The organism is Verrucomicrobiia bacterium, from assembly GCA_019694135.1.
Classification (GTDB): domain Bacteria; phylum Verrucomicrobiota; class Verrucomicrobiia; order JADLBR01; family JAIBCM01; genus JAIBCM01.
Genome location: JAIBCM010000002.1, coordinates 288357 through 480260, shown reverse-complemented (window position 1 = coordinate 480260; position 191904 = coordinate 288357). Strand labels below are relative to the sequence as shown.

At 42.5% G+C, this 191904-nt stretch carries 167 protein-coding genes, 3 tRNA genes and 1 pseudogene (1 of these 171 cut by a window edge); 74 read left to right on the top strand and 97 right to left on the bottom strand.

Going from position 1 to position 191904, the window contains the following annotated elements:
- The 5 genes from K1X66_04610 to K1X66_04590 all read right to left on the bottom strand — a co-directional run.
- Positions 1–1013: DNRLRE domain-containing protein (locus tag K1X66_04610; protein MBX7157650.1), on the bottom strand; the 1013-nt coding region annotated here is incomplete at its 3' end.
- A 137-nt stretch (positions 1014–1150) separates the two neighbouring features.
- Positions 1151–2374: a DNRLRE domain-containing protein gene (locus K1X66_04605; GenBank protein MBX7157649.1), complete on the bottom strand. Its 1224-nt coding sequence runs from the start codon at positions 2372–2374 to the stop codon at positions 1151–1153.
- A 515-nt stretch (positions 2375–2889) separates the two neighbouring features.
- A complete protein-coding gene (locus K1X66_04600; protein ID MBX7157648.1) occupies positions 2890–4146 on the bottom strand; it encodes a DNRLRE domain-containing protein in 1257 nt (418 codons plus the stop codon).
- A gap of 354 nt (positions 4147–4500) precedes the next feature.
- Positions 4501–6162: a DNRLRE domain-containing protein gene (locus tag K1X66_04595; GenBank protein ID MBX7157647.1), complete on the bottom strand. Its 1662-nt coding sequence runs from the start codon at positions 6160–6162 to the stop codon at positions 4501–4503.
- 242 nt (positions 6163–6404) lie between these two features.
- The gene (locus tag K1X66_04590) at positions 6405–7880 is read right to left on the bottom strand and encodes a DNRLRE domain-containing protein (GenBank protein MBX7157646.1); all 1476 of its coding nucleotides are present in this window, start codon (positions 7878–7880) and stop codon (positions 6405–6407) included.
- A 223-nt stretch (positions 7881–8103) separates the two neighbouring features.
- Here K1X66_04590 and K1X66_04585 point away from each other — a divergent pair, with 223 nt between their 5' ends.
- The 8 genes from K1X66_04585 to K1X66_04550 all read left to right on the top strand — a co-directional run bounded on the left by K1X66_04585 (position 8104) and on the right by K1X66_04550 (position 17449).
- Complete coding sequence (locus K1X66_04585) at positions 8104–9198, top strand: branched-chain amino acid ABC transporter substrate-binding protein (GenBank protein MBX7157645.1); 1095 nt, start codon at positions 8104–8106, stop codon at positions 9196–9198.
- Positions 9199–9322: 124 nt separating this feature from the next.
- A complete protein-coding gene (locus tag K1X66_04580) occupies positions 9323–10225 on the top strand; it encodes a branched-chain amino acid ABC transporter permease (GenBank protein ID MBX7157644.1) in 903 nt (300 codons plus the stop codon).
- Positions 10222–11460 (top strand): branched-chain amino acid ABC transporter permease, encoded by a 1239-nt coding sequence (locus tag K1X66_04575; protein MBX7157643.1) that lies wholly within the window; start codon positions 10222–10224, stop codon positions 11458–11460. Before K1X66_04580 ends, K1X66_04575 begins: the two co-directional genes overlap by 4 nt.
- On the top strand, positions 11457–12239 hold the full coding sequence (locus K1X66_04570; GenBank protein MBX7157642.1) for an ABC transporter ATP-binding protein: 783 nt from the start codon (positions 11457–11459) through the stop codon (positions 12237–12239). Before K1X66_04575 ends, K1X66_04570 begins: the two co-directional genes overlap by 4 nt.
- Before the next feature lie 2 nt (positions 12240–12241).
- Positions 12242–12940 (top strand): ABC transporter ATP-binding protein, encoded by a 699-nt coding sequence (locus K1X66_04565; GenBank protein ID MBX7157641.1) that lies wholly within the window; start codon positions 12242–12244, stop codon positions 12938–12940.
- Positions 12941–12994: 54 nt separating this feature from the next.
- Positions 12995–13636 (top strand): DUF4912 domain-containing protein, encoded by a 642-nt coding sequence (locus tag K1X66_04560; GenBank protein MBX7157640.1) that lies wholly within the window; start codon positions 12995–12997, stop codon positions 13634–13636.
- A 55-nt stretch (positions 13637–13691) separates the two neighbouring features.
- On the top strand, positions 13692–17321 hold the full coding sequence (smc, locus tag K1X66_04555; protein ID MBX7157639.1) for a chromosome segregation protein SMC: 3630 nt from the start codon (positions 13692–13694) through the stop codon (positions 17319–17321).
- A 47-nt stretch (positions 17322–17368) separates the two neighbouring features.
- A tRNA-Leu gene (locus K1X66_04550) sits at positions 17369–17449 on the top strand.
- 24 nt (positions 17450–17473) lie between these two features.
- On the opposite strand, the gene K1X66_04545 is transcribed toward K1X66_04550, so the two are convergent.
- From K1X66_04545 to K1X66_04535, 3 genes are all read right to left on the bottom strand, one after another.
- Entirely contained in the window at positions 17474–18901 is a 1428-nt protein-coding gene (locus tag K1X66_04545) for a hypothetical protein (GenBank protein ID MBX7157638.1), read from the bottom strand.
- A 190-nt stretch (positions 18902–19091) separates the two neighbouring features.
- Entirely contained in the window at positions 19092–20489 is a 1398-nt protein-coding gene (locus K1X66_04540) for a hypothetical protein (protein MBX7157637.1), read from the bottom strand.
- Between the two features lie 96 nt (positions 20490–20585).
- A complete protein-coding gene (locus K1X66_04535; protein MBX7157636.1) occupies positions 20586–22076 on the bottom strand; it encodes a hypothetical protein in 1491 nt (496 codons plus the stop codon).
- 159 nt (positions 22077–22235) lie between these two features.
- Here K1X66_04535 and K1X66_04530 point away from each other — a divergent pair, with 159 nt between their 5' ends.
- Genes K1X66_04530 through K1X66_04520 form a run of 3 tightly spaced genes read left to right on the top strand, consistent with a single transcriptional unit; the run spans position 22236 to position 25053 of the window.
- Positions 22236–23285 carry a PA0069 family radical SAM protein gene (locus K1X66_04530; protein MBX7157635.1) on the top strand — a complete coding sequence of 350 codons (1050 nt, stop codon included), beginning with the start codon at positions 22236–22238 and terminating at the stop codon, positions 23283–23285.
- A 1-nt stretch (position 23286) separates the two neighbouring features.
- The gene (locus K1X66_04525) at positions 23287–24261 is read left to right on the top strand and encodes a threonylcarbamoyl-AMP synthase (GenBank protein MBX7157634.1); all 975 of its coding nucleotides are present in this window, start codon (positions 23287–23289) and stop codon (positions 24259–24261) included.
- Between the two features lie 48 nt (positions 24262–24309).
- A complete protein-coding gene (locus K1X66_04520) occupies positions 24310–25053 on the top strand; it encodes a DUF502 domain-containing protein (GenBank protein ID MBX7157633.1) in 744 nt (247 codons plus the stop codon).
- A gap of 4 nt (positions 25054–25057) precedes the next feature.
- Here K1X66_04520 and K1X66_04515 read toward each other — a convergent pair whose 3' ends face one another.
- The 8 genes from K1X66_04515 to K1X66_04480 are packed head-to-tail and all read right to left on the bottom strand — an operon-like array spanning position 25058 to position 36792.
- Positions 25058–25909 carry an undecaprenyl-diphosphate phosphatase gene (locus K1X66_04515; GenBank protein MBX7157632.1) on the bottom strand — a complete coding sequence of 284 codons (852 nt, stop codon included), beginning with the start codon at positions 25907–25909 and terminating at the stop codon, positions 25058–25060.
- 4 nt (positions 25910–25913) lie between these two features.
- Positions 25914–27380, bottom strand: coding sequence for an Asp-tRNA(Asn)/Glu-tRNA(Gln) amidotransferase subunit GatB (gene gatB, locus K1X66_04510; GenBank protein ID MBX7157631.1), 1467 nt, complete (start codon positions 27378–27380; stop codon positions 25914–25916).
- Positions 27377–28831, bottom strand: coding sequence for an Asp-tRNA(Asn)/Glu-tRNA(Gln) amidotransferase subunit GatA (gene gatA, locus K1X66_04505; GenBank protein ID MBX7157630.1), 1455 nt, complete (start codon positions 28829–28831; stop codon positions 27377–27379). The genes gatB and gatA overlap by 4 nt, the downstream gene beginning before the upstream one ends.
- The gene (gatC, locus tag K1X66_04500) at positions 28828–29142 is read right to left on the bottom strand and encodes an Asp-tRNA(Asn)/Glu-tRNA(Gln) amidotransferase subunit GatC (GenBank protein ID MBX7157629.1); all 315 of its coding nucleotides are present in this window, start codon (positions 29140–29142) and stop codon (positions 28828–28830) included. The genes gatA and gatC overlap by 4 nt, the downstream gene beginning before the upstream one ends.
- A 60-nt stretch (positions 29143–29202) precedes the next feature.
- On the bottom strand, positions 29203–31353 hold the full coding sequence (locus K1X66_04495) for a hypothetical protein (protein MBX7157628.1): 2151 nt from the start codon (positions 31351–31353) through the stop codon (positions 29203–29205).
- Between the two features lie 51 nt (positions 31354–31404).
- The gene (locus K1X66_04490) at positions 31405–33951 is read right to left on the bottom strand and encodes a hypothetical protein (GenBank protein MBX7157627.1); all 2547 of its coding nucleotides are present in this window, start codon (positions 33949–33951) and stop codon (positions 31405–31407) included.
- 10 nt (positions 33952–33961) lie between these two features.
- Complete coding sequence (locus K1X66_04485) at positions 33962–35752, bottom strand: VWA domain-containing protein (protein MBX7157626.1); 1791 nt, start codon at positions 35750–35752, stop codon at positions 33962–33964.
- On the bottom strand, positions 35749–36792 hold the full coding sequence (locus K1X66_04480) for a VWA domain-containing protein (protein MBX7157625.1): 1044 nt from the start codon (positions 36790–36792) through the stop codon (positions 35749–35751). The genes K1X66_04485 and K1X66_04480 overlap by 4 nt, the downstream gene beginning before the upstream one ends.
- A 128-nt stretch (positions 36793–36920) precedes the next feature.
- On the opposite strand from K1X66_04480, the gene K1X66_04475 reads away from it, so the two are divergent.
- The 6 genes from K1X66_04475 to K1X66_04450 all read left to right on the top strand — a co-directional run bounded on the left by K1X66_04475 (position 36921) and on the right by K1X66_04450 (position 43499).
- Positions 36921–38240: a TolC family protein gene (locus tag K1X66_04475; GenBank protein MBX7157624.1), complete on the top strand. Its 1320-nt coding sequence runs from the start codon at positions 36921–36923 to the stop codon at positions 38238–38240.
- A complete protein-coding gene (locus K1X66_04470) occupies positions 38237–39190 on the top strand; it encodes an efflux RND transporter periplasmic adaptor subunit (protein ID MBX7157623.1) in 954 nt (317 codons plus the stop codon). The genes K1X66_04475 and K1X66_04470 overlap by 4 nt, the downstream gene beginning before the upstream one ends.
- On the top strand, positions 39187–41148 hold the full coding sequence (locus tag K1X66_04465) for an ABC transporter permease (GenBank protein ID MBX7157622.1): 1962 nt from the start codon (positions 39187–39189) through the stop codon (positions 41146–41148). Before K1X66_04470 ends, K1X66_04465 begins: the two co-directional genes overlap by 4 nt.
- A gap of 20 nt (positions 41149–41168) precedes the next feature.
- Positions 41169–41660 (top strand): hypothetical protein, encoded by a 492-nt coding sequence (locus K1X66_04460; protein MBX7157621.1) that lies wholly within the window; start codon positions 41169–41171, stop codon positions 41658–41660.
- Positions 41660–42649, top strand: a complete 990-nt coding sequence (locus tag K1X66_04455) for a 2-hydroxyacid dehydrogenase (GenBank protein ID MBX7157620.1) — start codon at positions 41660–41662, stop codon at positions 42647–42649. The genes K1X66_04460 and K1X66_04455 overlap by 1 nt, the downstream gene beginning before the upstream one ends.
- 70 nt (positions 42650–42719) lie before the next feature.
- Positions 42720–43499 carry a DUF4184 family protein gene (locus K1X66_04450; GenBank protein ID MBX7157619.1) on the top strand — a complete coding sequence of 260 codons (780 nt, stop codon included), beginning with the start codon at positions 42720–42722 and terminating at the stop codon, positions 43497–43499.
- On the opposite strand, the gene K1X66_04445 is transcribed toward K1X66_04450, so the two are convergent.
- From K1X66_04445 to K1X66_04420, 6 genes and pseudogenes are all read right to left on the bottom strand, one after another.
- The gene (locus K1X66_04445; protein MBX7157618.1) at positions 43496–45163 is read right to left on the bottom strand and encodes a mucoidy inhibitor MuiA family protein; all 1668 of its coding nucleotides are present in this window, start codon (positions 45161–45163) and stop codon (positions 43496–43498) included. The two genes, K1X66_04450 and K1X66_04445, sit on opposite strands and share 4 nt — an antisense overlap.
- A gap of 94 nt (positions 45164–45257) precedes the next feature.
- Positions 45258–45542: a hypothetical protein gene (locus K1X66_04440; GenBank protein ID MBX7157617.1), complete on the bottom strand. Its 285-nt coding sequence runs from the start codon at positions 45540–45542 to the stop codon at positions 45258–45260.
- Entirely contained in the window at positions 45539–45796 is a 258-nt protein-coding gene (locus tag K1X66_04435) for a type II toxin-antitoxin system Phd/YefM family antitoxin (GenBank protein ID MBX7157616.1), read from the bottom strand. Before K1X66_04435 ends, K1X66_04440 begins: the two co-directional genes overlap by 4 nt.
- Positions 45797–45879: 83 nt before the next feature.
- Positions 45880–46305, bottom strand: a complete 426-nt coding sequence (locus K1X66_04430; GenBank protein ID MBX7157615.1) for a VOC family protein — start codon at positions 46303–46305, stop codon at positions 45880–45882.
- Between the two features lie 348 nt (positions 46306–46653).
- Positions 46654–46947, bottom strand: coding sequence for a HigA family addiction module antidote protein (locus K1X66_04425; protein MBX7157614.1), 294 nt, complete (start codon positions 46945–46947; stop codon positions 46654–46656).
- Between the two features lie 47 nt (positions 46948–46994).
- Positions 46995–47275, bottom strand: a pseudogene (locus K1X66_04420) (type II toxin-antitoxin system RelE/ParE family toxin).
- Between the two features lie 71 nt (positions 47276–47346).
- Here K1X66_04420 and K1X66_04415 point away from each other — a divergent pair.
- Entirely contained in the window at positions 47347–47766 is a 420-nt protein-coding gene (locus tag K1X66_04415) for a secondary thiamine-phosphate synthase enzyme YjbQ (GenBank protein MBX7157613.1), read from the top strand.
- Between the two features lie 23 nt (positions 47767–47789).
- Here K1X66_04415 and K1X66_04410 read toward each other — a convergent pair whose 3' ends face one another.
- From K1X66_04410 to rho, 11 genes are all read right to left on the bottom strand, one after another.
- A complete protein-coding gene (locus K1X66_04410; GenBank protein ID MBX7157612.1) occupies positions 47790–48383 on the bottom strand; it encodes a hypothetical protein in 594 nt (197 codons plus the stop codon).
- Positions 48380–48580: a hypothetical protein gene (locus K1X66_04405; GenBank protein ID MBX7157611.1), complete on the bottom strand. Its 201-nt coding sequence runs from the start codon at positions 48578–48580 to the stop codon at positions 48380–48382. Before K1X66_04405 ends, K1X66_04410 begins: the two co-directional genes overlap by 4 nt.
- A gap of 3 nt (positions 48581–48583) precedes the next feature.
- Positions 48584–48952: an SdpI family protein gene (locus tag K1X66_04400; protein ID MBX7157610.1), complete on the bottom strand. Its 369-nt coding sequence runs from the start codon at positions 48950–48952 to the stop codon at positions 48584–48586.
- A gap of 151 nt (positions 48953–49103) precedes the next feature.
- The gene (locus K1X66_04395) at positions 49104–50051 is read right to left on the bottom strand and encodes a calcium/sodium antiporter (GenBank protein ID MBX7157609.1); all 948 of its coding nucleotides are present in this window, start codon (positions 50049–50051) and stop codon (positions 49104–49106) included.
- Between the two features lie 81 nt (positions 50052–50132).
- Positions 50133–51458: a sodium:proton antiporter gene (locus K1X66_04390; protein MBX7157608.1), complete on the bottom strand. Its 1326-nt coding sequence runs from the start codon at positions 51456–51458 to the stop codon at positions 50133–50135.
- Positions 51459–51616: 158 nt separating this feature from the next.
- Positions 51617–52267, bottom strand: a complete 651-nt coding sequence (locus K1X66_04385; GenBank protein MBX7157607.1) for a DedA family protein — start codon at positions 52265–52267, stop codon at positions 51617–51619.
- Positions 52268–52314: 47 nt separating this feature from the next.
- Complete coding sequence (locus tag K1X66_04380; protein MBX7157606.1) at positions 52315–52743, bottom strand: TPM domain-containing protein; 429 nt, start codon at positions 52741–52743, stop codon at positions 52315–52317.
- Entirely contained in the window at positions 52743–53498 is a 756-nt protein-coding gene (locus K1X66_04375) for a TPM domain-containing protein (protein MBX7157605.1), read from the bottom strand. The genes K1X66_04380 and K1X66_04375 overlap by 1 nt, the downstream gene beginning before the upstream one ends.
- Before the next feature lie 9 nt (positions 53499–53507).
- On the bottom strand, positions 53508–54098 hold the full coding sequence (locus K1X66_04370; GenBank protein MBX7157604.1) for a LemA family protein: 591 nt from the start codon (positions 54096–54098) through the stop codon (positions 53508–53510).
- Positions 54099–54118: 20 nt separating this feature from the next.
- Positions 54119–55522, bottom strand: a complete 1404-nt coding sequence (locus K1X66_04365; GenBank protein ID MBX7157603.1) for a leucyl aminopeptidase — start codon at positions 55520–55522, stop codon at positions 54119–54121.
- Positions 55523–55607: 85 nt separating this feature from the next.
- Positions 55608–57152: a transcription termination factor Rho gene (rho, locus tag K1X66_04360; GenBank protein MBX7157602.1), complete on the bottom strand. Its 1545-nt coding sequence runs from the start codon at positions 57150–57152 to the stop codon at positions 55608–55610.
- 197 nt (positions 57153–57349) lie between these two features.
- Between rho and K1X66_04355 the strand changes: the two genes are divergently transcribed.
- The 3 genes from K1X66_04355 to K1X66_04345 are packed head-to-tail and all read left to right on the top strand — an operon-like array spanning position 57350 to position 60069.
- Positions 57350–58456 (top strand): DegT/DnrJ/EryC1/StrS family aminotransferase, encoded by a 1107-nt coding sequence (locus K1X66_04355; protein MBX7157601.1) that lies wholly within the window; start codon positions 57350–57352, stop codon positions 58454–58456.
- A 5-nt stretch (positions 58457–58461) separates the two neighbouring features.
- The gene (locus tag K1X66_04350; GenBank protein ID MBX7157600.1) at positions 58462–59352 is read left to right on the top strand and encodes a dihydropteroate synthase; all 891 of its coding nucleotides are present in this window, start codon (positions 58462–58464) and stop codon (positions 59350–59352) included.
- Positions 59353–59355: 3 nt separating this feature from the next.
- Positions 59356–60069 carry an SDR family oxidoreductase gene (locus K1X66_04345; GenBank protein MBX7157599.1) on the top strand — a complete coding sequence of 238 codons (714 nt, stop codon included), beginning with the start codon at positions 59356–59358 and terminating at the stop codon, positions 60067–60069.
- Here K1X66_04345 and K1X66_04340 read toward each other — a convergent pair.
- The 10 genes from K1X66_04340 to tadA form a co-directional block, all read right to left on the bottom strand.
- On the bottom strand, positions 60047–61009 hold the full coding sequence (locus K1X66_04340; protein MBX7157598.1) for an L-histidine N(alpha)-methyltransferase: 963 nt from the start codon (positions 61007–61009) through the stop codon (positions 60047–60049). The two genes, K1X66_04345 and K1X66_04340, sit on opposite strands and share 23 nt — an antisense overlap.
- A 1224-nt stretch (positions 61010–62233) precedes the next feature.
- Positions 62234–62563, bottom strand: a complete 330-nt coding sequence (locus tag K1X66_04335) for a hypothetical protein (GenBank protein MBX7157597.1) — start codon at positions 62561–62563, stop codon at positions 62234–62236.
- A gap of 17 nt (positions 62564–62580) precedes the next feature.
- The gene (locus K1X66_04330) at positions 62581–66243 is read right to left on the bottom strand and encodes a hypothetical protein (GenBank protein ID MBX7157596.1); all 3663 of its coding nucleotides are present in this window, start codon (positions 66241–66243) and stop codon (positions 62581–62583) included.
- Positions 66234–66800 carry a hypothetical protein gene (locus K1X66_04325; protein ID MBX7157595.1) on the bottom strand — a complete coding sequence of 189 codons (567 nt, stop codon included), beginning with the start codon at positions 66798–66800 and terminating at the stop codon, positions 66234–66236. Before K1X66_04325 ends, K1X66_04330 begins: the two co-directional genes overlap by 10 nt.
- Positions 66800–67330 carry a hypothetical protein gene (locus K1X66_04320; GenBank protein MBX7157594.1) on the bottom strand — a complete coding sequence of 177 codons (531 nt, stop codon included), beginning with the start codon at positions 67328–67330 and terminating at the stop codon, positions 66800–66802. Before K1X66_04320 ends, K1X66_04325 begins: the two co-directional genes overlap by 1 nt.
- A 130-nt stretch (positions 67331–67460) precedes the next feature.
- Entirely contained in the window at positions 67461–68063 is a 603-nt protein-coding gene (locus K1X66_04315; protein MBX7157593.1) for a Maf family protein, read from the bottom strand.
- Entirely contained in the window at positions 68060–69712 is a 1653-nt protein-coding gene (locus K1X66_04310) for a UbiA family prenyltransferase (GenBank protein MBX7157592.1), read from the bottom strand. Before K1X66_04310 ends, K1X66_04315 begins: the two co-directional genes overlap by 4 nt.
- A 66-nt stretch (positions 69713–69778) precedes the next feature.
- Positions 69779–71149, bottom strand: coding sequence for a chromosomal replication initiator protein DnaA (gene dnaA / locus K1X66_04305; protein ID MBX7157591.1), 1371 nt, complete (start codon positions 71147–71149; stop codon positions 69779–69781).
- A gap of 211 nt (positions 71150–71360) precedes the next feature.
- On the bottom strand, positions 71361–72386 hold the full coding sequence (gene queG / locus K1X66_04300) for a tRNA epoxyqueuosine(34) reductase QueG (GenBank protein MBX7157590.1): 1026 nt from the start codon (positions 72384–72386) through the stop codon (positions 71361–71363).
- On the bottom strand, positions 72376–72855 hold the full coding sequence (tadA, locus tag K1X66_04295) for a tRNA adenosine(34) deaminase TadA (protein ID MBX7157589.1): 480 nt from the start codon (positions 72853–72855) through the stop codon (positions 72376–72378). The genes queG and tadA overlap by 11 nt, the downstream gene beginning before the upstream one ends.
- Positions 72856–72880: 25 nt before the next feature.
- Here tadA and K1X66_04290 point away from each other — a divergent pair, with 25 nt between their 5' ends.
- The 4 genes from K1X66_04290 to tyrS all read left to right on the top strand — a co-directional run bounded on the left by K1X66_04290 (position 72881) and on the right by tyrS (position 77706).
- Positions 72881–73777: a hypothetical protein gene (locus tag K1X66_04290; GenBank protein MBX7157588.1), complete on the top strand. Its 897-nt coding sequence runs from the start codon at positions 72881–72883 to the stop codon at positions 73775–73777.
- A gap of 58 nt (positions 73778–73835) precedes the next feature.
- The gene (locus tag K1X66_04285) at positions 73836–74591 is read left to right on the top strand and encodes a peptidylprolyl isomerase (protein ID MBX7157587.1); all 756 of its coding nucleotides are present in this window, start codon (positions 73836–73838) and stop codon (positions 74589–74591) included.
- Between the two features lie 231 nt (positions 74592–74822).
- On the top strand, positions 74823–76496 hold the full coding sequence (gene rpsA, locus K1X66_04280; protein ID MBX7157586.1) for a 30S ribosomal protein S1: 1674 nt from the start codon (positions 74823–74825) through the stop codon (positions 76494–76496).
- A 64-nt stretch (positions 76497–76560) separates the two neighbouring features.
- Complete coding sequence (gene tyrS / locus K1X66_04275; GenBank protein ID MBX7157585.1) at positions 76561–77706, top strand: tyrosine--tRNA ligase; 1146 nt, start codon at positions 76561–76563, stop codon at positions 77704–77706.
- 58 nt (positions 77707–77764) lie between these two features.
- On the opposite strand, the gene pepF is transcribed toward tyrS, so the two are convergent.
- The 8 genes from pepF to larE form a co-directional block, all read right to left on the bottom strand.
- Positions 77765–79591 (bottom strand): oligoendopeptidase F, encoded by a 1827-nt coding sequence (gene pepF / locus K1X66_04270; protein MBX7157584.1) that lies wholly within the window; start codon positions 79589–79591, stop codon positions 77765–77767.
- A gap of 3 nt (positions 79592–79594) precedes the next feature.
- Positions 79595–79804 (bottom strand): sulfur carrier protein ThiS, encoded by a 210-nt coding sequence (gene thiS / locus K1X66_04265; GenBank protein MBX7157583.1) that lies wholly within the window; start codon positions 79802–79804, stop codon positions 79595–79597.
- 57 nt (positions 79805–79861) lie between these two features.
- On the bottom strand, positions 79862–80431 hold the full coding sequence (locus K1X66_04260; protein ID MBX7157582.1) for a GDYXXLXY domain-containing protein: 570 nt from the start codon (positions 80429–80431) through the stop codon (positions 79862–79864).
- On the bottom strand, positions 80428–81618 hold the full coding sequence (locus K1X66_04255; protein MBX7157581.1) for a DUF2157 domain-containing protein: 1191 nt from the start codon (positions 81616–81618) through the stop codon (positions 80428–80430). Before K1X66_04255 ends, K1X66_04260 begins: the two co-directional genes overlap by 4 nt.
- 284 nt (positions 81619–81902) lie before the next feature.
- The gene (locus tag K1X66_04250; GenBank protein MBX7157580.1) at positions 81903–82493 is read right to left on the bottom strand and encodes a hypothetical protein; all 591 of its coding nucleotides are present in this window, start codon (positions 82491–82493) and stop codon (positions 81903–81905) included.
- A gap of 86 nt (positions 82494–82579) precedes the next feature.
- Positions 82580–83701 carry a 2-iminoacetate synthase ThiH gene (gene thiH, locus K1X66_04245; protein MBX7157579.1) on the bottom strand — a complete coding sequence of 374 codons (1122 nt, stop codon included), beginning with the start codon at positions 83699–83701 and terminating at the stop codon, positions 82580–82582.
- Positions 83702–83707: 6 nt separating this feature from the next.
- Positions 83708–84481, bottom strand: coding sequence for a thiazole synthase (locus K1X66_04240; protein MBX7157578.1), 774 nt, complete (start codon positions 84479–84481; stop codon positions 83708–83710).
- Positions 84478–85287 carry an ATP-dependent sacrificial sulfur transferase LarE gene (gene larE, locus K1X66_04235; GenBank protein ID MBX7157577.1) on the bottom strand — a complete coding sequence of 270 codons (810 nt, stop codon included), beginning with the start codon at positions 85285–85287 and terminating at the stop codon, positions 84478–84480. The genes K1X66_04240 and larE overlap by 4 nt, the downstream gene beginning before the upstream one ends.
- A 154-nt stretch (positions 85288–85441) precedes the next feature.
- On the opposite strand from larE, the gene K1X66_04230 reads away from it, so the two are divergent.
- The 14 genes from K1X66_04230 (at position 85442) to K1X66_04165 (ending at position 101458) form a co-directional block, all read left to right on the top strand.
- Positions 85442–86089, top strand: a complete 648-nt coding sequence (locus K1X66_04230; GenBank protein MBX7157576.1) for an aquaporin — start codon at positions 85442–85444, stop codon at positions 86087–86089.
- A gap of 69 nt (positions 86090–86158) precedes the next feature.
- Positions 86159–86566, top strand: a complete 408-nt coding sequence (locus tag K1X66_04225; protein ID MBX7157575.1) for a DUF1232 domain-containing protein — start codon at positions 86159–86161, stop codon at positions 86564–86566.
- 1 nt (position 86567) lies between these two features.
- Positions 86568–86870 (top strand): 4a-hydroxytetrahydrobiopterin dehydratase, encoded by a 303-nt coding sequence (locus K1X66_04220; GenBank protein ID MBX7157574.1) that lies wholly within the window; start codon positions 86568–86570, stop codon positions 86868–86870.
- Between the two features lie 56 nt (positions 86871–86926).
- Complete coding sequence (locus K1X66_04215; GenBank protein MBX7157573.1) at positions 86927–88045, top strand: 6-phosphofructokinase; 1119 nt, start codon at positions 86927–86929, stop codon at positions 88043–88045.
- A 110-nt stretch (positions 88046–88155) separates the two neighbouring features.
- A complete protein-coding gene (locus K1X66_04210) occupies positions 88156–89553 on the top strand; it encodes a circularly permuted type 2 ATP-grasp protein (protein ID MBX7157572.1) in 1398 nt (465 codons plus the stop codon).
- A 1-nt stretch (position 89554) separates the two neighbouring features.
- On the top strand, positions 89555–90520 hold the full coding sequence (locus tag K1X66_04205) for an alpha-E domain-containing protein (protein ID MBX7157571.1): 966 nt from the start codon (positions 89555–89557) through the stop codon (positions 90518–90520).
- Complete coding sequence (locus K1X66_04200; protein ID MBX7157570.1) at positions 90517–92898, top strand: circularly permuted type 2 ATP-grasp protein; 2382 nt, start codon at positions 90517–90519, stop codon at positions 92896–92898. Before K1X66_04205 ends, K1X66_04200 begins: the two co-directional genes overlap by 4 nt.
- Entirely contained in the window at positions 92895–93752 is an 858-nt protein-coding gene (locus K1X66_04195; GenBank protein MBX7157569.1) for a transglutaminase family protein, read from the top strand. The genes K1X66_04200 and K1X66_04195 overlap by 4 nt, the downstream gene beginning before the upstream one ends.
- 83 nt (positions 93753–93835) lie before the next feature.
- Positions 93836–96514: a pyruvate dehydrogenase (acetyl-transferring), homodimeric type gene (gene aceE, locus K1X66_04190; protein ID MBX7157568.1), complete on the top strand. Its 2679-nt coding sequence runs from the start codon at positions 93836–93838 to the stop codon at positions 96512–96514.
- A 2-nt stretch (positions 96515–96516) separates the two neighbouring features.
- Positions 96517–98085 (top strand): 2-oxo acid dehydrogenase subunit E2, encoded by a 1569-nt coding sequence (locus K1X66_04185; protein MBX7157567.1) that lies wholly within the window; start codon positions 96517–96519, stop codon positions 98083–98085.
- A gap of 144 nt (positions 98086–98229) precedes the next feature.
- Positions 98230–98562: a hypothetical protein gene (locus K1X66_04180; protein MBX7157566.1), complete on the top strand. Its 333-nt coding sequence runs from the start codon at positions 98230–98232 to the stop codon at positions 98560–98562.
- A gap of 357 nt (positions 98563–98919) precedes the next feature.
- Positions 98920–99933 (top strand): 16S rRNA (cytosine(1402)-N(4))-methyltransferase RsmH, encoded by a 1014-nt coding sequence (gene rsmH / locus K1X66_04175; protein MBX7157565.1) that lies wholly within the window; start codon positions 98920–98922, stop codon positions 99931–99933.
- A gap of 120 nt (positions 99934–100053) precedes the next feature.
- Positions 100054–101136 (top strand): alkene reductase, encoded by a 1083-nt coding sequence (locus K1X66_04170; protein MBX7157564.1) that lies wholly within the window; start codon positions 100054–100056, stop codon positions 101134–101136.
- A 7-nt stretch (positions 101137–101143) separates the two neighbouring features.
- Positions 101144–101458 carry a cytoplasmic protein gene (locus K1X66_04165; GenBank protein MBX7157563.1) on the top strand — a complete coding sequence of 105 codons (315 nt, stop codon included), beginning with the start codon at positions 101144–101146 and terminating at the stop codon, positions 101456–101458.
- Positions 101459–101521: 63 nt separating this feature from the next.
- On the opposite strand, the gene K1X66_04160 is transcribed toward K1X66_04165, so the two are convergent.
- From K1X66_04160 to K1X66_04150, 3 genes are read right to left on the bottom strand one after another with little or no spacing between them, the layout of a single operon-like run.
- Positions 101522–102955, bottom strand: a complete 1434-nt coding sequence (locus K1X66_04160) for a copper oxidase (GenBank protein ID MBX7157562.1) — start codon at positions 102953–102955, stop codon at positions 101522–101524.
- Between the two features lie 4 nt (positions 102956–102959).
- Positions 102960–104399, bottom strand: a complete 1440-nt coding sequence (locus tag K1X66_04155) for a TolC family protein (protein ID MBX7157561.1) — start codon at positions 104397–104399, stop codon at positions 102960–102962.
- A 55-nt stretch (positions 104400–104454) separates the two neighbouring features.
- The gene (locus K1X66_04150) at positions 104455–105429 is read right to left on the bottom strand and encodes a tRNA-dihydrouridine synthase family protein (GenBank protein MBX7157560.1); all 975 of its coding nucleotides are present in this window, start codon (positions 105427–105429) and stop codon (positions 104455–104457) included.
- Positions 105430–105569: 140 nt separating this feature from the next.
- Between K1X66_04150 and K1X66_04145 the strand changes: the two genes are divergently transcribed.
- Complete coding sequence (locus K1X66_04145; protein MBX7157559.1) at positions 105570–106946, top strand: AAA family ATPase; 1377 nt, start codon at positions 105570–105572, stop codon at positions 106944–106946.
- Between the two features lie 53 nt (positions 106947–106999).
- Here the strand turns inward: K1X66_04145 and K1X66_04140 are convergent, their stop codons facing one another.
- The gene (locus K1X66_04140) at positions 107000–107302 is read right to left on the bottom strand and encodes a hypothetical protein (protein MBX7157558.1); all 303 of its coding nucleotides are present in this window, start codon (positions 107300–107302) and stop codon (positions 107000–107002) included.
- Between the two features lie 123 nt (positions 107303–107425).
- On the opposite strand from K1X66_04140, the gene K1X66_04135 reads away from it, so the two are divergent.
- Entirely contained in the window at positions 107426–108067 is a 642-nt protein-coding gene (locus K1X66_04135) for a hydrolase (GenBank protein ID MBX7157557.1), read from the top strand.
- On the opposite strand, the gene K1X66_04130 is transcribed toward K1X66_04135, so the two are convergent.
- The 6 genes from K1X66_04130 to K1X66_04105 form a co-directional block, all read right to left on the bottom strand.
- Positions 108057–109076 carry an alpha/beta hydrolase fold domain-containing protein gene (locus K1X66_04130; protein MBX7157556.1) on the bottom strand — a complete coding sequence of 340 codons (1020 nt, stop codon included), beginning with the start codon at positions 109074–109076 and terminating at the stop codon, positions 108057–108059. The genes K1X66_04135 and K1X66_04130 overlap by 11 nt on opposite strands.
- Before the next feature lie 25 nt (positions 109077–109101).
- Complete coding sequence (locus K1X66_04125; GenBank protein MBX7157555.1) at positions 109102–109413, bottom strand: DUF3175 domain-containing protein; 312 nt, start codon at positions 109411–109413, stop codon at positions 109102–109104.
- Between the two features lie 4 nt (positions 109414–109417).
- On the bottom strand, positions 109418–109660 hold the full coding sequence (locus K1X66_04120) for a hypothetical protein (protein MBX7157554.1): 243 nt from the start codon (positions 109658–109660) through the stop codon (positions 109418–109420).
- Positions 109661–109826: 166 nt separating this feature from the next.
- The gene (locus K1X66_04115) at positions 109827–110084 is read right to left on the bottom strand and encodes a hypothetical protein (protein MBX7157553.1); all 258 of its coding nucleotides are present in this window, start codon (positions 110082–110084) and stop codon (positions 109827–109829) included.
- A 14-nt stretch (positions 110085–110098) separates the two neighbouring features.
- Entirely contained in the window at positions 110099–110584 is a 486-nt protein-coding gene (locus K1X66_04110; protein ID MBX7157552.1) for a ferritin-like domain-containing protein, read from the bottom strand.
- 45 nt (positions 110585–110629) lie between these two features.
- The gene (locus K1X66_04105; protein ID MBX7157551.1) at positions 110630–111910 is read right to left on the bottom strand and encodes a sorbosone dehydrogenase family protein; all 1281 of its coding nucleotides are present in this window, start codon (positions 111908–111910) and stop codon (positions 110630–110632) included.
- Between the two features lie 171 nt (positions 111911–112081).
- On the opposite strand from K1X66_04105, the gene K1X66_04100 reads away from it, so the two are divergent.
- Both K1X66_04100 and K1X66_04095 read left to right on the top strand, forming a co-directional pair.
- On the top strand, positions 112082–112666 hold the full coding sequence (locus K1X66_04100) for a TMEM175 family protein (protein MBX7157550.1): 585 nt from the start codon (positions 112082–112084) through the stop codon (positions 112664–112666).
- A gap of 2 nt (positions 112667–112668) precedes the next feature.
- Positions 112669–113034, top strand: coding sequence for an arsenate reductase family protein (locus K1X66_04095; GenBank protein MBX7157549.1), 366 nt, complete (start codon positions 112669–112671; stop codon positions 113032–113034).
- 7 nt (positions 113035–113041) lie between these two features.
- Here K1X66_04095 and K1X66_04090 read toward each other — a convergent pair whose 3' ends face one another.
- Positions 113042–113617 (bottom strand): sterol desaturase family protein, encoded by a 576-nt coding sequence (locus tag K1X66_04090; GenBank protein MBX7157548.1) that lies wholly within the window; start codon positions 113615–113617, stop codon positions 113042–113044.
- Positions 113618–113854: 237 nt separating this feature from the next.
- Here K1X66_04090 and K1X66_04085 point away from each other — a divergent pair, with 237 nt between their 5' ends.
- Positions 113855–114913, top strand: a complete 1059-nt coding sequence (locus K1X66_04085) for a methylated-DNA--[protein]-cysteine S-methyltransferase (protein ID MBX7157547.1) — start codon at positions 113855–113857, stop codon at positions 114911–114913.
- 173 nt (positions 114914–115086) lie between these two features.
- Here the strand turns inward: K1X66_04085 and K1X66_04080 are convergent, their stop codons facing one another.
- The 7 genes from K1X66_04080 to K1X66_04050 all read right to left on the bottom strand — a co-directional run bounded on the left by K1X66_04080 (position 115087) and on the right by K1X66_04050 (position 119772).
- The gene (locus K1X66_04080) at positions 115087–116235 is read right to left on the bottom strand and encodes a hypothetical protein (GenBank protein ID MBX7157546.1); all 1149 of its coding nucleotides are present in this window, start codon (positions 116233–116235) and stop codon (positions 115087–115089) included.
- Between the two features lie 58 nt (positions 116236–116293).
- A complete protein-coding gene (locus K1X66_04075; protein MBX7157545.1) occupies positions 116294–117163 on the bottom strand; it encodes an RluA family pseudouridine synthase in 870 nt (289 codons plus the stop codon).
- Between the two features lie 15 nt (positions 117164–117178).
- Positions 117179–117586: a type II toxin-antitoxin system VapC family toxin gene (locus tag K1X66_04070; protein MBX7157544.1), complete on the bottom strand. Its 408-nt coding sequence runs from the start codon at positions 117584–117586 to the stop codon at positions 117179–117181.
- A gap of 1 nt (position 117587) precedes the next feature.
- The gene (locus K1X66_04065; protein ID MBX7157543.1) at positions 117588–117833 is read right to left on the bottom strand and encodes an AbrB/MazE/SpoVT family DNA-binding domain-containing protein; all 246 of its coding nucleotides are present in this window, start codon (positions 117831–117833) and stop codon (positions 117588–117590) included.
- 67 nt (positions 117834–117900) lie between these two features.
- Positions 117901–118137, bottom strand: a complete 237-nt coding sequence (locus K1X66_04060; GenBank protein ID MBX7157542.1) for a hypothetical protein — start codon at positions 118135–118137, stop codon at positions 117901–117903.
- On the bottom strand, positions 118124–118747 hold the full coding sequence (locus tag K1X66_04055; protein MBX7157541.1) for an XTP/dITP diphosphatase: 624 nt from the start codon (positions 118745–118747) through the stop codon (positions 118124–118126). The genes K1X66_04060 and K1X66_04055 overlap by 14 nt, the downstream gene beginning before the upstream one ends.
- 11 nt (positions 118748–118758) lie before the next feature.
- Complete coding sequence (locus tag K1X66_04050) at positions 118759–119772, bottom strand: endonuclease/exonuclease/phosphatase family protein (GenBank protein MBX7157540.1); 1014 nt, start codon at positions 119770–119772, stop codon at positions 118759–118761.
- Positions 119773–119931: 159 nt separating this feature from the next.
- On the opposite strand from K1X66_04050, the gene K1X66_04045 reads away from it, so the two are divergent.
- The gene (locus K1X66_04045) at positions 119932–121329 is read left to right on the top strand and encodes an aminotransferase class III-fold pyridoxal phosphate-dependent enzyme (protein ID MBX7157539.1); all 1398 of its coding nucleotides are present in this window, start codon (positions 119932–119934) and stop codon (positions 121327–121329) included.
- Positions 121330–121636: 307 nt separating this feature from the next.
- The gene (locus K1X66_04040; GenBank protein MBX7157538.1) at positions 121637–122881 is read left to right on the top strand and encodes a hypothetical protein; all 1245 of its coding nucleotides are present in this window, start codon (positions 121637–121639) and stop codon (positions 122879–122881) included.
- Positions 122882–123004: 123 nt separating this feature from the next.
- On the opposite strand, the gene K1X66_04035 is transcribed toward K1X66_04040, so the two are convergent.
- From K1X66_04035 to trpA, 4 genes are all read right to left on the bottom strand, one after another.
- Positions 123005–123766: a hypothetical protein gene (locus tag K1X66_04035; GenBank protein MBX7157537.1), complete on the bottom strand. Its 762-nt coding sequence runs from the start codon at positions 123764–123766 to the stop codon at positions 123005–123007.
- Positions 123767–123852: 86 nt separating this feature from the next.
- Positions 123853–124797, bottom strand: a complete 945-nt coding sequence (locus K1X66_04030; GenBank protein MBX7157536.1) for a hypothetical protein — start codon at positions 124795–124797, stop codon at positions 123853–123855.
- 13 nt (positions 124798–124810) lie between these two features.
- Positions 124811–125221, bottom strand: a complete 411-nt coding sequence (gene ruvX, locus K1X66_04025) for a Holliday junction resolvase RuvX (GenBank protein ID MBX7157535.1) — start codon at positions 125219–125221, stop codon at positions 124811–124813.
- A gap of 2 nt (positions 125222–125223) precedes the next feature.
- A complete protein-coding gene (gene trpA / locus K1X66_04020; protein MBX7157534.1) occupies positions 125224–126033 on the bottom strand; it encodes a tryptophan synthase subunit alpha in 810 nt (269 codons plus the stop codon).
- Positions 126034–126142: 109 nt separating this feature from the next.
- Between trpA and metH the strand changes: the two genes are divergently transcribed.
- A complete protein-coding gene (gene metH, locus K1X66_04015) occupies positions 126143–129892 on the top strand; it encodes a methionine synthase (GenBank protein MBX7157533.1) in 3750 nt (1249 codons plus the stop codon).
- Positions 129893–129895: 3 nt separating this feature from the next.
- Here the strand turns inward: metH and K1X66_04010 are convergent, their stop codons facing one another.
- The 3 genes from K1X66_04010 to K1X66_04000 form a co-directional block, all read right to left on the bottom strand.
- Positions 129896–130870 (bottom strand): acetyl-CoA carboxylase carboxyltransferase subunit alpha, encoded by a 975-nt coding sequence (locus K1X66_04010; GenBank protein MBX7157532.1) that lies wholly within the window; start codon positions 130868–130870, stop codon positions 129896–129898.
- 124 nt (positions 130871–130994) lie between these two features.
- A complete protein-coding gene (locus K1X66_04005; protein ID MBX7157531.1) occupies positions 130995–132494 on the bottom strand; it encodes a hypothetical protein in 1500 nt (499 codons plus the stop codon).
- A gap of 55 nt (positions 132495–132549) precedes the next feature.
- Positions 132550–133395, bottom strand: a complete 846-nt coding sequence (locus tag K1X66_04000) for a hypothetical protein (GenBank protein MBX7157530.1) — start codon at positions 133393–133395, stop codon at positions 132550–132552.
- Between the two features lie 58 nt (positions 133396–133453).
- Between K1X66_04000 and rlmN the strand changes: the two genes are divergently transcribed.
- Genes rlmN through rpoD form a run of 4 tightly spaced genes read left to right on the top strand, consistent with a single transcriptional unit; the run spans position 133454 to position 138864 of the window.
- The gene (gene rlmN / locus K1X66_03995; protein MBX7157529.1) at positions 133454–134524 is read left to right on the top strand and encodes a 23S rRNA (adenine(2503)-C(2))-methyltransferase RlmN; all 1071 of its coding nucleotides are present in this window, start codon (positions 133454–133456) and stop codon (positions 134522–134524) included.
- Between the two features lie 13 nt (positions 134525–134537).
- Entirely contained in the window at positions 134538–135260 is a 723-nt protein-coding gene (locus tag K1X66_03990; GenBank protein MBX7157528.1) for a gamma-glutamyl-gamma-aminobutyrate hydrolase family protein, read from the top strand.
- Between the two features lie 3 nt (positions 135261–135263).
- Complete coding sequence (gene dnaG / locus K1X66_03985; protein ID MBX7157527.1) at positions 135264–137057, top strand: DNA primase; 1794 nt, start codon at positions 135264–135266, stop codon at positions 137055–137057.
- 25 nt (positions 137058–137082) lie between these two features.
- Entirely contained in the window at positions 137083–138864 is a 1782-nt protein-coding gene (rpoD, locus tag K1X66_03980) for an RNA polymerase sigma factor RpoD (protein ID MBX7157526.1), read from the top strand.
- A 71-nt stretch (positions 138865–138935) separates the two neighbouring features.
- On the opposite strand, the gene K1X66_03975 is transcribed toward rpoD, so the two are convergent.
- The 3 genes from K1X66_03975 to K1X66_03965 all read right to left on the bottom strand — a co-directional run bounded on the left by K1X66_03975 (position 138936) and on the right by K1X66_03965 (position 143025).
- Positions 138936–139007: transfer RNA gene (locus K1X66_03975), tRNA-Val, on the bottom strand.
- Between the two features lie 49 nt (positions 139008–139056).
- On the bottom strand, positions 139057–140838 hold the full coding sequence (locus K1X66_03970) for a FecR family protein (protein MBX7157525.1): 1782 nt from the start codon (positions 140836–140838) through the stop codon (positions 139057–139059).
- 63 nt (positions 140839–140901) lie between these two features.
- Complete coding sequence (locus tag K1X66_03965) at positions 140902–143025, bottom strand: adenylate/guanylate cyclase domain-containing protein (protein MBX7157524.1); 2124 nt, start codon at positions 143023–143025, stop codon at positions 140902–140904.
- A gap of 148 nt (positions 143026–143173) precedes the next feature.
- Between K1X66_03965 and K1X66_03960 the strand changes: the two genes are divergently transcribed.
- The 8 genes from K1X66_03960 (at position 143174) to dnaE (ending at position 153548) form a co-directional block, all read left to right on the top strand.
- Positions 143174–143245: transfer RNA gene (locus tag K1X66_03960), tRNA-Lys, on the top strand.
- A 17-nt stretch (positions 143246–143262) separates the two neighbouring features.
- Positions 143263–144195, top strand: a complete 933-nt coding sequence (gene hisG / locus K1X66_03955; GenBank protein ID MBX7157523.1) for an ATP phosphoribosyltransferase — start codon at positions 143263–143265, stop codon at positions 144193–144195.
- 187 nt (positions 144196–144382) lie between these two features.
- Positions 144383–146143, top strand: a complete 1761-nt coding sequence (locus K1X66_03950) for a tetratricopeptide repeat protein (GenBank protein ID MBX7157522.1) — start codon at positions 144383–144385, stop codon at positions 146141–146143.
- A gap of 90 nt (positions 146144–146233) precedes the next feature.
- Entirely contained in the window at positions 146234–147556 is a 1323-nt protein-coding gene (gltX, locus tag K1X66_03945) for a glutamate--tRNA ligase (GenBank protein MBX7157521.1), read from the top strand.
- Positions 147553–148137 (top strand): CDP-diacylglycerol--glycerol-3-phosphate 3-phosphatidyltransferase, encoded by a 585-nt coding sequence (gene pgsA, locus K1X66_03940; protein MBX7157520.1) that lies wholly within the window; start codon positions 147553–147555, stop codon positions 148135–148137. The genes gltX and pgsA overlap by 4 nt, the downstream gene beginning before the upstream one ends.
- A gap of 2 nt (positions 148138–148139) precedes the next feature.
- The gene (locus K1X66_03935) at positions 148140–149123 is read left to right on the top strand and encodes an HD domain-containing protein (GenBank protein MBX7157519.1); all 984 of its coding nucleotides are present in this window, start codon (positions 148140–148142) and stop codon (positions 149121–149123) included.
- A 6-nt stretch (positions 149124–149129) separates the two neighbouring features.
- Entirely contained in the window at positions 149130–149924 is a 795-nt protein-coding gene (locus tag K1X66_03930) for a thymidylate synthase (GenBank protein ID MBX7157518.1), read from the top strand.
- A gap of 66 nt (positions 149925–149990) precedes the next feature.
- On the top strand, positions 149991–153548 hold the full coding sequence (gene dnaE, locus K1X66_03925; protein ID MBX7157517.1) for a DNA polymerase III subunit alpha: 3558 nt from the start codon (positions 149991–149993) through the stop codon (positions 153546–153548).
- A 102-nt stretch (positions 153549–153650) separates the two neighbouring features.
- Here the strand turns inward: dnaE and nadA are convergent, their stop codons facing one another.
- The 7 genes from nadA to K1X66_03890 form a co-directional block, all read right to left on the bottom strand.
- Positions 153651–154580 carry a quinolinate synthase NadA gene (gene nadA, locus K1X66_03920; GenBank protein MBX7157516.1) on the bottom strand — a complete coding sequence of 310 codons (930 nt, stop codon included), beginning with the start codon at positions 154578–154580 and terminating at the stop codon, positions 153651–153653.
- A gap of 1 nt (position 154581) precedes the next feature.
- Positions 154582–155076, bottom strand: a complete 495-nt coding sequence (lspA, locus tag K1X66_03915) for a signal peptidase II (protein MBX7157515.1) — start codon at positions 155074–155076, stop codon at positions 154582–154584.
- On the bottom strand, positions 155076–157778 hold the full coding sequence (ileS, locus tag K1X66_03910; GenBank protein ID MBX7157514.1) for an isoleucine--tRNA ligase: 2703 nt from the start codon (positions 157776–157778) through the stop codon (positions 155076–155078). Before ileS ends, lspA begins: the two co-directional genes overlap by 1 nt.
- 54 nt (positions 157779–157832) lie before the next feature.
- Positions 157833–158885, bottom strand: a complete 1053-nt coding sequence (locus tag K1X66_03905; protein MBX7157513.1) for an N-acetylmuramoyl-L-alanine amidase — start codon at positions 158883–158885, stop codon at positions 157833–157835.
- A gap of 69 nt (positions 158886–158954) precedes the next feature.
- A complete protein-coding gene (gene rpmB, locus K1X66_03900; GenBank protein MBX7157512.1) occupies positions 158955–159218 on the bottom strand; it encodes a 50S ribosomal protein L28 in 264 nt (87 codons plus the stop codon).
- Positions 159219–159238: 20 nt separating this feature from the next.
- Positions 159239–159475: a 30S ribosomal protein S18 gene (gene rpsR, locus K1X66_03895; GenBank protein ID MBX7157511.1), complete on the bottom strand. Its 237-nt coding sequence runs from the start codon at positions 159473–159475 to the stop codon at positions 159239–159241.
- Positions 159476–159529: 54 nt separating this feature from the next.
- Positions 159530–160264, bottom strand: a complete 735-nt coding sequence (locus tag K1X66_03890) for a TraR/DksA family transcriptional regulator (GenBank protein ID MBX7157510.1) — start codon at positions 160262–160264, stop codon at positions 159530–159532.
- 149 nt (positions 160265–160413) lie between these two features.
- Here K1X66_03890 and K1X66_03885 point away from each other — a divergent pair, with 149 nt between their 5' ends.
- Positions 160414–161778: an MBL fold metallo-hydrolase gene (locus K1X66_03885; protein MBX7157509.1), complete on the top strand. Its 1365-nt coding sequence runs from the start codon at positions 160414–160416 to the stop codon at positions 161776–161778.
- A 24-nt stretch (positions 161779–161802) separates the two neighbouring features.
- Here K1X66_03885 and K1X66_03880 read toward each other — a convergent pair whose 3' ends face one another.
- On the bottom strand, positions 161803–164322 hold the full coding sequence (locus K1X66_03880; GenBank protein ID MBX7157508.1) for an ATP-dependent Clp protease ATP-binding subunit: 2520 nt from the start codon (positions 164320–164322) through the stop codon (positions 161803–161805).
- Positions 164315–165427, bottom strand: coding sequence for a protein arginine kinase (locus tag K1X66_03875; GenBank protein ID MBX7157507.1), 1113 nt, complete (start codon positions 165425–165427; stop codon positions 164315–164317). Before K1X66_03875 ends, K1X66_03880 begins: the two co-directional genes overlap by 8 nt.
- 144 nt (positions 165428–165571) lie before the next feature.
- Here K1X66_03875 and K1X66_03870 point away from each other — a divergent pair, with 144 nt between their 5' ends.
- The gene (locus K1X66_03870) at positions 165572–166339 is read left to right on the top strand and encodes an AAA family ATPase (protein ID MBX7157506.1); all 768 of its coding nucleotides are present in this window, start codon (positions 165572–165574) and stop codon (positions 166337–166339) included.
- A 99-nt stretch (positions 166340–166438) separates the two neighbouring features.
- Positions 166439–168499 (top strand): ATP-dependent helicase, encoded by a 2061-nt coding sequence (locus K1X66_03865; GenBank protein MBX7157505.1) that lies wholly within the window; start codon positions 166439–166441, stop codon positions 168497–168499.
- Between the two features lie 5 nt (positions 168500–168504).
- Here K1X66_03865 and K1X66_03860 read toward each other — a convergent pair whose 3' ends face one another.
- The 3 genes from K1X66_03860 to K1X66_03850 form a co-directional block, all read right to left on the bottom strand.
- Positions 168505–169827 (bottom strand): dicarboxylate/amino acid:cation symporter, encoded by a 1323-nt coding sequence (locus tag K1X66_03860; protein MBX7157504.1) that lies wholly within the window; start codon positions 169825–169827, stop codon positions 168505–168507.
- Positions 169828–169934: 107 nt separating this feature from the next.
- Positions 169935–170525, bottom strand: coding sequence for a DUF4412 domain-containing protein (locus tag K1X66_03855; GenBank protein MBX7157503.1), 591 nt, complete (start codon positions 170523–170525; stop codon positions 169935–169937).
- A 70-nt stretch (positions 170526–170595) separates the two neighbouring features.
- Entirely contained in the window at positions 170596–171168 is a 573-nt protein-coding gene (locus tag K1X66_03850) for a hypothetical protein (GenBank protein ID MBX7157502.1), read from the bottom strand.
- A gap of 92 nt (positions 171169–171260) precedes the next feature.
- Here K1X66_03850 and miaA point away from each other — a divergent pair, with 92 nt between their 5' ends.
- From miaA to K1X66_03820, 6 genes are read left to right on the top strand one after another with little or no spacing between them, the layout of a single operon-like run.
- Positions 171261–172157, top strand: a complete 897-nt coding sequence (miaA, locus tag K1X66_03845) for a tRNA (adenosine(37)-N6)-dimethylallyltransferase MiaA (GenBank protein MBX7157501.1) — start codon at positions 171261–171263, stop codon at positions 172155–172157.
- Between the two features lie 25 nt (positions 172158–172182).
- On the top strand, positions 172183–172983 hold the full coding sequence (gene lpxI / locus K1X66_03840; protein MBX7157500.1) for a UDP-2,3-diacylglucosamine diphosphatase LpxI: 801 nt from the start codon (positions 172183–172185) through the stop codon (positions 172981–172983).
- A gap of 13 nt (positions 172984–172996) precedes the next feature.
- Positions 172997–173929 (top strand): Gfo/Idh/MocA family oxidoreductase, encoded by a 933-nt coding sequence (locus K1X66_03835; GenBank protein ID MBX7157499.1) that lies wholly within the window; start codon positions 172997–172999, stop codon positions 173927–173929.
- 33 nt (positions 173930–173962) lie between these two features.
- Positions 173963–175090, top strand: a complete 1128-nt coding sequence (lpxB, locus tag K1X66_03830; GenBank protein MBX7157498.1) for a lipid-A-disaccharide synthase — start codon at positions 173963–173965, stop codon at positions 175088–175090.
- A gap of 5 nt (positions 175091–175095) precedes the next feature.
- Entirely contained in the window at positions 175096–175770 is a 675-nt protein-coding gene (gene rsmI / locus K1X66_03825; protein MBX7157497.1) for a 16S rRNA (cytidine(1402)-2'-O)-methyltransferase, read from the top strand.
- Positions 175771–175828: 58 nt separating this feature from the next.
- Positions 175829–176302 carry a type II secretion system protein GspG gene (locus tag K1X66_03820; GenBank protein ID MBX7157496.1) on the top strand — a complete coding sequence of 158 codons (474 nt, stop codon included), beginning with the start codon at positions 175829–175831 and terminating at the stop codon, positions 176300–176302.
- 6 nt (positions 176303–176308) lie between these two features.
- Here K1X66_03820 and priA read toward each other — a convergent pair whose 3' ends face one another.
- A complete protein-coding gene (priA, locus tag K1X66_03815; protein MBX7157495.1) occupies positions 176309–178531 on the bottom strand; it encodes a primosomal protein N' in 2223 nt (740 codons plus the stop codon).
- 198 nt (positions 178532–178729) lie between these two features.
- Here priA and K1X66_03810 point away from each other — a divergent pair, with 198 nt between their 5' ends.
- On the top strand, positions 178730–179293 hold the full coding sequence (locus tag K1X66_03810) for a lytic transglycosylase domain-containing protein (protein MBX7157494.1): 564 nt from the start codon (positions 178730–178732) through the stop codon (positions 179291–179293).
- On the opposite strand, the gene bioD is transcribed toward K1X66_03810, so the two are convergent.
- Both bioD and bioA read right to left on the bottom strand, forming a co-directional pair.
- Positions 179280–179909 (bottom strand): dethiobiotin synthase, encoded by a 630-nt coding sequence (gene bioD, locus K1X66_03805; protein MBX7157493.1) that lies wholly within the window; start codon positions 179907–179909, stop codon positions 179280–179282. The two genes, K1X66_03810 and bioD, sit on opposite strands and share 14 nt — an antisense overlap.
- A 4-nt stretch (positions 179910–179913) precedes the next feature.
- A complete protein-coding gene (gene bioA / locus K1X66_03800; GenBank protein ID MBX7157492.1) occupies positions 179914–181302 on the bottom strand; it encodes an adenosylmethionine--8-amino-7-oxononanoate transaminase in 1389 nt (462 codons plus the stop codon).
- 111 nt (positions 181303–181413) lie between these two features.
- Between bioA and hemG the strand changes: the two genes are divergently transcribed.
- From hemG to K1X66_03780, 4 genes are read left to right on the top strand one after another with little or no spacing between them, the layout of a single operon-like run.
- A complete protein-coding gene (gene hemG, locus K1X66_03795) occupies positions 181414–182745 on the top strand; it encodes a protoporphyrinogen oxidase (protein MBX7157491.1) in 1332 nt (443 codons plus the stop codon).
- 11 nt (positions 182746–182756) lie between these two features.
- The gene (locus K1X66_03790) at positions 182757–183407 is read left to right on the top strand and encodes an energy transducer TonB (GenBank protein MBX7157490.1); all 651 of its coding nucleotides are present in this window, start codon (positions 182757–182759) and stop codon (positions 183405–183407) included.
- Between the two features lie 48 nt (positions 183408–183455).
- Positions 183456–186056 (top strand): valine--tRNA ligase, encoded by a 2601-nt coding sequence (locus K1X66_03785; GenBank protein ID MBX7157489.1) that lies wholly within the window; start codon positions 183456–183458, stop codon positions 186054–186056.
- A 36-nt stretch (positions 186057–186092) separates the two neighbouring features.
- Positions 186093–187649 (top strand): NAD(P)/FAD-dependent oxidoreductase, encoded by a 1557-nt coding sequence (locus K1X66_03780; protein MBX7157488.1) that lies wholly within the window; start codon positions 186093–186095, stop codon positions 187647–187649.
- 34 nt (positions 187650–187683) lie between these two features.
- Here K1X66_03780 and K1X66_03775 read toward each other — a convergent pair whose 3' ends face one another.
- The 3 genes from K1X66_03775 to metK are packed head-to-tail and all read right to left on the bottom strand — an operon-like array spanning position 187684 to position 191132.
- Positions 187684–188559: an NAD(P)-dependent oxidoreductase gene (locus tag K1X66_03775; protein ID MBX7157487.1), complete on the bottom strand. Its 876-nt coding sequence runs from the start codon at positions 188557–188559 to the stop codon at positions 187684–187686.
- A 30-nt stretch (positions 188560–188589) separates the two neighbouring features.
- A complete protein-coding gene (gene ahcY / locus K1X66_03770) occupies positions 188590–189894 on the bottom strand; it encodes an adenosylhomocysteinase (protein MBX7157486.1) in 1305 nt (434 codons plus the stop codon).
- Positions 189895–189950: 56 nt separating this feature from the next.
- Positions 189951–191132: a methionine adenosyltransferase gene (metK, locus tag K1X66_03765; protein ID MBX7157485.1), complete on the bottom strand. Its 1182-nt coding sequence runs from the start codon at positions 191130–191132 to the stop codon at positions 189951–189953.
- 83 nt (positions 191133–191215) lie between these two features.
- Between metK and K1X66_03760 the strand changes: the two genes are divergently transcribed.
- A protein-coding gene (locus tag K1X66_03760) for a metalloregulator ArsR/SmtB family transcription factor (GenBank protein ID MBX7157484.1) crosses the window boundary here: on the top strand, positions 191216–191904 show its 5' portion. The gene runs 241 nt beyond the window's last position; 689 of the gene's 930 nt are visible here — the first part of the coding sequence; the start codon lies at positions 191216–191218; its stop codon lies beyond the right edge, outside the window.

The window sequence follows — 191904 nt, the reverse complement described above, 5'->3', positions numbered from 1 at the left end:
TCACCTTGAATTCCTTGCGGTCCCTGTGCTCCTTCGGGACCCGTTGCACCTGTTTCTCCTTGCGGTCCTGTCAATCCAATTGGTCCTTGTTCACCTTGTGGACCTTGTGCTCCAGTTGCTCCGGTCTCACCTTGAATTCCTTGCGGTCCCTGTGCTCCTTCGGGACCCGTTGCTCCCGTTTCTCCTTGCGGGCCCTGTGCGCCTGTAGGAACTCCAAACTCGTAGTTAAATATACTATTGCCCACATTGGTCACAACAACACTAGCTAAACTGCCTACAGGAAGAGTGGTAGTACTAACTGTCCCCACCATAGGTTGTGGCCCAGCTGCTCCCTGTTCACCTTGCTCGCCTCGTGGTCCTTCTGGCCCGGCTGGTCCTTGAACTCCAGGTGTTCCTTCAGAGTTTAAAACAATTTTTAAAGTCGCCGCTTTGCTCGTTTTTTTATTTTCTTTACTGTCGATATTTGCTTTGACACCGCGGGAAGGAATTAAAACAAAACCGTCACTCGACATGTCGCCTGAAATCCATAATTTCACTATTTCGGTTACATCAACTGAAACATATTGATTGGGCTTCAATAACTCGATGACTCCAGAATTTAAAGAAGAACTAACAACTACAGGCTCGGAAAAATTTGATTCACTCCATGAACTAGTAATAGGCTCAAGGCTAAAAGCACCGGGTTTAAAAAGTTTAGAAACGTAGAAAGTTAAAGTCGCTTTAGCCACTTGATCTGCACTGATATGATCGGGTAAAGCAAAAGGATCAAATTGAAGATAAATCTTAGCATTTTTTTTGCCTCCCAATTTTAATTTTCCTGACCGACCCGCAATTTTTACGTTGGCATAGGGAAAGCTAATATCATCTTTAACAGTAAGATCATTAGCAAACGAGAAAAGGTAAGTGAAACAAAAGGTAAATATAAGAAGATTTTTTTTATTTTTTGATCTTAAGTAATTATTAATGAGAGATTGAAATTTATAGGAGATAGATTTTTGCAATGAAACGTCCATAAGTTACTCCTTTCCAAGAGTCATTTAGTTCAGTTCATAATGTGAAGCCCTTTCTAGTGGTTAGTTATTCGATCATTTAAATTGCCTATTGTACGGTAACCCAAGTTTTTTTATTTTTCAAAGATTGTAAGTCATTTTCATAATGCTCCCACCCAATGCATCATGAAGTAACCACCGGTAACACTAAGAAGAGCGGGCCCTTGAAATAAAGCCTTCATTTCCACCCATTCGCCCGCGGTTAACTTAACTAATGCGCTTAAATTTTGAACTGTAACAACTCCTGATTGACCCATAGGAATCATATTTTCTGCAGTAACTGTATCGGTTGTTAATCCATTTCTTAAAATTCTTAGTTCACGATAGCCACTGCCATCACTAGCCCATATAATAATTGCAGAGACTTCATAATAACCTGAGATGGGCGCCGTTAACCTTTCAGGATTTTCTGTAGCAAGGGGACTGTGCATATTGACAGTATCAAAATCGTCGGGTGCATCGAAAAAAATCGTAGTAAGAGTGTTGGCAGCGAAAGCTTGTGGCGATAGCTTGGCCGCTCTCACAGCAGGAAGTTGTCCAATTTTAGGTGCTGTAACAGCAAAGTTAGCGACGTCACTTTCTCGAATCGTTCCATCCACAATATTGGAGCTAGTGATGACATTGGGAGCAATTTGAGGATTAGGATAAGTTCCTGTTAAATCTCCACCCGCAATCGCTCCATTAAAATCCGCTCCAGGAATTCCTTGGGGGCCTTGTGGTCCCGCAGGACCCTGTAGCCCTTGTGGACCAGTATTTCCTTGAATACCTTGAGGGCCTTGTGGTCCAACAGGTCCTTGAGGACCGGGATCTCCCTGTGGCCCCTGCAAACCTATTTCACCCGAAGCTAAAGCAATTTGTAAAACCGCTGGCTGGCTGGTTAAACGATTTTCCTTACTATCTAAAACGGCATCTAAACCAGCCTTAGGCAATAGCGCAATTCCGGCATCACTGATTTCTCCTTTGACCCAAGCTTTGACGAGATCGGTGACATCGATGGATGTGTATTGATTTTTAACCTCTACTGTAGCTCCTGCAGAAAAGAAAGTCTCATCGACCGCAGGAGCAGCGCTTGCATTGGATTCACTCCAAGTTTGGGTAATAGGAACTGCAGTAACGCTTCCAGGTGATTTCAAACTAGAAACAAAAAATCTTAAAGTCGCTTTGGTAATCGCATTGGAAGCCAACATATCAGGAAGCGCCGATGCATCAAAATTAAGATAAACGGCAGCATTTTTTTTACCTCCCAATTTTAATTTTGCCGCTTTAGCCGCCTTGCTAGGACTGCTAGAAGGTAAACTGGTGTCGTCATGGATGGATAATTCCAAGGCGTTAACCCCTATTTCAAGACCGAATAAAAATATTCCAATTACGATACTACGTTGCAATAGTCTTACCATTATTGATCCTGGAAAACTTGTTATTAGCGTTTTGGGGTTCATAAGTAGTTCCTTTCTATTTCATAAAAATTGTTATTAGGTTCGATCTCTTCATAAACGGTTTTTTCTTAAAATTTTTTGTCTATTGTTGTGTTTTAATATAACTCAAAAAAATTCATTTTTCAAATAAAAATTAATTGTAAGTATTTAAATATAAATATATTACAATTTTTAAAAACAAAGCACTCTTCCAGGTTTATTAGAAAGTTTCGAAAGAATATTTTTAATGATTTGCCTAATGCATAGCGAAGTTTCCATGCATGTACGCACTTAAATCAAAAATGCGATAGACTTGAATGGTTGTACCATTTCTTTTTAGGGATTCGTTTTTCATAAGATTTTCATTTCTTTTTTCCTTATGGCCAACAGCTCACAAACATCGAACTGTTGGCTCATTCATTTTCCTAAAGCGGCCCTGCCCAATGCATCATAAATTGTCCCCGTGCAGTCAATCCACCAACCACCCCATGCAAAACTTGAGCCTCTACCCAGTCTCCAACGTTGAGTTGAATCAAGGTAGTAGCAATCTGACTTTGCTCCGCTGAAGAAATGGCTCGATTATTAACTCTAGCCACCTGTAGAGCGCCGTTCTTATAAATACGAATTTCTCGCTCTGCAGTCCCCGAAGCTGACCAATCAATCTGCAACGTTACTTGGTAATAACCTGGAAAGACTGCATTCAACCTTTCAGGATGTTCCCCAGGAAGAACACCATGAGAACCAAATGTGTCAAAATCTTCGGGTCCGGTAAACTCAATCGTTGTTAAAATAGAATCGGGCACAAGTTGTCCACCAGCAACCGAAGTATTAACTCGAACTGCTGGCAAAGTAGGAATATTGGTGACAGTAATAGAATTCGTTCCAGGTGTTCCAGGAGGTCCTTGTGGTCCAGGATCACCCTGATCACCTTTATCGCCTTTATCTCCCTTTTCACCTTGCGGAATCGTAAAATTAAAATCAAACATTCCGCCACCATTATCGGTAATGATAACATTCGCAGCAGTTCCAGGCATACCCGTTGCCGTAGTAACAGTTCCCACTGTAGGATCAGCTCCAGCAGGACCCTGGGGCCCGGTTGCACCTTGAGGTCCAATCAACCCCTGAATTCCTTGTGGCCCTTGTGGACCTGAATTGACCAACGCCACCTCCAAGATAGCCGGGTGACCCCCTTGTTTCCGAGTCTCTTTGCTCGCTAAAATTACATCAATATTGTCCCCCTTAATCGCAAAGCCTTCATTGGCAATCTGACCCGAAATCCAGGCTTTAACAATGTCGGTAACATCCAAAGAAACATATTCTTTCTCTTTGACAATTTGACTGCTAAGAGCTCGCTCTTCATAAACTGTCGGCAAGGCAATATCCAACTCACTCCAACTACGGCTAATAGGCATCACCTTTACCATACCGCGACGCTTAATCTTAGTCGTGTAAACTCGCAAAGTTGCTTTGCTGATATTATCCTCCATCAAACCACTCGGTAAAACCGAATTGTCAAACTTCAGATAAACCCCAAACTTTTTCTTGCCACCTAATAACAACTTCGACTCTAATCCCCTTTTATTATTAAAAGGAATGCTCGCAGGCATGGAAACATCGTCGGTAACAGCAAGTTCTAAAGCAAAAAGAGAACTATTGACGATAAAAAGAAGAAGTACCCCCAAAAAAAACAGGCTCTTAACCCCTCTTATCCCCCGATAAAAACAACCTTTTCTGATCTTCTCCCCCCGGTAGAGAATACCCTCTTTCATAAAGAAGACCCTTTCTAAGGTTGAAAATAGTGACCTTCACGTTTGTTAAATTAAGCCCATTAGAAACCGTGTTGTGCATAATTTTTTCTTTCATGATCAAATATAAATCTAATACAAGATCGTTCATGATTTTCTTTTTTGCAAATATTTTTTAATTTATAACTATTTTTTATTAAGTATTTTACATAATTTTAAAAGACATAAAAGCCCAGCAAAAGCTGGGCTTTTTTAAGCTTAAATTTTAAAGCTTTTTGTTAACAACTCGATCTAAGGCGCATTAGACTCCCAAATTGCTGAGAAATTAACTTCCCCTGTCGTTATTGAACCACTCAAATCATGTCCGACCCTTAGCTGCACACTCTGACCCGCGGACAAAGCAGCCAACGCAGTCACCTGAACCGTTTGATCGCTATTAGCAGCCACACGAACCACTGTTTCTCCAAAAGGTGAACCTGTAGCTGATTCAACAATTTGCAATTGATAACGAGTTGTGCCACCAGTAGGAAACTTCACTTGGCCAATACAAAGATAAAGACCCGCAGTGGATGCCGTTATTTTAGTAGGATCGGCAGGATTGTGCATATTAAAGGAATCATAGACTTCATTAGTAAATGATACAGCCGTGAGAGTAGCAGCAGGCACCACTTGACCCGAAGTTTTAACCCGGACTGCCGGAAAAGGAGCCAAATTGGTAATCGTAATGGAATTCGTTCCCGCCGCGCCAACAGGTCCCTGCGGACCCACGGGACCTTCTGGCCCAATATCACCCTGATCCCCTTTATCTCCCTTTTGACCTTCAGGAATCGTAAAGGAAAAATCTAAATCAGTACCGCTTTGACTAATCTGAACATCTGCTAAAGAACCCGGAGCTCCTGTAGCGGTCGTTACTGTGTTTACATTCAATGCAGGACCTTGAGGACCCTGAACACCCTGAGGACCCTGAACTCCAGGATCGCCTTGAATGCCTTGCGGTCCCTGAGCCCCTTGTGGACCCACATCACCCTGATCCCCTTTATCCCCTTTTTCACCTTGAATGCCCTGAGGACCTTGTGCCCCAGTCAATCCGATTGGCCCCTGTTCACCTTGTGGCCCTTGAATTCCAGGATCACCTTGAATACCTTGTGGCCCCTGAGGACCCACATCGCCCTGATCCCCTTTATCCCCTTTTTCACCCTGAATGCCTTGAATGCCCTGTGGCCCAGTTAAACCTTGTGCACCTTCTGGCCCGATATCACCCTGTGGCCCCTGAGGCCCAACTAATCCTTGCTCCCCTTGAATCCCCTGAGGCCCGGAATCTACCAAAGCAATCTCCAAGGTAGCCGGATGCCCCGTGCTTCTATCCTCTTTGCTGTCAAAAATAGCAAAAGCCCCTTTAGTATCAGATTTCATGGCAAATCCTGCATTAGGAAGTTGTCCCGAAAACCAGGCTTTCACAATCTCGGTTACATCAAAGGAAACATATTGTTTCTGACCTACAATTTGCCCAGTAACATTCATACTGTCCGAAACAAGCGGCGCAGCGATATCCAACTCACCCCATCGCCCCATAATCGGCATCAAAGTTACAGGCCCTCGCCTTTTAATTTTCTTAACATAAACATGGAAAGTCGCCTTGCTAATATTATCAGCCGTTAAATTTTCCGGTAAAGCCGATTGATCAAAATTGAAATAAACCACGCTTTTTTTCTTATCGTTCAATTTCAATTTTGAACTGGAACCCCCTTTATTATTCAAAGGCCCTGTCGCCGGCATCGAAACATCGTCACTTACCGACAACTGCAACGCATAAATGGGATTATTAACAAAAAAAAGGAGTAAACTGACTACAATTATACTTCTAAAGATAATCGTCTCAAGTCTTAATCCTTGAATTTTCTGACAACAACCTAGCAAGATCTTCTCCCCCCGGTAAAGAATAGTCTCTTTCATAAAGAAGACCCTTTCTATGGTTGAAATTTGGGAACCAAACGTTAGTGATGCTACTAGAATAACTGGTGAAGTGTGTGAGTTTTACTTTCATGCTTAATCCAAGTATAACTTACACAATGTCGTCCATAGTGGCGGAATTTGCAAAGAGTTTTTGAATTTTATCTAAAAAATCACAAAATAAAAAACCAACAGCTCAAAAGAATGAGCTGTTGGTATTAAGATTTAATTTATTTACTAATGCCTTAAAGCGGGCCACACCAATGCATCATAAAATCACTCTTTATTCTTAAACCACCTGAAACACCGTGAAGAGCGCGAGCTTCCAACCAGTCTCCTTGGCTTAAGTTAATTAAAGTAGTCACACTTTGCCCCTGTTCATTAGAGGAAATAGCTCGATTATTAACCCGAGCCACGAGCTCCGTACCATTTTTATAAATACGGATTTCTCGTTCTGCTGTTCCTGATTTTGGCCAGTCCACCTGAAGCGTTGCTTGATAAAAGCCAGGATAACTTGCAATCAAACGTTGGGGATTCACTCCAATGTCGTGAAGATTAAAAGTATCAAACTTTTCTGCTCCATCATAAGAGATTGTAGTCAAAATATCTTCAGGAATGGTCTGAGCGATAGTTGTCGCACGCACAGCAGGTAGCGTAGCAAAATTAGTAACCGTAACTGAATTAGTGCCAGCTAATCCTGAAGGGCCTTGAGGACCGACAGGTCCTGGTTCACCTTGAGAGCCAACTGGACCTATTTCACCCTGATCCCCTTTCTCTCCTTGAGGACCTTGAGGACCTTGAGGTCCCACATCACCTTGATCTCCTTTCGGCCCCTGCTCGCCCTGGAGACCTACAGGCCCTTGTTCTCCTTGAGGACCCACAGAGCCTTGTTCACCTTGGGGACCAACTGGACCCACTTCACCTTGAGGTCCCTGTGCACCAGTATCACCTTTGTCGCCCTTGTCCCCTTTAGGACCTTGCGCACCCGGCTCACCTTGCGGCCCTTGTTCGCCTTGCGGTCCCTGAGGACCTTCTGACCCTTGCGGCCCAATTTCGCCTTTTTGCCCCTCTTCGCCCTGTTTCCCAGCAGAAACCAAAGCAACTTCTAAAACCGCTGAATTGCCTGTTTTTTGATTTTCCTTAGTGTCTAAAAAGGCTAAAGCACTTCTTTCACCTTTAATAGCTAGACCGTTGTTAGCAATTTGACCCGACGTCCAAGCTCTCACGATCTCGGTAATATCCAGTGAAGCATAAGTCTTTTTTCTCTCGATTTTACCGCTGACAGCCAAGTTACTTAATATGAAAGGTCCTCGGATATCCTGTTCTGTCCAAGGCGCCTGAATCGGCACTACACTGATTGGACAAGTTTTTCTCGTTTTACAAGCATAGATTCGCAAGACTGCTTTGCCGATGTTGTCACCTGTTAATCCAGCCGGTAAAGCACAATCGTCAAACTTCAAGTAGGTTATATAGTTTTTTTTGCCACCTATCTTGGCTCTCTTTTTATTGCCGGGATTAAAGATAGCTTTACCTTCCGGCAATGACATATCGGCTTCAACAGGCAACTGCAACGCAGGAACCGAATTATTAATGACGAAAAGAAGCAAACCACTTAAGATCACCCCTTTGATAAGCGCAACTTGCGCCTTAATCGTTTGACTTCCCCAGAGGCTTATCAGACCTCTCCTACCCCAACCATCCTTATTAATTGTTATTTTCATAACGAAAATTTCCTTTCTAAGGAGGTTTTTTATTTTAGACTGTTAGAGAACGGTTTTATGAAGTGACAATTTAATTTTTATCTTATGAAAGGTGCTAGATTTGCAATTTTTTAAAAAATGTCAAACATTTTTTTAATTTTTATACAATTTTGTAAAAAATTATCATAAAATATGCTTTAACCTCTATTGACATTATTACTTTACTTTTTGTAATCTTATTTTTGTGAAACGAATTATTCCCCTTGTCTTTATTGGCTTATACTTAATTAACTGCAAAAAATCTGATGATACGCTGCGTCTTGGCCTGGCAGGGGTTCGTACTGGACCCGATGGACAAATAGGCACCACAATGTTTTACGGTTCCGAAATTGCTATTGACGAATGGAACGAAAAAGGAGGTATTTTAGGAAAAAAAATTACCACCATTATACGCGACGATGAAGGAAAACCCAATCAAGCTGTCACAGTGGCCCAAGAGCTAGTCGCTAATGATGTGGCGGCCGTCATAGGCCATTTTAACAGTGGTTGCACCATCCCGGCTTCTGAAATTTATAAACAAAATAATATCCTGCAAATAACACCTGGCTCCACAAATCCTGATGTTACCGAAAGAGGTTACAAAACTTTATTCCGCATCTGCGGACGCGATGATCAACAAGGAAAAACTGCTGGCGACTTTGCCGTCAACCAACTCAAAGCCAAAAAAATTGCCATCCTTCACGACAAAACTGCCTACGGGCAAGGACTTGCTGAAGAATTCAAACGAACCATAGAAAATCTAGGCGCGCAGGCCGTAGTTTTCGCTGGCGTGAGCCGAGAAGAAATGGATTTTCGCGCCAACCTTTCTGCCATCAAAGCCAATCAGGCCGAAATGTTATTTTTCGGCGGCATGTATGGACAAGGCGGTCCGCTTCTCGTGCAACTGCGCCAAAGTGGTTCTCAAATTCCTTTCCTCTCAGGTGACGGTTGTTTCATGAAAGAATTCATCAACGCCACCGGCAATTACGCAACAGACACTTATCTCACCTTCTTTCCTGATTTCCAATCCATGCCCTCAGCTCAGCCTTTCTTAAAAAAATATCGCGCCCGCTACGGAGCTGAAGGTCCCTATTCAGTTTACGGCTACGAAGCTATTAACGTTCTCTTGCAAGCCATTCAAGAAGCTGGCACCACCGATGCAGAAGCTGTGGCCAAAGCGCTACGGGCTCATCCTTACGACACTTGCTTAGGAAAAGTAGAATTCGACGAAAAAGGCGATCCCAAACAATCCAACTTCATTATTTGGAAAGTGGAAAACGGAAAATTCGTCGCCAATTAGTAATCCAAAAACAGACCGCTAAAAAGTAAGAATTTTAAAAAAACTTGAGTGCTGACTACTCATAACTAGTAGCCAAACAAAAAGTCTTAACGCTCTCTCTTTTTTCTGTTATTAAATTTTCCCCATGGAATTGTTAATAAACGGATTAACCCGCGGCGCCATCTATGCATTAGTTGCCTTGGGTTACACCATGGTTTACGGCATTTTAGGTATGATCAATTTCGCGCATGGCGAAATTTTCATGATCGGCATGTTTGCTTGCGTTTTCGCGATCGGTAGTTTTACCACGCTTTGGGGCGATTTTTTTTCGCTCAATCTTGTGCTAGGATTATTTTTCGCCGTCCTTATCGCTTCCGCTTTCGGTTATAGCAACGAGCGCATCGCCTATCGTAAACTTCGTCATGCCCACATCTTAGCACCACTCACAAGCGCCATTGGACTTTCCATCGTTCTACAAAATTTCATCATGCTCAGCGTAAGCAAAGATAAAGTTTTATTTCCCAGCTACTACAGCGATCCGCTCATACTCAACACGCTCAAAATCGGCCCCATAACCATGACCTATCTTCAAACCGCTATTCTCGGCACAACTCTCATTTTAATGATCGGCCTTTTTCTTTTCATTCAAAAAACTAAACTCGGCATTGCCCTGCGTGCCACATCTCAAGATAATCTCATGGCCAACCTCGTGGGCATTCCTGTTAATCGCATTATCGCTTTCACTTTTATCTTAGGCTCCGGACTCGCCGGCGTTGCGGGTGTCATGGTCTCGATGTATCTCGGTTCCATGCAATTCAATTCCGGCTATCTCATCGGATTGAAAGCTTTCACCGCAGCCATTCTTGGCGGCATTGGCAATATTCCCGGAGCAGTTTTAGGCGGCATCCTCATCGGACTTGCAGAAGATTTCACCAGCCGTTATCTGGGTAGTGATTGGAAAAATATCACCACCTTTCTCATTCTCATGGCCATCCTCATCATTAGACCTCACGGACTTTTAGGCGAACGTGTAGCCAATAAGGTATGAAATCAAACGTCCTAAAATTAATTCTCGGAATATTGGGTTTAGCGCTACTGACTGCTCCTTTTGTTTGGCTAAAACTTAATTACGATTTTCACCAAGGCACCGTTAGCGTTCAATGGAATTTTTTTCAAGGATGGCAACTCATAAAAAATTTAGCACCCCTTTTTGCTATTCTTTTTTTCATCTTCCTTTTTCGACGATTCAAACGAAATAAAATTTCATCTCACACCACTCCTTCAGATCCCTCCACACTTCTCGTCACACTTTTAGCAAATTCCAAATTTCATCTCGCCCTTTTTCTCATCTTAGCCGTCTCAGGCTTCTTCTTCACTAGCTACACCTTAAATCTCGCCATTTTTATTGGCCTTTACATGATTCAAGCGTTAGGACTCAACATCGCTGTCGGCATGACCGGACTACTCGTTCTGGGTTATGCCGGTTTTTTTGCCGTAGGAGGTTACAGCTTCGCCCTCCTCCAACAAATGATTCCCGGCTTAACTTGGTGGATGAGTTTACCCGTAGTGCTTTTGGTCGGCGCAATCATGGGTTGGCTGGTCGGCCTACCCTGTTTACGACTTCGAGGTGATTACCTGGCCATTGTCACCTTGGGATTTGCAGAAAGTTTTCGAGAACTTATGCGCAATCTCACCGATTTAACCGGCGGCGATAAAGGCATTCGCCTCGCTTTAGAATCAAAAATTAACGCCATCACTTTTTCTCCTACTATACAAATCACTTCGATTCAATTTACTTATCTCATCGTTCTCACTTTTATTTTTCTTTGCGCATTAGTATTACATCGACTTTATCATTCTCGCATTGGCCGTGCTTGGATCGCCATTCGCGAAGATGAAACGGCTGCTGCAGCCATGGGCATTCCCGTAGTAAAAATGAAGCTCACGGCTTTCATGCTTAGCTCTGTTTTCGCTGCACTCGCCGGCCTTCTCTATGTCGCTTACATCGGCTTTCTTGATCCTTCTGCTGCTCGATTTGAAGAATCAGCGCTTGTGCTAGCGATGGTCATACTCGGCGGATTAGGCAACATTCCTGGATCACTGCTCGGCAGCGCGCTCCTTTATCTCATCCCCGCATTATTAAGAGATCAGTTTCCCGCTCTAGCCGATTATCGATTGCTCCTATTCGGCGCTCTCATGGTCATCATGATGCTTTACCGCCCCCAAGGATTACTTGGCAATCCGCGAAGACGACTCGAACTAAAAACAGAATCCGCTATATGACACCGTTGCTTTGCGTTCAAAACATCACCAAAAAATTTGGTGGTCTCAAGGCGGTCACCAACGTTTCTCTCGATCTTTTTTCAGGCCAAATTCTTAGCCTCATCGGTCCCAACGGCGCCGGTAAAACCACCTTTTTTAATTGTTTAACCGGCATCTACCAATCCGATGAAGGTGAAATTTTTCTAGAAAAAGAAAATATTACTTTCCAAAAACCACACCAAATTTGCCATCTCGGCATCGCTAGAACTTTTCAAAATGTCCGACTCTTTGCCGAAATGAGCGCTCTAGAAAATGTGATGGTCGGCCAATTTCATTGGAATCGAATCGCCCCTTGGCACGTGTTAACACGCTCTTCACGCTATCGCCATACCGAAACCCACGGTTGCACTCATGCTTTGGAACTACTGGATTTTGTAGGTCTCGCTGACGCCCAATCCATGTGCGCCCGACACCTCCCTTACGGCATGCAACGCCGCTTGGAAATCGCGCGCGCTTTGGCCACCCGCCCTCGCATTTTATTATTGGACGAGCCTGGCGCAGGCATGAATCCTAAAGAACTAGAAACGATGATGAATTTAATCGAAAAAATTCGTCACAATGGACTCGCCATCCTCCTTATCGAACATCACATGAAAGTCGTCATGAACATTTCCAATCATATTATTGTATTGGATCACGGCGAAAAAATCGCCTCGGGCACACCTCAAGAAATTCGTTCTCATCCTAAAGTTATCGCGGCCTACCTTGGAAAAGAAAGTCAGGAAAAAAAAGAAAATTAATCATGCTACAATTGCTCCATCTTCGTGCCGGTTACGGACCTATTGACGTCTTAAAAGATATTCATTTGGAAGTGAAACAAAACGAAATCGTAACCCTCATCGGAGCCAATGGAGCTGGAAAAAGCACGACTCTCCTCACTATCACCGGCATGCTGCCGCCTCGCCAAGGACAAATTCTTTGGCATGACCAACCTCTTGATAAACTCGCTCCTCACGAAATCGTGCAACGCGGCATTTGCCTAGCTCCTGAAGGACGCCATATTTTTGCTCGACTTACCGTAGAAGAAAACCTTCTCATTGGCAGCTACCAAAAATCAAAAAAAAAAGACGCTGAAAAATTAGAAAAAATCTTTAACTATTTCCCACTATTAAAAGAGCGTCACCATCAACTTGGCGGCACCTTAAGCGGCGGTGAACAACAAATGCTTGCCATTGGCCGAGCACTCATGGGCGAACCTCAACTACTCATGTTGGATGAACCCTCCTTAGGCTTAGCTCCATTGATTGTAGAAAAAATCTTTCAAATTATTCAAGAAATCAATCAAGCTGGCGTTTCCATTCTTTTAATTGAACAAAATGCCAATCAAGCCTTAAAAATCGCTCATCGCGGCTACGTATTGGCCAATGGACAAATCACCTTAAGTGGTTCTGGCCAAGAGCTCTTACATTGCGAAGAAGTGCAACAAGCCTATCTCACCTAAAATCCGTCATAAAAACTCTTTTGCGCTCTTGAAAAAAACTATTATTATTTACTTATGCCTAGAAAAACAATTCGCACGACCAAAAAAAGTCCAGCAACCGTAAAAACCGCCTTGCGCAAACGTCGCCTCCTTAGCAAACGCACCGCCTCGACCAAAACCACAACTAAGAAAAAGCCAAACGCCGCACGAGTAACCCATAAAAAAACTTTTTCTACTCCGCCACCCCCTGCTCTGGTGCCCGAATCCTTTCATAATACAACACCCTCTTTATCCTCTATTAAATTAAGCTCTCAAAAACCTTTTTGGCTACTTGCGCAATGGCACCTATCCCTTAGCGATTTGGAAATCTGGAGACGACGCGCCCCCGGCGGCGAATTAACTCTTCGCCTCTATACTGAAAAGGGGCAATGCCTCCAAACCACCGCAGTTCCAGGCGTTGTGAGAAACTGGCATCTTTACACTGATACAACCACATGCGCTTTTTATGTAGAACTAGGCTACTTAAACAAAGACAATCAATTCGAATGTTTGTGTCGCTCAGGTTCTGTAAAACCGCTCACACCCAAACCCGAGGCGACTATTCCTAAAAACTTTCGATCTACCCAACCCAATCCCGTTATCTTAAAAGAATCGGTGCAAAGAAAACTAGTCCAAAGCTTTCACGTCACATCGGCCCCTTCTTACGGCGGCTCGTGATTGACTTCCCGCTTCTTAACTCATAATTTATCATTTTTAATTCATAATTGTTTTCATGTATCTCAAAGCTTTAGAACTCATCGGCTTTAAATCGTTCGCCGAAAAAACGCGTCTTGAATTTCCTGCCGGCGTCACAGCCATCGTCGGTCCCAACGGTTGCGGAAAATCCAATGTTCTCGATGCCATCCGCTGGGTTCTGGGAGAACAATCCGCAAAAGCTCTACGCGGTACAGAAATGGCCGATGTCATCTTTAGCGGCACTGATCAACGCAAACAAGTTGGCATGGCCGAAGTTTCCCTTACCTTTACCGATTGCGAAAATGAACTCGGCACCGAATACCATGAAGTCACTGTTAGTCGACGCGTATTTCGCGATGGGCGCAGCGAATATGAATTAAACAAAACGCTATGCCGCTTACGCGATATTCAACATTTATTCATGGACACCGGCATCGGTCGCAGCGCCTATTCTATCATGGAACAGGGTAAAATTGATAAAATTCTTTCTGCTCGCCCTGAAGACAGACGAGAAATTTTTGAAGAAGCCGCCGGAATTACCAAATACAAAACGCAAAAAAAAGAAACTTCGCGAAAACTCGAACACACCGAAGCCAACCTGATTCGCCTAGAAGATATCCTTCGTGAAGTGCGACGCCAAATCAACTCTTTACAACGCCAAGCGGGAAAAGCGCGTCGCTATCAAGAGCTTTTTAATCAGCTCAAAACTCTGGAAACTCAACTAGGCCAACATCAATTACAAGAACTCCACCACCACATACAAAAAATCAAAACTCAACTGACTGCCATCACCGAGGAATTGGAACAAAGCAACGTAGAAACAGGCAAACTAGAACTTGAGCTCCAGGAAACGCGCCAGCAACTAGAACTTTCGGAAAATCAAATCGAAAATGAGCGCCATCAACGTATGGAGCTCAACTCCTCCCTTGATCGCGGAAAAAATCGGCAGATTTTAAACCAAGAAAGATTAAGCGAAATCGAACAACAAAATCATCAATTTACACTGGACATCGCCGGAGCCGAAGAACGTTCAAAAATTCAAACTGAGCAACTTAACCAATTTTCTGAACAAATCGAAGCGCTCCAACAACGAATCCTACAACATCAAGGCATTCTCCAGGAAAAACAAACTCAAGCTCAAACCGCTTCAGAAAATTTACGCCTCCATTTTCAAACCATAACACAATGCGAAAAGGAAATCCAGACTCTGGAACAAAAACTACAACCTCTTAATCAACAACTTTCCAATCGCGATGCGGAACAGCGCACTTTAACCCTACGCATCGAAACTATTGAAAACGAAAAAAATGAAGATCAAAAAAATTTAGAAACCTTGCGAGAAAAAAACAGCGCGCTTCAAACTCAACACAGCCATCTCACTCAACAAATTCATCAATCGCAAGAAACCTTGCTTACACACCAAAAACAACAGCAAGAAACTCAAGAAAAATTAGCTCAAATCCAGCAACAATATCGTCAACTAGAACAACAACTTTTAGAAAAAATTACACAACGCGATCTATTAAAAAAATGGCAAGCTTCCCACCAAGAATATACTCCAGCCATCCAACAAATTTTCCAAGCCAAACATGAAAATCAATTACCCGAAATTTCGATTTTGGAAACTTTGGCTGAAGTCATTCACATTACCGACGGCTATCAAACTGCTGTCGAAGCATTACTGCAACATCAATTAGAAACACTGATCATTCCTAATACCGAAGCGGCTTGGAAAATTATTGAATTTTTACAAAATCAAAATACCGCTCGCATCCATTTGGCTCCTCTTGATTCCATTTCTCAACAGTCACAAATCGACTCTCGCTCCGAGGCGGCAATCCATTTTGTTAGCACCTCATCCACCCATCAAAAGTTGTTAACAACACTTTTGAATCACGCTTACATTACCGAAACATTAAATGAAGCTTTCACTCTTAAACAACAGTTGCCTCAAGCGATTATCGCCACACGTTCCGGCGAACTAATCGATGCTTGCGGCGTAATCGGATCAGGCCCCTTACCCAAGCAAATAGCGCGCTTAAACCGCCAAGCAGAAATCGATCAATTTCATCAACCGATTCATGATCTCGAATCACAAATTCAAACTTTAAAAGATCAAGAAACGCGTCTCATTGAAAAAAATCAATCTTTTCTCTCACAAATCGAAACGTTGAAAAATCAACTTGATCAACAAAAACAGCAAGAACAAGCTTGGGCAAAAGATTTACATCTGCTCACACATCAAATTCAAAACATTGAACAAAAACTTCAAAATTATTCCGGTGAAATTTACCGACTAACTGAGTCCGATCAACATGCCACGGAGCGTTACCACGACCAAATCAAAGAAAGAGACCTTTTAGAACAAAAACGCGTCGCGCTCCAACAACAACTCGCAACTTACCGCGAACAGCTTCCTGCACACCAAGAAACCGAGTCCCAATTCGCACAACAATTAACCGAATTTCGTATTACAACAGCTGCTTTGGATGAAAAACTTAAGGGATTATTTGCTCAGCGCGATCCCATTGCCTCGAGATTGCAAGAACTTAAAGAAATTGTCTTACAAAGACAGCAATCTATTCAATACAATCAAGAAAAACGCCATCAACTTGAACAAGAAAACGAAACACTTGAAAAGGAAATTCAGAGCCTGACATTACAACAAGGCAACATTGAAGAAAAACTAAAACAACTGCAAACGGAACGAGGATTATTGCAACAGTCTTTGGATCAAAAGCAGCAATCCTTTCAAAAACAACAAAAGCAACAAACTCAAACCCAGCAAAATCGCGCTCAAGCTGAATTACAATTAGCAAAATACGATTTAGAAAAACAAAATCTAAAAGAAAGACTATTTCGAACCTACCAATTAGATTTGGAATCCTTGCCCACCACTGAAAATATTACAGAGCCTCAAGAATGGGATCTGTTGCAACAACAAATCGAAGAGATGCGATCCAAATTAGATAATATGGGGCCTGTTAACTTGGAAGCGGTCAGCGAATATGATGAGTTGGAAAAACGATTAAGCTTTTTAGAGTCGCAACAAAAAGATTTATTGGATGCAAAACAGCATTTGCTGGATGCCATCACTTTCATTAATCGCACCACGAAAAAACTTTTTGTCGAAACATTCGAGCAAATTCGTCTAAACTTCCAAAGCACATTCACTGAACTTTTTGGTGGTGGCAAAGCCAATCTCTTACTGAATGATGAACAAGATCCTTTGGAATGTGGTATCGAAATTGTCGCGAAGCCGCCTGGCAAACAACCTCAAGTCATTTCCTTGCTTTCAGGAGGTGAAAGAACCATGACAGCAGTAGCCTTGTTATTTGCCATTTACAAGGTGAAGCCAAGCCCGTTTTGTGTTCTAGATGAAATGGACGCGCCTTTAGACGAATCCAATATCGATCGTTTTCTTAAAATTTTAAAACGATTTTTGGATCAATCTCAATTTCTTTTGATTACTCACAATAAAAAAACCATTAGCATCGCCGATACTTTGTATGGGGTAACTATGGAGGAAAAAGGAATTTCCAAAATTATTTCAGTTAAACTAAATCGAAAAAGTCAGGAAACCTCTATCCTTTCAACACCTGCAACCTCTTCTTATCCAGCTTTAGAGGAAAATATTTCCCTATCTCCCCAAGCAAGCGCAGCTTAGCTCTTGCACAGTTCAAATTTTGACTTTAAATAAAGAGTCTAATTATCGCGCGAGTGGTGAAATGGCATACACGTACGCTTGAGGTGCGTATGCCGAAAGGCGTGGGGGTTCGAGTCCCCCCTCGCGCAAAATTTTATTCTTTTTCTAAGGTCTTATTTAACTTGAGTTGGAAATATATTGGTAAAATAAGCGTCACCCGCAGAGCCAACCACTTTTGTTACAAGTTTAATAGAGGTCGTTCCAGCTAAAACACCTACGCCTGCTCGACTGGTTTTGGTAGCGCGATAGGTAGCTCGATACCCCTTTTTGAACAGCTTCCCTTTTATTAATGCTTTAAACTTTCCGGCTAAAATAAAATCAGTATTAGTATTATTTGTGTCAAGTAAAACGGTATAAGAAACGCCTGAAATGGTATTCGTTGTTCGCACTCGACCTTTTGTTTTAAACCCTTTCAAGCTCGAAAATTTAACTAAAGTGCCCGGTTTCGGCTTTCGCAATTCCAAACTATAGTCAGTAAGTGATGCAGGCGATGGAATAACACCTTGATAAAGAAAATTAGTTGCACTGGAAGGATTACCTGAAATCCAGCCCGAACCCGAAGAATCTAAAGTAATCACAATCGTTTCAGGATCTACTTCATTAGTATCATTATCTTGGATGGGATTAATAGTAATAGTTTGCGTGGAATTAGTCATAATCACAGCATTCGTAGTGGCAGGAATCGCAAGGGTAAAGTCATTTGAAAAAGTGGCTGATCCACTCAAACCATACGTCACTGTGATAGGATAATTGCTTCCATTACTGGTAAGCGTAAACATCCCATTAGTTCCTAACTCTGAGCTATCGCCACTATTAGCAATAGTGACAATATTGGTGCCTTGAAAACCATTGGAAAAGATATCAGTCCAACTCGTGCCAATACGCAATTCGTCTAACTCAATTTCCCCAATTCCTGTACTCTGACGCAGGCCAAAACGTGCAACGCCTTCTGCCGATATATCCAGTGCTGGTAGAGTCTGCGTGGCCGAAGGCGCTGGCTCCGGCTGGCTAGGCACTGGATCAATATAAAGAGAAACACCATCATTATCTGGTCCAGCTACACGAGAATATTTTATGACCACAAGATGAGTGGTGTTGGTATTGAGTAAATTTGGTGCAAAAACGGGATTATTGCCTATCACACCAATGCCTAGTTGATAATTGCTTCCATTAAGTTTTGCCCAAGTTGTGGAACGAAACAGTCCATTACTACCAAGAAAAAAATGGGCAAAATAATTGGTAAAAGGCAAAGCTGTTAATTTAAGTAGAAAAGAAGCATAAATCGCAGTTCCATCAACAGTCACCTGAGGCGTGAAATTAACTCCAGCGTCTCCACTATTAGCAAAAGTTAATCGAATACGATTACCTGAAGAAGCAGGAAAGTTAGTCAAGGCAAGAGAGCTTCCGGAGTCAGAAGGTGTAGACAAAACTTCAATAGGGGTTGTTCCACTATGCAAAGTCCAAATTGTGCCAAGAGCGTTGGTTAAATTATTTCCTGTATAATCAAAAGGCTCAATAATGAATTGACTATAACTCGCCATCTGAATGAAGCAGAAAAAAAGACTGCTAAAAAATAGTTTTTTCATGAAATAAGAATGAATCACTTATTCTTATTTGAGAAGAAAAAATTACTCAGAAAAATTTGTCTATTTGTTCTATCAATTTATCTCAAGCAATAAAAAAAACCGGTCACCCTGCGGTGACCGGTTTTTGATACAAAACTCTCAACTTTTACTTAACAATTGTAGAAAATGTATTGGTAAAGTAAGCAGATCCTGTGTTGGTTCCAGAAGTTCCATTCACTCGAACAATAAACTGAATGGATGCTGTTCCTACAGGAATGTTAACCCCTGCTTTGGTTGTCTTCGTGGATTTGGCCATAGCCTTGATATTCTGCTTGAATTTTTTGCCTTTAGTAATTGGCTTCAATTTACCTGCAGTAATAAAGGTAATGGCATTCGTATTGTTATTCGTATCATTGGTATTGCCTGCAACCATAGCTGCATAAGCTACACTGCTAACTGTGTTGGAAGCAGTAACTACGAACAATTTTACAGGGAATCCTTTAGCCGTTTTGAATTTGATTGTCTTACCAATTTTGGGTTTCTTTAAGATAATGCTGAATCCTTCTAAATCAGTAACATTAGTATTACCACCATTGGTATTGGGAGGAATAACCGCACCAGCAAAGATATCAACTTGAGCCGAGTTAGGAACACCTGAAGTCCATCCTGTGCCACTTGCATCAAGAGTTAAAATAACACTTTCCGGATCAATTTCATTCGTATCATTGTCATTAACTGGCACGATTTCGATCGTCGTTGGACTGCTTGTCATTACAACCGAGTTTGATGTCGCAGGCGCCAAGAAATCATAATCGTTTGTTAAAGTTGCTGTTCCGCTGACCGTGTAGGTAACAGTAATAGGGAAGTTAGTTCCAGTGCTGGTTAAAGTAAACACACCGTTAGTGCCTAACTCAGAAGCATTCGCTGTAGTAGCGATAGTAACACTATTAGTGGAACCTCCACCGCCCATTGGAGTAGTGAAACCTTGAATAATTAAATCATTATCACCAGCCGTTGGTGAATCGCCAATTCCAGCCGACCCTGCTGCTGAGTTAGCGCTAAAACCATACACTCGGAATGTCACAGGAGTATTTCTATTTTGCAAAGCCGCTACACCGCTAACATCAAAACTGTTAGTAGTTGTTGTTGCTCCAGGTAACATAAAGGTTCCTAGATCAGTCGCAAAACCGTCATGACTGCCGCGAACCGCCCAATTTGTGGGCCCCGTGTTAGATCGTTGCGCTAGAATAATAAGGTTAGTAATGGAAAACTGGTTAACACCCGTATTGGTAACACTGAATTCCATATAATCATCATTGGCAATAGCAGTGGGCAAATCGTTTGTTGTAGTCCAAGCTGTGGCATTAAAACGTTGACCATTTCCCGCTGCAGTTAATCCTGCACCACGAGTGATCACAGAAGGGGTTAATAAAGGATCGTTTGAGGCTGATGGAGCCGATATTTCACTTCCAGCAAGCGCTGAAAATTCAAATGTGATAATGTCTCCCGCTTTAGCAAACGATGCCAAGCAGAATAGGGTTAAGATTGAGAGTATTTTCTTCATTATAGTTTTTTACCTCTGAGTTGTTTTATTTTTTTTCAAGATTTGGAGTGATAAAAGCGAATAGGCACAATTTGTCAACATTAATTTTAAAATATTTTAATTTACTTTTAACTGATATTCAAATGTGTTGGTGGTAATCGCGCTAAAGTTTTGCGAACCCTGGCGCGCTCGCAATAAAATATTAACCGGTCCAGGGGGTATGTTAAGTCCCACGCCTACTTTACCTTGATGGAAACGGCCTTTCCCTTGATTAGGTCCCTTAGTTTTTTGTTTTGTCGGCATATTCATAAACCCTGTATTCACTTTATTAGATCCCGTGCCCCATTCCAAAGCATACTGGATGACCGCTTTGAGATTATTATTAATCCATTGATTATAAAAACGCCCCTTTATCTTAAAACCTCGTTTGGGATTAACAAATTTCACAGTTCCCGCCAAAGGTTTAATTTTTAGGAAAATAAAAGGTTCAATTAAACCTGTATTTTCTTCGGTAATGGTAATGGTGGCATTCGCATTATTAGGGTCAATTTGGTAAGCATTATCTGGACTTAAAGTTAAAGTCGCAGTTTCAGCTGTTTCATCTATTCCATCAACAATGGGATTCAAAACAATATCCGCACTCATGACATTTTCTCCGAGCTGAATCGAACCCGGCAATGTAGTATAATCATCCCCATTTGTCGCGGTTCCACTCATGGCGTATAAAACAGTTATCGCATTAGTGCTGCCACTACGACTAAGGGTAAAAGTGCCAGGATTCGCTCCCAACTCTGAAGCACTTCCATCGGTGGCTACCACACTTACAATATTTGTAGCATCCGGAGGAGGAGGCATCCCGCCACCTGTCACATCGGCCCAAGTCGCACCAATTCGTAGCTCATCGAACTCTAAAATTCCGATATTAGAATTTTGCCGTAAAGCAAAACGCGCAATATTTGCAACATCATGACCTGCAGTGGGATTAACCTCCATAGCACTCGGAGCAGGCTCGGCCATTCCGGGATTTGGATCTAAAAATAAAGCAGCGGTATCGTTATCCACTCCAGCCACACGAGTATATTTTATCACAACAAAATGCGTCGTATTTAAAGCAAACGAATTAGCGGCATAAACGGGATTACCGCCTGAAGTAAAACGAATCCCTAATTGAACATTTCCTCCATTATTTTTCGCATACACCCTACTGCGGAATGCAATCCCCATATTACCATCAAAAAAATAAGAAAAATACTCTCCCGCTGCCGAAGGCAAAGTCGTAAACTTCACCAAAAAAGAAGCATAAACACTCGTATTATCTTGAGTTACCTGTGCTGTGAAATTCGTTCCAATATCCGCAGTTTGCGATTGACTTACCACAATTCGATTGCCTGAAGAAGCTGCCAAACCAGGAAATGATAAAGAGTTTCCCGAATCCGACGGAGTATCAATCACATTAACAGGAGTCGCACCACTATGAACTGTCCATCCCGAACCCACAGCCAACGAAACATCCCCCGCCGCATAAGGAAAATGATCCGTTACTAATTGACCTTGAACTTGGTTAAGCATCAGAAGAGTTAACCCCAAAAGAAACCATTTTATTTTCATTGTCTCCTCCATTTCGCGAATTATCTTCGCCCTTTAAATTCGCTAACAATAAAGATACTCCTCTTTTTTAAAAAAGACAACTGTCTAAATTATTTTTTTTCGTTTTTTAAATAAGCAAACCCATTGGCAAAACGACTTCTTTATTTTAAACTAAAGAAAATGGAAAAAATCATAGGCCGTGGCGTAACCATAAATCCTCCGAATCGATTTGAAACACTTCATTTCGACAAGGAAATGGACGATTATTCCGTCAATGAAAAACTCCCGATTAGAACCCGTTATTACGTAGACCACTCCACCTCTTTTATCACCTACAACACCAGTCCCGATGTGGGTTTTACTGCTAGCATCAATCCTTACCGCGGCTGTGAACACGGCTGCGTCTATTGCTACGCTCGTCCCATGCATGAATACCTAGGTTTTTCTTCCGGGCTCGATTTTGAAAGTCGGATCATGATCAAAACCCGAGCTCCAGAACTCCTGCGCAAAGAACTCAGCGCAAAAAATTGGAAACCGCAAACGCTCGCCTTAAGCAGCGCCACCGATTGCTACCAACCTATCGAACGAAAACTCAAACTCACCCGCAGTTGCCTTGAAGTGTTAGCGGAATTTCGCAATCCTGTTAGCCTCATCACGAAAAACCATCTCATCACACGAGATATTGATGTTCTACAAAAACTCGCTCAATATCAGGCCGTCAGCGTAAACATTTCCTTAACCACTCTCAATCCCGACCTCGCCAAAATCATGGAACCCCGCACCGCACAACCTGAACACCGACTTCACGCCATCACCGCGCTCGCACAAGCAGGCATACCCGTCAACATCCTCATGGCGCCACTTATTCCAGGATTAACCGACCACGAAATTCCCAGTCTGCTCCAATCTGCCGCTCAAGCTGGCGCCCAAAGCGCTGGCTATGTCCTATTACGCCTGCCCCACAGCGTAAAAGAACTCTTCACCGACTGGCTTGAAACACATTTCCCAGAAAAGAAAAAACGAATTCTCGATCAACTCTGCGAAATGCGACAAGGCAAACTCAACGAATCCCAATTTTACCGACGGATGAAAGGTCAAGGCTCTCTAGCCCAACAACTCGACCAACTTTTCAAACTCTGCGCCAAACGCGCTGGCTTAAACCAAAAACATTTTACCCTTAACACCCAAGCCTTTCGCCATCCTGCAGGCGAACAACTGACCCTTTTTTAAAATGCCTTCTTCTCAGCCGCCTTCGATTGCCACCTTTCAACGTGCCGTAAAACTCTTAAAACAAGGGGAGCTTGTCGTCATGCCTACTGAAACAGTTTATGGCCTGGCTGCCGACGCCTTCAATTCCCAAGCGCTCGAAAAAATTTTCGCACTTAAAAAACGCCCCTATTTCGATCCCCTTATCCTCCATATTCATAATGAATCTCAACTCAAACTCATCATCAAAAAAATTCCCCCAGCTGCAAAAAAATTAATCAAAGCCTTCTGGCCTGGTCCTCTCACTTTGGTGTTACCAGCCAATAAAAATGTTCCCCTTATCGCTCGAGCCAATCTACCTACCGTAGCCGTCAGAATGCCGCGCCATCCTATTGCAAGACGTTTGCTCAAAAAATTTGGCAACCCCCTTGCTGCGCCCAGCGCCAATCGTTTTGGTCGAATCAGTCCCACTTCATCACAAGCTGTAAAAAAAGAATTCGGCACAAAAACTCCGCTAATGTTAGAAGGAGGCAGTTGTCATTTCGGTTTAGAATCCACAATCATTCATTTTTCAAAAAATAAACCTGAAGTTTTAAGACTCGGCTCCATCACAATAGAACAAATTGAAAAAGTTTTAAAACATCCCGTTCCCTTACGGAAAAAACCCACTTCAAAACAACCCCTCGCTTCCGGTCAACTTCTCCAACATTACGCCCCTAAAAAACCTTTAACCATCTTGCCTACCCATTGGAGACAAAACCCACCCGCTTTCAAAAAATCCGATGCTCTTTTGCTTTTTCGCAAATCATTTCCACATTTCCCTGGACAACAAATCATTTTAAGCTCGAAAGGTTCACTCAAAACAGCCGCACGAAAACTTTATCACTCCCTAAGAAAATTAGACGAAACGCCCACGCGCCACTTATATGTTGAAAAATTTCCTGACCATCACTTAGGCGTGACCCTTAATGATCGGTTACAAAGAGCTTCTCACTCTTAATCTTTCTCCTCTTGCTACAATAATTTTTTCGTTTTAATAAATAACCTTATGTCCTCGTCCCCTACACCTAATCTATCGGAAAACAAACGTCACGCAGGCACTTGGGTGCGCAATAAATTTCTCACAGGCCTTTTTGTTGCTCTGCCAATCCTGGGAACTCTCTGGGTCCTTGACCTTATTTATCGTCTCATTAACTCTCGATTTGAACCTCTCGTGATTGCCATTGCCACTCGTTATCGAGATGAAAATCCTATTATTCACTTCATTAGTTTTCCCATACGACGTAATGGGGAATTGCTCTACACCATTCCGTTAGCCGGTTTCATCTTAACCGTTATCTTTCTTATCCTTCTCGGTGTTTTTGTTAGCAACGTCATCGGACGCGGCATCTTATCTTGGCTAGATCATATTCTTCTAAAACTTCCCATCATTTCCACCATTTATCACGCGGCAAAACAAGTCATCGAAGCCGTGCAGATGTTGAGTCGCTCCGAAAACATGCATTTTAGCAAAGTCGCGTTAATTCCCTATCCCAATACACCCGGCAAACTGATCGGCTTTGTCACGGGACAATTTTCCGATCAACAAGGTCAAATGCTCTACTCAGTTTTTCTGCCCACGGCGCCCAATCCTATTACAGGTTTCGTTATGATCGTCAAAGCTTCCGAAATTGAACTTTCCAATATGCCCATCGAAGAAGCCACGAAACTTATTATTTCTGGTGGCTTAGTTACACCCCAAAACTTTAATTTCTCAAAAACTCTTTCCGAAGTGCCACAGCCCTTGTCTTAAAAAGCTACTTATCTTTCAAAGGTAGCTGTTTGGGCGATTCGCGCAGTTGTAAATCGGGAGGAATATGACCTTCTCGCCAAAGCACCAAAGCGATAACGATGCTCAACACCACTCGATACCAAGCAAAAGGAATAAAATTATTGGTTCGCACAAATTGAAGAAGCCATTTGACCGCAATAAAAGCCGTGATCATTGATATAACAAAACCTAATGCCAATTCACCCATCACTGCAGGAATAAACAACCCCGCTCGATAAGCATCCCAAGCCATATAAAGCGATGCCGCCAACATCGTGGGCACCCCTAAAAGAAAAGAAAATTCCGTCGCCGAAACACGAGAAAGACCACATAGCATCGCCGCAATAATTGTCGCTCCAGAACGCGACGTGCCTGGCAACACCGCAGCAATAATTTGAGAAATCCCCACCCAGATTACAATATTCCAAGTAATCGTTTCAGTGGGTTGATATCTTTTTAAAAATTTTTCTGCAACAAAAATTGCTAAGGCCCCCAACCAAAGCGCAACAAGAATCGGCCAAAGCTTCACGGGCAACTGAAAACCGGCCCACTTAGCGATTAAACAGCCCACTACCGTTACCATCAAAGCTACAAGAATTTTCAAAAGATAATCTCTTTGTTTCGGCTCGCGAAAATGCACACACAAATCTTTCAAACGTTCCCAATAAATGAGAATCACTGCCGATACCGCTCCAAATTGAATCATCACATTAAACGCGTCCGGTTTCGAACCCAAAAAATATTCTGCAATTAATAAATGTGCTGTAGAAGAAATAGGTAAAAACTCAGTAATACCCTCCACAATTCCTAAAAGAATAATATCTAAAAAATTTACCATGATTTTATGATGCTTTTAATAAGCGCTCCAAAACTTCTCCCGCCAATTGAGGATTCGCCTTACCCTGAGACAATTTCATGACTTGTCCCTTCAAAAAATTCAACGCAGCAATTTTCCCCGCTTTATAATCTGCCACTGAATTAGGATTCGCTTCAATGGCTTTTTTAGCAAAAACTTCAATCGCTCCCGTATCACTTACTTGCGATAATCCTTTTTTTTCAACAATTTGTGTTGGCGCTAATCCCGATGCAAACACCTCTAAAAAAACTTCTTTGGCCTGCTTGCTATTGATTTTTCCTGCATCCGTTAGTGCTACCAACTCTTTCAAAAATTCCGGTTTCACTTTACAATCCGACAAATCCATCTTCTGGTCGCTCAACGCACTCAATAAATCATTAATAATCCAATTCGCTACGAGCTTAGGATTTTTCACATCGGCTGCGGCCTTTTCAAAATAAATCGCTAACGCTAAATCTGCCGCTAAAACCGAAGCATCATATTCGGTGACTTGAAACTCTTTTTGATAACGTTCCTGTCTTTGTCGCGGCAATTCAGGCATTTCTAATCGAATCCTATCCAGCCAATCATTCTGAACCTGCATCGGCATCAAATCGGGATCAGGAAAATAACGATAATCATGCGACTGTTCTTTCGTGCGCATCACATAAGTTTGCCCCGTAGGATCATCCCAACGTCGGGTCTCCTGTCGAATCGTGCCACCTTCCTGTAAAACCTCTATCTGTCGCTGAATCTCATAAGTCAAAGCACGTCGCACGCCGCTAATGCTATTCATATTTTTAATTTCGCATTTCGTGCCAAATTGAGAAGTGCCTTGCGGTCTCACACTCACATTGCAATCACAACGCAACTGCCCCTTTTCCATATCCGCATCACTAATACCGCCGTAAATCAAAATCTGTTTTAGCGTTGTTAAAAAAGCGAATGCTTCCTCGGGCGAAGCAATATCGGCTTCCGTTACAATTTCCATTAATGGAGTTCCAGCTCGATTAAAATCAATACCGCTACTGGTTTCAAAATGAAACGATTTCGCTACATCTTCCTCTAAATGAATTCTTGTTAATCTTACTTTTTTATTAGCCAGCGCAATCGCCTCTTTTTGCGTTTCTTTAGGAAAAGCATATTTTTCCAAAACCACCCCGCCTTCCAAGCAAAGCGGTCGATCATACTGCGAAATTTGGTAATTCTTGGGCATGTCAGGATAAAAATAACTCTTGCGATCAAACTTACTGGTCTCCGGAATTTTGCAACCCAACATTAAACCCGTTAAAAGTGTTTTCTTAATCGCCTCTTCATTCGGCACGGGCAAAACTCCTGGCATTCCCAAACATACAGGGCAAGTATGCGTGTTAGGAGACGCTCCAAACTCATTCTTACAACCACAAAACATCTTACTGTGCGTTTTGATTTGCACATGCACTTCCAATCCAATCGTGGCTTCGTAAGTTGTCATAACAAATTGGGTTTCATCGTATGCCAAGCCGTAGCTTGCTCATAAACATGACCGACTTGCAATAAAGTCGTTTCATCAAAAGCTTTACCGATCAATTGCAAACCTACCGGCAATTGCTTCCCTTTTTCCTCAACAAAACCGCATGGCACGGAAAGACCGCACAATCCTGCCATATTAACAGCAATGGTAAAAACATCGGCCAAATACATTTTGAGCGGATCTTCTGTCTTTTCGCCTAATCGAAAAGCCGCTGTAGGCGAAGTCGGGGTCGCAATGACATCACATTGTTCAAAAGCCTTTTGAAAATCTTGTCGAATTAATGTGCGAACTTTTTGCGCGCGCAAATAATAAGCATCGTAATAACCCGAACTCAAAACATAAGTGCCCAGCAAAATGCGTCGCTTGACTTCACGACCCAAGCCAGCTTCTCGCGTGCGACGATAAACGTCCAGAACATCTTTTCCATCTTTCACTCGCGCACCATAACGCACACCATCAAAACGCGCGAGATTGGCCGAGGCTTCCGCTGGCGCAATAATATAATAAGAGGCCAAGGCATAATCCGTGTGAGGCAACGAAATTTCTACCAATGTTGCACCTAAACCTTCTAACTGTTGAATCGCTTTTTTAACAACCGTTTCCACTTGAGAATCGATGCCTTGACGAAAATATTCCTTTGGAACACCTACGCGTAAATTTTTAAGATCTTCCTTTTTAAGAGTATCAACATAAGAAGCCACCGGCTCTTTCAAAGAAGTGCAATCGAAAGTGTCGTGCCCTACAATCGCTTCTAAAACAAGCGCCACATCTTCCACGGTTTTTCCCAAAGGCCCAATTTGATCTAACGATGAAGCAAAAGCGACCAACCCGTAGCGCGAAACGCGACCATAAGTAGGCTTCAAACCGACACAACCACAAAGCGCTGCGGGTTGACGAATCGACCCCCCGGTGTCACTTCCCAATGAAGCAATTGCCGTATCAGCTGCTACACATGCCGCGCTTCCACCGCTGCTGCCTCCTGGAATCCGATCAAAATCCCAGGGATTTTTGGTGGGACCTTGCGCGGAATTTTCCGTGGAAGAACCCATTGCAAATTCATCCATATTCGCTCGCCCCAAAGGGAAAGCTCCAGCTTGGCGCAATTTTTTAATTACCGTAGCATCGTAAGGTGACACAAAATCCCGCAACAAACGCGAAGAACAAGTTAAGGGTTGATCTTTTACCGCAATGGCATCTTTAATCGCAATTGGAATACCACCTAGAGGTTTGCTAATATCCGTTTCCTTTGCTTCACGTTCTGCTTTTTCCCAATCAAAGTGAGTGTAAGCTTTGAGATAAACATCAACTTTTTCAATTCGTTGACGTAACGAATGCACAATATCCAGCGGCTGAATTTCTTGATTCAGCAATTTTTTTCTTAAGCTAGCTAACGTTTCTTGATAAAGGCTCATGCATCCACAATCTTGGGCATTAAAATAAGATCATTAGTATGATTTGGCGCATTTTTTAAAGCCACTTCCACAGGCAAAGATTTTTTTTCTTCATCAGCACGCCAAATATTGTAAACGGGAAAAGAATGCGCAGTAGGCTCGATCTGGTCTAGAGCCAAATTTTGAAGCTGCTTTACGTTTTCCAAAATCGTGTCGAGCTGACTCTGAAATTTTTCACTCTCTTCAAGTGTCAATGCAATACGAGCTAGCCCAGCTACATAATTAATATCAAATTTGTCAGAAGATAAAGCCATAACACTACTGTCTTCCATAGGGATTGATGACCCTTTCGACAAGTGTGAATCGCACGATTATTTGCAAGCGTGAAGAAATTATTTAGGTCCAATAATTTTTGTCCTCTTAGGCAAAGCGCCAACGAGTACACCAGCATTGTCAGCAGCGATAGGCAAAGGGAAAAGATAAACATTTTTCTTTTGACGACTAATGACAGCAGAGGTTCCTATGCCAAAAAATTGACCGGATCCAGAGGGCTTTTTAAATTTTTTAGGTAAATTTCCCAGGGAAACAGGCTCGCCAAAACTCATGTTATTGGATTGCACTCCTAAAATGGGCACGCCAAGAAGGTTCCGTGTCCTGGCATTGTAAAGAACCACATTAGGGACGGTTTCAATTTCACCCATGCCCACAGGTTTAAAACCCGCTTCATTAATGCGAGTTACATTAGTTAAACCAACTGCCACATTCATTTGTTTACCTTTAGTTGCAATATAAACCGGCTTGGCATCGACTCGACCCGTTGCCCTAATACGAAATCTTTTCGGAAAAGCAGGCAGAATGAGAGTATCATTCCTTTCAATTTGAAGATCTGTTGCCACTTTATAAAATAAAGTCCCTCCACCTTTTTTAAGGGAAAAATCAGGCCGATTATCTCCATCCACATCATTAACCCATCCCACTTTTTCTCCAGGTGAAAGAGTAACAAGAGGACCAAAATCTTTTATATTAAATTGTCCTTTACTATCACGACTAAAAAACTTCAGGAATTTTCCTTGGCGCAATAAAATATCATTTTGAGAATCTGCATCAAAATCGGACAGATAATCAAATCCCACGGAATAAAGCTCTGTGACAGTATCGCTATTAGGTGCTGCTAAATAAACAATTTGATTGCCCACGCGACTGGTAGGGCTTACTTGAAATTTTGATACGGTTCCATTACCCAAGATAGGATCATTCAATTTTTTGCTCGTTACTCCTCCCTTGAGCGGCACACGAAATACTTCATAGCGCCCTGAAGCTTCTTGAGCAGAACGATAAATAACCCATTCATTATCCGCGCTGGAAAAGAAATCGTCAAAAGGAGGATTATTATTTAAACCAAGGCCTGTTCCTGTAACGTTACTCAATTTTGCAGCCGTTCCCCCTCCTGCTGAAATGGAATAAAGCTCTGTTCTCCCTAAGTTATCGACATCGGTATAAAGAACATAATCTCCTTTAATACTGGTTCCATAATCGATGCTAAAAATATCTTCCGGCCCTAAAGGGACTAATTGAGAGGAAGCTCCTACCGCTAGTGGAACTGTTTTGATTTGGTAATTGCCACCCTCAATGACATCATAAACTGCGTAAGTATTGTCTGGGCTCGCTTTCAAATTAAACTCAACCCCACCTCCATTAATAGGCGTCAGTTGCACTGAAGTCATGGAGGAAAAAATGGAAGCCTGATAAACTCCTTTAAAAGCATCTCCATTCTCAAAAGCAAAATAAACCACATTACTTCCATCTGGCGTCAAATCAAACGCGCCAACATTTCCTGATGTTAAAGCATCATTCAACTTAAAACTACCGCCGCCGTCAATCGCTGCAGAAAATAGTTCATACTTATTATCTACCTGCTGATCGGCAACATATACCACCTGATTGTTTACAGCGCTCACAAGGAAATTAGTTTTAATCTCTACGTTAGGCGTAATATTAGCAGTAATAGGAATAGGTTGAACGCCTCCACTAATAGGGATAACCTCAAGATTGAAAACACCCAAAGTCAAGGAATCCGCCAAATAAACCACTTTGCTATTGTCAGAGGTAATACGAAAATCTTTTACTTTTTGCCCAAAATCTAAATTAGGGCTATTCAGTTTGGTAACAACCCCGCCATCTGTTAAAACACTAAAAATTTCTGGAGTCGACGCTTTATCATGCTCTGCTATAAAAACGGTCCATATCCCATCCGAACTCATCTTAAATTTTAAAAATTGTCCACCCAGCACTAAACTGTCGGAAATTTTAAGAGAGGGCCCACCTCCTGGCGCAACGCGATAAAGTCCCCATATATTGAAATCTTCCAAATTAGCCAGATAAACTACTTTCGGATTATTAGGATTGGGTGAAACCTGAAAATCGTAAACTTGCGGCGCTACATTCTCCGCATTAAACGGCCCATTAATCTTACGAGCTGCTCCCAAAGCAGAAATTGCGCTTAACAACAATAAAGCTCCTCCTCTAACCATATGATGTTTCATCCTATTACTATAAGAAAAATTTTGCTCAATGCCAAATGCTTTTTCTAAACCCTACTTAGGCCCTACTATTTTACCCAAACCCCGATAGCTAATATAAGGCTTTTCTACCCTCTGAATCTGCAAAGGAACAATCTCCAACCTCTTCCGCCGTGTGATTACCAAACGACTGGTATCACTATTGCAAACGTCCCACAGAAAGGCCCGGGCACGATAATGTTTGGGCAATTCAAAAAAGGGAACTGGTGCTTGCCTAGGCTGATCCTGCCTCCACATTTTTTTCTTTTTATTAAAAATAAAAACTGGCTCTGATTTCGTTTCCGATGTCGCTCCCAAAAGCCCAACGAGGTGACGAGCCCTTAACGATCCATTCATTTTTTGCAACGAAGTCAAAGAATAGTTAGGAGACAACAATAAACCCATTTCCTTATTTCGGCTCACTGCAAAATCCAACCATCCATCCTGATTCACATCGCCTGTAGCCCTTATCTTAAATCTCCTTTGCGGCAATTGAGTTAATTCCTGGCGCCCTATTTCACTTCCATTACTACTCATTAAAATTGCTTTAACCCAAATATTACTCTGAACAATCAACCCGTACTGCCCCGGATTCAACCAACCCGCCCCTCGCAATCGCTCTTTCTTCCCTAAGCGCGTAATCGTTTGAACCCTTGCTCCTTCTGAAATTAAGCGCATCCCATTCACCCTCTTCCTTTTCTGAAATAAAACATCAAAAGGCGCCTTTAAAGAACAGTCCGTTACCTTATTAGTTTCGATAGGAGGCTCAGGGGGCAAAGGCGGAGAGGGTGGCGTAACCACCGGCTCAGGCTCCACATTCACCGTAACATTGGTTGTTCCCCATCCTGCATCATTCCTTGCCCTAGCTTGAAAAGAAAAAGCACCAGCCTGGGTTGGTGCCCACGTCACCTGATTACTTTGCACCATCGCACCTGCCGGCAACAATTCTGCGTCATAATCCAAAATAGGACCATACTTCGCCGTAATCTGATAATGCAATACCTCACCCACTTGAAGAGAAATATTGGTCGGACTCGTAATCAACGGAGGCACCAAAGGAATCACATACAACTCCTTAACCTCATCCACATCTTGATCCACAGCATAAATGAGATGCGTACTCGCATCGTTAATCCCAACAAGAGGAAGAAATTCGTTAAACTGACCCCCAGGCACGAGAGGATCATTGAGTTTAACCACTTCGCCCGATTCCTTGCGACAATACAATTCATTACGCCCATCCTGCTCTTGATCAGCAATATAAACCGTTTTCTTTTCGTCAGGACTAATTCCTACCCATTCCACACTACCTCCCGGAGTCAAAGGCGCATTGATTTTTTTTGTTGTCCCGTTAACCAGTGAAGAGCTAAATGACTCAAATCGATTTTGATTCCAAACACGATAAAGAACCTGATTAGAAGTTGTCACATAATCAAAAACAATATTATTTCCCAATCCAAAAAAAGGATTCAATTTCGCATTTTCACCACCTGATACACGCGAGCGATATAACTCTATTGTATTATCAATACTCTGATCCGCTGTGTAAACTACATATTGACCATCTGGGGTAACAGTAGGCAAAAAAACACTTCCTTTATCAACCAAAGGACCGCTGACTTTACTTACCGCGCCTCCACCTACAGGAACGGAAAAAACTTCACTCTTTCCATACTCTTCAACATCTCCCCAATAAACCACTCGATTCCCCTGGGGATTCAAAGCCATATTAAAAATTTTCCCTTTAGAATTAAAAGGCGCATTGAGTTTAATGTTATCCGTACCGTCTAACTTCGTGCTATATAACTCCTCCATACCATCCACATCCTGGTCAGCACGATACACCACATAACCTTCAGGACTTAACAAAAAATTGAAATTCACATTACCACCTGGAACCAAATCGCCATTTAACCTTATCCAACTTCCTCCTCCTTGAATTGGCGATTTATAAATCTGCGCAACGTTGTCTTTTTCAAAATCTGAACAATAAACCACAGATTGACTATCAGAAGTAATAATAGGATCAAAAGCAATCGCCCATAGCGGTATATCAGGATTTACCCGAAAATTATCACCACCCTCAATGCGAGAACTAAAAATTTCTACTAAATCATTAATTTGCTGATCTGCAGTATAAACTACCCGTTTACTGTCCGGACTTACCCACCAAGCATGAACGCTCCCCCCATTAACCAACGCCCCATTCAATTTAACCACCGGCCCCCCTGCCACTGGCACACTAAATAACTCCCAATGCCAATCATCCAAATAAAGTAAATCAAAAATAATCCATTTTTTGTCCGGCGAAAAAGAAAAATCACTAACACTCGCTTGTGGTGGAAGAATGCCACTTAAATTAACAACATTCCCACCCTGTTCATAATTCACACGAAATAATTCGCTAGGTTGATTTCCCGCTAACCGAGCCACAAACACTACATCTTCGGAGTTCCCTCCTACAAAATTAGCAACATAAGTTCTTCCTCCCACCATCATTGGGGAATTAAGCTTAGTGGACCCCCACCCCTTTACTGTCAAAACATAAATAAAGAACCATCCTAATACTCTAACCATCCTCATGTTAAAGCTTTTACCACTCTTCCTCTTGATTGAAAACTGAATTCGTTTCCTTGCCTTCCATTAATTGAAATAAACGCGCCGGCGAATCCTTCTGACGAACTTGATCTAACTTCTGTTTTGCCTCCATTGTCTGGGCATCCATGGGTTGCATTTCCTTCTTTTTTTCACCTCCGACTTTTTGTTTGTGATCCTTTTCTTCTTTACCCTTTTGGGATTGAGATTTTTTTTCCTTTTGAGAATCCTCCTTTTTTTCAGAGTCGGATTGATTTTCTTTCTGCGAAGAATTTTGCGGATTTTGAGATTTATCCGAATCCGACTGGTTATTTTGCTGCGAATTGTTTTGATCCTTTTGGTCCTTTTGATCTTGCTGATTCTGTTGGTCCTGCTGATTTTTTTGATTCTGCTGTTGCTGCTGTTGTTTCAACAAATCTTCCAACTCCTTTCGCAAACGAGGCCAATCCGCTCCCTTAACATCCACCTTTTCTCCTCGATCCACTGCTAATAAAGCATCCCTTACCACCTCCTCCAAATGCTCCCCCCCTCCTTGCATCAAAACCTTTTTTCCATAACCAATCGTTTCCTCCGCTAAGGCTCGATAATCTTCAGCCAACAAATCCTCTTTCTCAGACAAATTCTTTACCAAATTAGCTAGCGGAGCCGATGGCAAATTTGTGCCTTCCACTAAATTCGTTACTTGGGCGAATCCCGAAAAAACCAAAAAAAGCATAACTAAACTCAACCCACTCGCTTTCGAAAAAAATCGCTTCCAACCCATAGCCCCCGAAGAAGAAACCTCACGCAAACGCGGCCACACCGGAAACTCTCGCCACAAACTTAATAATCCAAACAAAACTCCCAATGCCAAAAAAATTTGAAAACGTTCCGCCATCCGCTCCTGCCTTTTTTCCTGTGCAACACCTACTTTACCAGCATTAACTGTCGCTTCAATTACCGCGCCAATATCCACCCAACCACTCGCCTCCCGATAAGTTCCTCCGGTTACCTCCGCTAATTCCTTCAATGTTTTCACACCCAAACGCGACAATACCACTGCCCCAGATTTATCCTTCAACAAACCACCTTGCCCATCTGGAATCACTCCTCCTGCCTGAGTTCCCACCCCCAAACCAATCACCTTCACTCCTTTATCTCGCAAGGTTTTCAGCTCATCTTTCTCCAACGGCACCCGACTTTCACCATCACTCAAAATAATCAAAAAACGATCCGCCCCCGCCTCGTTTGAAAAAGCCTCCATCGCCACATTTAACATTCGATTATAATCCGTTCCACCTTGTGGCAAAAGAGCTGGTGTTAACTGCGGCAAAAATTCCTGTAACACTTCATAATCCGAACTCAAAGGACTTTGCAAAAAAGCCGTCCCCGAAAAAACCAAAAGCCCCACGCGCTCCCCTTTCAAATCTCCTAATAAACTACTCAACAAAATTTTTGCCCGTTCCAAACGTGACGGCTTCACATCCTCCGCCAACATACTTCGTGATAAATCCAAAGCAATTAACACATCCCTCGATCGATCAAACATAACCTGCTCCACCTTCCCCCATTGCGGACGCGCCAAAGCCACCATCACCAACCCCAAACCGATCCAAAAAAAATAACGCCGCGAAGACCGCGAAGCGCTTCCCTTTTTCGGTTCCAACCAACCGTTTCTGCCTGCCCACAACCGCTTAATATGAGGCCATTTCTCGCCCGATTGATTGAGCGCAACTCGCAAACGATCCCAAATAAAGGCCAGAATCACCAAAGCAAAACCTACCAACCAAATCGGCGATTCCCACCTCATAAAACCGTCTCCTCCTTCTCACGCGTCACACGCCACGAAAAACCTTGCTCTCGCAAAACCAACCCAAACGCTACCAATAAACAAGCCAAACCAGGCACCGCAAACCACATAAATAACTCCTCCGTCAGTCGATACGATTTAGCCTGAAACTCAATTTTCTTAGCTACATCAATCGCTTCAAACGCCCCAGAAATAGTGTCTGCATCATAAGCTCGAAAATAATCTCCCCCCGTCACCTGAGCAATCATCCGAAGCGTCGGCTCATCCAAATCCGACTGCGAAGGTCTTAAGCCCAATAAATTTCCATCCGCATCAAAAAAAGGCATCGGAATAATACCATCGCGACCCGCTCCAATTGCATAAACCGGAATGCCCCGTTGCTGCGCCAAATCCGCAGCTTGCTCTGGAGCGAGCGACCCTCGATTATTCGCGCCATCCGTTAACAAAATAATAAAAGCTCCCTTCCGCTTTACTCCCTCTTGACGCTTACTCTGTTCCAAACGCGATAAAGCCACGCCCAACCCATCGCCAATTGCCGTTCCATCCTCCACCATCCCAATTCGCAATCGATCCGTCTGCCTCTGCAACCAATCATGATCAAACGTCAAAGGCGCCAACGTATAAGCGCGCCCTGAAAAAACTACCATACCAATGCGATCATTCGGACGCCGTCGAATAAAAGCTTCAATCACAGGACGAATCGCCTCCAATCGATTGATCCGCCTTCCCCCCCGTTGAAAATCTTCCGCCCACATGCTCTTAGATAAATCAATCACCAACATTAAATCATAACCCTCTCTTCGCACCTCACGCTGATCCACAATATGTTGTGGTCGCGCCAAAGCCACCACCAACAACCCCAACCCCACATAAGCCAAAAATTCTGGCCAACGCGAAAAAGAAACCAAACTCGGTCGATACCATCGCGCTGCAAATGGCACCACTAAAGCTGACGTTCCACGTTGACTTCGCAAATACGCCACCAACCACAATGCCAACCCTAACAACAACCAACTTGGATTTTCCAATTGCCAATTCATGCCAAAATAAACTTTATCACCTCTTATTTAGACTCTGAAACAATTTATCGCTTCGATCAATGCGTTAATTGTTTTGAATAAAGCCAATTAACGCTCGTTAAAAACTTCGTTAATCTTTACAAAACATCATGGCCTTATTTCGATTTTTTTTCATCGCGCTTACTTTTGTAATGCCAAGCGCTCTGCTTGCTGAGAAAATGGAAAAAATCGAAACATTGACTTGGTTCAACTGTGTTAAAGAAGCCGCGAGAAATAATCCTAATTTAGAATCTGCTTATCAAGCCCTACAAAGTTCTGAAGCGACACGCAAAGCGAGCTATAGCGCTTTTTTTCCGCAGCTAAGTGCCAATGCCGATCTTACCCACTCCTTTCAACCACGGGATAACAACGGATCAGCCGGCGATTCTGCCCCCTTCAGCTCCAGCCTCGCTTTAAAAGAATACACCACCGATTATTCGGCTAATTTACAGTTGCAACAACTTTTATTTGACGGATTTCGCGCCAAAGGAACCGTCGATCAAGCACGCGCTCAAAGTCGCGCCTCTCTAGCAGCTCTCAGCCAAGAAAAAGCCGTGGTTAGCTACGAATTAAAAAGCGCTTTTGCCCAATTACTCTATGCTCAAGAACTCATCACCATTTCGCAAGACATCAAAAAACGGCGCGATCTCAATTATCGCCTGATTGATTTGCGTTACGAAAGTGGAAAAGAAAATAAAGGAGCATTACTGTTGAGCAAAGCTAACTTAAGTCAGGCCCAATTCGATTTACAACAAGCCATGCGCAACAATGAAGTTTCTCAACGCCAACTCTCGCAAGTTATGGGTCGCGATCAATTTCGCCCGATTCAAGCTAGCGGTTATCTAACCACTAGACCCGTAACACCCATCCATGATTTTCGCTCCCTTGCTTTAGTCACTCCAGCTCATTACCAATTAGAGGCCCAATCCCAAGCTGCTGCTGCTGGCATTACCATTGCTCGCAGCGATTGGTTCCCTCAAATTCATGGCTTGGGCGCTCTGAACGCTCGAGGCAACGACCGATTCCCAGAATACGATGGTTGGTCAGTCGGCGTTTCTGCTTCTTTAAATATTTTTGATTGGGGTAAAACCTATTTTAATGTCAAAGCCGCTCGCGCCGATCTTTTGCGTTCTTTAGCCGAATTGCGATCTTCCGACAATGAAACGGAACTTTCGCTTGCCCAAGATTACAAAACATTAGTCGACGCTGTCGAACACGTGAAAATTGATGAAGAACGATTACAAGCGGCAGCACTGCGAGCAGAAATTGCAGAAAAACAATATCGCAACGGTTTGATCTCGTTCCAAGATTTTGAAACCATCACAAACGATTATATTAACCTTCAACGCACAGCGTTAACGAGTCGTCGCGATGCTGTTATTGCTGAGGCGAATTGGGAGCAATCTCAAGGAAAAGGAGTTTTACCATGAAAAAAATTTTATTCTTCCTCATTTTGTTAACACTTTTAGCCAGTTTATCCTTTATACTGATTCGAAAATTCTCCCCTTCACCTCAATCTTCACCGCCCGAAATCGTCCAAGTTAAAAGAGGTAATTTGAATGTTACCATTCAAGCCACCGCCACAATCAAACCGGAAAATCGATTAGAAATTAAACCTCCTCTAGCCGGTCGCGCAGAAACGGTAGAAGTCGATTTAGGCGCTAAAGTAAAACAAGGACAAGTTTTAGCGTGGATGAGTTCTTCGGAGCGCGCTGCATTACTCGATGCGGCTCGAGCTAAAGGTTCCAACGAACTCGCTTACTGGCAAGAAATTTATAAAGCCACTCCCTTGGTTGCTCCTCTGGATGGTCTGATTATTTCGCGCAGCTTAGTTCCAGGACAAGTCGTGCAATCTACCGAAACTGTTTTTATCATGTCAGACCGTTTGATTGCACAAGCCGATTTAGATGAAACCGATTTGGGAAAAGTAAAAATGAATCAAAAAGCGGAAGTAACTTTAGACGGTTTTCCAGATATCGCTCTAACTGGCAAGGTTTACAAAATCGCCTACGATTCCGTAACGGTTAACAATGTGACGACTTATCAAGTGGACGTAGAATTCAATAAGATTCCTGAATTTCTTCGCAGTGGCATGACCGCCAACGTAAAATTCCTCATCGAACAACGCAAAAATGTTTTACTCATTCCCGAAGACACCGTGCAAAATCAAAATACTGTTCTCGTTACCGACGGGAAAAATCAAACACCCCGCACAATAAAATTAGGATTAAGCGACGGCCAAAACATTGAAGTTTTATCCGGCTTGCGCGAAGGCGAATCCATCGTGCGCGCGAATTATCAACTGCAAGAAGGTCCGAATCGCGGCATGAACATTTTACCAAGTTTTCGCACACGCGGAGGTCGAAGGACTCATCCATGATCGAGTTAAAAAATATCAAAAAAATTTATCGCCAAGGCTCCATCGAAGTGCCTGCTTTGCGCGGGGTCGATCTAAAAATCGAACGTGGTGAATTCGTAGCCATCATGGGTCACTCCGGCTCGGGTAAATCCACTCTTTTGCAAATTCTTGGCCTTCTCGACAAACCCACTTCCGGCCAACACCACTTTTTAAACCAAGACATTCCTCACCTGAAAGAAGATGCGCTCGCAGAATTGCGCGCGGAAGAAATCGGTTTTGTTTTTCAACAATTTCACCTGCTTTCACGCACAAGCGCTTTGGATAATGTGTCGCTTCCGCTCATCTATCAAAGACAAGCCAAACGCCAACTCGATCCCAAAACAGTTTTAGAACGCGTGGGTCTCGGCACTCGCATTCATCATCTTCCCAACGAACTTTCCGGAGGACAACAACAACGCGTAGCCATTGCTCGCGCCTTGATTCGCAATCCTAACTTAATCTTGGCTGATGAACCCACGGGCAATTTAGATTCTGCAAGCGGTCGCGAAATCATGACTCTCTTTCAAGAACTCAATCGTCAAGGCATCACCATCATCCTCGTGACACACGAACCCAGTATCGCCGATTACGCGAATCGCATTATTAAAGTTCAAGATGGCTGGATTTGCAGTGATGAAACTAAAAACCAAATTGCAGCAGAAAAAGTTTCAGAAAAAATAACTTCCGCCACTTCAGCGCCTCCTTCGCCAACCCATAAAATGCTTCAGTTGCTTCACACCCAACTACGCCAAGCCGGTCGCGCTTTACTGGCCAATAAACTTCGCACCTGCCTTTCCACTCTTGGCATTGTGATTGGTGTCGGTGCGGTCGTTGCCATGCTTGCGCTAGGTCGTGGTGCACAAAAATCAGTCAAAGATCAACTGTCCGGTTTAGGTTCTAATCGCATCACCATTCGCCCCAATGTCCAATATGTGGGCGGTGTTCGACTTCAAATTGGTTCCGTCAGCCGATTGACACTCAACGAAGTTCGATCCATTCAACAATCCATTCCTGAAGTCAAAGTCGTAGTGCCTATCGTCCGCAGCCGCGCTCAAGTCGTTTTTGGCAATAAAAATAGCAACACAGAAATTGTAGGAACCACACCGGATTATGTAGAAATCTATTCTGTTAAACCACAATACGGACGCTTTTTCACTTTAGAACAAGATGCCAATCGCGAACGCGTGGCGCTTTTAGGCTCAACCGTTGTTCGCGAACTTTTCGTCGACCAAAATCCCATCGGTCAAATGATCAAAATCAATCGCATTTCCTTTCGCGTCATTGGCATTTTACCCACCAAAGGAACCACCGGTCCACGTGATGAAGATGACATGATTATTATACCATTGCAAACCGCTATGCGACGACTCATAGGTAAATTATATTTGGACTCCATCGACGTCGCAGCAGCCGACAGCAGCGTCGTGGATCAAGCGCAAAATTCCATTTTAGAATTAAGCCGAACCTGGCCCAAAACTCCCAACTCTGAAGGTGATAGCTACCGAGTCGATAACCTGGCTTCCGTTCAAGAAGCTTTCTCCGCTATCGCACGAGTGCTCTCCATCATTCTCGCCGCCATCGCCGGTATATCTCTCGTTGTAGGAGGCATCGGCATCATGAATATCATGCTCGTTTCCGTAACCGAACGCACACGCGAAATCGGCTTAAGAAAAGCCATTGGCGCACGAAATTTTGATATCCTTTCCCAAATTTTAATTGAATCCGTCATGCTCTGTTTCGCTGGCGGTCTTGTCGGCATTGGTTTAGGTTGGGTTCTTATTTTGATCGCCGCCAAAGTCACCGGTTGGACTCTCAGTATTTCTTTTGCTTCCATCCTATTGGCCTGCGGCTTTTCCGCTACTATCGGTATTATTTTCGGCCTTTGGCCAGCGCGCGTCGCTTCCTTAAAACACCCCATTGAGGCATTGCGCTATGAATAAATATTATTTAAATATTGATTATGAATTTTGTTAATTCACCCGAACATTGGCACATTATTTTAAACCATATTCCAATCCTTGGATTAGGATTTAGTTTATTTCCTCTAATTTGGAGTTTAATCAAAAAAGATTATCTCAGCTTACGCTGGGGACTATTCTTAGTGTTAATTAGCACTTTATTAACCCCCGTGATTGTAGAAACCGGTGAATCTGCTGAAGATCGACTACCAAACACCCCTGGAGTTTTATGGGATCACACTGCCAAAGAACAATTTGAGATTCACGAAAAACGCGCTGAAATAAGTGCTTATTTTTTTTATACTGTCTTTGCTCTAGCTCTCGTAACCTGGTTTGTTTCCGCATCGAAAAAGAAATTCACATTTCTTTTCGCCAGCGTTACAGCCTGCTTCGTCAGCATTAGCCTTATCTTAGCTATCTGGACCGCTGATGCTGGCGGCAAAATTCGTCACCCCGAATTTCGCCCTACCACTGTTAACTTGTCTCCGATATGATTTCCGTCGCCTTTTACGATACCAAACCGTATGATCAACTCTACTTTTCAAGCGAAAATAAAACTGTCGCATGGCATTTTCATGAGTTTCGATTAGAACCCAACACCGTTTCTACGGCCCAAGGAGTTGAAGCTGTTTGTCTTTTTGTCAACGACGTCGCCAACTGCAAATGTCTCGAAAAACTTGCCTCCTTCGGCGTCAAACTGATTGCCTTACGTTGCGCGGGTTATAACAATGTCGATTTGAAAGCGGCACGCACCTTAGGACTTTCTGTCGTCCGGGTGCCAGCTTATTCGCCACATGCGGTAGCCGAACATGCTGTGGCACTCTTGCTAACTTTAAACCGAAAAATTCATCGCGCTTACAATCGCGTTCGTGAACATAACTTCTCTTTAAACGGTTTAGTCGGTTTCGACCTTTGCCATAAAACAGCAGGCATTATCGGCACAGGAAAAATTGGAAAAATTGCCGCCCAAATTTTTCGCGGCTTTCAAATGAAAGTCATTGCTTATGATGTTTTCCCCTCACCTGAATGGGCTGAGCCATTGGGTGTAAATTATACCGATTTAGACTCACTACTTTCTATGAGCGATGTGATTTCTTTGCACATTCCTTTATTGCCGGAAACCCATCATCTGCTGAATGCGAAAACCCTGGCTAAAACCAAACCCGGCGTTTTTTTAATTAACACCAGCCGCGGAAAAGTGATTGAAACTCATGCGTTAATCGAATTTTTAAAAAGCGGCCATTTAGGAGGCGTTGCATTGGACGTCTACGAAGAAGAAGAAGGGATTTTTTTCAAAGATCTTTCAGATCAAATGCTGCAAGACGACGAACTAACACGACTTCTCACCTTCCCCAACGTTCTCGTCACTGCCCACCAAGCTTTCTTAACGCATGAAGCCTTACAAGAAATCGCTCGAGTTACTCAAGAAAACATCACGCGTTTTGTTCAGAAACAGTCTTTTTTGGAAGGCACTGTGTTATAAAACATTTTCATAGTTCACTTTATCTAAGTTAATTTGAAGATTTCAAAGAAAAACAAAGTCTTAAAATTTTATGCCCTTCACCGGTAGCCATCCTGTAGCAGTTCTTCCGTTAAAACGTTGGTTTTCGCAAACGCCTTACTTTGCGGCTTTGGTTGTAGGAAGTATGAGTCCGGATTTTGGCTATTTTAGTCCGATTGATATGAATACCTATTACTCTCACACTTTGAAAGGAATGGTTTTCATGGATTGGCCTGCAAGCGTTCTGGTGCTGATTTTAGTATTAGCCATTCGAAAAAGTTTTTGCCAATTATTGCCGAATCCGCATCGCGATTTTTTATCGTCATTTTGTGTAAAACCTAATTTTTCCGTGAAAATAATTTTTATCACCTTATTTTGTTTACTCTTCGGAGCTTTGACTCATGTAGTTTGGGATAGTTTTACGCACGGTTTAAGTCCCATCGTAAAACAAAGTGTCTGGTTACGCAAAGAAACTAAGCTAGGCATGCCCATATATCGCGTAATTCAACACACCAGCACTGTAGTGGGTGGACTCATTCTGTTGCTGGCTTACCGTTGCGCGCTTAAGAAAAAAGGCTACTCCTTTTGGCCACTTTTTCATGCAAGCGAATGCAAACGTTATGTCTTATGGATTGTAATCGGTGCTTTAAGTTTAGGCCTCAGCTTTGCGAAAAATTATTCCCGTGTAAGCTCCTTCGATGAATTTTATAACTATCAAGTGTTCGCTTTTCATTTTGTAGCCAACAGCATTACCATTGGCTTGTGTACAGTGATCCTTACTTTATTGACTTGGCAGCTCTTTCCTTCCTTTCGCAAGAAATTAGAACTCTAAATCCCGCTCAAATTTTTGTCTGAGGGCCACTCGATTTGATAACCCAATTTCACAGTTTCTTTCTTGCCTGCGGGCACTTGAAGCTGCCAATTCACTTCGCCGGTTTCGTCTTTCGTTTCAGTAGGCTTTGGCGTGTAACTCACATCCTCAAGACGAATGGCTTCATTTTTCAACACAGGAATTTGATCAAAAACAGTGATGGTTTGAGTTTTATTACGAAAATTTTCCACGGTAATTTCGTATTGATGTGAAAGAGTTTTCTTTTTGCTAACGAGTCCGCTCTCGCCCGCTTGGTCTTTCAAAATTTTGCGCGTGATTTTAATCGCATCATCGACACCGAGATAAAAATCAAACCCTGCGCCTGCGGCAATAAAGTTTACATGACTTTTACCCACAAAATCGCCATCGCGAAAAAGGTTTACCGTGCCAGCTAGCAAGGGAAATTCCGTGGTGTTAGTCAATTTTGCTCGCAAATAAGCCAGTTCAGCCAATTTAGGAGTGGTCACGTAGTCGAGTTTGCTAGTAAACGATTTCACACCAATCATATTTTTATGCGCCTCACCATCACTAGGAATGGTAGTGGGCATTTTAATTTCAAACACAGTATTAAAACCGCGACTATCTAATCGCGCGCCTTCCACTAAGATGCTGTTTGATTTTTGGTCTCTACTCAATTTCCCAGCTGCAAAATTGCTTTGCACTTCTTCTGCTACTTCCATCATAGGCATCGGAGCCGACGCTCGCGCTTCTCGTTTATAAACCCCATCTTTTGCCACTGAAGGTCGCGGTTCAAATAAATTTATCCATTGCGGATGCAAATCTGGCATACGACCACCTATACTAGGTCGCGCTGTGGAAAGCCAAAGCTTCACATCACTCCAATCTTCGCCAGTACCTTGTTGCACTACGCCATAAGTCGAAAGTTCAACTGTGGATTGATCCGTATTAACGCGCGCCGTGTATTCCGGTGACCACGAAGCATTTCCAATCACATAACTCAGCAAAAGTTTAGCTTCTGTCGCTTGATCGGATTCCACTGCAACCAGCACTTGAAGACTTTGTGTGGCATCACCCGAAGAGACTCTATCTAACTCTTGCTGTAGACGAGCCAACTCGTTATCAATCGGCCGTAATAATACTGTAATTTCCCGTTGTCTTTCTAAAATACGACTAATCTCCTGCTGTTGAAATTCATAAAGCTTTCGCAATTCCTCAAAACGATTTGCTTGAGACGATTCGGTTTCGGAAGAACTCTGACGCGCTTTTCGCAAAAAATCTAACTGCTCACCCCACATGGCATTTTCATCGGTTAAAATTTTCTTTCGATCGCTAACCGTTTGGATTTCCGTCTTTAATTGTTCCACTGCAGGATTAGAAGCGGCCTCCAAATATTCTTCGCGAATTTCAATACCCAGAATCTTGGTTTGATTTTTCGAAGCTCCGGAAACATTCACGCTCGATCGATCTATAGCCAGAGGAAGATTCGTAAAAATCACCACCGCCTTGCCCGCTGGCAAGTTTTCTTCCGCTACGCGCTCAATTTTAGCGCGATCTTCATAAACCGTAACTTGTTCAATGGTTGAATTAGCAAAGACTTGAGACATTGCCGCGGCATAATTTTGAGCCAAACAAAAAGCAACGATAAAAAAGGAAACAATTTTCATAAAATAAACCCTACACCATTTAACACGCTTTGTGTCACAATGCTGTAATAAAATTGTAAAAAAAGATTAAATCGTAGGCAGTCCAGAAAATCCACTATCTTAATTGATACGCCACGTGAGCAAAAAGTTGATAAACGATGGGTCGACGATTGATATATTCGCAACTGATGATTCGGTGATGATGAAGAATTTGATAACGAAAAATGACTCGATAACTTCCAATTCTTAGTCGATAAAAATTGGAAAGCTCTCCTTCCAAAGCTTTGATATCGCCTTGTTCTCGAGCCAAAATGCGAAGCGCGTGTCGAATTTGTCGACGCGGTTGAGGTGAAAGTTTGCTAACAAAATCAACAACTTGCTGACTCAATCGCACTTTCATTTCTCATCCAATTCATCCAAAATAGAAAGAGGATAATATTTGCCTTTTCCCGCTTCTGCATCACGAATCGCTTTCATCGCCTTGGGATCAGCCATGATTTCAAGAGTTTCCAAAATAGACTCCATTCGTTCTGGTGATAAAAGATAGCCAACCACTTTATCTCGACGGGTAATGACAATAGGCCGATCCTCAGCCTTTTTAACCAGCGACGGTAATTTAGCTTGGGCTTCGGTAATAGAATACGTAGATGTCATAATAATCTATATAAAATTACCACATATGAAGTCACCATCAAGTTTTATCTCTGAATTTAACCGCCTTCTTGAATTTTGAGGCGTTAATTCTCAGCCACAACATTCACCATCCAACCCATCCCAAAACGATCGGTCAGCATACCGAAGCAAGGTGACCAAAAAGTTTTAGCCAAGGGCATGGTTACTTGACCACCAACCGCAAGAACATCAAAGGCGCGTTTCGCTTCAGCTTCAGTTGCTACCGAAAGTGATAGTGAAAATCCCTTGAAATTTTCACTTTCACCGCACCCATCCGATGCCATGAGAACCGATTCACCAATTCGAAAGGAAGCATGCATCACTTTATTTTCGTAACCCGACGGAACCCTGCCAGGAGGCGGTGGCTCGGGGCTGTCTTTAAAACGCATTAGCATCTCTACTTTTGCGCCTACTGCATTTTTATAAAATTCGAGCGCTTCTTCGCAATTGCCGTTAAAGAAAAGATAGGGTTGGATGAGAGGATTTTTCATAAGAGTTTTGTCATGTTGAAAAGAGACAATAAGGAAGACAAGCTCAAAACGTCCATTGGTATATAAACGAACTCAAAGCTCTCCTAAAATATTAACTCATCCAATTGTCATCCTCGGGCTTGAGCCACAACTGCCCGAATTACTTCAATGATTTCTCATATAACTAAGAAAAGCCTCTTGTCATTCCCGGCTCGATCGGGAATCCATTTTTTTATTTCCCTTGATCCCCGTCCCGCCGAGGTGGGATGAGAATGACACGAAAGATCGTTAAATAGGTTATGAAACACTTTTTTTAATCTATCGGTTGCAACTTCCTTAATCTCGTAACAACACTTTTTAAAATGCACTTTAAGCGATTTGTAGAGGAATAACTGTTTTGGAAATCTTTTTTTCTAAAGCTTTCGCCTGGCGATAATCGCATTGCGTTTGAATGTTTAACCAAAATAAAGGAGACTGACCAAAAAATCGACCCAAACGCAACGAAGTATCCAAAGTAATTTTTCTACGATTTAAAACGATTTCATTAATGCGACGAGGAGGAACGTCAAGCGCACGCGCCAAGGCATTTTGGGTTAATCCCAACGGCTTCATATAATCTTCCCAGAGAATTTCTCCAGAGGTGATAGAGGAAAGCGCCTTCATACTTATAACGTTACACGTTATGATCTTACCGTCAATCCATTTCACTGTTAATGATAATCTACCATTTCAACTTTGTCAGCTCCCTGAGATGTCCAGAGAAAACAAATTCTCCACTGATCATTAACACGGATGCTATAACTTCCTTTACGATCTCCTTTTAAAGCTTCCAAACGATTTCCTGGGGGCGCTTTAAATCATTTAACTCTGCAGCAGCATTTAATTGAATTAACCTCTTTAAGGCTGCGCGTTGAATTTGGCTTGGAAAACGAAGTGATAGCTTTTCATTCCAAATCTTTTCTGTCTCTTTGCATTTAAAGCTTAGGATCATGATCCCATTTATTTTAGCTTTTAATGTTTTCTTTTTGAAATCAATTTTTCTTTGAATTATTCTTTCATCGTTTGAAATCCTATCGCAAAGAACTTTGGTTTGAAGCGCCAACGAGACGAGCGTTGATTAATATCACATCGCAAGTGGAAGCTTGTTTGCGCGAGAGTAGGGTGAAAGAGGGTTTGGTTTTGGTGAATGCGATGCATATTACGGCTTCAGTTTTTATTAATGATGATGAAAGCGGGTTGCATGAAGATTATGAAAAATGGTTGGAAAAACTCGCGCCACATGCACCAACGACTCAGTATTTACACAATCAAACCGGTGAAGATAATGCCGACGCTCATTTGAAACGACAAATCATGGGCCGCGAAGTAGTAGTCGCCATTACCCAAGGCAAATTGGATTTTGGACCGTGGGAACAGATTTTTTATGGAGAATTCGATGGGCGCCGCCGCAAACGTGTTTTAGTGAAAATTATTGGGGAGTGAAGGTTGTGGGTGAATAGGACATATTAATTTTTCCGCTGAGCCACAAAAATAGTGTTATTAGGATTAACCGTAACTTTTAAATTACCACCTAGGCCATTACTGATGTAATCACTTATGATCTGGTTATAGTTCGTAGTGTGATTAACAGCATGAAATTTCAATTCACCGTCGTGTTTCACTCGGAAGGAACGTTCAACCACAGAGTCAGGTTTAATGGTGCCAAAATCTATATTACAACCTCCACCCGTAATACGAACATCTTTCAACGATTGCAAAGATGCGTTATGAATTGTAACCGTATAACGAGTCTCAATAGCAACAACTGCCGTCATGATGCCACCAGCCACTATAAAATTAGAAAAAAGCAAGGCCGCACAACCAAAAGTTAAAAGCCAAAGACGCCGCCTAGATAATTCCGATGTCCGAAAACCCAACCAACAAAAACGAATTAATGCAACCGCTCCTATCAAAACCATTATAACTCCAAGCCATATCGTAAATACGCCTACTGCCATTAGCCAATTCTGTCGTGTTACAAGCCATAATAAAAAAATCAAAATGCCAATAAATAATGGTAAAATCCCACAGACTAGAGCAATTTGGTAAGCTCGCTTCATTTTTCTGACTTCAATTCATCTGGCCTTCGTGTCAATGCAAAGTAAATCACATAAAACCACGAAAATATTCCCGCAAGAATCGCCCATAGAATAGAGCGATTGCGTTGCCATGAACAGACAATCGCTAAAACAGAACCAAAACCGATTCCAGTTTTATAAACTTGAGTGGTGCTAGTAACAATTTCAGCCAGTATCATATTTTATTTATCAGGCAAATGCCTGCTCCAGATTAAAGTTTGCACAATCGCTCCTAAAATAAAAGCTACACTCAACAACGTTGGAGTCAAAAACCAGATAATATTTGGAGTCTGACTAAAATTAATGAAGAAAGCGGCTAGTGACAAAAACAAGCCCACCAGCAAAACAGGTATACTCCACCAGATTAGAGCTCTGGCTCCATATTCATTAACCATTTTCCAGTTTTCCTCTGATACAAAGGCTTTACGAATCCGAATGCCATACCAACGATTTCTTCTCATTCGACACTTCAACAATGGAATCGAAGTGGCAACACACAAAAGTGCTACAAAAACATTGCTAACGCCAACAATGAACAATGGCGTGTTCATAGAAAAATTATTGCGGTGTAAAAGTTGCTGGTGACTTGGAAGAAAACTGAATCATGGGTTTTCGTTATCAAGAGTTGCAAGCGATGCCTTGACGGTCTCGACATCGGCGGCGACGCGTAGCGCTGTCCGCTGCATGCTGATGATAGGCCAGTCATTTCGGCCAGAGAATAAAGATGTAAACACCATACAGTGCGAGAAGGGCACCACCTTCAACACGATGGAGCACGCGTCCCGTGTAAAGCAAAGGGATTAAGAGCAACGTGAAGCCAATCATCACAACATAATCCAAGGTCGACACCCCTGGCGCGCGCAACGGGGACACGATGGAGGCGACTCCCAAGATCCCGAGGATATTGAAAATATTGGACCCAACGATATTCCCGACGGCTATGTCGGGTTGCTTGCGAAAAGCTGCGACGATGGACGTTGCAAGCTCCGGCATGCCGGTTCCCGTAGCCACAATCGTTAGAGCGATCACGGCTTCGCTAACACCAAACGCCTTGGCTAGGGTAACGGAGTGATCGACGAGCAGGCTCGATCCGAACAAGAGCAATCCCAGCCCTACCACGATAAAGGCGATGTCCATACCCCAATGCCGAGAAACGCCCGGCACAGGTGCGCCAGTGGCATCCTCGGTACCTGCTTTAGCCTGCCTGCGCGCGAGCACGATGTTCATCGATGTATAGGCGATCATTCCCCCGACGAGCAGCAATCCTTCGAAACGTCCAACGGTGTGATTCAGAAGCAAGAAAGGCAGTAGGAAGGCCACCGCCAAGCCAATTGGTGCGTCGATCTTGATGACCTGGCTATGAACTGGTGTCGGGCACACCAAGGCTGCAAGACCGAGAATGACGCCAATGTTGAAGGAGTTCGAGCCAACGACGTTACCAACCGCAATATCACCCTGCTGGGACAAGGCCGCTTTGACGCTTGCAAACAACTCTGGAGAACTGGTTCCGAACGAAACGATCGTCAGGCCCACCATCAGTGGGCTGAGGCCGGCTCGAAGCGCCAGCGATGCACTGCCCCGTACGAGCGCCTCGGCTCCCATGAAGAGAAGAAGAAGTGCCAAGCCAATAAGGGTGAGACTCTCGATCATGTGAACAACCGATCAAACGAACGTAAAGCCTCAAGGAAAACGCGCAGCGCCGTCCGCTGGATGCCATTGTTAGCCGAGCGCTCAGGCGGTAAGCTCTGCATAGGTAGGAAGTGGCCGCGTGAGCCGTTTCACGACATAGATGAATACTCCGGTCAACAGTAGGTTTAACGCCAGGCTTAGCATTGCGACCGTCACAATGGGTCCGCCGATTCCGTAGCTTAACGAGATCACCAGAACCCCCGCGCCCACTTCGCCGCGGGGCCACATACCGATGGCAACCGCCAATCGCTCGCGCCAGTGTACCTCTTTTCTATAGCAGAAGGCCGGAAACATCTTTCCGAGATTGATGAGGAAGGTGATGATCAGTACGTGCGTGATTAACGCTTGCCAAGTCATCGCCGGCTGCGCGGCAGTCACACGTCCGATGTCACGAGCCTTCCCGACCTCGGAGGCCATGTTTCCAGCGGTAGGAGCTCCACCAGCATGGAGTGTGGACTCAACCGCTACCACCATCGTTCCACCCTGCGCCGCGAGATCCGTGTCGAGAATCTTTGGCATGGAGAGCCCCACAAGAACCATGAAAACGGCGGCAATGACAGTCGCCACGCGCTTCTCTATAGGTGTCTCGATCTCCGCGTGCGAATATGCCTCGCCATCGATTGCGTTGCGACTGCGATTCGGATATGCCATAATGCAACCGAGCACAAAGGCTGGGAGTAGGACTTCGATGTGTATTGGGACCGACTCGTCGATCAATTTGGAGCTCTTGTAGATTAACTCGCTTACGACAGCGATTCCCGCGGCATAGCCAAGTACCCACGGCCACGTCATGGGGATGCGCACCCTGTGGAGAAACACGTAAGCAATCACCAGCATCACCGCCATGATCACCACGATCAGCCCAAGCTGCCAGGCGAGGCCGACCATGAGCATCTTGAGCGGGATCATCAGCAACACTGTGTCCAAATCGTCAAAAATCGCGAGGATGCGTGCCTTGTGGAAAAGCCATGTCGTGCCCAGACCCGCAGCGGCAAGCATCGAGAAGAGCACCCCCGCCGAGGTCGGTGCCGCGAACCTGCCGGCCAGGAGCGTCTCCTGCCAAGCTGCCATCGTCTGCCACGTATCGGGCGGAAGCAGGACGAAAACAAAGTAAGCCGTGGCGAACAGCCACGGAAAGCTTGCCGCCGTCAGCGCAACGACATAGTCCCAGCCATACTGCCGGAGGTTGGATTTGTCGATGTCGAACTCATACCCGACGCGAATCATGATGAACGAGAGACCGATCATCGTCAAAACGCGTATTACATCGCCCACTAAAGCATATGTGGTACCCACAACACCCGGCAACCACTGGGATCCGAAAAGACCCAGAAGCAACAGGATGGAAAAAAGCAGGACTTTCAGCATGGCATCACAAACCTTTTTTCAGTCGCAAATCGGTTCTCGACCGTTTTTGAGACAGCTTAACATTAATACCAGATTACCTAACTAAGTAAATCCTAGAAAAAAGTCTAAACTGTCTTTAATGTTTGTTCGTGGTAGCTAAATAATTGAACTGGTAAAAATTATTGTGGTGTAAATGTCGCCGGTCGCTGTTTCCTAGCCTTCCACCATTCCCAGATAATGGGCAGCACAGAAACAATGATGATCGCCAAAATAATGATCTTCATATTGCTTTTGACAAAAGGAAGGTTTCCAAAAAAATAGCCAGCGCCAAGAAAAAGGCTTACCCAAAGGATCGCGCCAAAAACATTGTAAAAGAAAAATTTCCTGTAGGTCATCGTGCCCACACCTGCCACAAACGGAGCAAAGGTGCGAATGATGGGGACAAAACGCGCGAGAACAATGGCGCGACCGCCATATTTTTCATAGAAGGCGTGAGCGCGCATGAGGTAGTCTTTACGGAAAAATCGGTTGTTTTCGTAATGGAAAACTTTTGGTCCAATCCATTTTCCGATCGCATAATTTACTGAATCACCCAAAATTCCTGCAACAATCAACAGAGGCCATAGCAAGTTAATATCCATGATCTGCTGAGCTGCCAAAGCGCCAATGGCAAACAAAAGTGAATCGCCTGGCAAAAAGGGGGTTATTACCAAACCGGTTTCGCAAAAGATAATAAGAAACAAAAGCGCATACACCCAAACACCGTAATTGGCGGTAAATTCGCGCAGGTGATTTTCGGCGTGTAAAATAAAATCGATGAACTCTTTCACAGTGTCTTGGTAAAGTGCTTAACCTCCAGAATCAAGAAAGAAACGAATTAAAGAGGTTGATTCGAAAGCTCATTTCGATCGTTTTGTTTTATGGGAAAACATTCAGCTAGCGAATCGCCTACTCTCTTAACTCCAGAAATTAACCCTTGATGAAATTCGTTTTTTCTAAAGTGCTCGCTAATCGCTTGAGAAATTTCACTCCAAAAAGAATCTCCCACTTTTTCATGAATACCTTTGTCCCCTACTACTGCAAAATTTTGGGAGTGTGGCGCAATCATAATTAAAACCGCATTACGCTCTTTAGTGCGATACATTTTTGATTTCATAAACTGCCTTTGAGCAAAAGCGACTGGTTCTTTTATTTTTTGGGAACTAATCATCACTCGAATTTCGCCAGAAGTTTTCTTTTCAGCCTTCGTAATCGTCTGAATAATTTCTTGCTCCTCCAATCGACTTAAAAAATATTTTACCTTCATTACCAACTTCCTCCAGCGCCACCTCCGCCAAAATGACCGCCTCCACCACTGAAACTACTGCCCGAACTAGAGCTCGAACTCCAACTGCTGCTAGAAGAACTGCTAGAATGAGGCAAAGATTTATACCATTTTGTAGAAGTAATTTTATTAGCTAACCAAATTAAAAAAATTATAAATAAAAGAAATAGTCCCAAAGTTGTAAATAGGCTTAAAATTATTTTCTTAATGTCTAAATTAACTACATTTTTTGTTGTTGATTCTCGCAAGTCTATTTGATAGTTGCCATTGATAGCTTCACAAATCGCGTCTACTCCTGATTTCAGACCCAAATCATAATCTCCATTTTTGAAAGCAGGTTTTATTTGATATTCAATAATTTGCTTGGCTAGTGCATCCGGAATTTTTTCTTCTAACCCATAACCCACTTGTAAAAACATTTTACGATCTTGAATAAAAACAAAAAGCACCGCCCCATTATCTTTTCCTTTTTGTCCCACACCCCATTTTTCAGCAACTCGAAGCGTGTAGTCTTCAATCGAAGATTCCGTCTGCATTTTTGGATAAATCGCTACTACCACTTGGGCCGTGGTCTCTTTTTCTAGTTGCTCCAACTTTTTATCAAGTTGCTCAATCGTTTCGTCCGAAACCACGGAAGCAAAATCATTAAAATAATGGGGCGGCGAATGAGGAATAACCTCAGCTCTCATCATCCAAGCGGACAACAAGAATAAAACGACCAAAAAAAATTTACGCATGAGACAAAGTTAAAACTTAAATTCCACTTTAGGCGAAGTCTCTGCACCAGAAGTTGAAGAAAAATAAGGACGTTCCTGATAGCGCAGCATTCCCGCCAAGAAAACGCCTGGAATCGTTTTGATTGCAGTGTTATAAGATTTCACCGCATCATTAAAACGCATGCGTTCCACAGCAATACGATTTTCAGAGCCTTCCAATTGAGCCTGCAAAGTTTGAAAATTAGCGCTGGCTTTTAAATCAGGATAATTTTCCACCACAGCTAATAATCGAGAAAGCGAACTGGTAAGATTGCCTTGTGCCTGCTCGAATTCCGCTAATTGTTGTGCCGTTGAAGGAGCAGATTGAGGATTAATATTAATTTGGCCAACGGAAGCACGAGCTTGAGTGACTTCCATAAATGTGGATTTTTCAAAATTAGCCGCACCCGAAACCGTGTTGACCAGATTAGGAATTAAATCATACCTTCTCTGGTAAACGCTTTGCACTTGTGCCCATTGTTTATCAACATTTTGAGATAAGCCAATTAATCGATTATAAGAGAAAATTCCAAATAAAAAAATTCCCACCAAAACTGCTAAAAAAATACTGATAATTTTCATAAACGAAAAATGGGTTCTTCTTATTTTTGGTTCAAATATTCAATCAACAATCGCACGCCAAAACCCGTAGCGCCTTTCGTGGCGTAAGGCAACTCTCTCGTCCGCCACGCCGTTCCAGCAATATCAATATGTGCCCAAGGCGTTTCCTCCACCCATTTCTCCAAAAAAGCAGCTGCTGTGCAGGATCCCCCTTCGCGACCTCCCGTATTTTTAACTAAAGCAATATCACTCTTGATTTGATCATGAAACGGTTCGTCATGCGGCATTTCCCAAATCTTTTCACCTACTGCTTCACTCGCTGTTTTTAATTGCTGCGTTAAAGTTTCGCAATTGGAAAATAACCCGGCACGAGAAGAGCCAAGCGCAATGATAATCGCACCAGTTAATGTCGCCAAATCAATAATCTCAGTCGGTTTAAAATGAATGCGCGCATAAGCTAGAGCATCTGCCAATACCACTCGACCTTCTGCATCCGTGTTCAAAACTTCGATGGTTTTACCATCATAAGTTGTCACCACATCACCTGGACGATAAGAGCGCGAACTCAATAAATTTTCCGCTGAAGCCACGATGCCCACCACATTTTCTTTAAGTTGCAAACGGGCTATAGCCTGCATAACCCCAAGCACGGTGCAACCGCCCATCTTATCAAACTTCATTTCATCCATTTTATCAGCAGGCTTAATTGAAATGCCTCCCGAATCAAAAGTAATCGCTTTGCCAACCAACGCGATCGGTCGTTGCGATGGTTTGCCACCGCGATATTCTAAAATAATCAAACGCGGCGGATGCATACTGCCACTACCCACTGCAGTCAATCCGCCAAAACCATCATTCACCAACTGTTTTTCATCCAAAACGGTAACTTTTAATCGAGAAAATTGTTTCGTTAAATCTCGTGCCGTTTGCGCCAAAATTTCAGGATAAACATAATTTCCCGGCAAATCGCCTAAAGAACGAGTGAAATTTGTCGCCTCGCCCCGAATCAAGCCTTGTTTTGCAAGCGTTTGAACCGATTTCACATGTTGTTTTTGAACTTCTAAAATTACTTGTTGAAACCGTTTTTTTAATTTGCGCGCCTCGGGCAAAAATGTGTCAAAAAAATAACCGCCGACCACAGCTCCTTCCACCACATCATCGGCGTAATTAGAAAAATGCGTGAGATCAAAAATCGCTTCGGTTATTCCTATTTTTTGAAAAAATTGAATCGTCGCACCTGATGCTTGAGAAAAATAGCAAGCCGCCACTTTATGCTTTTCGCCTAATCCCACCCATAACTGTTTTTTGTCACGCTCAAAAAAAGTGCTGAAAAGTTTTGCATTAAATTCCTCAGAAGGAACAGGCAGCTTATCCTCAGAAAAAACAAATCGAACGCGAGCTAATTTTTTTGAACCTTGCCCTTTTGCGATGATTGTCCATTTCATATTTAGTGATTCGTGACTAGTGACGGTTAACCGGTGATTGGCAATAATTATGCATAACTAGCCACCAGTTGCTTGTCACCTGTCACTACTCCTTGAGATTCATCGTCATTAAAAATTCCGCATTGCTCTTGGTTTTTTTCAATCGTTCCAACAACAACTCCATCGCTTCCACGGGAGGAACACTGCTCAGGGCTTTGCGTAAAATATGAACTCGCGGCATTTCATCTTTGTGATAAAGCAAATCTTCCTTGCGAGTGCCAGATTTGGAAATGTTAACTGCAGGATAAACGCGCCGATCCGATAACGCGCGATCCAAATTGAGTTCCATATTTCCCGTACCTTTGAACTCTTCAAAAATCACCGTGTCCATTGTCGAACCTGTTTCAATCAAAGCCGTGGCTAAAATCGTGATACTACCCCCTTCTTCGATGTTTCGCGCAGCCCCGAAGAAACGTTTGGGTTTATGCAACGCATTGGCATCCACACCGCCGGAAAGAATTTTACCACTGTGCGGCTGAATCGTATTATAAGCCCGAGCCAAACGGGTAATGCTATCCAGCAAAATGACCACATCCACTTTCTGCTCCGCCAAACGTCGCGCCCGCTCGATGACAATTTCAGAAACCTGCACGTGTCGCTCTGGCGCCTCATCAAAAGTCGAGCTAATGACCTCGCCTTTCACGGAGCGTTCCATATCCGTCACTTCTTCCGGACGCTCATCAATCAACAAAACAATCAAATAAGCATCAGGATGATTTTTGGTAATGGCGTTGGCGATTTTTTGCATCAAAATCGTTTTCCCAACACGTGGCGGCGCCACAATCAAACCGCGTTGACCAAATCCTACCGGCGCAATCAAATCCACCGCACGCATCGCATATTCTTCCGGCTTACTTTCCAAAACAATTCGACGATTCGGAAAAAGCGGAGTTAAATTATCGAAGTGAATCTTTGCTTGCAATTGTTCTGCAGGTTTTCCTTCAATTTTATCAATTTTCACTAACGCAAAATAGCGTTCCTTATCTTTTGGCGCGCGAATTTCGCCAGAAACCAAATCGCCCGTCTTCAAATTATAACGACGAATCAAAGAAGGCGGTACATAAATATCATCAGGAGACGGCGCATAACTAAAACGCGGCGATCGCACAAAACCATAGCCTTCATTCAACCGTTCCACGACACCTTCAGCGGTCATAACACCGCTGCGATAGCTGTTACGCTTCAAAATTTCAAAAATCAATTCGTGCTTGCGAAGCCTACCGTAATTTTCAATTTCAAACTCTTTACTAGCCAGCTCCTGAAGATCGGGAATCGACATATCCTGCAAATCGCCCAAATGCAATCGCTTGCCCGGTCGTTGTGCTCTCACCTCTTGCTCACTAGCCTCTTCTCTGGATGGCAAATAATCACTGGGACCCGCTGCAGAATAATTACCGCCCGAATCACCTCCATTACCTTCAGGAGTTGAAGGCGAAGACGTTGCAGCCGGTGCACCACTTTCCGCTTCTTGCGCACGGGCTTGTTGCTGATTAAACTCTTCCGCAGGATCCGTAACCGGCAGCCCCTCATCACGGCGACGATGACCTCCGCGACCTCGGTTGCGGCGTTTGAATGGTTTGTAAGAAGGCATAATTGAATGAGTAAGATTTATTAATTAAGTTGTATTAAAAATTTAGCGCGAAAATCTTTGGGAAATTACGCAAATACCTAGATTGACTATTAGCTTGTCATATTTCTCGTCGATTGCAAGTGATAATTTAACCTCAACCATCTTAATATAAAATTTACCACTTTTTTCTTTTAGCAACCTGCGCTATACGATGCGCTGTGCCAACTTCCATTCCACAATTCGATCTCACACGCCAATATGCGGCTTTAGAATCTGAAATCTTAGAACAGATCAAACAGTTTTTGCCAAAACAAAGTTTAGTGCTAGGCCCAGCCGTAGAAACGTTTGAAAATCATGTTAAAGACTATCTCCACAGCCAAACCGCCATCACCATTTCCAGTGGCACCGACGCCTTGCTAGTCGCCCTCATGGCATTGGAAGTCGGACCCGGCGATGAAGTTATCGTGCCCGCTTTTACCTTTTACGCGACCGCCAGTGTCGTGGCACGACTGGGAGCCAAACCAGTATTTGTCGACATTTTACCGGACACGTTCAACATCAACCCCAAAGCTGTTCAAACCGCCATCACAACAAAAACAAAAGCCATCATGCCCGTGCATCTTTTCGGACAAAGCTGTGATTTAGATGCCCTTTTAGCGATAAGCGAAAAACATCAACTCCCCCTTATCGAAGATACAGCACAAGCCTTCGGATCGCGCTGGAACAATCAACCCGTAGGAACCTTCGGAACCTTTGGCGCTTACAGTTTTTATCCCACCAAAAATTTGGGCACCTTTGGCGAAGGCGGCCTTATCACTACCCAATCCGAAAAACTCGCTCGCATCGTGCGCGCCTTACGAGTTCATGGTTCAGAAAAACGCTATGTTCATTTTCTTTTAGGCGGCAACTTTCGCCTCGCCGCTCTTCAAGCACTCGTGCTGGATATCAAATTAAAATATGTCGATCAATGGATCGAAAAACGCAGAAAAAACGCGCAATATTATCTCGATCACTTAAAAAATGTTGGCGATTTAGTATTGCCCCTTACCCATGCCAAAGCATTTCACAGCTACAACCAATTTGTCATTCGCACACAACGTCGAGATGATTTGCGCGCCCATCTCCAACAACAAGGCATCGGCACCGACATCTATTATCCCTCCCCACTTCCGCTCCAACCTTCTTTTGCTGACTTGAATCACGCTGAAGGCGATTTTCCTGAAGCCGATCGCGCCGCGAAAGAAGTTTTAGCTTTACCCATTTTTCCAGAACTCAAAGAGGAAGAACTCGCTAGCATCGTCGCGGCTATCAAAAAGTTTTATTAATCGCTATGCTCGATCTCAATTATCTTGCAGAACTTCGAGATCGCTACACGGACGCTCTGAGCGTGAAGGTTCCCGCTTTTACTTTGCGAAATAAAATTTTTGATTTTCAAAAGCAACCTCACCTGATGGGCGTGATTAACCTTTCCCCTGATTCCTGGTATCGAGAAAGTGTTTGTCTCACCGAAAATCAAGCCATTCAACGAAGTCAACTCCTAACACTTCAAGGCGCAGACCTCATCGATATTGGCGCGGAATCCACCTTAAATCACGCCGCCCAAATCGATGAAACATTACAAACCAGCCGCCTCATTCCTGTCATTCGCGAGCTCAATCAAAAAAATATTTTAATAAGTGTCGAAACTTACCAACCCGCAGTGGCCCAAGCTTGTTTTGAAGCAGGCGCTGCAGTCTTAAATCTAACTGGAAATTTTGAAAGTGATGATCTTTATCGTCCCGTGGCAGAATACGATGGCGCTTTAATTTTGTGTTACGTGCAAGGCGCTCATGTGCGTGCCGTTGACAACTTTTCTTTTGCAAACGATATGATCACCATTATGAAAGATTATTTTTTACCCAAAATTGATCGCGCACAAAAACTAGGTGTAAAAAGAATTTTTCTCGATCCTGGATTAGGATTTTATTACAAAAATCTCCAAGACAGCGAGCGTCGCATTCGATATCAAATGGAAATATTTCTTCAAACTTTTCGTTTACGCCAACTCGGCTGGCCGGTTTGTCATGCCCTACCTCATGCCTTTGAAAATTTTGAAGAAGAAGTCCGATGCGCAGAGCCTTTTTTTGCTACGCTCGCTTTGCTTGGCAAAACAGATTTGCTCCGCACCCACGAAATCGCTAAAGTCAAAGCGGTTATAAAAACATTAAACGCTCTGGGTTAAAAAATGAAAAAGAAAGTCATCCTCATTACCGGTGCCGGAAAAAAAGGATCTCTGGGTCACGCTCTCGCCACGCATTTGAAACAGAATAATTTTGCCGTTGCAATTCACTATTTCACCCACCAAAAAGACGCGCAAAAACTCGCAAAAACATTGCCTGACGCAAAAAACTTTGGCGCAGATCTTACAAAAGAGAAAGAAGCCAAAAATTTGATTAATCAAGTCATAAAACATTACGGGCGCTTGGACGCCTTAATCAATTGCAGTGGCCTTTATCATCCCAAAACTTTAGAGAAACTGACAGAACAAGAATGGAACACCGATTTTCACAGCACTGCCACGACCTGTTTCTTTACCACACGCGCCGCACTCCCCTATTTACGAAAAAGTAAAAAGGGCCGTGTCATTAATTTAGGTGATTCCAGTTGCCAAAAACTCACTCCACGCAACTTAGGCATTTCCTACCACATTGGGAAAACCGGTGTTCTGCTCCTCACCAAATCTTTTGCCAAGCAAGAAGCCCGCTACGGCGTCACCGTCAACATGATCTCTCCTGGCATTTTGGAAAATAGTTTAGATTTAGATCAAACTCCACCGATTCCCGCGGGCCGATTAGGAAAATTTGAAGATATCTTTTTCGCCATTGATTTTCTTTTGGATGAAAAATCGCAATATTACACGGGCAACAATCTTATTGCTAGCGGCGGCTGGAATTTATAATTTTTTCAATCCAAAAAACACCCTCCTCCTGCGAAGAAGCTATCCATGAGTCCGCAATCTCAATCTTTTCCGATTTCAACCACGATGCAAATTGATCTGTTGTATAACGATAAGAATAAAACAGTTGAAGCTTTTCTCCTTTTTTAAAGGAAAAGGTTTCTCCCGCAAAATAGATTTCAGTGTCTTCACGAAGATAATAACTAGCCTCAATCCGACAAAGCTCAGGGAAATGGGGACAGGACTGCCACGCAATTTCAATTTCTTCAGGCCTTACTGTAAAACCTAAATCTTGTGGCAAAAGACTTAGCCATTGCTTGGTGAGAAGATTATCATACTGAGGTAAAATCTCTTTCATTTTCCTCTCCGAAGCCAAATTGACACTTATCAACCCATTTTCTATTTTCCATCTTTGCAAAAGTTTTAAAAAGGCCGGCGGCTCCAAATTCGGAATTAATCCAAAAAGCAAAAACAATGTGTCCGCATCACTTAAAGAATCAACTTCCTCAACATTCACCAAATCCGCAACCACTCCAAAAGTTTTGAGTTGAGGAAAACTCGTGCGCATCGCTAACAAAGCTGTCAACGCCATCGCACTGCCAATATCAATCGCAGTATAAGTCGGCAAACTGCCCGAAACGTCTTGAGCGATTTTAGTAAAGAGCGCGACATCTTTTTGCGCCCCGCCACAACCCAAACTCACAACCTGTTTCCAAGATCTACGGCTCAATGTTTCAAAAGCATCTTGATAAATTCTTTGCACTTCTTTATCAGTTCGAGCCGGCGAATAAACTTCATGCACGCGCAACCAAGCCGCGACCTGTTTCGGTGTTTCATAATGCCATTTCGCATCAAAACAGCGCTCTCTTAAATTTTGCTTAAAAGCCGCTTCATAACGTTGCGGGAATCGACTGGAATCAAAACGTAAATCAATCGCTTTCATATGCTATTGTCATCGTTATTAAAATCTAACAATGAATCACTGATCTTTTATTTCGCTTTTCATTTTACGTCAATAATCATGCTATGATTCCGTTACCATAATCTGCCAAAAATTTGTTGCTTCGTGCACTAGAAAATTTTTATTTTAACAAGTACCGCTCAACGCTTTGCTCTGTACCATTTTCGCATCCATTGGCGTTATTCTCAGGCCACTTTTTCGTCAAGAATCAAGAGTTGACCCCATTAATAATGACAAGTACCGCTCAACGCTTTGCTCTGTACCATTTTCGCATCCATTGGCGTTATTCTCAGGCCACTTTTTCGTCAAGAATCAAGAGTTGACCCCATTAATAATGACCCCATTAATAACCCCATTAATAGCAATAATCACTAATGAGGGCCCTATTAATAATTTTTTGAGTTTTTTCATCTTATAAATTTTAAGGTGTCGCCGGACATGACTCATCAATTGACACTCTAATGGTGGCTGTTTCACCATTGCGTTTGTTAATGTAATGGCACTCTTCCGCACAAGGAGGTATTTCAGATTCACTTTCGTATTCCCATAAATCTGAAGGTGGGCCAGGTTTTGATCTTTTATTATTATTGCCGCCGCCACTTTGATCGTCAGAACTGCTGGACACATTCATGTTGCCCCAAAATATGTTGATATTATTATTCAAGCATCTTGTTGTTTTTCATTATGAATTGGAAACACCTGTCCATTGAATTTTTTGCTTTTTATATGGGTGGCAAAACTCTAAAAAATCCCACAATAATTGATATAATCAATGAAAATATAATAGCAAAGGCATCAATCTTTTCTCGATATAAAAAAATGGAAACCAAACAAACGATAAAAGCTACAATCATGTAGACAATTCTTTGAGCGTTTTTCTTCATTTAAAACGAATTATTAAGGTGTAGATGGACAGGATTCATCAATTGACACTCTAATGGTGGCTGTTTCACCATTGCGTTTGTTAATGTAATGGCACTCTTTCGCACAAGGAGGTATTTCAGATTCACTTTCGTATTCCCATAAATCTGAAGGTGGGCCAGGTTTTGATCTTTTATTATTATTGCCGCCACCTCGATTACCCCCACCACCTCCGCCGCCACCGCCATTATTGTTATTACGAGCTAAAGGATTTAAGCCGCCACCTCCTTCAGCCCCAAAGCCTCCAGGTGGAGTGATTTCAAAACGGATGGAGTGTCAGCTAATTTAATTCGCTCCATAAAACTTCTTCATTTTTTGAATCAATAAAAAAATAGCTAAAACATAAAAAGCTGTAGATAATAAATCCAAGGGAACTCGTATCCACCAGAGTTGTCTAGCTAACTCTTGATTAATTAACACTATTTCCCAAGCTTTTTGCAAGCGCAGTAAAAGATCAAGAAATTGGACACACCCACCGATAAGTGAAGAAACACCCAATATTATAAATATGCAGCGATAAGGTAAAGACCGCGCATGATAAATAAATAAAATAGCTAATAGCAAATTGGCTATTGGATAACTAATCGTTAAAGACCAAGATAAAAAATTTACCATATATTTTCTAATTAATTTTACTCACACTCATAAACCACAAAAGACTGACTACCATCATTACAAACCGTATGAATCGTTCGTGTTTTACAATTTCCACATCCGTCATATTCATAGGTTTCATATGTCCGGCAACCCAAGGGAGAATTGTTTGGTGGCGGTTGTGGCCCGGGCGGCTTGGAGGGCTTAGGTTTTGGTGGTTTTGGTGGTTTTGGTGGCCCGGGTGGTTTTGGTTTTCTTGGTTTTTCTCCTGGATCGGTTTTTTTCCAAATCTTTTGAGCAATCCATTTAGCAATTTTTTCAGGTATAGTTTTTGCAGGTATAGTTGTGCCTACTATATCTTTCATCATATCACTATGAGCATCGATCATTTTTTTCTGATCGGCATTTTCTGCTTGTGCTTCCTCTGAAGAATAACCATAAAGCTCAGACAATTCTCCTGGCGCCCAATTATTAGTATCTGCTGTTCCAGGGGATCCAAAAGGAGCTAATCCATTCGGATCCACCCAATCCACCGGATCATTACCAACATACCTATAAAGATTCACATCTCCCGCATCGAAACGGATAGGATCGGTTTGTAAGAACCTTCCTAGACTTGGTGAATAAATGCGGTTTCGATAGTCGTAAAGGCCGAGTTCGGGTAAATATTCGCGGCCGGTGAAGAGGAAGCGGTTTTGATAGTAACTGGTGACAAGTGATTGGTGACTAGCATTGTAAATCTTCGGCTGGCCAAAAACATCGTATTCGTATTGTTCGATGAGTTGACCTTTTGGGTTAGTTAAATAAGTGACGTTACCCAGAGCATCGTGGTGGTAGAAGATGGCTTCTTGCTTGGCGTCGGTGCGAGAAATCAATTCATCAACACGCGGGCCGTGGATGTAGCGATAGATTAAGTCGCCATTGGCTTTGCGTTCTTCGATGAGGTTCCATCCGTCCCAAATATAGTAGGTGGCTACGCCGTTGATTTCGCGTTTAACCACTCGATTGCGGGCATCGTAGGAAAACTTTGCCACAGAGTTCACGGAGTTGGCGGAGGTTAATCGATTTTGACTATCATAAACGTAGCTCGCTACGGGCAATTGGTTACTAGTCACGGCTGTTAAATTTCCGTTAGCGTCGTAGCTGAATGCTGACTGCTGATCGCTGAAGGTTGTGGTGTATTGATTGAGGTTATTAACACCATAGCTAGTTTGAGTTTTTTGATTGCTGGTGATCGATTGGATTTGTCGGTTGCCTACTGCGTCATATTGAAAACCCTCGATTTTTTCTGATAGATTAATGTTGTTGATGTCGGGAGTGTTGTAACCGATGGTGGTGACTTGTCCGATTTTATCGTATTGATAGTAGTCGCCTTTTTGTTGGTTGCGTTTGACCCATTTGCGTTGGTGAACTTGGTTGTAGCCATAATCGAAGCGGCCAATGAAATCTTCTTCCGTCTGATGTTCGACACGAGTGATGTGATTAACAGGGTCGTGATCGTAGTAACTGGTGACAAGTGACTGGTGACCGATAAGAGTCTTACGATTTCCAGATTTGTCATAATCGTAAGAAGCTAAGAGATCTTTATTTTGCGTAATGTTTTTTATCTGATTTCGACCCGTATAATCATAGCTTAAGGCAAGATCACTAGGATAAATTAAATTTTTGCGATTACCATCCAAGTCATAAGTATAAGCCACACTTATTTTTTCAGGAAATCCTTTGACCACGCTAATTTCACTGATCAATTCGTTAGCGGAGTCGTAGTCATAGTAAATCTCACTATTCTCATTGGCTAACATTTTCAATCGACCTGCCGCATCATAATCACGCGTAACTTTTGGCGTTTTTCCATCTTCCCAAGTGCTCTCTTTGAGACGATTTCTTGCGTCATAAAGATAAGTGCAAGGATAACCATATCGAGTCACGTAGTTGTCTAAATTACCCACTTTATTATAATTCCAGTATTCGACTGAGGAATCAGGATATTCTAATCCTTCGCGTCGATTGAGTTGATCGTAAAAAAAGTAATAAAGGTTGCCTTTAGCATCGATAAGTTGGGACAGATTATCGCTTAAATCATATTTCATCTGGGTTTTCGCGCCATTGGCGTCGATGACATGGGTCATACGATCCATTTCGTCATATTGATAAGTGGTTTTGTTATTATCCGCCCGCGTTTCCGTGAGCCGATTACCCGCGGCATCGAAGGTCCAGCTTGTCACATTACCCACAGCATCGATTTCGTTGGTGCGACGATGAAGGATGTCGTAGTTATAAGTCGTCACATGCCCGTTGGGATCGGTAACGGTTTTTAAATTTTTCCCATTGTCGTAAGTGTAATAAGTCATGGCTTTGTCCTCTTCCGATTGCGCGCCGATAATTTGGCTGATGCGCAACCCGCTTTTATCATAGGCGTATTCCAAGCGTTTTCCAGAAGGCAAGGTAATCTTGGTAAGGGTGTCTTTGTCCTGACAACTACCGCACCCAGGTTGCAACCCGTATTCATAAGAAGTGGTGCGATTGAGTGGATCGGTCGCAGTCTTGACGCGATTGTATTCGTCATAACCGTAAGTCGTGCTGTGCCCCAGTTCATCGGTTTGCGTTTCCATTTTGCCAAAATTATTATAGCTGTAGCTAGCCTGGCTATTATCGGTATAAGTGATAGTAATCATTTGACCGCGCCAGTTGTAAGCATATTGTGTCACGTGCCCGAAAGCGTCAGTAAAAGTTTTAACATTGCCCGCCGCATCATGAGTGTAAGTGGTCACATCGCCATAAGGATTTGTCTCTGTTTTTAAATCCCCTTTCATGCCGCCCATTTCATTGTCGTTGTAATAAGTGTAGGTAAAAACGGCTCCGTTTCTTTGCCGATAAGTCAAAGGTTGACCGTCAGCGTTGTAAGTCCACTGTTCAAAACTTCCATTGGGATAAGTTTGCTTTAAAAGAAAATTATTCGCATCGCGCTCATAAGTCGTCACATGACCCAACTCATCTTTTTCTGAGGTAATAAATCCTTTGGCGTTATAGCTAGCACTTTGCTGACCGCCCAGTGGATTGGTCTTTACTAAAACCCGACCCGCATAATCACGCTGAAAACTAGTGACACCGCCATTAGGCGCGGTGATCGTTTCCACGTAGCCATAGCCACCAGCCGTGCGCGTGAAGATTTTTTTACGACCTTCCGCATCCCAACTTTCTTTGAGTTGGCCTTTGTCATATTTGCGAGTGACTTCACTGCCGTTACCTTCCAAAATTTGCGGGTAATCCCCTGAACCTCCCGGCAAAGTGATGATAAGTTGATCGGTTTCTAAATTTCTTTCTTCCAATACAATGCCCGCAACAAATCCATAAGGTTCATAGTTCGCCTTGTAATTGTAAACATAGCGAATCTTGGCGCCATTGCCGCGATAAGTGGGATCTGAAGCGCTCGCTAAAATGGGATCGCCTTCTTTTTCATTCAAACGCCCCACATAATGATAAATCGCCTTTTCACCACCCGGATAATGAACCTCGGTCAAAATCGCATCACCGCTTGGATCCCAAACCGAATAATGATAAGTAACTTCGCGCCCATCATTGCTGTAAACGCGTTTGATCCGAACCACATTGTCTACAGTTTCCCGATCGATCGCGAGCCAGCGATTAAAATTATTTTTAATTTTGATGAGGCGATTATTTCCGTCATATTCTAACTCCAAACAAAACCCTGACCGTTTTTGATTTGTTGCAATTGATAGAAGTTCGCTCCCAATTTTTGAAAAACATATTCTTCGCCCTGTGGCGTAATAAGGGTAAAAGTATTTTGCGAAACATACAACCGATCTCCCCAATCGGCGCTCGACACGCGCACCGAGCCACTTTGATCCACAGCCGAAAAAACATATTCCCTGCCTCGGGGATAGCGCACAATCAAATTTTTAAAACCAAAACTTGAAAGACTCGATTCCCGCATTTCAAAATTCCAATTATGCTGCCACACATTGGCCGCACCCATCTCCCATTTAGCTTGAGTAAACGTTCGATAGCGACTGATAAAATACCGCTTAAAAGCAATCGGCGCATTGCCACACGTGCTCAAATCGGTCACCTCCCGACGAATACAAGCTCGATGCGGATTAATGGGATTCGAGCCTACATCATCCTGACAATCATCATCGGGGCCATCATTACCGCAACCATTATTATAAGCCCAAACTCCATTAGCTGCGATACAGCAAAAAGTGATCAAAAAGAAAAAATGTTTTAACGCTTTCATTATTGTGCCTCCACATTTTGAGGTCCCATCAGCCGAAGGGCGGATTCGTCGTCCTGGGCGCGAACTTCACCCAGCGGCGACGCTTCCCCCGCCCAAAACTCGATCACTTCTTCACGCTGACCTTGTCGCAAACTAATCAAATAAACCCCGCGAGACTGGCCAACTTGATAATTCAATTCCAAACTTTCATCTGCTCTTTGCGGCGTCCATGAAAAATGATTTTGATTCCCGTTCAAAACCCCACCATGAGGCGCTTGAATCAAAACAGGTTTTCCTATTTCTAATCGTGATAATTGCACACTCAAATGCAACGTTTCACCCAAATTAACTGGGAACCTTCCCGCATAACCATCAATCGCTTCCCAACGTTCTGTCTTCGTAGTGGAACCATAAGCCACCGAAATTTGAGAAGTGATTTGACCACTGTTATCAGCCGACCCTTGATTCGCTGATGCTTTAAAATAACTCACTGCTGAAATTGCAGCGATTATGAATACTACAAAACTAATCAAAATAAATTTCTTTTGCATATCTTGGTAAGAAGAACTTTTTTAAAAAAGTTACAAGAATTATTTTGTCTTTTTTTGCTTTATAAGCAAATCTTATACATAAATAAGTTTTTCTAATAGTTAATTGATCTGCAAATCTGAAGCAGAATACTCATAAAATGCACCTTAACAATCGCAACGTTTCCCGTTTTGGCAATCCCATCACATTACTACGGGAACCGCAAATCGCTCGAATTAAACACCCGCCTTTTTCCTGAACCGCATAGGCGCCCGCCTTGTCCAGAACATGCACCTGTTTTAAATAATGACGAATTTGTTTTGGCTTTAAAGAGTGAAACCTAACCTGAGAAATTTCGTAACTCAAATAACCCATTATTTTTTTCTTTTTCCTTTTTAAAACTAGCACACTGGAAATAACCTCATGCACTTGACCACTTAGCTGACATAACATGTTATAAGCAGCTTTCAAATTTTTGGGCTTACCCAGAATTTTTCTATTCAAAACAACCACGGTGTCGGCAGCTAAAATCCATCTGTTCTCCACCTTTTCAGCGACGGCTTTCGCTTTGATCAATGCATTAATCTGGGTCAATTCTCGCGCAGTAAAATAAGGCGCATCACGTTGAGTCAATTCCCGACAAAAACCTATCTTGATTTGGTGAGGAACACCCCATTCCTGCAATAGTTGCATGCGGCGCGGCGAAGCAGAGGCTAAAATGATCAACTTACCACTCCATTTCACTTTTCGTTTCAAAATTTTACCAACTTTTCACACACTCCAATTGCAAGCAAATAGAGAAAATATAAACTAAAAACTCGATTTTCCCGATACGATTTTTGATTAATGAAATAATAAATAAAACATGAAAAAGGAACTGCAATGATTAATAATAACTTATTTTGCAGAACAATCGGCACAATAATGAAACTAACGACACATAAAGCACCTATAATTATTTTTCCTCTTCTTTCTCCGAACAAAACTGGAATGGTTTGAATCTTTTCCAAGGCATCACCCTGAATATCTTTAATATCTTTAATATTCACCCCCAAGAAAAAACAAATTAAAAAAAGCCAAGACAAATGAGTAGGAAACGCTGCCATTTTTTGATTTTCAGAAACCAAATAAAACCCACCCATCATGATTAAAATCGCATTGAAAGCTACCAATAACGAAGAGAGAGCAAAAACTTTTTTAAGCCGCAAAGGCGGGCTGGAATAAAGATAATAAACCATTTGAAATAAAATTAAGCAAACTGAAGTGTAATAAGGCAAAAGAAAAACTCCTACGATGACTAAAAACAATAAAATACCATTAATAATTTTTTGCTCTTGTAAAGTAATGCTGCCTTGAATCAAAGGGCGTGAAGGATTGGAAACAGTATCCGTTTTGATATCAACTAAATCATTAACTCCTACCGCCAACCAAAAATGCAATGCAATTAATAAAAAAAACACAGTTAAAGAAAGTGCGTTAATCCATGATTTAAGATCAACCATTCGTGAATAGCCCGCAGCAATCAATATACCACCAATTCCCATAAAGCCATAATGCAACACCCTTTCTAAACGCAAGTTTCCACACCAGGCTCGAAACGCTGTTTTATTCGCTAAATAAAATAATCCCATCGCTTGCAACAAAATTAACAGCCATAACACCCTTCCCATGACTAAATTAAATTGCTGATCCATAGAGGAACGAGGGTTAAAAGATAAAGCACCTATATGATAAATTTTTGAAAGATCGCTTTGCGACAAGGCATGAACATAAAAAAGCATAATTTCCCTTGTGGAAGATACCTTTGCAAAGACGAGAGGAGGAATGCTAGGAATGGCAAAATAAAAGAAAAAAAGAACGTAAACTAATAATGCTCCCCAAAATGCTTTCTTTTTACTTCCCGTATAATAAGTGATGGCAAAAAAGAAACCTATTAAAATTAAAACTACTTCTATTCTGATACCTAAAGTAATGCCACCTTGAGACAAAGATCCAAAAAAAGAAAAAAAACTCTTAATTAACTCTCCTTTGGGCTGAAACAAATACGTCATCTTCGGTCCGTTCCCATGATAAACAGCGAAGTCAACCAAAGGCGGAAGCCAAATAATCAAAAAACCAAAAAGCGTTATTTGAAAGACTTGTTTTAAAGAAGGATAAAAACTTTTTTTTGAAAAAGCAAAGAGATACAAAACAATATTAAGAGAGAGAAAAATTGAGAGATAAAATAATGGATAATGAAAAAAAGCTGTTAAAGGAGTAATAAATTGTCCCGACCAATGAGGGTTAGAAAATTTTTCTAAAAACCCACGAATAAAAATAATCCCTAAAAAAGTAAAAAAATAACGCGACCAAGACCAAGTTTGAGATTCAGCATAAGAAAAAATTTTCCTAAAAAAATATTGCATACATTTTCAATGAATCAACGATGAACAATCTTTTTAAAGATTCCACCAAATTAGAAGAGATGCAATCTAGTAACGCTGCAATTTTTGCTCTAAAAATTGAATAGTCTGCCTCAACTTCTCATCCGCTTGCATTTTATCGGTAATTTTTTGACAAGCGTGCAACACCGTTCCGTGATCGCGTCCTCCAAAAGCCGCTCCGATTTCTTGCAAGGAACAGGGAGTTAATTTACGCGATAAAAACATCGCCACTTGTCGCGGCAAAGCAATGTTGGCAGGTCGCCGTTTGCTGGTCATGTCACTCGGGCGTAAATCAAACGCTTCTGACACTTGTTTTTGAATCTGATCAACTGTGACCACGCGCCGCGCTTCTTCTTGCAAGAGATCTTTTAAAACCTGTTCGATCGCTTGCACGGTTAAGGATTTCCCGCTTAACGAAGCATAGGCTGCCACACGTAATAAAGCGCCCTCCAAACGTCGCACGTTAGTGCGAATTCGGGCCGCAAGAAATTCCAAAATTTCATCAGAAACATCCACACGCATTCCTGCGAGTTTCTTTCGCAAAATAGCCATGCGCGTCTCAGCGTCCGGTGGCATAAGCTCGGCTGACATTCCCCATTCAAATCGCGAAACCAAACGCTCTTGCAAATTAGCAATTTCGGTTGCGGGACGATCACTGGTCAAAACAATTTGTTTTCGACCATCAAACAACGAATTAAATGTGTGGAAAAATTCTTCCTGCGACCGCTCTTTCCCTCCTAGAAACTGAATATCATCAATCATCAGCATATCCAACGCGCGATAACGTTTGCGAAATTTTGCCAGCGCATTTTTTTGCAGTGCTTCGATGAATTCGTTAGTAAATTGTTCCGAAGTAATATAACAAATTTTTTGTGTTTTCTTTTTTTGTAATAACGCATTGCCAATCGCATGCATCAAATGCGTTTTACCCAATCCCACTCCTCCATAAATGAAAAGAGGATTATAAGTGCGCGCAGGTGAGCTGGCAACCGCTCGAGCTGCAGCATGCGCCATTTCGTTATTGGCTCCCACTACATAAGCTTCAAATGTATAGCGCGGATTTAATCCACTATGCGCTGCCTGGGTTTCCAAAGAAATTTCTGGCGAAAGAGTTTTGAAATGATTCACATTTTCTTCCGCTGGCGCAACAATCGTTGAATTAATCCCCACTTGAAAGCGAATGGCTACAGGTCGCCCCATTAACGTCGTTAGCGACTCGCGCAATGGCGCCATATAATTATCTTCAATCCAAAATTGATAAATTTGGTTAGGCACACCAAGGACTACACTCTCCTCCGAAGCCTCCACCAATGTTGCCAAAGAAAACCAACGTTGAAACGCATCTGAAGGGATGCGATCCTTTAATAAGAGACAAATCTCCTTCCAAGAAACCTCGACTTCTACCTTGCTCGCTCCCATGATTTATTAACGTTTACTTAAATTTATAATTACTTAACTAACAAATACTTACATTTTTATTAACAAACTTTTTCACAACTTATTCACAACTACTTTTTCTTCTCATCTTGTGAAAGATGAGAAGCTGCCACATTATTTTTTTCCATCAAAGTGACAAGCGGTTTTTTACTTTTTTGAAAAATTTTTTTTGAAAAAAGGTTTGACCATTTTATTAAATTAGTAAACGCCTCTGAATTTCCTGAATTGCCCATTTGGCATGTTCAGCAACCAACTCGTCTTTTTCTAAAACTTTTTTTTCTAATAACGCAATATCCGACTTGTTGCCGACATTTCCCAAAGCCACACACACATTTCTTTGCAAGCCGCGCAGTTTAATTCTTTTAATGGGCGATCGCTGAAAATGATAATGAAACCGCTCTTCATCAAACTCCAACAGCTCTTGTAACGAAAAGGAAAGCAACGGTTTCAATTTTTCTTCCCGAGTATTTTTTGCAAAACGGTTCCACGGACACACTTCCAAACAATCATCACATCCAAAAATGCGATCCCCAATCGCCTTACGAAATTCTTCGGGAATCGGCCCTCGATTTTCAATCGTCAAATAAGCAATGCAACGTCGCGCATCCAATTGATAGGGCGCAGTAATAGCGGCAGTGGGACAAGCCTTGATGCAACGCTGACAATTTCCACAATGATCGCGCATTCCCACATCAGCTTGAAGATCCAGCGTGGTTAAAATTTCCCCAAGAAAAAACCAAGTGCCCAAATCTTTCGAAATCAACATCGTGCTTTTACCTTGCCATCCCAATCCTGCACGCATCCCGGTTTCACGCTCCAAAACCGGTCCCGTGTCGACATAATATTTCATTTCTCCCCCAGCATGCGATTGAATAAACCCCGCTAGCTCCTTCAGACGCACTTCCATGATTTTATGATAATCCTCGCCGCGCGCATAGCGGGCTACTTTACCACAACCTGCTAATGAAATAGGCGAAGGCGAAAAATAATTTAAAGCCACCACCACCACACTTTTCACTCCAGGCAAAACCTGATTCGGATCCAACCGTCTCTCCTGATTTTTCGCCAACCATGCCATATCCCCCGCTTTTCCCTCTGCCAACCATTGCTTCACATAATCCGCTCGAAAAGAAACGCTGGCTTTAGCAATACCACACGCATCAAATCCCATCGCACGCGCTTTTTCTTTAATAGCAGCCTCGAGAGAATTATTTTCCATTATTTTCCTGCCGCCTTTTCTGAAAAAATGTTGTCAACAATTCCGCACATTCCGCTTCGCAAATTCCCGGCGTCACTTCACAGCGATGATTTAACGAAGGCACATCCAATAAATTAAACCAACTACCCGCAGCGCCCATCTTCGCATCACGCGCACCAAACACCACTCGTCCCACGCGACTATTCACAATCGCCCCCGCGCACATTGGACAAGGCTCTTTGGTGACATACAACGTGCACGCATTCAAGCGCCAATCGCCCAACGCCTCCTCCGCTTGAGTAATCACCAACATCTCCGCATGCGCCGTGGCATCATGCAACAACTCCACTTGATTATACGCCCGCGCAATAATCTTTCCCTCATGCACCATCACCGCCCCCACCGGCACCTCCTCCTGTTTGAGTGCCTTCCGCGCTTGACGCAAAGCTTCGTGCATGAAATAAATCTCTTTATCGGTTTCCTGAAACATATTAACTATATTACTTCGTTTTAACATGAGTGGAAATGTTCAAAATAAAAATAAAACAAATTACTCGCAATGCCTCAAGCATGGCGCCGTTTGGCCATTAACTTCTCACGTCATTTTAAAAGTAACGGGGCCTGATGCATTTCGATATCTCAACGGCCAAATCACTAACGATCTAAAAAAATTAACGCCTGATCGATCGCTTTATAGTGCTATGGTTACACCCAAAGGAAAATTGGTTGCTAATATCTATTTAGCCACGCTCGATAATAAAGACTTTTATTTAGATGGCACATCAGCATTAAAAGAAAGTCTGCCAGCGCGACTTGAAAAATATCTTATCGCAGATGATGCCGTTATTGAAAACGTCAGCGAAAAACTTTTTCTTGTTCACGCCTGGGGCGAGGAAGCGGAAAAACTGTCTTCACCCTTTTTCCAATCGCAAAATAATCGTTTAGGCTTTGATGGTTTCGATTTTTACTACGAATCCATGCCCGATTTAGCTTCTTCTACGATTTGTCATGAGGAAACTGCAGAAATATTTCGCATCGAGGCGGGTATTCCCAAATGGGGGACGGAATTGCATGAAAATACGCTTCCGCCTGAAGTCGGTTTTGAAGAGCGTTGGATCAGCTATCAAAAAGGTTGTTATACCGGCCAAGAGGTTATCGCTCGATTGAAAAGTGTGGGTCATGTCAATCGTAAACTGATGGGAATTTATCGTGAGGACAACCAATTATTAGCACCTCAGCAAACCATTCAACAAAACGGACGAACGATCGGCCATATAACCAGTAGCATGGCTTCACCTCGATTAGAAAAAGGCATTGCATTAGGTTATGTAGATTGGCAGAGTGCCCACCATGGTCACCAAGCCACAGTAGAAACGCATGAAGTTATTTTAGTTAATCTGCCTTTTATTTAGATAAAAAATGAAAAAAAATATTTTCTTCTCCTTAAACCTGTTCCTCATCACAACTCTCATGGCAAGCCTCGTATTATCGGGCTGCATTGCCAATTTTTTTTCCAGCGGAAAAGTTGCTAAACAATCCAAAGCCGGTGCAGGTGTACTACGCCTAGAAAATCTTCCCTACCCCTTGCGACCTGGCGAAGTTTTAGAAGGCGACTACGTGCCCCCTACTACTCCCACCGACACAACGGTTTCTTCAGGTCCAACCGAAGCCACTCTGTCATCGGAACCTTTCGGTCCTCCTCCTGCATCGGAAACCGAAGTAGCCGTGTTAGAAACAAAATTTGGAAAAATTATCATCGAACTCAACGATCGCATGGCACCAATCCACAGCGAAAATTTTCGTAAAAATTGTCGCACCGGTTTTTACACTGAAACAACGTTTCATCGTGTCGTCCCCGGCTTTCTTATTCAAGGCGGCGATATCAATAGTAAAGATGATGACCGTAACAACGACGGATTCGGCTACCCTGGCTACACACTACCTTTGGAAAAAAAACTCAAACATGTGCGTGGCGCAGTTGGCGCAGGACGCAAAATGGATAAGGTCAATCCCGAACGTCGTTCCGATGGCACTCAATTCTATATTTGTTTAGCCGATGCCCCGTTTTTAGACGGGAAATACACCGTTTTCGGTCGTGTCGTAGCAGGCATGAATGTAGTCGATCGAATAACTCAAGTTCCTCGTGATGAAAGAGATAATCCAATTCACCGCATCGAAATGAGAGCTACTTTAATGAAGTATCGTGAAGCGATGGCTAACCCATAGCCTTTTTACCCCAAAACCTTAAACCTTGACAAAAATTCTCTTTCCCGCAGGGTCATTTGTTTTTCTGACAAAAATCGAGTAAATTACAACTCTTAAAAAAACTCGTTTTTAAAGAAAAAGATTCGAGGATGTCTGCTAAGGAAGCCGACCGAATCAATGAAAGTAAAACCCGCGCCGAGCGGATTTTAAAAAACCTCGGCAAACCTGGAATTACATTTCCATCTTTTATTTATGTCAGTCATGCAAGAACTCTTAAACAAAACTTCGCGCTCTTTTACCGAAGGCTCGATTGTTAAAGGTCGTATTATTCAAATTCGAGATCGCGAAGTCCTCGTCGATATCGGCTATAAAAGCGAAGGCGCCATTTCCAAAAACGAATTTGAAGAACCAGAAAACATTAAAATCGGCGATGAAATCCAAGTCTTACTTGAACGCTTTGAAAATGATGAAGGCATGGTCGTTCTCTCCAAAGAAAAAGCTGATCAGCGCCAAAATTGGGAACGCATTGTAAAAATTTACAACGATTCCGGCATTATCGAAGGCAAAGTTCGCTCTGTCGTCAAAGGCGGTTTGATGGTCAACATCGGTTGCGATGCCTTTTTGCCCGGTTCACAAATCGATGTGGTTTTACCTAAAAATCTCAACCAAATTGTGGGCACCGCGATTCAAGTTAAAATCGTAAAACTTAATGAAGATCGCAAAAATGCTATCATTTCTCGTCGCGAAATTATCGAAGAAGAACGATCCAAAAAACGCGCCGCTCTTTTCTCCACTATTGAAAAAGGTAGCTTAGTTAAAGGCTTGGTAAAAAACATTACCGACTTTGGCGCTTTTATCGATCTGGATGGTGTCGATGGCTTACTTCATATCACCGATATGTCATGGAATCGCATTCAACATCCTTCCGAACTGCTCAAAATCGGCGATGAAATTGAAGTCAAAGTCCTGGATATCGATCACGAAAAAGAACGTCTCTCCCTCGGCCTCAAACAAAAAACCGAGAACCCTTGGGAAAAAGTGGCCGAGCGCTACACCGTGGGCGCAAAAGTTCATGGCACCGTTTCCAACCTACTGCCTTATGGCGCATTCGTAAAATTGGAAGACGGCGTGGAAGGACTCATTCACGTTTCCGAACTATCTTGGACCAAACGCATCGCGCGACCTTCCGATATTCTCAAACAAGGTCAAGAAGTGGAAGCAGTTGTCATCAGCATTAACCCTGCTGAACAAAAAATTTCGCTTGGAGTTCGTCAACTCGAACCCAATCCTTGGAATGAAGTTCATCTCAAATTCCCTGTGGGTCGCTCTGTTAAAGGAATCGTGCGTAACCTCACCGCCTACGGCGCTTTCGTGGAATTGGAAGATGGCATCGATGGCATGATTCACGTCTCCGACATGTCATGGACACGCAAAATCAATCATCCTTCTGAACTGCTCAAAAAAGGCGACGAAATCGAAGCCCAAGTTTTGGAAATTGATAAAGTTAACCAACGCATCTCACTCGGCTTGAAACAACTAAGCGAAGATCCTTGGAAAAATATCGAAACTCTTTTCAAAATTGGCGACATGGTTACCGGAAAAGTTACCAAAATCACTTCCTTCGGCGCCTTTATTCAACTCCAACATGAAATTGATGGATTGGTGCACATTTCCCAAATTTCTGAAGAGCGCGTAGAAAAAGTGAAAGACGCACTCAAAGTTGGTCAGGAAGTCACCGCACGCGTCATCAAAGTGGATGGCACCGAACGTCGTGTTGGCCTCTCCATCAAAGCAGCTAATTACACCATGGAACAACTCGAAGCCGAACGCTTGGCGCTTGATAGCATCAAACCCGGCGAAGACCTCGTCACCATGGGCAGCGCCTTTGACAAACTGGGCGAAGAATATCGCCCTGGCCAAGGCTAAAGTCGCTCACTAAATTCTAACATTGTTTTAGCAAGGCGGATGGTTAACATCCGCCTTAATTTTTATGAGCATCGACGAACAGTTAGACAGTCTCCTTTGCGGCATTGAAGAAATTCATTCGGAGGATGAATTGAAAAAAAAACTTCAAGAAAAACGTCCTCTGCGAATTAAATTTGGCGTTGATCCCACGTCGCCAGACATCCATTTGGGTCACACCGTTCCCTTATTAAAACTCCGCCAATTTCAAGATTTGGGTCATCATGCCGTTTTAATCATTGGTGATTTTACCGCGCGCATTGGCGATCCAACTGGCAGAAATACGACGCGGCCCGAATTGTCTCAAGAAATTATCACGCAAAACGCTAAAACTTATGAACAACAAGCGTTTAAAATATTAGATCACTCCAAAACCGAAATTGTTTATAACAGCCAATGGTTTGACACGATGAATTCATCTCAAATTATACATTTACTAGCTCGCAAACCCGTAGCACAACTTTTACAACGGCGTGATTTCAAACAGCGCATGGAAGAAGGTCATAATATTCAACTTCATGAATTAACTTACCCTTTATTACAAGGCTGGGATTCCGTTGAAGTAAAATCGGATGTGGAAATCGGAGGCAGCGATCAACTGTTTAATTTTTTAATGGGTCGCGATCTTCAGGAACAAGAGAAACAATGTCCTCAAGTTGTAATGACCTTACCTATTTTAGAAGGCACCGATGGCCACGAAAAAATGAGCAAATCACTCAATAACTACATTGGCGTGACGGAGTCACCTGAAGAAATGTTCGGGAAAACCATGAGCATTAGCGATGAACTCATGCAAAAATGGCAAAAAATTCTTTTTATTGGAGATGATTTTTCAGACCATCCCATGGAAGCCAAAAAACAGCTTGGCGAAAAAATTGTCACTCGCTTTCATTCTGCCGATGCAGCCACCCAAGCGCGCCAAAATTGGGAAAAACAATTTTCTGAAAAACAGGTGCCAGAAAATATTCCCACTTATCATCTCGTCGCGAATGAACCTTTGTGGCAATTATTGAAAAATGCAAAATTAGCGCCCAGCAGCAGCGAAGCGCGCCGTATGATTCAACAAGGCGCAGTGAGTTTTGAAGGGGAAAAAATTTCTGACGAAAAAACAGTGCTTACTCAACCGGGTGTCATCAAATACGGCAAGCGTCATTATTTAAAATTAACTAAATAAATTGTAGGGCAAGCGCAACGCTTGCTGCTTTTGGAATTTGGCAGGCGGAGCGCCTACCCTACAATAACTTCTCTAATTCCTTCACACGATCGGAGAAAAGTTTTAACGCTTTTTCAATCGGTTCGGGTTGTGACATATCAACTCCGGCCACTTTCAATGCTGGTAATGGCATTAAAGCACCTCCGGTGCAAAGAAAGTTCAAATACTTTTGTTGCGCCACTTCGCCTTCGTTCAAAACTTGATGCGCTAAAGCTAAGGCCGCAGAAAGACCCGTGGCATATTTGTAAACATAAAAAGCGGAATAAAAATGGGGAATGCGCAAACATTCCAGTTCCAATTCTTTATCCAGAGCAAACTTCTCTCCAAAATAAATCTCCAACAACTCACGATAAATTTTTTGGAACGTTTGCAAAGTCAACGCTTCGCCTGCTTCCTGTTTTTCGTGAATGAGTTTTTCAAATTCCGCAAACATCGTTTGGCGATAAAGCGTGCTGCGAATGTCATCAATTTGTCGATTGATCAAATAAGCTCGCATTTTGGGATCTTGCGTTTGATTTAACAAAGAGTGCGTTAAAAGTTCTTCGTTAAATGTCGAGGCCACTTCCGCCACAAAAATGGTGTAATGATAATCCTGAAACTGTTGATGTTTTTGACTAAACCAAGTGTGCATGGAATGACCGGCTTCATGGGCTAACGTATAGATTTCTGAAAATACATCGCGCTTATAATTCATAAGCATATAAGGCGGATTTCGATAAGAACTGGAGGAAAAAGCGCCGCTTTGTTTATTTTTATTTTCGTAACGATCGCACCAGCCCGATCGCAAACCCTGCTCCAATGTCAAAGTATATTCTTCACCCAAAGGTTTTAACGCTTCCAACACCATTGCTGCTGCTTCATCAAAAGAATAATCGGTTTTAATTCCCTCTACCAAAGGCACGTAAGTGTCGTAATGATGAATCTCATCCAATCTCAAATGCTTACGCCGCAACTCATAATAATCATGCAATGGCTTCAAATTGGCTCGAACGGTAGCGATTAAATTATCGTAAACTGCAAGGGGAATATCATCTTGAAATAAAGCAGCTTCCCGCGCTGAAGGATAATTTCTCGACCGAGCATAAAACACATCGGTTTTGACAGAACTCGCTAGCAACGAAGCCAACGCGAACTGATGTTCGGAAAATTCCTGATAAAATTGATGAAATGCTTGCTTGCGAACATCACGATCTCGACTTACTAAAAATGAGGAGAAAGAACTTTGCGATAATTCTCGTTTTCTTTTCTGTTCATCTTCCACAATACCAAAACGCATGTCGACATTAGTTAATTGTGAAAATGCTTCAGAGTGACCTCCCAATGGCTCACCAGCAAGGGCCAGCAATCGTTCCTCCTGAGAAGTGAGAGAATGCGGTTTGAAACGACGAATTTTTTGTAATGCAACACACCATTCCTTTAAAGTCTCATCTTTTATCCACTGCTTCCAAGTTTCATCGGAAATCGATTGAATTTCTGGGATGATATAGGAACTCGCTTCTGCTACGCGCGTCTCCAAAGCTTGCAAGCGCGCCGCAGCTTGAAGGCAAACATCATTAGTAGAATCCTCTGTCACTCGCAGATGAATATAATGTCCTAAACGTTCGCCTAATAGTTCTAACTCTTTTTGAAATTCCAAGGCTTCTAACAAAGCTTGTGATGATTGAGAAAGTTTACCATTAAATTCTGATAATTTCGGATAAAGCATTTCGTAACGTTTTAATTCCTTTTCCCACGCAGCTTCATCAGGATATAAAAAACTCAAATCCCATTGATCACTCTTTAACACTTCATTGCGCAATGGTATTTTTTCAATCTTTTCTTCTTTTAACAATGCTGTTTGCGACATAACTTAACCTCCTGCAGAGACACGAAAAATTTCTAATCGATCATTTTCTTTTAAGGTTTCACTTTCCCATTCTTGAGGCCAAAGCGCTTTACCATTGTATTCAACCAAAACGGTCGTTGGCTGAAAACCTAATGCCTCAACTGCTTCTCGAATCCCTGAATCATTCGTTACCCATTTCTCGTTGCCATTGATCCAAATTTTAATTTTATTCATCAGTGAATCACTTTAGATTTAATTGATAAAATGTTTAATATAATTTCAATATAAAGTTTAGTGAGGATAAACAAGTTGTTCTTTAAACCAAAGCGCTTTAGGAATAGCTGTATAGTTCGGTCTTAAAATAACTTCGATCTGCCAACCTTTTTGACGTTCTTGTGCTGGCAATTCTAAACGACTGGGCAAATAAAAACGTTTTAATTGAAAATTTAAATCGAGATAATCGCCTGTTAAATGACTATAACGTCTCCGATAATATCTATCTCGTGATAACAGGGCAAATTGGTTAGTAGTTAAAGAAGGAGTTTTTGAGGTAATACGAATGGGTTGAGCAATTCCTTCACGATCTGGCTCAAAAATGACATAGACTTTTTCTAATAAATTCGTGCCTCGCTCAGCATAAAATTTTTTTAATATCTCTCTGTCGTTCTGATTAGTGCTTCTTGAAATATTTTCTACCGTTGGATTCAAAATAAAATAGCGGCCTCGCAACACGTCATAAGGATCAGCTGGATCTAATTCGAGACGCGCTGTGGGCAAAGAATGCCAACTCCATTCTTGATAACCCGCCCAACCTATGAAAAAAGTTGTAATAATAATAGCCAAAAGGAGAACCCTTTTCACGCTGCCTCCTTTATCCTTCTCAGCGCACGCTGACGACCGCGATTTAACACATACATAAGAAAAAGGATTAAAATTCCTGTGAGAATAAGACTGAATCCTCCACTCAAAAGATCTGAGAAAAAGTCAAAATAACGCACTAAAATACCCGCTAAAATTCCTAAATAACCTAAATTAATCCATCCTACTGAATAACTTAAACTCCCCTCACGAACCAGTAGTAAAGCAATCACAAACTGCACAACCCATGACAAAAATCTTATGATACTGAGTGGAACAACCACCTGATAATCGGACAACAAATCAAGACAACTTCCCAAAACTAAAAGACCCCAGATTAAGCCAACCATTATCCGAATCGATTTCGTTCCAAGATAAGGAGACATTAAATCATGTGGTTTCCAATAAAGCGCTCCTACAGCCAAAAAAGCGAAAACAAATGAAACAAAATCGTAATTAAGAAACTTATCCAAATGACGATCAAGACAACCTAAAATTAATAACAAAATGGAACCACCCACTAAAATCCACACAGAGAGTAGCCCTCTCAAACTACTCAAACCTTTCCCCACTAAAATAACAGCTAAGGCGCTAGCAATAATCGGAATCGAAAACCCCGTAAGCACAAAGTTCTCGATATGGCTCCCCAACCAAGAATGAGAATCAAAAGATTCAGTCCAAAGCGCAATTCCTAACGCAATCGTAAAGACCCATTGCGTCATTTGTGCTGGCATTAACCAAAGCGCAGGAAGAATCAGTGTCACCCACAACCATACTCCATCAGCAGGACGGGAATGGAGTTGATAAACTTGCCCCATCAAAGCGATGCCAGCCATGATCCAACTCGTGCTCAATAAAGCAAAAACCTCTTTCCACAAAAAATTTTGAGAAGCGCCCGATTGCCGCCAATAACCCCAAAAAAATCCAAGCTCAATCAAAAGCCAAAGCACAATCTTAACCAACCGTGGAATCGCCTCCCAATTCTCCACAATTAAAAGTGAAAGCCCAGCTAGAATCAACATGCCTCCTAAAACCAGAAAAGCGCGTAAAACAATGTTGCTGTGTTTTCGTTGGATAACTTCTTCACTCACTTCACGAAGACGATTGGATAAGGCTTCGTCAATAACTTGCTTTTCTTGCCAAAGACGCAGATGTGTTTCTAGCAAGCGCGGCAGGGACTTTTTAGACATGCTTCAAAAAGCAGTAGCAGAAGCTATCTGAGAAACAAACCGAAATTAAATAAACAATAGAACTTTGCACTCTCAAGCAATTTAAAATCAAAACTTAACGCATACACCTAAAAATTTTATCACGAAATAACCCACTAAGACTTACTCGATTACAAATTCCAGTTAATGTATTCATTATTGCAAATAAAATAGCGACGCCTGACTTTAACCATGGCTCCAAAAATCCGACTCCGATTCTTTCGGCTTTTCTCAAACAATACTAACCAAAATACTTACATTCCATATCAATGTGCTAAACTTTGATATGCCTGACATGTTGTTTGATCAGGTAAAGTAGAAGAAGAAAATATATCTCGCTTCGCACCTCTAGTCATTCTGTTATTAGGATCATCGCTTGGCTCATGAGGCATTCCTACATAATGCCCAATTTCATGCGAGGTAGTATCTGGCGCCACTTGGCCCACATTAATTACTACACCATCTGGTGGAACAGGTCCATTAAGACCGTCAGGATCAATATCATAACCGCGAAGATTAGGGACTAGGGCATTTGTTACTAAAAGATTAATGCCTACTGGATCGCCAGAAATATTTTTTATGTTCTGAGAAAGCTGAGGATCGCCATTAATTCCATTTTGATCTGAAGGATGATAAACCCCACTACTCGCAGGGGCTGGTTTATTGTTATTGTCCCAATCAAAATGAGTTTTTACTTCTGTATCACAAGCCATCGAATAAGTATTACAACAATACTCTATGTCATCTTTAAAAGTATCAATCTGTTGCCACACCTTATCTATAGTTGACTTATTTGCTTGGACACTAGAATCAAAACCAACATTAACATCTATTTCTATTTTTTGAATTTTTCCCATAATTTTAATCCTTTTTTAGCTTAATATCCCATTTTTGCTCTTTTTAATAAAAAGACAAGAAACATTTTACACTAATGATTAATTTATTAGTTCAATCTCTGATCCCAATCTTTCCATACCGGATCATAACCCATTTCTTGCAAGCGTTGCGCGACTTCTTTAGGGCTGCGCGCATCCGCAATGGCAAATTGTTCTGTAGCAGGTTTGTGTTCTCCTTCGGATGCGATCACAGGCATCGCTTTTCCTCGAACGGTATGATGCACTTTTTCTTTTCCAGCGCCGGTGTAGCCACCCGGTTCGGTATGGGATCCCGCACTCATATGGGTGATGCCTAGGGGAATCAACCCATCACGCAACCGCTGTGGTTCACGTGTGGAAAGCACCAATCCAACTTGCGGAAAAGCTAAACGCAACGCGCAAATGAGTTGGGTTAAATCGCGATCGTCCAATCGCGTTAAAGGCGCAAACTCGCCTGCTGCAGGTCGAAGTCGTGGCAAAGAAACGGTTAAAAACGATTTCCAACAATGTTTCAACAAATAATCTACATGCGCGGCCAAAGCCAGAGCTTCAACACGCCAATCGGCCAAGCCAAAAAGCGCACCAATTCCGAGCCGTTTAAAGCCCGCTTCGTAAGCCCGCTCCGCACAATTCAATCGCCAATCAAAATCTTTCTTCGGTCCTGCCGTGTGCAGCTCCGCATAAATTTCACGATCGTAAGTCTCCTGATAAACCACTAGTCCTTCTGCACCCGCTTTGACTAAAGGTAAATAATCCGCGGTTTCCATCGGACCAATCTCTAAAGATAAGGAAGGCACAAAAGTATGAAGCCGATCCAAACATTCTCGGAGATAACTTTGCGAAACAAATTTCGGATGCTCCCCTGCCACGAGTAATAGCGAGCGAAAACCTTCATTGACCAAGTAGCGCGCTTCGGTTTCAACCTGTTCAGGAGATAGGGTCACGCGCACGATTGATTCGTTATCGCGAGAAAATCCGCAATACTCGCAAGCATTGACACATTCATTGGATAAATAAAGCGGCGCAAATAAGCGCATCGTTTTACCAAAATTCTGCCAGGTTAACTGTCGCGCTTGTTGCGCTAAATTTTCTAATTCTTGAGGAGTTTTAGGCAAAAGAAGGTCTTTAAAACGCCGATGCATTTCGCTTTCGCGCCATGTTTCTGAACAAAAATAATCCGAGAAGCTCATGCTCTTTTACTCCAAAAAACCAGTTAAAGGACTCGTAGCAATGGCTCGCGTGTGCTGTGAAGGCAAACCCATTTCATAGGCTTCACGACCTGCTTCGACAGCCTTGCGAAAAGCATGAGACATCCGCACTGGATCAGAAGCCACAGCCAAAGCAGTATTAATTAAAACGGCATCCGCTCCCATTTCCATCGCTTCTGCAGCATGCGAAGGAACGCCCAACCCTGCATCAATGACTACTGGCACCGTAGCCTGCTCAATAATGATCGCAAGTTGCGCACGCGTTTCCAAACCACGATTCGAACCAATCGGCGATCCCAAAGGCATAACCGTCGCACATCCCACATCCTGCAAACGTTTCGCCAAAACTGGATCAGCATTAATATAAGGGAGCACAGTAAAGTTTTCTTTAACCAATATTTCTGCTGCCTTTAACGTTTCCACGGGATCAGGCAATAAATAGCGCGGATCAGGATGAATTTCGAGTTTCACCCATTTTTCCAGCCCCATCGTTGCTGCCAAACGCGCCAAACGCACGGCTTCTTCCGCCGTTCGAGCGCCACTCGTGTTTGGCATGATTAAATAACGCGATGCATCGAGATAATCCAAAATGTTTGTCTCTTTCTTGCCATTCAAATCGGCGCGACGCAAGGCGACAGTCACCAACTGTGTGCCACTGGCTTCTAACGTTTCTTTCATCAAAGGCAATGATCCAAATTTTCCCGTGCCGACTAGCAAACGAGAATCAAACCGTTTTCCTGCGATGACTAAAGATTGACTCATGAAACATTTGCTTTCTTAGCGAAGCCATACGGCGTTTCAACTCGACTCACTTTTTTGTAGCCGACTTGCTGGAGACCTTTTTCAATTTTTTCTTTCATGCCAGGCGCATCAAAATAAATAAATTCTTTTTCATCCAACTCAATTTTTGCTTCTTCACCATAATGCCGCAGACGAAAAATATGAAAACCTAATTCGCGCAAAATTTTTTCACCCGCCTCGACTTTCGCTAAAGTTTCCACGGTCACAGGCGTTCCATGCGGAATGCGAGAAGAAAGACAAGGCGAAGCCGGTTTATCAAAAACATGAAGACCTGCTTGTTGCGCAGCTAAACGAATTTCCTGTTTGGTTAAGCCTGCTTCACACAAAGGCGCTAACACAGAAAATTCCTCAGCCGCTTGGCGACCGGGTCGAAAATCGGAAAGATCATCAACATTTTCCCCATAAGCAATCGCGTTGAACTTTTTTTCTTTTTTTTCTTTAACCCATTGCGTCAATTTCTCAAAAAGCGCCGATTTACAAAAATAACAACGATTAATCGGATTCGCTAAATAATTCGGATTTTGAAATTCATCCGTAGCAACCACTTCAACCGGGAGTTGATTTTTTTTTGCAAAAGCCAGCGCTTGCTCCAATTCATGACGCGGCAAACTTGGCGAGTCCGCAATCACGCCCAAACAATTTTTCCCAAGCACTTGATATGCCCGATAAAACAAAAATGCGCTATCCACCCCACCGGAATAGGCCACGATCAAACGCTCGCAATCGCGCAAAATCTCATCCAATTTTTGTAACTTAATTTCTAACACTGTCTATTTATTTTACCTAAGCTTTGAGGCTTAACAAGATCACTTCTTGTTTTTTTAACTTATTTCGAAAGGAAAAACCTTAACGATTTCACGATACATAAACTCACAAGCAAGAGCTTGACACTAAAAATTAGCGCGTCACTGTCATGACTTCATGAAAACATTGCAAAATAGTTTGGCTGAATTTATTGGAACCTTTGCGCTTCTTTTTATTGGGATTGGAGCAACTTATTCAACCGGAGAAGAAATTTTAACAGTAGCTCTTGCTCATGGTTTGATTATTGCGGTGATGGCTTCGTCGTTTGGCTATATTTCCGGAGGCTATTTTAATCCTGCAGTGACTTTAGGAAGTTGTTTGGGAGGAAAATTACCACCTCTCACTACTTTACTTTACATTATAGCTCAACTTGCAGGCGCTTTGGCGGCTACTTATCTTTGTCTACCCATTTTTGAAAGCCAGGGAATTATTGATACCACACCCCAAGTTGTTGAGGGATTAACCCTTTCTCAAGCTGTCTTGATTGAAGGGGTATTAACTTTCTTTTTGATGCTAGTAATTTTTGGAACTGGTTTGGATGAGCGCGCCCCTAAACTAGGGGGTTTAATGATTGGTCTAACCGTCAGCGTCGATATTCTTTTTGGAGGCCCTTTAACAGGCGCCGCAATGAATCCCGCTCGCGTTTTCGCTCCAGCTGTTGCAGCTCATTTTTGGACAAACCATTGGGTTTATTGGGTAGGACCCATAGCAGGCGCTTTCGTTGCAGCACTTGCTTACCGCCTATTTTTTGCACTGAAACATTAATTTCATTTCGGGAACTAACTTTTTCTCCCTCTCTTGCTATTTACTTAACAGCCTGTATAAACTAACCCTATGAAATCAGAAATCGCAGAATTTGTGGAAAATGGAAGTCGGCACATCACACCCCAAAGAATGAAAAATTTATTGCAACAGATTGGCCTGTTGAAAGCCGAGTTTACCCAAATCGACGAACCTTCTTTTCCTCATCTGGTGGATCAATTAGAGTTTTTGGCAGATGCCGTAGAAGATGCTTCGGATAATTCTTACCCTCATTTACCTTATTACGCGATGGCAGCCGCCGCGTTTGCTTTAACTTATGCGCATCAAGCTGTGGATATTATTCCCGATAGTTTAGAAAAATTTGGACACCTAGATGATTCGGCTGTTGTGCGTTACGTACTTACCCAATACAGTCCAGATTTTCAACATTATGCCAACTCGCGCGGATTAAATTGGGAAACCATCACGACACAAGCTTAAGATGGTTGCAGTAAAACTTTCTACCCAAAAGATTCGCGCGGAACTGCACAAGCTTCCGAATTGGAAATTAAAACAAGGAAAGTTATACCGCGAATTGCGTTTCAAAAATTTTAATGTCGCATGGGGTTTTATGTCACAAGCCGCTTTGATCATGGAACAAATGAATCACCATGCAGAATGGAAGAACGTTTACAACCAAGTCACTCTTTTTCTCAGGACGCATAGCGCCAAGGGTGTGACTGTATTGGATTTTCAACTTGCTCATAAACTGGAAGTTGTAGCGAAACCATTATTAAAAAATTGAAAAACTGAAAAAGTTGTTGCAACTCCCATTCAGAACGCGATATTGCCTGTTGTTTTATGACTGCTCCAAAAAGAATCGGAATTTTAACAGGTGGCGGAGATTGCCCAGGTCTCAATGCGGTGATTCGCGCCGCAGTTAGAGTTAGCACAGAATTAGGTTGGGAAATTTATGGTTTTCATGACGGCTACGAAGGTTTGCTTGAACCGGATGGCTACACTATCTTAGATCGTCGCAAAACTTCTGGAATCATGCAGCTGGGTGGCACGATTCTTGGCACAACCAATCGCGGTCGATTTGCTTCTAAAGTTGGCCACGGTGAAAAAGCAAAAATTCCCGATGAAATTCTTGCCACAGCCAAACGCAACCTGCATCAACTTCAAATCGATGCTTTGATTTGTATCGGCGGCGATGGCTCACTTGCTACAGCGCAACAACTTTTTGAAGCCGGCATACCCGTAGTAGGTGTGCCCAAAACAATTGATAACGATATTTCCGCCACAGCGACTTCGTTTGGTTTTGATTCCGCCTGTGCATGCGTCGCCGATTCGTTGGATCGCTTGCACACCACCGCTCGAAGTCATCGTCGTGTGATGGTAGTAGAAACGATGGGACGCTATGCTGGTTGGATCGCGTTGCATGGGGGATTGGCGGGAGGAGCCGACATCATTTTAATTCCTGAGATTCCTTTTCATTACGACTATGTGGCTCGTGCCGTGCAACGACGCATGAGCGCAGGCTATCGTTCAACGATGATTGTCGTCGCAGAAGGCGCGACACCTGAGGGACAAAGCTATGTTACATTAAAAGATTTGCCGCAGGCAGGTGAAAAACGTTTGGGCGGCATTTCACTGCTCGTCGCCGAGGAAATCTCAAAACGAGTGCATTGGGAAACGCGTGCTGTCGTGCTCGCTCACCTTCAGCGTGGAGGAAATCCAACTGCTTTAGATCGTATTTTAGGCACCCGTTTTGGAGTGGCTGCTGTTGAACTCATTTATCAAGAAAAATATGGCCATATGGTAAGCTATCAAGGCTATCAAATTGGAAGTGTGAGCATCGCAGAAGCCATTAACCAACCCAAACTCGTGCCACCGGATGGTCAAGTCGTGCAAGGCGCTAAGCTCATGGGAATTTCCTTTGGTGATGAAGATGTCTTACCGGAAATGATTGGGCAATGAAAGCCGCGAAAGCATTTGTTAAAAAAAAATTAAAACCTTTAACCCGTTGGCGCGAACCACGTCCGCTATCTTTTGATCGTTATACTTTGGAAGGTTTTTTCGATGAAGTCATGGAAAAACCTAACCAGTTTCGAGGTCATTACCGCAAGCTATGTCGTCACCTCGAAAAATTGACTCCAACTACTTTTCAAGAGCTTCGACAAAATGCTGATCTGGCCTTCCTGAATCAAGGCATTACTTTCACCGTTTACCACGATAATCAAGGCACGGAACGGATCATGCCTTTTGATTTATTTCCCCGGATGATTCCCGCTAAAGAATGGACTCATATTGAAAAAGGATTAATGCAGCGTGTCACCGCGCTGAATCTTTTTCTAAACGATATTTATCATAAACAAACCATTCTTAAAGATAACATCATTCCAAGAACTTATGTCGAAAGCGCCGCCCATTTTCGAAAAGCCCTCATCGGTTTTCGCGTGCCTAAGAATATTTATCTTCATATCTGTGGCACCGACCTCATTCGCGATGCGCAAGGCAATTATCTAGTCTTGGAAGATAATGCTCGCACACCAAGCGGAGTTTCTTACCTACTAGAAAATAGGCAGACATTAAAACGCATTTTCCCCACACTTTTTGAAACACATCAAGTGCGACCGGTGGAGCATTATCCACAAGAACTTTTACGTTTACTGCATTATGTCGCTCCCTGCACTGATCCCACCATCGTGCTATTAACGCCAGGCATCTATAACAGCGCTTATTTTGAACACTCTTTTCTTGCCCGACAAATGGGCATTCCCATTGTCGAAGGACGCGATCTAGACGTGATTCGGAATAAAGTTTATGCGCGCACCACGCAAGGTTTGCAACCTGTTCATGTTATCTATCGTCGCGTAGATGATGATTTCTTAGATCCGCTTGTTTTTCGTAAAGACTCTGCGCTCGGTGTACCTGGACTATTTGAAGCTTATCGCCGCGGTAATGTTAATTTAATTAACGCCATTGGCACGGGTGTAGTTGATGATAAAATGATTTACGCTTTTGTACCGGACATGATTCGTTACTATTTAAAAGAAGAGCCTATTTTACCCAATGTTCCAACCTATTTAGCCTATCGACCGGAAGATAAAAAATTTATTCTCGAAAATTTACCCTCTCTCGTGGTGAAAGCCGCTAATGAATCGGGTGGTTATGGCATGTTAATTGGCCCTCACGCCAGCCGACGTGAAATCCAAAAATTTCGCGAACTTATTCAAGCCAATCCTCGCAATTATATTGCCCAACCGACCATTGCCCTTTCGCGACACCCTTGTTATTGCAATAGCAAATGGGAGGGCCGCCACATCGATCTTCGCCCCTACGTTTTAAATGGAGAAAAAATTAGCATCATCCCAGGTGGACTCACACGAGTAGCATTAAAAAAAGGATCGCTTGTGGTTAATTCCTCCCAAGGCGGTGGCAGTAAAGACACGTGGGTTTTAAAATCAGAAAAAAAAGAAAGATAATATGCTAAGCCGTGTCGCAGACAATCTTTACTGGATGGCGCGTTATATAGAGCGCGCAGAGAATGTGGCACGTCTCATTGATGTCAGCCTTCAAATCCTATTAGATTTACCGCAACGTGAAGCTCAACAACTTCGAAAAAATTGGCAGCCACTTTTGGTTTGTTTGGATTTAAAAAATGAATTTTGCAAACATCACCGTGCTTACGATTCTAGAACAGTAACTGAATTTTTAGTCACAGAAGCAACCAATCCTTATTCACTTTTTAATCAACTGAAATCTGCCCGAGAAAATGCTCGAGCCATTCGTGAAGAAATCTCAAATGAAATGTGGGAGCAAATTAATCGAACTTTTCTTTGGAGCATCAGCCGTCAAGCTCATCAACTTCTTTCAAAAAATCCCTACGAATTTTTTAATCGTATCAAACAAGACTCCCATCTTTTTCAAGGTATCACAGACGCCACTATGGCGCATCACGAAGGTTGGCATTTCATACAAATTGGCAAATATTTAGAGCGTGCCGAAAAAACTTCCCGTTTTTTAGACAATCCTTTGCTGCAATCCTTAGACCCCCTATTTTCTTGGGTTGCTATCTTACAGAGTTGCAGTGCAAAACAAGCTTATCAAAAACGCTACCGAGTTACGCCCCAACCCGAAAAAGTCATTGAATTTCTTTTTCACGATCCCTTTTTTCCACGCTCCATAACCTATTGCGCAAAACAAATTGAATTCTTCTTAAATCAAATTGCGCAATCTCATCAAACTTTATACCACCTTTTACCTCCTTATAAAGCTTGGAAAATATTGTGGAATACTCTCGCCAAAACACCCAAAAACTTTTCTAAAGCCAATGTCTTACACCAAATCGTCGACCGCATTCAACTCAATTTAAATACTTTGGATGAAGCCATATTCAAAACTTACCTTTGCTATCATCTAAACCAGGCCATTCCGCAACTTGAACAATGACCGCTCTTTTATCCAATCAAACCATCGTCAAACGATTCGCCGCTCCTCATCTGGTTGCTCGCCAAGAAAATGCTCAAAATGTGGCTCGAGCCTTAGGCATGTTAGTGTCGCCCACGTTGGCTTATCCGAAAAATCAGGAAGCGCAATTATCCTTAGACCTTTTGCCTCATCAAATAGAAGAAAAAGAATGGCGACATTTGGAAAAGGGTTTAACTCAAGTGGCTCAGACTTTTCAAAGTTTCTTACAAGATATTTATTCAGAAGGAAAAATTCTGAAACAACCCAATTTCCCTTTCGAACTCGTTTTGAACCATCCAGATTATCAACGAGATTATCGCATTCTCAATCTGCCCGACCAACTCCGCCTGCGTTTTATTGTTGTAGATTTAGTAAAAGAAAACAATCACACTTGGCATATTGCCAATCTTCAGTTGGACGCACCTTCTGGAATCGCTTATGCCTTGCAAAATCGACGCATTCAAAGCCAGATCTTTCCTGAATTGCGAGAAAAAGTGCACGTTTTTTCCATTTCTCAATTTCCCGCACAACTTTTAGAAAATTTGCAAAGCACATCGCCTGCTTCAACTTCTACGAAGCGAATTGCCTTATTAAGCGAAGCCGCTACCCGTCACGATGAGTTTGAACACGGTTTTCTGGCTCGCAAAATGGGAATTATTCTTGCGAAGTGCCAAGATCTAATCGTGCGCGATAATGTGCTCCATTATAAAACCATTGCAGGTCTGCAACCCATTCACACCTTACTTCAATTCAGTGCCCATTCCCATTTAGATCCCGTGACAAGCGGCAAACCGGATGGCATTCCTGGTCTTTTTCAAAGCTGGCGAAGCGGTATGACACAATTGGTAAATCCTCTGGGCAATCGCGTGGCGGAAAATCGAGCCTTATTCCCTTGGTTTTCAGAAATGACTCATTTTTATTTGCAAGAAACCCCTATTTTAAACACGCTTCCTACTTTCCTTCTTGCTGATCCTAATCAAAAAAAGAAGATCCAAGAAAATCCAGAGAATTTTGATTTCTTTCAAAATGGCCTGACACTGCGCGCAATTAAAAATCCTAATAAAGCACTGAAACAGAATTCCCCTTCCCTCTTAGCTCACCCCAAACTCAACTACGAAACACTTTCTTGTTTGACAAAATATGGCGCACTCCACGCCAAACCCTTCATTTTGCGATGTTTTATTTTAATCGATCGCAACGGGATTGAAGTCATACCTGGCGGACTAACAAAACTTGTTAAAGACGATCATCTCTTTTTAAAATCACCTTACGTCGCTAAAGATACCTGGATCGTTGACGCCAATCCTCATTCCACTCCGCATGCCACTGTTCAATCCAGATCATTTGCCCCAATCACAGATCATTTAGGCAGTCGCCCAGCTGAATCACTTTATTGGTTAGGTCGCTATACAGAACGCGCTGAATGCATCGCGCGCATGTTTTCAATTTTAGATGAAGTTCGACTCGAATCAACGTTAGGCGACAATCCTCTCTGGCAACCGCTCTGGGAAGCATTAAGCCGCGCTAGTGGTTACAATAATTCCTTCCTACCACAATTCTCTAAGGAAAATCATATCAAAACAGCGTTCCATATCACTTTTGATTCAGAAAATGCCGCGTCTTTACTCAATTCCGTGCGACAAGCTAGACAAAATGCTAACGCACTCCAAGACTACGTCCCGCCCGAAGCATGGTCTGTCATCAACCGATTAGAGCAAACGCTCACTTCCTACGCGGAACAAAGCATAACCCTAGGCGCCTCTGCCATGATCGCAATTCGGCGCGGATTGGAAACATCTTTAAATCAACTGGCTTCATTCCGGGGTATGGTCATGCGCACCATGTTACAAGACACAGGAAACGGTTTTTTCTATACCGGCTTATATCTGGAACGCATTCTCATGACCACAGTGAGTCTGCAAGCCACTTACGCATCCCAAGCCAAACTCTCTTTAACTTGGGACGAAGATCAAGACATTGAAAATCCCCTTCTCAACGCATTCTTGCGCATGATGGGCACACAAGATGCTTACCATCGTAAATATCAACAACGCGCTCATCCCCTTTATGTTGCAGAAATGCTTCTAACAGAAAAAAAATCGCCCGCCTCTTTAAATTTTTGCTTGCGTCGACTCACCGACTTTTTCACGCGACAAATTCAAAATTTCGAACCTGGCGAACAAATCGTAACTCAACTCTCCAATCAACTGACCGAATTAATTCAGTTGGAAACATTAAATTCCTTATTGGAAAACATTTTCCATCGAGCCAGTGAATTACATAATTTAATTTCTGACACCTTTTTTCAACATCAACCTTTTGGCGAAACTCACACTTTTAACGCTTCTTTCACTTCATGAACCAGTTTCGCATCGAACACTTGACTCACTACCATTATTCCGGTCCCGTGATGGAATCTTTTGCCGAGCTTCGCCTCGCTCCTCTAGCAACGCCTCATCAAAAATTAAAACAACGCATCCTAACCATCTATCCTGAAACCCAAGTCAATTCTTATCTCGACCACTACGGTAATCAGGTTGAGTTTTTTTCTTTAGCATCACGCCATGAAGAAATGAAAATTCTTTCCCAATGCGAAGTAGAAATTGCAGCCCAACCTTATCACTCAGAGCCCCTTTCTATCCAATCCGCTCAACAACTTTATCAAAGCCTCACGCCCGATTACTTTGATTTTTTGGCTTCCACTCTTTTAGTTCCATTGGGAAAACCCTTTGAACGATTTATTTCAAAATGGTTTCCTGCCCCCAAACCCTTAGGCGAAGCTCTCTTCGATTTCACTCGCTTTATTAACGAGCATTTTCACTATGAATCTGGCACAACAACCGTTGAAACACCTGCTATTCAAATCGCAAAAACGAAACAAGGAGTCTGCCAAGACTTTGCCCATTTTATGCTCGCTGTTTTGAGAACAGCACAAATTCCCACTCGCTATGTCAGTGGCTATATTGAAAGTAGCAGCTCCGCGAACCAACCTGAACTCGTAGGCGCGGAAGCCAGTCACGCCTGGGTGGAAGTTCTCATGCCTGACCAAACCTGGAGAGGCTATGATCCTACCAATGGGATTTTTACCGAAAATCGACATATCGTGCTAGCAATAGGCCGCGATTATTCCGATGTGCCCCCTTTCCGCGGCACTTATCAAGGCTCTCAATCCTTGAACCTGACGGTTCAAGTCAATGTAAAACGCATAAATTAAATGGCTTATTTTTTTCTGAAAAGGCACTAGCAGAATTTTATTTTTCTTGTATTAATAAAACGCCCCAAAAATAGGATACAGCCATGGCACAAAAAAATAAAAACGGAACACACGATTACGATCCCCAGGAAACACAGGAATGGATCGATTCACTAGATTATGTGTTACACGAAAAAGGGCCAGAACGCGCGCTTTGGCTATTGGATCAATTGGAAGCCAAAGCTCGTCGCACTGGCGTAGAAATGCCATCTCAACAAACCACGCCTTATTGCAACACTATTCCGCCCGAAAAAGAACCCGCCAAACCGGGTGACTGGGAAATGGAGCGTCGCATCAAAAGTTTGGTGCGCTGGAACGCCATGGCAATGGTCGTTCGTGCCAATAAAGAAGAGGACGGCATTGGCGGCCATATTTCAACTTACGCCTCTTCAGCCACTATATTGGAGGTCGGGTTCAATCATTTTTTCAAAGGACCGCGAGCAGAAGGTGGCGGTGATCACGTTTATTTTCAAGGCCATGCTTCGCCTGGCATCTATGCGCGCGCTTTTTTGGAAGGCCGCATTACAGAACAACAACTTGAAAACTTTCGTCGTGAAATGGGTAAAGGTGGCGGCTTATCTTCTTATCCCCACCCTTGGTTAATGCCTGATTTTTGGCAATTTCCCACAGTTTCAATGGGGTTAGGCCCCATCATGTCCATTTATCATGCCCGTTTTAATCGCTACTTGCATCATCGCGGTATCAAAGACACTTCGAACAATCGCATTTGGGCCTTTTTAGGCGATGGCGAATGTGATGAACCAGAATCCTTGGGCTCAATCACTCTAGCTGCTAGAGAAAATCTCGATAACCTTACTTGGGTTGTGAACTGCAATTTGCAACGGCTCGATGGCCCCGTGCGCGGCAACGGGAAAATTATTCAAGAATTAGAAGCCGCTTTTCGAGGTGCGGGTTGGAATGTCATCAAAGTCATTTGGGGCTCAGAATGGGATGCGCTTTTAGCAGCTGACACCAAAGGATTGTTGCTTAAACGCATGATGGAAGTCGTCGATGGCCAATACCAAAAATATTCTGTGAGCTCTGGCGAATATGTTCGCAAACATTTTTTTGGCGCTTATCCGGAAACATTGGAAATCGCCGAGCGTCTATCTGATGAACAAGTGCAACGCATTCGTCGCGGTGGACATGATCCCATTAAAATGTATGCCGCTTATCACGCTGCTATTCATCATAAAGGTCAACCCACTGTCATTCTAGTGAAAACAATCAAAGGCTACGGCCTCGGCGAATATGGCGAAGGTGTTAATGTTGCGCATCAACAGAAAAAACTGCAAGAGCCTGCCTTGCTTCATTTCCGAACGCGTTTTGGCATCTCACTTAATGATGAAGAAGCGCTACAAGCCAAATTTTATAAACCTTCTGATGATAGCCCCGAACTTAAATATTTACGTCAACAGCGCGAAGCTTTGGGGGGTTACTTGCCTCATCGCAATACTAAAACACCTAAATTTAGCGCACCAAAACTTTCTGAATTTAAAGAATTTTTCGAAGGAACTCCTAAAGACAAAGCCAGCTCAACCACACGATCATTTCGCGATATTTTAGCCAAACTCATGAATCATCCAGAAATCGGCAAATTTATCGTGCCGATTATTCCCGATGAAGCACGCACGTTTGGTATGGAGGGTATGTTTAGAAAGTATGGCATTTATTCCTGCTTGGGCCAACTCTACGATCCCGTTGATGCCGGATCACTCATGCCTTACAAAGAAGCCAAGAACGGACAAATTCTGGAAGAAGGCATTAGCGAAGCAGGCGCCATTTCTTCCTTCATTGCCGCGGGCACTTCTTACTCCGTGCACGGCGTAAACATGATTCCCTTCTTCATTTTTTACTCCATGTTTGGATTTCAACGCATTGGCGATTTGATTTGGGCCGCAGCCGATTCGCGCACAAAAGGATTTTTATTAGGCGCCACAGCAGGTCGCACAACACTAAATGGTGAAGGTTTGCAACACGAAGATGGTCATAGCCATATTCTTGCCGCCACCGTGCCCAACGTGATGGCTTACGACCCTGCGTTTGCTTACGAAATCGCTGTCATCATCCAAAATGGTCTCAAGCGCATGTATGAAAAAGGCGAAGATATTTTCTACTATCTAACTTTGCAAAATGAAGATTATGCCATGGCTCCCATGCCCAAGGGCGTGGAAGAAGGCATCTTAAAAGGTCTTTATAAATTTAAGGCCGGTCCAAAGAATAAAAAACTGCAGGCACAAATCTTAGGCAGCGCTACGATTATTAATTGCGCTCTAGATGCTCAAACCATTTTAGCGGAGCGTTACGGAGTTTCCGCTGATATTTGGAGCGCGACAAGTTACAAACAACTGCGTTACGATGCGATGGAGGTCACACGATGGAACATGCTTAACCCCACCCAAAAACCTAAAAAACCTTACGTCACGGAACTTTTAGAAAAAGAAAAAGGCCCTGTGATAGCAGCCTCTGATTATATGCGATTGGTTCCCGATCAAATCGCGTCTTGGGTTCCAGGTGGCTTAACTACTTTGGGCACAGATGGGTTTGGTCGCAGCGAATCCAGAAAAAATCTGCGTCGCCACTTTGAAATCGATGCCGAATGCATTACTATCGCCACTCTTCATGCGTTAGCGCAACGCGGTGAAATCAAACCCGAAATCGTTGCCAAAGCCATCAAAGATTTAGGTGTTGATCCTAAAAAACCTTTCTCCCTTTTTGCTTAGTTATGTCAGAACCCGTTTTACTCCCCGATTTAGGCGAAGGCATCGAAAGTGGCGATGTTGTCAAAGTTTTAGTGAAAGAAGGCGATCACGTAGAACAAAACCAAACTCTTCTTGAAGTTGAAACGGATAAGGCCGTGGCTGAAGTGCCCTCAGCAAAATCAGGAAAAGTAACTAAAATTTTAGTAAAATCCGGAGATAAAATTAAAGTTGGGAGTCCTTTATTAGAAATGGATCCCAACGAAAAAGAAAAAGAGCCAGAAAAGAAAGTGGCAACCCCACCAAAAGAAGAATCGAAAAAAGAAGAGAAAAAGAAAGAAGAAGCTAAAAAATCATCGGCCACAAAAACTCAATTACAAGAAGTTAAACTTCCGAGTTTAGGGGAAGGCATTGAAGGTGGGGAAATTGTTAAAGTTCTTGTCAAAACTGGTGATTCCGTGGACAAGGATCAAACTCTTTTAGAAATTGAAACCGATAAAGCTGTCGCAGAAATTCCTTCTCCAGCTCAAGGCAAAATCACTAAAGTCCTTATAAAAGAAGGAGACAAAGTCAAAGTAGGCTCTTTGCTTTTAGAAATACAGGCGACCATAGCAGAAAAATCACACGAAACTGAAATTCCCGAAACACCACAAAAAACAAAAAGCGAACAACCGGCAAACAAAGAATTTTCAGAAAAAACTGTCATTCCTTCTTCCACAACCGATGGCGATAAAGTCTACGCCGCACCGGCTACACGCCGATTTGCAAGAGAATTAGGAGTCAACTTAGCTCAAGTTTCTGGCCAGGGCGAACGCATCACTCAAGAAGATGTTAAAACCTTTGTTCGTGAAGGCGGTGTAAAACTGACACAACCTTTACCCGATTTTTCGCAATGGGGACCCATTGAAGAAAAACCTCTCACCTCGTTGCGTAAAAAAATTGCCGATCAAATGGCCTGGTCCTGGTCCATTCCTATGGTCACTCATTCCGATCAAGCTGACATTACAGAGCTCGACCTCATTCGTAAAAAATTTGCCCCACAGATTAAACAACAAGGTGGCGTCCTCTCGGTTACTTCTTTTGCCATCAAAGCTGCTGCACAAGCATTACAAGAATTTCCACAATTTAATACTTCGATCGATTTAACGAAGGGTCTTTTAATTCAAAAAAAATATTATCACATCGGCGTTGCAGTCGACACGGAAAACGGTTTATTAGTGCCCGTGATTCGTGATGCGGATAAAAAATCAATCAAAGAAATCTCTTTAGAAATTGCAACTCTTGCCCAAAAAGCTCGCGACCGCAAAGTAACCGCTAACGAAATGCAAGGTGCCACCTTTACCATTTCCAATTTAGGCGGTATTGGCGGTAACCATTTCACTCCGTTAGTCAATCCTCCTCAAGCCGCTATTTTGGGCATCTCGCGAGGCCAAATCCAACCCATCTGGGATGGCACAACCTTTAAACCTCGTTTGATGTGTCCACTCTGCGTCACTTACGATCACCGCATCGTCGACGGCGCCGATGGCGCTCGCTTTACCCGCCGCATCGCAGAAATTTTAGAAAATTTCGCAGTAAGTTTTTTAGGCTTATAATTTAAAATTCATTAAAAATTTCAAACTTCGAATTGAACTTAATCAGTAAAGTTCATACTTTTTTTCATGAAATCTTATTTTTTATTTATAACAATGTTACTTTGCGGATGTGCCTCAAATAGGGGAGGTGGCAATGCTTCACAAATGACTTGGGAGTTTCGCGGCTCTTGTGCTTACAACTCTCAAACTGAAAATAGAGATGAACCTAAAGGCAATGTCACTCTTAATGTAAACGGAGAAAGCTATCAAATTATTTCACGCGCTAAGGGTTACTATCGAGAACTTGATCCTAAAGAATTTTCAGATTACGGCCTTCCTTCTAATACTTTAATAGCTGCTAAATCTTGGCATGCGGGTTTTGGAAATCTTCTTTTCGTAATGAGACATTCTAACCAACTTGAAGTTTATCGCCAAGATATGAATGAAAGCAAAGACAACGAATATCCCGTCGAAAAGGTTTCAACGATTCCTATTTAAAAATAAATTATGAGTGACATTAGTTTTGCTGGATTTGACGCTCTTATCTCATCGGTGGCTTTAAGTATAATTCTATTAATTGTACTTATTATTTGTTTTTTCTATGCTTGGGTTAAATCAAAACGCATGAAGGTTAAATTAAATACTCTACCCATTTTTCCACATATGATAGGTATATTGGCAAGTATGTTAGGTTATTTACTTATAGCATGGCTTAGCGATCATTCAGACAATTTGAACTTTCTAAAAGGGTTAGATAAATCTATTTTATTATGGTCGTTAGTAATTTTTTTCGTATGGCCGACAATCGTATTTATTATTAAAAAACGCAAAATTTAGCTAATCACACTTTTGTTCATGTTAAGAAAACGTCGCCCTCGTTATTCTGGCAAAAATCCGAGACGATTTGAGGAAAAGTATAAAGAGCATCAACCTGAGCGTTATCAAGAAACACTCGCAAAAGTTATCGCTTCAGGAAAAACGCCTGTAGGCATGCATCGACCCATCATGGTCCAAGAAATTCTAGAAATCTTGTCTCCACAACCAGGCGAAACCGCGGTCGATTGCACTCTCGGTTATGGTGGACACGCTCAAGAAATTCTAGCTCGCCTACAGCCCAATGGCAGATTACTGGGAATGGATGTTGACTCTATCGAACTAAATAAAACTGAAACACGATTGCGTAAATTAGGATTTAATGAAGGCAATTTTGTAATTTTTCACATTAACTTTGCTGGAATCACCAAAGCTTTAGCTAAATTACAATGGCATAAGGCCGATATCATTTTGGCTGACCTTGGCGTTTCTTCCATGCAACTCGATAATCCCTCTCGAGGATTTTCCGTAAAATTAGAAGGGCCGTTGGACATGCGAATGAATCCACAAAAAGGTCAACCTGCTTCCATTTTTTTAGAAAAAATAACTTCTGACTCTTTAAAAACTTTGCTCATAGAAAATGCTGATGAACCCAATGCAGAAATTTTAGCATCTGCTTTAGCCGGAAAAACCTTCTTTACGACTTCAACTTTAGTCAAAGCGATTCACAACACACTACCCCGTTTAGAATCTCAAGAAAAAGATCAAACTGTTCGACGCGTTTTCCAAGCACTACGCATTGCCGTTAATGGCGAATTTTCCGCATTAGAAGCCTTCTTAAGACAACTCCCTTTTTGCCTGAATCCCGAAGGACGCGTTGCCATTTTAACCTTTCACTCCGGCGAAGATCGACGCGTCAAAAAAACTTTTAAAGAAGGTCTACAACAAGGAATTTATCGTGAAATAGCTCAAGATGTCATTCGGCCAAATGCTGAAGAATGTCATTCCAACCCGCGTGCTACTTCAGCTAAATTACGTTGGGCTATATTAAACTAACCCCCTCTTTCTATTATCGCGAACACGAATTTTTTTAAAAAAAGTGCAAAAGATTAATTATTGTTACTAATTAAAGTGCATGTTAGTTTGATATACGTTTTTATTTTCAAAACTTAAAATATGACTTCTCTTTTTGATTCTATTCAAATCGGCGCTTTATCCCTGCCCAATCGCATTTTCATGGCGCCCCTCACCCGTTGTCGAGCCAGTGAAGGTCGCGTGCCCAACGAGCTCATGAAAAAGTACTACACTCAACGCGCTTCCGCCGGTTTGATTTTTTCAGAAGCCACGGCAGTTTCTCCCATGGGAGTTGGATATCCCAACACACCAGGGATTTGGTCCAAAGAACAGATTGAGGGGTGGAAAACCATTACCAAATCCGTTCATGAGAGCGGTGGAAAAATGTTGTTACAACTTTGGCATGTTGGACGTATTTCTGATCCAATGTATCTCAATGGCAAACTTCCCGTTGCTCCAAGTGCTATTCCAGCCAAGGGCCACGTGAGTTTAGTGCGACCTCAAAAACCTTTTGTTGCACCGCGAGCTTTAGAAACGAGCGAAATTTCGAGCGTCATCGAAGCTTACCGCCAAGGCGCTCTCAATGCCAAAGAATCTGGTTTTGATGGAGTCGAAATTCATGGCGCCAACGGTTATCTCTTGGACCAGTTTCTACAAGATGGAACCAACCATCGCACTGACCAATATGGAGGCTCTTTAGAAAATCGTACTCGACTGATGCTAGAAGTGGCCGATGCCGTCATAAAAATTTGGGGTTCCGACCGTGTGGGTTACCATCTTTCTCCACGAGGGGATACGCACGATATGCATGATTCCAACCCGAAAGAAATTTTCACTTACCTTGCACATCAACTTGGTCAACGCAAACTTGCTTTCCTATGTGTTCGTGAGTCTCTAGGCCCTAATCGTATCGGCCCTGAAATAAAAAAAGCTTTTGGTGGAATTTATATTGCCAACGAAAATTTCACTCAAAAAACTGCCGAGCAAGTACTTCAAACTGGTGAAGCTGACGCCATTGCATTTGGTAAACTATTTATTGCTAATCCCGATCTTCCTCAAAGATTTGCTCAAGACGCCTCCTTGAATGAACCCACTCCTGAGACTTTCTACGCTTCAGGCCCTCAAGGCTATGTCGATTACCCATTTCTTGAAGTTTCAAAAAACAACACAGTAAAAAAGAGTTAAATCTCGAATGACTCGCACTTTCATCAGCGAACCTATCCTGCCAGATCAAGAAAGCTTGGATCCTCGACGCATGGCTTATGGGGAACCTGGACTTCCGAAAAAATTTATTTGGCGTGATGAAAAATTCATCATCACCAAAGTAGTTGCACAATGGAAAGAATATGGCGATTGTAAACATGGTAGTGGCGAACGATACTTAAGAAAACACAGTTATCGATTGCAAACCAAAGACGGCACACTCTTGCGCGTCTATTTCCAACGTAGTTTTGGCAAAGCGAAAAGCACACGTACGCGTTGGTGGCTGCATAGCATCGAAAAATAAATATCCCAGAGCCAGATCCGTGTTAGTAAAAATTAGGTAAAATGTTATTAAAACTATAATGCATTAATGAGTTTTAACGCGAGCAGTAACAATTTTCGATGCTGAAGGAATCACTCCGCACAAGTTCTCTTCATTAAAAAGCAAGGCATTGGCTTGTGAGGAATCTTTAGACAACTCAATACCGTCGCGTTTTAAATCTTCCTCTGCAGCAACCTGAGCCAAAGTGCCGGGCGGGCTTTCATACCAACCTGGATCAGAACCGTCCTCCGGCAACTCTTCGCGCACTTTAAGAATCGTAAACATCCCGCCCATAGTAATATAATCATACTGACCTTGCCCGCCAACCATCGGTATAGAATTCGGTGGCACCGTCATATGCATTTCGCCCATATCTCCCATCCCATGTTGTCCCATGACCATGTAACCGGGGATGAGAGGACGAATTTTCTGATTTAACTCTTTAGTGTTAACGCCAATCACATTGCCAAATTGGTGACCCATCTGATTCATGATATGATGCAACATGTGACAATGCATCGCCCAATCGCCCGGCTCATAAGCAGTAAATTCAATCGTGCGTGTGCTCCCTGTAGGCACAATCGTCGTAGTTTCGGGCCATTGTCCCTCTTTAGGAATTTCACCACCATCCGTTTCAACCACTTTAAAATGGTAACCATGCAGATGAATTGCATGATGCGACATAGAACTTAAATTACCCAAACGAATTCGCACGCGATCCCCTACCTTAGCTAGTAGCGGTTGCGTTCCAGGAAAACTGCGTGCGTTCATGGTAAAAATATTAAAATCAGTCATCTCATTGGGATCAGGCCGACGCGCGCCCACTTCTACTTTCCACTCGCTTAACATAATGGCATAATCACGATCGGGCGGATTGTCCGAAGCATTTTTAGGATGAATCACAAAAAGTCCCATCATGCCTAACTGCATTTGAGTCATCTCGTCATGGTGCGAGTGATACATCAATGTGCCATGCTGTTTTAAAATAAATTCATATTGAAACGTCTCGCCCGGTTGAATCGCGGCTTGACTCAATCCTCCCACTCCATCCATCCCACTCGGTAAAAGCACACCATGCCAATGCACCGTCGTTGGGGAATAAAGTCGATTCGTCACATAAATTCTCACCCGATCTCCTTCTACGGCCTCAATCGTGGGACCGTGCACTCGACCATTATATCCCCAACATTCAGCCACTAAACCCGACGCAAACTCATGTGTAACCGGCTCAGCAATCAAATGAAAAACTTTTACCCCACCCACCATTTTCCATGGCAACGTTAATCCATTAGGAGTAATAACGGGTTTATATCCCTTCCAACCCGATGGCGGGTTAAACGATTCCGTTTTACCCGTGCTAACGGGAACGATTTTTTCTGAAGAAGCGCCAATGGCTCGCGCTGTAGGCATCAACTTGCCAACCAAAGCCGCTCCTGAAGCGGCGGCAGCAGCAGTTAGAAATTTTCGACGATTAATCATAATTTTAATGATGCTGATGGTTTTGAGGTGCTACATTATGAGACGTTGCTGGAACAGGTTTCGATAAAACTATTTCATCATCCGTTAAACGGCCCCCAACCACCCGCTCCAACTCCACCCGAGCCATCCAATAGCTTAGCAAAGCGTCAATATAACCTTGTTGAGCCATTTGCTCTTTTTCTTTAGCGGCAAGCAAATCATAATTACTTTTTTGCATAGCATTGTATTGCAAAAGTGTTTCACGCAAAATTTTTTGATGTTGCGGCAATAACGTCTCTTCATAAAACGCTACCGCGCGACGTGCGGCAACCAAAACATCGCGCGCTTCGCGAACTTCCGAACGAATATTAATCGCTAACGCTTCAAAATTTCGTTGCGCTTGACGATATTGAGCCGCGAGTTTCGCAAGGGCCGGTTGACCTTGATCAAAAATAGGCAACTCCAAAGAAAGACTCGGCCCGATCACCGTTTGTCGATCCGTATCGCGTTCCGCGCTCACACCAATCGTTGCCCCGGGAAAATAACGAGAAAATTTCTTTAATTGTAACGCTTTAACAACTGCTAAACTTTGGTTACGCGCAGCTGCCAAGTCCAATCGCTGATTCAAACCTAACTCCTCAAGATTTTTCAATGAAAACTCTTTTTTAGGCAAAGTCGGTAAAGAATCAGCGATTTCCCAATCCGTTTCCTTTCCCCATAAACCCATAATACGATTCAGTTTTTCACGATCCGATCGGATTTGCGTTTGCGCCTGTACTAAATCAAGTTGCGCTTGAGAAGCCGCAGCTTGTTGCTGATAAAGCTCAAGGTCAGGAACATTTCCCGCCTTATATTGTTGTTGAGCCACCTCGACAGCCGCATCATTCACCTGAATCACAGCCTCCTTTCGTTTCAAAGATTCCAAATGCGCTTGAAGCGTATAAAAAGCTGTTTGCGCTTCACTTGCGATTTGAAGAATATGATGCGCAACTTGAAGCTTAGTTTGTTCAAGATTTTGTTTCGCGATTTTGGTTCGAGCCGGCAACATCAACAAATCCAAAAAATTAGCTGCAGCCGAATATTCCATATTTAAAGCGGAGGGTGGCCGATTCGGAAATCGCCACATGCCCGCAATTTCGATATTGGGAGCTCGCGATGCCTGAGCCAATTCCGCTTGAGAAATGCCAATCTCTTCCCATTGCGCCTGCAAGGAACGATTGTTCAATAAAGTAATAGCCGTCACCGATTGAACAGTCAGATCATTTTTTAAAAAAGCTTGAACCGCTTTTTCTATCTCTTGCTCATCGCCATCTTCCCGCATCCACTTGGGACGCTGACCTGTCCGCTGAGCAACCGTCTCACTCACCTCATCAAATGCCGCTTGCGGATCTGTACTGGCACAACTCACCATAAAAAGTCCAATCAAAGGCACAATCCAATTTAGCCATGGAACTTTTCTATTCACTGATAACTAGCATAGCAAACTAACTATCCATTACCAGACTCTTCATTATTTCGCCTTAGTTCAGGACTAATTCAGAACTAAAAATTTTCTTCGGAAATGGCTCAAGCGGAAGCGGTTCATCATGATCGAGATATTCGTTGCAAACTCTAAAAAAATCCTCACGCGTTTCGACTCGACGAATCTCATGCAAAAATTGTCCCGTTGCTTCCACTCCTTCACCAATAAAATTGAGATATTTTTTCATCTTCTGCACCTGAATTCGCGGAGACACAGCAGGATCACAAACCGCCTCATAAAGCTCATAAATATAATTCAAAACGTTTCGACCTATTGGCAAAGCAAAAGTTTCCCCTCGCAAATGCGATCGAATCTGTTCGAATAACCACGGATTGCGAATCGCGCCGCGACCAATCATCAATCCTTGCGCTTTCGTCATGTCCAAGATGCGCTCCGCATCGTGTGCCGAATAAACATTGCCATTCGCTAGCACCGGACAGTTCATTGCCTCGACTGCTTTCGCAATCAAATCATAGCGCACCCCATCACGATACATCTGTTTCACCGTTCGACCATGCACCGTTAATAAATCCAACGAATGACGTCTAAAAATTGGCAGCAATTTTTCCAACGTTCTCTCATCCTCAAAACCCAAACGTGTTTTCACAGTAAACTTTCCCGAAATCGCTTCGCGCAACGCACCCAAAATCGAATCAATCAAAGGCAAATCCCTTAATAGACCACCGCCCGCACACTTTTTATAAACCGTCGGCGCAGGGCAACCTAAATTCAAATCAATCGCAGCCACCGGATAATTTTCTAATTCATGTGCTGTTCGCACGAGTGACGAAATATCGTTCCCAATCATCTGCGCAACGACCGGCCGCCCTGTCGGATTTTCTGTAATCGACTTTAGAATCGGTTTATCTAACCGCGAATCTTTATGAACCCGAAAATACTCCGTAAAATAAACATCCGCTCCCCCATATTTCGCCATCAACCGCCAAAATGGCAAATCCGTCACATCTTGCATAGGAGCAAGGGCTAGAATTGGTCTCCGTATTAACATAAATAATATTCAACGTAATTTCACCCTCAGTATATACAAATTAAACGCTCGTCTTAAGTAAAATAAAATTCACAGAGTAAAATAAACCTATATAAGATAATAATGTGCTACAAAAATTAGAGATTTGTGGTTTACGTGGATTTGCAAATAAACAAGAACTAAAATTTGCTATTCCTAACGCTTTTCCAGGAAGTGGATTAACTTTAATTGTAGGACCTAATAACTCTGGGAAATCTTCAATTATTGAAGCTTTAAATACACTTACTGCAAAAGATCACTCTCCACCACCTTTTCATGAAGGTAAAAGAAATAAACAAGCTGATGAAAAAATAGAGATAAAGGCTACAACAACCTATGGAAGTATAAAATGCCTACAGACCGCTTCAGTTGGTGGAAGTCATACTGAACTACAACCCAAACCACCAATTCAAAATTTTCCCAATATTTATGTTTTACCCTCACGTCGATATTTTGCTCCTTTTTTCACAAATTCATCAGTAAATAGAGCTAATTATACTTCCTATTTCAGCGAAAATTTACGAGGCATTCAAACAAATCAATTCAGTCAAAGGTTAACTTATGCTTATTTAAAAAATCATGAAAAATTTAATTCTCTTTTAAATGAAGTTATTGATTCTCCTCTGGATTGGATAATAGATCAAGATGGCCATGGTCAATATTATATTAAATTTAAGAAAAATGATTATTATCATAATAGCGAGGGCCTTGGGGATGGTTTAATTAGTCTACTTTTTATTATAGATGCATTATATGATTCCTCACCCAAAAACGTAATAGTCATTGACGAACCAGAGCTTTCTCTTCATCCACTTTTACTAAAAAAAATTGCAAAGCTCTTTATTAAATTTTCTAAAGATCGACAAATAATCGTTTCCACTCATTCATCATACTTTATCAACCTTTTAATGTTTGAAAACAAAGGTAGCATTGCACGTGTGCATTTAAAAGAAGGCAATTCTACAATATCACAATTATCTGAGGGCACACAATCTAACCTAGTAAATCTTTTTAAAAATCAAAATAATCCGCATATTTTAGGCTTAGATGCCAGAGAAGTATTCTTTTTAGATGATAAGGTTATTTTAGTTGAAGGACAAGATGATGTAATTTTTTATCCCAAAATCGCTGATCAACTTAGCGTAGAAATTAAAGGCAATTTTTTTGGTTGGGGTGTTGGCGGAGTTACTAATATGCCACTAATTGCACAACTTTTAAAAGAATTAGGATTTCAACATGTTGTCGGAATTCTTGATGCAAAGAATGAGACAAAATTAAAAGAGTTAAATGAAAAGTTTCCAGAGTTTTCATTTTTCAGTATTCCTGCAGATGACGTTCGAACTAAATCAGATAAACCAAATCAAAAAGGGTTACTTGATGTCGAAGAAAAAATTCACGATGAATTCAAAGACGAAACAAGAAAAATTTTTGAAAAAATTTCGCAAAAATTTGATGATAATTAAATTTTCCTTAAGAAAAAAAGTTTCTAAAATAGCCAATTAAAAAGTTGTAGATTTTATTTCTTAGCACCCTTCGGCGGCAATTCCTTAATAAAAGCCCAGGAAACTTCGGCAATTTGTCCGTTGTCGTAATGAACAAAAAAACCATGCTTCAATTCCTGCTCTAACTCAACACTCACAGGATTGGCTTTAGAAGAAATCTTATTAGCTTTTCGAATAGTGCTATGAGGTTCTAAGAAAGAAAGCCCATCTTCAAAATCGACTTCAAACGCGTCCTCCCACTGATGGTATTGAACAGAGCGCAAGGAACTGGGTTTACCCTTACCAAAAAGCGCTTTTAAAGGATTAACGATTTTCATAAATGGTCTTCATTTTCCAAATAAAGCCTAAACTTTAACTTCCCAGGCAGCAAATCATCTTTTTAATTTCCAATCTGCAAAAGAGCAGCTTAAATCAAGCTCTGTAACCAAATAAAAATTATCATGAACAAATTTCAATACAATCGACTTTCAAAAGATGATGCTGCGGTGTTGTTAGTAGATCATCAATCAGGTTTACTTTCGTTAGTGCAAGATTTTTCGCCGGACGAATTTAAGAATAATGTGTTGGCGCTGGCGGATCTGGCAAAATTTTTTAATTTGCCAACTATTTTAACGACGAGTTTTGAGCAAGGGCCTAATGGACCATTGATGCCAGAATTAAAGAAAATGTTTCCCAAAGCGCCTTACATTCCGCGACCAGGTCAAATCAACGCATGGGATAATGAAGATTTCGTCAAGGCGATCAAAGAAACCGGTCGCAAGCAATTGATTATTGCGGGCGTAGTAACCGATGTTTGCGTGGCTTTTCCCGCTCTCTCTGCTTTGGAAGAAGGCTATGAAGTGTTTGTGGTAACGGATGCTTCGGGAACATTTAATGAAGCGGTGCGTCACGCGGCTTGGGCGCGGATGTCAGCCGCTGGCGCTCAACTCATGAATTGGTTTAGCGTGGCATGCGAATTGCATCGTGACTGGCGCAATGATATCGAAGGTCTGGGCAGCTTGCTATCCAACCATTTGCCGGCTTATCAAAATTTAATCACCAGTTATAATGCCTTACAGCAAACTTCAAAGCTCAAGCATTAACCAAAATTTCGTTAAACGACCGACGCAAATCTTTGGCTGCCATCGAAAGCGCTGAGCTTGCTTCCTTTACCAATCCAGTGAGACCAAAAAATTCATGAGTCACTCCCTCGTAAATTTTCAAATTCACAGGAACATCGGCTTGCTCCAGCTTAGCCGCATAGGCCTTGCCATCGCTTCGCAAAGGATCAATTTCTGCTAAAATAATGGTAGCCGGCGCCAAACCGATAAAACCTTCTGCATACAAAGGCGAAATATAAGGATTCGTGCGTTCTGCGCCGGCGGGCACATAATGATTATAAAACCAGTGAAGCATTGGCAAATTGAGCGGTTTCGCTTGAGCATGTTCCCGTGCTGAAGTGCTATTCATTCCATTCGCTAAATCGGTAACAGGATAAATTAAAAGCTGATGCAAAGGCATAACGACCCCTTGGTCTCGTGCCATTTGGGCCACCACGGCAGCTAGATTTCCTCCCGCACTTTCTCCGCCAACTGCAATTTGTGTCGCCACGCTTCCATGAAATTCATGAGCTTGAGCACAGATCCATTGGTAAGCCGCAAAAGCATCTTCCACGGCGGCTGGCCAGGGATTTTCTGGCGCTTGTCGATAATGTACTGAAACTACGATGCAATTAGCCTCATCACAAAGTGCGCGACAGGACGAATCATAAGTATCAAGTGTGCCCAACACCCAACCTCCGCCATGAAAATAAACTAAGATGGGCCACCCTTCATCAGGCGCTTTACCATTTGGCGTATAAATACGAATCAAAATGGTATTACCCGCCGAGCCTGGAATTAAACGATGCTCAACCTTTCCCACAGGAATCGGCAGGGGCAGCAAAGCTTTTTTAGTAAAATGACGACCATACACCGCTATGGCGGCACGATCTATCAAAGGCATTTGTCGAGCCAATTCCGGAGTCAGCTCCTCGATGGGTAAAGGATTCATGGTTGCGTGAACATCCAAAATTTCCTGCATAGCATCGGTCATATTTTTAGAGTTTTTCATAAAGTTTAATTATTCGAAATTAAATTCACTCCCCTGATTTTCTTTCATCGTTTTTCCCATACAGATCTCGCAGTTCATCTTTAGCCGCCTCAAGACGATTGCGCTGGGTCTTAGGAAGTTTTTTCCCTCCTCGATTGATATAAAAGGTCAACATCGACATAGCAGAACGATAGGGATTAGATTTACGCCTCTTACTTCGATCTGCCGATCGCTTCAGTGAGCACGCAATATCACGTGGATTCTTTTTCGAAAAAACGCCTTCTTCTAAATCCAAAGCGTCACTAGTTTCCATGACATGTTTCGACCATTTTTTCGAATTTGTTTTTTTCGAAGCCATAAACTCATTCATTATAAAAATTTTTCCAACCCGAAGAGGTTTCTCGAGAAGCTTTTAATCCTATATTAACGAACTTTTTCTTTATATTCGTTTCCCCAGAAACTCCCAGCTTCGGAGCGCGACTCCCGCTGCTACCCGGCTCTTCATTTCGACCTAGCTTAATCGTCCGCCGTTCAATTTTATTTTTACTACTCTCGTGCAATCTTTCTGATCGACGATTGCGCTTGGGAGAAATTGTTTTTTTCATAATAAATCCTTTCAATTTAAAACACGGCTACAAACAAAAAACACCATTTTAAGACAACAAAATACTAAGAAAAAATTACTGCTTGATGCAGATTTTATTCCGCTAATTATCTGCAAACGTTAATCTGCAAAACAAATTGAGCCTGTCAAATAACCTGGCTTAATTGCTAGAGATTAGTTTTTTTGCACCTGCCTCTTAATCGTGTTCTCAACCAAGCCCCTAATAAACCGATGCCTCCCAACAACAAAGTAATTTTGCCCCATTGATAAATACGAATCGCTTGCGCTTTTTCTTGATCAAATTGCCTTTGCAACTCAAGAGGCGCATCTTGCGGTGGAATAAATGGATCAAAGAAGAGAAAGCCAATAACTAAGATAAATAACCCTAGCCCTACCAAAAAGAGACCCAACCGATAGCCTCGCATTTTATTCGCTTAAACTATGAATTATCCGGAGCCGCTTTAGGCTTAGGAACATCGATATTTAAGGCATCGCACAAATCAATTTCGTGCTCTTGTTCCTGGACAATAATCTGTCGCAGCGTCTCGCTCAATGCAAATTCGCCCATCGCTTCAGCTTGACGAATCCGTTGACGATAATGCGCAATCGTTTCTCGCTCATTCTCCAAATCCGCATGCAACATTTCCTTAGCATCATTCGAGGTTTTCACCGCTTTGGGTGTCACACAAGGCATGCCTCCAAAATAATCAATTTGTTTAGCAATTTTAATAGCATGAGCCAATTCTTCAGTCGCGTGCAACTCTAACTCCTGAGCAATATCCATGTATTCCGGTCCTTTGAGAGTCTGACTATAGACCACATAAGCAATAATCGCTTGATATTCTCGCGCCAAATCTTCGTTTAACAATTCCACCATCTGTTCGCGAGTGATATTTAATTCGTTAGAGAAATTTTTGTTAGCCATGCTTTTATCATAAAACAAAACCACATATTGAGCAAGCAGCTTAGTTCAAGACTCATATCGCACCCGATAAATCCGTCCGTTGGGCTCCTCTGTAAAAATTAAACTGCCATCTGGTAAAACAAGCGCTCCAACAGGCCGTCCCCAAGTTTTGGGAATACTTGGATCAATTAAAAAACCTCGCACAAAATCTTCGTAATAACCCAGCGGTCGGTTATCCTTGCCAAAGGGGACAAAAACAATTTTGTAGCCAGTCCCTCGGCTTCGATTCCAACTCCCCCGAAATGCCACAAATGCTCCATTACGATATTTTTCCGGAAATGCTTCTCCCGAATAAAAAGCCAAGCCCAAAGCAGCTGAATGCGCCTCAAACAAAACATCCGGTGTTTTTGTTTCCTTAACTAAATCAGACTGAGAACTCTTCCCGTTTCTCGTATGACGCGGATCCAAAAGTTCCGGCCTCAAATAAGCATACGGCCATCCGTAAAATTCCCCTTCTTTGACACGCGTAAAAAAATCAGGCACTAACTCATTTCCCAATTCATCTCGCTCATTCACCGTCACATAAACTTCATGCGTTATAGGATGAAAATCCAAGCCCACCGGATTTCTTAACCCATAGGCAAACGTTTCTTGATTGGACCCATCCAAATCCATCACCTGCACCGAAGCGCGTGGCAATGGCTCCACATCCGCATTACTTTTTGATCCAATCGTCACAAACAAACGTTTCCCATCCGGACTCACACGCACATTGCGCGTCCAATGCTGACGGTAACCTCCTCCTGGCAAACTCGCAATTTTCTCTCCTTTGCCCTCCATCCGATTTTGCCCTTTTTTAAACGGCCATTGCAACACTGCGTCGGAATTTCCAACATAAAAAGCATCGTCCGTAAATGCCATCCCAAATGGAATATTCAATCCATTCTTTTCATCCGCAAAAACTTCCGACTCATCCATCACCCCATCCTTATTCGTGTCCCTCAATAATAAAATACGATTCTTACGCGTCTCTGTCACTAACACATCACCCGAAGGCGTCAATGCCAGCCAACGCGGCTCATCCAAATTTTCCGCAAATACATTTACTTTAAACCCTTTCGGAACCTCCAAAATGGGATCTTTCGGAATATCCACCACACGCGGTGATTGTGAGGCACTCTCCGTGGCATAAGGATTAGGCAAATTTTTAATTTCCACGCGAATGAGTTTTGGATCAAATTCTTTGATTTGAATCTCTTGAATTTTTTTCTGCTCCACTGCCTTTACCACAAACTCCCAACGCAATAACCCGATTAACAGCGTGCCGAAAAAAAACAATGCTTTCATAAGGTTAATTTAATGAAATCACATAACTATCAAGCTGGCCATGATTCCCCTATCAATTTCACTCGCCCCATTCCTCCGGGAATGCCACAAATCAGGATTTCAAAGTGCACCGGCATTGTTCTCCGAACTAGACTTGACACCGCCTCCCTCACCCAGCCACGATCCAATCCAGTGAAAACCAATCGCCTCGAAGCCTTTAGTGACGGTGTTATCGCCATCATTATCACCATCATGGTCATCGAATTAAAAGCGCCTCACGAACCCACCCTCACCGCCCTATTCAAACTTTGGCCCACTTTTCTCAGCTATCTTCTTAGCTTCATCATCATCGCCATTTACTGGGTCAACCATCATCACCTTATCCAACTTGCTAAAAAAGTGGATGGCTACGTTTTATGGGCCAATATCCATTTACTTTTCTGGATGTCTCTTATCCCCTTTGTCACCGCATACTTAGGAGAAACTCACGGTAACCGCCTCTCTGTTTCACTGTATGCAAGCGTCAAACTCACCTCTGCTTTAGCTTATTATCTACTTCGCACTTCCATCGCCGCGCAACATCGCACCGACAAAACTGCAAGCCGTTTGCATCAAAATATGCGTCACAAAAATCTCATTGCCATTATCATCTATGCGCTAGCCGTTCTCTGTTCTTTAGTTTGGATAACTGGCGCTCTCATCCTAGTTACCCTACCCGCCATTATGTATTTCATCCCTGACAAAAATGTTGAAATTTTTGCCGATCAACACATTTAACGATTATGCTCAAACTCTACGTTTACCATCAATGCTCCACCTGCCGCAATGCCATGAAATGGCTCAAAACTCATCACATTCCTTTCCAAGATATACCCATTCGCGAAACACCTCCTTCCCTCTCCGATTTGAAAACCATGCTCAAAGCTCGTGATAACAATCTTCGCTCGCTCTTCAATACCTCGGGCCAAGACTATCGCGCTCAAGGATTGAAAGAAAAATTAGAAAATCTCTCCATCGAAGAAGCTCTAACCCTTCTTAATAAAAATGGAAACTTAGTAAAACGACCCTTTGTCCTCGATCCTCAAGCAAAAATATTTCTGGTCGGCTTCCGCGAAGCTGAATGGAAAGCGGCTTTTAAAAAATAATTGAAATTTAATCGTGCGGCTGCACATTCGGCACCGAAGGCCCTGTCGCCTGAGCAAAACGTGTCTTCGCTCGCAATATCAATGTGCCCAAAATCATATCGGCCAACGGACAAACCACATTAAAATTTTTTCCCATATAACGATGATGCAACAAATGATGACCATTCAAACGACGAAAAATCCATGGTTTCTCGATACGTCGCGCCTTAGGCAAATGCATGCACCAATGCAAATACTCATAAAGTCCATAATAAGCCGCGCATGCGATGACTCCACCAACCAACACCAACCAGGAACCAAAAATCCAACTCACAATCAAAGCCGGCAATGCGCACAATGCAATCAACACCGGCCCATTCCACCACTCCATTGGAATCTTCTCCTTATCCTTTTCATTAATGAGATGATAAGTGTGATCCGCTTTAAAAATACGATGATGAATTAAAGTATGAGTTTCATAAGCATAACGAAACTTTCCTACCGGTTTATGCATCACAAAACGATGCAAAGCCCACTCAAAAAACGAAGCATAAGCAAAGTTTCCAACAAACCCTATCAAAATCCAAAACAACCAATCCGGCATAAATAAAATAAAATTATGTCCACCCTCACCACTTGGGAGAAGAAAATCTCTCTTAACCCGGTGAACTCACAAGCTAAGAATTTAAAAACTGAAACCATTTCCTGATTTGCCTGCTTCTAAATCTCCTTTTTCATCTTATCACTAAACCCTCAAAAAAGAAAAGGATTTAACACATTTTTTTGAAAATAGGAAATGTCGTGTCACTTTTTCGGTGGAAGCCTATGATAAAGTGACTCCATGAAACACTCTACCCTTAACAAGAAAGCAAAATTAGCCGCCTGGAAAAAGCGCGACACTCGCTATGACGGCCTCTTCGTTTTTGGCGTCAAAACCACAGGCATTGCCTGTCGCCTCTCATGTCCCTCCCAGCCTAAACCCGAAAATATTGAATTTTTCGATAACCTGGGTGAAGCCCTTAAAGCCGGTTATCGACCCTGCAAACGTTGCCGACCCGAACTCGCTAGCGGCCAACCTCCAGACTGGGCGCAAAAACTTCTCGCTCACGCCGAAACCGCGCCAGATCAAAAAATTTCTGCCAAAAATTTGCGCCAACTCAGCATAGCGCCCGAACAAGCGCGGCGCTGGTTCCAAAAAAATTATGGCATGACCTTTACCGCATGGTGTCGAGGCTTGCGTCTCTCTCGCGCCTTCACTCAGATGCAAAATGGAAAACCCCTGGACGACGTCATCTTTAATCACGGTTACGAATCACATAGCGGTTTCCGCGACGCCTTCACACGCACTTTCCAAAAAACTCCAGGCCAAGCGAAACAGGTCGATTGTCTCTGGGTTGCTCTTTTAGAAACTGACCTCGGCCCTATGTTAGCCGCCGCCAATGAAACCAGCCTTTTCTATTTAGAATTTGCCGACAAACGCACCCTAGCCCAGACTTATCATCAAATTCAAAAGCGCTTTTCTCTCCCTTTATTGCCAGGCGATAACGCTCTCTTAAAACAATTGCGCCAAGAACTGAAAGAATATTTTCAAGGGAAACGTCATCATTTCACGATTCCTTTGTATTTGAAAGGAACCCCTTTTCAAAAAAGAGTCTGGTCCAAACTGCAAAACATTCCCTATGGCAAAACGGTAAGTTACGAAACCATCGCGCGACAATTAAAAGTCCCCAAAGCAGTTCGCGCCGTGGCTCGAGCTAACGCTACCAACCCGATTTGTTTAATCGTTCCTTGCCATCGCGTGATTGGTAAAAATGGATCGCTCAGCGGTTATGCCTGCGGGATTTGGCGCAAACGCCTTCTCTTAAAACTCGAAAACACAGGAAAAATTTTATCGACGTAGCACAGCCATCCTGGCTGTTATTTTACCCACTGACTCATTAATTAACAGGCTGGAAGCCTGCGCTACTTCACTAAACCCATGCCACCACCCCGACATCAACCACGACCAAGCCCAACGCATTATGGAATAAGCCCATCAAACCTGCCCCTACTCCAAAGCTTTACGCGGAGATGCTAAAGTGACTTTGATGGTGGATTAAAATTATCCAACATTTTTTTACGAGATGTAACTTTTATTTCACTCTCAGCAACATAGCCGTAATTGAAATCTTCAAGTTCGCCTTCTGAAGGTCTGTAAAACATTATAAAAACTTCGTTTGATTTTTTATCAGACCTTTTTACTTGGCCAATTAGGTATTGATTTTTTGAAAGAATGAATAATGGTTTTCGTTCAATAAGTTTAGAATGTAAAAAATAATCTTTAGCATTATTAGACGTATTCCAAATAATAGCCTGATCTTTTACGGGTTCTATTATATCTTCATAAATTTCGGAATAACGTTTAATTGAATAATCATGTGAATCTTCTCTTTGACATTTCAAAGCCGTATCAATAACTAGATGAAGACAGAAACTAACATTTTTTTCTGTCCAGTTTCCCTGATGACCAAACTCTTTCTTCCATTCATAAATAAGCTCAAAGTCTTTAGTTTTTCTGCCAATGAGTGGAACTATTTGGTGAAATTTTTTATGTAAATACGGATCAATCCCATATTGTATAAGTCTTACCATATGTTCCGTATTAAAATCAGGATAAACAATTTCAGGAGTTTCTTTTTCAGAAAACCCAGAAATAATTTCATGAAAAAAAGACCAAGTTATAGCCTCATTATCAATTGTATAAAACATTGCATAACCAAGTGAAATTAAAGCTTTTTCATACTTTTTCTCATTATAATGATCTTCAGCTTCTTTGAGAAAATGCTGAATTTTTTTATTGCGGATTAGCAAAGTAAGACGTACCTCTGAAAATTCTATATTAAGATACGTTTTGCACATACTAACAATAGAATTGCTTATTGTATTAACGAGATAAGCGTTAGATTTTACATCCACTAACAAGCCTTCATGTTTTATATGATTTCGAATTGTGTTTAAATTTTTTAATTCTTGCTTGTGTCGGATTTCATTATGTGGATCTACTTTTTGAATAAAGTCGCAATAATCAAGTAGAGACGTGTTTTTTTTAATTTGTTGCAATGCATTAAGATGACTTACAATTGCAATTAACACTATTTCTGTTGCATCATGTAATAGAATAATTCCTCTAGCAAAAGACCATTTATCATTTGGCGTTGAACAAGCTGCTTCTGCTTCACGCAAAAAGTTTTTTGCTAGTATCAATCTGGTTATTATTTCTGATCGCATAGTATTTTAAAAATTATATTAATCTTTTTAATTCTTGAGATAAATCCGATTCATAACTCAACTTTTCACCCGTAATCGGATGAGAAAAGCTAAGAAAATGAGAGTGTAAACCTAAACGATGAGCGGGGTCTGTTTTGGCGCGATATTTTTCGTCGCCGATGATGGGAAAACCTTCGTCGGCGAGTTGGACGCGAATTTGGTGACGTCGACCAGTTTGGAGAGTGAGTTCGACCAGGGTGCGATTTTGACCGCGTTTAAGCACTTTGTAATGCGTGATGGCTTCACGAGTTTCTTGACTCTTGGGCGCGCTAAAAACACGATAAGGATTGGTTTCATTTAAGTAAGAATGCAACGTTCCTTTGCCTTTAGGCATGACACCTTCGACAATTGCGAGATAACGTTTCTCGACCTTGTCCCAATTGGTTTGAAGCATGCCTTTAGCTTGCAGCGTTTTGGCGAATACCATTAAACCCGAAGTTTCCCGATCTAAACGATGCACAATCCAAATCCGTTCTTTGGAGTACTCTTTTCCTTTTCTTACATAATCGGTAAGATAAGCGTAAGCGGTCTTATTTTGCTCGGCCTCGCTAGCAATGGAGAGCATATTTTCAGGCTTTTCAATGATAATAAGATGTTCATCTTCAAAAAATATTTTCATTCCCTTCGGCAATCGACCGATCTCACGTGAAGCTTTTCCCAAGCGAATTACTATCACATCACCCACTTTTAATGACACGTTAAATTGAGTCGTAGTTTTACCATTCACCAAAACGCTTCCGAATTTCAAGGCCTGCCGCACTTTGGTTCGTTTGGTTTCGGGTTGAGAAGCAAAAAGAAAAGGCAAAAGCTCGGTCGGTTGTGTTACACGAAAAGAAAGCGGCATAATTCTTAATAAAAATCATTTAAGCCAATGGACTTTGATCTCTTTTTCAACTTCTTTAAATTCTAAATCGCCCGTTACAAATTCAGCGCCTTTTAATTTAGCTAATGCAGCCCCAAAACAATCCGCGTAAGACATTCTGTATTTAGCCTTATAAATAGCGGCTTGACGAGTCAGTAAAAGATTTTCACTCACACCAACCACCTCAATCGGTAAAGAAGCAATCTCACTCACTTTTTGCTCCGCCATTTCCTGAGAAACTTCACGCATCGTATTATAATAAATCTCGCCCCAATTTATTACACTCAACAAGAGTTTATATTTTTCTTGAAAGGCATGATCGATCATTTTTTCCACTTGGACCGCAGCCGGTTCATCCTCAAAAAATGCGATGAGAGCCCAACTATCCAAAACTTTTGTCACCATATCAAAGTTCGCGCTCTTTTTTACGATCTTCCATCATCGCCTTCATCACACCTGTGCCTTTAAGTGAACCTCTTAAACTACGAATAAATTTCGAAGTAATAGGCTTAATTAAAATTCCCTGTGGAGTTGCCTGCACATAAGCACGAGTATCAGCTTCAATCGCATATTCCTCCCGCAAAGCACGAGGAATCACAATTTGCCCTTTCACTGAAAAAGAGACCTTTTCACCTAATGGTTTTACTTTCATATAATAAACTTACTTAAATTTAAAAGTAAGTCAATTAACTAAAAGTAAGAAAATTAAAAATTAAGCTTTATTTTGTAAGGTTTTCTTGCATTGCAAAATCTACCGCGTCTTGAAATCGGGACATATGAAAAATGTGATCTCTCACTTTGAGTCGAATTGCATAGCAGTCCTCTTGCAAACCTCGTAGTTGCAACAAGGGCACTTGCATTTCTTCCCAGTTTTCTTTGGGTTCAATGGTCAAGCTAGGCACTCGCACCCATTCCGAATTCGAATCATAGGCAACCCAAACTTCAATTTTTCTCATTGATTAAGATCGTCGTTTCCAACCATTTTTTCAACTGTTTTATTGCTACGGCGCGATGGCTAATCTGATTTTTTATCTCACCTGACAATTCAGCAAATGTTTTTTCGTAACCATCTGGCACAAACAATGGGTCGTAACCAAATCCAAGATTACCGCGGGATTCTGTAATAATTTTCCCCCTGCAAACTCCTTCTGTCGTCGTGGAAAGCTTACCACGATAAGCCACAGCCAAAACACAACGAAACTGGGCTTGCCGATCGGAAATCGAATCCATCTCGCGCAATAGTTTTTCGCAATTAGCCTGATCCGAGGCGTTTTCTCCCCCTTCTGCCGCATAACGAGCAGAATAAATTCCCGGAGCTCCTTGTAGCGCTTCGACTTCCAGACCGGAATCGTCCGCCACAACATAATGGGGAACATATTGCGAAATCGTAACGGCTTTTTTTACGGCATTGGCTTCGAACGTTTTTCCATCCTCCGCTACTTCGGGGAGGGAAGAAAACTCGTCCAAAGTTTTGACCTCCCATCTTTGGGATGCCAAAAGTTGTTGAAGTTCTTTTGCTTTTTTAGCATTGCGCGTCGCTAATATTAAAACTTGCGGCGTCGCCATTTTGCTAGCGATTATTTATTTAAAGTAATATCGACATAAACGGGGTAATGATCACTTGCCAATCCCGGCTCATCCCCTCCGTAAACATCTTTGCGTTTCGCTGCGCCTTTGGATAAAATTTGCGCGCTAGGAATATTATCTCCCCAACCTTTCGAAAACCAAATGTAATCAAATGTGCCATCGGGGAAAGGCTCCCCCTTTCTGCCGGGCAAGGTGACTCTTTTTTCCAAAGGAAGATCGCCAAAACAATGTTTAAAACCCCATTCCTCTAAAATATGGAAAGTTTTTTCATCCTTGAATTGTTCAGCAAAAACATCGGTATTAAAATCGCCCACAACAATAATCTTATCTTTATCAGGATCTAATTTCATGCGCTCCCAATCCCGCTTTAATTCATAAATCCCGTTCGCGCGTTTTTCATAATTGATCGCGCGCTCTTTTTCGTCTGAAGCGCCGAAATTACTTTTGGTGTGAGTGTCATAAACCACAAAAGGCACACCATTAATTTCAAATTTAGCTCCCAAATACCCTCGGGTCGGTGGACTTGCATAAGTCAATGTCGCAAAATCCACTTCCCAAATATCTTTCCAAGGATATCGCGATAGCATGCCTGTATTTTGCGTAGGTTTACCTTCGTCAATACGAGATTGATTTTCTTCATAATAGCGAGCTGAAGCCAGGTAACTAAAACCTAATTTATCCAACAATTTATTGAGCGAAATTAAGGCTCCTAAATTGCGTGTTTCCTGAGTTAATAAAATATCCGGTTTAAATTCTTGAATCATTTCCGCTACGGCTTGCATTTGATTTTGCACATTTTTCTTAGCACTACGGCGTTGTCCTGCAGGAAACCATTCAATATTCCACGTAGCCAAACGAATTTGCGTAGGTTCTTTTGCCGTGAGCAACGTAACTTTATTGGTAATCGCGCTTGGCATTTCAATGCGCGGCGCGCTGTTGGTGTCATAGCCCCAGCTCGAGCCAGCGCTCAAAGCTCCTATTAAAAGAAGAAATAAATAACGCATAGATTATGTTGTATAACGGTTCCTGAAGAGTAAAGCTTCAAACGAATTAAAAATTATAAATTCAGAATTCAAAAAGCGATTAGCTTTTAACTAATAATCGACTGCTAAATATTTTTTCTCTGTGCGCTCAGTGGCTAATGTTTTATTATTGACTCATCCATGTTACCCAAACTAATCACTTCCATCCCCGGCCCCCGCTCTCAAGCGCTCATGCAAGAATTGCATCGCTACGAATCGCCTAATATCACTTATTTTTCAGAAAATTTTCCTATCTTTTGGGAGCGCGCCGAAGGAACCAATGTTTGGGACGTCGATGGCAATCGCTTTCTGGATTGGACCAGTGGTTTTGGCGTTGCAAGTTTAGGTTTTCAATCTCTGCATTTACAGTCTGCAATTCATCATCAATCTCAAAAACTTTGGCATGCCATGGGCGATGTTCATCCAACCGAAGCCAAAGTCAATTTATGTCGCGAACTCGTAAAAATCACTTTCGAACGATGGGGGCTTCAAGGCAAAGTCATTTTAGGAAATTCCGGTTTTGAAGCCGTGGAAGCTGCCTTGAAAACAGCTCATCTGGCTACTGGCAAGCCCGGCGTTTTAGCGTTTGAAGGAAGTTATCACGGTTTGGGCTATGGCGCTTTAGACACCACCGCCTTGCCTGAATTTCGAGAACCTTTCCTTGCCCAACTGAAAACGTTCACTTCGTTTGTGCCTTATCCCACTTGCTATCGATGCCCTTACCAATGCACGGAAGGTTATCGTCTCATTGGAGAAAAAGCGCCGGACTGTTCGGAATATTGTCTGGAAAAGTTGGAAGAAGAAATTCGTAACACTTTTAAGAAGAAACCTATCGGCGCCATTCTTGTGGAACCTATTCAAGGTCGAGGCGGCGTGCAGATTCCACCACGCGATTTCTTACCTCTCCTACGCGCCTTAGCCGATGAATACGAAGCATTGTTGATTGTTGACGAAATTTATACCGGTTTCTGGCGCACAGGCACTTGCTTTGCTTGCGAAGCCGAACAAGTTATTCCCGATATTATTTGTCTGGGCAAATCGCTCACAGGCGGTTTTCCCTTATCCGCTTGCGTAGGACGCGCCGATCTCATAGACGCTTGGCCACGTTCTACAGGTGAAGCATTACACACTAGCACCTTTCTAGGCAATCCTCTGGGATGCGCCATGGCTCTCGCTTCACTCGAACAGTGGCAAAATTTTGATCTCTGGAAAAAACAACTCCACCACTTAGAAGAAAAATTGCGAAGCGCTTTTTTTTCTCTCAAAGAAAACCACGCCTTACTTGGCAATGTACGAGGAAAAGGCGCACTATGGGGTTTGGAATTGATCCAAACTGACGGTTCTCCCGATCCGCAAATTACCAGCCAATTAATGGTTCAAATGCTAAACGAAGGTTTTATTTTCCTAGCAGGAGGTCGACACCATAACGTCTTAACCCTATCCCCACCTTTTCTCATTAACGAACAGGAAATCCAATCCACTATCAGAACACTCAACACAGCTATAGGGGGGCAACTTGACCATCCCCCTGAAAAGTAGGTCAGAAATAAGTAGAGTTCTTTGGTAAAAGAAGAAAAAGAAAGGACTCGAAAGAATGAGAAAAAGCCAACACTGGTTCAGTAGTCTAGCCGAAGCCAAGCCTATCATTGAAAGCTAACGCAAACACTACAACCAACTTCGACCTCACAGCGCTATCGGTGGTCTTTCGCCGGATCGATTTGCCAAACTCGCTTTAACCCACTAACATGAACCCAACCCAAAGAACTCTACCTATTTCTTGCCTAAAATATTGGGGGATGGCCAAAAAAGTCTTTATTAATCAGTGAATAAAACTAAAAATACACTTATGGCTGAACCTTCAATCCCAGAAAAAATCGCCTCTTCTAATCAAAACGCAAAAGAAGCTTTTTTAAAAACAATCGATGTGATTATGGAAGTCGGGAAACGTGCTTATCAAGAAGGGGTAGAAACAGAAGCCAAAAGAATAGAGAATTGTGTTGAAATGGTACAAAGTCGTTATATCACGAAACAAGGTTTTTATCATAAGTCAATATGTGGTAGTGCCTCTAAAATAGAAAGAGACGAAACCGATTGTTCTAACTCTATTGAATTACAAACTCATCCTGTTGCGTTAGGTTATTATCATACGTCAATTCGCCTCACACCAAAAGGAGAAAAATATAAAGATGATCCTCGTTTTAAACAGGTAGATGAACTAGGTAGACATTATACTACGGTAGGAGCGGGCCCGGTTTACAATAGATTAGTTGCTGATGCGGATCGACCTAAAGATATTGGTCCTCATCATCTTAGAATACCTATGGGAGTTAAAAATTGTAAAAACACCTCGATAATGATTGAAACCATTTTAGCTAAATATAATAACTTCAGAAACGATTTAGATTATGACCTATTTCCAGCAAAGGAGTATAACCAAGCTTGGTATTGGGCAGATGATTCTCATAACTCTAATTCTTTTATATCCGGTCTAATTGATGCTTCGTATTTAGAGAAACCATATATCAATACTGAGTTGCATCCAGGCTGGGAGAGGCCTGTTCCAAATCACTATTTTAGGGAAAAAGAAGAAGATTATATTCCAGAAGAAACAAAGATAGAAGAAAGTAAGAAAAAAAATCTTATTAAAGAAATTTATAAAGAGGACAAAAATCAACGTGAAATGGAAAAAGCAAAAGAAGACTATATAGATTTAAAAAAAACAACGGATACATGGCTAAAAATTGCGAAAATGGAAAAACAAGAAGCTGAAAAAAATAAGAAATTGATAGAGCTAGAAAAACTAAAATTAAAACAAGAACAAGAAAGAGAGCTAGAAAAGCTAGAAATGACAAATTGCAGAAGATTCAGTGGCGGTGAAATGTGTGCAGAGCAAATAAGTTCAAAATCACCTCCATTTGAAAACAAAGATCCTTTATATGAAGCTCTTGAAAGAGTAAAGGAAGAAATTGCTAACGAAAAGAAAGCTAAAAACATTATTTTCGAAAAAATTGATGACTTTAAAAAATCAGATGTATTTAAATTTATGGAGCAACAAGTCGACGGCGTTACGAAAATTTTACCAAAATTTTAAATGATAAACTTTTTATTTTTTTTAGAGCAAAACTTCGCTTTTATCCCGTCCTCTTTTTTGGGGTCAGGTCACCCTAGACGGGGACACTAATTAACTGCTTATCAATTGAACGCTGATAACTTCTTAACCTTCTGGCTTATAATCGCGAGCGCCAGCGGGTAAAGGTTGTCCCTTTTTCTTTTTCTCTTGAATGAGATTGAGCACTAAAGCTTTCTCGCCATATTCCACCCAGGGACCTGTAGGCACTTCATAATCTTCTACAAAACGCCAATCGCAACGATCTTTTCCGCTTAACCCTAAATAATCACGAATCGCTGGAGAAACATCGAGTCCAGCTCCAGTTGGAGTGTTAGGAGAGCCATTGCCAAAAACATATTCCGCATTATCCACACGGAAGGGCCCCACATCTTCCCACGTGCCAAATGCAAATTTTCCACGATAATGAACTGCCACCCATTTGCCTTTACACACGGAAGTCCAACGACTCTTAAAATCGCGTTGAAACCAAGGAATTAATTGCCTGGCTTTTGAAGGGTAAACGACATCATTAAAAGGCAAAGCAACATAAAATGGATTTAATTTCGGAAAAAATTTTCTAGGTCTGGAACCCACACGATCCTTAGGATCATCGTTACCCCCATAATTTTCATACCAACGCGAATCCCAAGCGCTATCAAAATTAACAGTAGAATTATACCCATTGCGATTGTTCCCAATCCAAAACATCGTGGTAATAATATTTCGTTTCCAAGAATATTTTGAATTCAAAACGGTATTTTTTACGACTTCCAATCGGGCATCCAATAACTTGCTGCCGCTATCAAACGACAATGCCTTGCCCTGAATTAGCAAACATCCCAATAATAATAACCCAATGCGTTTCATAGTTCTTAGTTATAAAATTTAGCGCACCTAAACACAAAAGCTTAGAACGCCTCCTCCTAATTCGACAAGCAGAATTTACAATATTTTTACACTTTTTTCAAGGTCACTAACCGCGCTGCCCCTAAAGCCCCTGGGGTTTGGCATAAAAAAAATTGTCGAATCATCCCTTTTTTCTTCAATTTGCGATAAAATAATGAGCGATATAAGGGCTGTTTTTCAAATAAACCGCCAATCATTGCTATCGAACAAGATTTTAACCCTAAACGTTTCATCCCCCATAAAACACGATTCACCAACTCATCAACAGCCCGCTCCACACACTGTTTAGCAACTGGATTTTTAATTTGGGTAAATAAATCAATTGCCAAATTTGCAACATCTTTTTTGTTGCGATTCGAATCCAAAACCCATATCGCTAAATCTTCCAACCGCTTTAAATGCGTCGCCTTCAAAAAAACTTTCCCCAAAGCATCTACCTTCCCCGTTCGATCGTAACCAGTAAACGCAGCGCGCAACCCTTGTTGTGCAATATCCCAACCACTGCCACCGTCCGAAACAATGTGTCCCCAACCTCCGACTTTCACACGCTGCTTGCCATTGGACACCAAAACATTGCTACCAGTGCCCGCGATCACGAGTACTCCCGGCTCCAACTTATGCGCCGCCAAAAAACCGGATTCGCTATCTTCACTGACTATAATTTTTTGAGCGGAAGAAAAAACGTGCTTCAACAAACGTTTAACTCGTTGACAATCCGCAGCACGCATTACCCCCGCCATTCCAGCGCCAATTCCCGTAGGTGCTAAAGGTAATGCTCTTTTAATTTCCCAAAAAAGTTTCTTTAAATCGCTATCCGATAAAAGACTCACATTACCCGATCCCGCCTTGCCTTGAGCCAAAATTTTTTCTCTGGCATCAATCAAACACCACGTCGTCTTCGTTCCACCGCCTTCAATGCCTAAAATCAATTCTTTCATAAAAATAGCAACCAGTAACTCGTGACTAGTAACAGGTAACCAGTAACTTGTCACCTGTCACTTGTTACTAGTCACTACTATCCAAATAAGCTTGCAATAAAACAACCGCAGCCGCGGCATCAATCTTACTTTTTTGTTGTTTCGCACTGCGTCCCGCTTCGCGCATCAAACGACTCGCCTGCACCGTCGACAAACGCTCATCCCTTAATTTCACAGAAAATCTTCCTAACTGTTCTAATTTACACGCAAATGCTTTAACCGCTAGCGCCTCCTCCCTTTCGCTGCCATCCATATGTTTGGGTAAACCGATCAACACATCAGTCACTTGCGATTTCTCCAAAATATCGCTCACTTGCTGAAATCGTTTCTCTGGATCGTCACTTTCCACCACCGCTAACGGATGCGCAAACATACCCAACTCGTCGCTGATCGCCAAGCCAACACGTCGCGTTCCATAATCAATCGCCGCCACTTTCATAATCAACCTTCATGCGCTGCCGCAGCTAAAGGCTTCACAAAATCGCTCACTTGCTTAATCCAATCTTTATTTTGTTGAGAAAAAGTTTCTATTTTTTTAACAATCGCACTTCCCACCACCACACCATCGGCCATTTGGGCCACTTGCTTGACTTGCGCTTCATTCGAAATGCCAAACCCAACACACACTGGAATGTCCGTCGCTTTTCGAATCCCAGCCACATGCTCCGCAACCCCACCAGCCACCTGCGTTTGCATGCCCGTCACCCCTTCTCGCGAAACGTAATAAACAAAGCCCGAAGCGCTTTTTGCCAAAATTGGCACGCGATCTTGCGGCGTAGTAGGCGCCACCAAAGTAATCCATTTGATTCCTTTCTTTTCGCACTCTTTTCTTTCCTGCTCAGCCAAATCTGGTGGCAAATCCAAAACCAAAACACCATCCACTCCTGCCTTAACCGCTTGCGTCAAAAAATTTTCCCAACTTAATTGCAAAATTGGATTTAAATAAGTAAAAATAATAATGGGCAGCTGACTTTTTAACCGAATTTTTCCCACACAGTCTAACACTCCGCTTAATGTCGTGCCCGCTTCCAAAGCACGCTGAAATGCTAATTGAATCACTACCCCATCAGCAATGGGATCAGAAAAAGGCACGCCCAACTCCAAAATATCCACGCCACTTTTTTCTAAAGCAAAAATCAATTCATCCGTTTTTTCCAAAGAAGGATCACCAGCCGTAACATAAGCCACAAACGCTTTTTTATTTTCTTGTTTCAATTTTTCAAAACATGCGTCAATTCGATTTAATGCCATAACTTATTTCATAGCCGGAAAACAAAATCATCGCAAGAAAACCAATCAAATCGCTTAACGATTCATGTTGCTTTGCTTCTGAAAAAAAGTTGTTATGCTTTTCACCCTCATGTCTTTAACAGTAAAAAAGTTTTTGGAAAAATTGCTACAAGAGCGAATGCTTATCCTCGACGGAGCAATGGGCACCATGATCCAGCGCTATGCGTTGGATGAAACCGCTTATCGTGGTGAAGAATTTCGCGATTATCCCATTGATCTAAAAGGTCAAAACGATTTACTCGTTTTAACGCAACCTCAAATCATTGAAGAAATTCATTTCGCTTATCTTGAAGCGGGCGCGGACATGATCGAAACCAATTCGTTTAACGCACAAACCATTTCATTAGCCGACTACAAAATGGAATCGTTGGCTTACCGCCTCAACGTGGCTGCGGCTCAGGTTGCACATCGCGCAGTTAAAAAATTTCAGAAAAAACATTCTAATACTCCTAAATTCGTTGCCGGCGCAATGGGACCCACCACGCGTGCTGCATCACTTTCGCCCGACGTCAACAATCCTGCTTTTCGATCGGTAACTTTTTCTCAATTAGTGGAAGCTTATTACGAACAAGCACGAGGTTTAGTAGATGGTGGCGTTGATCTTTTACTCTGCGAAACAACCTTCGACACGTTGAATTTAAAAGCAGCCCTTTTCGCGATTCAAAAACTATTTCATGACAATCCCAAAACGTTGAGACCCGTGATTGCTTCTGGCACCATCACCGATGCATCGGGCCGCACTCTTTCCGGTCAAACCTTGGAAGCTTTTTGGAATTCTATTTCGCACGCGCCCTTGCTGGCCGTAGGATTAAATTGCGCTTTAGGCCCCAAAGAAATGCGACCTTACGTCGAAGAACTCTCTCATCTCGCGCCTATTCCCACTTTATGTTATCCCAACGCAGGATTGCCCGATCCCTTATCGCCTACCGGCTTTCCAGAAACTCCAGAAAGTTTTGCGCCGCAACTGCGCGATTGGGTAGAAAAAGGTTGGCTCAACATTGTCGGCGGTTGTTGTGGCACGACTCCTGATCACATCCGGGCATTGGCAGAAACCGTGCGGGATTTAAAACCGCGCCAACCCAAACCGGTAAAATCTTATCTACGATTAAGCGGATTAGAACCTCTTACCTTACGACCCGAAACCAACTTCGTTAATATCGGCGAACGCACCAATGTAACCGGTTCACCCCGATTTGCAAAATTGATCAAAGAAAATCAATGGGAAGAAGCACTAAAAATCGCGCGACAACAAGTTGAAAATGGCGCGCAAATTATCGATATCAACTTTGACGAAGGCATGTTGGATTCCGAAGCAGCCATGCGCCAATTTTTGAATCTGATCGCTTCTGAACCCGATATCGCACGAGTTCCTATCATGATTGATAGTTCAAAATGGTCTGTGCTCGAAACCGGTTTGCAATGCATTCAAGGCAAAGGCGTAGTCAATTCCATTTCTTTAAAAGAAGGCGAAGCCAAATTTTTGGAACAAGCACAACTCATTCGTCGCTACGGTGCCGCCGCTGTTGTAATGGCCTTCGATGAAAAAGGTCAAGCCGACACCTTTGCTCGAAAGATTGAAATTTGCGAGCGTGCCTACCGTTTACTGGTGGAAAAAATTTCTTTTCCTCCACAAGATATCATTTTTGATCCCAATATTCTTACGGTCGCAACCGGAATTGAAGAGCATAATAATTACGCCGTTGATTTTATCGAAACCGCGCGCTGGATTAAAACTAATCTACTACATGCCAAAGTCAGTGGTGGCATTTCCAATATTTCTTTTTCGTTTCGGGGCAACAATCCCGTGCGCGAAGCGATGCACGCCGCATTTCTTTATCACGCCATTCGCGCTGGCCTCGATATGGGTATTGTTAATGCCGGACAACTTGCCGTTTACGAAGAAATTCCAAAAGACTTATTGGAACGTGTCGAAGACGTTTTACTCAATCGTCGCCTCGATGCAACGGAACGATTAGTAACTTTTGCCGAAACTTATAAAACCCAAACCAGTCCAGAAACCGTTGCGCAAAACGAAAAACAGTGGCGCCAACAATCGGTGGAAGAGCGATTATCCCACGCGCTTATTAAAGGCATTGTCGATTACATTGAAAGCGACACAGAAGAAGCGCGAAAAAAATACAGTAAACCTTTAGAAGTCATTGAAGGACCGCTCATGGCTGGCATGAGCGTGGTAGGTGACCTGTTTGGCGCGGGAAAAATGTTTTTGCCGCAAGTCGTTAAAAGTGCGCGTGTGATGAAAAAAGCCGTAGCTTATTTGATGCCTTTCATGGAAGAGGAAAAGAAAAAAAACCCTACCTCGCGAAGCCAAGGACGCATTATTTTAGCAACGGTAAAGGGTGATGTGCATGATATCGGCAAAAATATCGTAGGCGTGGTGCTAGCTTGCAATAATTACGAAGTGATTGATCTCGGTGTCATGGTGCCGTGCGAAAAAATTTTAGCTGCAGCACGCGAGCAAAAGGCTGATTTAATCGGCTTAAGCGGATTAATTACTCCCTCTCTTGATGAAATGACCCATGTCGCCTCAGAAATGAAACGCGAAAAATTCCAACTCCCCCTCCTCATTGGCGGAGCCACAACCTCCAAAGCCCACACAGCAGTAAAAATCGCGCCTCACTACGATCAGGAAGTTGTGCATGTTTTGGATGCTTCACGCGCGGTTGGTGTCGTAAGCTCGTTGCTAAACCCGGAACAACGCAAAAAGTTTTTCGCTGAAAATCAAGCCAATCAAGAAAAAATTCGGCAACAACACGCTCAAAATCAAACTCAAACGACCTTGCTTTCATTGGAAGAAGCGCGCGCCAATGCGTTTTCAGTAAATTGGGAAAATTACAAAATTCCCCAACCGGAATGTTTGCAATCACAACTTTATAGCACCGATCCCTTCACAGAAGTTGATAGCTCAATCTTGTTAAAATCTATTACTTTAAAAGATTTGGTTTCTTTTATTGATTGGTCCCCTTTCTTCCACACGTGGGAATTGCGCGGACGCTATCCGAAAATTTTTGATGATCCGAAAACAGGCGAACAAGCTAAAAAATTGTTTGATGACGCGCAAAAACTTTTACAACAAATGATCAAACATCAGTGGTTGAGCGCGAAAGGAGTCATGAAATTTTTCCCAGCGAATCGCGTCGGAGATGATGTGGAAGTTTACTCGGATGAAACACGTTCGCATCCCCTTGCGAATTTTTATTTTTTGCGTCAACAAATGAAAAAAGACGCCGGACAACCTAATTATTGTTTAGCTGATTTCATTGCACCCAAAAAAATTTCAAACCCATTTAGTGATTATTTAGGCGCTTTCTCGGTAACAGCGGGCATTGGTCTGGAAACGCTAAAAAATCAATTTCGAAAAGAACATGATGATTATAATGCCATTATGGCCGAAGCCTTGGCAGATCGTTTAGCGGAAGCGTTCGCGGAATATTTACATCGCGAAGCTCGCATTCAATGGGGATTTGGCAAGGAGGAAGATCTTAGCAATGAAGAGTTAATTCGTGAAAAATATCGCGGCATCCGACCCGCTGCAGGTTATCCAGCCTGCCCCGATCACACGGAAAAACGCACTCTATTTGATTTGTTAAATGCGGAGGCGCTAGCGAATATTTCTTTAACCGAAAGTTTCGCCATGCATCCAGGTAGTTCGGTCAGCGGTCTTTATTTTTCTCATCCCGAAAGTAAATATTTTGCAGTGGGGAAATTGGGTAAAGATCAAGTCGTGGATTACCACAAACGAAAAGGAATGCCTTTGGAAATCGTAGAGCGCTGGCTTGGCCCTTATTTAAGTTATCAATAATTTTTAACTACTTTTAGGCTCAAAAAATTGGCCAAAATTACGGAATTTTGTCTGACGATTTTTAATAAGCGTTTCCGGTTTTAATTTTTGGAGAGCAGCCAAATGTTTTAAAAGAGCAGCTTTAAGATTTTTTGCGCAGACATCGGGTTGATAGTGAGCGCCTCCTAAAGGCTCGGGAATAATTTCGTCCACAAGCCCAAATTTCTCCAACTCTTTAGCACTAATTTTCAATGCTTCAGCCGCTTGCGGCGCTTTCGCGCGATCTTTCCAAAGAATTGCCGCGCATCCTTCCGGGGAAATAACCGAATAATAAGCATTTTCCAAAATCAAAACTCGATTCGCAACGGCGATGCCTAAAGCACCTCCACTACCCCCCTCAGCAATAATAATCGCAATCACTGGCACGCTTAATGAAAACATCTCGCGCAAATTGATCGCAATAGCTTCTGCAATGTGACGTTCTTCCGCTTCCACACCTGGAAAAGCCCCAGGCGTATCAATAAAAGAAATAATGGGCAGATGAAATTTGTGCGCCAATTGCATCAGTCTCAACGCTTTTCGATAGCCTTCGGGATTGGCCATACCAAAATTGCGACGAGCACGCTCGCGTGTGTCACGCCCTTTTTGATGCCCAATCACCATGACTCGATGACCGTCCAACTTAGCCAAGCCACCAATGAGCGCCTGATCATCAGCATATTGACGATCGCCATGCAACTCGATAAACTCTTCAAAACATAAGTTTAAATAATCAAACGTGTAAGGTCGCTTAGGATGACGCGCAATCTGAATTCGTTGCCAAGGTGTTAAATTATCATAAATATCGTGGCGAAGCTGGGCAATTTTTGCCTCAATTTTTTTAATTTCCTGTTCCGCTTTAAGATCGTGATCGTTATTATGAGCATGCAAATGCTCTAACATGCGCTCAAGTTCCACCAATGGCTTTTCAAATTCCAAGATTTGGAGATCGTTTTTCATGTTAAGACTATGGGAGAAAAATAGCCTATAGAACTCTCTATCAACTTCAACTGAATTATAAGATAAAAATAAAAGACCCAATCGCTTTTCAGCGATTGAGTCTTATGGTTAAAAACTTAAATTTTTAAAAAGTTCCGTCCGTTTTCATTTTTAAGACATAAAGCTGGCGATGAGACGTGGGCAAGGAAGAATCCAAAAATACGATCCCAGCATTAGGATTAAAATCCACTTTCCCTTGAAAATAGCCTGTAGTAATTAAATTCCCGCTTAAATCCAATGCTACTGATAAACTCGTATCCATCAATCCACTGCCAATATGCTTAGCCCATTGAAAAGCACCTGTGGTTGTTGTGAGTTTTACAAGATAAATATCATCACTGCCAGCGCTATTAAGATTAAACACACCAGCGTCGGGATTGAAATCCTGAGTATAGGTAAACCCACCCGCTACATAAACTCCTGAAGCATTTACAGCAATACTAGAAGGGAAAACCCAACCTCCGTCCGTTCCCAAATGTTTTGCCCAACGAAAAATCCCCAATGGAGTGAGAGAAACAACAAAAGTATGGATATTATTTCCTGCATCGAGGTTAAACACATTAGCACTCGGATCAAAATCAACACTATCTTTAAAGCTTCCCGTCACAAAAACGTTCAGATTTTGATCCAAACCCAGTTTATAGGGAACACCACCTGTAAATTTTTTAGCCAATAAATGATTGCCGCTGCTGTCCAACTTAAGAACATAAGAGCCACCTAAGGTTAAAAAATCAATACCATCGCCTGGATCAAAATCTACATTTCCCCAAAAATCACCAGTAACCCAAATATTCTTGTCCCGATCCATGATAACATCTGTCACATTATCTCCAAAACCGTTTTCTCCACCTACATTAGAGCCACCAATATGCCTGGACCATAATACGCCTCCGGTTTGATTTAATTTAACAATAAAAATATCATTATTGCCTGCGCTGGTTGCAATGTTAATGCCAAAACCGGGATCTAAATCTATTTTCCCTTCAAATGAACCGCCAATAACCACTCCATCTGCGCTAGCTGCTACTGCCGGATTTAAAAAACTTTTTCCTGTTGCATCTACTGCTTTAAAATGCTTCACCCATTCAAAACTGCCATCATTTTTTAACTTTAACAAAAATACATTTTGCCCAGAACCCGTACTTGTTAAATTCGCAACCCCTGCATCCGGATTCAAATCAACCTTGCCAGCAAATAATCCAGCAACAAAAATATTACCATTGCTATCCAAATCCAAGTCCGCGACAAAAAGTTTATTATCAGTTAATCCCTGAATGGTTTTTGACCAAACAGCCACTCCACTTGAATTTAATTTTAAAATACAAATATTTTTTTCACCTGGAACGATAGGCATCAGCTGATTATCAAGCTGCAAAAACCCATGTGCGGCAGCTTCCTCATAACTGCCAATAAAATAAATATTGTCACTACCATCGGTTTTCACACACCAACCTTGTGCTTTCCCGGTCATCACACTACCCGAAGAATCGATGAAAACTCCTTGTTTTGCAAAGGATTGTGAATAAGCAGGAAAAAAACAACTCAGCAAACCTGCTACAATAAGATAAGTTACTGTTCTTTTCATAGAAAAATAACTTAACTAAAAAGTTATGTTTTAATAGCAGGGCAAATGAGATTATTTAAATTTTTATTAAAGTATAAAAGCCCAAGGCTTTAAAAAACAAAGCTTTACAACTCAATTCTCCCCACACCTCCGAGGATAAATTTTTGGGTAAATCCACTTCCAAAAGGAATTGATAAGCCCCTACCGAACCATAAATGGGTCGAGAAAGAATCTGAGTAAGATTCATATCAAATTTTTTAAAAAACTGTAAAACATTAGCTAAAGCGCCAGGACGATTAGGCAGCCGCAAATAAAGCAAAGCTCGTTGGCTCCTCTTATACTGTTGACTTTTCAATTTGGAATGTCCAATCACAAAAAAACGCGTAACATTCGTCTTAGGTGGAACCAAATCTTTTGCCAAAATTTTTAAGGAGTAAACCTTTGTCGCCATTCGATTGCCTACCGCAGCCCCTTGCCTATCTTGAGTGGCGCGTTCCGCTGCAGCTGAAGTGCTGCCCGTAATAATTCGCTCCACTTTTGGCAAATGATCTTGCAACCAAGGGCTAACGACTTGCAAAGGCACAAAATGAGAATAAACGCGCTTAATTTTATTGAGTTCTGTACTGCCTAAAAGATAAAGTCGAATATCATAAACCAACTGTTCCAAAATACAAAAATCTGTTGCAGAATTGCCTAATAAAATCAACTGATCCAAAGTATCGTGCACCTCACCACCAATCGAATTTTCAAAAGGCACAACAATACGATCCAACCGCTCTTGCTTCAGCTTTTCAAATCCCAGCGCCATACTAGGAAAAGATTCCAATTTCTTTTTAGGAAAATGTTTTAAAGCTACTTCATGAGCAAAACTTCCTGGCAACCCAAAATAACCCATTCGCGCAACAGTTTTTGATCGAGACACAATTTTTCTGATAGCGTTTTTATTTAAAATAAACAAGCTGTAAGCTCGTCTCACTTTTATGGAGAAAAAAGCTTCTCTCTACGATTTTTTGCCGCAGGAATATCCCATTCCTGGCAAAACCGTTTATCGCCAAAAACAAATCGCAGAATGGTTATATCAAAAAAGAGTCACCACCTTTGAAGCCATGAGCAATTTACCGCATGAATTAAGAACCGAACTCGCCCATACCTTTACTTTATTGCCACTCGAATTAGTTACACGACAAGGCGCTCATGACACCACACAAAAATTTCTGTGGCAACTGACCGATGGACAACTCATCGAAAGCGTTCTCATCCCCGCCTCACCCGCTCTCTACGGTGAAGCTTCTGATCGCAAAACCCTGTGCCTTTCCACACAAGTCGGCTGCGCTTATGGCTGTCGCTTTTGTGCCAGTGGCTTAGAAGGTTGGAAACGCAATCTAACTCCTGGTGAAATTGTCGCGCAAATTCTGGCTACAGAAAAAATTTCCAAACAAAAAGTTAACAACCTCGTCTTTATGGGCATGGGCGAACCCTTAGCCAATTACGACAATCTCATGAAAGCCATTGAAATTATCAATGCCCCCTGGGGATTAAACTTAGGCGCTCGCCATATCACCATTTCCACTAGCGGTCTTGCCCCACAAATCAAAAAATTGGCTGATTCTCCCAAACAAATCCGGCTTGCCATTTCTCTACACGGCGCTACCGACGAAGTGCGCACCCAAATCATGCCTGTTAACAAAAAATATCCCCTCTCCCAACTCCTGGAAGCCTGCCTTTACTACCAAAAGAAAAAGCGAAAACGCATTACCCTGGAATTCATTTTAATCCAAGACATCAACGACTCCCTTGACCAAGCCCAACACCTTGCCCACCTTTGCCAACAACTTCATGCTAAAGTAAATTTAATTCCTTATAATCGCGTAGAAGGATTGCCCTGGGAAAGACCTTCGGAAAATCGTATAAAACAATTTGCCAAAACCGTTTGCGCTCATGGCGCTACCGCCACGGTTCGCCGAGAAAAAGGCCATGATATCGATGCCGCTTGTGGTCAACTTCGATTAAAAACCGAACGCAAGCTTGCAACCTCCTCACCCACTGCTTAAATCAACACCTTTTATGTCCTCTATTCGTATCGCTATTGTTACTAACAAGCCCGATTATCTCGGCGACCATTATCGTGACTGGTTGGCCACAATTCACGTCACCCAACTCGAACTATTTTTTCATACACCCTCTCAGGATATCGAAAAACGTTTCGCCACTTGCAATGCCTTAATTTTAACCGGTGGCGGCGATTTCTCTCTCGAATCGGGCGCTTACGCCAACCTTTCAGAAGCACAAGAAGCAAAAATTTACAACACCAATTCCAACCGTGACCAAGTAGAAAAAATTCTTTTACAACTCGCACTTTCCCAAAACAAACCAGTCCTCGGCATCTGTCGCGGTTTGCAATCCCTTAACGTTTTTTTTCACGGAACTTTAATCCCTGATATTTCCAAGCGACTCGGCAATCGATGCGATCCTGCCCACACTACCACCCCGGATGAACTCGCCCAATCTGGAACTCCCGATCGATTTCATTCCGTCACCTTCAACTCACAATCCAACTTCGCCTCTATCCTGGATATCACACAACCTTACACCACCAACTCCTACCATCACCAAGCCATTGATCAACTCGGCCAAAACCTCCTCGCCACCGCCTTCGCCCCTGACGGAATTATTGAAGAAATTGTCATGCAAAACAATCCAAAGGTTATGGGGGTGCAATTTCATCCCGAACGCATGCGCAAAGAAAATTGGATTCAACAATGGACAAAAAATTGGCTAAAAAACTAGATCATGTGGGATCGTGATTTTATTGATCAAGTCAGACAGGCCAACAACATCGTAGATGTCATCGGCTCCTACATTCCCTTAAAACGCTCCGGCGCCAACTACAAAGCTCTGAGCCCTTTCAAAAAAGAAAAAACTCCCTCTTTCATTGTCAACGACATCAAACAAATTTGGTACTGCTTTAGCTCCAACCAAGGCGGCGACGTTTTTAAATTTATTCAACTCTACGAAAACACAGACTTTCCAGCCGCCGTTCGCATGCTTGCCAAACGCGCCAATCTTACTCTTCCCACCTTTAATTCCGCCCGACCCACCTCGTCCACAGAAATTTCACTAAAAGAACAACTCTACGACTTCCACGAACGTGTTGCACACTGGTGGCATCACAATCTACTCAAAGAAAAATCAGCCCAACCCGCCAGAGATTACCTGAAACAAAGAGCCATTACCCCAGAAACGGCTAAAGAATTTTTAATCGGCTACGCACCTGCAGGTTGGGAAAATACTTACAACTGGGCCAAAAAAGAAGGATTTCCTATAAAACTTTTAGAAGCTTCAGGTCTTTTTCTGCAAAAAGAAAATGACACGTTTTATGATCGCTTCCGTCATCGACTCATCTTTCCCATTATCGCAGAAAGTGGCCAAATTGTCGGCTTCAGCGGACGCGTCTTAGAAACTGAGGCAAAAGAAGCAAAATATATCAACTCCCCCGAAACCTTAATTTTCAGCAAGGGGAAAGTGCTCTTCGGCCTTCATCACCACAAACGCGCTCTGCTCGATAAACGTCAAGCGCTCGTATGCGAAGGCCAACTCGATTTAATCACCTGCCACCAAGCTGGCATCCGCAACCTCGTAGCCTCTCAAGGAACCGCCTTTACCGAAGCTCAAGCCCGCTTACTTAAACGTTACAGCGACGAAGTCGTGCTTTGCTTTGATTCCGATTCCGCAGGTCGCCTAGCCATCATTCGAAGCATGCCTACACTTTTGGAAGTTCAATTACCCGTACGAATTTTACAAATTCCCGACACAGCAGACGGCTCTAAAAATGATCCCGATAGCTTTGTACGGAACCATGGCTTTCAAGCTTTTGAAAAATTAATCCAGGAAGCTCCCGATTTTTGGAATTATTTTCTTCAAACCCTAGTTCAAACGCATTCGCCACAAACCGAACGCGGGCGATCTGTCATCAAAAAAGAAGTTTATGCTTTGCTGACTTATGTGAAAGAAGCCACTCAACAAGATCACATTTTAATGCGTCTTGCTTCACGATTAAATACCACCTTGCCCTTACTACGCCAAGAACTCAAACGTCAAAACAATCCGCGCAAAACAGTTACCACCACTACCGAAAATACTAAACATTACAAACCTCACGCATCTATTGATCACCTTTTAAAAATATGCTTTCAAGATCCTCATCTCATTCCTGAAATCCAACGAAAACTTAAGCCAGAATGGGTCGCATTTTGCGATGGATTTGAATTATTAAATCAATTAATGGAAGCTCATGCCGATGCCACTTGGTTGGATCTTAATACATTTATTCAAACCCTATCCGAACCACAAAACAACTACTGCATCTCCCTCATGGCTTCTCATCATTCGCACATACCTCATTTAACTCTAGCGCTAGATTCCTGCCTGGCCAAAATCCATCGCTGCTGGTTAGAACAAGAAATCAAAAAAAGAGAACAATCCTTAAAAGAACTCAACTCGCCCGAACAAACTCAAACCGCCCTTGTTCAACTCCTTGACTTAAGACGAAAAATGGATAGTTTTTCAGCTTTCATTGAATCGTGACATTTGAACTATTTAGTAACTATTTATGCCTAAAAAATCTCCAAAAAAAGCTGCTAAAAAAAAGCCAGTAAAAAAAACGCAAAAAGTAAAAGTTAAATCTTCTACGGCTTTACCTCCCTTTTTAAGCGAATCAAAAAATAAAAAAGAACAGTCATCAGAAAAAATGCCAACTCTCTCGTTAGAAAAACAAGAGAGATTACGTGAACTCATTCGTTTAGCCAAAGAACAAGGCTACCTCACCTTTGATGATCTTAACGAAGCTTTTCCAGATGCTGCGCAACAACCGGAAGAAATTGAACCGGTTCTCGTTTTCTTGAGAAACTTAGAAATTGACGTTATCGACCCCTCAGATGTCGACCAACAGAAACGCCCCGGCGCCTCCGCAGCAGACGATCAAGTCGAAGATAAAGATAATCGACTCGATATTCTGGACGACCCTGTTCGCATGTATCTCAAACAAATGGGGCAAGTTCCTCTTTTAACTCGCGAACAAGAAGTAGAAATCTCCAAACGCATTGAAGAAGCAGAAATTGCAGCACAAAAATATTTGCATCGCTTCGGTTTTATTGCTCAAGCCTATATTGCCTTGGCGGAAAAACTTTATGAAGGGAAAGAACGTTTCGATCGGGTCATTCAAGATAAAAAAATTGATGGACGCGACGCTTATCTTAAAACCTTAAAAGCTCTTTGCAAATCCACGCATGCCGCTGATCTCAAAGTGGCTAAAGCCTATTTGAAATTCTCCAAAACTTCCGCCTCCAAAAAAGAAAAAGAAAAAGGTTGGAAAGAATTCGAAAAAACCTCCCGAGATCTTGAGAAATTTTTTGTTCGTTTTTATTACAAACAAAAAGTCTTGGAAGAATTTGGTGCCATCGCCGATGAAAAAGCCCGTCATCTTGCAGAAACAGAAACTGCAATCGAACGCTTGGAATCACGCCGCTCCAAGGAAGCAAAAAATGCCTTGAAACTTCAGCTGAAAAAATTACGCGCGTTCGAGCAAGACAATCGCCTGACTTCTGACGAATTTCACACGCAATATGCTGACCTTAAAAAATATATGAAAGCGGCATTGCGAGCTAAAACCGAAATGGTCGAGTCCAACTTACGACTCGTCATTTCCATCGCTAAAAAGTATACCAATCGCGGTCTTTCTTTTTTAGATTTAATTCAAGAAGGCAACATGGGCCTCATGAAAGCTGTGGAAAAATTTGAGTATCGTCGCGGCTATAAGTTCTCCACCTATGCCACTTGGTGGATTCGTCAAGCGATCACACGCTCCATAGCCGATCAAGCTCGCACGATTCGCATTCCCGTGCACATGATCGAAACCATTAACAAACTCATGCGGGTGCAAAAACAACTCATTCAAGAACTAGGCCGCGAACCCACTCCAGAAGAAATTTCTGAAGAAATTCTCCTATCTGTAGAACGAGTGCGAGCCATTTTGAAAATGGCGCAACAACCCATTTCCATGCAAGCGCAAGTCGGCGATAGTGATGACACCACTTTTGGCGATTTCATTGAAGATAAATCTGCTGAAAATCCTTCGGAAATGACCGCTTATTCTCTGCTTAAAGAAAAAATCCGTGATGTTTTGGATTCTTTAACCGAACGCGAACGAGCCGTTTTGGAACAACGCTTTGGTTTAGTAGACGGTTACTCCAGAACTCTGGAAGAGGTCGGTCGCCAATTTAAAGTTACCCGTGAACGCATCCGCCAAATCGAAGCTAAAGCGCTAAGAAAAATGCGTCATCCCACTCGCATTCGCCAATTGCAAGGATTTTTAGAAGCTGAAAAAGCGGTCTAATATAACAATTAATACAGGTGACCAGTTGCTGAAATTACATGCTAATTGCTTGTCACCAAATTACCCAAACATGGGCAGTGAGGGGTTCGAACCCCCGACCCCCTCGGTGTAAACGAGGTGCTCTACCGCTAAGCTAACTGCCCAAAAAACAGATGGATTATTGAGTAAATCCTATGAAACACAAGCCGAGATTTAAAAATCTCTTTTTTGAATTTTGATCTGATTACCCACAGCAAATTCTGCTGGTTCATTGCCATACAAAACATTATTAATGAAATTAACATCGCCAGGCACCACCGCTTGACCCGTATTCGGATTAGGCGCCAATTTACCATTCGCACTGCTCAAAACAACTGAAGAACCTGCCGAAAAACTAACATCTTGAAGTGCCACAGTTCGAGCTGACATCATAATTTGATTAGCATTTAATATCGCGGAATTTAAGTAAATATCATTTCTAGCATACATATTGATATGTTCACTGGTAAAAATATTTCTTTCATTAGGCCCTCCTGCTGTAACTCTGTCGCCATAAGTTTGAATAGAATCTCCTCTCAAATTCAAAGCTTGTTTTGATTGAAATTGGGACGCCATAATGCAAATAACATCATCCGAATGCATATCCACTACTTCAGCACCTTTAATTGTCGTATGGTCATATTGTTGCATCCCAGAAGAAACAAGATAAAAACCATTAAAATCGGACGCTTTCACTTCAATTGTAGTTCCTTCTTTAGCTTGGATTTTACCATCAGCAATGACACCTAAAGCCAAAGGCGCATTTTTAAAGGAAACTAAATCTTCAAAAGTAACATTACCTTCTGCCAAAAAGAAAAAAGAGAGTTTATCTGAACTTCTTTTGCTCATAAAAGATCGTAGATTTTTTTGTCTTAACCCGCGCTCCTCCCTTGAATCAACAAAAGCATTCACATCAATATCTTCAGCCGAAATCAAAAGATTTTTGGAAATATGCGCAAAACGCTTTTTGGATATCCTGCCAAACACAAATGGCACATTACCCATACCTCTGAGCCAATTATGAATCAAATTTGGCACATTTTTCATATTCACAACACGAGCCTGTTCCAAAATAGGAGTTTGAATTTCAGCATCCGATCCAAAATAATAAGCGGTCAACTCTTTTTGTTGTTCCTTATCATCTAAACCATTCAAAGTCGAAGCAACTTCTGCTGGCACAACAGTACCCTCCGAAACATTTCCACCTGCTTGATCCAATGTATTATTATCAATCAACTGCACATTTTCTTGTTGATCCATGCTCGCAATTAATAAAGAAGTCTTTTTCGCCCTACCTCCCTTTACCAAACGATTTTGCTGCGTGATTGCTCGATCAATCTTTTCACGAGAAGCAATGGGTTTAGAAAAACCTTGTAACAATTTCGAGTTCTCAGCTTGTCTCTCCAAATCAAAGGGAATTGGCGAAGAAATACGTTCCACTTTCGGTAAAATAAAAACTAATTCCCCAGCATTAACAACCTGACTCAAACCATTGGGCAACTTTACTTGTGCTTTACCCTCTTGCACCAACAATTTAAACCCGCCGTCTTCCGTTGCCACAACAGTAATCGTTGTGCCTAAAACCGAAGCCGTCGCAGCGCCTGTTTTAATCGTACCACCGCCTCGACCTTTAGGCGAATGGAAAAGAATACTACCTTTTCGCAATCGGATGGTTCGTCCCGCCGGTTCAAAGGAAAATATCGTATTAGCTCCCACACGCGTAATCGTTTCATCATCTGCCCTTAACTCCGCTCTAGAGCGAGAACCCGTTTGCAAAATATCGGGCACTTTAAAAAGATCGTTAACCTCAGCTTGTTTCTTAGGTCCACTCCCCGAAGGAATGACATTGACCTCATTCACCACTTCTGTAAATCGTGCTCGATTTAAATCCAAGCCCCATGAAAACTGATAAGCTAAAAAAAGAGCTGATCCTAGTAGTATAATTATTCTCCTCATACCCTAGAAGTTAAGCCATTTTAAGACCGTGGTCAAACAAGAATTCACCCCTGAATTTCTTGCTTATGCATCAACAGAAAAAACTGCCTCCCACGATTCAGAAGGCGTATGGGCTAACAAATCTTTGCAACGCGCCTCATACAAATCACACAAAACATCTTCTCCCAACTGCTTATGCACCTGTTCAAAAAGCGTTAAAGCTCGCGAAAACTGTCTGCCTTGAAATAAACTAACCGCTTGATGATAATCCATCAACCAGAGGGGAGTTAAAACACTGCTTTCACTTAAAGGCGCATAAAGCAAAATCGGCTTCGATTTTCCACGCAACTGAACTCGATCCACAAAACGATAACTATAAAACCCTTTCGTTAGCTCATAAATCGATTCACTCACAAGCACTGGAAGCCGATAACTTTTCGTAGCACTTTCAATACGCGAAGCCGTATTCACGGCATCGCCCAGCACCGTAAACTCCATACGTTTCGGATGCCCCACATTCCCCACAACTACCGCACCATGATCGATGCCAATGCCCATATACAACTTTCTTCGATTTTTCTCTCGCTGCCATTTCTCATTCAAACGCTCCAACGCCTGAGTCATACTGAGCGCAATCCCCACTGCCTCCCGTGCATCCACCTCCAAACCCCGGCTGTAAGTATCGCCCCATACCGCCATCAAAGAATCTCCAATAAACTTATGAAGCGTCCCTTCACGCGCCAAAATTAATTCTACCATTTCTGAAAAATATTCATTCAACTGAGCCACCAACGTCTCCGATTCCACTTCCTCCGTAAACGTAGTAAAACTTCGCAAGTCCGAAAACAAAACTGAAACCGCCCGCTTCGTGCCTTTCAAACTCGATAAAAAAGCCTGCCTCTCATTCAAAATCAATTTCACCACATTCGGTGCCACATAACGATTTAACACCCCACTCACACGCGCTCGTTCCATCTGTTCTGCAGCAAAATCCAAAACCGCCCCCGTGACACTTACTCCCGCAAAAGCCAAAAAAGGCGACAAAAACGCTACCACTACTCCACCCTTCACAAACATCCACCACACAAAACAACCAAAAATCAAAATCAAAATCAGCCACATGCCAACCTTCAATAAAGCATCAGAAATTTTAATCCCTACAATCGCCGCTAAAACCACCATCACTGCCGTCATGATTACCTCACTCCAATAAGGCCACTCTTGCAAAGAAGAATTCGTGAGCAATGTAGAAATCAAATTGGCCTGAACTTCCAACCCCAACATCATCCCTAAAGGCGTCATATGCTGATCCTTAAAAATCTCATCCGCCGGACCCACGACCACTATTTTATCTTTGAACAAAGCCCCGGAACGATAAGGCTTCGAATTCCACGTTTTATCAGAAAACAAATCTTCCAAAGGGTAAATCGGAAATGTCAACGCTGGACCCGAAAAATTAATAAAATTGGAATCATAATAATCTGGCGTCACCAACTTGCCTAAAAATTTTTTGACCCCTAGCGCGCTCAATGCAATCAAATCCTCCGTATCATCCGGCCTACCAAACTCGCGCAACAAAGACGTTCGATAATGTCCTCGACGAATTACCCCATCCACCTCTGGCCAAATCGTTACAAAGCCTACTACCGGCAGATTATTTGAAGATAAAAGCAATGGTTTCGGCGTAATATATCCCACGCTTCTATTACTTTGTCCCTCCTCATACGTAAACATTGATCCCAAAACTACATGATCTTGATATTTTTCAATCGCCTCAGCAAAAAGGACATCACCCAAATTCTCCCCCAAAAAAACAAAATCAAACACAACAACGCTAGCCCCCGCCTCCATTAATTTTTTTAAAACAGCTGTATAGATTTGCCGATCCCACCCCTTATACGGTTTGCGCATTTCACGAAGCACAGACGACCGTTGAATCTCCTCATCGGGAACCGCACTCAAATCCAAACTTGAAGGCGTAATACCCACCAAAACAATATTTGTATTAGGCGCTTGAACAGGTCGCAACCGATAACGCCAATCCACCGTCTTCGCCTCAATAAATTGAAAAAAATAAGAATCCCGAATCACAGCCAACTGTGTCAGACCAAAAATGAAGAATCCCACCCCAACCAAGATCCATTTGCGTTGGGCAATCATCTTTCGCAAAAAGATGGCGATCCCATTCATGAAACGCTCCCAACTCATAACTTTCAGCTTATCAGACAACATCGCTTTTTTGCAACTGGTCTTAACTCAATCAGTCAAAAACAAACACATTAAAATTTTTACTATTGAAAAACAAAATGTTGTCCATTGCTTCTTTTAAAAGAATATGTTTACACTAAGCATAACCGCCTCGGTAGCTCAATGGTAGAGCAGTTGACTCTTAATCAATTGGTTGCAGGTTCGAGTCCTGCCCGGGGCATAACATGTTATAAAAATATGCCAGTCAGACGATCGAAAAAAACAAAGGGAAAAGACAAAAAAAAGGAAAAAAATATTTCCCTAACTTTGCGACTGGGTCTTCCTAAAGGAAGCCTTCAAGAAGCGACACTACAACTTTTTAGTAAAGCGGGCTACAACATTACAATCGGTTCACGCTCTTACAAACCTTCCGTAGACGATCCCAGCCTCGATATTCGTCTTATTCGCGCTCAAGAAATTAGTCGCTACGTTGAACATGGTTTTCTGGACATCGGCATCACGGGACGCGATTGGACTTTGGAAAATGAATCAAAAGTAGAGGTGGTTTGCGACATTCCTTTTAGCAAAGCCACCGCTGCCCCAGCTCGTTGGGTGCTAGCAGTTCCCAACGATTCCCCCATCCGTTCCGCGCGAGATCTACGCGGCAAACGCATCGCCACCGAAGCTGTCAATTTAACACGTCATTATCTCAAAAAAAATCGTGTCTCAGCGGAAGTAGAATTCTCCTGGGGCGCTACAGAAGTTAAAGTGCCTGAACTGGTCGATGCTATCGTCGAAATTACCGAAACAGGTTCTTCGTTAAAAGCCAACCAATTGCGCATCATTGACACGCTCATGACCTCCTATCCACAACTTATCGCAAATAAAAGCAGTTGGAAAAATCCTAAGAAACGTGCCTTGATTGAAAACCTAGCACTGCTTCTGCAAAGCGCGATTCAAGCTCGTGACAAAGTGGGCCTAAAAATGAATATCCCTCAAAAATCCTTGCCAAAACTTTTGAACCAATTACCCTCCCTCCGCAATCCAACTGTCTCACCATTAGCAAATGACGGCTGGGTTGCAGTAGAAACCGTTATTGATGAAATGATTGTCAGAGAAATTTTACCAAAACTTAAAGTATTGGGTGCCGAAGGAATTATCGAATACCCTCTCAACAAACTAGTTTATTAAACATGGGATCCTTAAAAAAACGTAGAAAAGCAAAGATCAATCGGCATAAACGCCGTAAACGCAATCGCGCTAATCGCCATAAGAAGCGTTTGCGTTACAAAGCCTAAGCGACTATGCTTCAGGTAAGCTGAACTCACTGCTTTGCAAATTGAAAAACTGGCAACATTCCAGATTCTTACTTTCTGGAATGAATGCTTTTGCACTGAATCTTTTTCTTTTCGTCGCCTGCTCCAAGCCCACCACCACTCCGCCTGCTTCGGAATCAACCAATACTTTCACCACAAATCTATTTCAGGCCACCTCCTCTCTTCTTTCAGAGCCCAGTGCCCTATCTTATTATGTTCAAGGAATCTGCGCTGAAGCGCAAAATGATCCTCAAGCCGCTTTTCACTATTATCAACTAGCCTTTGCAAAAGATCCAAGCTTTACCGAACTTGGTAAACTAATAATCGAACAATCGCTTGCCATGCAAAAACCAGACCAAGCCTTGCCAGTTTTACAACAATTCATCCAAAAAGAACCCAACAATTCCACACTCTATTCTCAACAAGGCCTGGCATATTTTTTACTTAAAAAAAAGGAACTAGCCCAAAAAAGTTTAGAAAAAGCCATCACTTTAAATACTACGAACTACCAAGCCTACGCGCTCCTTTACCAAACGTTAGAAGAAACCCATGCACCCGACCAAAATCAAGGCATAACCGCCATTCAAAAAAAAGCGCCTAAACAATCAACCCAAAGTAAATTTTGGGTCAATACCGGCGAAGCCTATGCCAACCTATTGACAGACAATGAAACTGCCAAATTTACCACTGCGCAAATTGCTCAAAAAACATTGCCTCTTTTTCAACATGCGCTCGACCTTTCTCCTAATAATTTAGCGCTTATCATACGGCTTGCTGAGATACAAACCCTCTGCACGAATTATTCGCAAGCCATCACACTTTATCAAAAAGCCATTCGCCTTTCTCCAAAAAATGAAATGTTACAATCTCGTCTCGCTGTCGTTTACCTCAATACCGATCAAAAAAATAAAGCGATTTCGATCATAGAAAATCTTTCCCGAAAACATCCTGACAATGGCCAATTCTTCATCGCTTTAGCCAAACTTTATGGACAACAAAACAATCCCAGCAAAATGCAAACTTACCTAGACCTCGCTGAAACCAAAGGAATTGAACCCGCCCTTCTAGCGGAAGTAGCTACTCAAAACCGCGATTGGTCTTTAAGCGAAAAATATCTAAAAAAAGCCATCCTGAAACCCGGAGCCGATTTTAATGTTTGGATTCAACTAACTGAAGCCTTAGCCGAACAAAATAAACTTTCAGAGGCCTTAGCTATCATGAAAAAAGCCCAACTACAATTTCCGTCAACCCCTGAAATTTTTCTCATTTCCAGTCTCATTGCGCGACAAAATAAACAAACTAAACTAGCCCAAGATTTTTTACAGCAAACCGAACAAATCATAACCAACTCCACCGAATCCACTTATCCTTTAGACGAACTCTATTATCAATGGGGAGTATTTTACGAACAAACCGGTGACCTCGAAAAATCAGAAAAATCTTTTCAAAAAAGCATATCGCTCAATCCCAAAAATCATAAAGCCATGAACTACTTGAGCTATCAATGGGCGGATCATAACACCAAACTCGATCAAGCCCTGGAACTCGTAAAAAAAGCTCTCACTCATGAACCGGAAAATCCAGCTTATCTCGACACACTCGGTTGGATTTATTACCAACAAAAAAAATACCAAGATGCCCTGCCCATCATTGAAAAAGCTTTTAAAAAATCCAATTTTGACGCTGAAATCGGAGAGCATTTGGGCGATATCCACCTCAAACTCAATCATACCAGCGAAGCATTGAAAGCATGGGAAAAAGCGATTCAGAACGATCCCAAACGCGAAAGCTTAAGAAAAAAAATTAAAAATTACTCGCGTTAATCTCTTCCTGCAAAAAAAGAGTTTGATTTTTTTGATTGCGAAAATTCTTGCGACCCCACCTAGGATCACTTATGAAAACCAGACAACTTTATGACTGCCCCCATTCGCGTTCGATTTGCCCCCTCGCCCACTGGCCTTTTACACATTGGTGGAGCACGCACTGCACTCTTTAACTGGCTTTATGCTCGCCACACTGGCGGCACATTGGTTCTACGCATTGAAGACACCGACGAAGCGCGCAACACCCAGGAAGCCATCGATATTATTTTCAAAGGATTAAAATGGTTAGGATTAAATTGGGACGAAGGCCCCGATAAAGACGGAGACTATGGCCCTTATTTTCAAAGCCAAAGAAAATCCATTTATCAGCGCTACATTCAAAAACTTTTGGATGAAGGCAAAGCCTACGAACAAGAAGGCGCGATTCGATTTCGCACACCAAAAACCCTCTTTACATTTCATGACTTAATTTGTGGTGATATCACCTTTGATCGCACCACCGATCCTGATCTGGTCATTCAACGATCCAACGGCGTGCCTGTTTTTCATTTTGTTAATGTGATTGACGATTTAGAAATGAAAATCACACACGTGATTCGAGGTGAAGATCATATTTCCAACACGCCCAAACATATAGCACTTTTCGAAGCATTGGGAGCCACACCCCCGCATTACGGCCATATCCCTCTTATTCTCAATGTCAATGGCTCGAAAATGAGCAAACGTGACATCGGCGCTAGCGTCGGCGACTACATGCATCAACATTACTGTCCTGAAGCATTGAGAAATTACCTTTGTCTTCTGGGATGGTCACTTAAAGAGAATCGCGAAATTTTTCCTATTGAAGAAGCGATTGAAAAATTTGATCTGCCCCAAGTTAATCGTGGCAACGCGCGTTTCGACACTAACAAACTCTATTGGATGAATGGTGAATATCTCCGCGCCAAAAAACTTCCAGAGCTTACCGCCTTTGCCAAACCCATCCTGCAAGAAGCCAACGTGATTCCAGAAACCGTTTCCGAGGAATATCTCGGCAAAGTTCTTCAATTGGTTCAAGAAAAAGTCAAACTCGGGCGTGATTTCCCGGAATGGACTCGCTATTTTTTTGGTGACAATTATCCTATCGACGAAAAAGCAGCCGCTTTACTCCAAACATCTCATTCAAAAGCTAGTTTAACCTACCTGCATAACGCATTCGAAGCGTTGAGTGAATTTACCTCTAGCGCCTTGGAAAATGCCCTAAAAAAAGTAGCCACCGAGACCAACCAAAAAACAGGCGCACTCATTCATCCTTGCCGCGCTGCTGTTACCGGAAGCACAATCGGCCCTTCTCTTTATCATTTGCTAGAAGTTTTGGGTAAAGACCGTGTTTTATCTCGTTTAGCCAAACATCGTTCCCCTATCGCCTCATGACACTGGCTACGAAAATCACCTTATTACGCTTTTTTCTTATCCCGGTTTTTGCGCTTCTTCTTATTTACTACGCCTCCCCACCTCTCGAACAGCGCGATAGCACATTACGCATTGCCGCCGCTATTGTTTTTTTAATCGCTGCCATTTCAGATGGCATAGACGGTTTCTTGGCTCGACGCTTTAATCAAAGCTCACGTTTAGGCGCCCTATTAGATCCCCTAGCGGATAAAGGATTACTTCTCACAGCACTGTTGCTTTTGAGTTGGAAACAAATGCCGGAAGAATGGCGACTACCCTTATGGTTTCTTATTTTAATGATAAGTCGCGATTTGATGATATTACTCGGCTGCGTCATCTTACAACTCTTAACCAATAACCTCGAAATCAAACCCAGTTGGTTTGGCAAATCAGCTACTGCTTTACAAATGATCACCTTATTAGCCGCCATGCTTCGTCCTGCTTGGATGCAACCCAATGCTTTAATTCCTTTTCAAGCTCTAGTCATTGTAACAGCTGTTTTCACTGCGCTTTCTTTTATTCTTTACGTCGCCCATGCCATTCGCAAACTAGAGGTGGCTTAACTATGGCAACAACATTTAATAACGCTCTCTCGGAAGCGCTCAACCAACCATGGACAGGGTTTATTGCGCTCAAATCTGTTGAAAAAAAACATGCAAAAAATGGCACCGTTTTTTATCGAGTAACCTTATTTGATGGCAAAATTCCATGCGCCGCCAATATTTTTGAAGATCGCGTGTGGTTTCCCTACTTTGCCAATCAACAATGGCGCACCGGCGATCATTTCAAAGTTCAGGGAAAAATTTCGGTTCATGCACAATATGGTCGTCAAATCGAAATTGCGCAAATGCGTCCCGTAGAAGAACGCGATGAACAAGATGGCTACCAGCCCAGCCTTTTTTGGGAACAAGCACCCATTGATCACACTGCTTATTGGGAAGAATTGCAAAAACAAATACAATCGCTCAAACCTGATACCTTGCGCCAAACCGTAGAAAGCCTTTTTGCAAAACATGGAAACGATTTCAAAAAAGCTGCCGCCGCGAAACAAGCCCATCATGCTTATCACGGCGGTTTATTGCAACATACCATCATGATGCTACGCGAAGCTGACGCCATTATGAATGTGCCCGATTTTCCTCCTCTGAATCGCTCTTTGGTCATAGCCGGTATTCTCCTGCACGACCTGGCTAAAATCGCAGAAATGGAAGTCTATCCCCGAACCGAATATACCGAAGCGGGAAATTTATTGGGGCACACCCACCTAGTTTTAACCTGGCTGAATGACGCAGCTGTAGCGCATCAACTTGATGACACGCTTTTACTGCATTTGAAACACATCATTTTGAGTCATCATGGTCAACATGAATTTGGAGCCGCTGTGCTTCCTCAAACGCGAGAAGCTATGTTTGTTCATATCATTGATAATCTCGACGCCAAAATGCAGATGATTCATTATGCCTTAAAAAAACTTTCAGACGACGAAACCGTTTCCGAAAAATTATGGATGCTAGATAATCGCGCTTTCCGCAAGAGTCCGGAATGTTAATTTTCCATGAAACAATATCATGATTTATTAAAACTGCTTTTAAATGAAGGAAAACATAAATCAGATCGCACGGGCGTAGGCACTTATTCCATTTTTGGAGCACAAGCTCGATATCCCCTCTCCCAAGGCTTTCCTCTTCTCACCACAAAGAAACTCCATTTTAAATCAATTGTTCACGAACTGTTGTGGTTTTTAAAGGGCGACACCAACATTGGTTATCTCAATGAACACAGCGTTAGCATTTGGAATGAATGGGCAGACGCAGACGGTAATCTCGGACGAATCTATGGAGCACAATGGTGCGATTGGCAAACTCCACAAGGTAAATCGATTCATCAAATCGACCAAGTAATTGAACAGATTAAAAATCAACCTGACAGTCGCCGTTTAATTGTCACTGCCTGGAATCCTGGCGAACTGGATCAAATGGCTTTGCCACCATGCCATGCTCTCTTTCAATTTTATGTTTGCGACGGCATGCTCAGTTGCCAACTTTATCAACGCAGCGCCGACCTTTTTTTAGGCGTTCCTTTTAATTTAGCTTCCTACGCTCTTTTGACACATATGATTAGCCAGGTTTGCAATTTAAAACCGGGCGATTTTATTCATACCTTTGGCGATTTGCACCTTTATCAAAATCATATCGAACAGGCTAAACTTCAATTAACCCGAGATCCTCGACCCTTACCTTCATTAATCCTAAATCCTGAAATGAAAAATATTCATCACTTTCGTTATGAGGATATTAGTTTAAACCATTACGACCCTTATCCTGCTATTCCCGCGCCGATTGCTATCTAACCAAAATTTTTCTCAATTTCTCGATTGCCTCCTTGCCAGAACCCTTAAGCTTCCTATGATTTTTTTGTGAGCGATTTTGTCCATCTTCATGTGCATTCTGATTATAGCATTTTAGATGGATTTTGTCGCATTTCCCTAGAGCCCGAACTAAAAAAACAACCCAATCCTCCACCCACTCTACCCGATTACGCAGTTTCATTAGGATTTCATGCCGTCGCCTTAACCGATCATGCCGCACTCTATGGAGCCTTGGAATTTTATAAAGCGTGCCGCGAAAAAGAAATCAAACCTATTATTGGCTGCGAAGTTTATATCACAGCAGGCGATCGGCTTGAGAAAAAAAAATTAGGCCAACAATCCCAGGATTATCATCTTTTACTACTAACCAAAGATCAAACCGGTTATCAAAATTTGATACAGCTAGTCAGTCTAGCTCAAATCGAAACGCCTGCAGGTCAACATCCACGAATTGATAAAAAACTTTTATCACAATACAGCCAAGGACTCATCGGAACCAGCGCCTGTATTCGCGGTGAAGTTGCCCATCATTTTTTATCAGGCAACGAAAAAGCCGCGCTCAACACACTCAAACAATACCAAGAAATCTTTTCAAAAGATGATTTTTATATCGAGCTCAACGATCACGGCATTGATGTTCAAAAAAAATTAAATCGATTTCTCATTAAAGCTGCAAAAACAACCGGTTTAAAACTTGTCGCCACTAACGACGTTCACTATTTGCGACAAGAAGATGCTGAATCTCAAGATATCCTTGTCTGCTTGCAAACCGGTTCGTTACAGGCTGATGAAAAGCGAATGCGCTATGGATCGGATCAATTTTATCTCAAAAGCGCTGAAGAAATGACCCAACTTTTTTCTGAAGTTCCTGATGCCATAAAAAATAGTTTGGAAATCGCTGAAAAATGCAATCTCGAAATTGAATTGGGCGTGAACAAATTCCCAGCCTTTCCCATGCCAACCCAACAAAGTCGCGAAGATTATTTGCGAGAACTTTGTCAAAAAGGATTATATGAACGCTATGCTAACGATTTTGCATCGGGCAATATTGAAAAACAAAAAACTCTTCAAGAACGTTTGAATTACGAGCTTTCTATTTTAGAAAAAACCGGCTTTGTTAGCTATTTTCTTATCGTTTGGGATTTTATCCATTTTGCCAAAACACATGGCATTCCTGTAGGCCCAGGACGCGGAAGCGCTGCGGGCAGCATTGTCGCTTACGTTTTAAATATCACTGACATCGATCCTTTACGCTATGGCTTATTGTTTGAACGTTTTTTAAATCCCGAACGCGTTTCACCGCCCGATATCGATATCGATTTTTGTTACAATCATCGCAACGACGTCATCGCTTACGTGCGCAAAAAATATGGAGAAACGTGCGTCGCCCAAATTATCACTTACGGAACGATGGGCGCTAAAGGTTCGATCCGCGATGTCAATCGAGTCTTGGGTTTTTCTTATGGCGAAGGGGATCGATTATCAAAAATGATTCCGGGCATGCCGCCGGGACTTACCATTCAACAAGCACTCGAGTTAAGTCCGGAACTTAAACAAGCTTATAACAACGAAGAAAACACACATCGCACTATCACTCTCGCTCAATCCATCGAAGGTTTAATTAGACAAGCCGGTGTTCACGCTGCGGGGGTTGTCATTTCCGACGTCCCCATCAATCAACAAGTTCCGCTAGCCAGGGCGGCCAATGGCGAAATTGTCACACAATATGACATGAACATGTTGAGCGAAGTGGGCATGCTAAAAATGGATTTCCTTGGATTAAAAACGCTAACGGTTGTCCAAGACACTTTCGATTTGATTCAAGAAACGCAACACAAAACCTTAAGCACCCACGATATTCCATTGGACGATCCTGCGACGTTTGCCTTGCTCAATCGCGGACAAAACGTAGGCGTGTTTCAAGTGGAATCACCAGGCATGAGCGATCTGTGTCGCCGTTTTGATATTCATAATGTGGACGATATCATAGCTTTGATTGCCCTCTATCGTCCCGGTCCCATGGATTTGATTCCTGACTATATCAAACGCAAAAAAGGACAGGTTGAAATCAAATACGAACATCCACTTTTGGAGCAATGCTGTTCGGACACTTACGGCATCATGATTTATCAAGAGCAAGTCATGCAAGCTGCCAGTTTGCTCGCGGGTTACACACTCGGACAATCCGATTTATTGCGTCGCGCAATGGGCAAAAAAGACAAAGAAAAAATGGCTCAAGAACGAAAAAAATTTGTCGAAGGCTGCGCCAAAACCAACAAAATTCCTCAAGCTAAAGCAGATAAAATTTTTGATTTACTCGAAAAATTTGCTGGCTACGGATTCAACAAATCGCACAGCGCCGCCTACGGCGTAATCGCCTATCACACCGCATGGCTAAAAGCCAATTATCCGGTGGAATTTATGGCCGCGCTCATGACCAATGATATCGGCGACATTGATAAAATGGGAATTTTTGGTGCTGAGTGTCGCGCGTTAAACATCAAATTTCTTCCCCCTTCCATTAATCACAGCCAAGCTAAATTTAGCGTAAGCGATGGAGCCATTCGTTATGGTTTGGCGGCAATTAAAAATGTAAGCGAAACCGCCGTAAACCTGATTGTCGAAAATCGCAATCAACAAGGCCCATTCAAAGATCTCTACGACCTTTGCCGTCGGTGTGACACGCGCACGGTTAATAAAAAATCGTTAGAAAGTTTGGTCAAAGCCGGCGCCTTCGATGAATGGGATACGAATCGAGCTCGAATTTTCACCCAAATCAATGATGCCCTTGCCTCCGCCTCGGGCCACCATCGCGACACGCAACGCGGACAAACTTCACTGTTCGAAAATTTAGAAGAAACCCTAGCACAACCCAAAACTCGTGAAACTGCAAGCATCGAAGATTGGCCCCTAGCGGAACGGCTGGCTTACGAGAAAGAATTTCTTGGTGTCTACATTTCTGGTCATCCTTTAGATCATTATCAAGATTTACTCTCCCAATTTTCCCTCTCCACAACAACCAGCATTGCCAATCAACCTGATCGAACTGTCGTGCGATTGGGCGGCATCCTAAGCCATGCCGAACATCGTTACACCAAAGACAAGCGCCCTTTTGGAAAGGCCTTATTAGACGATTTGGAGGGGCACATGGAACTTTTTCTGGCACCCGGCGAATACGAAAAATGGAAAACATTTTTGCAAGATAATCAAATCATCCTAGTGGCCGGTTCGTTAGATTTAAGCGGCGAAAAACCAAGCTTACGAATTTTAGAAATGGTGCCTTTGGATCAAGCTTTTTCCAAATTTGCTAGCAGCGTGGAAATTACCTTACCTACTCAAACCCGTGCCTTACCTCAACTTGAAGAATTGCTGAAAGCGCATCAAGGCTCATGCCCTGTCCGTTTAGTTTTTACACCCCAAACTGAAACTAAAATTTTACTCGAGACCAACCCTCATTTTTTCATTCAACCCAGCACCGAGTTTCAAAATGCTATAGAAAATTTATTTTCATCCGGTTCCATTCATTGGACTTTGGATCGCTGCCCGCCGCTGCCCAAACCCCGACGTCAAGAATGGAATGGAAAAGGCAACAACGGACAGGAATAATTATTTTAATCGCGGGTTAGCCTCAAACATCCTCTTAAACATTTTCTAAAAATTACCAATCAACTTGATGTCATCCTTGATCTTGACCTGAGGATTCAGTTTTTAATTCCTGCTCAATTCCAACATTCGTTCGATAGGTTGTAAGGCGCGAAGGCGCAAAGATTCAGGCAAAATGATTTCAGGTTTTTCGTGAAGTAAAGCATCGCGAACTTTATCGAGGGTATTCATTTTCATATAGCGACAATCAGCACAGGCACAAAGTTCGGTAGGGCCAGGAATAAAATTACGATCAGGAAGTTCTCGTTTTAACCGATGCAACATTCCTGATTCGGTTACGATAATAAAATTTTTGGAAGGATGATTTCGACAAAAACTCACCATTTTTTCTGTGCTACAAACTTCATCGGCTAACATGCGAACTGCACGCGTACATTCAGGATGCGCCACCACAGGTGCATCAGGATATTGTTCGCGAATTTTAGTGATGCTGGCATGGGTAAATTCCACATGCACATAACATTCTCCTTTCCATAAATCCATAGGACGGCCGGTTTGCTGTTGCACCCATTCGCCTAAATTCTGATCTGGCACAAACAAAATATTGCGATCAGCAGGAACAGATTGAACCATTTTTACCGCGTTGCCTGATGTGCAAATCACATCGCTTAACGCTTTCACGCCCGCACTACAATTGATGTAAGCCACGACATAATAATTTTCCTCAGCATTTTTTTTGAGAAATGCTGCCAATTCTTCGGAAGGACAAGATTCGGATAAGGAACAACCCGCGTCCATATCAGGAATCAACACTTTACGCGAAGGATTCACGATTTTCGCAGTTTCGGCCATGAAATGAACTCCACAAAACAAAATAATGTCTGCCTGGCTTTCCTGAGCGCGATAGGAAAGTCCCAAGGAATCTCCCACAAAATCAGCGATGTCTTGAATTTCCGCCACCTGATAATTATGCGCCAAAATCACAGCATTTTTTTTCTGTTTTAACTCTAAAATTTCTTTTTGTAACGCGTTCATATTAAGTCGTCTTTCCCCACCATTTTCTCCATTCCAATAGTAGCACAAGGCCTAAGCCGACACAAATACCAGTGTCCGCGACATTAAAAGTGGGATATGACCAGCCCCAAAAAGTAAAATCTAAAAAATCGATAACATAACCTTGTTTAACTCGATCCATTAAGTTTCCAACTGCCCCAGCAGCCACCCAACCCGCAGCAAAATTAATTCCAATTTTTTCCCAGGATAAGGTTCGAGCAAACCAAATCATCCATAACATTAGGGCAAGAATCATCACAATAAGAAAAATCTTTGATTTTTCATTGAACCAACCAAACGCCACACCAAAATTAATATGATAAATCAAACGAAAAAAATTAGGAATCACAACAATAGGAAGTTGCCCCTTGAGGTATTTTACCGCCCAATATTTCGTCGCAATATCCAAAATCAACCAACTAACAAAAACAATCCAGAACACCCATGTCGGTTTTTGGGTCTTTAGAACTGTTTTCATTAGTTTTGTTGCTGAGTCAAAAATGTTTCCACTGCTTCTTCGCATCGCTGACAAAGTTCAGGATGTTTTTCGCTCGTTCCGACTTCGGGCAAAATTTTCCAGCAACGCGCGCAAGATTGACCTGAAGCCTTTTCAACTTCTTTCGTGTCGCTGTCCGCTTGTATCACTTGCGAAACATTCATGACTTCAGTCCATACCGATTCAAAAATATCCAAACCCAAATTTCGCCCTACACTCGCTTGAGCTTCCAGGCTTTTACCGATACTTTTTTGCGAACGCAAACCTTCTAGTTTAGCATTAATCTCATCTCTTACAGACAACAGCTTAGGCCACTCTCCAAAAATAAAATCTTCATTAGGATAGCTTTTGACCTCAGGAAATCGGCTAAGATGAACCGATTCCAAATTACCCAACACTCGCCAAGCCTCATCAGTAGTAAAGGGCATAAGAGGAGCCAACAAACGGCATAAAACACTTGCTACTTCATGCATAGTAGTTTGAGTGGCACGACGCCGGATCGAATTCGCCTGATCGCAATACATTCGATCTTTAGTGACATCAATATAAAAAGAAGAGAGTTGCACAGCACAAAAACGATTCACGGCATGATACACTTCATGAAACTCATATCGGTTATAAGCTTTCAAACAGGTTTCAATTAATTGTTTGATAGAAACCAAAATATATTGATCGAGCAAAGTTAGTTTCTCATAAGGCAAAGCATTCGTCTTAGGATCAAAATCATATAAGTTTGCCAATAAAATACGCAATGTGTTGCGAATCGTGCGATAAGTATCGGTAACGCGACTAAAAATTTCTTCAGAAAAAGGGACGTCATCGCGAAAATCCTGACTGGCAACCCAAAGTCGTAAAATATCAGCGCCACTTTTATTAACAAAAAACATGAGATCCACAGGTTTTTGATATGTATTGGATTTCGACAATTTTTTCCCATCCAAATCAACGACAAAACCATTGGTTAAAACCTGACGATAAGGCGCTTCACCTGTCGCAGCGGCTGAAGTCAAAAGTGATGATTGAAACCAACCACGATGTTGATCGCTTCCTTCCAAATACAGATCAGCCGGAAAACATCCTTCTTTTCTTAGCACGGCCGCGTGACTAGAACCCGAGTCGATCCAAACATCCAACGTGTCGGTGCCTTTTTTTAATCCTTTCTCGAGACCCAGTTTTTCAGCCAATTCATCACCCGACATTTCAAACCAAAGGTTGGTTCCGTGTTTTTCGACGAGATCAGCGAATCTTTCAATCACTTCTGGTGACAAAATCGCATCGCCCTTTTCCTGATAAAAAACTGGGATGGGCACGCCCCATGTTCTTTGTCGGGAAATGCACCAATCGGGACGACTTTCCACGGCACCACGAATCCGATTAATGCCCCAATCCGGAATCCATGTGACTTGATCAATCAAATCCAAAGCTTTTTGACGAAAATCATCAACTCGAATGAACCATTGTTTGACTGAACGAAAAACAATCGGCGTTTTCGAACGCCAGCAATGAGGATAACTGTGCGTTAATGTTTCTTCAGCCAATAAACTCCCTTGCTGTTTAAGACTTTGAATAATAACAGGGTTGGCATCGAAAACATATTTTCCAACCCAATCTTTAACTCCGCACTCTTCGGTAAAACATCCTCGGTCATCAACCGGTGACAAAATTTCTAATTTCTCCTTCAAGCCCGCTTGATAGTCATCCTGACCGTGACCAGGAGCAATATGCACTAAACCGGATCCCGAATCCGCAGTGACAAAATCAGCTGCAATCACTTTCGACTCGCGATTCAAAAAAGGATGCCGATAACGCGCACCGACCCATTCTTTTCCTTTTTTTTCCTGAATGACAGGTAATTTGGCGCCTAATTTTGTTTCTAGGTCGATAAGTCGGGCTTTTGCTAAGATCAATATTTCTGATTGAAAATTGACCGCTACATAATCTAATTCCGGATGAACCGCAATCGCTAAATTTGCAGGCAAAGTCCAAGGAGTGGTTGTCCAAATGACAAAAAAAGTTTTTTGCGAAGCATCATCCATTAACGGAAATTTCACATAAATCGCTTGATCTTCGCGATCTTGATACTCTACTTCAGCCTCGGCCAATGCGGTTTGACATCCTGTGCTCCAGTAAACAGGTTTTAAGGATTGATAAACGAGATTTTTCCTTACGAGTTTAGCAAAAAGCCTAAGAATTTCCGCCTCATATTCTGGCGCCATAGTCAGATAAGGATTTTTCCAATCACCAAAAACGCCAAGTCTTTGAAATTGTTCACGTTGAATGTTGATATATTTTTCGGCATAAGCCGCGCATTTTTTTCGTATCGAAACGGGATCGATATCCACCTTGGCACCCATTTCTTTCATGACTTTATGTTCAATGGGTAAACCGTGACAATCCCAACCCGGAATAAAAGGAGCAAAGTAACCTGCCATATTACGCGATTTGAGAACAATATCTTTCAAAGTCATGTTTAAAGCATGCCCCATATGAGCATCGCCGTTGGCAAAAGGGGGGCCATCATGCAAAATAAACCGATCACCTTCTTTGCGACGTTTTAAAATTTCCTGATACAGATCTTCTTTTTGCCATGTTTCCAACCACTTAGGTTCTTGGGTTGGCAAATTGGCTTTCATAGGAAAGTCAGTTCGCGGCAAGTTTAAAGTATCTTTGTAGTTAACGGACATTTGGGAAAATTATGAATTATGAATCAAGATTTAAAAAATAAAACTTCATAATTCTTAATTTGAAAGATAAGCCAACAAAAGATTGCGTCCGCCCCAAAGAGCAAGTCCTTTTTCAGGGCGAGTTTTAGTGCCTTGTCTTAGCAACATTTGATAATCCAAAATGCCGCGTCTAATTTTTTCAGCCAATAATTGGCGATAACTCGAGGAAGCTAATTTTTGCGCATCTTCACGATTGCTGACAAAACCGCTTTCAACCAAAACAGCAGGCTGACTCGCTGCACGCAAGACAGTAAAACGAGCGCGTTTTACACCGCGAATTTCCGTAGGATTCCCTCTCAATTCAGAAAGTTGGGATTGGATAGAGCTTGCTAGCAAAATATTGTTGGCATCGTGAAGATTACCTGGCGCTTGATTGAAATCGGCCAAGCGTAAGCGATTGGACATGGTTGATTGCGTGCCGCGAGGTGACAAACAATAGGTTTCGACTCCTTTGGCATGAGAAGGGCCCGAATTAAAATGTAAACTTACAAAAATTGAATTATTATAGCGTCTAGTAAAATTGGCTCTCTCCTCTAACGGAATTAAAACATCATCATTTCGCGTCATAACCACGCGAAATCCACTATCTTCACAAAGTCCCCTTAGTCGACGCGCGAGATCCAAAGTCAAAACCTTTTCATTAGGCGACCATACAGAACGCGCCCCTTGATCGCCACCACCATGACCCGCATCTAAAATAATAGTATTAAAGTTTTTGCCTTCTTCAATACGGCTAGGACGCAAAATAGGATCCAATGTTTTAACTAAATCCATTCGCGAAATCAGCCATTGACCATTCCTCTGATAAACCGGCAAACAAAGAACATGTTTCACACCATTAATTTGCATTTCTTCGCTATCAAGCCGGAATTTTAAAGTATAATTTCCTCCCACTAAAGTACGTTCTTTATCACGAGAATCAATGGGTTGCATTAATCGATAAAATTCCGCGACTTGCATCAAACTAAGGTAATCTCGATTCTCTAAACGGATAATTTGCCATTCCGCAGCATTTCCGGGCTGATAAAATGACAATACAAAAAAAAGAGAGAGAAACACCCAACGCATAATGTTTGGAAAAATGCAGGAAGACTCTGAAAAAGTCAACCCCTTACCATGTGAAGCAAACCTGGCAATCTAAATAATGCCAGCTTTTTTTAAAGTGTTGTAAGCGCCGTGACGCGTCACTGTTTTCAAAGCGCGCGCTGTCAACTTGACTGAAACGTAACGTTTCAATTCCGGCACATAAATCTTTTTGTTTTTTAAATTGGGGAAAAAATTGCGCGGCGTATTAGCTGTGACATGCATACCAATACCGCCTTTTTTCTTGGCCTTACCACTTCGGATAATGGAACTGCCTTTAACCGGTTTCGCTTGTGTGATTTGACATTGACGAGCCATAAGATTGTAAAAATTAAATGTTATTTGACCAATAAAACATGTCGCGCTCGTTTAATAGCACGATTCAGTTTTCGATGCCACTTGGCTGGCATCCCTGTAACACGACGAGGCAAAATACGACCTTTTTCGGTAATAAATTTTTTTAATAATTCCGTATTTTTAAATTCCAAGGCATCCGGATTAATATCAATTTTCCTTTTCGGAAAAGATCGATTCAACCTCCGACGAGGTCGCTGAGATATTTTGGTAGTAATCATAAGAAAGTTATGTTTTTAGCAAAAAAAGAAAATCTGAAAAGTTTATTTTTCTTTCTATTCTTCTTTAATTCGAATTCGGGTTTCTTCCTCACCCTCCTCTTCGTCTTCTTCATCAGAGCCTTCATTCATATCCATAAACTGAGGCACAGACTCCCAGCGATGTTTTCCTTTCATCGCTTTTTCCATTTCAGCTTGGCATTCCACGGTAAAACGCGCCCAAGGTAAAGCCTCTAAACGGGCTTTAGGGATCGTTTTCCCCGATTTCTCGCAAATACCGTAAGAGCCATCCTCAATGCGTTGCAAAGCATCTTCAATTTCATTAAGAGAATCTTGCTCTTGAGAAAGCAAGCTTAAGGCAAAATCTTTTTCATAAGCATCACTTCCGGCATCTCCCATATGTTGACCAAACGCCGCACCTCCCCCACTTTCTGGAGCAGCCCGCAAATTGCCTTGCGCTACATCCTGCATCTGATCTAACAACAAATCGCGAAGTTCCTGCAACTTTTTCTGTTGAGTTAAAAGAAAAGGAGTCAACTTGACAGGTTTTTTGGCTATTTTTTTTACTACCACGGGACGCGCTAAAATTTTAGGCTTTTGAATCTTTTCCACAGCCCGAGTCGGCTTAGGCGCTACTTTTTTCTTTAACTGTTTCAAAGCAGAAGATGTTTTAGACAAAATGGAACGAACTGCCTTTTTTTTCGAAGCAGCATTCACTTTTTTCTTTGTTCCTTTGGCTCGATTTACCTTTACCGCCTTGGAACTTTTACCGATTTTTTTTGATTTTTTCATTTTTTTTGTCATAAAAGCGGGAAAAGCTAACATGTTATTAAAAGGAAGCAATAATAAATTAGCAGTTTAATAGAATTTTCAATTTTACCCATGAATTGAGTTCATTATCAAAAATTGTTTCTAAGAGGAGTTCATGCCGTAAAAAGTTCATGAGGTATCTTACTAATCTAACGCGCGCCAATGAAATTGGCGCCAACTCTTATTTACTGGAAATGGAAGGTTATACGATCCTTCTAGACGCTGGGATGCATCCTAAAAAAGAAGGCATGGCTGCCACACCTTTATACACTCAAACCCAAGGAAAAAAATTAGACGCCATTTTCATTTCCCATGCCCACTTGGATCATCTCGGCACGCTCCCTCTTTTTGCTCGACTTCATCCCCAAGCCAAAATCTTCATGAGTGAGCCCACTACCCATTTAAGCGATCCCCTCCTTCACAATTCCGTGAATATCATGAAGAAGAAAACCCAATCTCAAGAAACTCTTCCACTTTTTTCTCATGCTGAAGTCGATCAAATACAAAAACGATGGTTCCCCTGCGCCTTGGAAAAAAAACTCTCTTTAAACGGTGAGCCTGCCTCTCGAAATGAATTCTCTTTTGAAATGTTTGACGCAGGCCATATTTTAGGTTCTGTTGGTTTACGTTTTAATAGTGCGAAAGGTAATTTCTTTTATACAGGCGATGTTAATTTTGATGCCCAAGAAATTTCTTACTCTGCCGATTTTCCAAAAGATGAAATTGATACTTTACTCATTGAAACCACGCGAGGCGCTACGGATAGTAGTAATTATTGTCGAAAAGCAGAATTAGAACGCCTTGCTAAAAGCATTAATACAGTAATCGAACGAAATGGCGCCATTTTAATTCCCGCTTTTGCTCTAGGGAAAACACAAGAAACTTTAGTTGCTCTGTATCATATGATGCAAGAAGGCATTATTCCACCTTGTCCCATCTCTATTGGAGGTTTGAGCTGGAATATTTCCACCATTTACGATCGATTAGCAAAATATTACCCACGTCTATCGCCTAAACTTAAACTCATCGACGACATTAAACCGCGATTGGTAAACGGTAAAAATGTTCGAAAAATTAACCCGCAACGCGGCCACATTTATCTCCTGTCCTCCGGCATGATGACTCAACACACCCTTTCCAATTTAGTTGCTCAACATTTTCTTACCGATCCGCGACATGCCATTTTCTTCATTGGCTACACCGATCCTGACTCGCCCGCTGGACAGTTGAAAAGCGCATTTGCTGAAAATAAATCAGTTACTTTAGATCCGGAAGAGGGTGAGCAACCGATTCGCTGTGAAATCGATTGTTTTGATTTAACGGCCCACGCCCAACGCGAAGATATTCTCAATTACATTATCCAAGTCAATCCTCGCCATGTTTTACTTATTCATGGAGATGAGCCAGCTTTGGAATGGTTCCAGACTAAAATCCGAGAAGCGCGGCCTAAAATGAAAATTACTATCCCCTTACCAGGAGAAACTATTTCATTTTAAAGCTGCTCTTTTACCGGAACTAAATTAAGAATTTTGAGGCGGTGGCGTGGAAACGGGTTCTGAGCCTTCAATATTAAGCGGCGGCGCTGTAGTAATATCAAACTTCAACTTACCTTCTTCACAATCCACCTTAATCACACTGGTTGGTTTCACATTACCCTTCAAAATTTCTTCGGCCACATAATCTTCGATATTTCGCTCCACAGCACGACGCAAAGGACGCGCTCCATAAGCGGGATCGTAACCCTTCTCAATCAAAAAGTCTTTCGCGGCATCTGTTAATTCCAAAGCGATCTCTTTATAATGCAAACGAGTGACTACCTTGCCCACTTCAATATCCACAATGTGTCGCAAATCTTCTTTGGTCAAAGAATGGAAAACAATAATATCATCCAAACGATTAAGAAATTCCGGTTTAAAAACGCGTTTGGTTTCTTCCAACATCTTTTCCTTCATTTGATCATAGCTCTCGCTATCCATTTTTGTGCCGAAGCCTAAGCTGGTCGATTTACGAACAATATCCGCTCCAACGTTAGAAGTTAAAATAATAACCGTATTGCGAAAATCAATCTTACGACCCAAACTATCGGTAATCATGCCATCTTCCAAAATCTGGAGCAAAATATTCCAAACTTCGGGATGCGCTTTTTCGATCTCATCAAACAAAACAACGCTATAAGGATGACGTCGCACACGTTCCGTCAACTGTCCCCCTTCCTCGTAACCCACATAACCGGGAGGCGATCCTACCAATCGCGAAACATTAAATTTCTCCATATACTCACTCATATCGATCTGAATGAGCGCATCACTGTTACCAAACATATATTCCGCCAACACCTTGGCCAAATGCGATTTTCCAACACCTGTTGGCCCCAAGAAAATAAAACTCCCAATAGGACGCTTCGGATCTTTCAAATCTGCACGCGAACGTCGCAAAGCCCGACCAATCGCATTCACTGCTTCATCCTGGCCAATCACTTTTCCTTTCAACTCCTCAGCAACACGAAGCAACCGTGCCGACTCTTCCATCGTCAAACGTTGTAAAGGAATACCCGTCCACTTAGACATCACTTGAAATACATCATCCTCATCAACTGTCACAATCTGTTCCTCACGATGCGTTTTCCAAGCCTTAACCTTTTCTTCGTAATTGGTTTTTGCCTCTTTCTCTTTATCACGCAAAGCTGCTGCCGCTTCAAAATCCTGATTCTTGATAGCTGTCTCTTTCTCGATTCGAACCTCTTCCATTTTTGACTCTAACTCTTTAAAATTAGGAGGTTGAATCGTGGCAGCAATTCGTGCCCGCGCGCCCGCTTCATCCATCACATCGATAGCCTTATCGGGCAACTGGCGTCCCGCTAAATAGCGATCCGACAATTTTACCGCTGCTTCTACCGAAACATCTAAAATTTTCGCCTTGTGATGCGCCTCATATTTCGGACGTAAACCTTTCAAAATCTGAATCGCTTCATCCACCGAAGGCGCTTCTACCTTCACCGTTTGAAAACGTCGTTCCAACGCGGAATCTTTTTCAATATACTTGCGATATTCATTCAAAGTCGTTGCGCCAACACATTGCAACTCGCCTCGAGAAAGCGCCGGTTTAATAATATTCGAAGCATCCATCGCTCCTTCCGCAGAACCTGCGCCCACAATCGTGTGCAACTCATCAATAAAAAGAATCACATTTTTATGGCGTCGAATCTCTTCCATCACCGCTTTAATGCGCTCTTCAAATTGACCGCGATATTTGGTGCCCGCCACCATCAAGGCCAAATCCAAAGTTACCACTTTTTTATCACGCAACAAATCCGGCACATTGCCCAAAATAATTTCTTGCGCCAAACCCTCCACAATCGCTGTTTTACCTACGCCCGCTTCTCCGATCAAAACAGGATTATTTTTGGTGCGTCGACATAAAATCTGAATCACACGCTCAATCTCATTTTTGCGACCAATCACCGGATCGAGATCACCCTTCTTAGCCAAATCCGTTAAATCACGACCAAATGCTTTCAACGCTGGCATTTTTTCCGAACGCTTTTCTTGAGGTGCCGCTCCTTGCTCAGCCTGTTCTGCGCTTTCTTCGCCTTCTTCGCCCGTATAACCCGGATCCAATTCCTTTAACACTTCCAAACGGGTGCGTTCAATATCCACATCCAAACTTTTTAACACGCGCGCCGCCACGCCATCTCCTTCACGCAACAAACCCAACAATAAATGTTCCGTGCCCACATAACTGTGGTTCAAAGTCTTCGCCTCTTTATCCGCTAATGCCAAAACTTTTTTCACACGAGGCGTGTAAGGAATATTTCCTGCCATTTTGGTATCCGGACCCGTGCCAACTTGCTTCTCCACTTCGGCACGCACCGTTTCCAAATCCAACCCCATTTTTTGCAGCACATTGACTGCCACACCCTGCCCCAACTTAATTAGGCCTAACAACAAATGCTCGGTGCCCACATAATTATGGTTAAATCGGTCGGCCTCTTTACGCGCCAATGCCAACACCTGTTGCGCTCGAGGAGTAAAATTATTCATCTTGCTTACCTTTCTTTATAGGTTTGACTAAACTCATATCAGGTCGCTTCAAAACAGAAAGCTTTTCTCGAATTAAGTCTGCTCGCAACCCATCGCGATCTTCTGCTGATAACTTTTGTTCACAATGAAACTGTAAATGGGCCGGTTGCGTCACAATCATCAAATCACTCACAATGGCGCTTGCTTCTTTCGCAAAAATTCCCATTTCCATACCCAAACGAATCAATGACAATAAATTCAACGCCTCCTTTGACGAAATCGAACGACAATGACTCAAAATTCCATAAGCGCGACCCACTTGATCCGCCACCACTCGCGGACTTTTCTCGAGTAAAGTTGCACGCGCATTTTCTTCGTGCTCAACAATCTGCGTAATCACCTTATTCAAGCGCTCAATAATCTCCTCTTCCGATTCGCCTAAAGTCATCTGATTCGAAACTTGAAACAAATTACCCAATGCTTCCGTTCCTTCACCATACAATCCTCGCACCGCTAATCCCAACTTTCCGACTGCTTGCACAATTTGATTGATCTGATCCGCCAACACCAAAGCCGGCAAATGCAACATAGCCGAAGCCCGCATCCCCGTTCCCACATTCGTCGGGCAAGCCGTCAAATAACCGTAACGATCCGAAAAAGCAAAATGCAATTTCTCATCCAAATCATCGTCTACTTTGTTAATCATCTTCCACACCGCATCCAACTGCAACCCAGGCTTAAAAGCCTGCATGCGCAAATGATCCTCCTCATCAATCATGATACTCAGCGAACGGTCATGACTCACCACTACGCCACTGCCGCCCGCCTTTGCTGCATGTTCACGACTAATCAAATGTTGCTCAACCAAAATCTGCTTATCTAAAACGGAAAAACTCTCCATCGACTCCGCTACCAAAGGACTCTCCATCGGCGATAATTCCAAAACCACCGGCATCACCACCGACAATACTTTTTCTCGTTCGGCTTTCTTAGCCCACGTTGGAAAAGCGTAACCCACCAGATTGCGCGCCAAACGCATACGACTGCTCAGAACGATACTATTTTCTTGCGCGTCGTCGCCCTTTAACCAATCCGCTGTGGTTTCAACCAAATTCAACATTTTCATCTCCTGCTTAATATACGAATTTTTCACTGGCCTTTCAAGCTCGCAAAACTCACTCTGAAAATTAAACTTATCGTAAAATTGATTTCTTTTTCCTCTTTTTCTCTTTATTAAATTTCAAAATAAATTGTTATCTCTCTTTCAAACATGAAAATTATCGCCATAGCCAATCAAAAAGGCGGCGTGGGCAAAACCACCACAGCCGTTAACCTTTCTGCAGGGTTAGCCGCTAAAGATAAAAAAGTTCTTTTAATTGACCTCGACCCCCAAGCTAGCGCCACAAGCGCTGTGGGTTTTCAAGAGCAGCCCAACCTGAGCCTTTACCCTGTTTTGTTAGGTGATAATCGACCCTTAGAAACATTCATCGCTCCTACCGATTATCTCAACCTTTCATTACTCCCTTCTGAAAAAGATTTAGCTGGCATCGAAATCGAAATCGCACAACTCGAAAATTCAATCCACCGCTTAAAACAGATTCTTGAACCGCTTCGCCTCAATCCCACCTTCGATTTTGTTTTTATCGATTGTCCACCCAGCCTCGGCGCGCTCATGACTCAAGCATTAATCGCTGCCGACAGCATTTTAATCCCGCTACAATGCGAATATCTTTCTCTGGAAGGGCTCAGCAAAATTTTGAGTTATATCGAACGCATCCGCCAAACCGCCAATCCCAATCTCCAAATCGAAGGCATTCTCATGACTATGTATGATGCTCGCACCAAACTTTCCCAAACCGTCATTCAAGAAGTCAAAAACCATCTTGGTGCCTCTCTTTATGAAACCTTAATTCCACGCACCATTCGTTTGGGTGAAGCTCCCAGTCATGGAAAACCTATTTTTGCTTACGATCTCCATAGCACAGGCGCTATCGCTTATGCGGCATTGGTCGAAGAATTTTTAACAAAGCAAGAATGAATTATGAAATCGCTATTTTTATTACAATCATTCAAAAGGTCAAAATCAACTTATTACATCATTCTTAATTAATTATTAATTTATAATCCTTAATTTCCCTTGCGCTACACTCTTCAAACTCATCATACCACGCAAAAAATTGATTACGCTCAAGAGCTTAATACCGATCAATTCGCCGCCGTGACAGCCGCGCCCGGCCCGGCCCTTGTCATCGCCGGCGCTGGCAGCGGAAAAACTCGCACTTTAATTTATCGCGTCGCTTATTTATTCGAAAATGGCATCGCTCCCCAACAAATTTTACTGCTCACTTTCACCAACAAAGCTGCTCGAGAAATGCTTTATCGTGTGGAAAATCTTTTGCCGATTGACGCTTCACAAATCTGGGGCGGCACCTTTCACGCCATCGGTAATCGACTACTCCGAAGACACGCCTCGGAAGTGGGGTTACGACCTGATTTCACCATTTTAGACCGTGAAGATTCTAAATCCCTTCTCACCTCCTGCTTAGCCAGTTTAGGACTAAGCGTTAAAGACAAAAAAGATAAAAAAGACAAACTCTTCCCTCGAGCCGACGCCATTCTGGAATTATTTAGTCTTGCCATTAACACACAACAAAGTTTGGAGCAATTAGCCTCCAGCAACTTTGTCCATCTCACAGAATACCTACCCCAACTCACCCAACTTCAAACTGTTTTTCAACAACGCAAAAAAAGTTCAAACGTCGTCGATTATGATGATCTACTCACTTTACCTTTAGCACTTTTGGAAAATCATGAAACCATTCGCCAACGCTACCAACAACAATGGCTTTATTTATTGGTCGACGAATATCAAGACACTAACCTTGTCCAAGCACGACTTATTGATTTACTTGCTGCGCAACATAAAAATCTCATGGTCGTTGGTGATGATGCCCAAAGCATTTACTCTTGGCGTGGCGCCAACTTCGCCAACATCCTGGATTTCCCCAAAAAATATCCCGAAGCCACCACCTATCGCATCGAAACCAACTATCGCAGCACTCCAGAAATTCTTGCCGTAGCTAACGCTTCTATTTCGCACAACGTCAAACAACACCCCAAACATCTGCATTCTAACAAGCCGGCCAGTGCCAAACCTGCTCTCGTGCCTTTAACTGATGCTACACAACAGGCACGTTTCATTGCACAACGCATTCAAGAACTCCATGACGAAGGTATCGCATTAAATGAAATCGCTATTCTCTACCGCGCTCACTCCCACGCTATCGAATTACAACTCGAACTCAGCCGTCGCAACATTCCCTTCTTAATTACCTCCGGCATTCAATTTTTTGAACAAGCTCATATTAAAGACCTATGCGCCATATTAAAAATTGCCATCAATCCAAATGATGAAGTCGCTTTTAAGCGGACGGCACAACTTCTGCCGGGCATCGGAGATCGAGGAGCCGAAAAGCTTTGGTCACAGCTTCAAGGCAAAACGGTTTGGGATGGCATCTCACCCACCAGCGCCAAATCGTTAACGTCTTGGCAAAAACTTTCACAACTCATCGATCAATTACGCGCGATGTCAGCCGATCCAGCAGCTAATCCCGATAACGCAACTTTTATTCAACTTATCCTCGAAAAATTTTATGAAAATTATCTCAAATTAACTTTTGATAACGCAGAACAACGCCTCGACGATCTTCGTCAATTACAAGAATTTTCCCAACAATTCGAAACCCTATCCGATTTCCTTTCTCAAATCACTCTCCTTACCAACGTCGACACACCTCAAGGACGTCTTGAAGAAAATAAAGAAAATCAACTACAAGACACCCTAAAACTCAGCACTATTCATCAAGCCAAAGGACTCGAATGGAAAATCGTTTTTCTCATCATGCTGTGCGACGGCGCGCTCCCGATGGCTCGTTGCTTACACGATCCGGATCAACTCGAAGAAGAACGCCGCCTCTTTTATGTTGCCGTAACCCGAGCACGCGATGCTCTCTATTTAACCTATCCACTCATGCGCTTGCAACGCAACCCTATAACCGGCGATCTTTTTCAAACGCGCTCCCGTTTTTTAAATGAAATCCCGGAAAAACTTTTGGAAGAATGGAAAGTGGAAACTCCTGCGACTTCTTTTTCGCAAACCAATCCTGGCAACTTACGCGGTTCAGCAAATTGGCTTTAATATTTTTATCCACTTTTCTCCATCACAGTCATTTCCCCTTCCGTTCGAGCAATAATGACCGCTCCACACGTATCGCTAAACACATTGACCGCTGTGCGACACATGTCCAACAAACGATCAAACACCATCAAAATACCAATGGCTTCCACTGGAAGCTTTAATGACGAAAGAATTACCATAATCGCTACCAAACTTGCGCTGGGAATGCCTGCTACCCCCACTGAAGTTAATAACGCCAAAATCACAATTAAGAACTGTTGCTGAAACGCCAGTTGCACACCATAAAGTTGAGCAATAAATATGACCGCTACGCATTCGTAAAGTGCCGTGCCATCCATATTCACTGTCGCGCCCAACGGCGTGACAAAACTTGTAATGCGATGACTCACCTTCGCGCGACGCTCCAAACAATCCAATGTCACCGGCAAAGTCGCGCTGGAAGAACTGGTTGAAAACGCCGTCAGCAACGCCGGAAAAATCGCCCGAAAATGCAACCAAGGATTGATTTTTCCCATGCCTCGCAATAACAACGGCAAAGAAATAAAAAAATGAAAAGCCAAAGCCAATAAAACAGTAATAAAAAAACTGAATAAAATACGAAAATCCTGCGGTGCCGTGGATGCCGACACTTTCGCCACCAATCCAAAAACCCCAAGAGGCGCAAAACGCATCACCCACTCCGTTATCATTAGCATAATCTCATAAACACCTTGCCAAAATTTCTTCAAAATAGACTTCGTTTCGCCCGAAAGTCGCGTCATAAAAAAGCCAAACAAAAGACTAAAAAAAATCACCCCCAACATTTGTCCATTTTGTGACGCAACCTCTACCACATTGCGCGGCACCATGCGTAAAAAAATTTCCACTAAATCACTCGGCCCCTTTTCTCCTAAAATCTTCGCAATCTCTCCTGATCCTCGAGATAATCCTAGTAATTCCTTCGCTGTTTCTCCCTGAATTTGCCCCGGACGAATCCAATTCACAAAACCCAACCCCGTTAAAACCGCCAACAATGTTGTCGATAAATAATAACAAATCGTTTTAAAACCTAACCTGCCCAAGATTCCTTCCCCCGCCAAACTGCCCATCGCCGTAATCATCGCCGACGCAATCAATGGAACAATCAACATTTGCAGCAAACGCAAAAATAACTCTCCAATAAAACTATAAATTCCAATTACTGGAATATTTAGAATTCGGTGAAATCCAAAATGCTCCCAACCCACTTCAACTCGCGTCAATTGCCCGCAAATCAACGCCAACACCAATGCTAAAATAATTTGCCCTTGAAATCGCCTGTTAATTTTTTGCTTGTCCCACCCGCTCATCCCTTTTCATTAAACCCATTCACCATTCTAATTACAATGGCAAAACTCATTTTCAGTTTTCGGGATTAGATCTTAGCAGCTAGCTTTATTGCTAATTTATTTCCTACTCATTGCGGCATCTGGGGCATTTCCATTTTGGAATAACCCGCAGGAATTTCAAACAAGGATTTATCTTGAGGTCCAACTTTTAAATTTCTCCAATCAATAACCGCGCCTTCAGCTTCGGAACGCACAGGATAACCTTCCTTCTTATCAGTCCAAATGACGGAGTTAATAGTTTGTCCTTTAATTTTAGTTACAATATTCCATTTGATTGCCGAAATTCCATCGATCTCTTCCTCTCCTGCTTTTTCCCATTTGGAATCATCACTAATGGATTGAATCGCATTGAGCGTGGGATTAGGCACTTCCATTTCCATATATTTATTATCTGGCATCAGCATGATGACTTTATTATCACGATAGATAGTAACTTGCTTAAAACCGTTCATTTCCACTTCAGCACGAGAAAGTTTATCATCTACAAACATTTTCATGGTGTTGGCTGAGGGCATTCCAGGCGCCGTGACCACCATATCCACACTGTATTTTTTGGGCATCTGCCCCGGTTTATCGCCTGCTTTGGAGCAAGAAACCGTCGTCAAAGTAAATAGTAAAGCCAAACCTAAACCTTTAAGAAAATAAGCAAAGTTTTTCATAATTATTTTTACTTTTCCTAAATAGAATAAGGATTGATGTAAACTCTTATTTTGTAAAAAACGACAATGCTTACTCCTGATAATCTTGAATTTCTGTATAATTTCTTGGCACTTCAAATAAAGAAGGATCAGGATCGCCTTCCTTAAAATTGGTTAAATTAACAATCTTATTATCCACTTTGATGCGCAAGGGATTGTTGTTATTAGCATCAGTCCAAACTTTGACAGTTTTATCTTGATTATTAACATGATAAGTAACATTCCATTTAATTGCACTTTTCCCGCTAATCTCTTTGTCACCTATCTTTTCCCATCGTGTATCAGTTTGATAAATCACCGAAAATTCATTAATTAAAGGATGCCCATCCGAAAAAACTCGATACCATTTCCTATCGGGATAAAGCACATATCTTTTGTGGTCACGATAAATATTAATCTGATCCTTGCCTTCTGTTTTGAGTTCGGTTCGAATTAATTCTGGGTTAGCAGAAAACACCCTTCCGCTTTCTCTTTGAGAGCCATCCGTCGCTAGTGTCACAGCAAAATCTGTGGTAAACGCTTTTGGCAAATCCAAAGCTTTTGCCTGAGACGAAAAAAGGCTAATTAAGGATAATAATAATAAATTAGAAATTATTTTCTTCATAAAATCACCTTAATAAGCTCATTAACAAAGTCAAACGGCCCCGCTTTAAATTCCTGACTTGGAAAAGAAAATAGTTCTTTTTACCGTTTGCTATGCTTTTTCTCGTAGGTCCTACTGCCGTTGGCAAAAGTGAAGTTGCGCTTTATCTGGCACCGCTCATTAACGCAGAAATCATCGTGGCCGATTCCATGCAAGTCTATCGTCATTTAGATATCGCCACCGCCAAACCAACACCTGCTGAACAAAAACAGATTATCCATCACTGCTTGGATTTGGTCGAACCTCAGGATTTTTTTTCTGCCGCACAATGGCTAGAAAAAGCTCAAAGCGCTCGCCAACAAATTGAACAGCGCGGTAAACGCGCGCTCGTCGTAGGAGGCACAGGACTTTATATTCGAGCCTTGCGTGTAGGCTTGGATAGCAACCCACCCACTTTACCGCAACACCAGACGCAATTAGCTCAATTCACTTTAGAAGAATTAATTGAAAAAATTCGGCATTTGCAACCTGAAGCCTTGACACTAATTGATATCAAAAACCGTCGTCGCGTGGAAAGAGCTTTCACGATTTTGCAACAAGGCGGCACATTACAACGCGACAGTTGGCAAAAGACTTCTACATCGCCTATTTATGGATTAAAACGAGATTCCGAAGATTTGAAAAACCGGATTAATCAACGAGTCAGAACCATGTTTCTTCAAGGATTAGAAAAAGAATATGAAACTATTTTGAAAGATAAAGTTCCTCCCAACGCCACCGCCTGGCAAGCGTTGGGCTACCGACAAATTGCGGCATGGAAACAAGGTGAAAGAGATAAAATGGATTTCGCAACCTGCCAACAAAAAATCCAACAACAAACGCGACAGTACGCTAAACGTCAAATGACTTGGTTCAAACGAGAAAAAGACATTCAATGGATTTCAGTTTCTGCTGAAGAACCCGCTGAAATGACCGCGCAAAAGATTTACAAAAATTTTATAGCAAGCTAAAAGCTTGCTCTACAAGCTAACAAAAATGGAAACCATCGGACTTATTGCAGGACGAGGCATTTATCCCTTCGAATGGGTGGCTGGCGCGCGACGTGCAGGAGTCAAAAGAATCGTCGCTGCCGCTTTTGAAGAAGAAACCGATCCCAATTTAGCGTCGCAAGTCGATGATATCCACTGGATGCGAGTCGGACAACTGGGCACTTTACTGAAAACCTTTCAAAAAACAGGCGTCACTCAAGCCGTCATGGCGGGTCAAATTCGGCCTGGCAACCTGTTCCATTTAAAACCTGATATCAAAGCGCTTTTACTCTTATCAAAACTCAAACAACGCAATGCGGAAACCCTTTTCTCAGCTATCGCTCAGGAACTTGCCAAATCGGGAGTCACTCTCTTGCCTGCCACCCAATTTTTAGAAGATCAAATCGTGCCACAAGCCTGGAGTGTAGGACCAAAAATTAAACTCCGTTTTCTGGATGATGCGCGTTACGCTTTTCAACTTGCTAAACAAATGAGTGCGCTCGACATCGGACAAACTGTCGTCGTAAAAAAAGGTACCGTGCTAGCAGTCGAAGCGTTCGAAGGAACTAATGAAGCCATTCGCCGTGCAGGCGCTCTGGGTAAAGAAGCGATTGCAGCTAAAGTTAGCAAACCCAATCAAGATTTTCGTTTCGATGTGCCGGTGATCGGCCCCCAAACCCTAGAGGTTGCAGCCGAAGCCAACCTCATGGCAATTGCTGTGGAAGCAGAAAAAACCTTGCTTTTACAAAAAGAAAAAATAATCGAATTAGCTTTCAAACATCATATTACTATTCTTAGCTTAAATTAATTAATTATTTTTTATGGAAAAACTAAAAGTTGGTGTTGTCGGTGTCGGCCATATTGGTCGTGAACATGCTCGTCTTTACTCTTTATTGCCCGATGTGGAATTCGTAGGCATTTACGATTTGAATACTGATTCAGCGCGACGCATCGCTCAACATCATAATGTTAAAGCTTTTTCTTCCTTACAAGAACTCATCCATGCAGTGGATGCCGCAACAGTTGCCACGCCTACTTCAACCCATTATGAAGTCGCAAAACCTTTACTCATTTCTGGTAAACATGTGCTCGTAGAAAAACCTATCACCGACACTCCTCAACCTGCTAAAGAACTCGTGCAACTCGCCAAAGCGCGCAATGTCGTTTTACAAGTCGGACATATTGAACGTTTTAATCCGGTGCTGAGAACTCTCGAGCAATCCTTAACCCACCCGCGCTTTATCGAAGCACATCGACTCTCCGAATATCCTGGTCGCGGCACAGATGTTGGCGTCGTGTTGGATCTAATGATCCACGATTTGGAAATCGTATTGCACCTGGTAAAATCTCCCATTCAAAGCTTAGACGCTGTCGGTGTTGCCGTGCTCAGTAAAGGCGAAGATATCGCCAATGCTCGATTGCGATTTGAAAATGGTTGTATTGCTAACTTAACCGTTAGCCGTATTAGCACAGAAAAATTAAGAAAAATTCGAGTTTTTCAAGAAGACACCTATCTCTCGTTGGATTATCAAAAACAAACCGGAGAAATTTACCGAAAAATTGATTCACAAATCACACGCGAAAAAGTGCCTATCACCAAAGAAGAACCCCTTTCTTTAGAACTGAAATCGTTCGTCGAATGCGCTCGTCTACGACAACAACCTCTTGTCAGCGGAGAACATGGAGCTGCCGCTCTCGATGTCGCGATCGAAATCACCGACCAGATTTGGAAAAACGCTCAAAAATCCGCTTAACCACCCAGACTTCATCAAAACAAAAAGGATGGGATGAAAACATTTTTCCTTATCGCCGGCGAAACCAGTGGAGATCTCATTGGCAGCGATCTCATTCATGCCATGCGAAAAAAACATCCGAAAACCCATTTTTATGGTGCGGGCGGTCCTCACATGCTGGCGGCGGGTCAAATCCAATCCATCGATCTTACTCAACACGCCGTGCTCGGCCTTTGGGAAGTGTTGCGACATTATCCAAAATTTAAAAATTTTTTTCAACAACTCCTAAAACAATGCACCGAACTCCAACCCGATGCACTCATCGTAATCGACTCGCCTGGATTCAACCTTCGTTTCATTAAAAAAATTCGTTCTCTTCTTCCTAAAACCAAAATTTTTTATTATGTCAGCCCACAACTTTGGGCTTGGAAAGCTGGCCGCGTCAAAATTTTAGAACGTTACGCCGATGCCGTATTATGCATCTTCCCTTTTGAACCAGACTGGTATCAATTGCACGCTCCTGGCCTGAAAACCATTTGGGTAGGCCACCCACTGCTCGATCGCTTATTTCCTTTAGATCCCAATCGAAAAAAATTCGAAAAAACTACCATCGCACTCTTGCCAGGAAGCCGAAAACGAGAAATTCAAAAGCACCTACCTCTTTTGCTTGAAGCCGCTCAAATTCTTAATGTCTACAAACCCAACATGGCCTTTTTATGTCTCGCCCCCTCTCTCGCACTCGCTAATTTCGAAAGACAATTTTTAGAAAATCATTTCGGTCTATCCCTCGATATCCAAGTTATCTCCCACTATACCACCACTTATCTGTCACGATGCCACTTAGCTCTCGTCACCTCTGGAACGGCAACCTTGGAATGCGCTTACGCTAACACACCGATGATCGTTTTTTACCATGTGAACCCTCTCACCTACCAACTAGGCAAACTCTTAGTCAAAGTTCCTTACCTAGCCATGGTAAATCTTTTGGTTAACAAACCCGTCATTCCCGAACTGGTACAATCGCAAGCCACGCCAAATCGATTAGCTCATACCGCCATAGAATATTTAAGCAGCGAAACGCGTCGCAAACGGCAACAGGAAGAATTAACAAAAGCTATTGAACTCCTCGGCACTCCGGGTGCCTCGCAGCGTGCCGCAAATTTTATTTTTAATGCTCTATAATTGGTATGTCAGGTAAACTTTTTATTGTTGCAACTCCTATTGGAAATTTGGAAGACATTACCCTTCGCGCTTTGCGCGTCTTGAAAGAGGCTGATCTGATCGCTGCAGAAGACACTCGTCACACAGCCGTTCTACTCAAACATTATGAAATTCAAAAACCTCTAATCAGCTATCATCAATTCAATGAAGCCAAACGCGCTTCCACTTTTTTAGAACAACTTTCGCAAGGCAAACAAATCGCTCTAGTTTCCGATGCCGGATTTCCCGGCATTTCCGACCCCGGCGAACGTCTCATCGCAACCTGTCTTAACCACCAAATCGAAGTCGAAGTCATTCCAGGCGCTTCCGCAGTTTTACATGCTTTAGCCGCTAGCGGATTCGCTATGTGCCCTTTTAGTTTTAGAGGGTTCTTACCCGTCAAAGGCGCCCAACGCATGCGTGTGATCGCTTCATTAAAAGATATAACGGAAACCACCGTCTTTTTCGAATCTCCTCATCGCATCGCAAAAACTCTGGAAGAATTAGCCAACCAATTTCCAGAAAGGCGCGTCTGTGTTGCCCGAGAGCTAACGAAAAAATTTGAAGAAGTCTTACGCGGCACAGCTCAAGAACTAGCCCAGAAACACAAAGGTCGTAAATGGCGCGGAGAAATTAGTTTAGTGATCGAAGGCACTCGCTAAATATTATTTTCACTTCTGACTTCTTGCTTTCTCAACTTAACTTTGCTTTGCTCTTCACATGACTCCCTTTTCTAAAAAATCAGGCTTCACTCTTGTTGAAATCATTACCGTTATCAGCATCATCGCTGTGTTAGCTGCACTGACCATAGGCGGCATTCGTTATGTGAGCGGCGCCGCTAAAGCTAATCGCGCTAAAGCCGAAATTGCCGCTATTGAATCAGCGGTTTCCGATTACACATTGGATTTTGGCGAACCGCCTCAAGGTGAAGACTCCATTACTTCATCGCCTACTGGCACCGGCGCCCGAAAACTCTATGCAGCATTAATCGAAGGCGACAAAATTTATCTTCAACTCAAAGAAAACCAAAAAGGCGGCACACGAGGAAATTATTTTATCCAAGACCCCTACGGCAATCCCTACGGCTACAACAGCTCTAAAGATCCGAGCACAAACCCTAACGCTCCCGAAGTCAGCCTTTGGTCAACCGGTGGCGACGCAGGTAATTCAGAAAAGTGGATTAAAAATTGGTAATCTTTCTTACAAAAGTTGTACCGCATCCACATCCACAATCACCATGATTTCCTCAGGAAAAGTGAGCTCGCTCAAAAAATTCTTTAGCATTTTCCCCATGATTAACGGTTGCATCGTTCGAATTAAAATCTGATAGCGATACCAACCCTGAATCTTTGCCATCGGCGCAGGAGCCGCTTGACTCACCGTGGTTTTTGGCAAAGCGAGCGCTCTCAACTCTTTTTCTAAATAAGTCGCAAAAAAACTAGCGCGCTCTTCACTTCGCGATCGCACTGTTAATAACGTGCAACGACAAAAAGGCGGATAATGAAATTCTCGACGAAACTCCAACTCTTGCTCATAAAATCCTTGAAAATCGTAATGTTTAGAAAATTGAATCGCTGGTACAAAAGGCGTAAAACTTTGCACCACCACATCCCCTTTCACATTGCCTCGCCCCGCCCGACCTGCAACTTGTGTCAGCAATTGAAACACCCGCTCACTCGCTCGAAAATCAGGCAAATGCAACGCCAAATCTGCATAAACAATCCCTACCAACGTGACATTCGGAAAATGCAATCCCTTCGCAATCATCTGCGTGCCAACTAAAATATCAATCTTACCTCGTTTAAAATCGCCAAGCACTCGCTGATGCGCTCCCTTTCGCCGCATCGTATCAGAATCCATCCGTTGCACTACAGCTTGAGGGAAAGCCGAAAGAATCACCTCTTCCACGCGTTCCGTACCCAAGCCCGCATAACGAATACGAGGATCATGACATTGCGGACAAACGTGTGGCGGTTCTTCCGTATGATCGCACCAATGACAACGCACCTTGCCTTGTGCGCGATGAAACGTTAAAGCAACACTACAATTCGGACACATCGCGACATAACCGCAGGCTACACAAATCAAAGAAGAAGAAAAACCGCGCCGATTTAAAAAAAGAATCACCTGCTCTTTTTTTTCCAAGCGCGAATAAATGGCTTCATATAACCGATTCGATAAAACAGGAATCCCTTTCCCTCGAGCCACTTCTTGCCGCATATCCACCACATGCATCGTTGGCATCGCTTGCTCATCCACCCGCTTCTTTAGCTCAGCCAACTCATATTTTTTAGTTTGAGCATGATAATAAGTCTCCACCGCAGGCGTTGCACTACCCAACACCACCAACGCTCCCTCTAATCGCCCTCGCATAATCGCCACATCACGCGCATGATAACGTGGCGCTTCCTGCTGCTTATAACTTCCCTCATGCTCTTCATCCACTACGATCATTCCCAAATTTTTTACCGGAGCAAAAACAGCCGATCGCGCGCCAATTACCACTCGCGCTCGCCCTTCGCGAATCCGATGCCATTCATCATGCCGTTCTCCCGAAGATAAATGAGAATGCAACACCGCTACTTCCGTCCCATCCTCCGCAGCAAATCGCGATTTCAATCGCTCCACACTTTGCGGCGTTAAAGCAATTTCCGGCACCAACATAATCGCGCCTCGACCTTGTTCCAAACACACCCGCATCGCTTGCAAATACAACTCGGTCTTACCACTCCCCGTCACACCATGAATCAAAAACGGTTTGGGATTTTTCTCATTAAGAAATTTTTTTAATTGTTCAAAAACTTGCGCCTGTTCCTCGTTCAAAACCAAATCTTGCGACACCAAAAAATCTTCCGAACTAAACGGATCACGCTCCTGCCTCACCCGAGTCAACGTCACCCACCCCTTCTTTTCCAACGATCGCAACATCGCCCACGACGCGCCCAACTCTTTTTCCGCTTTTGCCACCAATAAAGCGCCTTCAACCTTCGCCAAACTTTCCAACACATGAGCCTGTTTTTTAGCCCGTTGCTTGAGCTGTTCAAAATCTTCGTTTAATATCGATTTCAGCAAACGCACTTCAAACAACTCGCGATAAGAAATTTCTATATTTCTTACCGCTTCAGGAAGAAGCGTTTTCAAAGCCGTTTCTAACGAACACACATAATATTCCGCCATCCACTGCGCTAACTCAATCAAACGCGGTTGAATTAAAGGCTCTTTATCGACCAAATCTTGAATCGGTTTCAACATATTAACCTGCGCCACTTCAGGAAATGCCACCACATAACCCACGGTCAATCTTCGCCCTAAAGGAACCTTCACCCGATGCCCCAACTGAATAGCAGCGCACAAGCTTTCAGGCACCTCATAATCCAATGCCCGATCCATCGCAACCTCTGTCAAAACCCGCGCAACTTTCATTCTTAACCTTTATTGTGGCTTAACTCAAAAATCGCGCAAGCTTTCAGGTTATTTTATTGTGATTAAATACTCGAATAAATAATATAATCGCAGCTATTAATAAAGCACAGTCAGACAACTACACAACAAGCAAAAAATCCTATCAAAGCCAAATTATTATTTCGAAAAACAACCTTGAACTATGCTAAGGTTTAAAAAATGACTTTTCTTTTTAAACTGATTAGCTCTTTGCTCATCGCTTTTGGGTTAGCTTTTTTTCTGCATCAAAGAGAAATCGCAAGAACATCTCGCTACGACGAATGGATTCGTCAGGAAGCCACACTTCGACAAATTGATCCTTATCTCGTAAAAGCCGTTATTTGGCGAGAGACCAATTTCAATCCTCACTACGTCGGGTCGAATCAAGAGCGCGGCCTCATGCAAATCACACCGATTGCAGCTCAAGAATGGCAAGAAAAAGAAAATGGAGAATCTTTTCAGTTGGATCATCTCTTCGATCCTCAAATCAACATTGCCATTGGCACTTGGTATTTGGCACAAGCGTTAAAACGTTGGCAAGAATGGGAGGATCCCATTCCGTTTGCCTTAGCAGAATACAACGCGGGTCGCGCTAATGCACTTCGTTGGGCCACTTCGACGAATGACATCAAATTGACTGCAAAAGATTTTTTGAATCAGATAACTTTTCCATCCACAAAAAATTATATCATTACCACAACGGAAAAATACAAAACCTACCGAAACCAAACTAAGTTTCATTAAAACGCTCAGCAAACTTTGTTAAATCGCAATCATTCAAATTCCAAACTTTTCCCGGAAAATGTTCCAATAAAACTTCCTGATTCGACCGTTGCAAATCCAATCCTTGTCCCATTGCCTCACGATTATTCAAAATGATCCCTTCCAAAACTAAATCCTGCAAAGCTTCCACAGCGCAAAGCGTTTGACTCAAAACACCCAATTGATTCGGAACTACCAAAACCACAGAACAATCCCAACGCCGCGCCAAATCACGCATAGTGAGATTTGAAGTTATCGGTGTCATAATTCCACCCGCGCCTTCAATCAAGACAGTAGAATAAATTATCTCAAGTTTTTTCAAACTTTTATCCAGTCGATCAAAATCAAGAGTTCGATTCTCCGCTGTCGCCGCAACGTAAGGCGCCATCGGTTTTTGCAAAAAAATAGGATTAATTTCATCTAAAACCAATGATGTAGGCGCCATAGCATCCAAAAATTTTTGAGCATCATCACGATCGCCACAAGCAATAGGTTTAAAACCTGCCACATTAGCCGATTTCAATTTTCGCAATAATTGCACCGTAAAAAATGTCTTCCCCACTTCAGTATCGCTACCAGAAATGAAAATGCGTTTCATAACCTCATTCTACGCTTGGCAACACATTATTCAATGCCTTCCAAAGCGCATCGACCATTTGATCCAACTGTTTCTCTGTCACACAATAAGGAGGCATTAACACCAAAACATTGCCAATCGGCCGAGTCAAAAGACCATATTTTTTAGCCGCTTCACAAACCCAATGCCCTATCCTTTTTTCTAATGGAAAAGTTTTTTTCGAATCAAATTCTTCAACCAACTCAATCGCAACTATTGCTCCTTCCCGTCTAACCTCTCCCACGTTGGGATGCTGCCAAAAAAGTTGAGTAAGTTCAGCTAATTTTCGACTCACAAAATCTACTTTCTGAAGCGTTTTTTCTCTTTCGAAAATCGCCACATTTTCTAACGCCACAGCACATCCCAAAGCATTGCCGGTATAACTATGACCATGAAAAAAAGTTTTAAACTCTTCGTATTTTCCTAAAAAAGAGTCAAAAATTTCTTGAGAACTCAACGTGGCCGCTAAAGGTAAATAACCCGCCGTTAACCCTTTCGCCAAGGTAATCACATCAGGCACGAGCTTTTCCTGGTGACAAGCAAACATTTCACCGGTTCGACCAAAACCGGTTAACACTTCATCCAAAAAAATCCAAACTCCTTTTTCACGACAAAGTTCAGCCGCTTGCTTTAAGTAATCCGGTGGATGCATCCACAAGCCCGCAGCGCCTTGCACACGCGGCTCCAAAACAAACGCGGCAATTTTTTCCGAATCCTTTTTCAAAGTTTTTTCTAATTGCTCCAAACATTCCCAACGACATTTTCGTGAAAAGCGTGCCTCCACTCCTTTTTCCGGTTTACTTTGATTATAAGGACAACGATAACACGCGGGACTCATTACCTCTTGCGTTTCGAACAACAATTTTCCATAAGAACGATGAAAAAGTTCGCTTTTCCCCAAACTCATCGCGCCCACCGTGTCTCCATGGTAAGCGCCACCTAAAGACAAAAATTTTTGTCGACTCACCTCACCTCGTTGCTGACGCGCTTGAAAAATCATTTTCAATCCCGCTTCCATCGCTGTCGAACCATCATCAGAAAAAAAAGCGCGATGCCTACAACCCGGTTGCAACAGTTCAACCAAAGCTTGTCCTAAACGCGGAGCAACATCATTCGTCAAACCCAAAAAAGAACTGTGCGCAATACGGTCGATTTGTTTTTTCAACGCTTCATTTAAAGCAGGATGATTATGACCATGAATATTAGTCCAAATCGAAGCGTTACCATCCAAAAATTCCTCACCCGCCTCCGTTCGCAACACAGCCCCCTCGGCCTCTACTACGACAAGGGGTTGACAAGAAGAGTCAATCCATTCACTCATCTGAGTAAAAGGATGCCATAAATAACGCTTGTCTAAAGCCGCGATTGCACTCATGAACTCTAAAATTTATAAAAAGGATCTCATCTCAATAAAAACAAATTGTTTCTAACACAATCTTCTTTTCTTTGATAGAATCCCAAAACTAAATCGTGCTAACGAACTAACATGAAATCAGTGCTTATTATCGGTGCCGGACTATCCGGACTCACTACAGCCACTGCTTTAAAAAAAAGCGGCTATTCCATTACACTGTTAGAAGCATCTCAATCGCCCGGTGGCGTGGCTCAAACTATTTTAAAAAATGGATTCCGTTGCGAATTAGGCCCCAACACTTTTTTAGTTTCCCAACCTGAAACAGTCCAATTTCTTAAAGAAAATGCTCTCTGGGAAAATGCAATGGATGCCGCGCCTAGGGCCAAAAATCGTTTTGTAGTAAAAAATGAAAAACTAACTCCTCTTCCCATCAATCCTCTATCTCTATTATTCACCCCTCTCATTTCCTGGCAGGGAAAACGTCAACTTTGGCATGGGCTCCTTTCCTCATCTCCTGTAAAGTCTGAAGAAACAATTGCCAACTTTTTCCGTCAAGAATTTGGAAAAGAAATTTTACAAGAAATGGTGGATCCTTTTATCTCAGGCATTTGGGCAGGCAACCCAGAACAACTCATTTTACGTCATGCCTTTCCCAAGCTTTATCACATCAAAAATGAGTCAAAAAATTTAGTTCACACCTTTTTAAAAAAGAAAAAAACAGGCGTAAAACGCCGTTTAATTTCGTGGCCAGAAGGCCTGGGATTTCTCAGCCAGAAACTTGCTTCTCATCAAACGATTCATTATCAAACGGAGGCACTAGCCCTCACTCAAAAAAACAATCAATTCCATGTCGAAACCAACAAACAAACTTTCACTAGCGACTTTGTTATTTTAGCCACATCTCTTTCACAAGTCAGTAAACTGCTAACTCCGATCATTCCAGAACCTAAAAATTTTACGACCCTTCCACAAGCCTCACTCAACGTTATTCATCTGGGTTTCCATCGTGCTGCGATTAAACATCCTTTAAACGGATTTGGCGTTTTAATTAGTCGCAAAAGAAACATTCGCACATTGGGTGCCCTTTTTTCTTCCACACTTTTCCCCCAACGGGCGCCTAACAATCACATTCTCTTAACCGCTTTTCTCGGAGGCGTTCAAGATCCAGAAGCTATCACGCTCTCAGACGAAATGCTTTTGGAACAAGTTCAAAGCGATCTCGGCCCTTTGCTAGGCATCACCCAAAAACCAACTTTTCACCATATCGTTCGCTGGCCTCAAGCCATTCCACAATACGATATCCATTACGATTCTTTTTTGGATTTCTGCCAAAATGTGGAACGCCAATTTCCTGGTCTTTATCTCTTAGGCAACTATCGCGGCGGCATCTCTTTAGAGAACGTTATTTTAAATGCTCTAAAATTGAGCGATTTCTTTCCTTCGACAAATTCTCATAAGCGATAATCTGAAATAATATGGCTGATCGACTTTATTTCACTCGGATTTCGATCTGTTTTGGTGTTGCTCTACTTTTTCATTTCATCTTTCTCAATCAATCTTGGTTTAAAAAAGAGAGCATTTCTTATTCCGTTACTCAAGGCGTCTCACTGCCGCAACTTCATCTTTTTCAACCCGATGTTTTCGCCAGCGACAAAATCAACGTTCAACCACAAATCCCTCAACCACCCAAAACAACCGATCCTGTTCCTTCTGCCACTATAACAAAACCTTCTTTAAAAGCCTCACCCACTTTCCCGACTACTCAATCTTCACAAAAACCGTCTCAAACCCTTACCAAACACAAACCTGCCACCTCTTCAACACAACAACCTTCTGGGGCTACTTTTACTGCCGCACCCGATTCATTGCATAACTCTCCGCCTCTCTATCCCGATATTGCACGACAAAAAGGTCAGGAAGGTTTCGTACTATTACAAGTACAAGTTTCAGAACAAGGAATTCCTTTAAACGTTCAACTCCTAAAAAGCAGCCGATTTCCGTTGCTCGATCAAGCTGCTTTGAAATCAGTGCGTCAATGGAAATTTAAACCTGCGCAATTCAATGGTCATCCTATTGCTTCTCAAGTAAACGTCCCCATTCAATTCCGACTTTCTGATCCTCTTTAACTCTTAATTCTTTACCATTTTCGAGAAATTTGCGAATTCATTGCCATCATGTCGTCACTTAGCACTGCTTACGAACCCAAACATGTGGAAGAAAAATGGTATGCCGATTGGCTGAAAGAAAATTATTTTCACGCTGATCCTCATTCCTCAAAACCCGCTTTTTCCATCGTGATCCCTCCTCCCAACGTCACAGGCGTCCTAACCATGGGGCATGTTCTCAATAACACCATTCAAGACATTCTTTGCCGCAAAGCCCGTATGGAAGGCAAAGAGGTGCTCTGGCTACCTGGCACCGATCACGCCGGCATCGCCACTCAAACGGTTGTGGAGCGCGAACTCAAAAAAACAGAAAAGAAAACACGACGCGATTTGGGCCGTGAAGAATTTTTAAAACGCGTTTGGAATTGGAAAGAAAAACACGGCGGCATTATCATTCAACAGCTCAAAAAATTAGGTTGCTCGTGCGATTGGGAGCGCGAACGCTTCACCATGGATGAAGCTTACTCACGTCGAGTCGCAGAAGTTTTTATCGATCTTTACCAAAAAGGTCTCATCTACCGAGGTAAACGCATGGTCAACTGGTGTCCGGTTTCCCTTACCGCACTAAGTGATGAAGAAGTGATTCCTAAACCTCAGCAAAGCACACTTTATTACGTCAAATATGAAATTGTAGAAAAACCGGGAACCTTTTTAGAAATTGCCACTACTCGTCCTGAAACCATCATGGGCGACACTGCGGTTGCCGTAAATCCGGAAGACCCACGCTACAAAAATTTTATTGGTCTACATTGTCGACGACCTCTGCCTGAAGAAAAACAAGAAGCCATTCTGATCATTGGCGATTCGCACATCGATAAAGAGTTTGGCACTGGCGTTTTGAAAGTAACACCAGCCCATGATAAAGCCGACTTTGAAATCGGCCAACATCATCAGCTACCCATTATCGACATCATGAACCCTAACGGCACAATGAACGCACTCGCGGGCGAAGATTTCCAAAATCTCGATCGATTTGAAGCGAGAAAATTGGCAGTCGAAAAATTGAAAATTCTTGGATTACTCATTCGCGAAGAGCCCTATCAAAATAATGTCGGTTTTAGCGAACGTGCTGATGTGCCCATCGAACCGCGCTTGAGCGAACAATGGTTTTTAAAATATCCCAAAACTCAAGAAGCACGCCATGCCGTACACAAGCACCTCATTCGCTTTTTTCCCGAACGTTGGGAAAAGGTTTACGATCACTGGCTCGAAAACATTCAAGATTGGTGTATTTCTCGACAACTTTGGTGGGGGCACCGAATTCCGGTTTGGTATAATAAAAAAAATCTATCGGAAATTAAAGTTTCCCTCACGTCCCCAGGAGAAGATTGGGAGCAAGATTCCGACGTTTTAGACACTTGGTTTTCTTCATGGCTTTGGCCATTTGACACCATGGATGAAAAAACGTTGGCAAAATTTTATCCCACGAGCGTTCTAGTCACCGGTCCCGATATTATCTTTTTCTGGGTAGCGCGAATGATTATGGCTGGTTTGGAATATAAAAATGAAATTCCTTTCCACGACGTTTACTTCACCGGCATCATTCGCGATAAACAAGGGCGTAAAATGTCTAAATCCCTTGGCAATTCCCCCGATCCTCTGGATTTAATCAGCAAATATGGCGCAGACGGTTTACGCTTCGGACTCATGCGCATCGCACCACAAGGTCAAGACATTCGATTTGACGAAACGCAAATTGTTGAAGGACGCAATTTCTGCAACAAACTTTGGAACGCTTGTCGCTTTCGTCTATTGCAAGGCCCAATTGATCCCCAAGCCGATCCCAGCAAACATCAACTCACACTTTTCACACAAGATCTTTTAGCAAAATTAAACGATACCCTTACGAAAATGAACCGTGCATTTGAGGGTTATCATTTCAACGAAATGGCGCAAACTCTTTACGATTTTGTCTGGGGCGATTTTTGCGACTGGTTTTTGGAAGTAGCCAAAGCCGAATTCAATTCCTCTTCCAACGAATCTCGCAAACAAGTCACCCTCGCAACAATTGATTACACTTTGTCGCACATCTTGCGTTTACTCCATCCCTTAACTCCTTTTATCACAGAGGAATTATGGCATGAACTAGGTTTTGATCAGGGCACCATTCAATTCGCAAATTGGCCACAACCTTCTTCACATTTTTCATCTGAACCTAAAGCTGAAATGATTTACCAATCTGTCAGTAAAGCGCGCACTCTACGAACTCATTACAATATTCCATCCAACAAAAAAGTGCGCTGGCTGCTACAGGTAAAGGAACCATGGATTCAAAACGAACTGCATGTCATTCAAACTTTGTTGAATGCTCAAACTTTAGAATTTATTACGGAAGACAATATTGCTCCAGTTTGTTTGACAGACCTCGGCAAATTTTACTTACCTTTAGAGGGTTTGATTGATCGAGAAGCAGAAAAAACGCGGCTCGCTAAAGAACTGGAAAAAACAAAAAAAGATTGGGATCAAACTCAAACTAAATTAAATAATCCATCCTTCGCAGAAAAAGTGCCTCCATCCGTTTTACAAGAACATCAAGAACGCGCCAAAAAGCTCGAAGAAAAAATTGATCAACTGCAGGTTCAACTAAAAAACCTAGATAACCTTTCTTAGTTGTCACTTCCCGTAGCGCTCGCCATAACTTTTTTCATGAACTACGATGTTCTCATCATCGGCGCGGGTCACAACGGCCTCACCTGTGCCTGTTATCTGGCCAAAGCGGGATTAAAAGTGGCAGTGGTAGAACGTCGCTCTATTGCCGGCGGCGCCGTTTGCACAGAAGATAATATTATTCCTGGCTATAAAATTGATGTCGGCTCTTCCGCTCATATCATGATACATCTTACGCCGGTTTTGCACGATCTCGAACTTCACCGTTTTGGACTTGAATATTTGGATATGGATCCGTGGGCGAGTTATCCAATTCCCGGAACCAACCAAATCATTTTTTTCTGGCGCGATCTCGATAAAACCTGTGAAAGCATTGCACAAATATCCCCATCCGATGCGGAAACCTATCGCCATTTTGTTTTACAGTGGCAAAAGTTAAACGAAGCCATCTTCGACACTTTTCTGCAGCCACCTACTTTTCGAAATTTAGTTTGGACTTTTCTGCGTCACAACTTTCGCGATCGCAACCAACGAAAACTCTGGTCGAATCTCGACATGGTTCGACAACTCATGGCACCTTATCGACAGCTCATTGAAGAAAAATTTACCAATGAACACATTCGGACAGCATTAGAATGGCTAGCTGCACAAGCAGGACCGGCGCCCACGGAGCTTGCAGCCGGCGATTTATTAGGATGGAATGCCATGATTCATAAAAGCGGCGCAAAACGTGCTAAAGGCGGGAGCGGCGCCTTAACTCAGGCCATGGCTAAACGATTTTTGCAAGATGGTGGTAAACTTTTTCTCGATGCTGAAATAGTTGAAGTCACACACGCCCAAGCTCAATGGCACGTCACAACCCAAACGGGTCAAAATTTTCATGCAAAAAAAATTGTCTGCGCCATGCATATCGTGCCTTTTTTTACGAAACTTTTGAAAGATTGTCCTGAAAAACTCAAAAAACGCATTACCAACGTGCGCGTCGGCAATGGATTTGGCATGATCGTGCGCCACGCCGTTTCCGAACTTCCTCGCTATACTAATACCGAACACGATGCTTTAGCCCATCGCGGCCTTCAACTGTTATGCCCCAATCGTGAACATCTTTTGAGTTCCTATCTCGATTATCAAGCCGGCTTACCTCCACAAAATCCTTCTGTTGTTGCGATGACTTTTACCGCTTTGGATTCCTCGCTCGCACCTACGGGAAAGCATCTTTTATTTACTTGGGGACAATGGCATCCTTACGCGCTAGCAAATGGAGAGAATTGGGATAACATCGCCCAACGCGAAGCCGACAAACTCTATCAACTCGTCTGTCACTATGCACCAAACATGCAAAATAAATTAATCGATCGCTACATCCAAACTCCTTTAGAAATTGAAAAGCGATTAGGCCTTGTGAACGCAAATGTGATGCATTTGGAAATGAGTTTGGATCAAATGTTTTTTTTCCGCCCTCTACCCGAACTTTCGCGCTACGAAGTCCCTGATTTACCCAATCTTTATCTCACCGGCGCCAGCACTCATCCTGGTGGCGGCGTTTTTGCGGCTAGCGGCTACAACACCGCTCAAGTGATTTTGAAGAAAAAATAAACCCTTTTTGGTGAACCTTACCATTCTACACTTCTTATTTTTTACTCCTGCCCGCAGCGCTTTGCGCAGCAATGCGGGCAGGCCTTAAAGTCTCAATCACCGAAGAAAAATCGGATTCACTTAAACCCATCTTTTTTGCTTTTTCATAACTTTTTATCAAAGTTTGGGTTTGTGGAATAGGTTGCGAAATTTTTTTTGCGAATTTCATAATCAAATGCAAATCCTTATGCATATTCTGCAACGAAAAATTAGAAGTATATTCTTTTTCAAGAATTTTTTCTCGTTTTGCGTCAGTCAATGCCGAGCGACAACTGTGTTGCGCTAACGCAGAAAAAAAGATTTCTCCTGGCACACCCGCTTTTTCGGCAAGGGCATAACCCTCGGCTAACCCTTGATACAAGTTCGCAGCAAACAAATTCAATGCCAACTTTAATGCTGTGCCTTGTCCGATGTCGCCCACACGAAAAATGCCCTGGCTAATGCGATGATACACCGGTTCAACTCTCTCTAAAACATTCTCTTTTTCGCCCACAAAAAATAGCGTCTGTCGTTTTTCGGATTCGCCACGACTTCCGCTAAAAGGCATGTCTAAAAATTGCGCTTTTTTTTGTTCTACCCATTTTGCAAAACGTCGCGTTTCATCAAAACCGATTGTGCTATGTTGCGCGACCACCGTGCGTTTATTCAATTTTTTCTGAATTGTAGCCAAAACTTTTTCGACAGCTTTTGCATCGGACACCACAATCGCAATGAGATCAGCATCGCGCGCGACCGTTTCTGGGTCACTGGAAAAACCGGGAAATTCAGGTTTAGGCGTGCGATTCCAAACGCGCACTTCATGACCATCTGCGCGCCAATGACGCGCCCAAATCGAACCAATCGTGCCTAATCCAAAAACGCCAATACGCATGGCTTATCCAAACCTATTTTCAGCAAATTATCAATACCGATAATGCTCTGGTTTATAAGGACCCTCGACTTTAATACCCAAATACTCTGCTTGTTTTGGAGTCAGTTTCGTTAGCTTTACGCCTAATTTTCCTAAATGGAGTCGAGCCACCTTTTCATCCAATTCTTTAGGTAAAATATAAAGTTCATTTTTATATTTTCCGGAATTGCGTTCCGACCACAATTCAATTTGCGCCATCACTTGATTCGTAAAAGAGGCGCTCATCACGAAACTCGGATGCCCTGTCGCGCAACCTAAATTAACCAAACGACCTTCGGCTAAAACTGTAATCACCTTGCCATTCGGCCATACAAATTGATCCACTTGCGGCTTCACTTCGATGCGTTTCAATTTTTTATCTGAATACAACGAGCCCACTTGCACTTCAGAATCAAAATGGCCAATGTTACACACAATCGCTTGCGTTTTCATTTTATCCATATGTTCGCGAGTAATCACATCGATATTACCAGTTGTTGTCACAAAGATATCGCCATAAACGGAGGCATCCTCCATCGTCACCACCTTATAGCCTTCCATCGCGGCTTGCAGCGCATTGATCGGGTCAATTTCGGTAATTTCCACGCGTGCGCCCAAGCCGATTGCTGCTTTGGCGCAACCTTTGCCCACGTCACCATAACCGCAAACAATCACGACTTTACCTGCAAACATCACATCCGTCGCGCGTTTCACCGCATCCACGAATGATTCACGGCAACCGTAAAGATTATCAAATTTACTTTTTGTGCAAGAATCGTTCACATTAATCGCCGGCACTTTCAACGTCCCATTTTTGACGCGATGCGCCAAACGATGCACGCCAGTTGTCGTTTCTTCAGAAAGGCCATGAATTTCGGCCAGAAGCTCATGATATTTATCATGGACCATGTTGGTTAAATCGCCGCCATCATCCAAAATCATGTTGAGCTGCGAACCATCAGGCCAACGCAACGTCTGCTCAATACACCAATCAAACTCTTCAGCATTCATTCCCTTCCAAGCAAACACAGGAATGCCTCGCGCTGCAATGGCAGCCGCCGCATGATCTTGAGTCGAAAAAATATTGCACGAGCTCCAACGCACTTCCGCGCCCAACTCCACCAATGTCTCAATCAAAACTGCGGTTTGAATGGTCATATGCAAACAACCCGCAATTTTTGCGCCTTTCAATGGAAACTTGCCCTTATACTCTTCGCGAAGCGCCATGAGACCGGGCATTTCCGATTCTGCAATTGTGATTTCTTTACGACCAAACTCGGCCTGAGTAATATCTTTAACTTTATAATCTTGTTTCATTGTCGTTTTATCGTTCTTTTTAAATTCTGCAACTGCGCTCATAATTTATCTCCTGATTATAATCCAACTTCTTTTCGTAAAATTTTTGCTTTATCCGTATTTTCCCACGGCACTTCTTTCAAGCCAGAAGCATGACCGAAATGACCATAATTCGTTGTGCGACTATAAATGGGTCGCAATAAATTTAACTGCTTAACAATATCCGCAGGTTTAAAACTAAAAACTTTGTTAACCGCTTTGAATATTTTTTTCTCATCCACCTTATGTGTTCCAAAAGTATCAATAAAAACGGAAACCGGTTTCGGATGTCCAATCGCATAAGCAAACTGCACTTCAACACGATCTGCCAACCCTGCCGCCACAATATTTTTAGCAACATAGCGACCCATGTAAGCCGCGCTACGATCCACTTTGCTCGGATCCTTTCCGCTAAATGCGCCACCGCCATGACGACCCATGCCACCATACGTGTCGACAATAATTTTTCTTCCCGTCAAACCTGCATCACCTTGCGGCCCCCCGATTACAAATTTCCCTGTGGGATTCATTAAAAATTCCGTTTTTTTATCCAACATGCGTTCGGGAATCACTTTTTTCACCACTTCGTTAATCAAAAATCGCTCAATTTCGCTATGCGAAACATTTGCTGCATGTTGCGTGGAAATAACAACCGCCGTTACCCCAACGGGTTTGCCATTTTCATAACGCACCGAAACCTGGCTTTTTGCGTCGGGACGCAACCATTTGACTTTTCCGGTCTTGCGAATCGCTGTTAATTGCCGGCCCAAACGATGCGCATACATAATGGGCGCTGGCATCAACTCGCGCGTTTCATTACAAGCGAAACCAAACATCAAACCTTGATCACCCGCACCTTGCTCAGCCGTTTTTTTACCATCCGCTTTGCGCGCGTCCACACCTTGAGCAATATCAGAGCTTTGTCGCGTAATGGCATTAGTAATAATCACACGATCAGCATGAAACACATCATCATCATGCACATAACCGATACGACGAATCGCTTCGCGTGCAATTTTTCCCAATTCCAACTCCGCTCGAGTGGTAATTTCTCCAGCAATCACCACTAAATTACTTTTACAAAGTGTTTCACAGGCGACTCGTGAAAATTTATCCTGTGCCAAACACGCGTCCAGAATAGCATCGGAAATCGTGTCGCAAACCTTATCAGGATGTCCCTCGCCCACCGACTCGGAAGAAAAAATAAAATCTCGATTCATGATTTTAACTTAATGAGACCACTTTGTCTTTGCAACGAAAAAATATTGACCCATCATGATATCATTATATTTAAAGCTTTATCATGAATTGGGTGCAGGCATTAAAACTTTTAGCAGACCCCACACGCTTGCGACTCTTAGCCGTCTTGCAACACGACAATCTTTCCGTAGCCGAATTACAAGAGGTGTTAAACATGGGACAATCCCGCATCTCCACCCATCTTGGCATTTTACGAAAAGGAGGTTTGTTAATCGACCAACGCGAAGGAAAAAAAATCTTTTATCAATGGCCACCGGATCTCGCGCCTTCTCTTATCCAATTAATTCAAACAACGTTGGAACATGCCACCCTATCGCGTGAATTTGCTCGAGACCAAGAAACATTAAAAACTGTCTTAAAGCGTCGACGAGAACAAACTCAAGCCTATTTCAATGCTCTCGCCGGTCGCGCGGATAAAAAGTATTGCCCCGGACGTTCGTGGCAAAATTTGGCTCACCTTTTCCTAGAATTAATTCCGCCTTCTTTAGAAATTGCGGATTTAGGAGCGGGCGAAGGTCTCATTTCCCGTTCATTGGCTTTGCGCGCTAAAAAGGTAATCGCTGTAGATAACTCCGAAAAAATGGTGAAACACAGTCAACAACAAGCAGAAAAATTAGGGTTAAAAAATTTGGAATTTCGCATGGGCGACCTGGAAGCGCCGCCAATTGAAAAAAATTCTGTGGATGTCGTCATTTTCAGCCAAGCTTTGCATCATGCCGCTAACCCCCAGCG

Bases quoted from the DNA above. Each gene is read 5' to 3' on its own strand.
- tadA (MBX7157589.1), bottom strand. From the start codon at position 72,855: ATGTTTCAGGAAACCGATAAAGAGATTTATTTCATGCACGAAGCTTTG.
- K1X66_03950 (MBX7157522.1), top strand. From the start codon at position 144,383: ATGAATGCTTTTGCACTGAATCTTTTTCTTTTCGTCGCCTGCTCCAAG.
- bioA (MBX7157492.1), bottom strand. From the start codon at position 181,302: ATGAGTGCAATCGCGGCTTTAGACAAGCGTTATTTATGGCATCCTTTT.
- K1X66_04285 (MBX7157587.1), top strand. From the start codon at position 73,836: ATGGCAAGCCTCGTATTATCGGGCTGCATTGCCAATTTTTTTTCCAGC.
- K1X66_04050 (MBX7157540.1), bottom strand. From the start codon at position 119,772: ATGCGTTATTTATTTCTTCTTTTAATAGGAGCTTTGAGCGCTGGCTCG.
- ileS (MBX7157514.1), bottom strand. From the start codon at position 157,778: ATGTCCGTTAACTACAAAGATACTTTAAACTTGCCGCGAACTGACTTT.
- K1X66_04380 (MBX7157606.1), bottom strand. From the start codon at position 52,743: ATGAAGGTAAAATATTTTTTAAGTCGATTGGAGGAGCAAGAAATTATT.
- K1X66_04350 (MBX7157600.1), top strand. From the start codon at position 58,462: ATGCTCGATCTCAATTATCTTGCAGAACTTCGAGATCGCTACACGGAC.
- K1X66_04480 (MBX7157625.1), bottom strand. From the start codon at position 36,792: ATGAATTGGCAATTGGAAAATCCAAGTTGGTTGTTGTTAGGGTTGGCA.
- K1X66_04375 (MBX7157605.1), bottom strand. From the start codon at position 53,498: ATGCGTAAATTTTTTTTGGTCGTTTTATTCTTGTTGTCCGCTTGGATG.
- K1X66_03870 (MBX7157506.1), top strand. From the start codon at position 165,572: ATGAAAATTATCGCCATAGCCAATCAAAAAGGCGGCGTGGGCAAAACC.
- K1X66_04320 (MBX7157594.1), bottom strand. From the start codon at position 67,330: ATGCAAAAGAAATTTATTTTGATTAGTTTTGTAGTATTCATAATCGCT.
- K1X66_04405 (MBX7157611.1), bottom strand. From the start codon at position 48,580: ATGATACTGGCTGAAATTGTTACTAGCACCACTCAAGTTTATAAAACT.
- K1X66_03775 (MBX7157487.1), bottom strand. From the start codon at position 188,559: ATGCGTATTGGCGTTTTTGGATTAGGCACGATTGGTTCGATTTGGGCG.
- K1X66_04475 (MBX7157624.1), top strand. From the start codon at position 36,921: ATGGCCTTATTTCGATTTTTTTTCATCGCGCTTACTTTTGTAATGCCA.
- K1X66_04440 (MBX7157617.1), bottom strand. From the start codon at position 45,542: ATGAAAGTGCGATTGAGTCAGCAAGTTGTTGATTTTGTTAGCAAACTT.
- K1X66_04470 (MBX7157623.1), top strand. From the start codon at position 38,237: ATGAAAAAAATTTTATTCTTCCTCATTTTGTTAACACTTTTAGCCAGT.
- K1X66_03905 (MBX7157513.1), bottom strand. From the start codon at position 158,885: ATGCGTTGGGTGTTTCTCTCTCTTTTTTTTGTATTGTCATTTTATCAG.
- K1X66_04365 (MBX7157603.1), bottom strand. From the start codon at position 55,522: ATGAAATGGACAATCATCGCAAAAGGGCAAGGTTCAAAAAAATTAGCT.
- K1X66_04065 (MBX7157543.1), bottom strand. From the start codon at position 117,833: ATGAAAGTAAAACCATTAGGTGAAAAGGTCTCTTTTTCAGTGAAAGGG.
- rlmN (MBX7157529.1), top strand. From the start codon at position 133,454: ATGGAGAAAAAAGCTTCTCTCTACGATTTTTTGCCGCAGGAATATCCC.
- K1X66_04210 (MBX7157572.1), top strand. From the start codon at position 88,156: ATGGAAAAACCTAACCAGTTTCGAGGTCATTACCGCAAGCTATGTCGT.
- queG (MBX7157590.1), bottom strand. From the start codon at position 72,386: ATGGAAAATAATTCTCTCGAGGCTGCTATTAAAGAAAAAGCGCGTGCG.
- K1X66_04090 (MBX7157548.1), bottom strand. From the start codon at position 113,617: ATGCCGGATTGGTTGTTTTGGATTTTGATAGGGTTTGTTGGAAACTTT.
- metH (MBX7157533.1), top strand. From the start codon at position 126,143: ATGTCTTTAACAGTAAAAAAGTTTTTGGAAAAATTGCTACAAGAGCGA.
- K1X66_04565 (MBX7157641.1), top strand. From the start codon at position 12,242: ATGCTACAATTGCTCCATCTTCGTGCCGGTTACGGACCTATTGACGTC.
- K1X66_04595 (MBX7157647.1), bottom strand. From the start codon at position 6,162: ATGAAAGAGACTATTCTTTACCGGGGGGAGAAGATCTTGCTAGGTTGT.
- K1X66_04560 (MBX7157640.1), top strand. From the start codon at position 12,995: ATGCCTAGAAAAACAATTCGCACGACCAAAAAAAGTCCAGCAACCGTA.
- K1X66_04195 (MBX7157569.1), top strand. From the start codon at position 92,895: ATGAACCAGTTTCGCATCGAACACTTGACTCACTACCATTATTCCGGT.
- K1X66_03990 (MBX7157528.1), top strand. From the start codon at position 134,538: ATGTCCTCTATTCGTATCGCTATTGTTACTAACAAGCCCGATTATCTC.
- K1X66_04310 (MBX7157592.1), bottom strand. From the start codon at position 69,712: ATGCAATATTTTTTTAGGAAAATTTTTTCTTATGCTGAATCTCAAACT.
- smc (MBX7157639.1), top strand. From the start codon at position 13,692: ATGTATCTCAAAGCTTTAGAACTCATCGGCTTTAAATCGTTCGCCGAA.
- K1X66_04340 (MBX7157598.1), bottom strand. From the start codon at position 61,009: ATGAAAGCGATTGATTTACGTTTTGATTCCAGTCGATTCCCGCAACGT.
- K1X66_03930 (MBX7157518.1), top strand. From the start codon at position 149,130: ATGAAACAATATCATGATTTATTAAAACTGCTTTTAAATGAAGGAAAA.
- K1X66_03935 (MBX7157519.1), top strand. From the start codon at position 148,140: ATGGCAACAACATTTAATAACGCTCTCTCGGAAGCGCTCAACCAACCA.
- thiH (MBX7157579.1), bottom strand. From the start codon at position 83,701: ATGAGCTTCTCGGATTATTTTTGTTCAGAAACATGGCGCGAAAGCGAA.
- K1X66_04045 (MBX7157539.1), top strand. From the start codon at position 119,932: ATGTTACCCAAACTAATCACTTCCATCCCCGGCCCCCGCTCTCAAGCG.
- gltX (MBX7157521.1), top strand. From the start codon at position 146,234: ATGACTGCCCCCATTCGCGTTCGATTTGCCCCCTCGCCCACTGGCCTT.
- K1X66_04115 (MBX7157553.1), bottom strand. From the start codon at position 110,084: ATGCGAGGCTATCGGTTGGGTCTCTTTTTGGTAGGGCTAGGGTTATTT.
- K1X66_04430 (MBX7157615.1), bottom strand. From the start codon at position 46,305: ATGAAAAATCCTCTCATCCAACCCTATCTTTTCTTTAACGGCAATTGC.
- aceE (MBX7157568.1), top strand. From the start codon at position 93,836: ATGGCACAAAAAAATAAAAACGGAACACACGATTACGATCCCCAGGAA.
- K1X66_04165 (MBX7157563.1), top strand. From the start codon at position 101,144: ATGACTCGCACTTTCATCAGCGAACCTATCCTGCCAGATCAAGAAAGC.
- K1X66_04445 (MBX7157618.1), bottom strand. From the start codon at position 45,163: ATGAAAATTGTTTCCTTTTTTATCGTTGCTTTTTGTTTGGCTCAAAAT.
- K1X66_04425 (MBX7157614.1), bottom strand. From the start codon at position 46,947: ATGAAGGCGCTTTCCTCTATCACCTCTGGAGAAATTCTCTGGGAAGAT.
- K1X66_04070 (MBX7157544.1), bottom strand. From the start codon at position 117,586: ATGGTGACAAAAGTTTTGGATAGTTGGGCTCTCATCGCATTTTTTGAG.
- pgsA (MBX7157520.1), top strand. From the start codon at position 147,553: ATGACACTGGCTACGAAAATCACCTTATTACGCTTTTTTCTTATCCCG.
- K1X66_04180 (MBX7157566.1), top strand. From the start codon at position 98,230: ATGACTTGGGAGTTTCGCGGCTCTTGTGCTTACAACTCTCAAACTGAA.
- bioD (MBX7157493.1), bottom strand. From the start codon at position 179,909: ATGAAACGCATTTTCATTTCTGGTAGCGATACTGAAGTGGGGAAGACA.
- K1X66_04160 (MBX7157562.1), bottom strand. From the start codon at position 102,955: ATGATTAATCGTCGAAAATTTCTAACTGCTGCTGCCGCCGCTTCAGGA.
- K1X66_04535 (MBX7157636.1), bottom strand. From the start codon at position 22,076: ATGAAAATAAAATGGTTTCTTTTGGGGTTAACTCTTCTGATGCTTAAC.
- thiS (MBX7157583.1), bottom strand. From the start codon at position 79,804: ATGAATAAAATTAAAATTTGGATCAATGGCAACGAGAAATGGGTAACG.
- gatA (MBX7157630.1), bottom strand. From the start codon at position 28,831: ATGAGCCTTTATCAAGAAACGTTAGCTAGCTTAAGAAAAAAATTGCTG.
- K1X66_04580 (MBX7157644.1), top strand. From the start codon at position 9,323: ATGGAATTGTTAATAAACGGATTAACCCGCGGCGCCATCTATGCATTA.
- K1X66_04215 (MBX7157573.1), top strand. From the start codon at position 86,927: ATGACTGCTCCAAAAAGAATCGGAATTTTAACAGGTGGCGGAGATTGC.
- K1X66_04515 (MBX7157632.1), bottom strand. From the start codon at position 25,909: ATGGTAAATTTTTTAGATATTATTCTTTTAGGAATTGTGGAGGGTATT.
- K1X66_04225 (MBX7157575.1), top strand. From the start codon at position 86,159: ATGAAATCAGAAATCGCAGAATTTGTGGAAAATGGAAGTCGGCACATC.
- K1X66_03855 (MBX7157503.1), bottom strand. From the start codon at position 170,525: ATGAAAAACTTTGCTTATTTTCTTAAAGGTTTAGGTTTGGCTTTACTA.
- dnaA (MBX7157591.1), bottom strand. From the start codon at position 71,149: ATGGGAGCGAGCAAGGTAGAAGTCGAGGTTTCTTGGAAGGAGATTTGT.
- K1X66_04395 (MBX7157609.1), bottom strand. From the start codon at position 50,051: ATGATCGAGAGTCTCACCCTTATTGGCTTGGCACTTCTTCTTCTCTTC.
- K1X66_04520 (MBX7157633.1), top strand. From the start codon at position 24,310: ATGTCCTCGTCCCCTACACCTAATCTATCGGAAAACAAACGTCACGCA.
- nadA (MBX7157516.1), bottom strand. From the start codon at position 154,580: ATGAACGCGTTACAAAAAGAAATTTTAGAGTTAAAACAGAAAAAAAAT.
- metK (MBX7157485.1), bottom strand. From the start codon at position 191,132: ATGAATCGAGATTTTATTTTTTCTTCCGAGTCGGTGGGCGAGGGACAT.
- tyrS (MBX7157585.1), top strand. From the start codon at position 76,561: ATGAGCATCGACGAACAGTTAGACAGTCTCCTTTGCGGCATTGAAGAA.
- K1X66_03890 (MBX7157510.1), bottom strand. From the start codon at position 160,264: ATGAAAAAATCAAAAAAAATCGGTAAAAGTTCCAAGGCGGTAAAGGTA.
- K1X66_04335 (MBX7157597.1), bottom strand. From the start codon at position 62,563: ATGGTAAATTTTTTATCTTGGTCTTTAACGATTAGTTATCCAATAGCC.
- K1X66_04075 (MBX7157545.1), bottom strand. From the start codon at position 117,163: ATGCCGCTTTCTTTTCGTGTAACACAACCGACCGAGCTTTTGCCTTTT.
- K1X66_04460 (MBX7157621.1), top strand. From the start codon at position 41,169: ATGAATTTTGTTAATTCACCCGAACATTGGCACATTATTTTAAACCAT.
- K1X66_03820 (MBX7157496.1), top strand. From the start codon at position 175,829: ATGACTCCCTTTTCTAAAAAATCAGGCTTCACTCTTGTTGAAATCATT.
- lspA (MBX7157515.1), bottom strand. From the start codon at position 155,076: ATGAAAACAGTTCTAAAGACCCAAAAACCGACATGGGTGTTCTGGATT.
- gatC (MBX7157629.1), bottom strand. From the start codon at position 29,142: ATGGAAGACAGTAGTGTTATGGCTTTATCTTCTGACAAATTTGATATT.
- K1X66_04055 (MBX7157541.1), bottom strand. From the start codon at position 118,747: ATGGCGACGCCGCAAGTTTTAATATTAGCGACGCGCAATGCTAAAAAA.
- K1X66_04120 (MBX7157554.1), bottom strand. From the start codon at position 109,660: ATGAAAAAAACAATTTCTCCCAAGCGCAATCGTCGATCAGAAAGATTG.
- K1X66_04410 (MBX7157612.1), bottom strand. From the start codon at position 48,383: ATGAAGCGAGCTTACCAAATTGCTCTAGTCTGTGGGATTTTACCATTA.
- K1X66_04185 (MBX7157567.1), top strand. From the start codon at position 96,517: ATGTCAGAACCCGTTTTACTCCCCGATTTAGGCGAAGGCATCGAAAGT.
- K1X66_03965 (MBX7157524.1), bottom strand. From the start codon at position 143,025: ATGAGTTGGGAGCGTTTCATGAATGGGATCGCCATCTTTTTGCGAAAG.
- K1X66_04085 (MBX7157547.1), top strand. From the start codon at position 113,855: ATGAAACACTCTACCCTTAACAAGAAAGCAAAATTAGCCGCCTGGAAA.
- K1X66_04370 (MBX7157604.1), bottom strand. From the start codon at position 54,098: ATGAAAATTATCAGTATTTTTTTAGCAGTTTTGGTGGGAATTTTTTTA.
- K1X66_04400 (MBX7157610.1), bottom strand. From the start codon at position 48,952: ATGAACACGCCATTGTTCATTGTTGGCGTTAGCAATGTTTTTGTAGCA.
- hemG (MBX7157491.1), top strand. From the start codon at position 181,414: ATGAAATCAGTGCTTATTATCGGTGCCGGACTATCCGGACTCACTACA.
- K1X66_04255 (MBX7157581.1), bottom strand. From the start codon at position 81,618: ATGTCTAAAAAGTCCCTGCCGCGCTTGCTAGAAACACATCTGCGTCTT.
- pepF (MBX7157584.1), bottom strand. From the start codon at position 79,591: ATGTCGCAAACAGCATTGTTAAAAGAAGAAAAGATTGAAAAAATACCA.
- K1X66_04035 (MBX7157537.1), bottom strand. From the start codon at position 123,766: ATGAAACGCATTGGGTTATTATTATTGGGATGTTTGCTAATTCAGGGC.
- K1X66_04250 (MBX7157580.1), bottom strand. From the start codon at position 82,493: ATGGGAAAAATTCAAAAAATAGAAATAGATGTTAATGTTGGTTTTGAT.
- K1X66_04205 (MBX7157571.1), top strand. From the start codon at position 89,555: ATGCTAAGCCGTGTCGCAGACAATCTTTACTGGATGGCGCGTTATATA.
- K1X66_04010 (MBX7157532.1), bottom strand. From the start codon at position 130,870: ATGAAAAACGATCTCCAAATCTTGGAATTTGAAAAGCCATTGGTGGAA.
- K1X66_04465 (MBX7157622.1), top strand. From the start codon at position 39,187: ATGATCGAGTTAAAAAATATCAAAAAAATTTATCGCCAAGGCTCCATC.
- lpxI (MBX7157500.1), top strand. From the start codon at position 172,183: ATGGAAACCATCGGACTTATTGCAGGACGAGGCATTTATCCCTTCGAA.
- rpmB (MBX7157512.1), bottom strand. From the start codon at position 159,218: ATGGCTCGTCAATGTCAAATCACACAAGCGAAACCGGTTAAAGGCAGT.
- K1X66_04530 (MBX7157635.1), top strand. From the start codon at position 22,236: ATGGAAAAAATCATAGGCCGTGGCGTAACCATAAATCCTCCGAATCGA.
- K1X66_04230 (MBX7157576.1), top strand. From the start codon at position 85,442: ATGAAAACATTGCAAAATAGTTTGGCTGAATTTATTGGAACCTTTGCG.
- K1X66_03875 (MBX7157507.1), bottom strand. From the start codon at position 165,427: ATGAAAATGTTGAATTTGGTTGAAACCACAGCGGATTGGTTAAAGGGC.
- K1X66_04450 (MBX7157619.1), top strand. From the start codon at position 42,720: ATGCCCTTCACCGGTAGCCATCCTGTAGCAGTTCTTCCGTTAAAACGT.
- K1X66_04325 (MBX7157595.1), bottom strand. From the start codon at position 66,800: ATGAAAGCGTTAAAACATTTTTTCTTTTTGATCACTTTTTGCTGTATC.
- K1X66_04495 (MBX7157628.1), bottom strand. From the start codon at position 31,353: ATGAAACATCATATGGTTAGAGGAGGAGCTTTATTGTTGTTAAGCGCA.
- rsmH (MBX7157565.1), top strand. From the start codon at position 98,920: ATGTTAAGAAAACGTCGCCCTCGTTATTCTGGCAAAAATCCGAGACGA.
- miaA (MBX7157501.1), top strand. From the start codon at position 171,261: ATGCTTTTTCTCGTAGGTCCTACTGCCGTTGGCAAAAGTGAAGTTGCG.
- priA (MBX7157495.1), bottom strand. From the start codon at position 178,531: ATGAAAGTTGCGCGGGTTTTGACAGAGGTTGCGATGGATCGGGCATTG.
- K1X66_04040 (MBX7157538.1), top strand. From the start codon at position 121,637: ATGGCTGAACCTTCAATCCCAGAAAAAATCGCCTCTTCTAATCAAAAC.
- hisG (MBX7157523.1), top strand. From the start codon at position 143,263: ATGCCAGTCAGACGATCGAAAAAAACAAAGGGAAAAGACAAAAAAAAG.
- K1X66_04390 (MBX7157608.1), bottom strand. From the start codon at position 51,458: ATGCTGAAAGTCCTGCTTTTTTCCATCCTGTTGCTTCTGGGTCTTTTC.
- K1X66_04135 (MBX7157557.1), top strand. From the start codon at position 107,426: ATGAACAAATTTCAATACAATCGACTTTCAAAAGATGATGCTGCGGTG.
- K1X66_03885 (MBX7157509.1), top strand. From the start codon at position 160,414: ATGAGGTATCTTACTAATCTAACGCGCGCCAATGAAATTGGCGCCAAC.
- K1X66_03780 (MBX7157488.1), top strand. From the start codon at position 186,093: ATGAACTACGATGTTCTCATCATCGGCGCGGGTCACAACGGCCTCACC.
- ahcY (MBX7157486.1), bottom strand. From the start codon at position 189,894: ATGAAACAAGATTATAAAGTTAAAGATATTACTCAGGCCGAGTTTGGT.
- rpsR (MBX7157511.1), bottom strand. From the start codon at position 159,475: ATGATTACTACCAAAATATCTCAGCGACCTCGTCGGAGGTTGAATCGA.
- K1X66_04170 (MBX7157564.1), top strand. From the start codon at position 100,054: ATGACTTCTCTTTTTGATTCTATTCAAATCGGCGCTTTATCCCTGCCC.
- K1X66_04240 (MBX7157578.1), bottom strand. From the start codon at position 84,481: ATGAGTCAATCTTTAGTCATCGCAGGAAAACGGTTTGATTCTCGTTTG.
- K1X66_03850 (MBX7157502.1), bottom strand. From the start codon at position 171,168: ATGAAGAAAATAATTTCTAATTTATTATTATTATCCTTAATTAGCCTT.
- ruvX (MBX7157535.1), bottom strand. From the start codon at position 125,221: ATGAAAGTGGCGGCGATTGATTATGGAACGCGACGTGTTGGCTTGGCG.
- rpsA (MBX7157586.1), top strand. From the start codon at position 74,823: ATGTCAGTCATGCAAGAACTCTTAAACAAAACTTCGCGCTCTTTTACC.
- K1X66_04220 (MBX7157574.1), top strand. From the start codon at position 86,568: ATGGTTGCAGTAAAACTTTCTACCCAAAAGATTCGCGCGGAACTGCAC.
- K1X66_04125 (MBX7157555.1), bottom strand. From the start codon at position 109,413: ATGGCTTCGAAAAAAACAAATTCGAAAAAATGGTCGAAACATGTCATG.
- K1X66_04485 (MBX7157626.1), bottom strand. From the start codon at position 35,752: ATGAGGTGGGAATCGCCGATTTGGTTGGTAGGTTTTGCTTTGGTGATT.
- K1X66_03835 (MBX7157499.1), top strand. From the start codon at position 172,997: ATGGAAAAACTAAAAGTTGGTGTTGTCGGTGTCGGCCATATTGGTCGT.
- K1X66_03880 (MBX7157508.1), bottom strand. From the start codon at position 164,322: ATGAATAATTTTACTCCTCGAGCGCAACAGGTGTTGGCATTGGCGCGT.
- K1X66_04525 (MBX7157634.1), top strand. From the start codon at position 23,287: ATGCCTTCTTCTCAGCCGCCTTCGATTGCCACCTTTCAACGTGCCGTA.
- rpoD (MBX7157526.1), top strand. From the start codon at position 137,083: ATGCCTAAAAAATCTCCAAAAAAAGCTGCTAAAAAAAAGCCAGTAAAA.
- K1X66_03785 (MBX7157489.1), top strand. From the start codon at position 183,456: ATGTCGTCACTTAGCACTGCTTACGAACCCAAACATGTGGAAGAAAAA.
- K1X66_04060 (MBX7157542.1), bottom strand. From the start codon at position 118,137: ATGAGAAAAATTGAAGTTTGGGTTGCCTATGATTCGAATTCGGAATGG.
- lpxB (MBX7157498.1), top strand. From the start codon at position 173,963: ATGAAAACATTTTTCCTTATCGCCGGCGAAACCAGTGGAGATCTCATT.
- K1X66_04110 (MBX7157552.1), bottom strand. From the start codon at position 110,584: ATGGCTAACAAAAATTTCTCTAACGAATTAAATATCACTCGCGAACAG.
- K1X66_04345 (MBX7157599.1), top strand. From the start codon at position 59,356: ATGAAAAAGAAAGTCATCCTCATTACCGGTGCCGGAAAAAAAGGATCT.
- trpA (MBX7157534.1), bottom strand. From the start codon at position 126,033: ATGGCATTAAATCGAATTGACGCATGTTTTGAAAAATTGAAACAAGAA.
- K1X66_04005 (MBX7157531.1), bottom strand. From the start codon at position 132,494: ATGAAAAGAACAGTAACTTATCTTATTGTAGCAGGTTTGCTGAGTTGT.
- K1X66_03970 (MBX7157525.1), bottom strand. From the start codon at position 140,838: ATGAGGAGAATAATTATACTACTAGGATCAGCTCTTTTTTTAGCTTAT.
- K1X66_03790 (MBX7157490.1), top strand. From the start codon at position 182,757: ATGGCTGATCGACTTTATTTCACTCGGATTTCGATCTGTTTTGGTGTT.
- K1X66_04490 (MBX7157627.1), bottom strand. From the start codon at position 33,951: ATGAGGATGGTTAGAGTATTAGGATGGTTCTTTATTTATGTTTTGACA.
- K1X66_04200 (MBX7157570.1), top strand. From the start codon at position 90,517: ATGACCGCTCTTTTATCCAATCAAACCATCGTCAAACGATTCGCCGCT.
- rsmI (MBX7157497.1), top strand. From the start codon at position 175,096: ATGTCAGGTAAACTTTTTATTGTTGCAACTCCTATTGGAAATTTGGAA.
- K1X66_04140 (MBX7157558.1), bottom strand. From the start codon at position 107,302: ATGAAAATCGTTAATCCTTTAAAAGCGCTTTTTGGTAAGGGTAAACCC.
- K1X66_04105 (MBX7157551.1), bottom strand. From the start codon at position 111,910: ATGAAAGCATTGTTTTTTTTCGGCACGCTGTTAATCGGGTTATTGCGT.
- K1X66_04290 (MBX7157588.1), top strand. From the start codon at position 72,881: ATGAGTGGAAATGTTCAAAATAAAAATAAAACAAATTACTCGCAATGC.
- K1X66_04545 (MBX7157638.1), bottom strand. From the start codon at position 18,901: ATGGCGAGTTATAGTCAATTCATTATTGAGCCTTTTGATTATACAGGA.
- K1X66_04130 (MBX7157556.1), bottom strand. From the start codon at position 109,076: ATGAAAAACTCTAAAAATATGACCGATGCTATGCAGGAAATTTTGGAT.
- K1X66_03860 (MBX7157504.1), bottom strand. From the start codon at position 169,827: ATGAGCGGGTGGGACAAGCAAAAAATTAACAGGCGATTTCAAGGGCAA.
- dnaG (MBX7157527.1), top strand. From the start codon at position 135,264: ATGTGGGATCGTGATTTTATTGATCAAGTCAGACAGGCCAACAACATC.
- K1X66_04575 (MBX7157643.1), top strand. From the start codon at position 10,222: ATGAAATCAAACGTCCTAAAATTAATTCTCGGAATATTGGGTTTAGCG.
- rho (MBX7157602.1), bottom strand. From the start codon at position 57,152: ATGCCTTCTTACAAACCATTCAAACGCCGCAACCGAGGTCGCGGAGGT.
- K1X66_04540 (MBX7157637.1), bottom strand. From the start codon at position 20,489: ATGAAGAAAATACTCTCAATCTTAACCCTATTCTGCTTGGCATCGTTT.
- K1X66_04435 (MBX7157616.1), bottom strand. From the start codon at position 45,796: ATGACATCTACGTATTCTATTACCGAAGCCCAAGCTAAATTACCGTCG.
- K1X66_04570 (MBX7157642.1), top strand. From the start codon at position 11,457: ATGACACCGTTGCTTTGCGTTCAAAACATCACCAAAAAATTTGGTGGT.
- K1X66_03810 (MBX7157494.1), top strand. From the start codon at position 178,730: ATGACTTTTCTTTTTAAACTGATTAGCTCTTTGCTCATCGCTTTTGGG.
- K1X66_04590 (MBX7157646.1), bottom strand. From the start codon at position 7,880: ATGAAAATAACAATTAATAAGGATGGTTGGGGTAGGAGAGGTCTGATA.
- K1X66_04150 (MBX7157560.1), bottom strand. From the start codon at position 105,429: ATGCAAGATGTGACGGATTTGCCATTTTGGCGGTTGATGGCGAAATAT.
- gatB (MBX7157631.1), bottom strand. From the start codon at position 27,380: ATGACAACTTACGAAGCCACGATTGGATTGGAAGTGCATGTGCAAATC.